Genomic DNA, 230686 nt, shown 5'->3' with positions numbered 1-230686 from the left:
CGAGCCGCAGGCGAAGCTTCGCTCGAAGATCGCGAAGCGATGCAGCGCTCGCCTTGAGCTTGGTTGAGGGTGAGCCGCCAGGCGAATCCTCAGGCCAAGATCAAAAATTAAACAGCCGCGTGCAACCAGCGGACTGGGGCTCCGTCGCCGGCTCGGCGGAAGGGTTCGAGCTCGTTGTCCCAGGGGGTGCCGAGGAGACGGTCGAGTTCGTTCTCCAGGGTGGTCTTGCCGACGGCCGCGTTCGCCATGACGGCGCGGAGGCGGTCTTCGGGGACCATGATGTCGCCGCTGGCGCCGATCACTCCGGTGAAGACGCCCAGGGACGGGGTGAAGCTGTAGCGCACGCCGTCACAGCCGGGCGTCGGATCCTCGGTGACTTCGAATCGCAGCAGTTTCCAATTCCGTAGCGCGGAGGTGATGCCGGCCGCGGTGCCCGCGGCCGCCTCCCAGTGGAGCTCCGCGCGCAGGGTGCCCGGGGCGGCGGGCTGGTCGGCCCATTCAAGCGAACAGGGCACGCCAAGAACACCTGCGGCGGCCCACTCGACATGCGGGCTCAGCGCAGGTGGCGCGGAGTGGACGTAGAAAACGCCACGTGCGGTCACCGGACCTCCTGGATCTGTACTGAGGCTCGTCTTCCCCTACGGCCTCGTACGTCCCAGGACGGCGTCCGCGTCCCTCATTGTGCATCATCCGAACGTGTCACACCACCGCGCAGGCGTTGTTTGCCGATCGATTGCCCGAGTCGGGGGCACAAAAAAAAGTGCGACGACCCCGCTCGCTTCCGCAGAGCCCCCGCAGCGGTTCCAGCGAGCGGTGGTCAGGTGGTCGTCGCAAGGTCGAAACTACGGGCGGCGCGTCCCGCACGACAGGGACACCGGTCCTTGGCTTCCCGGGTGCGGGTCGGGAGTCAGCGGAATCGGCGCCGGGCCGCCGCCAGGACGGCGGCCAGGGTCACGGCGATCGCGAGGTGGGCGACGTAGTCGCCGTAGCGGTCGTAGGGTGTGCGGCTCTCCGGTGGCGGCACGCGGAGCGTGACGACGACCGAGCCGCGGCGGCCGGTGTCCAGCCAGGCGAGGCGGCGGCCGCGCGCGTCGAACGCGGCGGACACGCCGGTCAGCGCGGCCTGCACGGTGGGGCGTCCCGTCTCGGCGGCGCGGACGGCGGCGAGGGCGGCGTGCTGGGGCGGCGCCCAGCTGTCCTGGAACGTCGAGGTCGCCGACTGGTAGACGATCACCTGGGCGCCGCGTTCGGCCACGGCGCGGCCGAGGTCGGGGAACGCGGACTCGAAGCACACGAGGGGCCCGATCGTCACGTCGCCGGTGGACATGACGCGGGCGCCCGTTCCGGGTACGCGGTTCTCGGAGGCCGCGGCGCTGATCCGGCTGAGCCATCCGATGGCGTCGCGGAACGGGATGTACTCGCCGAACGGGACCAGCCGGGTCTTCACATACCGGTCCTGGATGCCGGTGGGGCCGATCAGGACCGAGCTCTTGGAGATCCGGCCCGTGGCGTCGCGGGCGTCCTCGTTCACGAGGAGGTCGCCGCCGGCCGCCGCGCGGGCCGCGAGCCGGGAGGTGAGGTCCGGTCGGCGGGCGAGGTCGTAGCCGACGCTGCTCTCGCCCCACACGATCAGGTCGGCGGGCGGGAGCGCCGCCGTGATCCGTTCGGCGGCGGCGAGCCGTCCGGCGCGGTCGTGCACGATGCCGGGCTGGACCAGCGCGACGGTGAGGGTCCGGTCGGCGGGCGGCTCGTTCGTGAGCGCGTACGCGGCGGGTCCGGCGAGCAGGATGGCCGCGGCGGGGGCGATCAGGCGGGCGCGCAGCGGCGGGGCGACGAGCGCGAGCACGACGGCGGTGTTGAACGCGACGATGGCGAACGAGATCAGCCAGACGCCGCCGAGTGCCGCCAGGCCCAGCATCGGCGGGTACCGCCACTGGCTCGCGCCGAGGAGCGCCCAGGGGCCGCCGAGGCGGGGCCAGGAGCGCAGGAGTTCGATGACCAGCCAGACGCTCGGCACCACGAGCATCGCCAGGAACGGGCGGGCGGGAACGAGCCATCGGATCGCCGCGCCCCAGACCGCCCACGGCAGGCCGAAGACGACCGCCACGAGGAGCAGGCCCGGTCCGATGTTCGGCAACGTCCAGTACAGCGCCGCGAGGAGGAATCCGGCGCCGAACCACCAGCCGCGCACCGCCGCCTCCCGCAGCGTCGGCGCCGACCGGCACAGCGCCATTCCGGGTACGAGGACGAGCCAGGCCAGCCAGCCGAGGCCGGGCCTGGGAAAGGCCAGGAGCGGCGCGGCGCCGGCGAGCAGGCTCGCGCCGCGTTCCAGCGTGAGGCCTCCTGCCAGCGCCGTTGCCCGCGGCCTCGGGCTCGGGCGGGCCGTCCCGCGTCCGATCACCCTTCCAGTAACGCACCGGTGCCCGGTGATCCGCTACCGCCTTGTCCCCCCGAGTCTCGTCACAGCGCGGCATCGCGCGTGCACTATGGGCAATGGAGCGGTCACGAGGAGTGAAGGCGGGTATCGGTGTTCGATCAAGAGGTACGGCTCGAACGACTGCTGGCACGGCATCGCGACGTGACGGTGGTCGAACCGCTCGCCGGCCGCCCGGCCCTGATCCGGCGCGACCAGATCCTCGTCGCGGGCCATGACGTGCCCGCCGCCGAGGACCTCGTGCGGCGCTGGTACGACTCGCGCCAGGAGGAGGACGGCGTCACCCGGCTGCGGCTGCGTTCGCCCGCGAAGGTCGACGTGTGCGAGCTGGCGGCGCAGCTCGGCGGCGAGGGACGGCACCGGCGGCTGACCGTCTCACCCAACCATCTCGTGCACGGGCAGCCGCTCTGGTGGAGCGGCCCTGCCGACCTGCCCCGCCCGGCCGCGCCGCTCCCGGCGCCGCAGGCCGCGGACGGCACAGCGGCCACGGACAGCACAGCGGCCACAGCGGGCACCGCGGGCACGGCGGGCACGGCGGGTATAGCCAGCGCGCAGGGGGAGGCGGCGCCGCCGCGGCGGGAGGTCACGGTGGCCGTGCTGGACACCGGCCTGTCACCGCATCCGTGGTACGAGGAGACCGACTGGTACGCCGAGCAGCGGGACGAGGTGACCGAGATCCTCGACTCCGACCTCGACTTCGAGCTCGACGCGCAGGCCGGGCACGGCACGTTCATCGCGGGTGTCCTGCTCCAGCACGCGCCCGCCGCCCGCGTCCGCGCCCGCCGGGTGCTCGGCGGTGACGGGGTGGGCGACGAGGTCGACGTCATCCGGGCCTTGTCGTGGCTGGCGTCCTGGGGGCGGGCCGACATCGTCAACCTCTCGCTCGGCTGCCACACCTTCGACGACCGTCCGTCGCCCGTCCTGTCGCGCGCCATCGCCGCTCTCGGCCGCCGCACGGTCGTCGTCGCGTGCGCGGGCAACGCGGCGAGCGACCGGCCGTTCTGGCCCGCCGCGCACAAGTCCGTGATAGCGGTCGCGGCCCTCGACGCGGACCGGCGGGATCGGGCCTGGTTCTCCAACTACGGCTGGTGGGTGGACGCCTGCGCGCCGGGCGTCGACATCACGAGCAGCTACGTGCGCTTCGACGGCGCGCGGCCCACGGTGAACGGCATCGACCCCGACGCGTTCGAGGGGTTCGCCCGCTGGAGCGGCACGTCGTTCGCCGCGCCCGCCGTGGCGGGCGCGATCGCGGGGCTCGCCGCCACAGGCCTGTCGGCCGTCGAGGCCGCCGACCGCGTCCTCGATCCGGCCGCCGCGTCTACCCTTCCCGACCTCGGTGTAATCATCAGGTCTTGAGCACGGCCCGGCGGCGAAGCGGTAACCGCGCGTGTCCCGGCGCGGACACGTCCCAGGTGCGCGCCTAAGGTCGTCGATCAGCGGGGGGCCTCGCGAGGAGACTGCGATGGCCCTGGAAGAGGAAACAGCCGACCTCGTCGTGCGGGCGCGCGACGGGGACGGCGCGGCCTGGAGCCGGCTGGTCGACCGGTACAGCGGGCTGCTGTGGTCGATCGCGCGCTCGTTCGGGCTGAGCGAGGCAGACAGTGGCGACGTCGTGCAGATGACCTGGCTGCGCCTGGTCGAACGCATGGACCAGATCGCCGAGCCGGGCGCCGTGGGCGGCTGGCTCGCGACCACCGCCCGCCGCGAGAGCCTGCGCACGGCCCAGCGCGGCGGCAGCCGGCGGCTCCCGTACGACGTGCACGAGGACGCCGCTCCCCCGCCCGAGCAGATCCTCCTCGCCCGTGAGCGCCTCGGTGACGTCGCGGCCGCCCTGCGGTCGCTGCCCCGCCGTTGCCAGGTCCTGCTGCGCATGCTCGCCCTCGCGCCGAGCTACGCCGAGCTCGCCGCCGCGCTCGACATCCCCCTGGGCAGCATCGGCCCGACGCGGGCCCGCTGCCTGGACAACCTGCGTCGGAGGCTGCCGTGATGAACGAGGACGAACTCCTCATGCGCCTGCGCGCCACGTTCCAGACCCTGGACCCGATCCCCGAGAACGTCGTCGCCGCCGGCCGTTCGGCGATCACCTGGCGCCGGCCGGACGCGGCCCTCGCCGAGCTCGCCGACGACCACAACCGGCCCCTGCCGGCCGGTGTTCGCGGCGCTCCGGTCCGCCTGCTGACGTTCGCCGGCGCGGAACGGTCCGTGGAGATCGAGGTCACCGGGACCGGCGGCGCCACCCGGGAGCTCACCGGCCGGCTCGTACCGGCCGCCGACGCCCACGTGCGCGTCCGCCATCTGACCCATGCGCGCGAAGTGCCGTCCGCCCGTACGGACCGGGCCGGTCAGTTCGTGCTTCCCCAGGTCCCCGAGGGCCTGGTCAGCCTTGAGTTCCGTCTCGCCGACGCGAGCTCCGTCGTGACGAGCTGGGTGTGCCTTTGACCGGCCTCATGCACCTCGCGGCGACCGATCCCGCGACGGCGTACGACCGCGCGCTGGCCCTCCTCACGTCCACCGGCGACCGGCCACTGGTGCTGCGCGCCGCGGCGCTGGCCGCACACGAGCTGGGCCTTCTCGACGAGGGGCTGCGGCATCTCGGGCAAGCCCTCACCGAAGCCGAGGCGTCGGGACGCGCCTACGCCGCGGCCCAGGTCCGCATGCATCTGGTCGGCCTGCTCGCCGCTCGTGGCGACATCACCGGCGCGCTCGCGGCGGCGGCCCAGGCCGAAGGCGTCCTCGTCGGTCCGGACGCGGACCGCCTCTCCGCCAACCTCGCCGGCGCCCTGGCGAGAGCGGGACGTCTGGACGAGGCGCACCAGGTCGCCGCCCGCGCGTTGCCCCGGCTGCGGTCGGGCGGCGATCCCGTCACGTTGCTCGGGCTGCTCACCAACCTCGGCCTGGCCCGCGCGCTCCACGCCGACCTGGCCGCCGCGGAATCGCTGCTGAGCGAAGCGGTCGCGGTCGGCTCGGCGGCCCATCTCCGGCACCAGACCGCGATGGCCCGGGCGAACCTGGCGTTCGTCGCGTCCCGGCGCGGCAACGTCTCGCGCGCGCTCAGGCTCTACGCCGAGGCCGAGCCGGACCTGACAGGAGAACGCCTGGCCCAGGCGCGGATCGACAAGTCGGAGACCCTGATCAGGGCGGGGCTGCCCGCCGAGGCCCGTCCCCTTCTCACGACGGCGCTCGCGGACGCGACGGCCCACGGCTACGCCTGCGACGTGGCCGACGGCCTGCTCCTGCTCGCCCACGCCGAGCTCGCCGACGGAGATCCCGAACGTGCGGCGGCGACGGCGGAACGGGCCCGCGCCGCGTTCGCCGCCCAGGAACGGACGGGCTGGATGCTCCTCGCCGAGCATCTCCTGCTCCGGGCCCGCTGGGCCGAGGGCGATCGTTCGACGGTCCTGCTCCACACGGCCACCGCCACCGCCGAACGGCTCGAACGCGGCGGCTGGCGGGAGGCGTCCGCCGAGGCGCGGATCATCGCGGCGCGCGTGGCGCTCCATCTCGGTCGCCCGGCCGGTCACCTCCTCAAGCCGCTGAGCAGGGCGGAAACGACCGGGCCCGCCTCGCTCCGCGTCGCCGCGTACCACGCCGTCGCCCTCGAACACTGGGCACGTCACGACCGGCGGGGCGCTCTCAGCGCCATCTGGTCGGGGCTCAACGTCCTCGAAGAACACGCCGAGGCCCTGGGGGCGGCGGATCTCCGAGCCCGCGCGGCGGGTCTCGGCTCCGAACTCGCCGCACTCGGCCTACAACTGGCCCGTTCCGCCCGCGAGCTCCTCGCCGCCGAGGAACGCCAGCGAGCCCTGGCGCGGCGCCCGCTGACCGCCCGCGCGTCCGATCCCGAACGGGCCGCTCTCCTCACCGAACTACGCGAGGCCGTCACCACCCCGGACCGTCTCGACGAGCTCGAATCGCGCATCCGCACCACGACCCGGCGCCGGGCCGTCACGCATCCGCCGTACAGTCCGGGCGTTCCCGTGCTCATCGACGCACTCGGTGACCGGGTGCTGCTGGAGTATGTCCGGATCGGCCCGGACCTGCACGCGGTCACGGTCTCCGCCGGCCGCCCCCGTCGCCACCGTCTCGGCCCGTTCGCGGAAGTGGCCGCCAGCGTCGACCTGATCCGGGCCGCGAGCCGCCGCCTGGCCGTCACCCCAGGCGACCACCAGGTGCACGCAGGTCTGGCCCAGTCAGCCGCCCAGCTGGAGAAACTCGTCCTGGCGCCCCTCCATGACACCATCGGCGACCGGGAACCCGTCCTCGCCCCGACCGGCGTCCTGCACACGCTGCCCTGGTCCGTCCTGCCGTCGCTCACCGGCCGGCCGTTCACCGTCGTCCCGTCAGGCACCTCCTGGTTGCTGGCCCACCGGCAGCGTCCGGCCGGGAACCACGTGGTCCTGGCCCACGGGCCGGACCTGAGGCACGCCGCCGCGGAAGTCCACGCGCTCCGCCGCCTCCATCCCGGTGCGGCGGCCCCCAGCCGTGCCGAGGAGGTACGGGCCGCCCTCAACAACGCCGCGCTCGCGCACATCGCCGCCCACGGCGAGTTTCGCGATGGCAACGCCCTCTTCTCGCGGCTCCACCTCGCCGACGGGCCGCTTATGGGCTACGACCTGGAGGAACTGGAGGCCCCGCCCCACCTCGTGGTGCTCTCGGCGTGCGACCTGGGCCGCGCCGAGACGGACTCCGTGGCGGGCATGGTCGGCACCCTGCTGGCCCTCGGCACCGCGACCGTGATCGCCAGTGTCACCCCCGTACGGGACGAGGAGACACCCGCGTTCATGCTCGCCTTCCACCGGGGCCTGGCCGCGGGGCTTCCCCCGGCCCGAGCCCTGGCCGCCGCGCCACGCACGCCCGGCATCCTCGGGTTCCAATGCTTCGGCAGCGGCGGCTGACGACGGTCACCGGGCTAGGTGGGGAACGGCAGCGGTGCGGCCGGTGGCCAGGAGGAGCAGATCCGCGACCGAGCCGCGGATCTCCTCCGGGCCTTCACCGGCCTGCCAGTCGGCGTCGGTGGCGATCAGGCGCGTATCGCGGAGACGTTTGCGGGCGCCGTAGAACGCGCTCTTGCGGACGTATTCGAGCGCCGCGACGGCGGCTTCCGCGGGCATCGTCCTGGTGCGGCCCAGCGGGCGGGCGATGTCCTGGCCGTGAACGAGGAAGTCGGCGAGCGGGTCCATCGGCCCGGCCCCCGGGGCACGCTTGTCCGAACCCGCGGTCTCGCGGATCTGGGCGATGAGTTCGGCAGGCGTGTACCGGGCGGCGAGCCGACGGGCCTCGTCGCCGTTCATACGGTCCCAGCTGCCGCGCGCCCGGATGATGCCCTTGATCGTTCCGCCGAGGGTGGCGCGGGTGGAGGTCGTCAGGTGGGCGGCCACGTCGCGCACGGTCCAGCCGTCGCAGAGGGAGGCCGCGCCCCACTCATGATCGTCGAGCCCCTCCAGGAATCCGGCGATGCTGAGACGCTCGTCCTTGAGTGTGGCGAGGATGTCCATGTTGTCTCTCCCGGCTCGGTGCCTTTATGGAGAGGTCGAACGGGGACCGCCGGATTCGACAGCCTGCTCAAAGTTTTTCCGCGTGGGGTCCTGACTCGCCCGTGGCCACGGGATTGGTGGGATCGGCCACCCAGTTGGACCACGAACCCACGTAGAGCGCGGCGGGCACGCCCGCGACCGTCAGCGCGAGGATCTCGTGCGCCGCCGTCACACCCGAGCCGCAGTAGACGCCGACGTCCGCCGCGTCGGTGGCACCGAGTTTGGCGAAACGTTCCCGGAGCAGCTCCGACGGCAGGAACCGCCCGTCCACGCCCACATTGCCGAGCGTAGGAGCGTTGACGGCGCCCGGGATGTGCCCCGCGACCGGATCGACGGGCTCCGTCTCACCCCGGTAACGCTCGGCCGCCCGGGCGTCGAGGAGCACCCCCGACTTGGCCAGCGCGCCGGCGCCCTCAGCGTCCAGCAACGGCAGGCGGCCGCCCTGGGCGATGAAGTCACCCGGCTTCACCGCGGGCTCCTCGGCCGTGACCGGCCGCCCCGCCTCGGTCCACGCGCGGTATCCGCCGTCCAGGACCCGGGCCCGCTCGTGCCCGAAGTACCGCAGCGACCACCAGAGCCGTGCGGCGGCGGTCGAGTCGGCGTCGTCGTAAACGACGACCAGCCGGTCCGCGGAGACCCCGGCACGCCGCATCGCCGTCTCGAAGTCGGCCGGGGCCGGCAGAGGATGCCGGCCCGCCCGTCCGGGCGGTCCGGCCACGTCCCGGTCAAGGTCGACGAAGACCGCGCCGGGCAGGTGGCCACGCCGGTAGGAGTCGATTCCGGGAGGGCCGGACAGGTGCCACCGTACGTCGAGGAGGATCGGCGGCGGCTCGTTACGGAGCAACCGGACGAGTGCGGGCACATCGATGAGAGGGTGCACATCGCCAGTCTGACCGTCGGCGCCCAGATTAGGGAGAGGCACAGCATCGTTCGTCACGTCATCCGAGCGTACGCCCCCACCCACCAACCCCCCGCCGCCCCACACCCTGCCGCCCCACGCCCGGCCGGCTCACTCCCCGCCAGCCCACTCCCGGCCGCCCCCCACCCTGCCGGGTCACGCCCTGCCGGGTCACGCCCTGCCGGGTCACGCGGGCCAGATCACGTCGTACCCGCCCACGCCGTGCCGGGTCACCCCTGCCGACTCACATCCCTACTGGTCCGCCCCTGCCAACCCACGTGCCAGCCCACGCCCTGTCGGCCCACACCCGGCCGACTCGCGCCCAGTCGGCCCACTCCCTGCCAGCCACGTCCTGTCGGCTCACATGCCTGCTGGCACGCTCCTGCCAACCCACGACCTGCCGACCCACGCCGTGCCGACACGCGCCGTGCCGACACGCGCCCTGTCGGTCCAGCCCACTCCCTGCCAGCCCACTCCCTGCCGAAACGCGCCCTGTCGGCCCACTCCTGCCGACTCACATCCCTACTGGCACGCTCCTGCCGAGCCACGCCCTGCAGCGAACGTTCTGCAACCCACACTCTGCAGCCCACACGCTGCAGCTCACTTCCTGCCGTCTGTCGTCTTACTTCCCGCTGGCTTACTCCTTGATGACCCGCAGCAGGGGAACGAGTTGCTCGGCCGGTACGAGCGAGCCGTGCATGCCGGTCATGAGCGAGGCGAAGGGTTCGAGGCGGCTGGCGATGATGGCCATGTCCGCGTACGGTACGGCGATGACGTCGCCGATGCGGGCGAGCATGTCGGGCTCTACCGGGCCGAACCATCCCTGCGCCACCGCGTCCTCGCGCGAGTAGACCCATGCCCGGTCGCCGAGGAGGTCCTGCCAGGTCGCCAGGACGTCGCCCGCCGCGCCCTCGCGGGCGTACACATAGCGGCATCGGGCGTCCCCGCCGAGCAGGGCGACGCCCTCCTGCAGTTCGGCCACCTCGTCGAAGTCCACGCGTTCGGTGGGGTCGACCATGCCGTGGTCGGCCGTGATGTAGAGGCCCGTGCCCGGCGGCAGCACGGAGGCGATCCGTTCGGCGAGCAGATCCACGAACCGCAACTGGAATCGCCAGTCCGCCGAACCCGAACCGTGCCGGTGTCCGGTCGCGTCGAGGTCGGCGTGGTAGACGGTCACGAACGCCCGGTCGCCTTCCCGCAACGCGTGCTGCGTACGCCCCACAAGCTCGCCCATGTCTTCGGCGGGACGGTAGGTGGCGCCCCGCGCGGTGGCGATGCTCAGACCGGTGTTGCGGTAGAAGCCCAGCGCGACGTAGGAGACGTTCACCCCGTCCGCGGCGGCCTTCTGGTAGACGGTCGGGGCCGGCTGGAACGTCTCCGGATCGATGTCCGGGTCCTTCCAGCGCAGGCAGTTGAGGAGCCGTCCGGCACCCGGGATCGCCACCTGGACCCCGAGGAGCCCGTGCCCGCCGGGCGGCAGGCCGGTCGCCAGCGACCCCAGGCTGGCCACGGTGGTGGCGGGGAACCCCGCGGTCAGCGGGCCGCCGGGCAGGGAGGTGAGGAACGGGGCGTCCTCGGGGTGGGCCCTGAGCAACTCCCAGCCCAGCCCATCGATGATCAGTACGCACGCCCGCGGCAGGCGCGGCAGGCGCAGCACGTCGCGTGAACCCGGCACGCCGAGCCCCGCGAGCACCGAAGGCGGCAGGTCGGCGAGCGCGCCCGCCCCGTACCGCGGAACAGGAACGGGCGGCGGCGAGGCGCTCAACTCGCCGTGGCGGAGGACAGCGCCTCGGCGAAGGCCAGCACCTGGGAGACCGCGTCGGCCCCGTCAGCGGCCTCGCTGACACGCAGGGACAGGTCGTCGGCGGTCACGCTGCCGGTGTAGCCGTGGTCGGCCTCGCAGTTCTCGTCCCCACACGTCGCGGGCTCCAGGTCGATGTGGGCGATCGCGCCCCAGCCGATGGTCAGCACCACCTCCGTCGGCGGAACGCCGGGCACGTACGACGCGGGGTCGGGGACCACCCGGGTCACCGCGACCGACTGGACCCTGCCCAGCTTGACGGCCTCGGTGGTGGTGGAGGCGTGCGGTTGCGCCATGCCCTCGCCCGGCGGGTGCTCGTCGGTGTGGCAGACCAGCAGGCGGCTGGCGGACAACACCAGCACGGTCACGTGCCGCCGGACCTCCATCGCGGGGTCGAACGTCGCCTCGTGATGCACCACGTAGGCGAGCACCGGCTCTGAGCCGATGGCCGACTCCACCGCTTCCGCGACCAGGGCCGGGTAGTAACCGCTGCGCTCGATGGCGGTCCGCAACCCGTGGGCCGTCGCTCGGGTTTCCCTCATGAACCCATCCTGCCCTGTTCCGGGTGGGCTGCGCACATGCCGGACCCGAACATGGTCATCCCGGCGCCCTCGGGGTACGAGACATTCCATGGAATGCACGAATCCAATGCCTTCGCCGCCACCGGTCCCGCCCCCTCCGGCCCCGGCGCCACCAGGCCCGCAACCGCCCATCCCAGCGCCGGAACCGCCCGTTCCGCCCCCTGAACCAGCGCCCGGCCGCCCGGCACCGCAGCCGCCACCGGGCCCGGTGCCGCCCGGTCCCGCCCCGGACCCCGTCCCGCCAGGCCCGGGGCCCGACCCGTCCCCGCCAGGCCCGCCGCCGGACCCGTCACCACCAGGTCCCCTTCCAGACCCGGTCCCGCCCACTCCGGAGCCGAGCCCGCCACTCCCGCCAGGCTGACCGCCCCGAGGCCGGGCGTGCCCAAGCCCTAGGACGGTGGACTCATGTCCACACGGGCCGTCGACGAGTACTTCAAGGCAGGGCAACTCCGGCAAACTAGGCGGGTGCCGCACGTTCGGTATCAGAACAGGCGACGCACGCGGGCCAGACCACGCGACGCGCCCGACCAGACCAAGCGGCGGACGGGTCCGGGCAGGCGACGCGTTCGGGCCAGGACAGGCGATGCGCCCGGGCCAGGCCAGGCGACGCGCGAGGGCCAGAGGAGGTGAGCGTTGGGGTCACGGCAGACGGCGCGTGCGGCCAGACCATCCGACGCATTCGGTGTCAGAGCAGGTGACGCACGGGCCAGGGCAGGCGGGTGCGTTCGGGGTCAGAGCAGGCGACACACAAGGGCCAGGGCAGGCGACACGTTCGGGCCAGACAAGGCGGCGCGCTCAGGTCGCGGCAGGCGGCACGTTCGGGCCAGGGTAAGCGGCGCGCTCGGGTCAAGCCAGGCGGCGCGCTCAGGTCGCGGCAGGCGGCACGCCCAGGCCAGAGCAGGCGGGCGTTTGCGGTCACAGACGGCGCGCTCGGGCCAGAGCAGGTGGTGCGCCCGGGCCAGAGCAGGTGGGCGTTTGCGGTCACAGACGGCGCGCGAGTCCGGGCGGGCGACGCGCTCGGGTCAAGCCAGGCGACACGTTCGGGCCAGAGCAGGCGACGCGCCCGGGCCGGGGCAGGCGGCGCGCTCAGGTCGCGGCAGACGGCGCGCCCGGGCCAGGTAGGCAGCGCGCCCGGGCCAGAGGAGGTGAGCGTTGGGGTCACGGCAGACGGCGCGCGAGTCCGAGCAGGCGACACGTTCGGGCCAGGCCAGGCGACGCGCTCAGGTGCGGCAGGCGGCACGTTCGGGCCAGGACAGGCGGCGCGCTCAGGTCGGGGCCGCGGTAGCGCGCCGGGCCCGAGCAGGTGGGCGTTTGGGGGCACGGCGGGTGCGTTCGGGGTCAGAGCAGGTAGCGCGTTCGGGCCGGGGCAGGCGCGCGCGGGTGGGGTCAGGGTAGGCGGCGGGGGCCTAGTTCGGGGCGGGGGCCTAGGGGGCGTTCTAGGCGGAGGGTCACGTCCTGGACGGCGATGCCCGAAGCGGTCGCTTGGACGGGGTCGAGGACGAGGCGGGCCACTTCCGGGAGGTCGTGGGCCAGTTTGGCGACCCGCTGGAGGAGTTCTTCCAGGGCGGCCACGTCCACGGGGTCGGCGCCTCGATGGCCCAGGAGGAGGGGCGCGGTGCGGATGGCGCGGACCATCTCGGCGGCCTCCACGTCGGTGAGGGGCGCCAGGCGGTAGGCGCGGTCGTCCAGGAGGGCCGCGGTCTCGTCGGAGAGGCCGAACGAGATCACCGCGCCGAACGAGGGGTCTTCGAGGGTGACGATCCTGGTGGGGACTCCCTCGGCGGGGTTGGGCGTGAGGGTGATGCCGTAGCAGGCCAGGAGTTCGGCGGTCTGCTCGCGGGTCGGGGGGCCCTTCTCAAGCCACTCTTCGACGAGGGAACGCGCGCGGCGGCGGTCGGTGCCGGCGAATTCGGGGAGGCGGCCGGACGGGCGCTGGCGCCACTGCGCGTAGCGGATGACGTACGCGAGGGCCCGGACGGCGTCTTCCGGGGCCGGATAGGACGGGATGGAGCCCTCGGCGGCGGAGCCGTCGGGGCCGGGGACCCGCAGGTCGGCGGGCATGCCCTTGGAACCGAGGTAGGTGGCCACGATCGGCTTGGGGCTGCCGGCGGCGAGGCGGCGGATCTTCTCGGGAACGCGCAGGTCGTAGCCGCCGATGGTGGGCGGGGTGAAGAGCGCCACGACGGCGTCCACCGTGTCGTCGGCGAGCGCGTCGGCTAGGGCCTCCTCGTACTTCTCGGCGTCCGCGAGGGGGCCGAGGTCGATCCGGCGGCGGCCCTCCAGCCCCAGCGCCGCGGCGGCGTCCTGGGCGAGCAGGCCGAGCGAGTCGGAGTTGTCGATGATCGCGATCCGGTCGCCGGCGGGCAGCGGCTGGTAGGCCAGGAGCTGGGCGACGTCGAAGAGCTCGGACAGGTCCTCGACCCTGATCACGCCGGCCTGGGCGAAGAGGGCGCTGACGGCGTGGTCGGGCAGGCTGAGGGCGCGGGCGGCGTGCCCGATCGGCACGCCCTGCGTGCTGCGGCCGCTCTTGACCGCCACGATCGGCTTGCGGCGCGAGAGGCGCCGGGCGAGCCGGGTGAACTTGCGCGGGTTGCCGAGCGACTCCAGGTAGAGCAGGACCGCCTTGGTGCCCTGATCCTCTTCCCAGTACTGCATGAGGTCATTGCCTGAGACGTCCGCCCGGTTGCCCGCCGAGACGAACGTGGAGAGTCCGAGCCCGCGTTCGGCCGTACGCTGCAAGATCGCGATGCCCAGCGCGCCGGACTGGGAGAAGAAGCCCACCGGGCCCCGGCCCGGCATGGTCGGCGCGAGCGTGGCGTTCAGCCGTACGTCGGGGTCGGTGTTGGCGATGCCCAGGCAGTTGGGGCCGACCACGCGCATCCCGTACGCCCTGGCCAGCCGGACGAGCTCCTCCTGGCTGGCCCGCCCTTCCGGACCCGTCTCGCCGAAGCCCGAAGAGACCACGACCAGGCCGTGCACGCCCTTGCCAGCGCACTGCTCGACCACCTGGTGGACGCTGTCGGCCCGTACGGCCACCACGGCGAGGTCCACATCGTCCGGGATCTCCAGGACCGAGGCGTACGCCCGCACGCCCGCGACGGCCGTCGCGGTCGGGTGCACCGGATAGATCGGGCCGGTGAAGTCGCCGTGCAGCAGGTTGCGCAGCACCGTCTGCCCCACGCTGTGCTCGGCGCGGCTGGCGCCCACCACGGCGACCGACCGGGGGTACAGAAGCCGCTGGATCGAACGCGATTCGGCCCGGTGCTCCCGGGCGGCCATGACCTCCACGGATGTCTCGGTCGGCTCCAGATCCAGGACGAGCTCGATCACGCCGTCCTCGAAGCGCTGCTCAGCCCGGTAACCGGCCTCCCGGAAGACCCTGGTCATGCGCCGGTTGTCCGGCAGCACACTGGCCACGAACCGATGCAGCCCCCGTTCGCGCGCCGCGGCCGCGATGTGCTCCAGCAGAACGGCCCCCAGCCCGCGCCCCTGGTGCGCGTCCTCCACCAGGAAGGCGACCTCGGCCGTTCCGGGACGGTCAGGCAACTGGTCATAACGCACGACGGCGACCATCGAGTCACCGATCGTGGCGATCAGGGCCACCCGCCGGTCGTAGTCCACGGTCGTGAAGTGCTCGATCTCCCGTTCGGTCAGCTGCGGGCGCGGCGAGAAGAAACGGTAGTAGATCGACTCGGGCGACAGCCGGGCGTAGAAGGCGCGCAGGAGCTCGGCGTCGTCGCTCCGGACGGGACGCAGATGCGCCGTCCCGCCGTCGGTGAGGACGACGTCGGCCTCCCACTGATCCGGATAGCCCTCGGTCACGTACCCGAGCGTAAGGCACGGTCTCGCCACGGGCCCCGGCGGCGGGACAGGAACAAAACCAAGCAAGAGGGTGCAAAAACGCCCTGTTCTCTGGTTTCGCTGCGCGTTCGAGACCTATTGGGGGTCCAAGAGCTGTTACGGTCGAGCACACGCCCCTGAATGCCGCTCGCGCGGGCCGTGTTGATCGAGGTGATGACTCCATGACGCGCGTGGTCGTGGTCGGCGATTTGATGACTGACACCGTTGCCCGTGCCGCGTTCCCCCTGGCCAAGGGGAGCGACACTCCTGCCGCCGTGACTTCGCACGGTGGCGGCTCCGGCGCCAACGTCGCCTCCTGGCTGGCCCTGGAAGGCGTCGAGGTCGCGTTCGTGGGCCGGCGCGGCTCCGACATCGCGGGCCGCAACCGCGACATGGAGCTCATGGGGTACGGCGTGGACGCCCGCCTCGTGATGGACCAGGAACGCCCGACCGGCACCTGTGTCGTGTTGATCACACACAAGGGCGACCGGACCATGCTCTCGGACCCGGGCGCCAACGGCGCACTGCTGCCCGAGGACATCGAACGGTGCAAGGACCTGTTCAACCAGGGCACCCATTTGCACCTGTCGGGCTACTCACTGATCAACGAGGGGTCCCGCAAGGCCGCCACGCACGCCCTCGAACTCGCCCGCCAGGCACAGATGTCGATCTCCGTGGACGGCGGCTCGTCCTCCCCGCTCAAGCGGATGGGCGCCGAGCCGTTCCTGGAGTGGACGCAGGGCGCCCGCCTCCTCGTGGTCAACGCCGACGAGGCCGAGGTCCTGACCGGCCGCGAGACCGCCGCCTCGGCCGCCAAGGTGCTCACCGCCTGGTACCCGCAGGTCGTCATCAAGACCGGCGCGGACGGCGCCCTCTGGTACACCAACGGCCGTCCGGAGCCCATCACCGTCGCCGCCGAGCCGATCGAAAAGATCATCGACGGCACCGGCGCCGGCGACGCGTTCGTCGCGGGCCTCCTCCCGGCCTGGCTGGAGGGCAAGCCCCCCGCCGAGGCCCTCTCCGCAGGCAACCGCCTGGCCGTCCAGGCCATGCAGCACCTGGGCGCCCGCCCAAGCCTCGACGTCATGGACAACCCCATCAAAAACTGACCCCCCGCCCCCCTGCACTGCGGTTTGGCGGTGTTTTGGCGGGCGCGACCGGGTGGGTTCCCGGCCCGCCGTCGCTGGTCGCTCGTCAAGGTTGGGCGTTTGGCGTCTTCCGGGCGCGGCGCGATCACTGAGCACCCTCACAGCCCGCGCTGTGGGCGTTTGGCGGTGTTTTGGACGGGTGCTACCGGGTGGATTCCCGGGCCACTGTCGCTCGCTGCTCGTACAGCTTGGGCGTTTGGCAGTGTTTTGGGCGGCGCTACCGGCTGGATTGCGGGGCCACCGTCGCTCGCTGCTCGTACAGCTTGGGCGTTGGGGGCCTTCTCGGTGCGGTCAGGTGGGTTTGGGGCGGGTGGTGTAGCGGTGGGAGTCGTCTCGGACGGCGGCCCAGAGGCGGTTGAGGGGGTGGCCGACCGCGTAGCGCTGCAGGTCAGCGCGGTGGACGAAGGCTCCGGTCATGATCTCGGCTTTGGGTTCCAGGTCGTCGACGAGGCGGAGGGAGCGCAGCGGGACCTCGTCGGGGTCGCCCGGGCCGGCCATGCGGCGGCCGATGGACTCGGTGACGACCATGCAGCCGCGGACGAAGCCCGAACGCAGCAGGGACAGCCCGTAGTGGATGTCGTCGATGTCGGCCACGACGTCGAGGCGGTCACGGAAGCTGGGGCCGTACCAGCAGGCCAGGAAGTCGGCGACCAGGCCCGCGGGCGGGATGACCAGGGGCACGTCGGCCAGGCGGCTGGTCGGGACCGGGTCGTCGGGCAGGTCGTCGGGGGTGAGGTTGGTCAGCAGGATCGGGGCGCCGCGGACGAACTCGATCACGTCGTAGTCGCGGAGGCGCTGGTCGCCGTCCGCGGTGCTGACGATGCTGCCGCAGATCAGGTCGACCTGGCGGGTCTCCAGCCGGGTCCACAGGTCCTTGGTGCGGACGTGGACGACCTTGAACTCGACTTCCTGCTGCCGGAACTCCTCCGACACGCGTTCCCAGGAGCGGGAGATGATCGGGAGCGTGAACTCGGTGGTGCCGACGGTGAGCATCCGGCCGAGGCGGCGGCGGCTCCAGTTGACCGCGTCCGTCCACTGCGCGACGGCGAGGCGGGCGAGTTCGACCGCCTCCTCGCCCGTGGGGGTGAACAGGTAGTCCTTGCCGCGGCCCTGGCGGAGGGTCAGCACTTCGCCGCACATCGCCTGGTAGTTGCGGTTGAGGGTGTCGAGCTGCTTCTGCACGCTGGACTGCTCGCGGCCGAGGACGCGTGCGGCCCGCAGCGCGGACCCGGTCTCGTGCACGACGAGCAGGGTCCGGAGCTGATCGAACGTGGTGTCGAGCAGCCCCGGCGGGCAGTCGAGCAACCGGTCCACGGCGGAGGTCTTGGAAGACACGGACAGGGACGGTACTACTCCGGCGGTGCCTCCCCAAATGGCCTTGAGTGCATTTCAGCAGGACAGAGCGACAGTTTCAGTTGATCACCGCCAGGACCAGCGGCAGTACGGCGGGGACGCCCGCCTCGCGGAGCATGCGGGTGGCCACGGTCATGGTCCAGCCGGTCTCGATGCGGTCGTCGACCAGCAACACCGGACCGGACGCCGCGATCCCGTCCGGCGGGGCGAGGGAGTGCCAGACCGAGCGGAGCCGCTGGGCGCTGTTGTGCCGCCGGGGTATCGGCTCGCCGAGGGGGACGAACTCGCCCAGGTGGGGCAGGCGGCCGATCTCGGCGATGCGGCGGCCGAGGCTCCCGATCAGGCGCGGGCGGGTACGGGAACCGATCGTCACCACGCCGGTCGGGCGTTCGGCCCAGTCCCAGGCGGACAGCACCTTCACCACGGCGGCGAACATCTCGTCGGAGATCTCGGTGTCGGGCGCGCCCTCGGCGAGGACTTCGCGCAGCCGGTTGCCCCAGCCGATATCGGTGAGGCGGCCCAGGGCCCGGCCCGGCTCGGCCACGATGTCGGGGCCGATGCGGCCGGAGACGCCGAGGTCGTCCTTGACCGCGGTCGGCCACATGCGGCGGGGCGCGACGTCGACACCGGGACGGCGGAGGCGGTCGCGGGCCTGGGCGGCGCCCGTTTCGCTGACGCCCGCGGGCCAGTAGTTGCCGGTGCAGTTGTCGCAGCGGCCGCACGGCTTGGCCTCGGGGTCGTCGAGCTGGCGGCGCAGGAACTCCTCGCGGCAGCCGGCGGTGTCGAGGTAGTCGAGCATCGCCCGCTGCTCGCGGGTGCGTTCGGCGGCGACGCGCTCGTAGCGTTCCCGGTCGTAGGCCCAGTCGTGGCCGGTGGCGGTCCAGCCGCCCTTGACCCGGCGGACCGCGCCGTCGACGTCCAGGACCTTGAGCATCATCTCCAGCCGGCTGCGGCTGAGATCGACCCGGGGCTCCAGCGCGCCGGTGGACACCGTGCGGCCGGCGGCTTCCAGGACGTCGAGGGTCGCGCGGACGACGGGCTCCGGCGGGAAGGCCAAGCCGGCGAAGTAGGCCCAGATGTCGCGGTCTTCGAGGCCGGGCAGCAGGATGACCTCGGCCCGTTCGACGCCGCGCCCGGCCCGGCCGATCTGCTGGTAGTAGGCCACCGGTGACTGCGGGGCGCCCACATGGACGATGAAGCCCAGGTCGGGCTTGTCGAACCCCATGCCGAGGGCGCTGGTGGCGACGAGGGCCTTGAGCTTGTTGTCCTGGAGATCCTGCTCGGCCTGGAGGCGTTCGGCGGGGTCGGTCTGGCCGGAGTAGGCGGCCACCTCGTAGCCGCGCTCCCGCAGGTAGCCGGCGATCTCGTGGGCGGCGGCCACGGTGAGCGTGTAGATGATGCCCGAGCCCGGCAGGTCGTCCAGGTGCTCACCGAGCCAGGCGACGCGCATCTCGGCCGCGGGGAGGCGGACGACGGCCAGGCGCAACGACTCGCGTTCGAGCGGGCCGCGCAGCACCAGGGCCTGCCCGTCGCCGCCGAGCTGCTCGGCGACGTCCTTGGTGACGCGGGCGTTGGCGGTGGCCGTCGTGGCCAGGACCGGGACGCCGGGCGGCAGGTCGGCCAGCAGCGTGCGGAGACGGCGGTAGTCGGGGCGGAAGTCGTGGCCCCAGTCGGAGATGCAGTGCGCCTCGTCGACGACGACCAGGCCCGCGCCCGCGGCCAGCTTGGGCAGGACGAGATCGCGGAAGTCGGGGTTGTTGAGCCGCTCCGGGCTGACCAGGAGCACGTCGACCTCGCCCGCCTCGACCTCGGCGAACACGCGTTCCCAATCCTCGGTGTTGGCGGAGTTGATCGTGCGGGCGTGGATGCCGGCCCGGTCGGCCGCCTCGACCTGGTTGCGCATCAGCGCCAGCAGCGGCGACACGATCACCGTCGGCCCCGCGCCGCGCTCGCGCAGCAGCCGGGTCGCCACGAAGTAGACCGCGGACTTGCCCCAACCCGTGCGCTGCACGACCAGCGCGCGCCGCCGTTCGACGACCAGGGCGCGGATCGCCGTCCACTGGTCGTCGCGCAGCCGCGCATGCTCCCCCGCCAGCGCACGAAGGCAGCGCTGCGCCTCGTCGAGCAGGGCGTCGTCACCCTGCCCGTCGCGCAGTGGATCTTCGCGCTGCAGATCTTCGCGGGGTGGACCCTCGCGCGGTGGATCTTCGCGGGGTGGACCTTCGCGGGGCAGGCCTTCCTCGTCAACCATGCCTCCTTGCTACCAGCCGCCACCGACGCCGCGCACCAGAATCACGTTCTGTGGAAAACAGGCGCACATTGCCATCTAGGTTGCGATACTGACTAACTCGCTCTACTGTTTACCTCGCTAGGGCAGCTAACTAGCCATCTGAACGAGGAGACGACCATGGATGAGCAGCAGCACCGCGCCCCCGACCCGGCCACGATGGCCCTTTCGTTCATGGGCATGGGGATCGCGCTCAGCAGCATGTACTTCGGCAGTTCCGCGCTGGGCCTCAGCGTGCTCGGAGTCCTGGCCGTCGTGACGATCGCGCTGGTGTACGTGGTGGTCCGCAAGGCCGTGCAGAGCCGGTTGGTCTCCGACGAGGACAGTCCGCTACGGCGGCTGCGCGTCACGTACCCCATGGCCGTCACGCCGATCGCCGTCGCCGGAGTTGTCACCGCTGTGAGCTACGGGCTCTTCCCGGACAGCGACGGTGCCGGCACCCTGGCCGGAGTGGCCGTCGGAGGCGGGCTCATGCTGAGCGCCGGCGCCCTTGTCGTACGCCTGGCCATGCGCAACGCCTCCCGCTGACCCACGGCGCCTCGCCTCTCATCAACACGCGCGCATGTTCGCCTTGAATTCCGCGCTCAAGTGACTCGTGTCACACGCCCGCCACCATTTACCGTCCGCCTTCAAGAGGCGGAGGAGGCGGATGCGGAATGAGAGTACGAAGATGGCTCGCGACCTGTGCGGTGGGTGTGTGCGCCGCCCTTCCGGCGCCAGCAACGGCGTCGGCAACGGCGTCGGCAACGGCGCTGACGGGGCCGACGCAGGCAGCGGCACGCACACAGGTACAGGCGCACACTCCGCCGCAGCCGGTCTCCGGCGTCCTCGGCCATAGCGGCCGGTGGATCACCGACTCCCAGGGACGACGCGTCATCCTGCACGGCTTCAACATGGTCGCCAAGGCGGCGCCGTTCGATCCGTCCAAGCTCGGGTTCGGCGAGGAGGACGCGAAGTTCCTGGCGGCGCACGGCTTCAACGCGGTACGGATCGGGATCGTGATGACCGGCCTCCAACCCCGGCCGGGCGAGTTCGACGAGACCTACCTGGCCAGCCTCAAGGCCACCATCGACCTGCTGGGACGGTACGGCGTCCGCAGCCTGATCACGTTCCCGCAGGACCTGCTCAACACCAGGTTCCGGGGCACGGGCTACCCGGACTGGATGATCCGCACCGACGGCATCCCGCACGACCTCATCAACTTCGACACGTTCACCAACCTGCTGTTCAATCCGGCGCTCCAGCGGGCGAACGACAACTTCTGGAACAACGCGCCCGTCCATGGCAAGGGCCTGCAGGAGTGGTACACCGACGCCTGGGTGCACGTCGCGAAGAAGTTCCGCGACAACCCGGCGGTCCTCGGCTACGACCTGTGGAACGAGCCGTGGCCGGGAAGCGCCTGGCCTACCTGTGCCCCGCCGTTCGGCTGCAAGGACTTCGACTCCAAGAAGCTCGCGCCGTTCTTCACCAAGATGATCCGCGCCATCCGTACCGTGGACCCGGGACATCTGACGTTCTACGAGCCGAACCTTGTCGCGACGTTCGGCCCGCCCATCCACCTCGGCAAGCCAGGGGACAAACGGAGCGGCGTCTCGTTCCATACGTACTGCCCTGACATCACGGGCAAGCCGATACCGGGCTGGATGTACGCCGTGTGCGACGCGGTCCAGAAGGTGGTCGTCGACCAGGCCATGGCGCAGTCCAAGCGCACCGGCGACGCGCTCATCCTGTCCGAGTTCGGCGCGACGCCGAATCCCCGCGAGCTCTCCTACGTCGTCCGGCTCGCCGACAGTCGCCAGCTTCCGTGGCTGGAGTGGACGTACTGCCGATGCAAGGACCCCACGGACGGTGGGACCGTCGAAGGGCTGATCTACGACCTCACCAAGCCCCGCAGCGGCGCCAACGTCAACACCACCGCGCTGAACGCCCTGGAGGAGCCCTATCCACAAGCGGTCGCCGGTACACCGACGAACTACGGCTTCGACCCTCAGACGAAGAGCTTCACGCTCACGTACACGCCGAAGGGCCGGGCCGAGACGGTCGTGTTCGCTTCGCCGCTTCACTACCCGAACGGCTACCAGGTCACAGTGACGGGGGCGGACGTCACCTCGGCTCCCGGAGCCACGCTGCTCAAGCTGCGGGCCGAACGCGGCGCCTCGACAGTGCACCTGACCCTCGTCCCCAAGGGCTGACGCCCCCGTTCCCGAGGGGCTGGGGCTTGCGGCTATGCGACGAGCGGCTCGTTCGTCCGTCGTGCCAGCACCCGGTAGGTGTTGGCCCCGCCGAAACGGCGGATCAACGGAAGGGCGAGCTGGTCGGCCGCTCCTGCGGCCACGGCGAACGGCAGTCCTGCGAGCGTCACCGCGACCCGTCCGCCGATGCGCAGGCGCCGCCGTCCGGGGTCGTTCCATGGCCGGTCGGGGTGCGGCGGGGCGATCCTGTTGAGCAGCAGCGTCACGACCATCAGCAGGTCGAGCTCCTGGTGTGCGGCGCCGCGGTCCACGGCGACGACCCGGAAGCCGCGCGCCGCGAGGGCGGTGGTCAGGTTGGCCAGCGGGATGAGGTGCAGGTGCTGCGGCTGGAACCAGTTGTGCCACCAGCGCCCGGCCAGTCTCGCGACGGGCGACTCGGGATCGGGCACCTCGATGAGCAGGTGCCCACCGGCCGGAAGCACCCGCGCGGCCGCCTCCAGCTCGGCGGTCGGGTCGGTCGTGTGCTCCAGGTAGTGGTGCATGCTCACGACGTCGTACGTGCCGGAGAGCTTGTCGGCCAGCTCGCGGAACTGCCCGCGATGCGCGAGGTCGACCCAGCCGCGCCGTTCGGCCTCGATCACGCTCGACCCGAAGTCCAGCGCGTCGAAACGTGTGCCGGGCCAGATGTCGCGGGCCGCGTTGCAGAAGTGCCCGTGCCCGCCGCCCACGTCGAGCCAGGCCGCAGGCGTCGCGTGCCCGCGGAGCATGCGCGCACGCGCCCGGTAGTGCGGCGCCCCCAGACGGAAGCCCCGCTCGACCTCGGCCTCCCCGATCCCGTCGTAGTAGTCCCTGTAGTAGAAGCCGAGCCCCTCTTCCGACAGTCGCGGGTTCTGGAAGCTGTGGCCGCAGGCGCCGCACGTGTCGATCCGGAACGTGCCGGGTTTGCGCTGCTGGTAGTCGCCACTGACCAGCCGCTTGCGCACCACCGTCGCGCCGCACCAGGGGCAGTCCGGCCGAGGCCGCTCCACGAACCGCCCTAGCCCGGCACCGACACTCGCCCGATACTCCGAGCGCAGTCGCGCCAGGTCCGCGTTCGGCTCCTCCCGGGTGAACGCGACGCGCAGCATTCGCAGCGGTGCCGACACAGGACGCCGAAACGCGAAACCGAACCGGTCGTACGGGCGCAGAGGCGTCCCTGCCGTCGCCAGCACGGGGTTAGCACAGGCGGCGGCGACCACGGCCGCGCCCCACAGCGGGCGGCGCGCCGCCAACACCCCCAGTACCCCGAACCCGCCGAGGACTCCCGTGAGGTAGGTGGGCAGGTCCAGCTGCCAACGCCGACGCAGGATGGCCCGCCTCTCGGCTGCACTGAAGGCCGTCGGCGGCAGCGGCGCCATACGGGGAACGACGGCGAGGTCCATCGTGACGGGCGCGTACTGCTTGAGCCGGATGGTGACCTCGTCCATCTCGTCTGCGGACAGCCCGTCCAGCTTCGTCAGGCCGGCGCGCTTCAGCACGTCCGCACTCACCAGCAGCGCATGGCCGGCGCCCTCACCACGGGCGAGCCGTGCCGAACGGAACGAGCCGGGGTCCAGCCGCCGGACGAGTTCCAGGGCGCGCACGGCGTCCAGCCCCTGCGGGACGAGGTCCAGCACATCCAGTCCTTCGGCCACGGCATAGGCGCTCGCGGCCCTGCGCGTCGCACCGTCCAGCCGGACGCCTTCGGCGGTCACGAAGTGATGTTCGCCCGAGACCTGCGCGTTCGAGGACGGCGGAAGGACGGGCAGCCGCATGGCCCGCGACCGGCGCCAGATCCCGTCCGCGACGAGACCGGCCGCCACCGAGGCCGTCAACCACTCCGCTGCCGAGCGCCTTGCCGCCCCCTCTGCCCACCATCGGGATCTGGCCATGGCGCTCACACCCGCCCCGCTCGGAGTGTTTTCATCATGAGCGGCCACGCCTTGTCGAGCTCCGGCCGCCAGTAGCTCCAGTTGTGCCAGCCGTTGCCGTAGACGTGGGTGGTGGCCGGGATGCCGAGCTGCTTGAGCCTCGCCACGAAGTCGACGGTGGTGGAGCCGACGATGAGTTCACCGACCGCGCCGAGCACGTTGCGCCGCAGCGGTGGCTCGAACGGCTTGTCGTAGGGACCCGGCAAGCCGGTCGTGCCGCTGGAAATGTAGAGCCCGGTACCGCGGAGGCGCCCGGCGAGTTCGTACGGGTCGTGCGCCTTCCAGTTCTTGTCGTCCCAGCCGGGGATGCCCCAGACGCGGAACGGGTCGAAGCCGAAGGGGATTCCCTGGACCATGAGGATCGTAGGAATGCCCGGCTTGGTCAGGTGCAGGATGCCGCTGAAGCTCACCGCGTAACGGAACATGCCAGGATGCCTGGCCGCGTACGCGATGGCGCCCTGGCCACCGGAAGAGACACCGAGCGCGGCCCGGCGCGTACCCGCCCGGTAGTTGCGCTCAAGCAACTGGAGCACTTCGGTGGTGTGGAAGGTCTCCCATCTGGGAGTCCCGCGCTTGCCGTAGTTCCACCAGTCGGCGGACCCTCCGTTCTTGCCGCCCGACGGCATCACCACCATGACGTCCCACTTGGCGGCGAGCTCGGCTAGCTGGCTGCCCCTCACCCAGGAGAGGTAGTCGTCGTTGCCGCCCTGGTAGGCGTAGACCACAGGCCAGGTACGGCGGGCGTCACGCGACCATCCCTTCGGCACGAGAACGCGGACCATCTCGGTCGTGCCGATCGCCGGGGTGGCCACGGCCAGGTCCACCGTGGAGGCGTCGATCCACTTCTCCTCGGTGATCGCAGCTCCGCTGTCGGCGCGCCGGAGCGCCGGCGAGGCCGCGCCTGACAGGCCCGGCGCGGACGTCGCCGTCCCGCTCCTGCCCACCGACGCCTGCGCCTGCGCCGACACCTGCGCCTGCGCCTGCGCCGACGCCTGCGCTTGCGCCGACACCTGCGGCAGCACGCTCGGCGTTCCGGCGGTCAACACGAGGACGAGCGACCCACCGGCCACCCGCCGCAGCAACACTGACTCGTGACGCATCCGACGCCCCTCCGCGATCGGTAGGTCCCGATCCCGGCCGTGCCGCGTGACAGACCTCTGGGGACCGCCGCGAACGTATGCTGAAAAGGATCTCCAGCGGGAGGCAGCGCACGCGCCAATTCGGCGCACGAATTCGCGCACAGATGACAAGAAGAGCCAGGTCAAATCCTATAGCGCCAGTAAACACTGGCTGGTTCGTCACGCCCTGGCGATCTTCAACTCCGGTGGGTCATGGCCCGGGCCGACCGCCGAATGACCTCGGTAGCCGGTGTTGGAGTGCATCTGGCCGCGGCAAGCCTGCGCCGCCGAGAACTCCACCGTGCAGCCGAGCCGCTCCAGCAGCCGTACGGTCGCCCGTCCCGTACCCGGGAACAGCATGTCGTTGACGCAGGTCACGAATAACGCGACGCGCACGGCCTGCTCACCCCCCGATCCCGTACACCCGGCTGGCCGTGCCCTCGAACACCTCGGCGCGCTCCATCTCGCTCAGCCCGTCGAGCGCGGCGTCGGCCAGCTCCAGCACCTGGCCGTACGAGGCGGCCAGTGTGCAGACGGGCCAGTCGGACCCGTACATCACCCGCCCCGGCCCGAACGCGTCCACCACGTGCCGGGCGTACGGCAGGATGTCTGCGCTCTTCCAGCCGGGCGCCGCCTCGGTGACGAGACCGGACAGCTTGACGGTCACGTTGGGCAGCCCGGCCATCGCCATGATCCACGACGCCCACGGCTCCCACACCCCTCCCGCGATGTCCGGCTTGCCGGCATGGTCGAGGACGAACGGCACCTCGGGCAGTTCCTCCGCGACCGCCAGCGCCGCGTCCGCCTGCGGAGGCTTGACGAGCAACTCGTACACCAGCCCGGCCGACCCGACAGCCCGTAGCCCGCGCCGTACGTCCGGGCGCGCCAGCCAGTGCGGGTCAGACTCGTACTCGACCTGGTGCCTGATCCCTACGAGTGGTCCGGAGAGCGACGCGATCGTGTCGGCGACGTCCGGGGTGGTGAGATCGATCCAGCCGACCACGCCTTCGATGGGCTTGGCGTCCGCCGTGGCCAGCAGTTCGCGGGTCTCGGCCAGGCTGTGCGTGGCCTGGACGACGACCGAGCCGGTCACTCCGAGGGGTTTCGCCGCCTCGGCATAGCGTTCGACGTCGAACCGGCCGCGCAACGGGTCAGCCCAGGGACCGTCCATCCACGCGTAGTCGCGGACTGCGGTGTCCCACAGGTGCTGGTGCGCGTCGATCATCATCGATCTCCTCGGGACGGAACGGGGACGTCGGCGGCCAGCAGACCACCATCGCGCAGGTCAGTCCAGAGCTCCACGGGAATGTCCCGTTCGAACAAGGCCGCGTTGTCCTCCGCCTCGGCGGGCGTACGGCAGCCGGTGAGCACGCTCGCCACCGCCGGATGGCCGAACGGGAAGTGCATCGCGGCCGCCCGCAACGGCACACCGTGCCCGTCGCAGACGAGCCGCAGTTGTTCTACGCGATCGAGCAGTTCCGCGGGCGCGGCGGCGTAGTCGTAGGTCGTCCCGCCCGCCAGCAGGCCCGAGTTGTAGACGCCGCCTACCACGACGGACGTGCCGCGCTCGGCGCACGCGGGCAGCAGTTCACTCAGCGCCGACTGGTCCAGCAGGGTGTAACGCCCTGCGCACAGCACCACGTCCAGGTCCAGCCGCCGGACGAACCGGGCCAGCATCGGGGCCTGGCTCATGCCGGCTCCGATGGCGCCGACGACCCCGTCGTCCCGGAGCTTCGCCAGCGCCGGGTAAGCCTCGGCATAGACGTCGTCCTCGTATTCGTCCGGATCGTGGAGGAGGACGATGTCGACCCGGTCGAGCCCCAGCCGTTCGAGGGAGGACTCCAGCGACCGGCGTACACCGGCGCTACTGAAGTCCCACTCACGCTTCATCGCAGGCTCCCCGGCGAAGCCCTCGTCGTCGGGGTCCTCGCCCGGTAGGCGCGGCCGCAGCAGGCGTCCGACCTTGGTGGAGACGGTGTACGAGTCGCGCGGCACGTCCTTGAGCACCTCGCCGAGCAGTCGTTCGGCGGTGCCCGCCCCGTAGTGAGGGGCCGTGTCGAGATAGCGCATGCCCAGATCGAGCGCGCGCCGCGCCGTCTCCGCGCCTTCCGGCGCCGGCGCGTAGAGCCCCCCGATGGCGGCGCTGCCGAACGACAGCGCGGTCACCGAGACCTTCGACCGCCCCAGCGACCGCCGTTCCCCCACGATCATGAAGGTCCACTCCTGTACTCGGCCCGCGGCCACCCGGGCGATGACCAGTGCGAAAGGATGATCGCACCGTGGACGGCCCGCTTCCAGAACGACGCGACCTGGGCGGCCAGGCGCCGGGCCGTCCGGCCCGGAGGGCGCCGTTCGGGATGTTTCGTCACGCAAGGTAGCCTGCCCAGGGAAGATCAGTGATCAAGGTACGGAGGCTCACGTTCGCGTTATGGGGCGGGCAGCGGACCGGGTACGGCGCACCTTCCAGGTGCTGATGGACGGGGCTCCGGCGGAGCCCCCGGAGGACGAGCCGGGCGAGCAGGTCGACCCACGGGCGATGGACCTCGTGCTGCGGGTCGGTGATCTGCTGCTGGCCAGCGGCGAGTCGACCGAGCGCATCAACGAGGCGATGCTCAGCCTGGCGCTCGCCTTCGAACTGCCGCGCTGCGAGGTCCAGGTGACCTTCACCGCCCTCCAGATCTCCGTGCACCCTGGTCAGGGCGCGATGCCCGTCACCGCGGCCCGGACCGTCCGGCGCCGCACGCCGGCGTACTGGCGCCTCGCCGAGCTGCACTCCCTCGTCCAGGACGCCTCCATCGGCATGCTGGAGCTGGACGAGGCGCACCAGCGGCTCGCCAAGATCAAACACGGCCTCGCGCCGTACCCACCGTGGCTCCTGGTCGTGTGCTTCGGGCTCATCGCCGCGTCGGCGGCCGTCCTGATGGGCGGCGGGCCGCTGGTCGCGGGCACCGCGTTCGTCGCGACCCTGCTCGGCGACCGCACCGCCGCCGCGCTGGCCCGGCGCGGGGTCGCGGAGTTCTTCCAGCTCGCGGTGGCCGCGGCGATCGCGGCGGGCGCCGCCGTACTGGTGATCGCGCTCGGCGGCTCCGACCGGGCCTCGACCATCGTCACCGGCGCGATCCTGGCGCTGCTGCCCGGCCGCCCGCTGGTGGCGAGCATCCAGGACGGCATCACCGGCAACATGGTCAACGCCGGCGCCCGCCTCCTGGAGGTGTTCTTCCTGATCACGGCCATCGTGGCGGGGCTCGGCGTGATGGTCTACGGCGCGGTGCGCTTCGGCGTCGACGTCGACGTCCAGCACCTGCCCGACTTCCCGGCCTTCCTGTCCCCGGTCGCGATCGTGGCGGCGGCGGCCGTCGCGCTGACCTTCGCCGTCTCCCTCGCGGTGCCCCGGTCCGTCCTGGCACCCGCCGCCGTCGGCGGTGGACTCATCTGGATTCTGTATGTGACGCTCCTCGGATGGGGTGTCAAGCCGGTGCTCGCCTCTGCGATCGCCGCGGTGGTCATAGGCACTCTGGGTAGCTTCTACGCCGCGCGCCGCCATGCCCCCGCGCTGCCCTACGTCGTCCCGGCCATCTCACCGCTCCTGCCGGGCACGCTGCTCTACCGGGGCATGGTCGAGCTCAACACCGGCTCGCCCGAGGACGGCATGCTCAGCCTGGTCGGGGCGCTGTCGGTGGGCTTGGCGCTCGGCGCCGGAGTCATCCTGGGCAGCGAACTCGTCCGTGCCTTCCAGCGCGTCGGCCTCAGCGCCTCCGGCCGCTGGGCCCGCCCGGCCGCCCGCCGCACCCGCGGCTTCTGACCTGCCCGCACAGGCTTCTGACCTGCACGTACGGGCGGTCGCCGCAGAATGTCGGTGGCGGCGGTTACCTTCGCGGCATGTACCGACAGGGAGACATCCTCATCCTGCCCGTACCCGAGGAATCCGTTCCGCAGACGGTGCGCGACCTCCCGGCCGCGCCGCGCGACGGCCGCGGCCGCATGGTGCTCGCCCTGGGCGAGGCCACCGGCCACGCGCACGCCCTCGTCGCGCCGGGCACCCTGCGGCGTGATCCCGATCCCCTCAGACCCGACTACCTGCACCTGCCGTCCGGAGGGCGGCTGAGCCACGAGGAGCACGCCGCGATCAGCCTGCCCAAGGGCTGGTACCGGGTGGTCCGCCAGCGCGAGTACGTGCCCGGCGCGGTCCGGGTCGTGGCCGACTGATGGGCACCGACTGGGCCGCGGCGGCGTTCGCCACCGGCCCCGCCGACCGGGCACGGGCCGAGTCCGGCATCCGCGCCGCCTACACGTCCGCCGGCCTCCCGGAGCCGGAGCGCTTCGTCTGGGTCCCCTCCCCGATGGCCGGCGCCGTGACGGCAGCGGTCCTGGCCGGACACGCCGAGCCGCTGGAACGCGCCGGACTGGCCGCCCCAGTCGCCGCCGCCCGCGCAGCACTGGCCCCCGGTGGCGTTGGCCGTGAAGACACTACGTCCGCAAACATCGGGGGCGTCTCCCGTAGCAGCGCGGGGGCGGGCGAGTCCGTGCGCGACGCCGTACGGACTCGCCCGTGGGAGCGGGCTCGCGCGGAGGCCACCGCCGAACTGGGGCCCCAGGGCTGGGCACGCGCCTGGGCCGAGACCGGGGCCCCGCTCTGGTCCCAGGTCAACAACCTCGTGACCCGCGTCCGCCAGGCCGTGCGCGCACCAGTCGAAGCCAGCTCGCGAGCCCAAAGCCCAGCCGAGCCAAGACCAACCGAAGCCCCCTCAGCCGAGGCAGGTTCAGGCGGGGTGGGCTCAGACGCAGCGGGCTCAGCCGTACCGGGCTCAAGCGCGGCACGTTCAGACGCGGCAGGTCCAGCCGTGCCGGGCTCAGGCGGGACGGGCTCAGGCACGGCAGGCTCAGCCGGGACGAGCGCAGACGCGACAGGTTCAGGCACGGCAGGCTCAGCCGGGACGGACGCAGACGCGACGGGCTCAGGCCCGACAGGTTCAGGCGCGGCAGGTTCAGGCCCGACAGGTTCAGGCCCGACAGGTTCAGGCGCGGCAGGTTCAGGCCCGACAGGTTCAGGCCCGACAGGTTCAGGCGCGGCAGGTCCAAGCACCGTGGGCTCAGGCGGGGTGGGCTCAGGCGGGGTGGGGTTGCCTGCTCTGGGGTCGCTTGATCGGGAGACCGTCGATGCCGCTGTGTCGGTGCTGCGCGGGGCCTGTGTGGAGGCCGTGTTGGGCCAGCACGATGCTCCATGGCTGGCGCTCTTCGACTCGCTCGATCGTCTCGACGGGCTCTCCGGTGTCGCGGAGACCGCTCGTTCGGCGGGCTGGTGGTGGCCGTACGAACGGCTCGCCATCGTCTCCGAACGCCCCGTCGAGCTGCACCGCGACGAGCCGGGCCGTCTTCACCGGGGCGACGGCCCGGCCCTCGCGTATCCCGACGGGTTCAGCCTGCACGCCTGGCGCGGCATGCCGATCCCCGGCGATTTCATCGCCTCGCTCGCCGAGCTGACCCCCGCTCGGATCGACGCCGAAGACAACGCCGAGCTCCGGCGGGTGATGCTGGAGATCTTCGGCTACGACCGCTACCTGGCCGAGACCGGGGCCCGGCCCGTCCACAAGGACGAGACCGGTGTCCTGTGGCGTATCGACCTGCCAGGCGACGAGCCCGTGGCCATGGTCGAGGTCGTCAACTCCACCCCCGAGCCGGATGGCACCTACCGCACCTACTACCTGCGTGTGCCGCCCTCCACGCGCACCGCCCGCGAAGGCGTCGCCTGGACGTTCGGCGTCGCCGAGTCCGACTACCGCCCTGAGCAGGAAACCTAGGCCGCGAGTCTCAGACCGGTGCCCCGTCGGTGGCCTCTTCCCCGCCACCGACGGGCACCTCCGCCAATCCCTGTCAGGCGGGGTTCTCGCGGCAGATGTCGTCGCTGGCCCGGTGTTCGTTCTGCTGGCGCGGGATGCCGGTGCTCTTCAGGCCCGGGAAGTTCGCGCCGAGGATCACCTCGATGGTGGCGGCCGGAACGCGAGCGGTCGCCACCGTTCCGGCGCGCGGGATGAGGGCCGCGATGGCGGCGGCCTGAGCGGCGGCGCCCCTTCCGTACCGGATCTGCGTCGTGGCGGTGGGACGGCTCAGGTTGCCGACCTTGCTGACGGTGAACGCTCGGTCGCGCAACGAGTCGGCGACCAGGCGGGCCTGTCCCTCGGCGCCGGAGCCGTTCAGCACGCGGACCTCGACGTTGGTCTTGGCCGTCGCGGCGGGCACGTCGCTGATCTTCTCGTCGTTGCGCACCGCGGTCAGGAACCGGGCCGCGGCGGGCTGGGCGAGCTGGCGGCGGTCGTGATCGAGAGCGTACGGCTCGTCCGGCACGGTCACGAAGCGCACCTTGCCCGCCGTCAGGTCGCGCATGCCCTGGGCGATCTTCAGAATGCGGGAGGGGGTGAGGTCCCGGTCGGTGGTCAGCGACTCGGCCGAGGCCGTGAGCAGGGCGTTCAGGCGGCCCGGGCTGGTGAGGACGCCGCCGGTCAGGGCCTGTTTGGCCAGCGAGCCGAGGAACTGCTGCTGGCGCTGGATGCGCTGGGTGTCCGAGCCGTCCCCGATTTTCTTGCGAGCCCGCACGTAGGCCAGCGCCTGCTTGCCCGCCACCCGGTGCGGGCCCTTGCCGAGACGCAGCCCCGCCTCCGGGTCGTACACCGGCTTGGTCAGGCAGATCGGCACCCCGCCGACCGCAGTGGTGATCTTCTCGAAGCCGACGAAGTCGACCTGCACGAAATGGTCGATCTTGATGTGGGTGAGCTTCTCGATCGTGTCCATCGTGCACGTCGGCCCGGCCCGGCCGATCGCCTCGTTCAACATCGCGAGGGACGAGGCCGGTGTGCGCGAGCCGTCCTTGCGCTTGCACGCGGGGATCGGCACCATCAGGTCGCGCGCGAAGCTGATGCCCAGCGCCTGCCCGCCTCCGGGCGACAGGTGCAGGAGGATCATCGTGTCCGAGGCGGGCGCCTTGTCGCGCAGGCTCCGGCCGTACTGCGCGTTCGCGCCCTCCCGCGTGTCGGAACCGATCAAGAGGATGTTGAGCGCGTCGTTCAGTTTCCTGGGGCGCTCGCCAGTGATCAGCTTGTTCGGGTCCTCGTGCTGGATGCTGTTTTGGATCCGCCAGTAGTAGCCGTACGCGGCGAGCGTGGTGGCAACGATCACTCCGGCGAGGGCGATGGAGATCCAGGCAAGGGCGCGTGGGGGGGTGATCGTGGTCATCGGCAGGCGTCGATGGACATGACGAGACGGTCTCGCTGATGGAGGAGCGAGGCGGGCGGAGTGTGCTCCAGTTCGAGCGCCAGCACGCGCAGCAACGTGAGGAGATCCATGAACGCGGGACCCTTTCGCGGTGGTTTGCCGGTGATGTCTCTCCACTTCCGCCCATCCAGGTTCACACGCGTCTATCGTCGGTGGTCATGGGCGGTCTGGACGACGTACGGCGCACCCTGCTGGCGCTCCCCGACACCGAGGAGGTGCCGGGCCGCAACGGCCACACCTACTTCCGTACGAGCGGCACTATCTTCACCTGGGTGACCGAGGACGAACGGGAGGCGATGGTCAAGGCCATGCGCGCGGAGCAGACCGCGCTCGTCGCCGAAGCACCGGAAATCTACGCGCCCGGCTACAGTTCCGGCCGGTTCGGGTGGGTGATCGTCCAGCTCGCCAAGGTGCCCGCCGACGAACTGGACGAACTCCTGAACGAGGCGTGGCATCTGACTCACCGCCCACCCCGCAGGCGCCCGTCGCCCTAGTCGAACACGCTCCCAGCCGAACCGCACTCCTAGCGAACATGCCCCTGAAGAACGCGCCCGTGGTGGCCACGCCCGTGGTGAACGCGGCCCCGCAGAACACGCCCCTGGAGAACGCCCCCTAGCTGAACTGCGCACTTGGCAGACGTGCTCGCAGGTGAACGTGCCCTTAAGTGAGCTGACCCCTAGGTGGGCTGTGTTCCTTGGTGAGGTGTGGGATGCGTTCCAGGATGCCGCCCGCGAAGACGTCGTACAGGCCCAGCGGCTCCAGGTGGACGTAGCCGATGTGGCAGTCACAGACGTCGAGGGGGCAGGGACGCGGCCCGAGTGCTCGCCGGAACGAGTCGTCGTAGAGATTGCCGAGCACGGTCGGGATGAAGTGGCAGCGGCGGACCGTGCCTTCGCCGTCCACTGAGATCACGCTGTCGCCGGTACGGCAGGCCTGGCCACGGCTGGCGTGGGGGTGGCGGCTGTAAGGGAAGAGCGGATCGAGCTCGGTCCAGATAGCCGCCTCGGCGTCTGTGTAGGCGCGGCCCTCAGCGGCGTTCACCCAGAGGTAGGTGGCGGGTGGCAGGTCGGCGCGGAGCTTCCGGGCCGTCTCCAGGTGCTCGGGCTGCCCTACGATGCCGACGCTGAAGCGGACGTCACGTTCGTTCAGATCCGTGCACTTGCCGATGAAGCGCTCGTACGGCACCTGACCCGGGTGGTAGGTGGCCCAGAGGGCGAGGGTCGAGAGGTCCGCGTCCGCCGTCCAGTCCACGCGGTGGCTCAGGTTGGTCTGGATCGCGACGCGCTCGACGTGCGGCAGATGGCTCAACTCGACTAGGGCACGGCGATACCAGGACCGCACGAGCCCCTCACCCCACGGCGTGAAGAGGACCGAGACCGGATGGGCCTGGGCCGACACCCAGGCGACGAAGCGTTCCAGGGCGGCGCGGTCGGCGCGGAGCTGTTCGGGGGTGTCGCGCCTCTTGGCGAACGGGCAGTACGGACAGTCGTAGTCGCAGCTCGCCAGCGGCCCCCGGTAGAGGATTGTCAGATGGTCGTCGTGGCCGGTCATCGTGCCTCGTAGGAATCCATGAGTGCGCGTACGCGCCCCGAGAAGAGCGCCGGTCCGATCGCATCCGAGTAGGCCAGGCCTTCGGCGGTGAGGCTGAGGGTGGCGGGGTCTTCGCCGAGCCAGCCGTGTTCGGCGAAGGCGGTGAGTTCAGATTTGAAGTCGTCGGCGACATCGGTGCCGAACCGGCCGCGATAGGAAACGCGGTCGAGCCCGCCGGCTTGGAGGAGCGACTGCACGAGATGCCGTCGCCTACGTTCATCGTCGTCGAGCTCAAAGCCGACGCGGGCTGTGCCGAAGTCCTTCTCCCGTACGTAGTGGTTGATGATGCCGCGCACCTGACCCGCCCCGACCGCGTACTCGAACGAGTAGTGGAGCCTGGATGTGTAGGAACGGGCACCGCAGCCGAGGCCGACCATACCGTCGGTCTGGCAGCAGTACTCGGTGCCGGACGTGGTGCCCGGCAACCGGAACATGCGCATCGAAACCTGCTCGTATCCACAGGCGAACAGGTGGTCGCGGCCAATCCGGTAGAGCTCCAGCCGCTGGTCGTCCCAGTCGTGCGCCTGGCGCCCAAGGCCGGTGAGCGGCCGGACATAGAGCGGGTAGAGGTAGAGCTCCTCCGGCTCCCAAGCGAGCGCGGAGTCGAGCGAGTGCAACCAGGTCGCCGGGGTCTGACCGTCGATGCCGTAGATCAGGTCGATGTTGAGGGTCGGGAAACCCACCGCGCGGATACGGTCGAGCGCCGCCTCGACCTCGGCGCGCTTCTGTGGGCGTACAGCGGCCCGCGCCTCCTCGTCGACGAAACTCTGCACTCCGATCGACACCCGAGTTGTCCCACGATCGCGCAGTACCGTCAGCCGGTCGGTGGTCGCGGTGGCCGGTGAGGTCTCCACACCGAGAGGGATCGCCGCGAGGTCGCCGAAGCGCTCGGCGATGTCGCAGAGCCGTTCCAGCTCGGCCGCCGTCAGGTAGGTGGGCGTACCTCCGCCGAACGCCGCCGTAGCGAACGCGGCGTCGTTCCCTAGTGCGTCGCGTAGGGCGGACGCCTGTCGCTCCATGGCGCCGAGGTACGCATCGGTCAGCTCCTCAGGTGCGCCGGTACGCGTGAACAGGTTGCAGAAGCCACAGCGCATCTCACAGAACGGCACGTGCAGGTAGAGGAATAGCGCGTCGCGTACCTCGTCTGCCCAGACGTCGCCGAGCCGAGGCTCCGGCTGCAGCGGACGGTAGGCGGTCTTGTGCGGATAGGCGTAGACGTAGCTCTGGTACGGCTTCTTCACGACAGTACGAACTCTCCATACGGAACGGTCCAGACGACCTCGTGGCCGATGCGGTGCCCGGTGTGGCCGTCCTCGCCGTACGCCGTGCCGTGGTCCGAGCACACGATCACGAAGCACGGCCGCCGCATGAGGTCGAACAGCCGCGCGAGTTTGCGGTCCACATAACGAAGTGCGGCGGCGTGGCTGGCGGGCGAGTCGCCGTCCTCGCGCGTTCCGCCGTCCAGGTAGAACCAGTTGGGCTGGTGCAGCGACGCCACGTTCAGCAGCAGGAACAGCCGCCGCTCGGTAGGCAGCCCGCCGACAACCTCGCCGACGCGGTCGATCTGGTGGCCGAGCGAGTCCGGCTCAGTGACGCCGAACGAGGGCTCCCAGTGGCTCTCAGCGAAGAGACCAGGCAACACCGAGCCCAGTGGCGTCCGCATGTTGAAGAAGCCCACGCCCCCGACGCACACCGTGTGGTAACCCACTGCGGCGAGCCCAGCCGGGAGATCGGCCGCGTCGAACGTCCACGTACCGTCGCCCGTGGTCTCGCTGCCTGGGAAGCGTCCCGCAAACAAACGCGGATGCCGTCCAGGCTCGGCCGGAGTCGGCAGGAACCAGCGAGCATCGCCGCGTGCGCCGCATACGTGAAGCTCCCCGGCGTATGCCGCCGCTCCCATCGCCCACCCGGCAGCAGGCTCGTGAGCGTCGGCGTCTCCCCCGCCGCCGCGAGCTCCGCCGCAACGTCGTAACGCAGCGTGTCGAGCGTCACCAGCAACACATCGTGGGTGCCAACGACCTCGTTCATGTCATACCTGGCCGTCATGGCGTCAACGACGATCGTATCGACCGCAGAGCCACAGCCCCCACAACGGCCGCAAAGCGCACGGCAGCCGCGCCGCGCACGACGCCAGTGGCACGCACAGCAGCCGCGCCGTGAATGGCGGCCGTGGCGCGAATAGCGATCACGGTCGGCGCAGCAGTCATGGTGTTTATGTCGGTTGCGAAGCACACGGCGCTCGCGGCACACACGACAGTCGCTTCGTGCCCGACAGCCGCAACGGGCATGCCGGCCGTGGCAGACACGCCGGCCGCAGCGGGCACACCGGTCGCAGCGGCCATGGCCGCCGTGGCGGGCGAGGCGCGCACGGCAGCCGCGCCGCGCACGACGGGCTTGGCGATCGCGGCGATCGCGGCGATCGCGGCGATCGCGGCGTGAATGGCAATCACGGCGTGCGCGGCGCACACGGCGGTCATGGTGTTCACATCGGTTGCGAAGCAGACGGCAGTCGCAGCACACACGACAGTCGCTTCATACACAACAGCCCCGGCAGGCATGCCAGTCCCAGCGGCCGTGGCGGGCGAGGCGCGCGCGGCAGCCGCGCCATGCACAGCAGCCGCGCCGCGCACGACGGGCTTAGCGGTCGCGGCGATCGCGGCGTGAATGGCGCTCGTGGTGTGCGCGGCGATCGCGACGCACACGGCGGTCATGGTGTTCACATCGGTTGCGAAGCGCACGGCGCTCGCAGCACACACGGCAGTCGCTTCGTGCACGACAGTCGCGATGGGCACGGTGGCCGTGGCAGCCACGCCGGTCGCAGAGGGCACGCCGGTCGTTTCCTGCATGGCGGCCGTGACAGGTACGCCAGCCGCAGCGGGCACGACGGTCGCGGAGCGTACGACGGTCGCGGCGAGCATGGCCATCGCAGCGAGCACGGCGGACACGGCGATTCGTTCCTGCATGGCGGTCGCGGCGGGCAAAACGACCGGGGCGGGCATGGCGGGCACGACGGTCGCAGTGGGCACGACGGTCGCAGTGGGCACGACGGTCGCAGCGGGCACGACGGTCGCAGCGGGCACGACGGTCGCAGCGGGCACGACGGTCGCAGTGGGCACGACGGTCGCAGCGGCCGTGGCGGGCACGGAAGCCGCGGCGGGCGCAGCAATCACGGCCGACGTGGCGCGCACGGTCGGCATGACGCGCACAGACGGCGCGACGCGCACGGCCAACATGGCGCGCACGGCAGTCGTTTCCTGCACGGTGGTCGCGGCGCGCAGGGCAATCGCGATGGGCACGGCCAGCGCGGCGTGCATGGTGGGCGCGGGCGCCGTGGCGTGCATGGCGGTCGCGGTGGGCATGGTGGTCGTTTCTTGCATGGCGGTCATGCCGGGGCGTTCCTCAACAAAGCGGCTCTGGCCTGGGCAGTGTAGGTGTCGAGTCCATCGGCGAACGTGCCGGGTAGTCCGGTCAGTCCGGGCAGGAGGTCGCCGAAGGCGTTCACCTCAGCGACGGCCAGCCGCCGCCAGCCGACCCCGACGAGGAGATCGACTCCGACCATGAGGCTGCCCGGGAAGCACGCCGCCGCCCGCTCGCACGTCTCGAGAGCTCGCCGCCAGCCGTCCTCCCCTAGTGCCTCCCGTACCGCGCCGAGATCTCCTCGCGTGCCGCCCAAGTGCAGGTTGGTCATCGCATGCCCGCTGGTCCGCACCACCGCGTGGGTCGCCTCGCCGGCGATCACGACGACCCGCAGGTCGAGCACCCGTTCGCACAGCGACGCCTTGGGTATCCAGGCTTCGACGTGCAGGCCGTCCGGTGCCAGGGCGTCGATCAGCTCCGCGACCTGGCGTTCGGACTCGTACGTGCGCACCCGCAACGAGTTGTAGGGACCGCGCGGCGTCATCGCCACCGAGGTGACCGCCTTGATCCGGCCCGGCGCCGTCTGGAGCGCGACGACACCGGCCGCCGACGAGCCGTGCGCCGCCTTGACGAACACCCGCGGCAGTCGTTCCTCGGCCATCCGCGCCCGTAGCTCGTCGTAGCCCTCCACCTGCGGCAACGCTGGCGGAACGGGCACAACCGAGGCTTGGAGCAACGCATGGCAACGCCGCTTGTCGAACATCACGGCGATCTCAGCGGGATCGTTAAGGAGTCGCGCCCCGGTCGCTCCAATCCGGTCCAGCGCCTTGGTGAACGTCGCGTACCAGCGGGCCCCGCCACCCACCCGTGCCGGATCACCAGGACCGCGCAACAACGCATCCGCCTCGGCATCCTCACCAGGCGAGTCGATGCGCACAACATCCCCGGCTCCGATCGGCAACCCACCGCCCCAGCCGAGCTGCCGTTCGGCGCTGCGATCCAGCAGTGGCTTGGCGGCGCGATCCAGCAGTGGTTCAGCGTTGCGGTCGAACGGTGGTTCGGCGGTGCGGTCCCGCGGTGACTTGGCGGTGCGGTGCGGCGGTGACTTGGCGGTGCCGTCCAGCAGTGGTTCAGCGTTGCGGTCGAACGGTGGGTTGGCGGTGCGTAGTACGTCTGTCCAGGGGACTACCTGCGGCGTGGTGCCGTAGACGGCCTCGTAGGCGGCTACGAAGGACGTGACCCGGCGGTCCCCCGGCGTTCCGATGACGATGAACGTCATTCCGTTGCCGCAACGTAGAATCCGGCGTCCCATTCGTCGGACCATTCCGCCTCGCGCAGCGCGTCGGCCGCTTTCACGTCGACATCGCTCAGGGCGGATCGCAGTCTGTCCAGCATCGGTTTGGAGAGGAAGGCGTAGTCCACATCGAGGGTCGCCAGGTGTGTCAGTGGTTGGCCGGACAGCAGGGCTTCGACGCCCCGATCGGTTAGCGTCCCCAGGCTCAGGCTGAGCGAGGTGAGCCACGCGACCACCGGGGCTGATGCCACTGCCTCCGCGATCTCGTCCTGAAGTTCGCTGTTCCTCAGGCCGAGGTGCCGCAGTGACGGCAGCCGCTCGCCGCTCAGGATCGGCGCGAGGTCGTCGACTGTGGCATCGCCTCCGTACTGCCGGATGCCCAGCCACAGGTCCAGATGTTCCAGCGCGGGCAGATCACTGGCGCCCACGGCCTGGACGACACTCGCAGGCAGACCGCCCGACTCGAACCGCAGCACTCTCAGCGTCTCGCTACTGAACGGGCTCAGCTCCAGGCTTTGGTCCGGAGCGCCGCCGCCACGCACCTCAACGCGTTCAAGTCCAGGGAACGCCTGGAGCACGGGTGTGATGTCCCCGTGGCCTATCCACGACAGGTGGTACTCCTCGTCCAGGATGTCGCCAAGGAACAACGCCCGCAGGCTCGGGAAGCGGCGCGCGTGCGTGATGAGCGCCTTCGCCGCGGCGGGCTCCTCGTATCCCCAGAAGCCGATGACGAGGCTCGTCACCTTCGTGGTGTCGACGGACGCCACGAACCGTTCGAAGACCTCGGGGAACGCCGGCTCGCCCCAGTCGCCCCGTACGGCCCACGCGACCTCGGCCGCGTCCGGCAGTTCGCCTTCGGTGTCCCAGTCGAAGGTGAAGACCGGCAGGCCGTCGAACTCGGAGAGATGCTCATCGAACGCCACGGGGCCTCACTCCGAGACGGCGACGTAGCGCCAGTCGTCCTCCTCTGGTTCCTCCTGCTCGCTCACGTCGACCTCGACGCCGGGCAGGGCCGCGCGCACCCGCTCCATCATCGCGTCGGAGAGGAAGTGATGGTGCAGGTCGAGGCGCTTCAGATGCGTCAACGGCTGGCCCGACAGCAGGGACTCCGCGCCGTCGTCGGTCAGCATGCCCATGGCCAGGCTCAACGACTCCAGTCGCGCGACGACCGGCGCCGCCGCCACCGCGGCCGCGATCTCGTCCTGGATCTCGGCGTCCTCCAGCCCGAGGCGCCGCAGGGCGGGAAACCGTTCGCCGCTCAGGATCGGCGCGAGATCCGCGACCGTCGCGTCTCCCCCGTACTCGTCGACGCCCAGCCACAGGTCCAGGTGCTCCAGGTTGGGCAGATCACTCGCCGCCACGGCCCGGACGACGCCCGCGGGCAGACCGCCCGCCTCGAACCGCAGCACCTTCAGCGTCTCGCTGCGGAACGGATTCAGCCGCAGGCCTTGGCCGCCGCGCACCTCGAAACGCTCCAGCAGGGGGAACGCGGCGAGCAGCGGCCCGACGTCGGTGTGCTCGATCCATGAGATCTCCGACTCCTCGCCGGTGATGTCCCCCAGGAAGAGCGCCCGCAGCTTGGGAAACCGGTCGGCCGCGCCGCTCAGCAGGGCCACCGGATCGGCGACCTTCGCGTCGTACGAGGCGCCCCAGTAGCCGATGACGAGAGCCGTCACCTCGGTGGTGTCGACGCGTTCCAGGAAGCTGGCGAAGACGTCGTCGAACGCCTCCTCCTCGAACGCCGTACGGATCGCCCAGGCCACCTCCCCCGCGTCGGGAAGGTCGGCGTCCGGCCCGGGGTCCCCGGTGAACGGCTCTACCCGGAGCCCGGCGTATCCCACGAGGTGCTCGTAGATGGCCATGCGATCCTCTCAATGATCGTCGGGGTTCCATGTCCTACCAGGAACGCCCGACAAACCAGGGCCGCTCGACCAAATAGCTACGAGTCAGACGTCATCGGATGGTCGGCCGATCCTCGCCGCCCCCCACCCTGGGGCCGCGCACAACACGATGTCGCTCTTCAGCTCGCTGGGTCACCCGCTGCTTTCGGGATTCGCCACAGTGCGGCAACCAAGCCATGCGCGCTCGTCAACCGACACGACAATGCCATTCATGCGCAACAGATAGCCCACAGCGACCTTTGTCGTCTCTTCACTGAAAGCCTTCAAATTTGCGCTCGGACGAAGCTCACGAAAGAGGCCATCCAGCCACTCAAGTACGTCATACCCGCAGCGATATACCTTGATCTTGGAAAGTTCTGGCCTCATACGGCCACCAACCATCCTGGGGAAACGGTGGTCCAAACATTCGACCGACCATTAAGAAACCCGGAGGTTCCCATGAGCAGGAAATTCGGCACGCTTCTCGCCGTCGGCGCCGCCGCGCTGATGATTTCAGCCGCCACGGGCTGCAAGGTGGAGATCAACCAGCCCGGCGAAAGGACCGGAGGATCCGGCACCGGCGGCTCCAGTGGCTCGGGCGGCTCCACTGGCTCCGGACGCTCCGGCGGCTCATCCTCCAGCGGCTCGGGCTCGTCCTCAAACGGCGGAAAGGTCACTCCCAAGCCCGATGGAAAGCCGCGCCTCGTGGTTTCTGACGACTCTGTCTTCCTGGTCTGCCCCGGCGACGCGTGCACCCAGGCGGTCACACTCCGGAACACGGGCACCGCACCCTTGAAGCTCTACAACTTCGTGATGCTGGACGACGCCAACTTCTACGCCGACAAGACCTGCGCCAACTACGAACTCAAGCCAGGACACAGCTGCACCTTCCGGCTCTCCTATCGGGGTCCGGTCGAGAACCACGTCTACACGGCCCGCCTGGTCATCCACCAGAACCTCCCAGGCGACCCCACCTACATCGCGCTGACCAAGCACCCCATCCCAGCCTGACCGAACGACAATTGACTCCGCCCCACAAATCCACGCGCCCCCACGACCCCCAAGCCACGGTGCCGGAACGGCGGGCCCACGAAGATGCGGGACGCCAAACCGCCGAGCTGCCCAGGACTGCTGGGGAGCCGGCCTGCCAGGTGGACCGAGCCTCTTGAGCTGCGGGAATGCAAGCCATCGGACCTGCGGGGCCGCTGGACGCCGGACTGCGGGCTTGTGGGAGGCCGGACTGCGGGACTACCGGGTGGCCCGGTTCCGCTGGGCTGCGGGATTGCCGGACCGCCAGGCTGCCGGGAGGACCCTCCGCTGCTGCGCTGCCGGACTGCCGGGCCGCGGACCTACGGGTCTGCCGACCTATGGGCGACCGGACTGCCGAAGGCCGGAGTGGGAACGCAGGACCGCCGGGCCGGGCAGCTCGCCGCTGCTGGACCGCCGGCCTGCCCGGGACTGCGGCGCAGCCTTAGCTGCGGGTGTGCCGGGGTTGCGGAGGTGCGGCCTGCGAAGATGCGGGATTCCAGACCGGCGGGCCGCCCAGGACTGCTGGGCTGCCAGACCGCCAGCCTGCCAGGCGACGCTAGAGCCCTTGAGCCACCCCCCGGGGCTGGAGGGTGCCGGACGCCAGGCTGCAGGCCTGCGGGGATGCCCAATCCTGGGGCCTGAGTGCCCGAGGGACTGCCGGACGCCGGACTGCGGGCCTGCGCGAGGCCGGACTGCGGGACTACTGGGTGGCCCGGTTCCGCAGGAAGGCGGGATTGCCGAACCGGCAGGCTCCCGGGAGGACCCTCGGCTGCTGCGCTGCCGGACTGCCGGGCCGCGGACCTACGGGCCTGCCGACCTACGGGCGGCCGGACGCCGGACTGGGAACTGCGGGACCACCGGCCGGGCAGCCCGCCGCTGCTGGACCGTCGGCCTGCCCAGGACTGCGGCGCCGCCGTAGCTGCGGGCGTGCCGGGGCTGCGGCCTGCGAAGATGCAGGACGCAGACCGCAGGGCTGCGGCTGCCCAGGACTGCCGGGTTGTCAGACCGCCAGCCTGCCAGGCGGCGCTAGGGCTCTTGAGTCACCCCCCGGGCTGGAGGGTGCCGGACGCCAGGCTGCAGGCCTGCGGTGAATCCCGAGGGCCCGCGGAGCTGCCGGACGCCGGACTGGGGGTTTGTGCGAGGCCGGACTGCGGGACTACCGGGTGGCCCGGTTCCGCAGAAATGCGGGATTGCCGAACCGCCAGGCTGCCGGTTGGGCCCTGGGCTGCTGCGCTGCGGGCTGCGGACCTACGGGCCTGCCGACCTATGGGCGGCCGGACTGCCGAAGGCCGGACTGGGGAACCGCAGGACCGCCGGGCCGGGCAAGCCCGCCACTGCTGGACCGCCGGCCTGCCCAGGATTGGGCGCCGCCGTAGCTGCGGGCCTGCGGAGGTGCGGGCGTGCGCGGGGGTGCGGAGGTGCGGGCGTGCGGAACCGCTGGGTGCGGAACCGCGGGAAGCGCGGGGGTGCGGGCGTGCGGGCGTGCGGGAAGGTGCTGGGGTTGCTTTGGGGTTCGGCGGGGGTCTCCCCTTTGGTTTTGCGTTCTGTCCGGGTGCGGGCGGGTGGGGCTGGGGGTTGAAAAGCGGCGGCGACAAGAAGGCTGTGGGCGGGGTCGAGGTGTTTGGATGTGTTCGAGTTCCTGGTGGCTGGTGTCCGATCTTTAGCCGCGCGGAGCGCGGGTTTGCGCGGCTGCTTCTACCGTTGTCGTATGGGTGGAGTTTCGCGAGCTCAGCCAACGTGACAGCAACGCTCAGGGAGCCGCACGGACGGGTGGCGGGTCAATTCGGCGCCGCTCAGCCACCCGCTCGGATCAGCCGACTTAGCTCCTGACTCACCCGCCCCGGCCTGCGGCGACCGTTGGATGGGCGTTCAGGCCAGGCTCTTGAAATGGATGGCCACATTCGGACAGGGAAATGTGCAATCGATCAACTACTGTGCGTTATGGGGCTGTAGAATAAGTGCATGCGTTCGATCGTGGCGGGTCTGGAGTCCGCTTCTACCGGTGAATTGGTGGAAGCGGCTGCCGCGATTGTCGGCGAGCTTGCGCGACGTTCCGCGCCTGAGTCGGGTGCGGCTTGTATGGAGCTCGCCGAGAAGCTTGGCGCGGTGGTTGATCAGGCAGAGTTCGCGCTGGCCGGGTTGATCGCGGTGGTCGACCGTACCGGGGAGATGAAGCACTGGGGGCTGCCGTCCGCTCAGGCGTGGCTGCGCTGCCGTCTGGGCATGCGTGACGGGCGTGCCAAGGAGCGTCTTGCCTTGGCCCGGCAATTGCCGCGCTTGGAGCGGGTGAGCACGCGGTTGGCCGCTGCGGATTTGTCGTACGGGTATGCGGCCACGATCGCTGATGCGGTGCAGCGGCTGGGTGATGACGACTGTGCGGTCGCCGAGGACATCTTGTTGACCGCTGCGGATGAAGGGGTGTCGGCGGGGAAGGTCGCTCGGTTGGGCGGCAAGATCCACGACCTGGTCGCCGAACGCACCGGCACCGAGAGGCCGCCCGAGGACGCCGCGCGCGGCTACCAGCGGTCGTGGATCACGGTGAGTCGGTCGATGGACGGTGGCTGCTACCTCAACGGCTGGCTGAACAGCGAGGACACCGCCATCTTGGACGGCACCCTGGCACCGTTGACCAAGCCCGCCGGCACCGACGATCGACGTGACCTGGGCGAGCGCACTGCTGCTGCCCTGTCCAGTGTGCTGGCGGGTGGCCACAAGGCGACCCGTGTCACCGTCATCGCTGATCTGGCCACGTTGACCGGTGACGACAAGCCCGGCTGGCTGCGCGATGGTACGCCGGTCCCGGCCGAGCAGGTGCGGCGGCTGGCGCTCACCGCCGGAGTCTCCCCGCTGCTGTTGGGGACGGGGAACGTGCCGCTGTACCTGGGGCACACGGTCCGGATCGCCAGCCCGGGGCAGCGCCGCGTTCTGGAAACGCTGTATGACACCTGCGCGGTGGAGGGTTGCGAGACTCCTGGGTTCTTGTGCGAGGTCGACCACGTTGATGGGTGGGCGTTGGGCGACAGTCCCACCGACATCGACAAACTGACTTTGTGCTGCGGCTGGCACAACCGGTGGAAACACACTCATCCTCGGCAGGTGCAGATCAGCAGGGTCGATGGGCGCTATCGCTACCGGGCAGGGGTGGCTAGATCCAGAAGACCTCTCGCGGCTTGACCTCCCCCTTGCGGGGGAAGCCGACTGGTCGGGCGGGGGAAGCGCACGCCCTGGGGTGACCGAGATCGTTAACGCATGAGCACGGAGTTGAAAGTCAAGCTGCTGGCGATTGCGGCGCTGACGGCGGTCATCGCGGTGGCGATGCTGGCTACCGGGGGTGCGTGATGGCCACTGTCATGATGGAAGCGCCCATCGAGGTTCGTACGATCAAGGGACCCGTCCCCCGGTGGGCCGAGTGGGCCGCGCAGGCGACGATGTGGTGCGCGGTGCCTTCGGGCATCTGGCGGATTCTGTTCGCGCTCGGCCTTCCCGCAGGTTTCACCGGCTCGCAGGATCCGGCGAACGGGTCCTGGTACCTGCTGCCGTACGTCATAGCGCTGACGGTCCTGTCGGAGGCGCTGGCGTTCCTCAGCATGGGGCTCGTCCGGCCGTGGGGTGAGATCTGGCCGCGCTGGGTGCCCTTCCTGGGCGGCCGTGAGATCCGCCCGCTTGCCGCGATCATTCCGGCTGCTCTCGGTGCTGGAGCGCTGATGCTGCTCTGGACGCCGTTGTTGTTCGTCGGGCTCGACTCCGATCCGGAGCTGCCCCACGGCGACAAGGCCGTGATCCTGTTCGCCTGCTACATCCCTCTTGTGGCCTGGGGACCGCTCCTGGCAGCGGTGACCGTCGCCTATGCCATCCGCCGACGTCGCTACGGATGACGCGACGAGGCGAGCGCCGGGATCGCCGGCGCTCGCCTCGTCGTTCACGCGCGGAACGAGTCGGCGTTCTCGGCGGCCCATTGCGCGAAGGTGCGTGCCTCCCGGCCGGTGATCTCCTTGACGGTCGGGACCACGGTGTAGCCGGCCTCCGGCGTGTTGCCCAGCGCGTTGACGAGGAACTCGATGGTCTCCTCGCCCATGCCGTCGCCGCGCCACTTGGCCCGCGCCTCGTCCACGGTCAGCTCCACGAACCGCACGTCCCTGCCGATCGCCGTGCTCAGGATCGCGACCTTCTCCCTGAGCGTGATCGCCTCGGGGCCGGTGAGGGTGCAGGTCTCGCCGCTGTGACCGCCCTCGACCAGCACGGTCGCGGCCACGGCGGCGATGTCGCGCTCATGCACCAGCGCGCTCAGCCGGTCGCCGAACGGCTCCTTGATGACGCCCTCGGTCTTGATCGTCTGCGCCCACCAGCGCAGGGTGTTGGACATGAACTCGACCGGTTCGAGCAGCGTCCACTCGATGCCGGTGGCGGCCAGGGCCTGCTCCAGTTCGCCCGCCGCACGGCCGCCGAGCACCGTGACGCGCCGGACGCCCGCTTCGGCGACCAGCTTCGCCAGGCCCGCGCCGTCGGGGAGAGGTGTGTAGTCGTCGCCCGCGAAGTTGATGAGGTGCACCGCCTCGACGCCGTCGAAGGCACCGGCGAGCGAGTCGAGACGGGCGAGGTCGCCGCCGACGACCTCGACGCCCTCGGGGAACGCGGCCTTGTCGGGGTTCCTGGTCAGTGCCCGAACGGGACGTCCGGCCGCGCGGAGTTCCTCGACGACGAGACGTCCGACGGTCCCGGTGGCACCGGTGACGAGGAAGGTCATGACGAACCCCAATCTGTGGAACGGAACGTTCTGATCTCATTGTAGCAGAACGGAACGTTTCATTCCATTAAACGGCTAGGGGCAGTCGGACGACAGGCCCGACCAGGCGCGTCCCCGGATCGCAGGCGCCTCGTCGTCGAAGTCGTCGTCCTCGTCGTCCTCGTCGGGCGCGGCTCCGAGGAGGCCCGGGGTCAGGGCCTGTCCGGGGGCCGACATGCCGTCCAGGGCGTCGGCGAAGTGCTCGTCGGTCAGGGACTCGACCTTCTCCTGGGTGCGGAGGGCCACCAGGACGGCGCGGCGGAGAAGCTCCTTGATGAACGAGGCGGTCACGCCTTCGGTGCGTTCGACCACGACATCCAGGTCGGCCTCCAGGCGCAGGTGCCGCGCGTAGAGCCGGAGCAGCCGCAGACGGCCCTCGGCGTCGGGGCGCGGGATCTCCACGGCCAGGTCGACGCGGCCGGGACGCTCGGTGAGTGCCCGTTCGAGGACCTCGATCCGGTTGGTGGTGAGCAGGAAGACCACGTCGGCGTCCTCGGCGATGCCGTCCATCGCGTCGAGGAGGGAGAACAGGATCGGCGAGCTCTCGTACATCTCGCGGTCCTCGGCCACCAGGTCCACGTCCTCAAGGACGAGCACGGCGGGCTGGAGGCGCCGGGCCAGCGCCACGGCGTTGTCCAGGAAGCGCATCGCCGGGCCGGTCAGCTGGATCACGGTGTAGCCGGAGAGCAGGCCGATGAGGTAGCGGACGCTGTGGGTCTTGCCGGTGCCGGGCGGGCCGTACAGGAGGGCGCCGCGCTTGAGGTGCTGGCCAGCGGCGAGAAGCTGTTCGGCCTTCTCGGCGATGCCCACGACGTGCGCTTCGATGCCCTCCAGGCGGCCGTCGGGAAGGATCACGTCGTCGGCGGTGAGGGCGGGACGGGGCAGGAACGTGACGAGCTGGTTCTCCATGTGCTCGCTGACGCCGAAGCTCACGAACTGCCCGCGCAGGACGTCGCGTTCCTCCTTGAGGCGGCGCACCTCGTCGCGGACCTCCGTGGCGACCTGGCGTTCCCGCGCGAAGACGACCAGGCCGACCTGCTGGTTGAAGTCCTCGGTCGTCTGGATGCCGAGGACGACCGGCGTGCCGTCGGCGGTCCGGGACGGCACCATGCCGAGCTGGACGACCTCCATGTTCTGGTCGGGCGCGACGCCGGTGGTGCCGTAGTCGGGACGGCCGAGACGGTACGAGCCGAAGTCGAGCGCGCGGGTCAGCATCGAGTCGAGGCTCTCGAAGTGCCGGTCGCCGCCGGCGATGCCGAACCACTCCGCGCCCGGCGAGTGCGCTTCGAGGTAGGCGTCGACGCCGCGCTGGAGGCTGGCGTGGTCCCAGTCGGGGAAGTTCTCTTCCACGGTCAGCACTTCGTGGAACTCGCAGCCGAGGTGGCCGGTCAGCTTCTGGAGGAGGGGCGACCGCGCGTTGTCGTCGCTGACCCGGTCCGCGGCGGAACGCAGCAGGCGCTGGAGCGAGGCGGCGATGGAACGAGCGATGGCCGGGTCGAGTTCGCCGTCGGTTTCGGACACAGTTTCCCCGTTCGGTCGGAGTGCGCGCACCCAGGCAGACCCGCGCACCCCTACAGACGAGAAGACCCCGGACGGAGTTCCGTCCGGGGTCGCAGCCGGCTCAGGAGGTGGCGATGAGCACCGAGCCCTTGTACTTGTCCTCGACGAACTTCTTGACCTCGGGGCCCTGGAGCAACTGAACGAGCTTCTTCACCCGCGGGTCGTCCTTGTTCTCCGGCAGCGTGACGATGCCGTTGGCGTACGGGTTGCCCTCGGCCTTCTCGGCGACCAGCGCGTCCTTGTTGGGGGCGAGGTCGGCCTCAAGGGCGTAGTTGCCGTTGATCACGGCCGCGTTTACGTCGTCCAGCGACCGGGGCAGCTGGGCGGCCTTGAGCGCCTTGAACTTCAGGCCCTTGGGGTTGGCGGCGATGTCCTTGTCGGTCGCGCTGGTCGACGCGCCCGGCTTGAGCGTGAGCACACCGTTGTCGGCCAGCAGCTTGAGCGAACGGCCGTAGTTGGCCGGGTCGTTCGGGACCGCGACGGTGGCGCCCTGCGGCAGCGCCTTGAGGTCCTTGACCTTCTTGGAGTAGATCCCCAGCGGCTCCAGGTGCACCGGCGCGACGAACGTCAGCTTGGTGCCGGACTTCTTCTCGAACTCCTGCATGAACGGCACGTGCTGGAAGTAGTTGGCCGTGACCTGCTTTTCCTTGAGCGCGTTGTTCGGCTGCACGTAGTCGTCGAAGGTGACGATGTCCAGCTTGAGCCCGGCCTTGGCCGCCAGGCTGTCCTTGACGTACTTGAGGACGTCGCCGTGCGGCACCGGGTTGACGGCCACCTTCAGCGGCGCGTTCTTGTCCTCGGAGGCGTCGGACGAGCCGCACGCGGTCAGTCCGGCGAGCAACCCGACGGAGGCCAGCGCGATCGTTATTCTGCGAAGCACGAAGAGTGCCTTTCTCTTGATGGGGATCTATCTCTGGAGAGGCTTGGTGGCGGGCTACTTGCGGTTCAGGCGGCGGGCGGCGAGGTCACCGGCGGCCTGGATGAGCAGCACGATGGCGACGAGCAGGACCACGGTCGCGATCATGACCTTGGTCTCGAAGCGTTCGTAGCCGTAGGAGATGGCCAGGTAGCCGAGGCCGCCGCCGCCGACGGTGCCGGCCATCGCGGTGTAGCCGATCACCGCGATCACCGTGACCGTGAGCCCTGACACCAGTCCCGGCCGGGCCTCGCGCAGCAGCACCTTGCCGACGATCTCCCGGCGCGTGGCACCCATCGCGTGGGCCGCGTGGACCACCCCCGGGTCGACCTCGCGCAGCGCGATCTCGACCAGGCGCGCGTAAAACGGGATGGCGCCAACGGTGAGCGGCACGATCGCGGCGGTGTTGCCCAGGCTGGTGCCCGTGATCAGCTTGGTGAACGGGATGATCGCGACCATCAGGATCAGGAACGGCAGCGACCGGCCCACGTTGACGACGAAGCCCAGCACCTTGTTGAGCGGCGGTATCGGCAGGAGCCCGCCTCGCTCGGTCAGGACGAGCAGGACGCCGATGAGCGTGCCGAGGACGGCCGTGAACGCCGTCGCCACGGCGGTCATGGTGAGCGTCTCCTTCGTGGCCGGCCAGAGGAGCGGCCACACCTCGCTCCAGGTCATGAGAGCGCCTCCTCTGCCGTCTGTGCGGCCTCGCCATGCACCACGGCCGCGCCGCCCGCCACGGACTCGCCGTCCACCGGGGCCGGGCCGTCCGCCAAAGACTCGCCGTCCACCGGGGCCGGGCCGTCCGCCAAAGACTCGCCGTGCGCCAAAGACTCGCCGTGTGCCACGGACTCGCCGTCTGCCAAGGACTCTTCGTACGCCGGGGCTTGGCCGTGGACTTCGACGGTCAGGCCGGACTCGCGCAGGTGCGCCAGTTGGGCCGCGTTGATCTCGGGGTCGCCGGGGAGTTCGATGCGCAGCCGGCCGATGCGGGTGTCGCCGATCTCCTCGACGGCGCCGCCGAGGATGTTGACGTCGATCGAGTAGGTCCGGGCCAGCGTGGAGACGAACGGCTTGTCGGCGCTGTCGCCCTCGAACGTCACGTCCACCACGGTGGTTCCGGGCCGTACGTTCGCCGCGGGCAACGGGAACAGGCCGCGCGCCAGCTCGGAGCCGGGTCGCAGCAGCAGGTCACGGACCCTGCCCGACTCCACCACCCGGCCGTCGCGCATGATCGCGGCCGAGTCGCAGATGCGCTTGACCACGTCCATCTCGTGGGTGATCAGCAACACGGTGAGGCCGAGGCGGCGGTTGAGGTCGCGCAGCAGTTCCAGGATCGAGGCCGTGGTCTCCGGGTCGAGCGCCGAGGTGGCCTCGTCGGAGAGCAGCACCTTGGGCCGTCCCGCGAGGGCACGGGCGATGCCGACGCGCTGCTTCTGCCCGCCGGAGATCTGGGCCGGATAGGCCTTGGCGTGCTCGCTCAGCCCGACGAGCTCCAGCAGCTCCGCCACCCGCTTGGCGCGTTCGGCCCGGGGAACGCCCATGACCTCCAGCGGGAACGCCACGTTCCCCGCGACCGTACGGCTGCCGAGCAGGCCGAAGTGCTGGTGGATCATGCCGATGCCCTGGCGGGCCCTGCGCAGGTCGCCGCCGGAGAGCGCGAGCAGATCCTGCCCGTCGACCACCACACGTCCCGCGTCGGGCCGCTCCAGGAGGTTGACGCAGCGGAGCAGGGTGCTCTTGCCGGCACCGCTGCGGCCGAGCACGCCGAAGATCTCGCCCTCGCGGACGTCCAGGTCGACGTCGTCGACGGCGGTCACGGCGCGCCCGCGGGCGCGGTAGACCTTTCGGAGTTTTTCGATCTGAATCATGGAAATTCATCCGTGCGGAAGTCCCCGCCGTCAGGCGGAGCGGCGATCAGGACAGGACGCTGCTGACGCGGGCTCTAGGAGCGGCCGGGCGGCCACGGCGCATGGCTCAGCAGGTGCAGTTCGAAGATCATGTGCGGCTCGGGGGTCGGAGTTCGCTCGCTTCGGGGCGCGAGGCTCTGGCAGGGGCCCTCAGCGGTCACACATTCGCCGACAGCACGCACAGCGCATGGCCCGCAGTGGCTGCGGGCCGCGCATGAGGCGGGTGCGTACGTCGATCATGATGTCATCAGTAAACCCGCTCCACATGGCTGACGCAAATTGATCGCACCCGTTATGACCTGCGTCACCGCGTCGCCGGATAGCCGATGCGGACCGATCCCGAACCCGTGGTGGCGCTGATCACCCTGGTCGCGGCGTCGTCCCGCAGCGCGCCGTCGACCTCCCGCTCGCCCGATCCGGTCCCCCCGTCCACCCGGTAGTGGGTGCCGCGCGGGACCGTGACGGTCGCGGCACCGGAGCCCGTCCGCACGCTGACCTTCCGCGGCGGATCGGCGAACGACACCTCGATCGAACCGGAACGTACGTCCGCGTCCACTTCCGGCGAGGCCATGGCGCGGCCCTCGATCGAGCCGGAGTTGGTCTCCGCCACCACCTTGCCGCGCAGATGGGCCAGCTCCACCCTGCCCGAGGTGCCGTAGACGCCAACGTCTCCAGAAAGGTCGCGGATGGCGACCTGCCCCGACGTGGCCTGAACGCGTACCGAGACCTCCGGCGGCACCTGCAGATCGAGGTCGGCCGTGCACCCGAAGCCGCCGAACGGGTCCACCTCGCCGGCACAGACGACCCGGATCTTGAGCGTGCCGGCCTGCACGCTCCGGATGACCTTCGGCTTGGTAACCGACCAGGTGAGCGTGCTGTGGACCCTGACCCCGCCGGTGGTCCCGGCCCCGACGGCCACCGTCGCGGCACCCGCGTCGATCTCCAGCGTCCTGATCGGACCCGGGACGGTCTCGGTCGCGCGCTCGGTCCGTTCGAGCAGGCGGCCGAGCGTCGCCACGCCGGTCGGAAGCACCACGACGATCGCAGTGAGCACCGCCAGCACGATCCAGACGCCCCTGCGCCGCGGACGCCCCGGCAAAACCGCCCCCACGCCGCCCCCGACCCCAGGCGACTGGGGTTTGGGTGGGTTGGGTTTGGGTTCGATGGGATTGGGGGTGGGAGGTTTGGGCGGGTTCATGCCGGGTCGCCTCCTCGGAGGTATCTCAGTACCGCGAGGACTCGGCGGTGGTCGGCTTCGGCGTGCGGCAGGTCGAGCTTGGCGAAGATGTTGTTGATGTGCTTGGCCACCGCGCTGTCGCTGACGACGAGTTTCTCGGCGATGCCCGCGTTGGAACGGCCCTCGGCCATGAGCTCCAGCACCTCGCGCTCACGCGGCGTCAGGCGTTCGAGCGGGTCGTTGTGGCGGCGCAGCAGTAGCTGTGACACCACTTCCGGGTCGAGTGCCGTGCCTCCGGTGGCCACACGCCGCAGCCCGTCGAGGAAGACCGAGACGTCGGCGACGCGGTCCTTGAGGAGGTAACCGACGCCTCGGGTGTTGGCCGCCAGCAGCTCGGCCGCGTACCGCTCCTCCACGTACTGCGACAGGACCAGCACCGCGACCTCGGGCCACTGCCGGCGCATGACCAGCGCGGCGCGGATGCCCTCGTCGGTGAAGCCGGGCGGCATCCGCACGTCCACGATCGCCGCGTCCGGCCGGTGCCGCTCGACCGCCGCGAGCAGCCCGTCCGCCTCGCCGACCGCCGCCACGACCTCGAACCCGGCCGTCTCCACGAGCTTGGTCAGCCCGGCTCGGAGCAGGACCGAGTCCTCGGCGATCACAATGCGCACGGCAACTCCACGGTGATGGTGGTCGGCCCCCCGGCGGGGCTGGTGATCCGGAACGTACCGTCCACGGACTGCACGCGCCGTGCCAGCCCGGCCAGCCCGGTGCCGCCCCCCGGGGCCGCGCCGCCGATGCCGTCGTCGGTGACGGTCACCCTGAGCACGTCGCCGATCCGGTCGACGGCGATCTCCACCTTGGTCGCCCGGGCGTGCTTCACCACGTTCGTGAGCGCCTCGGAGACGACGAAGTAGGCGACCGCCTCGACGGTGGACGACGCCCGCTCCGGCACGTTCACCCGCAGCCGCACCGGCAGCGGCACGCGGGCGGCCACCCCCGAGAGCGCGGCGTCCAGCCCGCGGTCCTCCAGCACGGCCGGATGCAGGCCGCGGATCAGGTCGCGCAGCTCGGCGAGCGCCTCCTTCGCCTCCTCGTGGGCCTCGATGATCACCTGCATCGCCTCGTCCGGGACGCCGGTGAGGGTCTCGCGCGCCAGGCCGAGGTTCATGGCCAGCGAGACGAGCCGTTGCTGGGCGCCGTCGTGCAGGTCGCGTTCGATGCGGCGCCGTTCGAGGTCGGCCGCGTCCACGACGCTGGCGCGCTTCTCCGCGAGGTCCTCGACCTTGCGTTCGAGCTCTTCGGCTCGGCTCGGGCCGAGGAGGGCGACCCCGGCGCGGGTGTCGAGGCGGGTGACGGTCCTCGCCAGCCAGGGTGCCGCCAGCAGGAGCAGAACGCCGGTGGCGCAGGTGAACGCGACGGTGAACGCGTGATCGCCAGACGACAGCCCGCTGGATTCCGGGAGCGCCCAGGCGAACGTGGGGAGCAGGGCCATCGCGGCGCCGGCCGCCCACACCCACAGGGTCAGCAGCCCGCCCACCGCGATGAGCGGACCGACCAGCACGTGGTAGAAGAGCACCCGCCAAGCCGTCCACGAACGCAGCTGTCTCAGTGCGCCCTGCCAGCCGGAACCGTACCGACTCTTGCGCGGCAGCAAGGGAATCTCCACGCCGAGCATCGCCCAGAACCGTTCGCGGTGGGCCCGGGTGAGCGGATGGGCCAGGAGCACCACCACGAGCACCGAGATCCACCAGAAGCGGTACGGGGCCCAGAACGGCAACCATGGCGCGAGTTGGAGGGGCACCCCGGAGACGACGAACGTGGTGTCGCGCCACGCCGCCACCGACCACGGAGCGTGCGTACGCGCACGTCTCAGCGCAGAGATGGATGCCATGAGCCACCACGGTATTGGCCCCGCTGAGGTGCTGCCATGCAGCGGGCGTGAAGACCGAGGGTGAACCTAGTGCCACCCCAGGTCCACCACGTCGTGGACGGCGCGGACGCGTGATCGGATCGGGTGAAATCAGGCGTCTCAGACCCTTAGAGTGGGGCTTTGACATCGGGCCTCTTCCGGCTTCGGAGGGGCCCGTTCCGCTGCCTGGCACGAGCACGATCAAGAGGTTCCGGAGATGACCGACCACGAGCTGCACACCGAGCTCCTCCGGCTGCTGCGCGACGGGATGCCGGAGCCCGCACCGGCCGAGTTCGACGACGAGACGGGCTTCCTGCCGCTCGGCGTCGATGTGGACGGGGACGTCGGGGTCGTCACCTTCCTGAGCCGCGAGCCGCTCGGGCTGTTCGTCTTCGGCACCACGTTCCACCGCCGCAACGGCGAGTGGATGGAGCTCGGCGGCGGTGGCGGGTCCGCGCCCGAGCGGCCCCTCACCCGCCGTACCGTCTCCGAGCTCGGCGGTCACCTGATGACGTACGGCACCGGCAAGAGCGTCCGCAACGCCGACCGGCTGCTGCCGTGGGGCGCCAAGTGGGTCAGCCAGGCCCGGCTGCAGGTCTCGGCCGAGGTGACGCGGTTGCGCGTCGGCAGCCGCTCCATGAACGTGCCCGCGCACGGCCACGCCGTGGTGGTGTGGGGAGCGCGGCGCGCCCCGGTGATCGAGGCGCTCGCGGACGACGGCTCGCTGCTCGCCTCGCTCGATCTCGGCCAGCCACTTGGAGCGCTCCCATCCACGGCCTAGCCCCGTGGCGCGCTCCTGGCACACTGGCCGGGTGGCCGTTCCGCCGGACTACGACGACGATCCCGAGCGTTTTCGCCTCGGCTCGCGCATCACCGAGCGCCACCTGTCGGCGCCGAGCCTGTACGAGCATCTCGCCACCAGGCTGACCGGCCGGAGCACGATCGTCGACATCGGCTGCGGGGAGGGCGCCCTTGCCGCGGCCCTCGCCGCAGCCACCCCGGCGGCACTCCCACTGCTCGCGCGTGTCTCACCCGGTCCTGCTGAAGCCCTCGGGTCGGCTCCGCGGCGGCTCGTCGGTGTGGACGCCTCGGCCACGATGCTCGGCGCGCACCCGCGTCCCGTCGTCCAGGCCGAGGCGGCCCGCCTGCCGTTCGCCGCAGATGTCTTCGACGCCGCTCTCGCCATCAACATGCTCTACCACCTGGACGACCCGATGCCCGCGCTCCGCGAGGCCCGTCGCGTCCTCGCCCCGGGTGGCCTTTTCGTCGCGTCGGCCATCGCCCGCGACGACAGCCCGGAGCTCGCCGCCGTCTGGCGCCGCGAGCCCACCCCGTTCGACGCCGAGGAGGCTCAGGACCTCGTCGCCTCCGTCTTCGGCACGGTCGAGGTGGAACGCTGGGACGCCGCGCTGATCACGCTCCCGGACCGCGACGCCGTCCGCGACTACCTGATCGCGCGCCAGGTCCCCCGCCCGGCCGCCGTCGACGCCGCCGCCCAGATCACGACGCCGCTTCCCGTCACCAAACGCGGCGCCCTGATCTTCGCGTGCCGCTGATCAAGGTCGCCGGGCCGCGACCGTAAACCCGCCGATTGTCAGAGCCAGCCGAGGTCGCGGGCCGCGCGTACCGCGGCATGCCGGTTGTCCACGCCCAGCTTGATGACGGCCGCGGACAGGTAGTTGCGGACCGTTCCCTGGGAGAGGCCGAGCGAACGCGCGATGCGGGAGATCGGGGCGCCGTCGGCGGCGGCGCGCAGCGTGTCCAGCTCGCGCGGCGTGAGCGGGCACTCCTCGGCGGCGAGCGCGTCGGCGGCGAGTTGCGGATCGATGTAGCGCGCGCCGTCGGAGACCTGCCGGATGACCTCGGCGAGGCGTGCGCCAGGGGCGTCCTTGCCGAGGAACCCGCGCACACCGGCGCCCATGGCCCGGCGCAGGTTGCCGGGGCGGCCGTGGGCCGTGACGATGACCAGCTTGCAGGCGGGCAGCTCGCGGGAGAGGCGCTCGGCGGCGGCCAGCCCGTCGAGCCCCGGCATGTCGATGTCGAGCACGGCCACGTCCGGGGTCAGCTTGCGGGCCAGGTCGACGGCCTCGTCGCCACGGCCGACGTCGCCGACGACCTCGATGCCGTCCTCGGTTTCGAGGAGGAGGACGAGGGCCTCGCGGATGAGGGCGTGGTCGTCGGCCAGCAGGACCCGGATCATGACTCTCGCTTCCCCGACGGCAATGACGTCTCCAGCGGCTTCTCCAGCGGCACCGAGGCCCGTACGCGGAACGTGCCGTCGCCGTCCGGCCCGGCCGTGAACTCGCCGGAGGCCGCGGCGACGCGTTCGGCCAGACCGTGCAGGCCGGTGCCCGGAGTGTGCGAACGCCGGTCGGCGCCGTCGTTCACGATCTCCAGGTGAACGCGGGTGTCGGTGCCGAGGGAGATCCGGCACCAGGAGGCGCCGCTGTGCCGCAGGATGTTGGTGGCGGCCTCCCGCGCGACCCAGCCGAGGGGTTCGTGCACGTGGGCGGGCAGGTCGGGTATCTCGGGACGGTCGCAGCGGATGCCGGCGGCCTGCAAGACGGCGGAGATGCCCTCCAGTTCGGTGCGCAGCGACGTCGCCCGGTAGCCGCGGACGATCTCGCGGACGTCCCGGACAGCGTCCCGCGCCATCGTCTGGATCTCGGTCAGCTCCTTGCGCACGCGCGGCGGGTCCCGGTCGACGAAGCGTTCGGCCACCTCGGCGCGCAGCGCCACCGCCTGCAGGCTGTGGCCAAGGACGTCGTGCAGGTCGCGGGCGAAGCGCAGCCGCTCCGCCCCCACCGCCGAACGCGCCAGTTCGGTACGGGCCTCGCGCAGCTCCTGCACGACGTGGAAGAGCCAGACGGTCACGTAGCCGGAGAACGCCGTGATCGGAAAGCCGATCGCCTCGTACAGGATGTTCAGCGCGGGCAGGCCCAGCAGCAGCCCGTACACCGGGGTGAGCACGCCGCCCACGACGGTGACCGCGACGGCCTGGCGGAGCGGCAGGACGACCGCGATCAGCCCGGCCGGCACCATGAGCAGGTTGCCCCAGCCGCCGGCGCCGCCGAGCACGGCCGGAAGCGTCCAGCAGAGCGCGGCGATCGCGGCGAGGCCGAGGCTGTGGACGGGCGCCGTGCGGCGCATCAGGTTGAGCCAGAAGAGCCGCGCGTAGAGGACGAGGATCGCCGCGACGCCCGCGCCCCCGGCCACGAGGCGTCCCGGCTCCCGGCGTTCGACCAGCTCGTACCAGAGCGCGGGCGCCAGCAGACCCGCCAGCGTCACCAGCGTGAGCGCCACGATGGCCGCGGCGACCACCGTGGGCCGGGGGATCCTGGGTTGCACCTGAGTCTCCGGTCGGTCAACGGGGATTCAGCGTATGTGACCCGCCAAGGCCTGACCCGCCAAGGCCTGACCCGCCTAGGCCGCCCGGACGCCGAAGGGATGCCGGCCGACGGGCAGGCGGCCCTCCGCCATGACCCCGACCCGGTCGGCGCGGCAGGCCTCGTCCACGTCACGGGTGGTCAGCAGCACCGTGACCCCGTTCGCCGCCGCCAGGGAACGCAGCACCGACCAGACCCGGCGGGCGTCGTCCCCGCCGAGCCCCGCGGTCGGCTCGTCCAGGAACAGCACGTCGGACCGGCCGACCAGGGCCAGCGCCAGGTCGAGCTGCCGTCGTTGCCCCCCGCCCAGTTTCTCGAACGGGACGTCCGCCACCGCGCCGAGCCCGGTCAGCCGCAGGGCCTCGTCCCGGGTCAGCGGGTCGAGGGTCCAGCGCCGCCAGGTGTCGACGACCTCGGCGACGGTCAGGCCGGGGAACAGCCCGCCGTCCCGCCACACGGCCCCCGCGCGCATGGCGTCCCGGCCGGCGTACGGGTCGGCGCCCCGCACCCGCACGGTCCCCGAGGTCGGCCGCCGGTCCCCGGCGACGGTCTCCAGGAGCGTGGTCTTGCCCGCTCCATGGCCGCCGAGCAGCGCGTAGATCTCCCCCTGCGCGACGGTGAACGAGACGCCGCGCAGGGCCTCGCCGTCCCCCAGCCGGACCCGCAGTTCCCGCACTTCGATCACATTCGCCCGCATGCCTCCATGCTGCCGATCATGGGCTCGAACGTGCAGTCACGCCCGTCAGGAATGCCCCATGACAAATGTCACGGGGCGGGGGCCACGAAGTCCGGGCCGAGCTCGGCCGGGCGGGTCACGCCGGACAGCGTCAGGGTCAGCTCCAGTTCGGCCTGGAGGCAGCGGAGCACGTGCCGTACGCCCGCCTCGCCGCCGAGAGCGAGCCCGTAGGCGTACGGCCGGGCCACCAGGACGGCCTTGGCGCCCAGGGCCAGCGCCTTCGCCACGTCGGAGCCCGTGCGGATTCCGCTGTCGAACAGCACGGTCGCCTGGTCGCCCACTGCCTCGACGACGCCGGGAAGCGCGTCCAGCGAGGCGACGGCCCCGTCGACCTGGCGCCCGCCGTGGTTGGAGACGATGATCCCGTCCATTCCGGCGTCCACGGCCCGCCGCGCGTCGTCAGGATGCTGGATGCCCTTGAGCGCGATCGGGCCGTCCCAGTGCTCCCGCAGGAACACCAGGTCGTCCCAGGTCAGCGACGGGTTTCCGAAGTTGGCGACCCAGTGCATCAGCGCCAGGTCCCGGTTGGCGCCGGTCACCGGCCCGCCGACGGCCCGCTGGAAGACCGGGTCGCTGAAGTAGTTGGCCACGCCGATGCCGCGCAGGAACGGCAGGTACGCCTGGTCAAGGTCGCGTGGCCGCCAGGCCAGGGTGAACGTGTCGAGCGTGACGACGAGGGCGGTGTAACCGGCCGCCTTCGCCCGCTCCAGGAAGCTGACCGCGAGGTCACGGTCCTTGGGCCAGTAGAGCTGGTACCAGCGCGGCCCGTCGCCGTTCGCCTCCGCGACGTCCTCCATGGAGTACGAGGCGGCCGTGCTCAGGACCATCGTCAGACCGGTGGCCGCCGCCGCCCGCGCCACGGCGAGCTCGCCCTCCGGATGGAAGATCGACTGCACGCCGATCGGCGCCAGCAGCACCGGGGCGGGCATCGCCGTCCCGAGCACCTCCACCGACAGGTCCCGCTCGGCCATGTCGCGCAACATTCTGGGCACGATCCGCCACCGGCCGAAGGCCTCCCGATTGGCCCGCGCGGTCGCCTCGCTGCCCGCCGATCCCGCCACGTATCCGAACGCCTGCGCGGACAGCCGCCGCTCGGCCAGCGCTTCCAGCTTGGTCAGGTCGGTGGGGAACCCGGGCAGCGCATCGCCCAGCCCCGACAGGTAGATCTCGTTCTGGAAGTCGGCCAATGAGCTCATTTTCGGAACCTCCGTACGGCGCGCCGGGTCGGCTGAGTGTAAAACTGTCCCCGGGACCGGCAACAATGGCCTCCATGGCACGACGCGGATCCCAAGCCCCTCCCCCGCCGCCGGACTTCGAAGAGAACATCATCGACGTCGATGTCTCCGAGGAGATGCGCGGCAGCTTCCTCGAGTACGCCTACTCGGTCATCTACCAGCGGGCGCTGCCGGACGCGCGCGACGGGCTCAAGCCCGTGCAGCGGCGCATCCTCTACTCGATGAACGACATGGGCCTGCGCCCCGACCGGGGGCACGTCAAGTGCGCTCGCGTCGTCGGCGAGGTCATGGGCAAGCTGCATCCGCACGGCGACGGCGCGATCTACGACGCGATGGTGCGGATGGCCCAGTGGTGGTCCATGCGGATGCCGCTGGTCGACGGGCACGGCAACTTCGGCTCGCTCGGCGGCGACGACCAGCCGGCCGCCATGCGTTACACCGAGGCGCGGCTGTCCCGGGCGGCCATGCTCATGGTGACCTCGATCGACGAGGACACCGTCGACTTCCGGGCCAACTACGACGGCCAGGAGAACGAGCCGGAGGTCCTGCCCGCCGCGTTCCCCAACCTGCTGGTCAACGGCGCGTCCGGCATCGCGGTCGGCATGGCGACCAACATGGCGCCGCACAACCTCGGCGAGGTGATCGCCGCCGCGCGCCATCTGATCGACCACCCCGAGGCGTCGCTCGACGACCTCATGCGCTTCGTGCCCGGCCCCGACCTGCCGACCGGCGGCAAGATCGTCGGCCTGGACGGCATCCGCGACGCCTACGAGAACGGGCGCGGAACGTTCCGCACGCGCGCCACGGCCCACATCGAGAACGTCACGCCGCGCCGCAAGGGCATCGTGGTCAGCGAGCTGCCCTACGGCGTCGGTCCCGAGCGCGTCAAGGCCAAGATCAAGGAGCTGGTCAACGCCAAGAGGCTCAACGGCATCGCCGACCTCAAGGACCTGACCGACCGCAACGTCGGGCTCCGGCTGGTCATCGAGATCAAGAACGGCTTCCACCCCGAGGCCGTGCTGGAGGAGCTCCACCGGCTCACGCCGATGGAGGAGACCTTCGGCATCAACAACGTGGCGCTGGTCGACGGCCAGCCGCGCACGCTGGGGCTGCGCGAGATGCTCCAGGTCTACGTCGACCACCGCATCGACGTGGTGCGCCGCCGGTCGATGTTCCGGCGCACCAAGCGCGAAGACCGCCTGCACCTGGTCGACGGCCTGCTGATCGCCCTCCTCAACATCGACGAGGTCATCCAGGTCATCCGGCAGAGCGACGACGCCGCGCAGGCCAAGCAGCGGCTGATGCAGATCTTCGAGCTCTCGGAGATCCAGGCGCAGTACATCCTCGACACCCCGCTGCGCCGCCTCACCCGCTACGACCGGCTGGAGCTGGAGAAGGAGAAGGAGCAGCTGACGCGCGAGATCGCCGAGCTGACCGCGATCCTGGAGTCGGAGACCAGGCTGCGCGCCGTCGTGTCGGGCGAGCTGGCCGACGTGGCCGCCGAGTACGCCACGCCGCGCCGCACCGTGCTGCTGGAGTCGTCCGGCCAGACCCGGTCCGCGGCCGTGCCGCTGGAGGTCGCCGACGACCCGTGCCTGGTGCTGCTGTCCTCGACCGGGCTGCTGGCCCGCACGGGCTCGGCCGACGCGCTGCCGGTCGAGGGTCCGCGGTCGCCGCACGACGTGCTCGTCTCGGTGGTGCCGGCGACGGCCCGCGGCCAGATCGGCGCGGTGACCTCGGCGGGCCGCATGATCCGGGTGGACGTGCTCGACCTGCCGACGCTGCCGCCGACCTCCAGCCCGCCGTCGCTGGCCGGGGGCGCGCCGCTCAGCGAGTTCGTGGTGCTGGAGCCCGGCGAGACCGTGGTCGGCCTCGGCAGCCTCGACGACGTGGGCGCCGGGCTGGCCCTCGGCACCGAGCAGGGCGTGGTCAAACGGGTGGTGCCCGACTATCCCGCCAACCGGGACGACTTCGAGGTGATCAGCCTCAAGGACGGCGACAAGGTCGTCGGCGCCGTCCATCTGGACACCGAGGAGACCGATCTGGTCTTCATCGCCAGCGACTCCCAGCTCCTGCACTACCAGGCCGCCCTGGTACGGCCGCAGGGCCGCGCCGCGGGCGGCATGGCGGGCATCAAGCTCGCGTCCGGCGCACGGGTGATCTGGTTCGGCGCGGTCGACCCCGAGTGGGACGCCCGAGTGGTGACGATCTCCGGCTCGTCCTCGGCGCTGCCCGGCACCCAGACGGGTGCGATCAAGATCGCCGACTTCGCCGAATATCCGGCCAAGGGCCGCGCCACCGGCGGCGTGCGTGCGCACCGCTTCCTGAAGGGCGAAGACACGCTCTTGCTGGCCTGGGCGGGCGTGACGCCGGTGCGTGCCGCCTCGTCCACCGGCAAGCCCCTGGAGGTGCCGGAGGAGCTGGGCCGCCGCGACGGCTCCGGCGAAAAGCTGAAGAAGGCGATCGCCGCGGTCGGCGGGCCGCTGGGCCCGCTCGTCGAGGCCGAGCCGGTCGAGATCGAGCCCGCGGACGAGTGACGCGACGGGCCCGTCCCGCCGAGGTGGGGCGGGCCTCGCGCTATTCGCCGGTGGCGCCGTCGATGCGTTCCCGGATGAGGTCGGCGTGCCCGTTGTGGCGCGCGTACTCCTCGATCATGTGGGTGAGGATCCAGCGCAGCGAGTAGACCTCGCCCCGGAACCCCGTGGTCGTGCCGAGGGACTCGGTGGCGTCCACGATCTCGCGGGCGAGCGCGCATTCCTCCGCCCAGGCCGCGAACGCCTCGTCCGGGTCGGCGTCGTCGACCTCGAAGGGCGAGTCGTCGCCGCGGTCCCGTTTCCAGCGGAACCCGATGTCCTCGCCGCGCAGCGCCATCCGGAACCACCCCCGTTCGACCTCGGCCAGGTGCCTGACCAGCCCGAGCAGGGACAGGTTCGACGGCGGTACGTTCCGTTCCCGCAGCTGTTCGGCGGTCAGCCCTCCGCACTTCCAGGCGAACGTCTCGCGCTGCCACTGCAGAAACCCGGTCAGCGTCGCGCGCTCATCGCCTGCCAGCGGCGGTTCGGTCCTCGCGGCCTCATCCATACGATCATCATCTCAAGCCGCCCCGCGCACGCCGCCGCGCGGGCTCCCTCGCCGCGCGGGTCATCCGCTCTGGTCCTTCGGCCGGCGCCTGAGGATCAGGCAGCCGAACGCCACGACCGCCGCGACGGTACGGACGGCGTGCGCGAGCTGCCAGCGGTCCCGGTCCTCCGCCCAGCCGGCCGGAGGCGCCTGCACGTTCCAGCCGTTCTGCTCGCTGTTGATCGGCAGGTTGACCGTCAGGGTCAGCACGAAGACCAGCACCAGCGCCCCGAGGGCCGCGAGCATCCGCCACCGGCCACGTTCGCGTGCCCGGAACGCGACGACGGCCAGCAGCGCCGTGGCGACCAGCGCGGGCAGGAGGGTGGCTGCGGCGAGCTTGTCGAGCGAGTCGAGCTCGACCTGTCTGACCTGCGCGTACACGGGGCCGCCGTAGTCGCGCAGCGACAGCTCCAGCACGAGCACGGCGACCAGGAAGCCCGCGAAGACGCCGCCGAAGAGCACGCTCACGAACCGCGCGCCCCGTACCACCAGGCTCATGACCGGACGCCGAAGTCGGACGCGTGGTCGGCGGCCCACCGGGCGTAGGTGAGCGCCGGACGGCCCAGTACCCGCTCCACCGTGTCCGTGGACGGCCCGGGCCGTTCGGCGCAGGTCGCGAGGTAGCCGAGCATGCGGTCGGGCACGTCCTCGGGCACGCCCTGGGCGAGCATGGCCGCGCGGACCTGCTCGGGAGCCACCTCGGTGAACGTCAGTTCGGTGCCGAGGGCCTCGCCGATGAGACGGACCTTGTCGTGCTGGCTGAGAGACTCCGGGCCGGTCAGGGCATAGGCGCGGCGGGCGTGCGCGGGGTCGAGCAAGGCTCGGACGGCGACTTCGGCGACGTCCCGCTCGTGGATGGACGAGGTCGCCGCGTCACCGTACGCGCCGCGGACGGCTCCGGCGGCGCGGATCTGCGGCGCCCACGCCAGGTTGTTGGCCGCGAAGTCGGCGCAGCGCAGGAACGTCCATTCCAGCCCGGACTCCCGAACGGCCTTCTCGGCGTCCTTGAACGCCGCGGCGAAACGTTCGTATCCGCCCCCGTACTCCACGGTGATCGCGGACAGCAGGACCGCGCGCTTGACGCCCTGTGCGACCGCTGCCGCGAGCAACTCCCCGGTGGACTCGCCGACGGCCCGCGGTGCGATGAGGATCGCGTCCACGCCCGCGAGATCCGTCGTCCGCGAGACCGCCTTCGCGCCCTCCGGCAGGCCGGCGGCCTGTGGCGAACGGGTGACGGCCGTCACTTCCTCGCCCGCCTCCAGCAGCAGCTTCACCACGCCGCGCCCGACGATCCCGGTCGCCCCGGTCACGAGAATCATGGAAGATACCTCCGTTGTCGTAAGATACGAAAACCGTAACATATTGATTTGAGAGTCATACGATATGAGTTCCGTATCACATGGTGACCGCAGACGGACGATCGTGGCCATCCGGGAGTCGCTGCGCGAGCTCGGCCTGCAGCTCTCCCTGCTCAACCGGCAGGTGGGCGCGCATCTCGAACTGAAGGACGTCGACCTGGACTGCCTGGATCTGGTGAACGCGCACGGGCCCCTGACCCCGACCGCGCTGGCCCGCCGCGCCGGGCTGCACCCCGCCACGCTGACGGGCGTGCTGGACCGGCTCGAACGAGGCGGCTGGGTGGTGCGCGAACGTGATCCCGCGGACCGCCGCGCCGTCCAGGTGCGGGCCGTACGCGAGCGCAACGCCGAGCTGCTCGGCCTGTTCGCGGGGATGAACGCCTCGCTCGACCGGATCTGCGACGGCTACGACCAGGCCGAGCTGGACCTGCTCGCGGGCTTTCTCCGCCGCACCGGCGACGCCGGCGCCGAGGCCGTCAGCGAACTGGCGGGCGAGGACGCCTCCCGCCGGCCGAGATCACGCTGAGCGCGCACCGAGCAGCGCGCACCGAGCTCGGACCGCCCACGGCGGTCTGTTTCCTGCCGGATCGGGCGGGACCTGACACACTGCGGGACATGTCTTTGGGAACGATCGTGATGACGGGAGCCGCCGGCCGCGTGGGGACCTCCTTGCGGGAGGCGCTCTGGGAGGACGCCGGCCGGCTGCTCCTGGTCGACCGTGCGCCGATGTCCGGTGGGAGGCCGAACGAGGAGGTACGGCAGCTGGAGGTGGACGGCCCGGACGATCTCGTTCCGCTCGTCGCGGACGCCGACGCGATCGTCCACCTGGCGGGGGTGGCGGACGAGGCGCCGCTCGCCGACCTGCTGACGGGCAACGTCCTCGGCACGCACCACGTACTGGAGGCCGCGCGCCGAGCCGGGGTGCCGCGGGTCGTTCTGGCCAGCAGCAACCGGCTGACCGGCTGCTACCCGACCGCCGAGACGGTCTCGCCCGAGATGCCCCCGCGACCGGACGGGCTGTACGGGGTGAGCAAGGTGGCCGTCGAGGCCCTCGGGCGGCTCTACGCGGACAAGTTCGGTCTCACGGTCGTGTGCCTGCGCATCGGCAGTTTCGAGACCGAGCCCAGCGAGGCCCGGCACCTCGCGACCTGGCTCAGCCCGCGCGACTGCGCCGGATTCGTCCGGGCGGCGCTGACCGTCGAGACGGACTTCCTGACGGCGTACGCGGTCTCCGCCAACACGCAGCGGTTCTGGGAGCTGAGCGACGAGCTCGGCTACCTGCCGCAGGACGACGCCGAGACGCGGGCGGCCGAGGTCACCGGCACGTTCACCATCGGCGACCTGCCCCAGGGCGGCGAGTTCGCGGCGCAGGCCTACACGCTGGAGCACGGGCGTCTCCCCGCGAGCTGACCCTCACTGCTCGATGTCGTCAGGCCCCCAGAAGGCCTCCATCCTGGTGACCTTGCCGTCCTCGCCGAACGTCAGGACGTCGATGGCGCGGATACGGATGCCCATGGCCGGGACCTCGACCGTGAAGGCCATGGCGGCGCGGCTTCCGTGCGAGCCGCGGATCGGCGTGTCGAGAGTCAGCTTGGTGCCGGCTCCGACGGCGTTGGCGTAGAACTCGTCGATCGCCGCGCGGCCCTGGACCGGCGGATGGCCCACCGGGTCCTCGATCACCGCGTCGTCCGCGAACAGGCCCGCGACCGCGGCGGGGTCACCGGCGGCGAAGCCGTCGACGTAGGACTGCAGCACGGCCTTCATCTGCTCCTGGGAAACCACGAGCGCACACTAGCAAGCGAACGCTTGGTCAAGCCACCACCCCCGGCGTCCCCCGATCGGGTGAGCACGCCTCCGGCGTCCCGGAGGACAATGGGCGCATGGCCATCTCCTCGTTCATGGTCCCGCTCGGGACGCCCGCTCCCCCGTTCACGCTGCCGTCCGTCGACGGCGGCGACGTCTCGCCGGACGACTTCGCCGGCGCGCCCGCGCTGCTGGTGGTGTTCCTGTCGAACCACTGCCCGTACGTGCGCCGGATCGAGCACGCCATCGGCGCGGTGACGGCCGAGTACGCGGCGCGCGGCCTCGCCACCGTCGCGATCTGCAGCAACGACGTCGTGAACTACCCCGACGACGACGCCGGCCATTTGCGCGAGCAGGCCAAGCGGGCCGGGTTCGGCTTTCCCTACCTCGTCGACGAAACCCAGGAGGCCGCGCACGCCTACCGGGCCGCGTGCACACCGGACTTCTTCCTGTACGACGCGGACCGCCGGCTGGCCTACCGCGGCGAGTTCGACGGCGCCCGGCCGCGCAACGACCTGCCCGCCGACGGCTCCGCGCTCCGGGCGGCGCTCGACCGCGTGCTGGCGGGCGAGCCCGTACCCGAACCGCACACCCCCAGCCTCGGCTGCGGCATCAAGTGGAAGCCCGGCAACGAGCCAGGCTGAGCCTCGACCGACTCCTCGGTCGACTCCTCGACCGACTCCTCAGCGGGGCTTCTCAGCCGGCTCCGACGCGGGGCCGCGGCAGTCCGGGCCGCCGGACCTCCTCGGACCGGAGGCCCCGTTCGGCCGCCGAGGCCAGTGCCTCCAGGAGTTCGGCCGGGCTACCGGTCTGGTCGTCGTAGTGCCAGCGGCGGATGATGCGTTCACCCTCCGCGCCGGGGTTGAACCGGCCGAGGGCGAAGCACCCCGCGATGGCCATGCGGACGATGACCCGCTCGCTGTCGTCCTTGTGCAGGCAGTAGGCGGCGGCGTCGATCAGGCCGATCGCGGCCCGCGCGTTGCGCCCGTCGTCCCGCGCCTCGGCCCGGTTGATGCGCCATTGTGCGTAGGGCCGCAGGTAATCCGCGATCATCCAGGTCTTGGGCACGCCAACGTCCTCTCGGCTCACCGACGGGGGAATCACTACCCATGGTGAGCAGCCCGCTTCCGGCCACGGGCGAACTTGACCCAGCCTTGCCGAGCACCTGCCCTACGTTGGCGAGGCGGCGGTCAGGTCAGCGCAGCTCGTCGAGGTCGGCGAGCATCTGCTCGGCGAGGTCGCGTTCCGCCGCGTAGTAGCGCGCCGCCCAGCGCGCCACCAGCTCCGGGTAGACCCAGCCGGGCACGTCCGCGGCGCTGCGCCGCGAATACTCGGCCTCCTCGTGCAGCCGCTGGGCGTTGTCGCGGTGTTGCGCCACGATCTCGCGCAGCCGTTCGGGGGTGGCCAGGTGCCCCAGCCACACGCGCAGTGCCGCGCCGTGCTTGAGGACGGGCGGTTCGACGGGCGCGTCCTCGACCCAGCGGGAGAGCGCGCCGCGGCCGGCGTCGGTGATGGCGTAGACGCGCTTGGTCCGGGTGTCCTCGCCCGTCACCGTGCGGGAGGCGGCGTAGCCGACCCGCTCCAGCCGCTTGAGCTCGGAGTAGATCTGGCTCATCGCCGGGCTCCAGTAGAAGAACCGGAGGATGTGGTCGGCCCACCGCCGTACCTCGTAGCCGGTGAGCTCCTCGCCGAAGGACAGGATTCCGAGCACCGCCCAGGCCGTGGCCGGAAGCCGCGTGAACACGTTGTCGTCACCGTCGGTCGGTTGTGCGGGGGGCCGATCTGCGGTTGGCGGCATGCCCGCAAGCGTAGACCCGATCATGGCCCGCGACGCAACAGGACCTGACAAGTTCTTGACAGTGATTCCTGACAGGCAAAGGCTTGATTATCCGGCGACGGTATTCCAAATTGGAATATGGCTTCTGGGACAGGCGTGCCGGGACGATGACGCACGGTGAGGTGGTCAGGTGCAGTTCTCGATGATCTTTGAGGCGCAACTCGCGGACCCGACGGCCGAGCACGAACGGCAGGTCCTGCACGACTGCGTCGAACAGGCGGTGCACGCCGAGGAGGTGGGCTTCGACCGCGTCTGGGCCGTCGAGCACCATTCGCTGCGGTGGTACGCGCACATGAGCGCACCGGAGATCTTCCTGACGTACGTGGCGGCCCGTACCGGCCGCATCAGGCTCGGCCACGGCGTCGTCTGCCTGCCGTTCAACTTCAACCATCCGGCGCGGGTCGCCGAACGCGCCGCGATGCTCGATGTGCTCTCGGGCGGCCGCCTCGACGTCGGCGCGGGCCGCGGCGCCACCCGTCAGGAGACGTCGCTGTGCGGCGTGGACCCCGAACGCACCTACGCGGAGATGGACGAGGCGCTGCGCATCCTCGGCGCCGCCTGGCAGGACGACGAACTGGAGTGGCACGGCGAGCTCCTCGACATCCCGCCGCACCCGATCCTTCCCAGACCCGTGCAGACCCCGCATCCGCCGCTCTTCCTCGCGTGTTCCAGGCGCGACACCCTCAAGCTCGCCGCCGACTACGGCGTGGGCGCGCTCGTGCTGGGCTTCGCCGGGCCCGATCAGATCGCCGAGATGCGCGAGGTCTACGACGCGGCCATCGCGGCCCGTACCGGCGAACGGTTCGTCTCGACGGCCGTGAACGACCACTTCGCGGCGCTGTGCCCGACGATCGTGCTCGACGACCGGGCCGAGGCCGTCCGGATCGGCGCGCGCGGGCAGCGCTTCTTCGCGCAGTCGATCGCCCACTGGTACGGCACCGCGCCGCCGCCGGACGAGGCCGTGCTGCCCGGCGAGGACGAGGTACGCGCCATCAGGGACGCGGCCGAGCAGCAGCTGGCCTACCTGCACGAGGCGAAGATCCCGGTCGGGTCCAACACCACGGCGACGTTCCGCGCCGAGCAGGCCTACGGCACCGCCGAGGACGCGATCGCCCACGTCGAACGGCTCGCCGCGGCCGGTGCCGACGAGGTCATGTGCCTGATCCAGATGGGCACCGTCCCGCAGGAGGCGTGCCTGGAGACGATCCGGCAGTGGGGCGCGAAGGTCATCCCGCACTTCCGTGACGCGCGCCCGGCGGGCGGCTGAGGCGATGCCGCTCGGACCGCTCGCCACGGAGATCGTCGCGGCGATGAGGGTACGGTTCCCGGCCGTCGGCACGGAGGTGTTCGACGCCGCCGAGGCGCGCCGCGTCCTCGCCGCCGCCCCCGGTCCCGAGCTGCCCGCTCCCCCGCTCGGGCAAGTCCACGACCGGACGATCCCGGGACCGGCGGGCGACCTCCCGATCCGGATCTACCATCCGGCCGGGGCGCCCGGGCCGCTCCCGGTCGTGGTGTTCTTCCACGGCGGCGGATTCGCGCTCTGCGGCCTGGACTCGCACGACCGGATCTGCCGCCTTCTCACCGCCGGCGCGAACGTCATCGTCGTCTCCGTGGACTACCGGCTGGCGCCCGAGCACCCGTTCCCCGCCGCGGTCGAGGACGCGCGTGCCGCCGTCGCGTGGTCGTACGAGAACGCGGCGTCGTTCGGCAGCGGCGCGTCGTTCGGCAGCAGCACGTCGTTCGGCGGCGGCGCGGCGGTCGGCAGCAGCACGGCGGTCGGCAGCAGCACGGCGGTCGGCAGCAGCACGGCGGTCGGCAGCAGCACGGCGGTCGGCGGCGGCGCGGCGGTCGGCGGTGATCCGGCCCGGCTCGCGGTCGCGGGCGACAGCGCGGGCGGCGCGCTGGCGGCCGCGACCGCGCTGCACGCTCGCGACCACGGCGGTCCGCCGATCGTGTTCCAGCTGCTGATCTATCCGGTGACCGACGCCGCGCAGGACACCGCCTCCTACCGTGACCACGCCGAGGACGGGTTCCTCACCGCGACCGCCATGCGCTGGTTCTGGGAGCAGTACCTGCCGAGTCCCGCCGACGGCGCCGACCCGTACGCCTCGCCGCTTCGCGCCGCCGACCTCGCCGCGCTGCCGCCCGCGTGCGTCATCACGGCGGAATGCGACCCCCTCCGCGACGAAGGCGAGGCGTACGCGGCGCGGCTGGCCGAGGCGGGCGTTCCCGTCGAAGCTCGCCGCTTCGACGGGACGTTCCATGGGTTCTTCGGCCTTGACCACGTCCTGCCGCCGGCCCGCGAGGCCCAGCACGTCGCCTGCGCCGCCCTCGCCCGCGCGCTCGCCCCCGCGTCCGCCGTCCCGTTCAGCCCGCCAGGCCGTGACGGAAGGCGTAGCTGACGGCCTGGGCGCGGTCGCGCAGGCCCGCCTTGGCGAAGAGGTTGTTGATGTGGGTCTTGACGGTGGCCTCGGTGATGAAGAGGTCGCCGGCGATCTCGGTGTTGGACCGGCCCTGCGCGATCAACGCGAGGACCTCCCCCTCGCGGCGGGTGAGGCCGTCGGGCAGATCGCCGTGCCGCCGCGGTCTCTCGCCCGCGGCGACCGCCTCGACGAGCCGGCGCTGCACCGCCGGGTCCAGCAGGGACGAGCCGTTCCGTACGGTCTCGACGGCGGCGGCGATCTGCTCGGCCCCCGCGTCCTTGGTGAGGTAGCCGCGGGCGCCCGCGCGCAGCGCCGCGAAGATGGACTCGTCGTCGGCGTAGGTGGTCAGGACGACGATCTCCACCTCGGGATGGGCCGCCTTGATCCGCCGGGTCGCCTCGACCCCGTCCATCCGCGGCATCCGCAGATCCATGAGCACGACCTCCGGCGCCAGCTCGGCCACCCCGGCGACCGCCTGCTCGCCGTCGGCCGCGGAGCCGACCACCTCGATCCCGGGCAGCAGCTCCAGCAGCAGGAGCAGGCCCTCGCGGACCACCGTCTGGTCGTCGACGACCAGCACGCGCGTCCTCGCGGCGCTCATGCGGGCAGCCTCAGCGACACTCGGAACCCCTCCCCCTCCGGACCGGTGTCCAGGGTCCCACCGATCAGCTCGGCACGCTCACGCATCCCCACCAGGCCGTACCCGCCACCGCTCACGCCCTCCGCGAGCGCGGGCTCGGTGCCGCCCGTGTCGGTGACGTCCAGTTCGACCCGCCCGTCGAGGTAGGCAAGGCGCAGCCGCACCCGGGCACCCGGTGCGTGCTTGCGGACGTTCGTCAGCGCCTCCTGCGCCGTGCGGACCACGGCCAGCCCGGCCTGCGGCGGCAGTTCGCGCGGCGTACCGGACACCTCGGTGTCGCACGCGCGGCCCGTACTGGCCCGGAACTCCTCGGCCAGCTCCGTCAGCGCCTCCTCGGGCGGCGGCGCCTCGCCTCGCAGGGTCGCCAGCGCGCGGCGCGTCTCCTCCAGCCCCGAGCGGGCCAGCCGCTGCGCGCGTTCGACCCGGTCGAGCACCTGGACGCGGTCGCCGTCGCGCGCCAGCAGCAGCCGCGCGCCCTCCAGATGAACGATCTGCGCGGACAACGAGTGGGCCAGGATGTCGTGGATCTCCCGGGCGATGTGCGAGCGCTCGGCGAGGATCAGCGTGTCGGCCTCCGCCCGCTTGGCCGCCTGCTGCGCGAGCGCCCGCTGCCGGGTGGCCAGCGCGCCCAGCGTCACCGCCACGAACGCCACCATGAGCCCGAGCTCCGTGCCGTCGGTCAGGATGTCCCAGCCGATCAGCCCCACCGCCGCCACGGTCACCGCCGCCAGCGCGGCGCCCCATCCGATCGACAGGAGGTTGAGCAGCACCCACAGGGCGATCAGGGCGAAGACGAAGCCCACGTTCTCCCGCGACGACAGGCCGTACAACCACAGTGAGCACCCCACCGAGACCAGCAGCAGGACCACCCCGGCACGCCGTCGCGGCGCCCAGGGCTCCCGGCGTCCGCCGTGGTCGCCGCGTCCGCCGTGGTCGCCGCGTCCGCCGTGGTCGCCGCGTCCGCCGTGTCCGCGGTCTTCCCATCCCTGTCCGCGTTCCACGCGTGAACGGGTCAGCCAGATGCCCGCGCTCAGGCTCGCGAAGGCCACGACGTTCAGCACGACCAGCAGCAGGCCATCGCCGTGCAGCGCGGGCTTGGGGTCGGACTCGAACAGGTCCCGGACGTACGCCACAAGGCCCCAGGTCAACGCCCCGGCTATGACCAGCGGACGCAACCACCCGGGGTCCACGCGCAACCGGACGGGCTTCATGCGATGACGCTAACGGACGCGAGACCAGTGGAGAGGAAGGTCATGTGCTGAACGCTAGGCAACGCCGCCTCTCGCGCGGAACGGCGCCAGGCTGGACGAAGCGTTCTCCACCCGGGGATGGAGTGCGATCCTCCTCAGCCGATGAACTCGGGCAGGTCGTCCTTGGCGGGATAGGTGGCGCCGAGGGGGCCCGCGGCCATGGCCACCAGCAGGTTCTCGGTCACCTTCGTCACGAAGCGCTGGCCCGCCACGGTCACGCCGTGCCCGCACCTGGGGCCGCGCATCGCGCAGACCCAGCGCATGGTGCCGGTGGCGACGACGCCGGAACCGCTCTTGGTCGTGTAGTACGTGGCGTCCGCGGTCATGGAGGTGCCGCCGCAGTCGATCGCCGAGTGGGCGATCACCTCGATGGGCCGCGGCGTCGGACCGGCCGGATTGATCGCGTCGGTCTCCGGGCCGATCAGTCCGGGGAAGGCCGTGCCCTTGCGCACGCCAGTGCCGCGGAAGAGCCAGCTGGCCGGGCGCCGGACGGTGAACGAGCCGGCCGCCGGGAAACAGTTGTACATGATCCCGATGAGGTCGCTCTCGGGACGCGGCACCGGGGGCAACCGCCAGTCCTGCGTCGACTCCTTCGGGTCGGTCTTGGCGAAAGGATCTTCGGAGGAGTCCTTGTAGCAGGTCACCAGGCGGTCGGGGCCGAGCTTGGTCGGGCCGAAACGGATGTGCCGGTTGACCGCGTTGGCACCGAGGAACGCGATGTTGACCCCGCTGTCGCGGGCCTTGGTGACGTTGGTGCGCATGTTGGTGGACCAGTACTCGTCGTGCCCGAGCGTGACCAGCCCGCGCGCTCCCTTGAGCAGGTCCGGGTTCGCGTGCAGATCGTTGTCGGTCGCGTAGGCCAGCTGCTTCCCGGTCTTCTCGGCCAGGACGATCGCCGCATGCTCGTAGCTCATGAACTTGCCGGTGCCGTCCTTGTCGTACGGCCGGTCGAAGCTGACCGCACGCGACCGGTCGCTGTAGCCGGTAGGTCCGTTGTAGAGGTTGTGGCCGCCCCACAGGTTGTATGCCTGCCACGTGGTTGTGGCGTTGAGAATGACCAGGCGGCCGGAAGCATCACGCGAACGCAGCGTCAGCGGCACATACCGCTGTGCGCCGGAGTCGGCGGTAAGCCGCAGCAGGTAGACGCCCTCTGGCCAGTCCGTGGTGGTGACCGTGAGGGACGGCTTCCACGGCGCGGTCACCGTGTAGTTCTGATTGCTCACCTTGGGATAGGCCTGGCGGAGGCCGGGCTGGCGTGGGGACTCCCAGAGCTTGCGCGCCCGAGCCCCGCCGTACCAGCCGACCCGGAACGCCTCGGCCTTGAAGCCCTTGGTCGTCGTCGACACGAACAGGCGGAAGCTCTCGCCGGGGAGCACGCTCACCCGGTCGGCGTAACCTTCGATCTCGTCCGCCTGACCGCGCTTGCGCAGCCGCCAGTCAGGCGTGCCCGGCCGCGCGTTCTCCGCCACGGTGTCGGCGGCCTTGGCCGGGGCCGCCACGGCGGACGTGCCCGGACCACCGCCCGCTCCCCCGCCGCCCGGCCGCCCGTCACCGCCGCCGAACGTGCATCCCGCCAGCACCAGGACGGGCAGCACGGCGAACAGCGTCCAGTCGAAGATCCCCCGAAGTGCGCGCACGAGCCAGCATTCTGCCGAAAACCGGAGGCGGGTGTGTCTCCTGACACGGAAGTCACCAGCGCTACTGGATGCGTGGTCCAGTACAAGCGTCCCACCGCCGCCTCCCGGACCGCCCGAGACCATGGAGCGAACCACGACCACGGAGCGAACCACGCCAACGCCACGACGACGGCCCAGAGATCGTGCCGCTGCAGACCGGCGAGCCCCTCACCGGCCGACATCGCGTACCCGCACAGCCGCCAGCCGGTGAGGACGACCGCGACGGGCGGCAAAGACAGCCACGCCTGGACCGCCGCGCCCACGTCCTCCAGATCCATCGCCACCCCTCCCCGGAACCGTTGATCACTACGGTCCCGCGGAGGCGGGGGTGGCGTCGGTAGCCCGTATGTCCGACTTGGGGTGGTCCTAGGTTCACCCCGGCGGGTGGGGCTACTCGGAGTCGACCCGGCTGATGTCGAGCTCGTCGATCCTGCCGACGAGGAGCCGGTTGACCAGCCACAGCAGCACGCCGATCCCGAGCAGGATCGCGGCCCGCAGGTAGACCACGCCCTCCCGCCCCGTGATGGGCAGCGCCAGGAACAGGCAGCTCACCGCGCCCAGCGCGGGCATCCAGGTGGGCGCGCGGAAATGGTCGTGCTCGACCGTGTCCCGGCGCAGCACCAGCACGCACAGGTTCACCAGCGCGAAGACGGACAGCAGCAGCAACACCGTCGTGTCGGCCAGCCCGCCGATGTCGCCGGTGCTCACCAGGACCACGGCCAGCGCCACGGTGAACACGATGGCGGCCCACGGCGTCGCCCGCGTCGGATGCGTCACGGCGAACACCGGCGGCACGATCCGTTCCCGCGCCATCCCGTACACCAGCCGCGACGCCATGATCATGTTGATCAGCGCGGTGTTGCCGACCGCCAGCAGGGCGATCAGCGCGAACAGCTTCGGCGGGAAGCTCAGCCCCGCGACCTTCACGACCTCCAGCAGCGGGCCCGTCGAGGTCCGCAGCGTCGCGGTGTCCACGAGCATCGTCGTCGTGAACGCGACCGCCAGGTAGATGACCACGGTGACGGCGAGCCCTCCGAACAGCGCCCGTGGGAAGTCCCTGGCCGGATCCTTGGCCTCCTCGGCCAGGTTGACCGAGTCCTCGAAGCCGAGCATCGCGTAGAACGCCAGCGCGGTGCCGCCGAGCACGCCGAGGAACGCCCCGTTCGCCGGGTCGAACTCCAGCGCCCGGCTCGGCTCGCCGTCCCCGCTGATCAGCGCGAACACCCCGATCACCATGATGACGACCAGCCCGAACGCCTCGATCAGCGTCAGCACCACATTGACCTTGATCGATTCGGAGATCCCGGCGAAGTTGACCAGCGTCACGAGCCCGAGGAAGACCAGCGCGCCCACCAGCGTCGGCAGCGAGACGAACTCGGCCAGGTATTTCCCGCCGAACGCCCGCGCCGCCGCGCTCGCCGAGGTGATCCCGCTCATCATCACGGCGAACGCCACGATGAACGTCACGAACGGGACGCCGAACGCCTTGTTGACGTAGAGCGCGGCCCCGGCGGCCTGGGGATACTTGCCGACCAGCTCCGCGTACGCGGTCGCGGTCAGCGCGGCCAGCACGAAGGCCACCAGGAACGGCAGCCACACCGCCCCGCCGACCTTGCCCGCGACCTGACCGGCCAGCGCGTAGATGCCCGCGCCGAGAATGTCCCCGACCACGAACAGCATGAGCACCCTGCGTCCGATGACCCGTTTGAGCCCGCCCTCGGACTCCCGCGCCGCGACCGCCGTCTCCGACATGCGCGCTCCCCTCGCCTCGGCCCTGGATCACCACCTACCCAGCTGTCGATCACTTATCGTCAATGACCGGCAACGCCGAGCGAGCGTCCCGGCGCCCGCGTCACCACTCCGACAGGACGAGGGCCTGAACGGCGAGCGCCGTCACCGCCTGGGCGGCCAGCCATCCCCGGGACGGCGGCGTGTGACGGGCGGCGGCGACCACGATCCAGGCGGCGTACGGCACCCAGATGCGTTCGACCTCGCCCCTGGTCACCCCCGACAGCGCCAGTGCGAGGGTGCCGAGCAACGCCGCCCCGGCGAGCAGTCCGGGAGCAGGCGGCGCCGTCCGGGCCCGCGCCGCGCGCACCACGGACGCCAGGGACGACGGCAGGGCGTGCGCGACGGCCGGGCCGACGAGGATCGCCAGCACGGCGAAGTCGGCGACCAGGAAGTACCAGTACGAGCGCTTCGCCGACCCGCTGCTGACCCGGTACGTGTCGTACGTCGCCGCCACGCCGTCCGGCCACCAGAATCCGAGCAGCGTGAACGCCACCGGCACGGCCGCGCAGCCGCACAGCAGCGCCACCACGACCCGGGCGGACGGGCGGCAGGCGATGAGCACGGCCGCCGGGACCGCGAACAGGGGCAGCAGGCCGTAACTCAGATAGGGCAGCGAGCCGAGCAGCAGCCCCCCGCCGACGGCCGCGACGATGTGATCGCGGCCCGCGGCGACCGCGACGAGGGCCGTCCCCCAGGCGCCCACGCCGAGGAAGAACGCGTCCATCGCGGTCGCGATCCAGAGCACCAGCGGAGCCATCACCAGGAACGGCAGCGTCCGGCGGGCCACCTCCTCCCCGGCCAGCCGGCGCACGGTCAGCGCGACGGCGACGACGGCGGACGTGCCCACCAGCACGATCACGATCGCGGGCCAGGTCGTCCCGCCCGGTCCGACCGCGTCGAGCGCCCAGACGACGAGCGTGGGCAGCGGCGGGTGGCCGCGCACATGGGTCGGATAGTCATGCAACCGGTCGGTGAACGTGCGCAGCCAGCCGAGCGGATCATCCCGGACGGCGCCGACCCCGGCCGGGTACTCGCCCGGGTTGTCGAGCGGCCGCGCGAGGTGGTCGATCCCGTCGCTCCAGGCCAGCGCGAGCGTCCACGCCAGCGTCGCCGCCCACGACGCCAGGAGCAGCGGCCGCCACGCCAGCCGCCGCACGAGCACCGGCAGCACGGCGACACAGGCGACCGCGACGCACACGGCCGGGATCATCCGCCAGGTGTACGGATCGGCCCGCAGCTGCGCGTGCAGCGGTGGAAGCAGGTCCTCGCTGGAGAGCCTGGCGCGGCGCAGGAGGTGGCCGACCGCGAACGCCGCGGCGACGAGCACCGCCCACACCACCACGGCCACCAGACCGGCACGCCCCCGTGACGCCCGCGAGCCCGACTGAGCTTCACGCGCAGCGGCGTCGCTGGCGGTGTCGGTCGCGGTGTCGGTGGGAGATTCTTGCGTGGTCATTTCTGCGTCCGTTTCCGGATGAGCCAGGCGGCCAGGACTGCCAGGACGAGAGCCAGCACCACGGCGAGGTTGCGCCCGTACGACAGCGGCAGGAGCGAGGGGTTGTCGAACCGGCGGCCGGTACTGAGCGACATCGGCAGCGCCACCAGCACGAGAGCACCGCCAACGATCAGCGCGATCCGGACCGCGCGGCGATAGGCGCCGGGCAACCGAGCCGTCAGCGCGCCGATCAGCAGGACGGCCGGAACGAGCACGGCATCGTGGACGAGCACCACGCCCGCGAACCAGATCGCCCAGGAACGGGGCTCCGACTCGGTCAGGACGCCGCGGAGCCCGATCACGATGAACGTCCCGCCGAGGGCGTAGAGGATCACCCGGCTTCTCATGCGACCACCACCGCGCGCAGCCATTTGGTCTGGAGCACGCCCGGCCGGTTGGGCGCGATCAGCCGGCACGGACGGCCGTGGTCGAGGTCGAGGGGCGCGCCGTTCAGGTCCACGGCGAGCAGGGTGAGCGGGTCGCGCCAGTGCGGCGGGTCGACCCACGAAGCCCGGTACTTCCCGCCGCGTTGCAGCGACTCCACGCGTACCCGCGCGTCGTCGGCCACGCCCGCCATCCGCAGCAGGTCGCGCAGGCGCACGCCGGTCCAGGTGGCGCCGGCGCTCCAGCCCTCGACGCACGTGATCGGCAGCCGCTCGGTGTGCTGCGGCAGAGCACGCAGCTCGGCCAGCGAGAACGACAGTTCGCGTTCGACCCGGCCCGTGACGGTCAGCCGCCAGCCGGGGTCACGGGCGGTGGTCGTGACCCCGGCCGCCAGCCCGCTGGTGTTGACCGGCACTCCCGCCGGCCCGACGCCCGGACGGCGCGGGGCCAGGACCGCGAGCCGGGCCAGCGGCGAGAACGTCTCCCCGGCCGTGGTCAGCACGACCGCCCCGGACGCCGCCGCCACGGTGAACAGGAAACCCCGCCGGTCCACGCCGTCCTCGGGCCGCTTCATGACCGTGCGCCGCACCTTGGCCCATTCGTTCACCCCGTGGATGATCAGCGCGCCGATCAGGATGTAGGCCGTCCAGTAGTGCGCGACCGTGAAGAAGAAGGGGAACGCGTACCAGTAGGCGATGTTCAGCAGCCCGGTGAGCAGCTGGAAGAGCGCGGCGGCGACGAGCAGGAAGACGAGCCCCCGTTCGACCGCGTGCCCGGCCGACCTCAGCGGCGGCCACTGGAACAGCTTGGGATAGACCGTCCACAGCTTGGCCAGCAGCAGCGGGATCGTGGCCAGGCCGCCGATGACGTGCAGTCCCTGGGTGACCCGGTAGAGGTTCACCGGCCGCGACGGCCAGCGCAGCCAGTCGGGCGGCTGCTGCATGAAGTGGCTGATCAGCCCGGTGACGAACGCGACGCCGAACGCGACGCCCAGCCAGATGCCGAGCCACGAGGCCGTGCGCTCGTCGTGCAGTCGGCTGCTGAAGCGTCCTAGAACCGCAGGCTGGCGAACCATCGTCCGGCCTCCTCCCAGCGTTCGGACACCGAGGCCCCCGCGCTCGCGGCGAACACGCCGACGTCGTCGGCCGATACCCGGGCCCACGGGAACCACTCCCCGACCGCCTGCGTCGTGCGGAGCCGGACCCGCTCGACACGCGAACGGCTGCCGGGGGCGGTGACCTCGGCGAGGATCCGTCCGCCGGCGCCGAGCAGTTCCCCGGCCCGGCGCAGGAGGGCCACCGGGTCACCGCCGATGCCGATGTTGCCGTCGGCCAGCAGGATCGTCTGCCATAGCCCGGCCCCCGGCACGCGGTCGAACACGTCCCGGCGCAGTGCCGGCCCGCCCGCCGCCACGGTCAGCGCGACCGCGTACGGGGCGATGTCGATGCCGAGCGCGAGCAGGCCGCGTTCGGTCAGCGCGACCGTCAGCCGCCCCGGCCCCGAACCGACGTCCAGCGTCGGCCCGGCGCACCGGTCGAGCAGGGCCGCGTCGCCGGGCCGCGCCTCCAGCCAGTCGCCGACCGGCAGCGGACGCCGCCCGCCCGCCGCGTCCTCGATGTCGACGCGGTGCGCTCCCTCCAGGGCCCGTTCGTACAGCTCCCCGATCATGTCCGTACGGCCCGCCGTTCCCGCAGCGTGGCCGCGAACAGGCCGCCGGGCGCGGCGGCGGCCACTCTCTCGGCGTCGGCGGCCGTGTCGACGTCGGTCAGCACCGGCAGCGACGCCACCGACAGGCCCGCCCCGCGCAGCCGGTCGAGCTGGGCCTGACCGGTGCCGGGACGCGACATCGGAACGCCGCGCAGCAGGGCGGCGTCGGGCCGGGTGAGGCCGAGCAGCCAGAACCCGCCGTCGGCCGCCGGGCCGAACACCGCGTCATGCGTGCGCAGCGCGTCCGCGGCCTGGCGCAGCAGGGCGGCGGTGACCTGCGGGGTGTCCATGCCGATCAGGACGAGGGGACGTCCGGCGAAGGCGTCGTCGAAGGCGGCGGCGAGCCGTTCGTCCAGTCCACCGCCGCGCTGAGGAAGCACGCGGAAGCCGGGCGCGAGCCATGGCCCTGGGGTTCCCGCCAGCGCGAGCACCCGGTCGGCGTCAGGAATGGAGGCGACCGTCGCGAGCGTGTCGGTGAGCGCGGCCTCCGCTAGTCCGGCCGCCTCCTCCGGCGTGTATGGGGGCGTGAGGCGGGTCTTCACCCGGCCCGGCACCGGCTCCTTGGCGATGACGATGTACGTGGCGTTCAGTGCGTGCGTGGCGTTCATGACGCGACCTCAGCGAGCACCCGGCGCATGTCACGGACGGCCCGTACGGTGCCGCCGACCGTACCGGTGACCTTGGACCGGCCCGTGCGCGGCAGGTAGGGCACGTCCAGCTCGACGACCCGCCAGCCCGCCTCCGCCGCCCGCAGGACCATCTCCAGCGGGTAGCCGAAGCGCCGGTCGCGCAGGTCGAGTGCCAGCAGGTCGGCGCGGCGGGCGGCGCGCATGGGCCCGAGATCGTGCAGCCGCGTGCCCGCGCGCCGGTTGAGCGAACGCGCCAGCACCGCGTTGCCGAACCGGGCGTGCGGCGGCCACGCCCCGCGTCCGGCTGGACGCCGCCGCCCCAGCACGAGTCCCGGACGCGGATCGGTGCCCAGCTCGGCCACCAACCCGGGGAGCTCGCCCGGATCGAGTGAGGCGTCGGCGTCCATGACGCACACGACCTCCGCCGAGGCCGCGAGCATTCCGGTGTGGCAGGCCGCGCCGAAACCCCGTGCCGGCGCGGCCACGACCTCTGCTCCATGCTCCCTGGCGACACGGGCCGAGCCGTCGGTGGAGGCGTTGTCGACGACGATCGGCCGGTAACCGGCGGGCATCCTCGACAGCACCCAGGGAAGCGCCTCCGCCTCGTTGAGGCACGGCAGGATGACGTCGATCATGCCGGTACCCCCGCCGCCGCGAACTCGGCCATGCCTTCGGCGAACGAGATCCCGGCCGTGAAACCCAGCTCCCGCCGCGCCCGGTCGGACGATGCCACGATGTGCCGCACGTCCCCGAGCCGGTAGCCACCGGTCACCCGAGGCTCGGGACCTCCGTGGGTGTCGGCCAACGCCTCGGCCAGGTCGGCGATCGTGCGCGGAGTGCCGCTTGCGATGTTGTAGGCGCGGAACCGTTCGGCTGGTTCCGCGCGGACGTGTTCGAGCGCCAGCACGTTGGCATGGGCGACGTCACGTACGTGAACGAAGTCGCGGCGCTGCCGTCCGTCTTCGTACACGAGCGGCGCCTCACCGCGCCGGAGCCGGGACCGGAAGAGCGCGGCGACCCCGGCGTAGGGCGTGTCGAGCGGCATCCGCGGCCCGTACACGTTGTGGTAGCGCAGCGCTGCCACGGTGCCGCCCGTCATCCGGGCCCACGACGCCGCCAGATGTTCCTGAGCGACCTTGGTGTCGGCGTAGACGTTGCGCGGGTCGACGGCGATGTCCTCGCCGACCGTCCCGGAGGTGAGCGGCCGGTCGCACCGCGGACAGCCGGGCTCGAAGCGTCCCGCCCTCAACGTCGCCTCCGCGCGCGGGCCGGGCCGTACGGAGCCGTGGCGCTCGCAGGTGTACGCGCCTTCCCCGTACACCACCATCGACGAGGCGAGCACCAGTGCGCCCACACCTGCCCGCGCCATCTCGGCCAGCAGAACGGCGGTGCCGTGCGCGTTGACGGAGACGTACGCGGGCAGATCGAAGACATCCACGCCGAGGCCGACCATCGCGGCCTGGTGGCAGACCGCGTCGACACCTCGGAGCGCCCGCGCGACCGAACCGGCGTCCCGCACATCGGCGGCGGCCGACCCGTCGCCGGACCCGTCGGCGGGTCGCAGGTCGAGGCCGCGGACGGTGTGCCCGGCGGCGGTCAGCGCGTCGGCGATGTGCGAGCCGATGAACCCGGCGGAGCCGGTGAGCAGCACCTTCATGCCGCCGACGCTAGGCCGCCGCGGGCCGCTTCAGGGAGAATCGCGGCCCGCCGTACGAACCTCGTAAGATTTGCCACCACCCCGCGCCGGTACGCGATCAGGCATGCCGGTGGGTGGTCAGGCATGCCGGTGGGTGGTCAGGCATGCCGGTGGGTGGTCAGGCATGCCGGTGCGCGGTCAGGCATGCCGGTGCGCGGTCAGGCATGCCGGTGCGCGGTCAGGCGCGCCGGTGCGCGGTCAGGCGCGCCGGTGCGTCAGGTGTCGATGCGTTCGATGTCGAGCTCGGCGGCGCCCGCGGTGATGAACTCGCGGCGCGGCGCCACCTCGCTGCCCATCAGCAGATCGAAGATCTTGGCCGCCTCTTCGGCGTCCTCGATGCGGATGCGGCGCAGGATGCGGTGCTGCGGGTCCATCGTGGTCTCGGCCAGCTGGTCGGCGTCCATCTCACCGAGGCCCTTGTAGCGCTGGACCGGCTCCTTCCAACGCTGGCCCTTGCGTTCGAACTCCACGAGCTTCTTGCGGAGCTCGCCGTCGGTGTAGCAGTAGACGTACTTGTCCTGGCCCTTCTTGGGCTTGACCAGCTCGATGCGGTGCAGCGGCGGCACGGCGGCGAAGACCCGGCCCGCCTCCAGCATCGGGTGCATGTAGCGGTAGAGCAGCGTCAGCAGCAGGCACCGGATGTGGCTGCCGTCGACGTCGGCGTCGGCCATGAGGATGATGCGGCCGTAGCGCGCGGCGTCGATGTCGAAGCTGCGGCCCGAGCCCGCGCCGATGACCTGGATGATGGCGGCGCACTCGGCGTTCTTGAGCATGTCGGCGACGGACGCCTTCTGCACGTTGAGGATCTTGCCGCGGATCGGCAGCAGCGCCTGGAACTCGGAGTTGCGGGCCAGCTTGGCGGTGCCGAGGGCCGAGTCGCCCTCGACGATGAACAGCTCGCTGCGGTCGTCGGCGGTGCGGCAGTCGACCAGCTTGGCCGGGAGGGCGGAGTTTTCCAGGGCGTTCTTGCGGCGCTGGTTGTCGCGCTGGGTGCGGGCCGCGATACGGGTCTTGGCGGCGCCGGCGATCTTCTCCAGTACGGCGCGCAGCGGCTGCTTCTGGCCGCGCGGCGGGTTGTCGAAGATCTTCTTGAGCTCGCGGGCCACCACCTGCTGGACGATGCGGGTGGCCGCCGAGGTGCCGAGGATCTCCTTGGTCTGACCCTCGAACTGCGGCTCGGGCAGGCGGACGGTGACGACGGCGGTGAGGCCTTCGAGGATGTCCTCCTTGATGACGTTCTCGTCGCTGGTCTTGAGCAGCTTGGTGGCGCGCAGCTGCTCGTTGAGCACCCTGACCAGCGCCCGGTCGAAGCCCTGCACGTGGGTGCCGCCCTTGGGGGTGGCGATCACGTTGACGAACGACTTGGTGACGGTGTCGTAGCCGGTGCCCCAGCGGAGCGCCACGTCGACCTCGAGGTCACGTTCCACATCCGTGGGGGTCAGGTGACCCTGGTCGTCGAGGACGGGCACGGTCTCGGTGAAGTGGCCGCGGCCCTGCAGCCGGAGAACGCTGATGATCTCGGCGTCCTTGGCCAGGTAGGAGCAGAACTCGCTGATGCCGCCGTCGAAGCGGAAGGTCTCCTCGACGACCTCCTCGCCGCGTTCGTCGCGGACGTCGATGGTCAGCCCGGGGATGAGGAACGCGGTCTGCCGCATCCGGTCCATGACCAGGGACTGCTCGACCGTGGCGTCCTTGATGAAGATCTGCAGGTCCGGCCAGAAGCGCACGCGGGTGCCGGTGGTCTTCTTGGCCACCTTCCTGATCTTGCGCATGCCGGACTTCTTCTTGAACCGGCCCTCCGGCCCGGGGGTGGCGAACTCGCCCGGCAGGCCGCGCTTGAAGCTGATCGCGTGGGTGGCGCCGTCACGGTCCACCTCGACGTCGACGCGTGCCGACAGCGCGTTGACGACGGACGCGCCGACGCCGTGCAGGCCGCCGGACGCGGTGTAGGACACGCCGCCGAACTTGCCGCCCGCGTGCAGCCGGGTCATGACGACCTCGACGCCGGCGAGGCCGGTCTTGGGCTCGATGTCGACGGGGATGCCGCGGCCGTTGTCGACGACCTCGAACGAGCCGTCCGGGTGCATCGTCACGCCGATATGGGTGCAGTAACCGGCCAGCGCCTCGTCGACACAGTTGTCGACGATCTCCCAGAGACAGTGCGCGAGTCCCCGGCTGTCGGTCGACCCGATGTACATGCCGGGTCGCTTGCGGACGGCCTCCAGCCCCTCCAGCACCGAGAGGTGCCGGGCGGAGTAGCCGTGCGGATCGTCGGTGGCCTTTTCAGCGGTCGCGGCGGTCAACTGCGTGTGCTCCTCGGGAAGGGGGTCGGCAGCAGGGTACCCCTGAGCACCGACGATCCTCCGGCAGGCTCGCCGCCGGGTGCGGGCGAGCCGGTGTTCGAACATATCATCGAATGATCCCCGGGGGTTGGCTGTCACGACTCAGGGCCGGGGTGGAGAAGCCGAACTCCACCCGTGGACGGGTGTCCCCTGACCTCGCGCTCCGTAACGTCCCGATCATGGCACACACCATCGGCGTTGACGGTCTCCGCAAACGGTACGGGGACGTGCGGGCAGTGGACGGCGTGTCGTTCGAGGTGCATCAGGGCGAGTTCTTCGGGATCCTGGGTCCGAACGGCGCCGGCAAGACGACCACGCTGGAGATCATCGAAGGTCTCCGGCAGGCGGACGAGGGCACGGTCACGGTCCTCGGGCTCCCGCCGTGGCCGCGCGATTCCGGGCTGCTGCGCCGCATCGGGGTCCAGCTCCAGGCGTCGTCGTTCTTCGAACGGCTGACGGCGCGCGAGCAGCTGCGGACGTTCGGCTCGCTCTACGGCGTGCCGGGCCGGAAGGCCGACGCGATGCTGGAGTCGGTCGGGCTCGGCGAGAAGGCCGACGTCCAGGTCGAGAGGCTGTCGGGCGGGCAGGCCCAGCGGCTGTCCATCGCCTGCGCCCTCGTGCACGACCCCGAGCTCGTGTTCCTGGACGAGCCGACCGCCGCGCTCGATCCGCAGGCGCGCCGCAACCTGTGGGACCTGCTGCGCGAGCTCAACACCGGGGGCCGGACGATCGTGCTCACCACCCATCACCTGGACGAGGCGGAGCTGCTCTGCGACCGTGTCGCGATCATGGATCGGGGCCGGATCCTGCGTTCGGGCCCGCCTGCCGCCCTGGTCCGCGCGCTGGACGCGCCCGCCCGCATCAGCGTCGCCAGCGGGGTCCTGACCTCGGAGGCCGCGCGAGCGCTGCCGGGCGCCGGCAAGGTGACAGACGACGGCGTGTCGCTGACGATCTCGACCCGTGACCCGTCGGCGGTCGTGGCCGCGATGGCCGCCGAGGACGCGCTGGCGGGCGTGCGGATCGATGGCGGCACCCTTGAGGACGTCTTCCTGGAGCTCACCGGCAGGGAGTACCGCGCATGAGCACGTTCGCGAGCTTCAGGAGCCTGGCCCGCGCGATGTTCCTCGGTTTCCGGCGGGACCGGGGCGCGCTGTTCTTCACGATCCTGTTCCCGCTGATGTTCCTGGTGATCTTCGGTGGGATGTTCGGCGACCAGAGCACGTCCAGGGCCAAGGTGATCGAGATAGGCCGGGTGGCCGTGCTGGACCAGGCCCGCGCGCACGGCGGCGCCGAGCTGGGCAGGATCATGTCGATCAAGGCGAGCACCGACCGGGCCGACGCCCTGAAGAAGGTCGAGAAGGGGGACGCCGACGCCGCCGTCGAGCAGCGCGGGGACGGCGTCGTCGTGCACTACTCGGCCGCGGACCCGGTCAAGTCAGGAACCGTCCGGGGCTACCTGGACTCGATCGTGCAGGCGGCCAACCTCGCGGCCACGGGCAAGCCACCGACGTACCGGCTCGCGGCGCAGCAGGTCGAGGACGACTCCACGAAGGCGATCCAGTTCTTCACCCCGAGCCTGCTGGGCTGGGCGCTGGCCTCGGCGGCCGTGTTCGGTGCGTCCCAGACGCTGGTGACCTGGCGTACCAAGGGCATCCTGCGGAGGCTCCGGCTGTCGCCCGCGCCGATCTCGGCCGTCTTCGGCGCGCGGGTGGTGGTCAGCATCGGCATCGCGCTCGTACAGCTGGCGTTGTTCCTGGCGGTGGCCGGCCTGCCGGTCTTCGGGCTGCGGCTGGAGCACTCGTGGTGGATGTCGATCCCGCTGATGGTCTCGGGCGTGCTGGCCTTCCTGTCGATCGGGATGGTGATCGGCGCCTGGGCCAGGACCCAGGAGACGGCACAGAGCGTCACGCAGCTGATCGTGCTGCCGATGGCGTTCCTCGGCGGCTCGTTCTTCCCGCTCGACGCCGCTCCCGGCTGGATGCGGGTGCTGTCGTACGTTTTTCCGCTGCGCTATCTGAACGAGGGGATGTTGAACGTCATGATGCGGGGCCTCGGACCCTCGTCGGCCCTTCCACAGATCGCAATCCTTCTGGGGATCGCGCTGGTAGGCGCCATGGCCGCTACCAGGCTGTTCCGCTGGGACGCCGCGTGACGTTCATATAACCCTTGCGAGAACGTGTGACGTCGGTCACTTATTGCCCCATTCTGCTCTGGGCGTACTTGGAAGCAGGTTGGGAACGTCAGCGTCGGGTTAGATGTTCTCCTAAGTACCGACCCCGAGCATGAGGAAGGTGCCGTGACTGGAGCCCTTGCCCCAACCAAGCCGCTGTCCGTCGCAGACCGTTGCGACCGCTGTGGCGCCCAGGCCTACGTCCGTGCAGTCCTTGTAGGCGGCGGCGACCTTCTGTTCTGTGCCCACCACGGGCGCAAGTACGCAGAGGCTCTCCGCGCGAACGGGGCCGACATTCAGGACGAGAGCGACAGGCTGATCGAAACCCCCGCTTCCGCGTCGACGGAGGAGCGGTAAGCCCCTACATAAAAGAATCTCGCGACGGCGGTCACCGGTATCGGTGGCCGCCGTCGGCATTTCCGGAGAAGTCACCGGCAGTTTCGTACAGTTATCACTTCAATACTCTCCGTATTGAATGGTCACTTCTCGCGAACGCGATAGTGATAACCCCCGGCGATCTCGAAACCCTCCGCCTCGTACAGCGCGCGGGCCGCCGCGTTCTCCTCGACGACCAGCAAATAGGCGCGCTCGCATCCTTGCTCGCGCCCCCAGCTCAGCAACGCGTGGAGCACGCGCCGGCCGAGGCCGCGCCGCCGCGCCTCCGGCGCCACCGCCATCGCATAGACACCGAGCCATTCCCCTTGAGGCACGCCGCGCCCCACCGCCACGCCGTCGAGCATCGCGTACCCCGCCGGAACCCCCGTGAGGATCTTCTCCGCCATCGGCAGCCCCTCCGGATACCGGCCGTCGACCGACCACCACAGGTCCAGCCATTCCCGCGACGGCGCCGTGTCGATCGTCACCCCGTCCGCACCGGCGCCCGGCCCGTCGAGCTCCCTGACCATCACCAGGGTGGGATCGAGGCGGGCATAGCCACGCTCCGCGAGCGTCCCGTCCAGGCCCGCCGGACACGCCCCAGCAGCCATCGAGAAGACCGCGGGAAGGCCGAGCCCGGCGTAGAAACGTTCGACGCCCTCGATCGCCGCGTCCACCGGACCCGGGTCCCCCAACGGCAGCACGGAGTTGGCGCGCTTGGTCACCCCGTCGGCGTGTCGCAGCCGCCAACCCCCCATATCCTGGGAGAACGGAGCGGGCCACGCCGCGGCCACAAGATCGTCCATCGCAGGAACCTTACGGGGTCACCTGATCGTCATGTTGTCCGGGGGGAAGAGTGCTGATCCTGCTGCCGCCGTCGGAGCGGAAGGCGACCGGCGGGGACGGTCCGCCGCTCGATCTGGCCCGGCTCAGCTTCCCCGAACTCAACCCCACCCGCGAGCGCGTGCTCTGCGCGCTGGCCGAGGTGTGCGTGCGCAAGGACGCGTCAGAGGTGCTGGGCCTGCCCGCGGGGCAGGTCGCCGAAGCGCTCGACCGCAACCGAGGCCTGTACGAGGCGCCGACCCTGCCCGTCTCACGGCTCTACACCGGCGTGCTCTACGACAACCTGGCCTTGCCCGACCTGGACGCCGACCGGGCCGCCGACCAGATCATCGTCTTCTCGGGCCTGTGGGGTGCCCTACGGCTCACCGACCGCATCCCCCCGTACCGGCTGGCCATGGGCGTGACGCTGCCCACAGAGGGCCGCCTCGCGGCCATCTGGCGCCCCGCCCTCCAGGAGGCGCTGCGCCCCGGCGGACGGCTGGTGGTGGACATGCGTTCCGGCCCGTACATGGCGGCGTGGAAGGCTCCGCAACCGGCGGTGGCGGTCCGCGTGTTCCGCGAGCGCATCCTCGGCGGCGTGCCGAAGCGCACGGTCGTCAGCCACATGGCCAAGGCGACCCGCGGCAAGGTGGCCCACGACCTGATCAAGGCAGGCGCGAGCCCGCGTACACCCGAAGAACTCCTCAAGGCCGTAGCCGGCCTCGGCTACGCCGTAGAACTGAACGGCACCAACCTGGACATCATCCTCCCAACCTGACCAGTCTCAGCACGCACCAAGCCCGCAACCCCAGCCACGCCGCGCCTTCTGCACAGCGCAGACCCGGCCACGCCACGGGCCCGGCACGCCACAGGTTCCGGCACGGCTCAGTCCCGGCACGCCGCAGGCCCGGCCACGCCACAGATCCGGTGCACCGCAGCTTCCAGCACGGCGCAAATCCGGCACAGCGCAGACCCGGCCACTCCGCGAGTTCCAGCAGGGCGCAGGCCCGGCACAGCGCAGGCCAGCACAGCGCAGGCCAGCACAGCGCAGACCCGGGACGGCGCAGACCCGGGACGGCGCAGGGCCGGCACGGCGCTGGTGTCCGGCGGTTGGGGCTTGGGGATGGGAAACGCCGGTCTTGCCCTTGGGCGAGACCGGCGTTCCGTTGGGCTCGGCTAGTCCAGGTAGTCGCGCAGGACCTGGCTGCGGCTCGGGTGGCGCAGCTTGGACATGGTCTTGGACTCGATCTGGCGGATGCGCTCCCGGGTCACCCCGTACACCTTGCCGATCTCGTCGAGCGTCTTGGGCTGGCCGTCGGTGAGGCCGAACCGCATCGACACCACGCCCGCCTCGCGCTCGCTCAGCGTGTCGAGCACCGAGTGCAGCTGCTCCTGCAGCAGCGTGAAGCTGACCGCGTCGGCCGGGACGATCGCCTCGGAGTCCTCGATGAGGTCACCGAACTCGCTGTCGCCGTCCTCGCCCAGCGGGGTGTGCAGGGAGATCGGCTCGCGGCCGTACTTCTGGACCTCGACGACCTTCTCCGGGGTCATGTCGAGCTCCTTGGCCAGCTCCTCCGGGGTGGGCTCGCGGCCCAGGTCCTGGAGCATCTGGCGCTGGACGCGGGCCAGCTTGTTGATGACCTCGACCATGTGCACCGGGATGCGGATGGTGCGGGCCTGGTCGGCCATCGCGCGGGTGATCGCCTGCCGGATCCACCAGGTGGCGTACGTGGAGAACTTGTAGCCCTTGGTGTAGTCGAACTTCTCGACCGCGCGGATCAGGCCGAGGTTGCCCTCCTGGATCAGGTCCAGGAACAGCATGCCGCGGCCGGTGTAGCGCTTGGCCAGCGAGACCACGAGGCGGAGGTTGGCCTCCAGCAGGTGGTTCTTGGCGCGGCGGCCGTCCTCGGCGATCCACTCGAAGTCCTCGAGGTCCTCCTCGGACATCGACGGGCCGTCGGCGGCCAGCCGCTCCTCGGCGAACAGGCCCGCCTCGATGCGCTTGGCGAGCTCGACCTCCTGCTCGGCGTTGAGCAGCGGGACCTTGCCGATCTGCTTGAGATAGTCCTTGACCGGGTCGGCGGTCGCGCCGGCGGCGGCGATCTGCTGCGCCGGAGCGTCGTCCTCGTCGTCACTGAGCGTGAACGACTCTTCCTCGGACGTGGGCGCGGCGCCCTCGGCCGCCTTGCCGGCGACGGCCACCTTGGCGGCGCCGGGCTTGGCGGCGCCCTCCTCGGCCTCACCCTCGGTCTCGTCGGCCTCGGGCTCGGCGACCACTTCCAGGTCGACCTCGAGGTCGACGAGGTCGGCGTCGAGGTCGGCGACGTCGACGTCCTCGACTTCGAGCTCGGGGTCGTCGCCCGCCTTGCCGGCCTTCTTGACCGGGCCCTTGGCGGCGTCGGCCTCGGCGGCCTTCTTGGCGGCCCCGGCCTTCTTCGGCTTCGCCGGGCCCTTCTTGGGCTCGGCCTTCTTCGCCGCGGGCGCCGGCTTGGGCGCGGCGGCGTTCTCGTCAGCGTCGTCACTCACGACCGCGGTCACCGTGTCGGGCTGCTCCTGTGCTGCAGCGGTTGTCTTGGGCCTGCGCGCCGTCGGCGCCGCGCGCTTGCGCGGACGCTTGGGCGCTGCGGAGTCGGCAGCGCTCACCATGACGGTTACACCCTCCTTGCTGAGGCTCCGCAGAATGCTGGAGGCCTTCGACACGGGGATGTCGGCCTCCTCGAACGTACGTCGTACGTCGTCGGCTTCGAGGTAACCCTGGGACCGTCCACGCTCGATCAGTTGCGCGATGACGTGCTCGTGCAGATCTGACGCTTTCGAGGTCGAGCTAGCAGGCGACACAAATACCTCTCGAACGAACGTGTGGCTTGGTTGACCCAAGTGCCCTGACGGGCCCGGCCTCACACTGGGTGGGACCACACACTGGGCGGGGCTCCCCGGTGCGGGACCGCAGCGTACCCGCTCTTACTAGGGTCAAGCATTCTGGCACGGCTGCGCATTCCGCATCGAAGTCCTGCCCGGTAACACACCACCTTAGGGGGCGCGGAGCGGTCCTTCGTACGTACTACGCCGTCTTCTCGCGGGTCTTCGGTGATGATCAGGCGGACTTCGGCGGGACGTGCAGGGCAAGTACGGTCACATCGTCCACTTGCTCATACCCGGCAAGCATGCGATCGACCAGGAAGTCGACAAGTCTCTCTGGGTCTCCTACCACTTCAGGTGGGGCGTCCATGGCCACGGAGACGAGCTCCTCGAGGCCGGCGTCCACTCCACGCCTACGGTTCTCCACCAGTCCATCGGAATAGAACACCACAGTGTTGCCGGTCTCGATGGAAAAACTTGTCTGTTGCCGCTGACTCGGCCACCCGAGGGGCGTGCCGGGCTCCCTGGTGCTCACCCTCGCGGGCGTGTCAGGCGAGATCAGCAGGGGTGGCGGGTGGCCCGCGTTGCTGAACGCGCCGCGGCCCGTCTCAGGGTCGATCACCGCGTACGCGACGGTGGTGAACTGCTCCTCGTCCTCGGTCGCGCTGAACAGCCGGTCAAGACCGGCCAGCACCGCGGCGGGCCGCGGATCGTTCAGCGCGAGGGCGCGCAGGGCGTTGCGGACACGGCCCATTCCGGCCGCGGCGAGGACGCCCTTGCCCATGACGTCGCCGACGGCCACGGCGAGCCGGTCGTCCGGCAGCCGGAACACGTCGTACCAGTCGCCGCCGACCTGCACATGGCGTGTCGCGGGGTTGTAACGGGCCGCCAGCTGCATGCCGGGCAGCTGCGGCAGATCGCTGGGCAGCAGGCTGCGCTGGAGTTCCTCGGCGGTCTTGTGCTCGCGCTCGAACAGCAGCGCACGCTCGACGGCCAGCGCGCACTGGCCCGCCAGCGCCTCCAGGAAGACCCGTTCCTCCTCGGTGATCTCGCGAGGCCTGGTGAACGAGAACCGCAGGGCGCCGATCGGGGCACCGGCCGCGAGCAGCGGCAGGCCGACCCACGCGCGCTCCTCGGTGTGCTGCAGGAACAGGCCCGCCTCGTCACGGCCCAGCTGCAGCCGGAGGCTGTCGGGGTGCTCGGCCAGGAACGGCCGGCTCTCGCGCACGGCGACCGACATAACGGTTTGGTCACTGACCTTGAAGTCGTCGCGGGACGAGGGCCTGCTCTCGCCGCCGCGGCCGTCCAGCCCGTCGCCCGGCTGGGACGGCGCGACGATGCTCAGCCGCAGCTTGTCGTCGTCCAGCAGCGCCACCGCGGAGTAGTCGGCGCCGATCGCCGACCGGCCCACCTCGGTGATCACCTGGACGACCTGGCTGACGGTGAGGGCCTCGGCCAGCATCGAGGTGGCCTGCTGGAGCCGCGCGGTGCGCAGCGCCGCGGCCGACAGCTGCTCGGTCAGCCGGCCGCGCATCTCCTCGGCCTCGCGCTGGCCGGTCACGTCGGTGTTGGCGCCGACCCACTCGATCACCGTCTCGCCCTGCCGGATCGGCACGGCGCGGACGTCGAAGTGGCGGTAGGTGCCGCTCTTGGTCTTGACGCGGTAGTTGGTCTCGAAGACGCGGTCGTCCTCGACGCACTCGCGCCAGGTCGCCTCGATGCGGGGACGGTCTTCGGGGTGCACGACCGCGAGCCAGCCGCCGCGGGCGTAGTCGTCGGGCGTCTGGCCGGTGATCGCCCGCCACTCGGGCGCGTCGTCGATCACGCCGCCCTCGGGCGCCGCCACCCACACCACCTGGGAGCTGGCCTCCACGAGCGAGCGGTAGCGCTGCTCCTTGCGGCGGATGACCTCCTCGGCGCGGCGCCGGTCGGTCACGTCCAGCGCGGTGAGCACGACGCCGAGCTGCTTGCCGTCCTTGCCGTGCGAGGGCAGCCAGGAACAGCTCAGGATGCGTTCGTCGCCGAGCGGACGCCCGGGCGTGTCGGCGCCGCCCAGGCCACCAAGGCCGGCCGGTCGGTCCTGCTCGCCGCCCTGGGCCTCGGCGCCGCCTGGGCCGCCGTCTCCATCGCTCTCCGGGCGATAGGCGGTGGACGGGCCGTTGGAGCCGTGCGGGCCGTTCGTCTCGTTCGACGGTCCGCCCGGCGGCGGCGCCTGGCTCGACGCGGACGACGCGGACGCGGGCGGCGTGGACGACCCGGAGGCGGGCGGCGCGCCGGGCCGGACGATCAGGTCGACGTCCGTCAGCGGGCGGTCCTCGGCGAGGACCTTGCGCAGTGCGGCCTCGAAGGCGGTCGCGAGCTCCTCGGGGAGCGCCTCGGCGAGGAGGCGGTCCTGCAGGTCGCCGGCGGCCACGCCGAGCATGCGGGCGAGCGCGTCGTTGACCCGGCGGCAGCCGTGTCCCGTGTCGAAGAACGCGAACCCGGCGGGAGCCTCCTTCATCAAGGTCACGTACAGCGCGGAGTCGGACGCATCCATGGGCTTGCCCTCCACCCCAGAGATCCGGGGACGCGGAACGGACGTGTCGGTGCTCATGGACAACACCTCCGTCCCAGGGGGTCCCGTACCGCGAGGCAAGTCTTCATCACAATGAGTGAATGGGAGCAGGCTAACGCTCCCGCCTCCATCACAACACCGGTCGGAGTCAGGTACTCATCATCCCGATGGTTCGGCGTGGACGGAAGCCCTGTCAGGCATCCATGTCACCCGACCCCCCGGGAATTCGGACGCCGCCCGGCCGGTCGGCCCCGAAATCGCCGGGGACTCCCGTTCGGACGGCGAAAGGCAGATCCTACGACGCCAGAGGCCTCGCGCGGGAGTGCGTCCAAGGAAGATCCAAATTATGGGCCCCCCGAATAGGGACCTACCCGGCTCCTTCTCTTTAGCAAAGAGAAGGTAAAGCCTTACGGAGGGTCAGCTTCCCGGGTCAGCGTGGCCCCGCCCTCGCGGTCTTTTGGGACGGTCCGCTTGGACCAGCCAGCGCCGCGCCTGCCGGATCGCGGTTGTGGATCGCGGTTGCGCGGTTGCGCGGTTGCCGGATGCCGGATGCCGGATGCCGGAGCGGCGGTTCCCGGAGCGCGGTTCCCGGAGCGCGGTTCAGGCCTTGGCCTTGGCGGCGGCCTTCATCTCCTTCTTGAAGGCCCGGACCTTGTCCAGCGATTCAGGCCCGGTGATGTCGGCCACCGAACGGTACGAGCCCTCCTCGCCGTACGCGCCCGCGGCATCTCGCCAGCCCTCCGGAGTCACCCCGTACTGCTTGCCGAGCAGCGCCGTGAAAATCTGCGCCTTCTGCTTGCCGTACCCAGGCAGGGAATTGAGTCGCTTGAACAGCTCTCGCCCGTCCGGTACGTCCCGCCAGATCGCCTCGGCGTCGCCGCCGTAGTTGTCGACCAGGTACTGGCAGAGCTGCTGCACCCGCTTGGCCATCGACTTCGGGTAGCGGTGCACCACGGGCGGCTCCGCCATCAGCGCCTCGAACCGTTCGGGGTCGTAGGCGGCGATCTCGTGCGCGTCGAGGTCGTCCCAACCGGCGCGGGTCATGATCGTGTACGGCCCGGCGAAGGCCCGTTCCATCGGGAACTGCTGGTCGAGCAGCATGCCGAGCAGGGCGGCGAGCGGGCTGCGTCCGAGCAGTTCGTCCGCCTCCGGCTGTTGTGCGAGGTGAACCTTGGTGACCATGCCCTCAGCTTAGATCCGGCGGATTCTCGGATCTGACGGATTCCTTACGTGCGGCGGACGTCCATGGCGCCTCCGACGTGGCGGTGCTCGAATGGAAGGGTGAACGAAGACGACGAGGCCGCAGGCGCGCCCGTCGGGCGGCGGGTGATCCTCGGCATGCTCGGCCTCGGGGCCGTGGGGATCGTCGTGGGCGCGAACGCGCAGCAGAAGGTCAACCGCGCGCTGGCGCCGCTCGGCCCGGTCGGCCAGGTGCTGCCCGCCGCGGGCGGCTTCCGCTACTACTCGGTGGTCGGGGGCGTGAAGAGGCGCAAGCCCGAGACGTACCGGCTGACGGTGAACGGTCTGGTGAACAAGCCGCGCACGTTCTCGTTCGCCGAGCTGGGACGGCTCCCGCAGACGCGGATGACCAAGGATTTCCAGTGCGTCACGGGCTGGCGCGTGGAGGACGTCGCCTGGGCGGGTGTCGCGCTTCCCGATCTGCTGGACGCGGTGGGCGTGTCGCCGCGGGCACGGGCGGTGCGCTTCCACTCGTTCGACGGCGTCTACACCGAGTCGCTCACGCTCGACCAGGCGCGGCGCCGGGACGTCTTGGTCGCTACCGGGATGCTGGGCGGGCCGGTAGAGCATGACCACGGCGGGCCCGTACGGCTGTACGTCGCGCCGATGTACGGCTACAAGTCCCTCAAATGGCTGGGCGGGATCGAGCTGACCGCCGACGTCGTCCCGGGTTACTGGGAGGAACGCGGCTACGACGTCGACGCCTGGGTGGGCCAATCGAACGGACGCGACGATGAACCGACCTGACGGCCGCGAACGAGTAGCGCGGTTCGGCGTCGCCGAGCGGGCGGTGCACCATGTCACCGGGCTGCTGATGCTGGTCTGCCTGGTGACGGCGGCGTGCCTGTACGTACCGGATCTCGCCACGCTGGTGGGGCGCCGGAACGTGATCAAGCCGATCCACGTGTGGGCCGGATTCCTGCTGCCGGTGCCCGTACTGCTGGGTCTGCTGTCGCGGGCGTTCCGGCGGGACCTGCGGCGCCTCAACCGGTTCGGGCCGCGCGACGCGGAGTGGCTGCGGCGGCGGGACCGGCGGGCGGTGCTGGACGGGCGCGGCGTGATCGAGGTCGGCAAGTTCAACGCGGGCCAGAAGCTGAACGCCGCGTTCGTGGCCGGGGCGATCCTGGTCATGCTCGGTACCGGCACGATGCTCACCTTCCCCGATCCGTGGCCGGACTCGTGGCGCGGCGGTGCGACGTTCGTGCACGACTGGCTGACGCTGGCGATCGCGGTGATGACGTTCGGCCATCTCTGGTACGCGCTGGGTGATCGCGAGGCGCTGACCGGGATGCTCACCGGCCGGGTGGGCCGGGCTTGGGCGGCCCGTCACCACGTCGGCTGGCTGGCCGCGATGGATCGTTCCAGCACAGCGGAGGCGGACGACGCCGCGGTTCCCCTGACCGACGCCGGCGGGCCTCCAAAACGTGGCCCGGAGAGCCCTTGACACTCCCAGCAAACGCGTTGAAATAGGACATCGAGGAGAGGTTGGCCGGAACCCCGTCCGCAGGGACCTCTCGGGCTCGGAGGGTGTGCGTAGATGCCTGCTCTTGCCGATCACCGGAGCGAGACCCGCGACCAGCTCGCGCGGCGTCTCGCAGCGGAGTTCGCGACGGTCAGCACCGGCACGGTGGAACGCTGTGTGGCCGACGTCCACGCCTGTATGACGCATCTCGGTCTCGACGCCACGCCGGATCTCGTGGAACGGCTGGCGCGCGAGCACCTGGTCGGAATGGTCAAATCGGAACCGCCGTCCGGACGCGGCAGGTTCCACCCTGACCACGCCGACCTCTGAACCGCCGACGCGCGGCGGAGAGGCCAAGTCGCCTCGCCCAACGCGCGCTCGGGTCACACTCGGCAAAGAGGCCGAGTCGCCTCGCTCAGCCAAGGCCAAGTCGCCTTGCGCAGCACGCACTCAGATCGACGCGCTCGGTATGCGGTCGGGTCGGTGGGTGCGGAGGGTGGATTGAGGGCTGCGTTCCGTGCCAATCCGGTCGGCGCATGATGTCCTTGGCGCCGTGCGGCACGGGATCTGAGAAGCTAGGGCTGTGAGTTCCCGCAGCCGCCGCCATCCTCCCGGGGATTCCGCGCGGGACGGGCGGCCGCCCTCGGACGAGGTCTCCGCGATCTTCGACGACATGCTGCGGCACGCCCGGGAGCTGCTGGCGGTGCGCAGCCCGCTGGACGCCGAGTTGATCGTGAGCGAGATCCTCGGCTCCTGGTGGGGGCACCGCATCGGCGAGGGCGAGGTCGAGGAGGTCATCGGCGAGGCGCTGGTCGACCACGCCGGCCGTGCTGGCACCCCGGCCGCGCTGGCGCTGCTGACCGGCATCTCCTACCTCGGCACCACACGGCAGCAGGCCAAGGCCGAACGCGCCGCGCTCGCGCTCATGGACCGCGGGGTGGCCCGGCCGGGCTGGGCCGACCGGGTCGGCGCGGTCGCGCACGAGGAGTGCTACGTCTCCCGCGACGTCTACGGCGACCAGGACTCGATCATCTGCACGTACACCTACGGCGGCGAGGAACGGCACGCGCTGGTGGTCCTGGTGGACCGTAACAAGGCCGCGCCCGCCGGGGACGGCGACGCGCCCGCCTGCGGGATGGTCCGCGACGCGTGGGTGTCGTCCCAGGTCGGCAAGCTCCTCGACCACTGCCGACGGGAGGGCCGCACCAACCCGCTGATGCGGTTCGAGCAGCTCGACCCGCGCGACACGCGGGCCGTGCTGCAACGCGCCCTGGCGTTCACCAACGAGACCGTCGACCCGCCGGTCAACGACAACTTCGGCTCCTACCACGCGTTCCTGCGGGCCCGCGTCCGCGCGCTGCCGCCGGGCGGCCGGACGCCGCTGCCCGAGCCGTACGGCCGGGACCGGCGCGCGAAGATCGCTGTCAGCTTCCTGGCCTCCGACGAGGCCGAGGAGCTCTCGGACCGGTCCGCCGCCCTGCGCTGCGTCGACCGGATCATCGACTACGGGTGCGCGCACGACTTCGGCCGGCCGCTGCGGGTCAGCCCGATCAAGTGCGAGATGTTCCTGCTGGACTGGCTGCCCCGCAAGGTGCTGCTCTCACCGACCGAGCAGGAGGCCGTGCCGCACGTGCTGGCGGCCTGGGTGCGCTGGGCGGGCCGGCAGACCGGGCTGCCCGAGGAGGGCGTGCGCGCCACGCTCGACGCCATCTGGGACGCCACCACCAAGTTCGCCGAGGCGTACCGCGACCCGTCGGCGTTCGGTCTGGAGCGCGAGCTCGTCGACCGGCTGCTGCCCGACGGCGAGCTGGAGGCGCTCCCCCGCCGGGCGTTCGCGCTGCCGTTCCTGTCCGGCAAGCACCGGCTCTCCGGGCGGCACGGGTCGATCGACCTGTCGACCCTTGATCCCGCCGATCCGGACGACCGGCGCGTCATGCTGGAGTTCGAGCACCCGGGCGCCACCGCCGAACACCTCGACGCGCACGAGCGGCTCACCGAACGGCTCTGGAACGGCGACCCGCCGCAACTGTGGGAGACCGCGCAGGCACTCCTGGACGTCGGCTACGAGCGGCACGAGATCCTCCACAAACTGATCGACGTTCTCGACCGGTGCGGCGCCGACAGCGCTGAGCTGGTGAAATCTCTGCGTGTGTTGCGTCACGAAGCTCCACCTGAGTGAACTCCCGGTTTGCCAGAGGCGTCCGGGACGACAATCATCGGGATCTCGGGCAGCGGCGCCGCGGTGGTCTCGCGGAGCCTCGGGGACGCCCCGGGGACGCCCCGGCGGTAGGGAGTGATCTTGTTGGAGTGGTCCGAGTTCGCCCAGCGTCTTGGACGCGAGCTGGCGGGTCTCGAAAGGGACACCATCCTCATCGTGCGTGAGCGCGACGAGAGCCGCCACTACGTCCAGGCGATGCGGGAGCCGGACCGGCTGTACGCCGAGGCCGTCAGCAACAACTTCCTCGACGGCCCGCTGCTGCTCACGCTGGCCGACGAAGAGGTGATGAGCGAGGCCGGATGGCGTCCGCCCGTCGAGCCCGCACCGCGCAACTGGTGGACCGAGCTGCCCGAGTCGGGCACCGGGATCCACACGGTCGCCCCGGGTGACTACGCCCGCCTCGCCGACGTGATGGTGACCGCGCTGCGCGACGTGCAGGGCGTGCGGCGCCCGTCCGACCTGGTGTACGAGTCGTTCCACCGGCACGGCAGCGGCCTGATCGAGCTCCTGGACTTCGGCATCGACACCGCCGACCCGAGCCGGGTCAGCATGCGGCGCCGGTCGGCCGTCGACGACGTGGCCGCCCCCGTCATGGACCCCGAAGAGCTGGAGGCGCTGCTCACCGAGGCCAAGCAGCGCGCCGACCACACCACGTACTTCCAGCTGCTGCTCTCGGCGGACCTCGTCCTGCCCGCCACCGGCGCCGCCGTCGAAGACCCGGACTTCTCCGAGTTCCCGACGACCACCATCGGCTCGGGCACCTACCTCATGGTCTTCACGTCCCCGCAGGCCCTGGCCCGTTCGGTCGGCGACGGGGCCGCGGGCCTCTACCGGCGCTCGTCGTTCGGCCAGCTGGCCGCCGCGTGGCCGGACCCGGCCTGGCAGCTCGCCATCAACGCGGGCCTGCCGAGCGAGGTCCACCTCGACGCCGCCGCCGTCACCCGCCTCGCCGCCCAGCGCCCACCCGGCGCGCCGCGTCCCGAGCGCCCCGCGGTGGCCGCCGCCGAGCCGCCCGCCGCCGCCCCGCCAGTCGCCGCCGCTCCGCCGCCCACTGCCGGCCCGCCGGTCGCCGCCGCCCCGCTGGCCGCGGCCGCCCCGCCGTCAGCCGCCGCTGAGCCGGTCGCCGCCGCCCCGCCAGTCGCCGCCGCTCCGCCGCCCACTGCCGGCCCGCCGGTCGCCGCCGCCCCGCTGGCCGCTCCCGTCGTGCCCGAGTCCCAGCCCGGCCAGGTGTCCCCCGGCGCGGTGCCGCCGGGTCCGGTGATCGCCGTTCGCGTTCCTCAGGGCACGCGGCTCTGGCGCTGGAACGGTGAGGGCGACGAGAGCGAGAACGCAGTCCCCGTGGCCGTCTACGACGCCATCGGCGGAGCGTGGACCCCCGTGCGCACCGATGCCGTCCCCGCCCCCTGGACCGAGTGACGTTCCGGGTACGGTCGACAAGTGGACTGGAACGACTTCGCCAAACGGCTGGCCATCGAGCTGATGAGGCTGCCCGTCCAGTCGTTCCTGATCTTGCAGAAGCCCGGCGGGCTGCCGTACGTACAGGTGATGCGGACGCAGGACGCCCTCGACGCCGAGGCCGTCAGCAGCGCCTTCCTGTCCAAGCCGCTGAACGCGCGCCAGGAACGGCTCCTGACCGACCTTGACTGGCGCCCGCCGAACGACCGCGACCGGCACAACTGGTGGCACCGCGCCTCCGTCGCCGACCGCGCCGGGCGTCCCCTCGACGATCTCTCCGCCACCTGCGAGCACCTGGCGGGCCGGATGGCCGCGGCCTTCCGGGACGTGCACGCCGTGCGCTCGCCGCTCGACCTGGTCTACCAGGCGAGCCGCAGCGGTCCCGACGGAGGGCCGCTCGCGCTTCCCGGTCTCGGCATCCCACTGGCCATCCCCGAGGACGAGGACGTCCCGGACGCCGACCTGGAGACGTCCCTCGCCGAAGCCCGCGATCGCGGTGACCAGCGCGCCTATCTGGACCTGCTCGCCGGGGCGGTCCTGTGTCTTCCGGTCCCCGGCGACCCCTCACGCGCCGAACATCACTATGCGACCGCCCAGTTCGGCGACGGCACGTTCGTCCTGGCCTTCACGTCCCCGGACGCGATGAACCGTTCGCTGCGCGGCCAAGCAGTCCATCACCGGCCCGCCACCCTCACCGACCTCGCCCGAAACTGGCCCCGCCCCGAATGGCAGCTAGCCATCAACCCGGGCCTCCCCAGCGCCGCCTACCTGGACGCCACCCTCCTCCAGTCCGCCTCGCCCCCTCCCATTCAGGAAACCCCACCACCCGTAAACGAGGTGACAACACCTTCCGTTCGCCATAGCGCACCACCACCCGCACACCAGGCCCCGCAGCCACCCGCGCACGAGACCTCGCCGCCGCCTGTGTACGAGAGTGCGCCACCGCCTGTACATCCGGGAGCGCCCGCACCCGCGCACGAGGCCGCGACAGCCGCCGCTCAAGGAAGCCCTCAGCAGCCGGTACGCGAGAACACACGCCCGCCCCTGCACGAGAAGGCTCCGCCTACGCCTCCAGTGCACGAGACCGCGCCACCACCCGTGCACCAGGCCGCACCACCACCCGGGCACGAGACTTCGACACCGCCCGTCCACGAGACCTCGCCGCCGCCTGTGTACGAGAGTGCGCCACCGCTTGTACGTCCGGCAGGGCCTGCACCCACGCACGAGGCCGCGCCACCACCCATGCACGAGACCTCGCCGCCGCCTGTGCACCAGAGCGCGCCGCCGCCTGTGTACGAGAGTGCGCCACCGCTTGTACGTCCGGGTGCGTCGGCACCCGCGCACGAGGCAGCGCCAGCCGCCGCTCAGGGAGACACACGGCAGCCAGGACACGACAGCACGCGCACGCCCCTGCACAAGGAGGCTTCGCCTACGCCTCCCGTGCACGAGACCGCACCACCGCCCGTGCACCAGGCTGCACCGTCGCCTGTGTACGAGAGTGCGCCGTCGCCTGTGCGTTCGGGTGCGTCGGCAGCTGCGCATGAGGGTGCGCCTGCTGCCGGTCAGGGGAGTCCTCAGCAGCCGGTGCGTGAGGGTGCGCGCCCGCCTCTGCGCGACACCACGGCCTCCGTGCGGGAGAGTGTGCCGTCGGCGGCTGTGGATCCGAACGTTGTCGTCATGCAGAAGGTGGTGCGGCCGGAGCATGTGGCGCACTATCTCGACGGCGGTTACGAGTGGGTGGCCGGGTATGTGCATCGGCTGCAGGACGTGGCTGAGCTCAACACTCCGCAGCGGCTCGTGCGGACGCTCGGCCTCGTTTATGAGGGCTCGCCGTTCTCGGCCCGGGACGAGGGCATTCACGTGATCCGGTGGCCCGCGGTGAAGCCCGTGTTGTTCCGGCGGCCGCTGGGCGGGATCGACGAGTGGAGCATGGGGATCATTCCGGGCGGGTGGGTGATCGAGAAGGCGCCGTTCCCCGGATCGGGGTACGCGCCGGGCGACGGGCCCGCGATCCCGGAGTTCAAGGTCGACAGCCAGCGGCTGCCGCATGGCGCGGAGATGTACCGGATCGATCGGTCCGGGACGGAGGCGCTGGTCGCCGAGTACGACGCGGATCGGCGGCGCTGGGTGCGACTGGAGGGAGGCGCGTGAGCTTCCGGCACGGTTACTACGCGGGCTGGCGCGGGACGGAGTACGAGGCGAGCCCGGACGGGCTCCAAATACGGCTGTACTCGGCGGGCCCGGTGGATGGTTTCGCCGAGGCGGCGCCTGGCCGGTTCGTACGGGTGGTGCCAGTCGCGGAGGTGGAGCACCTCTCGTACGTCAACACGTTCTGTACGTGGCAGGGCGAGCCGTTCGTGGTGCTGGGCGAGCACGAGACCTGGCTGCGGCTGGAGTACACCGGGGGCAAGGCGCCGGTGGCCGAACGGCTCGGCCTCGAAACGTTCGACCGTGGGGTCTACCAGGCGTGGGCGCCGCGTACCGAGGTGGCGGATCTGCGTGAGGAGACGGTCTAAACGGGCATGACGCCTGTATGACCCAGCCCCTCGACCAGCCGTCGGTGCTGACTCCGACCCAGGCCCGCGCCCTGTTCCGTACGGGCGCCACGACGCCGACGACGAGCGGCTGGTGCCGCGGGTACGCCCAGGCGAACCTGCTGGCCGTGCCGCGCGACCTGGCGTTCGACGCGCTGCTGTTCGCGCATCGCAATCCGGACCCGTGCCCGTTGCTGGAGGTCACCGACGCCGGCGATCCGCATCCGCGCAACGTCGCGCCGGCCGCGGACCTGCGCACCGACCTGCCCGCCTACCGGATCTATGAGAACGGTGTGCTGCTGGCGGAGGTGGCCGACGCCACCGAGTACTGGCGACCTGATCTGGTCGGTTTCCTGTTCGGGTGCAGCTTCAGTTTCGAGGCGGCGCTGTCGGCGGCGGGCGTGCCGGTGCGGCACATCGGGCAGGGCCGGAACGTGTCGATGTACGTGACGAACCGGCCGTGCGTTCCGGCCGGGCGGCTCGCCGGTCCGCTCGTGGTGTCGATGCGGCCCGTCCCGCCCGCGCTCGTCGAGACGGCGGTCGAGGTGAGCGCGCGGCATCCGGAGATGCACGGCCCGCCGGTGCACGTGGGCGACCCGGCGGAGCTGGGGATCGCCGACCTCGACCGGCCCGACTTCGGCGACGCGGTCGAGTTCGCGCCCGGTGACGTGCCGGTCTTCTGGGCCTGCGGGGTCACGCCGCAGGCGGTCGTGATGGCGAGCAAGCCGGAGTTCGCCATCACCCACTCACCTGGGCGGATGTTCATCACCGATCACTCGGACGCGGCGCCGCTGTGACCGGGTGATAGATCTGGGGCATGCCCGTCTTCGACATCAACGCCGACCTGGGTGAGGGCTTCGGCATCTGGGAGCTCGGCGACGACCTCGCCCTGCTCGACGTGATCACCAGTGCGAACGTGGCGTGCGGCTTCCACGCCGGCGATCCGGTCATCATGCGGCGGGTGTGCGCGGGCGCGGTCGAGCGCGGGGTGACGATCGGCGCGCAGGTGTCGTACCGGGATCTGGCCGGGTTCGGCCGCCGCGAGATGGACGTCGCGGCGCCCGAGCTGACGGCCGAGGTGCTCTACCAGCTCGCGGCGCTCGACGGGATGGCCCGCGCCGAAGGCGGCCGCGTCGCCTACGTCAAGCCGCACGGCGCGCTCTACAACCGCGTCGTCCGTGATCCGGTGCAGGCCGGCGCGGTCGCCGACGCCGTCCGCGCGTACGACGCGTCGCTGCCGATCCTGACCCTGCCGGGTTCGGCGGTGCACGAGGTCGCGGGCGGCCTCACGGCCGTGACCGAATGCTTCGCCGACCGCGCCTACACGCCCGAGGGCACGCTGGTGTCGCGGCGCGAGCCGGGGGCGGTCGTGGACGACCCCGCCACCGTCGTCGAACGGGCCGTCCGGATGGCGGTCGCGGGCACGGTCGTCGCGGTGAACGGGGCCGAGATCCCGCTGCGGGCCCGTTCGATCTGTGTGCACGGCGACACGCCGGGCGCCGTCGAGCTCGCCAGGTCCGTCCGGGCGGCTCTGGCGGAGGCGGGCGTCACGCTGGAGTCCTTCGCGTGAGGGTCCGCAGGGCGGGCGACACCGCGCTCCTGGTCGAGACCGGCGACCTGGAGACCGCGCACCGCCTCCATGCCGCCGTCCGTGAGGCGGAGGTGGCCGGGGTGCTCGACGTCGTTCCCGGGGAACGCACCGTCCTGGTCGTCGTCGATCCCGGCCGCTGCGACCTCGGCAGGCTCGCCTCCCGGCTGCCCGAGCTGCCGCTGCCCGCGTCGGCGGCCGGTGGGGCACCCGCCGTGGAGGTGCCCGTGGTGTACGACGGCGCGGACGTGGACGAGGTCGCCAGGCTCACCGGGCTTTCCCCGGGCGAGGTGGTCGAACGTCACGCGTCTGGCACGTACACCGTGGCCTATCTCGGGTTCTCTCCGGGTTTCGCGTATCTCACGGGCCTCGATCCCGTCCTGCACGTTCCGCGCCGCAAGTCGCCGCGTACGTCGGTGCCCGCCGGATCGGTGGCGATCGCCGGGCCGTACGCCTCCGTCTACCCGTCCGCGTCGCCGGGCGGCTGGCGGCTCCTCGGCCGCACGGACCTGCGGCTGTGGGACGTGACGCGCGATCCGCCCTCGCTCTTCCAGCCCGGCACCCGGGTCCGGTTCGTTCGTTCCCCGGAGGGCGCGCGGTGATCGAGGTCGTCCGTCCCGGGCCGCTGGCGACCGTGCAGGACCTCGGCCGCCCGGGTCACGCGCACCTCGGCGTGCCCTGTTCCGGAGCCGCCGACGGCCGCTCGCTGCGGCTCGCCAACCGCCTGGTCGGCAACCCCGAGAACGCGGCGGGCCTCGAACTCACCCTCGGCGGCGCGGCGTTCCGTTTCCATCGCGCCGCGTGGATCGCCGCCTGCGGCGCCCCCGCCGCGCTGCGCGTCAACGGACGGGCCCACGGCATGGACGCGCCCTGCCCGGTCCCGGCGGACGGGCTCGTCGAACTGGGTCTTCCTCCGCGCGGCCTGCGCACGTACCTGGCCGTCCGCGGCGGACTCGACATCGAGCCCGTGCTCGGCAGCCGGTCCACCGACGTCCTGTCCGGTCTCGGCCCGGCCCCGCTCGCGGCCGGCGACCACCTGCCGGTCGGCCCGTCGTCGGGCCTGTGCGACATCGGCGTGGACGTCGCCCCTGTGGCACAGCCGCCGGACGTTCCCGTGCTGCGGATCGTGCCGGGTCCGCGCGACGACTGGTTCGTCCCTGACGCGATCTCCGTCCTGTGCGGGCAGCCGTACGAGGTGACGCCGGACAGCAACCGCGTCGGCGTACGCCTCGACGGCCCGAAGATCCTCCGCACCCGCGACGGCGAACTGGGCAGCGAGGGCATGGTGACGGGCGCGCTCCAAGTCCCGCCGAGTGGCCTGCCGATCCTCTTCCTGACCGACCACCCCACAACCGGCGGCTACCCCGTGGTGGCGGTCGTCCGCGCGGCCGACGTCCCCCTGGCCGCGCAGCTCCGCCCCGGCCAACGGCTCCACTTCAAGCCAGCACCCTGACCCGCCGCGCGTGGGCGCGGCTTGGGCGGCGGGCGGACGGGCGTCAGCTCAGCGGCGTGAAGCCCGCGTCCAGGTCCGACTCGAAATGGGCGGTGTCGTTGAAGCGCCGCACGGACCAGAGCCCGCCGACCACCACCAGCTGCGAGATCGACCCGTTGTCGGCGCCGAGGAAGGCGAACGGGCGCGATCCGCCGGCCAGGGCGAGCGCCTGCGCGATCACGCCGCCGTGCGTGAACACCGCGACGCGTCCGTCGGGATGCGCCGCCGCGATGCGGTCCACCGCTCCCCGGACCCGGGCCGCGAACGCCTCGGACGGCTCCCCGCCCGGGATGGCGTCCCAGCGTTCCTCGGCCCAGAACCGCCGCGCGATCGGCCCGTTCTCCTGGATCATCTTGCGGAAGAGGCCGCCCTCCCACTCCCCCAGGTGCACCTCGCGCAGGTCCTTCTCGACGCGCGGCTCGATCCCGGTCGACCTCAGCAGCGGCGCGGCGGTCTGCGCGGTCCGCCGCAGCGACGTCACGTAGACGGCGTCCAGCCGGATCTTGCTCAGCCGGTCTCCCAGCCGTTCGGCCTGCTCACGGCCCTCCGGCGCCAGTCCGGGGTCGCCGTGCCCGTCCACCAGGGGGAAGGGCCGGCCGGGTCGGGCGGGTTCGGACGTGCCGTGCCGGACGAGCAGGATCTCGGTCGCTCCGGGCGGCGGCGCGTAGGGGGTCTGGCGGTACTCGGTCCGATCATCGTTCGACGCCACACCGCGACCCTAGCCGCCGCCCGGGACGCCGCTCAGGCGAGCGCGCCGCTCAGGCGAGGGCGCCGCTCAGGCGGCCGCTCAGGCGAGGGCGCCGCCGTCGATGTTCAGCACGGTGCCCGTCACGAACGACGCTCCAGGGCTCGCGAGGAAGACGATCCCGGCGGCGATCTCCTCCGGCCTCCCGTACCGCCCCATGGCGTTGCCCGCCCGCTGCGCGTCGGCCCTGGGCCCGTCCTCGGGGTTCATGTCCGTCGCCACCGAACCCGACTGCAGCACGTTGACCGTCACGCCCCGCGGGGCAAGGTCGCGCGCGGCGCCCTGCGCGTATCCGACGATCGCGGCCTTGGTCGCCGCGTAGTCGGCGACCCCCGGGAAACTTGTCCGGCCCGCGAGGTTGGAGCCCACCGTGATGATCCGGCCGCCGTCCCGGATGACCTTCGCCGCGGCCCGCGTACCCGCGACGACGCCCCGCAGGTTGACCGCGTACATGTGGTCGAACGCCGCCTCGTCGATCTCGTCGCCCACGCCACCGGTCGTGATCACCCCGGCGTTGTTGACCAGCACGTCCAGCGCGCCGAAGTCCGCCACGACCGCCTCCACGAGCCCGGCGACCTGCTCCGGATCGGCCTGGTCGGCCTTGTAGGCGTTCGCCCGTACGCCTCGTCCCTCCAGGTCCCGCACCACGTCGGCCGCCTTGCCGGCCGAGGCGGCGTAGCTGATCGCGACGTCCGCGCCCGCGTCCGCCAGGGCCCGCGCCGTCGCCGCGCCGATGCCGCGCGACCCGCCGGTCACCAGCGCGACCTTGCCGTCCAGTACTCCGCCCATGCCGGTCCTCCATTTATGTACCGATCGGTATGAAAATTCACGGAGTACTATACCGATCGGTACGGATTGCGCAACGGAGGGGACGATGAAGGGACGGCCGCGCGAGTTCGACGTCGACGAACGCCTGGACCGCGCCCTGGAGGTCTTCTGGCGCCAGGGCTACGAGGGCACCGCGCTCTCCGACCTGACCGAGGCGATGGGCATCAACAAGCCGAGCCTGTACGCGGCCTACGGCAACAAGGAGGCCCTCTTCCTCAAGGCCCTGGACCGCTACAGCGCCGGACCGGCGAGCTATGTCAGGAAGGCTCTGGCCGAGCCCACCGCCCGTGCCACCGCCGAGACCCTCATGCGCGGCGCCGTGGAGCTCGTGACCTCGGCGCCCGGTGGCTGCATGATCGTCCAGGGCGCCCTGGCGACGGGCGAGCACGGCACTTCCGTCCGCGAGGTCCTGAACGCCCACCGCCGGTCGGGCCATGCCGCGATCCGCACCCGCTTCGAACGGGCGCAGACCGAAGGCGACCTCCCGGCCGACGCGGACCCGGACGCCCTGGCCCGCCTCGTCTGGACAGCGGCCTCCGGCTTCTCAGTCCAGGCCACCAGCGGCGCCACCGCCGAAGAACTCCACAAAGTCGTAGACCTGATCCTCGCCGCCTGGCCCCCCATCGCCCCCCAGTAACCAATCCCGAGAGCCGACTCTCCGAACTGGACCAAACGCAACGCCCGTTCCGCGCCGCGACGTAGCGAGGCGTGCGCGACGTAGCGAGGCCTGGCGCGGCAGGGCGTCGCGTGGCAATGCCAGGCGTGGCGAGGCAGGGCGTCGCGGGGCAATGCCAGGCGTGGCGTCGCGAGGCAAGGCGTCGCGAGGCAAGGCGTCGCGTCAGGGCGGGGCGGGGCAGGCGTCGCGTGGCGTCGCGGGGCGTCGCGGGGCGTCGCGGGGCGGGGCGTGGCGCGTGAATTAACCGCATTGGCGCACGTTCCGTGATGCGGCGCGCATCGGTGTGTCAGCGGCCACGCGCGCTCGGGAGCCAGTGGTGTTGTGGGTTGGGCACACAAGATCGCGCGTTATTCGCGCCGTATTTACGTATACCGCCGGGCGTGGCGTCCTCAGACTGAGCTTCTGAAAAGGGGTCTTTTCACTCACATCACCCACCCCGAGGAGGGGCCGATGCGTCCACTTCCTGGTAGGCGGCGGCGATCTTTGGTGGCCGCCATCGCCGTGCTCACACTGCTGATGGTCCCGGCAGCGCCCGCCTCGGCCGATCCTGGACGGCCTTCGACCCACGGACCGAGTTCCGCGTTGCCGCCCGTCAACGGGCAGTGGGACAAGCCGGGACCATTCCAGGTCGCGACCAAAGGAGAAGCGGACACCACGCTCTACTACCCCCGCGACATCGCCACCAGTGAGTACAGGCACCCAGTGATCATCTGGGGGAACGGCACCTTCGCGTTCCCCCTGATCTATGACGGCCTCCTGCGGCACTGGGCCAGCCACGGCTTCGTCGTCGCTGCCGCCAACACCCCGTTCTCCAACACAGGCCTGGAGATGCGCGCCGGCATCGATCTGTTGGCGAAAGCGAACGCGCAGAGCGGCAGTCCCTTCCACGGCAGGATCGACCTGGGCCACATCGGAGCGGCCGGTCATTCGCAGGGCGGCGCCGGTGCCATCAACGCCGCCATGGACCCCAGGGTCACCACCACCGTCCCGATCCAGCCAGGCCCCCTCGCGCTGCCCTCCAGCGTCCGCAGCCCCGCTCTCTACCTGGCAGGCCAGAAGGACATGGTCGTCTTTCCCGCACTCGTCCAGCTGCTCTATGACCGCACCACCCAGGTCCCGGCGGTCTACGCCGAACTCGCCGGTGCCGGACACCTGACCGCGATCGGGAACGCCGGAGGTTTCCGCGGCCTCACCACCGCATGGCTCCGCTTTCACCTGCTCGGCGACGAACAGGCACGCGGCGTTTTCTTCGGCTCTGCTTGCGGCATCTGTTCCGGATCCACCTGGCCGAACGTGAAACGCAACGCCAAGGCCCTTCAGATCCCAGGCTCCACCTCACAGCGGGCTACGGGCTGACGTCCTCCGCAGTGATGAAACGCCTCCTGGCAAAGGCCGGGGGGCATTTCACGTTGTTCGGTAGGGCCCGTCACGCAATTCCGTGACGTTCGTGGGCGCCATAGGCTGGCGTGAAGCAGCGAGCTCTTCCAGCGGGGCCGACCCAAGCAGGACAACGCTTTGCTGTATCCGCACTGGAGGGGGTGCAGGGCTTGCCGGAGACAGCGCCGAAAGGCACGTACGCGGGCAGATCGGTGGACGAGCGGCGAGCCGACCGGCGCCGCCGATTCTTGGAGGCGGCCCTAGAGCTCTACGGAACCCAGGGCTACGCGGCTGCGACGACCGACCGCCTGTGCGAGGCGGCGGGATTGTCGACGCGCCAGTTCTACGAGGAGTTCACCAACCGCAATCAGCTCCTACTGGAACTGTACGACCTCATCAACGACGAAGCCTCGGCCGCAGTTGCCGTGGCCATGGCCGCCGCGCTGCAGCGGGAAGCCGACCTGTGGGACCTCGTACACGAGGGCGTGCAGATCTACGTGTCCGCCAACGCCACTGACGTGCGGCGTGCCCAGGTCGCCTACGTCACCATCGTCGGTGTCACCCCCGAGATCGAGGAGCACCGGCTGAGCCGACGACGCCGGTGGGTCCAGGAGATGTGCGTGCTCGCCGACGAACTGGTGCGGCGCGGACAAATTCCCGACCGCGACTACCGCTTGACCTTGAGCGCATTTGTCGGCGCCGTCAACGGCCTTGTCCACGACTGGTGCCGTTCCTCGCCGCGCCCGCCCCTCGCAGAGATCACCGGAACGCTGACGCACCTTCTGTTCAGCTCATTGACCATTGCTCCCCGGCCACCGGCTGAAACAAACGGTTGACGAGCTCGATGGCCACCCCCGTCCCAACCGGCTTGGGCCTTAGGTGTGGGGAGCTTGCGGAGTGACGGCGCGGGAGTGGAGGTAGCGCTGTTCCGGGAGGCTGAGCGTTAGGCGTGCGGCTCGTTCGTAGTGGGCGCGGGCGGCTGCATGGTCGCCGGCTAGGTCGAGCAGGTGGGCTCGTACGGCGTGGACTCGATGGTTTTCGGCCAGGGCAGGGGCCTCCTCTGCGACGGCCAGGCGTTTCAGGCCTGCCCGGGGGCCGTGGACCATGGCGTACGCGACGATGCGGTTGAGGGTGACCATGGGACCCGGGGCGATGGTCTCCAGGAGTTCGTAGAGGCCGAGGATCTGCCGCCAATCGGTGTCTTCGGCGCGCAGAGCCTCGTCGTGGACGGCGGCTATCGCGGCTTGGAGCTGGTAGGGACCGATCGGGGCGGTGGCCAGGGCGTGCGTCACGAGGGCGGTGCCTTCGGCTATGGCCGTGCGGTCCCAGCGGGCGCGGTCTTGTTCGTTCAGCGGGACGAGGGCTCCGTCCGAACGCGTTCGGGCGGGGCGGCGGGCGTCGGTGAGGAGCATGAGCGCCAGGAGGCCGGACACTTCCCCGTCTTCGGGGAGGAGGGTGTGGAGCTGGCGGGTCAGGCGGATCGCCTCACTGGAGAGCTCGACGCGGTGGAGTACGGGCCCGGAACTGGCCGTGTAGCCCTCGTTGAAGACCAGGTAGAGAACGTGCAGCACCGCGGCGACGCGTTCGGGCAGCTGGGCGGGAGGCGGCATCCGGAACTCGGCGCCGTCGGCCCTGATGCGCGCCTTGGCCCGGCTGATCCGCTGCGCGACGGTGGTCTCGGGCACGAGCAGCGCGCGGGCGATCTCGGCCGTGGTCAGGCCGCCGACCGCGCGCAGCGTGAGAGCGATCTGCGAGACCGTCGTCAGGGACGGGTGGCAGCAGAGCAGGAGCAGAGTGAGGGTGTCGTCGGCGGCGAGCGCGGCGAGCGCATCGGGCGCGTCGGACGCGTGGAGCGCATCGGACGCGTCGAGCGCATCGAGCGCATCCGGCGGCGGGGCGGTCGGCGCCATGGCCGCCACGGTCTCTTCGCGGCGGCGGCGGGCCGAGTCTCTGCGCCACAGCTCGATCCGGCGGCGGGACGCCACCGTGATCAACCAGCCCTTGGGATCGTCGGGCACGCCCTCGTCCGGCCACTGGACGGCGGCGGCCAGCAGCGCCTCCTGCACGGCGTCCTCGCAGGCGTCGAAATCGCCGTGATGCCGGACGAGCGCGGTGAGCACCTGCGGCGCGAGCTCGCGCAGGAGGTCCTCGGCGCTCTTCACAGCTCAGGGCCGCGCAGGTCCATCACGGGCCGTACCTCGGTCATGCCGAGGAACGCCTCCGGGATCTGCCCCGCGATCTCGGTCGCCCGTTCGAGGTCTTCGCAGTCGACCAGATAGAAACCGGCCAGCTGCTCCTTGACCTCGGCGAACGGGCCGTCCGTGGAGATCGTCTTGCCGTCGCGGACGCCCACGCGGCGACCGGTCTCGGGGGCGGCCAGCCGTTCGGAGACGATGAGCTCCCCGGACTCGGCGAGCGCCGCGTCGAGGGCCTCGTAGGCGTCCAGGCCGAGGTTCTGGTCTTCCGGGGACATCTCCGCCCATAGCTTCCGGCTCTGCGGGTTGTGGTAGATCATGATCAGGAACTTCACGGACGCCTCCAGGGATTGTTTGGAAATTCTCTCCCACCGGATGTCGAGAACGCCGCGGCGGCTTCTACGTCCCCCGTGAAAGGCGCCCACCGAGGGCGCCCCCGAGCACGGGAGCACCACCATGCGTTCACTCGACACCCTCATCACCGGCGGCGCGTTCTTCGAGGGCCCGCGCTGGCACGACGGCCGGCTGTGGGTCTCCGACTTCTGGCGCCACCACGTTCTGGCGGTCTCTCTCGACGGTACGGCCGAGACGGTGGCCGAGGTCCCCGGGTCGCCTTCGGGCATCGGCTGGCTTCCCGACGGTACGCAGCTGATCGTCTCCATGATGGACAACAAGCTGCTCCGCCTGGACGAGGACGGCAAGCCGACCGTCTATGCCGATCTCTCCCCGCACGCAGGCGCCGGAACGGCCAACGACATGGTCGTGGACGCCTACGGCCGCGCGTACGTCGGCTGCGTCGACATCATGGACTGGGACAACCAGCCGACGACCGTGCTGCTCCGCGTCGACCCCGGCGGGGACGTGGCCGTGGTCTCGGACGGGATGGCGTTCCCCAACGGCCCCGTCATCACCCCGGACGGCGCTACCTTGATCATCGCCGAGTCCTGGGCCGAACGCCTCACCGCGTTCGACCTCGCGCCGGACGGTTCGCTGACCGGCCGGCGAGTCTGGGCGGACACCCCCGGCAGCCCGCCCGACGGCATCACCCTCGACGCCGAAGGGGCCGTCTGGATGGCCGACGCCGGCGGCAACCGGGCCCTCCGCGTGCGCGAGGGCGGCGAGGTCCTGGAAGAGATCAGTGCCGGTGACCTGGGCGTCTTCGCCTGTACGCTCGGCGGCGAGGACGGCCGCACGCTCTTCCTGTGCGCCGCCCCCACCTACGACCCGGAAGAGGCCGCCAAGATCCGCCAAGCCCGCGTCCTCACCTGCCGCGTGGACGTCCCCCACGCCGGCCGCCCCTGATCCCCCGCACCCGCCCGCTCCGCCGACCCTCCACTGCAAGGGGGGTCGGCCGGGCCGCGGGCGTGCACGCATGCGCGGCCCGCCAACCACAGCACCCATGTACGCGCTGCCCCGCGAACGCCGCACGCGCTTACGGGCAGCCTCTCGCACGCGGCACGCGCGTAAAGGGTGCCTTGAACGGCGCACGTACCTACGCAGTGCCTCTTGGGACGCAGGATGCGCCTACGCGGTGCCTCTTGCGCGTGTGATGCGCCTATGCGGTGCCGCTTGAACGTGGGATGCGCCCTATGCCGTGCCGCTGAGCGCGGCGTGCGGGTGGACGCGTTAGGGGGCGTTGGACGGGCGAGATAGGAGCGGAGTGATTCTGGCAACTTCGGTTGCCAGCGGCTTGGCCGGAATGTCCTCGAACGGGGTCACGAGGACGTCGCCGTTCTTGGCCTCCCAGACTCCGGCCACGCGGCCTTCGTGGAGTACGACCGGCGAGATCCAGCCTGCGGCCCGGCTCACCTCGGGGCGACGCTCGGCGGGGATGAGGTACGTGGCGGACGTTCCGGCGCCGAGCACATACTGGTCGAAGCCGCCCAGGAGCCGTACGGAACGCGTCGGATCGGTGTCGAGGAGCTCGTCCAGGTGCTCGGGGAGAACGAACATCTCCACGCCCTCGACGTCCACGGTGGCCAGCTCGCCCGCCGCCGCGAACCACGCCTGAGCGTCCTTCTTCCTGGGGATTCTGCGCATCAGCCAGTTGCCGAACATCTCCGGCGTCGCGGGGCCGTGCGCCCCGAGGAAGGCCCGCACGACCGTACGGGCCGCGTCCTCGACCTCCGGTAGCCCCTTCCAGCCGGGTACGGCCCGTTCGGGTGAGGCGAACGTCACGCGTTGGCCCTGCGAGGGGCCGTAGCAGAGCACGCCCCACCAGGCGAGGGGCTTGAGCAGCATCCCCCAGCCGGAGCTCAGGGCCTCGGCGAGGTGCGCCGAACGTGTCTCCTCCACGATCGCCGCGTTCAGCTCCTCGCGGGTGAGCGCGGCTCCACCGGCCAGCGCGTCGCGGGCGGCCTCGGCGATCGCTTCCATGTCGGCCGGAGTGGCGCCGAAGGCCTTGGCCCACGAGGGCCTCTCCCAGTGCCGGATCGTGGCGCACAACGCGAGGTAGGCCCCGGCCTCGTCGGCGGGCAGCAGGTGAAGCGTTCCGCGCATGGCCCACGTCTTGATGAGCGCGCGTTCCTCCCACAGCGCCTTCGGCACCTCGCCCGGTGCGGGCGTGGCCTGCCGGATCGCGACCGCCAGCTCGGCCGACGACGCGACCTGAGCCTGGACACCGGCCAGCCGCCGCGCGACCTCCAGGGCGGAGACATCGCCGGTCGGTTCGAGGAACTGCCGCCGCATCCGCCAGGCCAGCGCCTGGCCCCACGTCACCGATTCCATGAACCGATTAGATCGCATCTGTCGGACAAGCCACGCAACGGACGGGCGAGCCGGTCAGGTCAGGCGATGCGTCACTTCGGCGAACGCGGCGCGAACGTCATCGGTGGTCAGCACGGTGAGGTCGGCGGCGGTGGCGGCCGGACCCAGCTGGGCGGCCCGTACGGCACGCGAGGCGCACGCCTTCTCGTACAGCGAACGCGCGAAGCGTCCGTTGCCCAGCTCGTCGATACGGCCCGTACCGCAGGCACGCTGGAAGACTAGGGCGAGGTCGTCGAGGGCCTGTTCCTCCCAGCGGTCGCCCTCCTGTTCCGCGATCAGCTGGGCGATCTGGAGGAGCTCGTCCGGGCCGTACGAGGGGAAGTCCACCCGTACGTCGAAGCGCGAGCCGAGGCCGGGGTTGGAGGCCAGGAAGCGTTCCATGTCCCGGTCGTAGCCCGCCAGGACGACGACGAGGCGGTCGCGGTCGTCCTCGGCCCGTTTGAGGAGCGTCTGGACGGCCTCGGCACCGAACGCGTCGCCGCCGCTGTAGCCGGGGTTGCTCAGCGCGTACGCCTCGTCGACGAAGAGCACGCCGCCGAGCGCCGAGTCGATGACCTTGTTGGTCTTCAGGGCGGTGGCGCCGAGGTGGTCGCCGACGAGATCGGCACGCTGCGCCTCGACCACCAACGGCCGCGCCAGGAGGCCGAGCGCCGCGAAGATGCGGCCGAGGACGCGGGCCACGGTGGTCTTGCCGGTGCCGGGCGGGCCGGTGAAGACGAAATGGCGGGTCGGCGGGCGGGTGACCAGGCCCTGCTCCGCGCGCATCTGGGCGACCTGGAGCTGCGCGGCGATCTCACGGACCTGGCGTTTGACGGCGGACAGCCCGATCATCGCGTCGAGCGAGCCGAGGGCCTCGTCGAGGCTCGGGGTCTCGGCGTAGCCGCGGTACCGCTCGGTGAGCTCGGCGAACGCGGTCTCGACGTCCTCGGCCCGCAGCGTGACCAGGTCGTCGGCGGTAGGCCGGTCGGCGGCCTCGACCACGCGGACGTCGCGCGCGCGTGCGGCGGCCTCGGTGAGCGAACGCACGAAGCGCCCGTTGCCGAGTTCGTCGACGATGCCGCGCCGTTCGACCTCCTCGAACCGGGCGCCCAGGCGGCGCCGGGCCTCGTCGTCGAGCCGGTCGTCGCGCAGGCCGGTGTGGTAGTCGGCGATGCGGAGGAGCTCGGCGGTGCGGTACGAGGGGAAGTGCACGCGCGTGGCGAACCGCGAGGCGAGACCGGGATTGGAGTCGAGGAACTCGGCCATCTGCGCCTCGTACCCGGCGAGGATGATGACGAGGTTGTCGCGGTCGTCCTCGGCGCGCTTGAGGAGCGTCTGAACGGCCTCGTTGCCGAACCGGTCGGGCTGTCCCTCGCCCGAGTTGACCAGCGCGTACGCCTCGTCGATGAACAGCACGCCGCCGAGCGCGGAGTCGACGAGCTGGTTGGTCTTGATCGCGGTGGCGCCGAGGAACTCGCCGACGAGGTCGGCCCGGTGCGCCTCCACCAGATTCGGCGTCGGCAGCAGCCCGAACGCGTAGAAGATCTTGGCCAGCACGCGCGCCACCGTGGTCTTGCCCGTGCCCGACGGCCCGACGAAGACGAAGTGCCGCATGGGCTTCTCGGTCGGCACCCCGGCGGCGGCACGCAGATGCGCGGCCTCGATGGACGCGGCGATGGACCGTACCTGGCGCTTCACCGGCTCCAGCCCGATCATCTCGGTCAGTTCGGCGAGCGCCTCGGCGACGGAGATCTCCGGGGGGTCTTCCGGGTCTCCTTCTGGGAGCCCGTCGTCCCGCGTCCCCTCGCCGCCGATGTCCTGGGCCTGCGCCGCGGCCCGCGCCTCGTAAGCCGCCTGCGTGGCCGCAGGGACTCCGACGGCGTCCAGCGTTCCGCCATCGCCGCTCGCACTGGAGCCTTTCCCTCCGGCCGTACTCCCCGAGTCGCCCCCCTTGCCGGAGCCAGTGCCAGAGCCGCCGTTCGAGCGCGGCCCTCCGCCGGACTTCGGTCCGTTGCGCGATCCAGGTCCGCTGCGGCGGTCTGAGCGAGGCTTGCCGTTAGAGGCCGTCGTGGCGTCACCCCTGGGATTGGACTGTTCCTGGACCCACCCCGTCTCGTACGCCTCGGCGGATACTGAACGGCGTGCCTGGTCCCAGCGGTAGGCCAGGAAGCCAAGCGCCGCTAGCCAGCCGGGCAGTACCTGTAGGTCGGGCAGCGGATGGGCCGCCGCGGCCGTAACGACCCCGGCCGCGGCGAGAGAAAGCAACGCTGTACGCCATGGCGCGTACCCACGCAGCCGTAGCGCTACGAACGCGACGGGCAAGGCTAGGAGCGCCAGGTGCAGCGACGGGCTGAGGTAGGGCTTCTGGTCCTCGTGCCCCGGATACAGATGGCCCAGAGGAACCGACACCACCAGCCAGCCCACGATGACCGAGACCACGGCCATGCCCGCCGGCGACCGCAAAGTCAGATGCACCACGATCATCAGAATGACGGCGAACGCGGCGGCGCTGAGCACGGGCCCCTGCAGCACCACGGCCATCGCCACCACCAGTGCGAGCAGCAGCAGCCCGCCCAGGAAGCGCAACCCCGCCTGGACCTGGAAATAACGCCATCGAAGGCGCTCGAAGAGATCCCGTGCCGCGGTACCGACCGGGCGGGAGCGGGATCTGCCGAACAGTGCCATCACACGCGAGTAAAGCGCAGGACAGGCTCGAACGGGACTCCTCGCGCGCGGTTCGTTGACTCCTGCCGAGGCAGAAGCACGAAAGTTTCTGCCAGCTACATCCCGCAATAAGCCCGGCGAACAGGACATTTGCACTGGGCAACAGCAGATCGCCAGCACTTCCGCAACAGGCGATTGCCGCCTCTGCCGACGACGTAGGCGCGGCCACACACAACGGCCGACCGTAGACCCTCGCGTCGTTTACACAGGCAGGCCTCAGTCGCCCTACGATCGAAGAAGCGGGACGCTTTCACGGAGAACGGCTCGCCCACAGGTTCGTCGCGCTAGTGCGGGCGACCCCATGGCCAGTTGGCAAGCGCAACCGGAGCACCCTTGACCGACCCAACCCCCTCGGCGGAGCCCTACGACACTGCCGAGACCAAGTCATCGCCCGATGGGTTGCTGCCAGGGCTTGAAACGGCGGGCAGCGACTCGGCACCGCCTCCCCTGCCTCGGGTGGCGGGGTACGAAATCGAGAACGAGCTGCGAGAAAGCGGTGCCCTGCGGATCGCCGGGGTGGACGAGGTCGGACGCGGCGCCTGGGCCGGGCCTGTGGTCGTGTGCGCGGCGGTCACCGATCTCAGCCCACCACCGGAACTGCCTGGACGGGGGAAGCGCAAGGTCAGGCTCACCGACTCCAAGCTCCTCACAGAGGCGCACCGGGAGGCGTTCGCCGAGGTGCTGCCCGGCTGGCTCGCCTCGTACGCCATCGGCTCGTCCCCTCCCCAGGAGATCGACGAGGTGGGGATGACGGAGGCGTTGCGCCGGGCCGCGGTCCGCGCGCTGAAGGCGCTTCCCGAGCCGCCCGACCTGGTGATCCTGGACGGGAACAACGACTTCCTGAAGCGGCCGTGGCGCGTACGCTGCGAGATCAAGGCCGACCAGCGATCGGTCACGGTCGCCGCGGCCTCCGTCCTGGCCAAGGTCCATCGTGATCGCCTGATGGCCGAGCTCGACCCGGAGTTCCCGGCCTACGGCTTCGGCGCGTGTGCCGGATACCCGTCTCCCGTTCACCAGAAGGCACTGGAACACCACGGACCAACACCGCATCACCGGATGTCATGGTCATATCTGGACGATCTCCCACAATGGCGTCACCTTAAGAAGCATCGGGACCCGCTCGCAGGGGAAGGACAGCTCAGCCTGATCTGACGTCGTCTTTTGTCGCTGGGGCGGAGTTGTTCTCCACAGCCGGGGTAAGCCGCTCATGACGGGAGGACGATGCCATGGACGCTGTCGTACGAAAGCTGCTGCGGGAGGCGGGCACGACCTATGCGGAGGAGGCCGGCGTTCCGCTGAAGGACCAGCCTGCCGCGCTCTTCAAGCTGCTGGTTCTGGCCAACCTGATGAGCACCCGCATCTCGTCGGACATCGCGATGGCGGCGGCCCGGGAACTCTTCGAGGCGGGCGGTGGCACCCCGCGCGGCATGAACAGACTGAGCTGGCAGGACCGCGTCGACGCGCTCGGCCGGGGCCACTACGTGCGGTACGACGAGAGCACCGCGACGCGGCTCGGCGACATGGCGGAGCTGGTCCAGGACAAGTACCAGGGCGACCTGCGGCGCCTCGCCATCGAGTCGGGACGCGACCGAGAACGGGCGAGCAAGCTGCTGCGGGAGTTTCCTGGAATCGGCCCCACGGGCGTCGACATCTTCTGCCGTGAGGCACAGGCCATGTGGCCTTGGCTGCGCCCCTACTTCGACGGACACACCCTCAAGGGCGCCGAACGCCTGGACCTGTCCACCGACCCCAAGCGCCTAGCCGACGAAGTCTCCGACAAAGACCTGGCCCGCTTCGCCGCCGCCCTCGTACGAGTGAGCCGAGACAAGAAGCTCGCCGAAACCATCAAGTCCTAGCGCAGACGACACAACACAGCGGGGCGCACACCCACCGTGCGCCCCGCCACGACACCACGCCTAAGCGCAACGCACACCCACACAGACACACGACCGCGCCTGTGCGGAGGTGCAGCTCGCGCCTGTGCGGACGTGCGGCACACGCTTATGCGGGACGTGCGGCTCATCGCCATGCCGAGGCGTGGCTCGCGCCCATGCAGACGCGCGGCTCGCACCGGGGCAGACCTGCGGCTCGCACCGGGGCAGACGTGCAGCTCGCACCGGGGCAGACGTGCAGCTCGCGCCTGTGCCGACGCGCAGCTCGCGCCTGTGCCGACGCGCAGCTCGCGCCTGTGCCGACGCGCAGCTCGCGCCTGTGCGGACGTGCGGCACACGCTTATGCGGGACGTGCGGCTCATCGCCATGCCGAGGCGTGGCTCGCGCCCAGGCAGACGTGCGGCAGGCGCGTATGGCTGTGTGGATGTGATGGGTTAGAGCCGGATGACGACCTCGTCTATGGGTTTGCGGGTGATGTCTGGGACCATCGCGTCGTCGGCGGGGTAGCCGACGGGGATGACTACGTAGGCGCGTTCCTCTGGCGGGCGTTCGCATACCTCGTTCAGGAAGCGCATGGGGCTCGGAGTGTGGGTGAGCGTGGCCAGGCCTGCCTGGTGAAGTGCCGCGAGGAGGAAACCCACCGCGATCCCAACCGATTCCTTGACGTAGTAAGGCCGCGGCGTATGCGGTCCCTTGTGGACTTCGAAGACCACGATCACAGCTGGGGCGTCCTCAAGGAACGGCTTGCGCCAGTCGGTGCCGATGGGCGCTAGGGCGTCCAGCCATTCCTGCGAAGCACGCCGTTCGTAGAACTCCCGTTCCTCCACCTCGGCTGCTTCCCGCAGGCGCCGCTTACGTTCGGGGTCGGTGATGACCACGAACCGCCACGGCTGCAGGTTGGCTCCGCTAGGCGCCGTCGCCCCGGCCCTGATGGCGTGGTCCACGACCTCCATCGGCACCGGCCGGTCGGAGAAGTCCCGTACCGTCCGGCGCAGGGCCATGGTGTCCGCGAACGCCTGCGTGCGCCGCACTGCCTGCTCGGCCGGAACCTGGAAATGCGGTGCGGGCACGACGGGATATTCCCGAGAACTGCTCATAGATCACTTCATACCGCGCCCGCCCAGGACCGACAAGCGACCGGTCCCGGGCCGGAGACGATCTAGTCTTTGCCGCGGGAGGCGACCCATTCGAGGTTCCAGTTGTACGCCTGGTCGACCGACATCTTCCCCCAGCGTGGACGGCCGGGCGGAGGCAGCACGAACCGGCCCTCGCGGCGGACGACGAGCTCGCCGTTCACGTTCTCGATGAGGGCGAGGACGGCGTCCCGGGAGGCGTCGTGGCAGTCGTCCATGCGCATCTCGATGGGCGGTGAGCCGATCGGGAACAGCGTGGCGATCGCGTCCAGCCCCCGGAAGTCGTCGGCGCCGTCGTAGATCTCCGCGAACACCAGGATGCGCTTGAACTTCGCGGTGTGGTCCAGGTTGATCGTGAGGTTCTCACCGGTCTCGACCGATCCCGTGCGGTCGTCCTTGTCGAGCTGGATGTACGGCGGGCGGTCGAGCGCGCCGAAGTCACCGACGGCGTGGATGATGCCCTTGCGGCCGTCCGTCAGCTCCCAGAGGCAGCACAGGTCGAGGTCGAGGTCGTAGCCGCGGCGCCGCTTGCCGAACCGGCCGGTCGCGACGCCGCCGCGCGCGGTCCAGTTGAGGTTGACCCGCATGTTCCCCGAGGTGGCGCCCTGCTTGGTGAGCGATACCGAGGGAGAGCTCTTGGTGAGCGAGATCTTCCCGTCCTGCATCGGCGGCTGCGGCTGTGACGGGGCGGGAGGAGGCGGTGGCGGTACCGCCTGCTGCGGCGGTACGGGCTGTTGCGGCGGCGGGGGGGCGCTCTGGCTGGGCTCCTCTACGGAGATGCCGAAGTCAGTGGCGAGACCGCCGAGCCCCGAGTCGTACCCCTGTCCGACCGCACGGAACTTCCAAGCACCTTGGCGCCGGTAAAGCTCTCCTAGGACGAACGCGGTCTCGGTCGTGGCGCCAGGGTTGTCGAAGCGCGCGACCTCGGTTCCGGCCGCCGCGTCCAGAATCCGTACGTACAGCCCCTGGAATTGCCCGAACGTGCCACCGTCCGCCGACGCCACGATCACGATCTTCTCGATGCCGGCTTCGACCTGCGTCAGGTTCACCGACAGGACGTCGCGTACGGTCGGCCCCCGCTGCTTACCCTCGTGCCGTACCGCGCCAGATCCGTGCACCGGCTGGTTGTAGAAGACGAAATCGTCGTCCGAACGCACCTTGCCCGTAGCGGCGAGCAACAGCGCGGAAGCATCGGCATCGGGCACGCCAAGGCCGCCCTGCCATCCCAGCTCCACTCGGACGGAGGCCACAGGCACCGCCGTATTGGCGCCCTTCTGCATCGACATTTACGCACTCCTTCTCATCCGACGCTCCCCAACCTATGACCAGGAACGGCGTACGAGCGACAACACCGCCGCATAGATCCGGCCTCTGGCCAGCGACGCTCGCGAATTCGCGCTGCCAGCGGTCATACTCACGAGCGGCCCGCCAGTACGGAAGGAGCGACGTCAATGCGCCCTCCATCGCTGCTCTACGACGTCGTGGCACTGCTCGCACGGATCGGCGTCGGGGTCGTCTTCATCGCCCATGGCTGGCAGAAGCTCGAAGCGGGCATCACCGCGACCGGCCAGGGTTTCGACGACCTGGGCGTTCCCCTTCCCACGGCCGCCGCCGCGTACGCCGCGTTCGTCGAACTGCTGGGCGGCGCCGCCCTGATCGCCGGTGTCGGCCTGTCGATAACGGGCGCGCTTCTCTTCCTGGACATGGCGGGCGCGTTCGTCTTCGTCCATGCCGACCAGGGCCTGATGGTCGTGGAGGGCGACAAGGTCGGGTACGGGTACGAACTCGTGCTGGTCCTGGGCCTGGCAAGCCTTCTCTTCGCCGTCGGCGCCGGAGGCCGCCTGTCCGCCGACTCGCTGGTGTTCAAGCGCGGCGCCTGGCCCGAGGAGCCGTCAGAGCCGGATCCCGAGACCGTGGAGGCCCTCAAGCACTTCGTAGAGGTGGGCGAGTCCGAAGGCACGCCTCCGCGCACGGCCGCCGCCATCATCGAAGGCACCGATGACGACACCGTGGTGGCCGGCCGTCTCAGCCGCCGCCGTCGCCGTTCCTCCGAAACCCAGCCGACCGCAGGACCCGACGAAGAGCCGCCGACCTCGTAGCTTCTGGCCGCCGTCCGGACAATCGCGATCACAAACCGTCCCTCGGAAAATGTCAGAGGCATGGCTTACCGTCGTCGCCGAACGGAGTCATCCGACTCCGGCGAGTATCCAGGGCTGGAGTGATCGTGACCAAGAAGAATCGCAACCCTCGCCACCGCCGGACTCCGTCCACGAGCAGGCAGCCGGGTCCGGAGGTGACCGTCACCCTCCTGTGCAGCGAGAACGACTTCAGATCCATGCACCAGGCGTGCCCGACGCCAGAGTTCGGTGACTACGCCAGATATCGCGAACGCACCCGCTTAGTGCTGCGTGATCTGCGACGTCACGGAGGCCGGGTCTGGGTCCGCCCGTTCGACCCCGACGACTACCGCTCGTTCTGCTCAGCCGAGCAACTCCCGGCCGACCGCGTCCAGAGCCGCGCGCAATACTTCGCGGACGCCCGCCTCCTGCCGCCGCGGCTGTACGCGGGAGAGCCGCTCGACGTGCTCTTCCGCAGGCTCGCCCTTCAACGCGACGACGAACGCACCGCGGCCGCCGCCCTCGAACTCCTTGAGCTCGCCACCGATCCCGGAGACGACCCTAAGGAGACGACGGCGTTCGCGAGCGCGATCCTCGTCACCCTCGTGCGAGGCGTCAGCCTCGGAGTCCACAAGCTCACCTGTGTCATGGACGCGGGGCCGGAGCAGCTCTCGATCCAGGCCGAGTTCGAGAAGACGGCTCACCAGGTCCTGTCGTACGCTCCCCAGCTGCACATCTTCACCACGGTCCTCGCCGCCGCGTACGCGCTCGGCGAGTCGGCCACCGTCACCATCCGCACCCGCGACGACCAGGGCGACACCGTCCGTGGCTGGCGGCTGAACGGAGAACGCATGGAGCCCCTGTCGGCGGTGGAAGTCCGCAGCGCATGCTCCAAGGCCGACCGCTACGAACCCGGCTTCCCCCTACCCGACCGACCGCCGCCTCATTAGCCGCTCCCGATCCGGGTGGGAGGCCGCATCCTCCCACCCGGCGGTCTCGCTAGCCCGTCGTCTGGATTCTCGCGGTCGCCGTCGCCACCGCGACCGTCTTGCCGTCGGGCCCGACGAGCTCACCGGCGAGAAAGCACACGTCCCTACCGCGCTTCACGATCCGGCCGTACCCCAGGAGCCTTCCAGGCCGGGCAGGACGGAGGAACTGGACATGCAGATCAAGAGTCGGTGCGAACTGGTTCTCCGGCAGCGTCGCGACCAGCGCCGGGCCGAGCGTGTCATCGAGCATCGCCGCCAAGAAGCCGCCCTGGATCACTCCGACGGGATTCACGAACTGCTCCCCCGCCTGAAAGGCCACCTGGATGGTGCCCTCCTCCGGATCGACCTCGACCAGCTCCCACCCCAGCGTCACCGCAGCCGGGGGCGGCGGGACCCGGCCTGCCTGGACGTCCCAAAACAACCCGGGCCTTTGCGTATCCATCCCCATGGGGCCCCATTGAACACACCGCCACCGACATCGCTACGGAACGCGGGCGGTCCAGTCGGGGTTGGTGAACTTTTCCATGGCGAGCTTCTCGGCCGCCCGGAGTTCGGCCTCCGTGATCCGATCCTCCGTCAGGCCGTACCGGCCACGGAAGTGAGCGATCATCCGGTCGATGACCTCTTCGCGGGGCAGACCGGTCTGGCTGCGAAGCGGGTCGACCCGCTTCTTGGCACTCGCGATGCCCTTGTCGGAGATCTTCTCCCGCCCGATACGGAGCACCCGGGTCATCTTGTCGGCATCGATGTCGTACGCCATGGTCACGTGGTGCAGCACCGCCCCGGCCGCCAGGCGTTTCTGGGCCGCTCCGGCGATCTTGCCGTTGGCGGACGCGATGTCGTTCAAGGGCTGGTACCAGGCCTCGATCCCCAGATCCCCCAGCGCTCCCAGCACCCAGTCGTCCAGGAAGGCGTAACTCTCCGCGAAGGACATCCCGGCCACCAGCGACTCCGGCGCGTACAGCGAATAGGTGATCGTGTTGCCGGGCTCCACGAACATCGCCCCGCCACCACTGATCCGCCGGACGACCGTCACCCCGTGGCGTTCCGCCTGCTCGGCGTCCACCTCGTTCCGCAACGACTGGAAACTACCGATGATCACCGAAGGCGAGGCCCATTCCCACACCCGCAACGTCGGCGGCCGGCGACCCGCACCGACCTCCTCGGCGAGCACCTGGTCCAGCGCCATGTGCAGTGCGGGAGCCTGCGGTCCGGTCTGAACGAGCCGCCAGTCATGGTCCCGCCAGTCGGACGCGTGCGCGAGGGCACGACGCACCGCGATGCCGACGGCCTCGGCCGAGACGCCGAGCATGACCGTGCCCTCAGGCAGACCCGCCTGCACCCGCCCAGCGAAGTCCCGGGCCTCCAGCCCAGCGGACAACCCCTCCAGAGCGGAGTTGATCATGCCGAGTGCCTCGTCCGGCTCAAGAAAGAAGTCCCCGCTGACCCGCACGTCCCGAAGCCGCCCGTCCGCGACCTCCAGGTCGACGGCCACGAGCTTCCCACCGGGCACCTTGTACTCACCGTGTGTCACATACAAGGTCAACCGCACACCCACCACCAAGATTCCGGCAAACCCAACCCGCCACCAGCCCGACAAACCCTCAGGCGACAGCCACCGACCCAAAACCTCTCCACACAAACCCGCAGGCACAAACCACGCCGCACCAGCCTGCAGAACGCCAGCCACGCCGCATCACCACCCTGCAGCGCGCTACACCAACTTGCGGAACGCAAGGCACTACGGACCAGCCCGCAGACTTCAAATCGCCAGCCTCAACACACCAACCCTCGCCGCCTACAACGCTGCACCAACCCCTAGACACAAACCACGACATCCCACTCCACAGACCCAAACCACGACGCATCGATCTGCGGACCGCCAGCCCCAAAAACGCCAGCCTGCTGGCCGCGAGCGACGGCTGCACAAAAGCCACGCCGCACAACGCAAGCCACGACCCATCGGGCCCGCAGGGTGCGCACCACCCCGCAGAACACACCGACGCTGCACCAACCTGCAGATCACGAGCCCCCGACCAGACCGCTGGCACCGCTACCGCGCTCCTGGCCCTCGGCATCGCCTACCTCGCCGTGGCCGTGGCCGCCTGATCGCCACCCCCGAACGCCGCACCACCCGGACCCAGCTCACGCCTACCGCGACTGAAGCCACCCTGTCGCGCCGCCGACCTCCATACCGACTGCTAGCGTTTCGAAAAACGAAACGTGCGAGGGTTCATGACGACACCAAGGCCTGGACGGCCGGTGCGAGGGTCCAGCACCGGCAGGCCGTTGATGGCGGCACTCGATCTCTTCGGTCGGCGCTGGACGCTGCGCATCGTGTGGGAACTGCACGAGGGCCCGCAGGGCTTCCGACCCCTCCGGCAACGATGCGACAACATGTCGTCCAGCGTGCTGCGGCAACGACTGGTCGAACTCACCGATGCGGGACTGGTCGCCCAGACGGCCGAGGGCCAGTACGCGCTCACCGCGCTCGGCCAAGAGGCGCACGACGCGCTCCGGCCGCTCGCCCGCTGGTCCGAACGCTGGGCGTCCACAGTCAGCTCTTGTGATTCTGTTTCCGAAGCGCCATAGTGATTCGGAAACAGAATCACTGGAGGACGCATGCCGCGCATCGAACCGCTCACTCCCCCGTACGAGCCCGAGATCGGAGAGGCCCTGCGCAAGTGGATGCCGCCAGGCGTGGCCCACGACCCGCTCCAGCTCTTCCGCGTACTGCACCGCAATCCCGAGCTCGCCTCACGGATGCGCGTTGTGGGCGCCGGACTGCTGGCGCACGGCAGACTTCCCGCCCAGGACCGCGAGATCGTCATCGCCCGCGCCTGCGCGCGCAGCGGTTGTGAGTACGAGTGGGGCGTCCACGCCGCCGCGTTCGGCGACGCGGTCGGCCTCACAAAGGAGCAGATCAACGCCACGGTGACCGGAGACCTAACCCCATGGTCACCCGAGCAACGCCTCCTCCTCAAGGCCGTCGACGAGCTGCACGACTCAGCAACCCTGACGCAGGACACGTGGGACGGCCTAGCCAAGCGCTACGACCAGGCGCAAATGCTGGAGTTCATCGTGCTGACGGGCTGGTACCGCACCATCGGCCAGCTCGCCAACTCCCTGCACCTCGACAACGAGCCCTGGGCCCACACGTTTCCCACAAACTGGAAAGCGCCCACAGCACCAGCAAGCCGACCGACAATCACCAGCCGGGCACCGACGGACGAGCAACTGCCCGGTCAACGAGCGGCCGCGTAACGTGCAAGACGACGGTGATGCACGGCTCAGCCACCGAATGCCAGCCACGTGGAGACGCCGGGCATCACCATGCCGCCCGGCGGCGCGCGTCAGGTCGTGACGGCGGACGATCACCGCACAGGCCGACAAGCGACCATCGGACCAGCCAGCGAACCACAGCCAGCCGTCCAGCAGGCGCGTGTCGAATGGTGACAGCGGACGACAGCCGTACCGGCTCGCGGACAACGACCATGGCGGGCGCATGGCACGTCATGGCGGCGGACGATCACCGTCCGGGCCAACGGATGCGTGTCAGTTCGCGGCGGCAGACGATGACCACATGGGGCAGCGGACGACCACCGGACCGGCCAGCGGGTGCGTGACCGATGGCGGCGGGTGATGGCCGTACCGGCATCTGACTGGGCGGCGGCGGTGATGCCGTATCGGCTGGCGGGTGATAGGCGGGGGCCGGTGGGGGTCAGGGGGTGGTGCGTGTTTGGAGGAAGGTCGCGGTTTGGTCGTTGGATGGGAAGAAGGCCTCGACGGCGATCTCTTCGAGAGTGATGTCGAAGGCCGTGCCGAAGACTGTGATTGTGCTGAAGAGAGACAAGCCGACGCCGCGGTGGTGTATTCGGAGCGGCAAGGCGATTTCGGCTGGATCTGGTGGGGGTAGTTCCTCGTCCGGCCCGTACGACATCAGCTCGTCGTGCAGCTCGCTCAGCGCTGGGTCGCCGGTCTGCGCGACCTGGCGCGCGAGGCGCGGCATCAAGAATGCGCGCACCTGCACCAAGTTGCGTAGTCGGGGCGCGAAACCCTTCGGGTGGAGGCCGAGGCGCATCATGTTGATCGGCGGCTTCAGCAACTCGGGGCTGACGTCCTCCAGGAAGACGTCAATGGCCGAGTTGGCCGAGAGGAGGTTCCATCGCCGGTCCAATGCGACGGCGGGGAACGGCTCGTGTCCGCGCAGGACGCGTTCGACGGCTTCCAACGCTTTGGCCATGTCCGGATCGTCCAGGGGACGTTGCCGGTAGACGGGCGCGTGGCCGGCGGCGACGAGCAGGCGGTTGCGTTCACGCAGCGGTATGCCAAGATGCTCGGCCAGGTGCAGCACCATGGGACGGCTGGGAATCGTCCGCCCGGTCTCCACGAAGCTGACATGCCGTGGTGACACGTCCGCTTGAATGGCCAGGTCAAGCTGGCTGAGCTTGCGCCGGTGCCGCCACTCGCGCAGCAGCTCCCCAACGGGCCGGTCCTCCGTCATGCCCTCGGTTCTATACGAGACGTCCGGATCGGCACCACTACATGGGAGGTCATGACGGACGATTACCTGGCTTGTAATCGACAGCGGGTGGGGTGGGTTGCGAGGGTCTGGGCATGGATGAGATCGCGCAAGCTTCACGCAACAAGCAGGTCGTTGAGCGCTCTTACGAGGAGTTCTCAAAGGGGAACATCGAGTACCTTCGGGCCGTTCTCAAGGAGGATTTCGTTGAGCATAGCCCGGGAAATCCTTCGGGGCGTGACGCGTTCGTCGAGTTCATCGCCGGATCGCCGGTCGCCGAAGCTCGGATCGACCTCAAGCGGGTCGTCGCGGATGCGCGGTACGCGGTGGCGCACTATCGGATGACGCCGCCCGGAGACGAACGCGGCGTCGCTGTCGTGGATCTCTGGAGGTTCGAGGACGGGTTGATCGCCGAGCATTGGGACGTCGTCCAGCCTGTCCCTGAGGACGTTCCCAACGGGATGTTCTGATCGAGGGCGATGCCGCCTCGCTCTTGTGCGAGGCGGCATCGACGTCAGGGGGTATGGGCACGAAGGGCGGCGATCAACCACTCGAAGTTCGGAACGGCCGGTGGGTGGGGCGGACGGCCGTTGATGACGGCCAGCAGGTGCCAGTACCGTTCCACCCGCGCGTCGACGAAGACCTCAAGCTGTTCGATGAGCCGGGAGCGGTCTTCAGGGGCCAGGCTGGGCGCGACCAGGTGGTCCAGGATCGTTCCTCCTTGTGGCGATGCCGGGTCGATGTTCTCGGCCAGGGCCCGTCCCGCGTGTTCTGAGACGGCGTGGTAGTCGAGTTCGTGGTCGAGCTGGTCTGATCCCGCCCCGGCTACCGCCATCGCGCGTACACGTTCGCGGAAATCGGCGTTCGCGACCAGCTCACCGAGCTCGATCCATGCGTCGACCTGCTCGGGTGCCGGGTCGTCGGGGAGCTCCGCCATCTGCCGCATGCTTTCCGCCACCCCGGCCGCGGGCGAGTCCGGGTCGATGCCGGTCACGACGTCCGCCACGAAGTCGTCAATGATCTGCTGCCGTTCCCGGGCCGACAGCCGAGCCAGTTTGTGCATCAGGAGTGTCTCCTCGATCGAGCTTCCGCGCTTGACGACTGTGCTGAGCACCGCGCGGCGCAGCCGCAACGTCCGGATCTCCGCGTCGAGTGCGGCGACCTGGGCGGCGGCGACGTCCGTGACGGTGACGGCCCGCGACAGGACCTGCTCCACCACGTCCAGGCCGAGCCCCAGCTCGCGGAGGGTCCGGACGAGCTCAAGCCGAAGCACCGCCTCGGGACCGTAGAGCCGGTAGCCCCCGGCGGATCGGCCCGTAGGAGGCACCAGTCCGGCGTCCGACCAGAACCTGATCGTGCGGACAGACAGATCCGTCCGGCGAGCAAGTTGCCCGATGGTGAACGACTCCGCGTTCGTGCTCATGGGAACACCGTGCACCTTCCAGCTACTGGAAACTCAACTCGATTACGCACAGGCGATGCGACATCGCTACGCGAACGTGTGAGCTACGGCCCGGCGGCTATGCGTTCCCGTGAGCGGAGATAGGTATGCGCGACCGCCTCAGCCAGGAGGCTGGGGACAAAGCGTTCCAGCACGAAGGGGAGGGTTTTCCTCGCGCGCCGGCGCAGAACAGAACGTGGGTTGGTCTCGACGCGGCGGGCTGCGGCAGGCTCAACCGCTGATGTGTGACGGCGTGGACGTGAGCGTGTCCCAGGCGGCCATCGCGCAGGTGATGATCGCTTCCAAGTCGATGCGGGTGGCGCCGTCGCGGGCTTGGATGGAGAGGCCCTGCACCACGGTGGTGTAGTAGCGGGCGATGGCGTCGAGGCCGGCGGGCGGCGCGGTCAGGTCGCCGTCGGTGACGCCTCGGGCGAGCCGGTCTTTGATGGTGGTGAGCATGTCGTGCCGGAGCTCGGCCAGGAACTCCCGGACCGCGTGGTTTTCCACGGCGCCGGTGGGCGCGGCGAGGATCAGCATGCAGTAGTGCGGGGTGCCGGGGCGAGTGATCTCGTCGGCCGTGGCGCGCAGCATGGCGTGGATCGCGGCGCGCGCGGTCGGTTGTTCGCGCAGCGCGCGCCTGGGCGGCTCGCCTGAGGTCGTGCCGTAGAGCGCCATGACCTTGCGGAACAGATCCTCCTTGCTGCCGAAGCAGGCGTAGATGCTCCCCGAGGCGATTCCCATGGCCTCGGCCAGGTCGTTGATCGAGGTGCCCTCGTAGCCCCGTTCCCAGAACACGTCCAGTGCCTGGCGCAGGGCGGTGTCCGGATCGAAGGTGCGCGGCCTGCCGCGAGTAGCCATCGGATGCGTCTCCGTAGTTGTTTGTCGTTCGATCAAGTTTACCTTGACCCGCGTGGGAAGCCCGTGCCACGCTTTGTTGGTCGTTCGATAAACAAAGAGAGAACCGGGGCATCATGAGCATTCCCGCGACCATGCGCGCCTTGCAGCAGACGTCACTGAACGGACCGCAGGGTCTGCGTCTGATCACTGACGCACCGGTACTCCGCCCCGGTCCGGGTGAGGTTCTGATCCGTGTCATCGCCGCCGGTGTCAACTTCGTCGACATCTCGCAGGCCCGCGGCACGTACCCAGACGGCCCGCAACCGCCGTATCTGGCGGGCATTGAGGGCGCCGGCGAAGTCGTCGCCGTCGGTGAAGGGGTGACCGACCTGGAACCCGGCGCCCACGTCATCGGCGTCGACATCAAGGGCGGCGCCTTCGCCGAGTACATGGTGCTGTCCGCGGCCGCCGCGCTGCCGGTGCCGGCGGGCTGGACGGACGAGCAGGCGCTCGGCCTGGTCGTGAACTGGCCGACCGCGCTCGCAGCCCTCAAACCACTGGGCGGCGTCGCCGCAGGGCAGACCGTGGTGATCCACGCTGCGGCCGGCGGGACCGGCCAGGCCGCGGTGAGGATGGCCAAGCACTACGGCGCGACGGTGATCGCCACGGCCTCGCCCGGCAAACACGAGGTGGTACGGGCGCTGGGCGCCGACCAGGCCATCGACGCCGACCTCGCCGCCGAGGTCCTGCGGCTGACCGGTGGCACGGGCGCCGACCTGGTGCTGGAATCGGTCGGCGGCGCCACCCTGGAGGCCAGCCTCACCGCGACCAAGCGGGTCACCGGCCGGGTCGTCGTCTACGGCCTGGCCGGCGGCGAAGCCGCGATCACCAACTGGGATTTGGTCTACAAGCACCAGGTCCACGTCATCGGCCTGAACATCGGCGTCCTGATCCAGGCAGCACCGCAGATCTTCGGCGAGGTCATGGGCGAGCTGTTCGAGCTCCTCGCGGCCGGGGTGCTCGGCCCTGACCAACCCACCACCTATGCGCTGACCGAGGGGCCGAAGGCACTCGCGGAGCTGGAAGCGCGGGCCACCGTGGGCAAGCTGGCACTGCTGCCCTAACTAGAACGTGACGCCAAGCAGCAGGCTCCCCGTCCTTGCTCCAAAGCTCCGCTCCCGGGCGGCCGGGGCGCCGCTTGCCAGCACCGCTCCGTGGGCCGAACGGCGCTGCCCTGCCAGCAGCGCGGACCAACCGGCTGCCCTGCCTGCCAGCACAGTCGAACAACGGCGCTGCACTGCCTGCCTGCACAGCTCCGCCGGTGAGGCGGGGCGCTGCCTGCCAGCACGGCGGGACAACGGGGGCTGCGCTGCCTGCCAGCACAGCTCCGCCGGCCGAACTGCGCTGCCTGCCAGGACAGCGGAACAACCGGGCTGCGCTGCCTGCCGGTACAGCTCCGCCGGTGAGGGCGGCGCTGCCTGTTCGCACGGCGGAACAACGGGGGCTGCGCTGCCTGCCGGCACAGCTCCGCCGGTGAGGGCGGCGCTGCCTGTTCGCACGGCGGAACAACGGGGGCTGCGCTGCCTGCCGGCACAGCTCCGCCGGTGAGGGCGGCGCTGCCTGCCAGCAGCGCGGAACAACGGGCTGCCCTGCCTGCCGGCACGGCGGAACAACGGGGCTGTGCTGCCTGTCGGCACAGCTCCGCCGGTGGGGCGGCGGTACCTGTTCGCACGGTGGGCTGTCTAGCGTTCCGGGCAGGCACCCTGGCACAGGTCACGATCTCGGGCTGCCCACCACCTAGATCGACCTGCCGGGCTTGGCACAGTGAGTCATCGGCTTCGAAGCGTGACAGGTGTTCGTCGTGAGGTTTGGAGCCGGAGTTGGTCGTGGCTCTTCGGGCGGCTGGCGTCGGGTCAGGGTGGGGTGGTTGGCGTGCGCGGGAGCGACGTATGGCCTCCTCTGACCGGTTCATGATTCACGTGTGCATAGGATCGGTGGCATGGCGACACGTCTTGTTCAAATTGCGATGAATGCTCGGGATGATTCCGTGGTCGGCCGGTTCTGGGCGGAGGCGCTCGGGTGGGGCATTGACAGCGAGGAACCCGGCGTCACCAATCTCGAACCCGTGGGTTTCGCCTATCCCGACCCTGCGGCCATCTGCATTGACGTCCTTACCGTCCCGGAACCCAAGACGGTCAAGAACCGTGTGCACGTCGACCTCGCCACCACCTCTGCGGCCCATCAGGCGGAGCTGGTCGCGCGCCTTAAGGATCTCGGCGCGACGCCCGCCGACGTGGGTCAGGGAGACGTTCCGTGGACGGTCCTTGCCGACCCGGAGGGCAACGAGTTCTGCGTGGCCGAGCCTCGCTCGATCTACCATGACACCGGGCCGATCGGCGCCGTGGTGGTCGACAGCGTGGATCCGCGGGCCATGGCCCGGTTCTGGGACGAGGCCATGGACTGGACCCTGCACGAGGTGAACGACGATCATGCGGTGCTGCGTTCCGCCAAGGGCGTCGGCCCGTATCTGGAGTTCCGCCGTACGTCCGACGTGAAGACCGTGAAGAACCGCGTCCACCTCGACCTGCGGCCCTACGCCGGTGACGATCAAGCGGCCGAGGCGGCCCGGCTGCGGGCTCTGGGCGCCACCGACGTGGATCTCGGCCAGGGCGACGTGCCATGGACGGTCCTCGCCGACCCGGAGGGCAACGAGTTCTGCGTCCTCACCCCGCTCTGACCAGTAGCGTGGCCGCGGAGCGTCCCTTGGAAGAGCTCGCTCTGGCGTCCCTGCCGCTGGCTGCTTGCGCCAAGTGCACGTGGCACGCCTCCTCCGTTTGGCTCAATAGCAAAGGGGCTCGGCCTAGAAGACCGAGCCCCTTGCTAATACGGCATCACCGAAGTGCTGGATTCCGGCTTCGGGGAATCAGCTGCAGCCGCTGGTGGAGCCGCAGCCTTCGCAGACGTAGCAACTGCCCGCCGGGCGCATCTTGGTGCCGCAGGTGAGGCAGAGCGGCGCGTCGGCGGTACGGCCCTGGCGGCTCTCGATGACCTCCATCGACGAGTGCGCCTCGGGGGCCGGAGCCGCCGCGGGCTTGGCCGGGGCGGCGACGGCCGGCTTGGTGATCTCGGCGGACTGGGCCAGGGTCTCGTGTTCGAGCTCGGCGTCGGCGTGGAGCGACGCCGGGTCCTCGCCGTTCGCCTGCATGGCGCGTTCGTCGGCGGTGAAGATGCCGAGCTCGGCGCGCTCGTCGTAGGGCAGGTGGTCGAGGGCGAGGCGGCGGAAGATGTAGTCCATCACCGAGGTCGCCATGCGGATGTCCGGGTCGTCGGTCATGCCCGCGGGCTCGAAGCGCATGTTGGTGAACTTCTCCACCCACGTCTCCAGCGGCACCCCGTACTGGAGGCTGATGGAGATCGCCATGGAGAACGCATCCATCACACCGGCCAGGGTGGAGCCCTGCTTGCCGAGCTTGAGGAACACCTCGCCAAGACCGTCGTCCGGGTAGGACGAGGCGGTCATGTAACCCTCGGCGCCTGCGACCGAGAAGCGGGTCACGGTCGCGGGACGCTGCTTGGGCAGGCGCTTGCGAACGGGGCGCGCCGGGGCCGCGGCCTCGACGACCTCTTCCTTGGCCTCGGTCTTGGTGCCCGCGGCCGACAGGGGCTGGCCGACCTTGCAGTTGTCCCGGTAGATCGCCAGGGCCTTGAGACCGAGCTTCCAGCCCTCGTAGTAGACCTTCTCGATGTCCTCGATGGTGGCCTGCTCGGGCATGTTGACGGTCTTGGAGATCGCGCCGGACAGGAACGGCTGGACGGCCGCCATCATGCGCACGTGGCCCATCGGGCTGATCGCGCGCTCGCCCATGGCGCAGTCGAAGACCTCGTAGTGCTCGGGGCGCAGCCCGGGCGCGTCGATGACGTGGCCGTTCTCGGAGATGTACTCGACGATGGCCTCGATCTGCTCCTGCTGGTAGCCGAGCATTTCGAGCGCCCGCGGCACCGTGTGGTTGACGATCTGCATGGAGCCGCCGCCGACGAGCTTCTTGAACTTCATCAGCGCGAGGTCGGGCTCGATGCCGGTGGTGTCGCAGTCCATCATCAGGCCGATGGTGCCGGTGGGCGCGAGCAGCGACGCCTGGGCGTTGCGGTAGCCGTGCTTCTCACCGACCTTGAGGCACTCCTGCCACTGCTTGGTCGCGGCGGTGTGGATGGACTTGTCCATCTCGTCGAGCGTGCGGAGGTCGTCGTTGGCGGCGGCGTGCTTGCGCATGACGCGCTTGTGCGCCTCGGCGTTGCGCGCGTACCCCTCGTACGGGCCGACCACGCCGGCGAGCTCGGCCGAACGGCGGTAGGCGACGCCCGTCATCAGCGAGGTGATCGCGGCGGCGAGCGAGCGGCCGCCGTCGGAGTCGTAGGCGTGGCCGGTCGCCATCAGCAGCGCGCCGAGGTTGGCGTAGCCGATGCCGAGCTGGCGGTAGTCGCGCGTCGTCTCGCCGATCTTCTCGGTGGGGAAGTCGGCGAACGTGATGGACGCGTCCATCGCGGTGATGATCAGCTCGGTGAGCTTGACGAACCTCTCGACGTCGAACGTGCCGTCCGGGCCGAGGAACTTCAGCAGGTTGATGCTGGCGAGGTTGCAGGAGGAGTTGTCGAGCGACATGTACTCCGAGCACGGGTTGGACGCGGTGATGCGGCCCGACTCGGGGTTGGTGTGCCAGTCGTTGATCGTGTCGTCGTACTGGATGCCCGGGTCGGCGCACTCCCACGACGCCTTGGCCATCAGCCGGAACAGCTCCTTGGCGCGGACCGTCTCGACGACGTCGCCGGTCAGCCGCGCACGCAGCGCGAAGTCGCCGTCCGACTCCACCGCGCGCATGAACTCGTCCGACACCCGGACCGAGTTGTTGGCGTTCTGGTACTGGACACTCACTATGTCCTTGCCGCCGAGGTCCATGTCGAACCCGGCGTCCCGCAGCGCGCGGATCTTGTCCTCTTCACGCGCCTTGGTCTCGATGAACTCCGCCACGTCCGGGTGGTCGACGTCCAGCACGACCATCTTGGCGGCACGCCGCGTGGCGCCGCCCGACTTGATCGTTCCGGCCGACGCGTCCGCGCCGCGCATGAACGAGACGGGGCCGCTGGCCGTCCCGCCGGACGACAGCAGCTCCTTGCTGGAACGGATGCGGGAGAGGTTGACCCCGGAGCCCGACCCGCCCTTGAAGATCGTTCCCTCTTCCTTGTACCACTCCAGGATCGACTCCATGGAGTCGTCGACGGAGAGGATGAAACACGCGGAGACCTGCTGGGGGGACTTGGTGCCGACGTTGAACCACACCGGGGAGTTGAAGCTGAACAGCTGGTGGACCAGCGCGTACTTCAGCTCGTGGTCGAAGATCTCCGCGTCCAGGTCGGAGGCGAAGTAGCCGTTGCGCAGACCGGTGTCGACGTACATCTTCACGACCCGGTCGACCAGCTGCTTGAGGCTCCACTCCCGCTGCGGCGTGCCCACCGCGCCCCGGAAGTACTTGGACGTCACGATGTTCGCGGCGTTCAACGACCAGAAGTCCGGGAACTCCACCCCGCGCTGCTCGAAATTGACCGAGCCGTCGCGCCAGTTGGTCATGACGACGTCACGACGTTCCCAGCGGATCTCGTCGTACGGATGCACGCCGGGCTTGGTGAAAATACGGTCTACCTTCAACCCCTTGCGGCCCCCCTTGCCGCGCCGGGTCGAGCCGCTCACCGTTTCCGTCATGACACTCCCCCTCTCGGGCCTCCGCCGGGCCCTATCCAGGAATAACGTCGCCCGGCCAGCCGCTCATCCCGGCTGCGGGCGCTTTCAAATGTCTGCTGGACCGGCCTCTAGTGAGGCCGCTCAGGCTCCCCCGAGGAACCCGTTCCGCGCAGTGAATCGATCTCTTTGGCGAAGTCGTCGAGCGACTCGAAGCCCCGGTAGACCGAGGCGAATCGCAGGTAGGCGACCTCGTCCAACTCCTGTAGGGGCCCCAGGATCGCCAGGCCGATCTCGTGCGAGGGGATTTCCGCCACCCCGGTCGCCCTGATCGCCTCTTCGACCCGCTGCCCCAGTTTGGCGAGCGCATCCTCGTCCACCGGGCGTCCCTGACAGGCCCTGCGCACCCCGGCGATGATCTTGTCTCGGGAGAACGGCTCGGTGACCCCGCTTCGCTTGGCCACCATCTGCAGCACGTTCTCCTGCGTGGTGAATCGTTTGCCGCATTCCGGGCACGACCGGCGCCGCCGGATGGCGGCCCCGTCGTCCGTCGAACGACTGTCGATCACTCGGCTGTCAGGGTTACGGCAGAACGGGCAGTGCACGCGTTCCCTCCTCCCCTGACAGTTCAAAAACAACCGCCACAAGAACACAACTTGTGGTTAATGACATCCATGTAACTACTAGATGTTGTGGTCAACCGTAGGGCGCCGACAGTGCCTTCGCAACCTCAACGAGGGCCCCTCCCGTAGACCCTGATCACATCGAGCCTCCCGCGCCCCGCCCCGGCGTGTCGTGCGGCTGACCTGCAGCATCGAACACCTGTAGCAACCCGTCCGGCCCCCACACCCCCATCCACAAGATCACTACCCCAACCCCCCGGAGCCCCCAAAAACCGGGGCCTCCCACCCTCAGGTCACGATCAGATCACGATCACCTCCACCGCCCCCCGCACACGCCCCCCTCCAGACCCCGGACCAGCTCAAACCGCGCCCGAAACGCCCCGCCGTACAAGCCATCACCTCCCGCAATGCCCCACACAACGACAGCGCGGGTGGTGGTGGGTGCCATCGGGGCAGCGCGGGTGGTGGTGGGTGCCATCGGGGCGGCGCGGGTGGTGGTGCAGGGGCGGCGCGGGTGGTGGTGCAGGACGGTGTGGTGGTGGGGGATGGTGATCATGTGGGGCGGTGTCATGTTCGGGGAATTTTGCGGGGGGCTTATCTTTGTCCCATGTTCGTGGAGGAGGGGGACAATGCGCAGGTCGCGGTGGTTCAGCCTGCCTCCGGTGGGTTTCCACGGCACAGTCACGACGAGTATGTGATCAGCGTCAATCTCTGCGGCCGTGAGCGGGTCGTCCTGGATCGTTCCTCGTTCGAGGTCGGCACCGATGAGGTGACGGTGTACAACCCCGGGCAGGTGCAGTCGTGCACCACGCAGGTGCCCGCCGGGACCGCTTGGGGCTGCGTGAGCTGGTACGTGCCGCCTGCCGCCGTCGCCGCGTTGACCGGGGGCGAACTGGTGGATTTCGACCGGCCGGTCGTCCGCGCGGCACGCCTGCGGACGGAGTTGCTCGACGTGGCCCAAGCCGTTCGCGCTGGGAGCCCGGACCGGGAACTGATCAAGGAACGGTTGTCGCTGCTGCTCATGCGCCTGTTCGACCTGGGCGGCCGGACGCGTCCGGAGCCGCCTCGTCCCGCTGACGCCCGGATCAGGGCTGTGGTGGACCGGCTCCGCGAGGATCTGTCGAACGCGCCGCGCCTGGCCGATCTGGCGCAGGACGCCGGGATGTCACGCGAGCACCTCATCAGGTCCTTCACCAGGGCCACCGGATGCCCTCCTTACACGTGGCACTTGCAGGCGCGCCTCGCCGAGGGCCGCCGCAGGTTGCGGCAGGGGCAGGCGGTAGCGGATGTCGCACACGGCCTCGGTTTCGCCGATCAGGCCCACTTTCACCGGCACTTCACCGCCGCCTACGCCATCACCCCTGGTCGTTACCGCCGTGGGGTGGTCAATATCTGACAAGCCCGCAGGTGGGCAGGGCTGCCACAGTGCTCGGCATGGTCGAGATCTTCGCGCTCGCCCTCTGGGTGGGGCTGGTGTTCAACGCGGCGCCGGGCGCGGTCTTCAGCGAGTCGCTGCGGCGCGGCATGGTCGGCGGGTTCCGGCCCGCCTTCGCCGTCCAGGTCGGCTCGCTGGCCGGTGACGCCGTCTGGGCTCTGCTGGGTTTGGTGGGAGTCGGAGCGTTGTTCTCGGTTCCCACGCTGCGCATACCGCTGGCGATCGGGGGCTGCCTGTTGCTGGGCTGGCTGGGGGTGACAGGGCTTCGCGACGCCGTGAAACCGCACGTACGAGCGCAGCCGCGATCGGGAGACGGCCAGCGTGCCGCGCTCGCGGTGGGCGCGGGAATGTCGCTGGGCAACCCGTGGAACATCGTCTACTGGTCGGGCGTCTCAGGCGCGATCACTGCCGCGCTGGACACCGAAGCGGGCCTGCCGGGTCTGGCCACCTTCTTCACCGGCTTCATGATCGCCTCACTGGTGTGGTGCTTCGTCTGCGCGGGGCTCATCACCCTGGTGCGCAAAGCCCTGCCGCCGTGGGCCGTACGGGTCATCGAAGGCGGATGCGGCATCTCACTGCTGGTGTTCGCAGCCCTCCTCGCGGCCCGGGTCGTCACCGGCGGGGCCTAGGCGGCGCCGGCCACCTGGGCGAAAACGATGCGGTGAGGATCTTGGCTGTCCGTAGGCTCGTTCTCCGACTGTTCATGGAGGGGGTTCGGACGTGGACATGGACATGGACCTGGGCTCAGGGCCGACCGTTCACCAGCTGCGGCTCTTTCTGATCCTTGCCAAGGAGCGGCACTTCGGTCGCGCCGCGGCGCGGTCGTTCATCAGCCAGCCCGCTCTGAGCCGTCAGATCCAGGTGCTGGAGCAGCGCCTGGGTGTCGCGGTGGTCGAGCGCGACCGCACCGTCCGGTTGACCCCGGCGGGACTGGCGCTCCTCGCCAAGGCGCGGGCCGTGGTGGAGGCCATGGACGATCTCCGGCAGACAGCCCAGGAGCAAGGACGCGCGGCGCGCGGGCAGCTGGTGGTCGGCACCATCGGCGCAGAGGCGGCGATGCCCCACCTGCGCGCCGTCCTGGAGCAGGCCAGGCAACACAACCCCGCCTTGGAGATCCGGACGCGGCTGCTCGACTTCGTCCATCACTTCGCGGCGCTGGAGAACGGGGAGGTCGACGTGGTCTTCTGCCGCCCTCCGATGCCTCCGCACATCAGGACACGGCATCTGGCCGACGAGGCGCGCGTCGCGTGCCTGCCCGCCGCCGACCCCCTTGCCGGACGCGCCAGCGTGAAGCTGGCCGACCTGGGCGGGTACCCGATCTTGTCCTTGCCGCCGGAATGCCCGCAGGCATGGCGCGACTTCTGGGCCGCCGACCCCAGGCCCGACGGCAACCCGGTGCCCTACGGCCCGGTCGTCGGTGACATCGAGGCTCTGATGCTCGCCGTCAGTGACGGACACGGAATGGCTTTCCTGCCGGCCGCCGCACGCACCCTGTTCCCCCGACCCGGCGTCGCCTACGTCGACGTGATCGACCTGCCGCCCTGCACCGCGGCCTTGGCCTGGGCAGAACGCAACAACGACAATCCCAATCTCAGAGCCATCCGGCGCGCGGCTGAGACGATCAGCCTTCCGGGGCGACGTTCGGACCGCGGTCTGAGTACGTCACCGTGACGCGTCTCCTGGGCCTTTGCGGTCTTGGTGGTCGTGGTCTCAGCGGCTGTTAGGTCCGTGTTATGGGAAGCGGATGACCATGGCCGCATGAATCCATCGAGATCGTTCATCACGGTGGCCTCCTTGGCCATCGCCGCGTCCACGGCGGTGCCCGTCGCGGCGCCGGCCGGTACGGCCGTGGCCGGTACGGCCGTGGCCGCGACGGCGGCGGCCGGTACGGCGCCGAAGATCGAATGGAAGGCGTGTCGCGCGTTCTCCGAGGCCGCCCTGAAGCAGATGTTTGCGGCCGGGCAGATCGCCGAGTTCAAGGCGCTGTGGGCACGTACGGAATGCGGAACGGTCAGCGTGCCGCTGGACTACGGCGCGCCGTCCGGCCGGAAGATATCCATCGCGGTGACGAGACTGAAGGCGACCGATCAGGCCCGCCGGCTCGGAAGTCTGGCCCTCAACCCCGGAGGGCCGGGCGGCAGCGGTTATCTGATGCCGGTCACGTACGTCATGCTGCACCGCAACGGCAACGGCGAAAAGCTGAACCAGCGGTACGACCTCATCGGGTTCGACCCGCGCGGCGTCGGCTACAGCACAAAGGTCGACTGCCCGGACCCGGGCCAGGCTCCCGATCCGGGGCCGTCCCCGATCACCAAGGTCGAGGCCAAGCAGGTGTACGACCGGACGGTGAAGGCCAATCAGGCCTGCGGGAATCACGATCCGGCGTTCCTGCGTCAGCTCACGACGGCCAACGTGGCGCGTGATCTCGATCAGATCAGGCAGGGCCTGCGCCAGCGGACACTGAGCTTTCTCGGCATCTCATGGGGCACCTGGCTGGGAGCGATCTATCGCAGCCTGTTCCCCGCCAGTGTGCAGCGGATGTGGCTGGACAGCACGGCGATTCCCGAGTTCAGGCTGGACACCTTCGAGGCCGGCCGGGCAAAGGCGACGGATCGGAACTTCTCCCGCCTGGCCGCCTGGATGGCCGAACGGAACGCCACGTACGGATTCGGATCGACCGCTGCGCAGGTCGAACGCTCACTCGCCCGGATGCGCGTCGCTTTCAACGCACATCCCAAAACGTTCACCGACCTCCCCGACTGGGTCTTCGACGGAGTGTTCATCGCGCTTGCCAGTAGTACGACGAGCAGGGACTGGCCGCTGGCCGCCGCCGTACTCAGAGAGCTGCGGCAGGCTCAGAGCGGCGCCAATGCGCCGCCCCTGATCAAGAAGGCCTTCTCGCCGCCTCCCGGCGACGGCGGCACTCCGCCGTCCGATCTTCCGGAGGAGTTCAATCCGACGATGCACCAGGCGGTGTTCTGCAACGAGGACACCGGGCCACGCGACTTCGATTCCGCTTGGGCCGCGTACCAGAAACGGTTGCGGCGCTATCCGGTGACCGGTGAGGCGAGCGGCTTCATCAACAACTGTGCGGGCTGGCCGCACCCCGCGCAGGCGGTGAAGCTTCGCCGCAACAACGCCTCGCTGGTGATGTCGGGTCATCGTTATGAGGTGCCTTCCCCGTACGAATGGACTCGGCAGATGCAGGCGTCCATCGGCGGCTCCGTCCTGACCGTCGGCGACGACATCCACGGCTCGACCGCCGGTGAGGACACCGACTGTGCGCCGAGGATCGCCGCGTACTTCTTCACTGGCCGTCCCGACAACGGCCGTTGCCAGGGCGTACCGCTTCCCACCTCCACAGAAGTGCCGCCGTTGACGGTGACTGACTTGGCGCGCTCGCTGGCGCAACACACGTCCAAGCAGAACCCTTACGCCTCGAACGCTCCGACCCGAGGCGTGCACAGCTAGGGTCCGGCTTCGCACACAATGGCTTGCCGACCCGCCGATGCAGGGCCCTCGGGGCACGGCCCCGGGGGCTCTGGCCTTGGATCGTTCACGACCTGACGTCGTCCGGCCGTGGCCTCGTCGGCGCGCGCGCTGGACGACTGCGTCAGCGGCTTGGAAGGCGTAGTTGCTGGCCTGGTTGGACGACCGGACTGGAGAGGCCGTTGAGGTCGATGATCCGGTCAACGGTACGGCGGGGGTCGGACTCGGGGTTGTGGCGGCTGGCGATGTCCCACAGGGTCTCGCCGGGCTCGACGACGACGGTCTGTAGACGGGACGGCGCGGGGCCGCCGTCGCCGTCACCGGCGCGGGCACCGGGGCCCGCGGTGAGCCAGAACGCCAGCAGCAGCATGCCCGCGGCGAACATGGTCACCACGACGCGGCCTCTGCGCGTCAGCCTGATCTGCGAACCACCCGACCTCGCCTGCGCCACCATCCCGGCCCCCAGCCGTCGCACCTGATCTTCGAACGCATTTTCGATCGAACGCGTGTACGATGTTGTACCGCATGGCACCGACAAAACGCGAGTACTTTCTTCGAACAATTGTTTGATCATCGCGCTCTGACGCGATAACGTTCCATGACAAGGAGTGACGGATCGAAGCGCCGGGAGGCGACCAGCGATGAGCAAGGTCCGGGAGTTGCCCGATGGGCCGATGGACGAGAGCGGCCTCACCCAGCGGCAACGCATGGTGCTCGAGGTGATCCGCGACTCGGTCCAGCGCCGCGGTTACCCTCCGTCGATGCGTGAGATCGGCGAAGCGGTGGGGCTCACGAGCACCTCCAGCGTGTCGCACCAGCTACGCGCCCTGCAGCGCAAGGGCTTCCTCCGGCGCGACCCCAACCGCCCGCGCGCGGTCGAGGTCCGGGTGCCCGGCGCCACGCCGGTGCTGACCGAGGCCGACTCCTACGAGTCGGCGGCCGGGCCGGAGACCTCGTCCCGTCCCGCGCCCGCGTACGTACCGCTGGTCGGACGGATCGCCGCCGGTGGCCCGATCCTGGCCGAGGAGGCCGTGGAGGACGTGTTCACCCTGCCCAAGCAGTTGGTCGGCGAGGGCACGCACTTCCTGCTGAAGGTCTCCGGTGACTCGATGATCGAGGCCGCGATCGCCGACGGTGACTGGGTGGTCGTACGACAGCAGCCCGTCGCCGAGCAGGGTGACATCGTCGCCGCCATGATCGAGGGCGAGGCCACGGTGAAGACGTTCAAGCGCAAGGACGGCCACATCTGGCTGATGCCGGCCAACAGCGCGTACGAGCCGATCCCCGGTGACGAGGCGTCGGTACTCGGCCGGGTGGTGGCGGTCCTGCGCAAGATGTGAGCCGGCCAACGGCATCGGCTCCGCCGGTGGTGCGCGGTCCACCGGACCGCCACCACCGCCCGTCCAACAACCCGCCATAACGGTCGCCGCCCTCACCACCCGCGCGCCCTCGCGCCCGTTCCCTCGCGCGCCCTATGCCGGTACGGCCGTGCGCCCTTCTGCCCGTGCGGCGTACGCCCGTTCGCCCGCGCGGCCGTTCGCCCACGCTCCCGTTCGCCCGCGCCGGTACGACTTCGCCCCGTGCGGCCATGTGCCCGTGTGGCCATGTGCCCGTGCGGCCATGTGCCCGTGCGGCCATGTGCCCGTGCGGCCATGTGCCCGTGCAGCCTTGCGCCGATGCGCGGCCGTGCGGCCCTAAGGCCGTGCACCCTTGCGGCCGTGCGCCTGTGCGCCTGTGCGCCCGTGCGGCCTTGCGGACGTGTGCCCTTGGGCTGGTACACCCGTTCGCCCGCGCGCCGGTACGCCCTCGCCCCGCGAGCCCGTGCGTCCGTGTGCCCGTGCGGCCTTACGGCCGATGCGCGGCCGTGCGGCCCTAAGGCCGTGCACCCTTGCGGCCGTGCGCCTGTGCGCCTGTGCGCCCGTGCGCCCGTGCGGCCTTGCGGACGTGTGCCCTTGGGCTGGTACACCCGTTCGCCCGCGCGCCGGTACGCCCTCGCCCCGCGAGCCCGTACGTCCGTGTGCCCGTGCGGCCTTACGGCCGATGCGCGGCCGTGCGGCCCTAAGGCCGTGCACCCTTGCGGCCGTGCGCCCGTGCGCCCTTGCGGCCTTGCGGACGTGTGCCCTTGGGCTGGTACACCCGTTCGCCCGCGCGCCGGTACGCCCTCGCCCCGCGAGCCCGTACGTCCGTGTGCCCGTGCGGCCTTACGGCCGATGCGCGGCCGTGCGGCCCTAAGGCCGTGCACCCTTGCGGCCGTGCGCCCGTGCGCCCTTGCGGCCTTGCGGACGTGTGCCCTTGGGCTGGTACACCCGTTCGCCCGCGCGCCGGTACGCCCTCGGCCCGCGAGCCCGTACGTCCGTGTGCCCGTGCGGCCTTACGGCCGATGCGCGGCCGTGCGGCCCTAAGGCCGTGCACCCTTGCGGCCGTGCGGCTGTGCGGCTGTGCGGCTGTGCGGCTGTGCGGCTGTGCACGCTGGTGCGGGTACGCCCGTTCGCCCGCGCGCCGGTCGCCCCCCGTCCCCGTCCCCGTGCGGCCGTGCCGGTGCGTCCCTGCGGTCAGCGGCCGTGCGCCCTTGCGCCTGTGCGTCCTTGCGGCCTTGTGCTGGTACGCCCGTTTGCCGGTACGGCCTTGCGTGGGTGTGGCCGTGCCGCTGTCATCTAGGGAGGGCACATGCCGCGGCCTTCCAGTGTCGTGCGGCTGTCAGTGATCCCTATGGACTCCGGCAAGCTCAGCCATGCAGTGGTGGTGGTCGTTGCTTCGAAATTGCTGCGACGGCGGGACGTGAGGCTCGGTGGGTTCGGGCGAGCCTCACGTTCCTGGTCAGGCTCCGGGGACGATGTTCACGATCTTGGGGGCGCGGACGATGACGCGGCGGGGAGGGGTGCCGCCCAGGGCCTCCTGGATCTTCGGGGATGCCAGGGCCAGTGCCTCCAGGTCGGCGTCGGAGATGTCCGGCGAGATCTCCAGGCGGTCCTTGACCTTGCCCGCTACCTGGACCACGCAGGTGACCGTTTCCTGTACCAGGAGGGCAGGGTCGGCGGCGGGCCAGCCGGCCTTGGTGACCGTGGCGGAACGGCCCAGCAGCGCCCAGGACTCCTCCGCGGTGTACGGGGCGAACAGCGACAGCAGGATCGCGATCGTCTCGGCGGCTTCGCGTACGGCCGGGTCGGCGGCGCCGGGGCCGGAGTCGATGGCCTTGCGGGTCGCGTTGACCAGTTCCATGATCCGGGAGATCGCCACGTTGAAGCGGTGCGACTCGACCAGGGTCGTGGCCTCGGAGATCGTGTGGTGGGTGACGCGGCGCAGGGCCAAGTTTCCGGTCGTGGCGTCGGTTGAGGGGTCGCAGGCGACCTCGGAGGCGATGCGGTGGACGCGTGACAGGAACTTCGACATGGCCCGCGGCGACACGTCCGCCCAGTCGATGTCGTCCTCCGGCGGGCCGGCGAACAGCATCGCCAGACGCACGACGTCCACGCCGTACTCGGCGATCTGGTCGCCGAGGTCGACCAGGTTGCCGGTGGACTTGGACATCGCCTTGGCGTTCAGGATCACCTGGCCCTGGTTCAGCAGGCGCGTGAACGGCTCGGTGAAGTCCACCATGCCCATGTCGTACAGGACCTTGGTGAAGAAGCGGCTGTACAGCAGGTGCAGGATGGCGTGCTCGACACCGCCCGTGTACTGGTCGATCGGCATCCACCTGCGGACCTGCTCGACGTCGAACGGGCCTTCGGTGTAGTCCGGCGAGCAGTAGCGGAAGTAGTACCAGGACGAGTCGACGAACGTGTCCATGGTGTCGGTGTCGCGTTTGGCCCGGCCGCCGCACTTGGGGCAGTCCACGTTCACCCAGTCGCCGGCGGCGGCCAGCGGTGAGGTGCCCTTGGGCGCCAGGTCGGCGCCGCGCAGGTTGTCGGGCAGGCGGACGGGCAGCTGCTCGTCGGGGACGGGGACCTCGCCGCAGGCCTCGCAGTGGATGATCGGGATCGGGCAGCCCCAGAAGCGCTGCCGCGAGACCAGCCAGTCGCGCAGGCGGAAGTTGACCGAGGCCTTGCCCGTGCCTCGCTCGGCCAGGACTTCGGTGATCTTGGCGATGCCCTCGGTCTTGCTCAGGCCTTCGATGGCCGGGGAGTTGACGATGCGGCCGTCGCCGGTGGTCGCCACGCCGGTCTCGGTGGGGTGGGGCTCGCCGGTGTCGACGACGACGCGCACGTCCAGCCCGAACTTCAGCGCGAAGTCCAGGTCACGCTGGTCGTGCGCGGGCACGGCCATGATCGCGCCGTGGCCGTACTCGGCCAGCACGTAGTCGGAGGCCCAGACCGGGATGCGCTCGCCGTTGACCGGGTTGATGGCGTACCGGCCCAGGAAGACGCCGGTCTTGTCGCGTTCGGTGGACAGCCGCTCGATCTCGCTCTCGCGGGAGACCTCGTCGCGGTAGGCCTCGAACGCGGTGCGCTGCTCGGGGGTGACGATCTCCTCCGCCAGGTCGGCGTCGGCGGCCACGACCATGAACGTCGCGCCGTACAGCGTGTCGGGCCGCGTGGTGTAGACGGTGACCGGCTCGTCGCGGCCCTCGATCACGAAGTCCACGTCGGCGCCGGTGGACCGGCCGATCCAGTTGCGCTGCATCAGCAGGACGCGCTCGGGCCACTTGCCCTCCAGCTGCTTCATGTCCTCCAGCAGCCGGTCGGCGTAGTCGGTGATCTTGAAGTACCACTGGGTCAGGACGCGCTTTTCGACCAGCGCGCCGCACCGCTCGCAGTGGCCGCCCACGACCTGCTCGTTCGCCAGAACGGTCTGGTCGTTCGGACACCAGTTGACCTGGCCGCCCTTACGGTAGGCCAGGCCACGCTCGTAGAACCGCAGGAACAGCCACTGCGTCCACTGGTAGTACTCGGGGTCGGACGTGTGCAGTCTCCGCGACCAGTCGAACGAGGGCGCGTAGCGTTTGAACGACGCCGCCTGAGTGTCGATGTTGGCGTACGTCCACTCCGCCGGGTGCGAGTCGCGCTTGATCGCCGCGTTCTCGGCGGGGAGGCCGAACGAGTCCCAGCCGATCGGGTGCAGGACGTTGTAGCCGCGCTGGAACCAGTAGCGGGCGGGCACGTCACCGATGGCGAACGCCTCGGCGTGACCCATGTGCAGGTCACCGGACGGGTAGGGGAACATGTCCAGCGCGTACCGCCGTTCCCGCCCGTCGTCGTCCTCGGCGGCCTTGAACGGGTCGAGCTCCGCCCACCGGGCCTGCCACTTGTCCTGAACCGCCCGGGGGTCGTACTGCTCGTCGCTGCTCACGGTCGCTACTCCGGTCCTTCTGTACGGGATTCGTCCGGCTGTCCTGCCCATATGCCGACCGGCGCGTCTACGTGCCGACAGGCCCTGCACATGAAGAGACCCCTCGCACAGGAGGGGTCGCCGCGTCAACGCCTGTGCGTCAACGCGACGGGCCAAGGAGCAGCCTGGGTCGCATACCCCAAGACTAGCGCAGCGGCAAGGCCCGGGGCCGCCGCATTGATCCCCTCGCCCGCCGGAAGGCCGGGCTTTTTGGGTCTTGACGGGGGCAACGGCCCGGCTAAAGTCCGAATTTACAGGAAGGTTTCCTATATGTAAGGAGGGGAAACAGAGCCAGCGAACGACGCGCACCGGAACTCCGTAGAAGGTTCGACCCCCCGCAAGCCCCCCGCAAGGAGAACCGCGCATGCCCAAGAAGAGCACGTTCGCCCTCGCCGCAGCCGTGGCCACCGGACTCCCACTGGTGACCGCCACGCCGGCACTCTCGCACGGCTACACCACGACTCCCGTAAGCCGTGCCCTTCACTGCAAGCAGGGCACCGTCACCAACTGCGGCCCCATCCAGTGGGAGCCCCAGAGCGTCGAGGGCCCCAAGGGCTTCCCGGCCCGCGGCCCCGCGGACGGCAAGATCTGCGCCGCCGGCGACAGCAGATGGGCGCCCCTGGACAACCCGCGCAACGGACAATGGCCCGCCACAAGTCTCACGAGCGGCCAGTCGTACTCGTTCAGGTGGACCCTTACCGCCCCGCACGCCACGACATCGTTCCGCTACTTCATCACCCGGGACGGTTGGAACCCGACCCAGCCTCTCACCCGGGCGGCCCTGGACTCGCAGCCGTTCCTGCAACAGAACTACGGCGGCCAGCGCCCGTCGTCGTCCGTCTCCCACTCGGGCACGCTGCCCGCCAAGAGCGGACGGCACCTCATCCTGGCCGTCTGGGACATCGCCGACACCGGCAACGCCTTCTACCAGTGCTCCGACGTGACGTTCGGCTGACAACAACACCCACCGAAGTGACGGAACGCCCGTACGAGACGGAACGCCCCGCACGGGAATGTTCCATCGCCTGCCAGACGTGGCGATGCCCGCCGGTGAGAGTCACCGGCGGGCATCGTCATAGGATGAACGTCAGTCCGTGTACCACTTGCTGCCGTACTTGAGCTTGGCGTTCTTGACCACGGCGCTCTGGGCGTAGCCGTAGGTCTTGAGACGGATCGGGCCCGCGTAGTACTTGTAGTTGCGCTTGCGGCCGTCCTCGACATAGCCGGTGATGGTACCGACGTTGTTCATACGGAACATCTCCACCTGGATGTGGGAGACCTTGTAGCTGCCGCGGCGCTTGGCGATGGCACAGGTCCAGTGCCAGTGCTTGGTCTTGTACTTGCCCTTGGCGTACTTGTAGCCGTAGACGTACAGGTCGCCGACGGCCCTCTTGCCGTTCTTCAGCGGCTTCTTGCTGAGCAGCTTGTAGCCCGGCCCGCAGGAGGCCGCGGCGTCGGCGGGACCCGCGACGGCGACCGCGCCGCCGAGGGCGACGGCCGCGCCCAGCGTGGTGGTGGCCAGCGCTCTGGTGATGCGCTTCATATGTGGTGAACCTCCGGTCTGCATGATCGGAACGACCGCCGCGCCCGTGCCACCAGGCTCACCCGTGACACAAAGATCACTTCGGCCGATTCGGACCGTACCACCCCAGAGCGGACGTCGTTGATCTAGTCGGACGGAGCAGCCGGCTTGTGGCCGTGCACAAGCTCGCCGCCCCCGAATCAGGCTTGATCACAAAGATGCACGTCAAGCGCGGTGGCAGGGCTGGCGCTCCACCGGACCGGTGGGCGAATATGTGGCGAACCGCTCGTAGACTCGCCGGTAATAACCGGCTGGCGACAATGCCCCGTGCGCGAGGAGTGCCATGCTCAACCTCTCCGTCCTGCTCGAAGACGCAGCCCGGGAGACGCCCGATCGCGAAGCCCTGGTCTTCGGGGATCTACGGCTCTCCTACACGTTCGTGAACCAGGTCGCGAACCAGGTCGCGAACCTCCTCGTGTCGCGCGGCATCAAGCCGGGCGACAAGATCGCGCTGGCCAGCCCGAACCTGCCCTACTTCCCGATGATCTACTTCGGGGCGCTGAAGGCGGGCGCGGTGGTCGTGCCGCTGAACGTGCTGCTCAAGCCGCGGGAGATCGCCTACCACCTCGCCGACTCGGACGCGAAGGCGTTCTTCTGCTTCGAGGGCACCCCGGAACTGCCGCTGGGCGAGGCCGGGCACGCCGGTTTCGGCCAGGCCGAGGAGTGCGAGCACTTCTTCCTGCTGCCCGCCAGCCTCGCCACCGCCGAGTCGCCGATCGAGGGCGCCGAGCTCTTCTGGGCCGCCCTCGCCGACCAGCCCAACGCGTTCGAGTCGGTGCAGACCGCGCCCACCGACACCGCCGTGATCATCTACACCAGCGGGACCACCGGCCAGCCCAAGGGCGCCGAGCTGTCGCACAGCAACCTGCTGGCCAACGCGATGATCGACGACACGCTCTTCAAGAAGACGCTGCACGACACGTCGCTGGTGACGCTGCCGCTGTTCCACATCTTCGGCCAGACGTGCGTGATGAACGTGGGCTTCTACCGGCGGGCGACCCTCGTCCTCCTCCCCCGCTTCGACGCCAAGCAGGCCGTCGAGCTGATGGTGAAGGAGAAGGTCAACATCTTCGCCGGGGTGCCGACCATGTACTGGGGGCTCCTCACCGACGACACCTCCGCCGAGGACGTGGCCGCCATCCGCGACAACCTCCGCGTGGCCGTCTCCGGCGGCGCCGCGCTGCCGCTCGAGGTGCTCAAGGGCATCAAGGAGAAGTTCGGCGTGGACGTCCTGGAGGGTTACGGCCTGTCCGAGACCTCCCCGGTCGCCTCGTTCAACCGCCCCGACCGGCCCACCAAGCCCGGCTCGGTCGGCCTCCCCATCTGGGGCGTCGAGATGAAGCTCATCGACGACGACTGGAAGGAGATCGAGGGCGAGGGCCCCGGCGAGATCGCCGTCCGCGGCCACAACATCATGAAGGGCTACTACAAGCGGCCCGACGCGACCGCCGAGGCCATCAGGGACGGCTGGTTCCGCACCGGCGACGTGGCCCGCCGCGACGAGGACGGCTACTACTTCATCATCGACCGCTCCAAGGACATGATCATCCGTGGCGGCTTCAACGTCTACCCGCGGGAGCTCGAAGAGGTCCTGATGACCCACCCGCAGGTCTCCCTCGCCGCCGTCGTCGGCGTCCCCCACGACTCGCACGGCGAGGAGGTCAAGGCGTACATCATCCGTACCCCGGACGCCACGATCACCGAGGACGAGCTGATCGCCTGGGGCAAGGAGAACTTCGCCAACTACAAGTACCCGCGCATCGTCGAGTTCCGCGACGAACTCCCGATGACCGCCACCGGCAAGATCCTCAAGCGCGAACTCCGCTGACACACCCCGAAGCCGCGGCGCGCCCAGGCCCGCCGCGGCTTCGCGTTCTCCAGGACTCGATTGCCCCGATGCTCTGGCGAAGGTGCAAGCAGGTTCGGGTGTCTATCTGTGGTGACGGCGAGTCAGGTTCGGGGAGGCGGAGGGCAGGAGGCCGACAACCTTGGTCGCGCGTGTGCCAAGCGCGTTGACTCGGGCGGGTGCCGGCAAGAGCATCGGGAAGTGTACGACGTACGACTGATCAACATGCCGTTCGCGAGCCTGCAGATGCCGTCGCTGGCGTTGACGCAACTGGCGTCCATGGCGCGGCGTGAATTCGGTGACGTGTCGGTTCGCGTGCACTATCTCAATCATGACTTCGCCAAGGTCTTCGGAGTCGGGAACTATCAGCAGCTGTGCTACGGGAAGGACCATCAGGCGTCGGGGATCGGGGAGTGGATCTTCCGCCTGGCCGCGTTTGATACCGGTGATAATCGGGAGCGGTATTTTCGGCGGTACTATCCGACGCCGACGCCGGAGTGGGACGAGTTCCGGGCCTACATCCAGGGGGTTCGCGACCGGATTCCGGAGTGCCTGGACGAGCTGATCGACCGGTACGGCCTGCTGGAGGCCGACCTTGTCGGGTTCACCTCGATGTTCCAGCAGAACGTGCCGTCGTTCGCCATGGCCCGCCGGATCAAGGAACGCGATCCGTCCGTCGTCACCGTCATCGGCGGCGCCAACTGCGAGGCTCCGATGGGGCAGGAGATCGCCCGCAACATCCCGCAGATCGACTACGTGTTCTCCGGGTGCGCGCTGCGCAGCTTCCCGGACCTGCTGGCGGCTCTCCGCGACGGGGATGTGGCCCGCGCAGGCCGGATCGGCGGGGTGTTCACCGAGCACAACCTCGAGGTGGTGGTGCCGCGCGGACCCGAACTCGACGTCAATGCCGACATCGAGCTCGACTTCGACGGCTTCCTGGCGGACCTGGAGGCGAACTTCCCGGGCGGCGCGGTCGCACCGGTGCTGCCGTTCGAGACCTCGCGCGGCTGCTGGTGGGGCGAACACGCGCACTGCACCTTCTGCGGCCTGAACGGCGATCTCATGAGATTCCGCTCCATGCGTCCGGACAAGGCGATCGAGCTGTTCAGGTCACTGTTCGAACGCTACGGGGCGGCGACGCGCATGTTCATGTGCGCCGACAACATCATGCCTCGCGAGTACCCGGCCGAGGTCTTCCCTCACGTCAGGGCGCCGGACGACGTGTCGGTCTTCTACGAGGTGAAGGCGGATCTCACCCGCGCGGAGCTGGCGGCGATGGCCGCCGCCGGTGTGCGGATCGTCCAGCCCGGCATCGAAAGCCTGGCGACCTCGACCCTCCGGCACATGCGGAAGGGCGTCAGCGCGTTCCGGAATCTTCAGTTCCTGCGGAGCTGCGTGCTGACCAACGTCAAACCGATCTGGAACCTCCTCATCGGCTTCCCCGGAGAACCCGGCTCCGTTTACGAGAAGTACCTGGCCGACATGCCCAGCCTGTGGCATCTTCGCCCGCCGGCAGGGCTCTACGTCGTGCGCTTCGATCGTTACAGCCCCTATTTCAAGAGCCCCGACGAGTACGGGCTCGACCTGGCTCCGATGGAGTACTACCGGCAGATCTATCCGCTGGGCGACGACGTGTTGCGCGACCTGGCGTACTACTTCTACGACCGTAACGATGTGCAGCCGTACCCGCGGAACGTCGCGAGCTGGGTCGACAAGCTGAGCTCCGCCGTCCTCGACTGGCGCCAGGCATGGGAGGGGCGCGAGCGGCCGCCGGTGCTGTTCCTCGACCGTTGTGGCGATGGCGGCGCGGTGATCGACACACGCGGCGGCGAGGAGACCCGGCAGACCGTCGACGAGGCGGAGTGCGCGCTGTTGAGCAGGCTGGCCGAGCCGAAGCGACTGGACCGGCCGGCGCAGCGGGGCCCGGATGTCGTCCGCCTCCTGACGCGGTTCCGTGAACGAGGGTGGCTTTTCGAGGAGGGACAGCGCGTGCTGAGCCTGGTCTTCCTTGAGGCGCCACCCGGATGGGAGACGGGAAGGTCACGATGGGACCGTTCAGGTTCGGGATGATCGGGACCAAGCTGGAGTCGGGCCGGGCGTGGGCCGAGAAGGCTCGCTGGGCGGAGGAGACCGGCTTCGCGACGTTCGTGGTGGGCGACCATTTCCAGCTCCCCGCGGCCCCCGTCCCGGCCATGCTCGCGGCGGCTCACGCCACGACCACCCTGCGGGTCGGCTGCCAGGTGCTCGCCAACGACTTCCGGCACCCGGCGGTGCTCGCCAAGGAGATCGCCACCCTCGACGTTCTCACCGGCGGCCGGGTGGAACTCGGGCTGGGCGCCGGCTGGATGCGCGCGGAGTACGAGATGGCCGGCATCGGCTTCGACGACGGGGGCACCCGGGTCGACCGGCTCGCCGAGGCGGTGACGATCCTTCGGGCGCTGCTGACGACGGCGGAACCCGTGTCGTTCACCGGAAGGTGGTACCGCGTGAACGGGCTGGTGGGCCTGCCGCGGCCAGTGCAGCGGCCGATTCCGCTGCAGATCGGCGGCGGCGGCCGGTCGATCCTGCGTCTGGCCGCCGAGCACGCCTCCATCGCCGGTCTCGTCCCGCGTACCCGGCGGGGAGAGCTCGATCCGCAGAACATGAGCGAACGCGCGACCGAACAGCGGGTCGGGTGGCTGCGCGAAGCGGCAGGCGAACGGATGCCCACGCTGGAGCTCCACGCCGTGGTCCTCGCCGCGCGGGTGACCGGCCACCGGCGCCGCGCGGCGGAGGAGATGGCCGCCCTCCAGCGAGTCGAGCCCGAGGTGATCCTGGACAACGTCCACATCATGGTGGGGCCCCTCACGTACGTGCGGGAGCGCTTGGAACACCTGCGCGAGGCGTTCGGCATCTCGTACTTCTCGTTCTTCGACTACGACGCGCCCTCGGTCGCGCCGGTCGTCGCCGAGCTGGCCGGACGCTGAGGCGATCGTTGCCCGGCCGGGCGCCGGGCGTGCGGTCAGACCGCGGAGATCTGCTCGGTTCGGCGGAAGAAGCGCACGCCCACCGCCAGCAGCGGGATCGCGACCAGCCAGGTGACCGCGCCGATCAGGGCGACGACCTGCGGGGTCAGCTCGAAGGCGCCCGCGAGCTGGGAGTAGACCAGCCCGACGACCGGGAGGACGACGATCGGGGCCAGTTGGTTCGCGGCCTGGACCGAGGATGTGCGCGCGGAGACCAGGACGGCCATCCCGAGACCCAGCGTCGTGCTCGCCGGGACCGTCCACAGCACAAGGACCCACCATTCGGCCGTCGGCATGATCCAGGACCCCACCAGCCATTCGCCCAGCCCATTCGCGACCACGATGTACGCGCCGAACGCCCCGCCGGCGACCAGCAGGGCGGGCAGCGCGGCCGCGACCACCTTGCCGAGGATCAGCTCGGCGTTCGTGATCGGGGAGTGCAGGAGGGTCTCCAGGGTCTTGCGCTCCTTCTCGCCGGCGAAGCTGTCCGCCGCCGTCGACGTCGCGAGCATGAGCGGGAGCAGCAGGAAGAGCGGGGCGAAGTACCTGGTGAGGAAGGCCACGGCGAGCAGGGCCTCCGAATCCGCTTGCGGGTGACGTTCGACCAGCTCTCCGCCGACCCGATCGAGCACCGCCGCCATGTTGAGGAACCGGTCACCGAACCGGCGGAGCGCCCAGGCCACCACGATCGGCAACGCCACGGTGACCAGTAGCGGCATGATCACCATGGAGACCAGCACGGCCTTCTGTCGGAAGATCGTGGCGATGTCACGCCTGGCGAGCGCCATCACGCGGTCGAGATTCGGCATCGGCTTCTCCACGCAGTCCGTGCGTGCGTAGGTAGACGGTCTCCAGATCGACCCGTTCGACGCGCAGCCCGAAGACCGGCACCTCGTGGTCGAGCAACCGGCGCAGGACGGCGGTCATGGCCGCCCGTTCCGAGACGCGGCACCCCAGAACGCCCGGCTCGATGATCCGGATGCCGGTGACCTCGGGGACGCCCTCCAGCGTCCGGGCCGCCGCCGCGTCGGCCTCCGGGTCGACCTCGAGCCGTACCTCCAGTTCGCGGGAGTACTGATCGGCCAGGGCCCGCGGCGTGTCCAGCGCGACGAGCCCGCCCTCGCGCAGGATCGCGACCCGGTCGCAGAGCTGTTCCACCTCGGAGAGGTCGTGGCTGGCCAGCACGATGGTGTGGCCGTCGCGGCGGAGACCGCCGATCAGCTCGCGCAGCTGTCTGGTGGAGACAGGATCCAGTCCGCTGGTGGGCTCGTCGAGGTACAGCAGGGCCGGGTCGTGCAGCAGCGCCCGGCACAGAGCCAGTCTGCGGCGCATGCCGTGGCTGTATCCGCCGACGCGGTCGTCGGCGCGGTCGTCAAGGTCGAAGAGCTGCAGCAGGTCGTCGATCCGCCGATCCCCCGAGGCCAAACCGTAGAGCCGGGCGAAGAACCTCAGGTGCGCTCGGGCCGTCTGCCGGTCATCCACTCCCGCGTCTTGCAGGACCACCGCGGTACGGCCTCGTACCTTCGAGCCGTCGGCCACCGGGTCGGAGCCGAAGACCCTGGCCCTGCCCGCCATCGGCGCCAGCACCCCGTTGAGGACCCTGATCATCGTCGTCTTTCCCGCACCGTTGTGGCCGAGCAGGCCGAGCACTTCGCCGCGGAAGATCTCCAGGCTCACGTCCCGCAGCGCGATGTGGCCGCCGTACCCAGCCGTGACCCCCTTCAGCGCGGCCACCACCGGCGGGTCGTCCATCGTCCCTCCTCGCCTCGGGCGTTCGCGTCGGTGGTTCCTCGGCTGCTTGCCGGATCAGCGCTCCTCGGCTTCTCGGATCAGAGCTCGCGGATTTCGAGGCGGTGGCCGGCCAGCAACAGCAGTGCCGGTGTGGCGACCACGGTCACCCCGGCCGCTCGGAGAAGCTCGGCCGGTGACGAGCCGTTCAGGAGAGGAACGACCGCGGTGAGCAACTCGCTGGGCGACCACGGCTGGACCACGTCGATCTGCGCGATCAGCGCGATCAGGATGAGGGCGCCCAGCGAGGCGAAGATGGTGCCGACGGGCCCGCGGGTGAACCCGGCGGCCGCGGCCACCACGGCCACCGCGAACCCGCAGTAGAGGGCGCCGTACAGCGTGCCCGCCAGGACCGGCCGGACGGCGACCTGCCCCATCAGCCCGAGGGTCAGCAGCCAGGCGATCACCATTCCGGCGGCCAGGGCGACGACGGTGGCCGCGGTGACCACGACGTAGCGGGGGATCAGAAGCACCCGGACGCGTTCGACCCGGGAGCGCAGGAAGGCCGCCGCCTCGGGGCGGGCGTCCATGGTCAGCGCGGCGGACGCGACGATCACGATCGCGAGCACACCGAGCTGCGATACGCCGTCGATGTACTCCCCGACTCCGTCCGCCGGTCGCTGCTCGGGCACGTGAACCACGATCCCGCCACCGGTCGCCTTCAGGAACTCGGAGAGATAGCGCGCGAGCAGCGGCCCGCCGACCGAGAAGAACCCGAAGACGCCGGCCAGGATCATCCAGTGGTGGGTGCGGATCAGCCGGGCGAGCTCCAGGCGCCAGAGGTTCACGAGACCAGCTCCAGGAACGCGGTCTCCAGGTCCGTGGCGGGCTGGAACAGCATCAGGGAGTTCCCGTGCTCGGCGACCAGCGCGGGTATCTCGCGTTCGGCCCGTTCGGCGTCGGACACGACGAGCCGCAGCCGGCCCGGCCCGTGCTCGGCGACCTCGGTGAGCCAGGACGCCCGGCGCAGCGATTCCACGAGAGCGGTGCACGGCGGACGAACATGCAGGAGACAGGCCGAACGGGTGTGCGCGAGCAGGTCAGCGAGCGGGCCCTGATAACGCAGCCGACCCTTGTCGATCACACCTACGGTGTCACAGACCTCCTGCACGTCCGCGAGGATGTGCGTGGACAGCAGCACCGTCTTCGTCTGCGCGAGCCGCCCGATCAGATCCAGCACCGCACGTCGGCCCACCGGGTCGAGGGCCGCCGCGGGCTCGTCGAGGATCAGTACCTCGGGATCGCCGACCAGGCACGTCGCCAGGCCCAGGCGCTGCAGCATGCCGCGTGAGAACGAGCCCGCCCGGCGGTCGGCCTCCGCCGCAAGGCCGACCTGGTCCAACGCCGATGCGACGGCGCCCTCGGGTATGTCCGGACCGGTGAGGTGCCGCGCCAGATCCACCACTTCGCCCGCCGTCAGCCACGGCTCGAACCGCGGCGTGTCCACGAGGAACCCGATCCGGTGCCGCGGCACCGCCAGCCGGACCGAGCCCAGGGTCGGCTTGCGCAGCCCGGTCAGCACGTACAGCAGCGTGGTCTTCCCCGCGCCATTGGGACCGATCAGGCCGTACGAGGAGCCCTTCGTGACCACGAGATCGACGCCATCGAGCGCGACCGTGTCACCGAACGTCTTGCCGAGCCCTTCGGTCACGAGCACCGTGCGTCCGTCGTCCGGCGCGGCCGGGGCGGCCGGGGCGGTCAACGGCAGCGGCGCCCCCAGAACCGATATCGGCTCGCGTCCGGCCGCCCGTTCCGCCATGTCGCGTTCGGCCTGGTCCGCCGTCGGGACGGGCGCTCCGGGCAGGCGGCCGAGCACGAAATAGAGGATCAGCCCCGTGGGGTAGGAGACCAGGACGATGATCGCGGCCCAGACCGGCTTCGGGAGGTACCGGACGTCGTGCCGGGCGAGATCGACCAGAGCGGCGACCACGGTCGCGGCGATAACCGCGCCCACCGCGCCGAACACCCACCAGAGCGCAGGATCCACGCAGAACCCCTTGTCGTCGGTCCGTCTGTCGGATGGGGATGTGCGGCTGATGACACGGCTGTAGCAAGGTATGCCCGGCCTCAGTGTTCGACTCCCCTCCCGGGCTGTCAACGGTCGGCAGGGGCCGCGCGGCGCCCTGGCTCACGGCTGCCGACGACCGCCGTGAAGCTGGCATCGATGCGCCGCCCCATGGCACTGCGTCGCTCTTGTCGGTCATCGCCGTAGGTCGAAGCATGGACCTCGCGGACGCCCCGCGCGGAGCAGCGAAAGGGGACCAGGACCATGCGCGACACGATCAGCGAGAAGCGCGCCCGGGTCGACGACCGCCGTGCGGCAGGGCTGCTGCCGGAACGGTTCAAGTCCCCCGTCTACATGATGTGGGAGATCACCTACTCATGCCCGCTGCGGTGCGTCCACTGCTACAACTCCTCCGGATACTCGCCACCGCGCCATCTCGGTCACGACGACGCGATGAAGGTCGCCGAGCAGATCGCCGACGCGGAGGTGATGAGCATCTGCCTCACCGGCGGTGAGCCCAACCTGCACCCCGCCTACTACGACGCCTCGCGCGTGCTGAAGGAGGCAGGCGTCAGCATCGGAACGCCGACGAGCGGATGGAACATGACGCCGGAGACGGCCGACGTTTACGTCGAACTGTTCGACACCGTCCAGGTGAGCGTGGACGCGGGACGGGCGGAAACGCACGACGCCATCCGGGGGCGGAACCGTTCGTTCCAACGCGCCATGGCGGCGCTCCGGATGCTGAACGACGCGGTGGAGCGGTCGAAGAGCCACAAGACGCCCAACCTCTGCCTGGCGTACGTCGCCAACAGGCGAAACATCGATGAGTTCGTCGAGCTGACCGACCAGGTCGCCGACATCTCCCGCCTGACCGAGATCAGGCTCCAGGCCCAGGTCCCCTCGGGCCGGGCCCGGGAGCTGGGGCTGGGGCTGACCGATGCCGACCTCGAACGGCTCCAGCAGCTGGCCATCCGGCAGACCCTCAAGCACGGGATCCTCGTCAACGCCGGCGACCCGACCGGGCACCTGAAGAAGGCGGTTCTCGGCTGGCCCTGGGAGTACGCCGTGATCGACCCCTACGGCGACGTCCGGTTCAGCCCGTGGCTTCCGGGGCGCATGGGCAATGTGCTCGAAAGCAGCCTGCAGGAGGTCTGGGACGCCGGCCTCGGAGATCTACACCGCGACCCGGACATGGTCGAGCTCCTTTCGAGGATCAGGACGGTCAACGACATCGGCGACGTCACCGAGGAGCTGGAGAGCAGGTACGGATCGTTCGGAGGAGGTGACGCCCGTGCACGCCGCGACGGTGCCCCAGTGGTCGGTTCCGCTGCGCATTAGACGCGACAACGGCGGTGTGGTCATGGTGCTGAACTACGAGACCCAGACCGTCTTCTTCCTCAACGCGCTCGCGGCCGACGTGCTGGAGAGCATCGACGGGATCAAGACGATGGAGGATCTGACCCGGCTGTTCCAGCAGCGCCACCCGTCCGTCGACCTCACGGTCGTCGAGCGGGACGTCGAGTCCATCGTCAGCAAGTTCGTCGCCGAGGGAACGGTGGTGCTGGGCACCTGCTGACCACCCAGCCGCCTTTGGAGAAGGGCCCTGACGAGAAGAAGGCACTGAAGACACTGAAGAAGAGTCGATAGGGAGCCGAGCGAAGGAAGGCCAGACATGACAACGGACGAAACGCGACCGGAGAACCCTGAGGAGGAGCGGGGCGAGGCCTACCAGGCACCGGCCATGCTGCGGATCTCAGGTGCCGACGACGCCGAGATCGGCATCGCTGTCGCGATCGTGGTCGCCGCCGCGTGGGGCATCGGCATCGGCATCGGCTGGGGCTGGGGATGGAGCAACTGAACGGCGGCGTAGGCGCCGGCGCGCAGACCTTCCGTCTTGCCAAGGGCGTGCGCTTCCGGCGGGAGAACTTCGGTGGGCTGATGTTCCAGCGCCCCGTCGCGGTCATCTACGGCCTGACGTCCAGCGCGTGCCGGACGCTGGAGCTCTGCGACGGCACGCGGGACGTCGAATCGGTCGTCACCCAGATGTCCGACGAATACCGCGTGTCCAAGGAGTTGGTGGCCGAGCACGTGAACGCGTTCCTCGGTGAGCTCAGGGCACGCGGATTCGTCGAGCTCACGGCCCAGTGAGGAGGCTGGCAGCGGATGAGACTCGAAGGCATCTCCGATCTCCTCGGCGAGGAGGGCACGTTCAGCATGGGCAAGCACGCGCTGCGCGCGCCGCTGTCGGTGCTCATCGAACTCACCTACGCATGCAACCTGCGGTGCAAGCACTGCATGTCGGACGACCATGGCGCGGCCTACACCCCGAACGAGAAGAGCCTCCTCAAGATCATTGAGCGGGAGCTGCCGACCACGGAGATGAAGGGCGTCCTGGACCAGCTCGCCGAGGCCGGAGTCTTCACGCTCTTCCTCTCGGGCGGCGAGCCGATGGTGCACCCCGACTTCTTCGAGATCACCGAGTACGCGTACGACCGTGGCTTCTACATCTGCCTGCTCACCGCGGGAACTCTCATCGACGAGGACAACATCGAACGGCTGAAGGCGTGCGTCAACAAGGTCGAGGCCAACCTGGACGCGGCCAAGGCCGAGGTCTACGACTACTTCAGGGGCGTCAAGGGCGCCTACGACTGGACCATCCGTGGCATCAAGACCCTGGTCGCGCACCAGGTGCCGATGCGGCTGAACGTCACGCTGACCCGGGTGACCTATCCGGAGCTGCCGGCGATTCTCGAGCAGGCATACGCGCTGGGCGTCCGGGAGGTCGTCGCGGTGCCGCTGCGGCCGGCGGGGCGCGCCCTGCTCTTCAAGGAGAAGCTCGACTACGGTCCCGAGGAGTACTTCGAGTGGGTCCAGGGGCTGCGCAAGCTCAAGCAGGCCCTTCCGCAGGACATGCTCTTCGCGTTCGAATACGACTACAGCATCCAGGCCATGGCGGACCCGTACAAGGTCATGCCGTCGAGCGGCGCGGGCCGGATCCACTGCACGATCACGCCGACCGGGAAGGTGAAGCTGCAGCCCGAGACGCCGAACACGCCGGAGTGGATCGCCGGTGACCTGCGCAGAGATCGGTTCACTGATATCTGGCAGAACGCTCCGATCTTCCGTTCGGTCCGCGACCCGGAAGCGCCGACCTTCAAGAAGTGCCCGCTACGGATGTGCATGGGCGGGTGCCTGGTGCGCGCCGCCGCGGAGCACGGGGAGCTGTTGGGCGGGAAAGACCCGTACTGCCCGTACTGCAGCGAGCACGTCGGCGAGGAGTGGTTCGAGGCGGCGAAGAAGTACGCCAGTCGGTAGTACGCCAGTCGGCAGGAGGACACCGGCGTCATGGTGAACGACGTGCGGCCGGGTGCGTTCCCGGATTTCATGGCGACCGACCTGGTGATCCCGAGCGTGCGCGCCTGCGAACTGCCGAACGTGGCGGAGCTGGAGGCCAGGGGCGTCCTGCCGCCGTACTTCGCCGCCCCACTCTTCGTGGTGTGGGAGGTCACCGGCCGGTGCCCCCTCGACTGCCCGTTCTGCTACAACGACTCGCCGCGCCGGACGCACGAGCTGACCACGGTCGAACTCCTCCAGGTGGCCGACCAGCTCGCGGCCATGCGGGTCTTCGGCGTCTACCTCACCGGAGGCGAGCCGTTCATCCGCCGTGACCTGGAGAAGGTGATCGAACGGCTCGCGGCCAGGGGCGTGCTCGTCGGCGTCGTGACGAGCGGCTGGTCGATGAGCCCCGCGCTCGCCGGCTTCCTGGCGGAACGGGTGGCGTCGGTGAGCGTCAGCATCGACGCGGGATCGGCCGGGCCGCACGACGCGATCCGGCGGCGCGCGGGCTCCTTCGATCGGGCGCTGCGGACCATCGGGCTCCTGCGCGGCGCCGGGCTGAAGGACACCTATGTCGCCGCGACGATCGGCGCGACCAACGTGGGCGAGATCGACGCCCTGGTCGAGCTGTGCCTGCGCCTGGGCGTGCGGGCGCTCCGCCTGACGCCCGTCATTCTCACGGACAAGGGCACGCTCGGGTCATGGCGGCCCGCCGAGCGCGCGGATTACGAACGAGTGGGACGCGAACTCGGTGCGTACGCCTCGGCTCTGGCGCCCGAACTCGCCATTCAGTGGGTGGACCCCAGCGGTCACATCCGCTCCGGACGACTGCTGGGGCGAGTCCAGGTGCTGCGGATCACGGCCGAAGGGCACCTGGCGATCTCGCCGTACCTGCCGTACGTCCTCGGCAACCTGCGGGAGACCGGCATCCAGGAGTGCTGGGACCAGGGTCTGCGCGTGGCATGGCGGCATCCTCGGATCCGGGCCGCCATCGCCGACATCGACTCGATCCACGACCTCAACGAGGTCGGCTGCGCCGATCCGACCTTCACCCGACTGGATCCCAGGGAGGCCGACGCGGCGTGTTCTCCGACGATGTTGTGATCGACAAGTGCCCCGGTGTGGCGTACCGGCCCGACGGGCCGGAGGGCCGCCACGCCGCCGTGATCTCCTACCGGGGCGGGACCGTCCGCCTCCTCAACCCGCAGGCGGCCGAGATCTTCCTCGCCTGCGACGGTCACCGGTCACTTGCCGAGATCCGCGAGCTGCTCGCGGCCAAGTACACGGTTCCCCTCGACGTCCTGCACGGGGACCTGCTGTCGACGGTCTCGATGTTGATCGAGGCCGAGTTCTGCTTCGTTCGTGGAGGTGAGAGTGAGTACGCCGCGGTTGACGGTCCGGATGGGCGTCAGGGACGACGTCAATGAGGTCTTCAAGCTCATTGACGACACCGAGTTCGGGTCCGAGGAGGGCTACGTCCGCAACGTCTACCGGACGCTCCCGGACATGAACAAGAGGGTGCTCGGCGGGCTGGAGACGCTGTTCGTGGCGTTCGACGAGGCGGGCGAGCTGGTCTCGGCGGTCTCGGTCACCCGGCGGCCCGAGCCCGGGAACGCCTCGATACCGATGGTGGTGACGGCCGTGGACAAGCGGAAGCAGGGATACTGCACCGCCCTCCTGGACTTCACCATCAAGACCCTGGCCGAACTGGGATTCCGGAAGGTCTTCGTGACCTGCCCGTTGGACAACGTCGCGCTGCAGGGTGCCCTCGTGCGTTCGGGGTTCTCCGTTGAAGGCCAGATCAACGACGTATACGGCTCCGGTGGCCACGCGGTGATGTGCGGCCGCCAGATCTGAGGTCCATCTTGTACGGCGGGTATTTCAGCACGGAGTTCCAGTCCTTGGTGCTCCAGAACACCAGCCTGTGCAATCTGGACTGCGCGTACTGCTATCTCCCCGACCGCCACACGCGCAGGGATATGCCGCCCGCAGTGGCGCGCGCCGTGGCCCAGAGCATCGGCGCCCAAGCCGGGGCTTGGCCGGTCGAGGTGGCATGGCACGCCGGCGAACCGCTGACCATGCAGCCTTCCGGTTTCCGCGAGTTGCTGGATGAATTCGAGCATCTGCGCCAGTCGGGAATGGTCGCGCATCGAGTGCAGACCAACGCGACGACCATCGACCCGTACTGGTGCGACCTGCTGAACGCGTACGACGTCACGGTCGGCGTCAGCGTGGACGGGCCGGCCTGGGCGAACGAGAATCGGCGCGACCGTTCCGGACGGCCGACACATGAGCGCACCATGCACGGGATCGCGACACTTCGTGAGGCCGGGGTGCGCGTCTCGGCGATCTGCGTGGTGTGCCCCGAGAACGCGGGCAGCCCCGGCGAGCTGGTGGACTTCTTCGACGGCCTGGGCCTGCGGTGGGTGAACTTCAATCTCGAAGAGCGCGAGGCGGCGAACCTGAATCGCACCGGGCTGTCGATGGCAGCAGCGATCGATTTCTGGCGAGGCGTCATCAGGAAGAAGCTCGCGGGTTCGGGTCTGCGCGTCCGACAGCTCGAGTCGCTTCTCGGCTACCTCGCCGCGGCCAGGTTCGGCCGGAAACGGCCGTGGGCCGCGGCGCAGCGAGAGCCGGTGCCGAGCGTGTCATGGAAGGGAGACGTGGTGCTGCTCTCGCCCGAGCTGGTCGATGTCGCGGCGCCACAGTATGAGAATTTCATCGTGGGCAACGTCCTTCGGCAATCACTCCCGCAGATCCTCGCCGCCGCCGGCCGAGTCCGATACGTGGCGGAGTTCGTCGAGGGCCTGAACGCGTGCCGCGAGCAATGCTCCTTCTTCGCCTTCTGCCGCGGGGCTCAGGCCGGGAACAGGTACTTCGAGCACGGCACATTCGCGGCGACCGAGACCGATCACTGTAGGAACACCCGCCAGGCGCTGGTGGTCGCCCTGGCATCGGAGGTCGGCTGTAGTGATTGGCCGGACCCGTTGGGCCACCTGGAGCGTTCACGGTCCGAAGCGCTGGAAGAACTCATGATGAGCGCCCTGAATGACCTACAGCGTACCTGAGTTATCCAGCGACTCAAAGATCTTGCTGTGCAGGTCTTGACAATTGCTATATGTGGGATTGGATGCAGTGAAAGGAGGCGTTCTGCCGTCCCCCGCCCAGACTCGACGATAATTGCATCAATAGCTACCTTGTGTACCGACTCCGCTACATGCGCAAATGGGGGCCCAGCGGCGGGAGGGCGTCGGGGGTCTTGGCTGCCCGAATCTCGGCCGGGAGGAGCTTCCATTGATGCCGGTTGCGATTGTTGATCCGCTCCCCGCATTCCGGGTCGGACTGGCCACGGAGCTGACGAAGGTCGGGTTCACCGTGGAAGACCCAGAGGACCTGGAGGCCTGGCTGCGCGACAAGGGCCGGCGTTCCCTGATCTTCACTGCCGGTGAGGGCGACGGCCACCTCAGGTTGCTGCGCCGGGAGAACCCCGACCTCGTTATCGTCGCACTCGTCACCAGGCTCGACCCCACGGCGTTCGGAACGTACATCAAACTCGGCTGCCACGGAGTCGTGGATCGCGCCGCCGTTCCGCGAGCCATTCTGGCAGCCTTGGAACTGGCCGTGTTCAGCCACTGCGCAGTCCCTCACGAAATCGCCCAGAAGATTGTCGCCCACATCCCCGACAGCCGGGTGTCAGGCCTCCCCATCGAGCACATCGAATGGCTGCGCATTCTCGCCGCCGGAAGTACCGTGGCGGAACTGGCCAGACGCGTCGGTTACTCCACCCGTGAAATGCACCGGCTCCTGGCGAAAATGTACTGTGAGCTCGGCGTGAAGGGTCGTACGGAGGCGCTGATCCTTGCCAGCCGACACGGCCTCCTCTTGGAAACTTAGCTGCCACCCTCCGCCACCAACGGAGCTCTTGAGTCGAGGGGTCGGGCGTGCTTGGCCTTGTCGCCTTGGGGCCGTAGATGTGGAGGATCTCTGCGGGGTGGTCACCGCTTGGGCCGAACCAGTGTGGTTCGGTCGTGTCGAACTCGGCGACGTCACCGGGACGAAGTGTCAGTTCGCGTTCGCCTAGGACGAGCAGCAGTTCTCCGGCGAGAGTCGCGCGTGGAGCGGCCTCGCCGGCTCGATGGGGCCGGGCAGTTGCTGTTGACGGTCGTGGTCGGCGGCTCGGTGGCCGTGCTGATCGAGGGGCCGCATCTCGGGTGGGCCTCGGTGGGGTGATCTTCGGTTACGTCGTCGTCGCTGTTGGCGTCGTCCCTTTCGGGTGGCTTGAGGTGCGGCGTACCGAGTCGCTGGTCGACCCCCGGCTCTTCCGGCGGCCGCCCTTCGCCGCTGTGGTCGGCGCGATCGTGGTCTTCGTCGCCTTCAGTGCGACGCTGGTGCTCAACACGCTCTACCTGCAGCACGCCCGAGGCATGACCCCGCTGGACGTCGGGCTCGTTATCGCCATGTTCGCCCCGGCCGCTGGTCGGCAACGGCAGCCGCCTGCCGGAGAACGGAAGAGGTGCGGGTGGGCAGGGGTTAGGACAGCCAATCTAGGATGCGGCGGTTGACGTCCTGGGGGCGTTCCAGTTGGAGGAAGTGGCCCGCGTCGGGGACGATCTCGGCGCGGGAGCCGGGCGGGAGATGGGTCAGGACGGTGTCCGGATCGGCCACCCCGGGACCCAGGCAGCCGTCCTGGACGCCGTGCAGGTAGAGGACGGGGCGTTCGCCCGTGGTCGAGGCCGAGGTCTGTTCGGCGGCGTACCTCTCGATCAGGCGGGACGGGTCGAGCATCGCGCGGTAGTAGCCGATGGCCGCGGCGATGTTGTCGGGGGTCGAGAGGCAGTCCATGACGTGGCCGATGTCTTCGGACGCGTTGTAGCCGGGTGACCAGTCGCGCCAGAGGCCTTCGATGAACGAGCGGTCCAGTGCCATCTCGGCGAGCGGTGTCTGGAAGAGGAAGATGTAGAAGGAGCGCTTCAGCTGTTCGTAGCTGAAGAACGCGCCCATCATCGCGTTCACGGGTGGGACGGCGAGGGTGACGGCTCTGCGCCACCGGTCGGGGGCGTAGGCGGCGGCGCCGTAGGTGGCGAACGCGCCCCAGTCGTGGCCGATGATGACGGCGTCGGAGCCGCCGTTCAGGGCCTCGTGGAGGGCGATGGCGTCTGCGGCGAGGGCGCCGCTCTGGTACGCGCCGTCGGCCGGGACGCCGGTGGGCGCGTAGCCGCGCATGAACGGGGCGACGGCGCGATAGCCGGCCGCTGCCAGCTCGGGCAGCAGGTGGCGCCAGGTGTGCGCCGAGTCCGGGAAGCCGTGCAGGCACAGGGCCAGGGGTCCGTCTTCGGGGCCGGCCGAGAGGTACGCGAAGTCCAGCCCGTTCGCCTTGATCACTTCCATGCCGTGACCTTACTCCCCGGTGGGGGTGCCGAAGGCGACGAAGATCGCGCTTGAGCTTCGAATATCGGGGCTTAGCTACATGATTGCAGCTGATTCCGTTGTCATCTAGCATCGTTACAACTGGATCACTCGCCACAGGGAAGTGTGCAATGGACCCGACGCAGAGAGCGGCCCGCGACCACCTCTGGATGCACTTCGCCCGCCACTCGGTGTACGAGGACGGCGGCGAGGTGCCGATGATCGTCCGCGGTGAGGGCGCCTACATCTACGACGCCCAGGGCCGCCGCTACCTCGACGGGCTCTCCGGGCTCTTCGTGGTCCAGGCCGGGCACGGCCGCGAGGAGCTCGCGCAGGCCGCCGCCAAGCAGGCCGCCGAGCTGGCGTTCTTCCCGCTCTGGTCGTACGCCCACCCCAAGGCCGCCGAGCTCGCCGAACGGCTGGCGGGGCTGGCGCCGGAGGGGCTTGACCGCACGTTCTTCACCACGGGCGGCGGGGAAGCCGTCGAGAGTGCCTGGAAGCTCGCCAAGCACTACTTCAAGCTCACCGGCAAGCCGGCCAAGCACAAGGTGGTCAGCCGGTCGGTGGCCTATCACGGCACCCCGCACGGCGCGCTGTCGCTGACGGGGCTGCCGGGCATCAAGGCGCCGTACGAGCCGCTCGTGCCGAGCGCGTTCCGCGTGCCCAACACCAACATCTACCGGGCGAACGAGCACCGCGACGATCCCGAGGCGTTCGGACGGTGGGCCGCCGACCGGATCGAGGAGGCGATCCTCTTCGAGGGCCCCGAGACGGTCGCCGCGGTCTTCCTGGAGCCGGTGCAGAACGCGGGAGGCTGTTTCCCGCCGCCTCCCGGCTACTTCCAGCGGGTACGGGAGATCTGCGACCGGCATGACGTGCTGCTGGTCTCTGATGAAGTGATCTGCGCGTACGGGCGGCTGGGCTCGATGTTCGGCTCGGAGAAGTTCGGCTACCGGCCCGACATCATCACCTTCGCCAAGGGCATCACCTCGGGCTACTCGCCGCTGGGCGGGATGCTCGTGAGCGACCGGCTGTTCGAGCCGTTCAAGCGCGACCAGGAGATGTTCGCGCACGGCTACACGTTCGGCGGCCATCCGGTGTCGGCCGCCGTCGCGCTCGCCAACCTCGACCTGTTCGAGCGGGAAGATCTGCTCGGGCACGTGCGACGGAACGAGGGCGCGTTCCGCTCGACGCTGGAGAAGCTCCACGATCTGCCGATCGTCGGCGACGTCCGCGGCGACGGGTACTTCTACGGGATCGAGCTCGTCAAGGACAAGGCCACGCGCGAGACGTTCGACGACGACGAGAGCGAGCGGCTGCTGCGCGGCTTCCTCGACAAGGCGCTGTACGAGGCGGGCCTCTACTGCCGCGCCGACGACCGCGGCGACCCCGTCGTCCAGCTCGCGCCGCCGCTGATCTGCGACCAGTCGCACTTCGACGAGATCGAGCAGATCCTGCGGTCCGTCCTCACCGAGGCCTGGGCTCGCCTTTAGACGGCGCGGAGACACCCCGCTGGTACATTCCGCCACTCCCCGAGACAGGGCCAAGGCCCAGGCAAGGAGTGGCGGAATGGTTACCCGGCGGCAGGTGCTCGGCGCGGCGGCGGTCGGCGCGGCGTCCTCGGCGATCGGCGGCATCGCCTTTCCGGCGGCGGCGAACGCCGCGTACACGACCAGGATCAATCCGCGGAACAGATTCAACCACTGGGACGGCTGGGGCGCGTCCCTGTCCTGGTGGGCGACCGTCTTCGGCACCGACGACGCGCTCGCGGACCTCTTCTACACACGTCAGGCGGTCAAGCACCCGAGCCTGCCGAAGACCCTGGACGGGCTCGGGTTCAACATCGTTCGCTACAACGTCGGCGCCTGTACGTGGGAGCCGGTCGGGCAGCAGCGGCAGCGCATGGTCGAGTCGCGCAACATCAGGCGCCGCAAGCAGATCGAGGGCTACTGGCTCAACTGGGACAGCGCCGATCCCGCCTCGCCCAGCTGGCGCTGGACCGCCGACGCCAAGCAGCGGGCGATGATGCAGAAGGCGCGTGCCCGCGGCGCCGACCTCTTCGAGTTCTTCTCGGTGTCGCCGCTCTGGTGGATGTGCGCCAACTGGAATCCGTCGGGCGCCGCGGACGGCGGCGACAACCTGCAGAGCTGGAACCACCGGCAGCACGCCGTGTATCTCGCGACGGTGGCGAAGTACGCCGAGGACAACTGGGGCATCAACGTCACCTCGCTCGCACCGTTCAACGAGCCCATCTCCAACTGGTGGAAGGCGGACGGGCCGCAGGAGGGCTGCCACGTCGGCCGGGCCGTCCAGCAGTCGGTCATCGGCCATCTGCGCACCGAGCTGGACAACCGTGGTCTCACCGCCCTGACGATCGCCGCCTCCGACGAGAACCGCTACAGCGAGGCGACGGCGACCTGGAACTCCTTTCCGGCGGCGACGAAGGCCAAGGTCGGGCGGGTCAGCACGCACGGCTACGACTACGGCGACGGAGGTAGGGCACGCAGCGCGCTGCGGGGCGCCGTGGGCAACGGCCAGATCTGGCAGAGCGAGTACGGCGAGGGGCACGACCACGGCCTGAACCTGGCGTACAGCGTCAGCCTCGACATGCACTACCTGCGTCCCAAGGCGTGGTGCTACTGGCAGCCGGTCGACAGCCAGACCTGGGGCTTGGTCAAGTCGTCCTACGACGACACGGTCACGCCCGAGAACCCGTACGGCACCCGGAACGGCACGATCCTCGGCGTCAACAACAAGTACTACGTGCTGGCCCAGTACACCCGCCACATCCGGCCCGGCATGACGATCATCGATGGCGGCGACCAGGCGACCGTCGCCGCCTACGACGCCCCTCGCAAACGCCTTGTGCTGGTGACGGTGCGCGGCGACACGTTCCAGCGCGTCACCTACGACCTCAGCCTGTTCGCGACCGTGGGCGGCGCCGCGGGCGGAACGGTGCGCCGCTGGACGACCGACGCCGACTCCGGCGGCGTGATCGGACGCCAGTACGCGCGGGAGGGCGACGTCAAGCTGACCGACAAGTCGCTGACCGTGGACCATCAGGCGGAGACCATCACGACCCTTGAGATCGACAACGTCGTGGCCTGACCAGGCCCTGACCGGGGAAGGCCCTGGCCGGGGAGGCGCACGGCCGCCTGGCTCTATGCCGGGCCGGCATGGAAGCCATCAGCAACCGGCTCGGCCGCCTTCCTTGCCCGCCCTCGCCGGGCGGGGTCTACTCCAGGTCAGCCCTGCGGCCATGGGACGGATGCAGTGGCGAGGCTCTCCCCGACCACCTCGCCGATCCGTATGGCGGAGCCCGGACGCCAGGCGATCACCGCTCCACGTCCGGAGCCGGGTCCGGTCCTTCGGCGGGCCCGGTTCCACGGGAGAGAGCCCTACAGGAAGAAGGGTCATCGTGCCGATACGGTCCGTTCCATCTCCGAACCCCGGCCGCCCGGGCCACCCCGGCCACCCTGGCGGCCACCCCGGCCATCCCGCCGCGCTCCGCGGGCCGCGCGGGTTCGCGGCGGCCTGCGCCGCGACGCTGCTCCTCGCCGCCACGTTCGTCGGGCTCGGCTCCGGCGACGCCCGTTCCGTCGCCACGAACGCCACGGCCAATGCGAGCGCGAGCGCGAACGCCGCGCCGCCCGCCTACGACCACGTCGTCATCGTGATGGAGGAGAACCGCGACGACGCCGAGATCACCGCGGCCGCCGCCCCGTACATCGACCAGCTCCGCCGCGGCGGAGCCTCGCTCACCGAGATGTACGGGATCGTGCACCCGAGCCAGGGCAACTACTTCGCGCAGTTCCACGGCAAGGTCGAGGGCCAGCTCGACCAGTGCCCGGTGCCCGGCTCGCCGTTCAACCGTCCCAACCTGGCGTCCAAGCTGATCGCGGCGGGCCGGACGTTCGGCGCGTACATGCAGGGCTACCCGGGCAACCGCAACACCTGCTCCAGCGGCAACTACGTGCAGCGGCACGCCCCGTGGCTCACCTTCAGCAACGTCCCGGAGAGCACGTTCCACACCGACGCCGAGTTCCCGACGAACTTCGCCACGCTGCCTACGGTCTCCTACGTCATCCCGGACAATGCCAACAACATGCACAGCGCCTCGGTCACCCAAGGCGACACCTACCTCAAGAACAAGCTGAGCGCGTACGCCGAGTGGGCCAAGAGCAACAACAGCCTGCTCATCGTGACGTGGGACGAGTCGCAGATCTTCAACTCGGTGAACGACATCGAGACGGTCTTCTACGGCGCGCACGTCAAGCCCGGCGAGTACGGCCCGTCCAACCCGAGCGTCGGCAAGGACAACCACTACAACATGCTGCGCACGCTGGAGGACATGTACGGGCTCGCGCACCACGAGGGCTCGGTCAACGCCACGCCGATCACCGCCCCGTTCGGCACCGTGACGCCCGGCGAGCTCGCCCTCGCCCAGCCGCCCGACCAGACCACGCCCGCCGGTCAGCAGGGCAGCCTCCAGCTCCAGGCCTCCGGCGGCACCCCGCCGTACGCCTACAGCGCCACGGGCCTGCCGGCCGGGTACAGCATCAACGCCTCGACCGGCCTGATCTCCGGTACGAGCTCGGCCGCGGGTGCCTCCACCGTGACGGTCAAGGTCAGGGACTCGGCGAGCCCGGCCAAGGAGGTCAGCAGGACGTTCACCTGGACGATCGGCGGCGGCCCGGGCGGCGGCTGCAAGATCGGCAACCCCGGCGACCAGAGCTACAAGGTCGGTGCCAAGGTGGACCTGAAGTTCACGGCGACCGGCTGCACCGGCACGCCCGCCTACACCGTCACCGGCAGACTGCCGTACGTGTTGTGGGCCTCCGGTGACACGATCTCCGGAACCGTCTACCAGACCGGTACCTTCCCGGTGAGCGTGACCGTCCGGGACGGCGCCGGCACCACGAGCACGGCCGACTTTAAGATCACCGTCAACTGGTTCTAGCCGGTCGACGGCCCGGGAGGGGCGACCGGTCGACGGTCCGAAGGGGGGTGAGGGGTAGCCGTGTACCTGTCGACGGCGCGCGCCACCGACACCGCGAAGGGCGTCGAACGCGACCGGATGCGCGACTCCGCCGCCGTCCGGGCCGTTCCGGCGAACGTCGTCGTCCTCGGCACGGTCAGCCTGCTCACCGACGTGTCGGCGGAGATGGTCACCGCGGTCCTGCCGATGTACGTGGTGGTCCAGCTCGGGCTGAGCCCGCTCGCCTTCGGGCTCCTGGACGGGCTGTACGGCGGCGTCACCGCGCTGATCCGGCTCGTCGGCGGGCACGCCGCCGACCGGGGGCGCCGCCACAAGCTCGTCGCGGGGCTCGGGTACGGCCTGTCGGCCGCCGCCAAGCCGGTGCTGCTCCTGGTGTCGACCGTGCCGGGGATCGCGGCCGTGCTCGCGGTCGACCGTGCGGGCAAGGGCCTGCGGACCGCGCCGCGCGACGCGCTGATCTCGCTGTCCGCCGCGCCCGGCGACCAGGGCCGCGCGTTCGGCGTGCACCGCGCCATGGACACCGCCGGGGCGCTGCTCGGCCCGCTCGTCGCGTTCGGGCTCCTGTGGGCCGCCGCGGACGCCTACGACGCGGTCTTCGTGGTCAGCGGTTGCATCGCCGTGGCGGGTCTGCTGGTGCTGGTGCTCTTCGTTCACCGGCCGCCCGGTGAGGGGCCCGTCGCGGAGGCACGGCCGTCGATGCGGGCGGCGCTCGGGCTGCTGCGGATCGGCGCCATGCGGCGGATCTGCGGGTGCGCGGCGTTGCTCGGGCTCGTGACCATCAGCGACGCGTTCGTCTTCCTGATCGTCCAGAAGAAGCTCGACCTGGCGCCGCAGTGGTTCCCGCTGCTGCCGCTCGGCACGGCCGCGGGCTTCCTCCTGCTGGCCCTGCCGCTCGGCCTCCTCTCGGATCGGATCGGGCGGTGGCCGGTGTTCGTCGGCGGGCACGCCGCGCTCCTCGGGGCGTACGCGCTGCTGCTCTCCCCCGCCGGGGGCACCGGCATGATCGTCGGTGTGCTGGTGCTGCACGGGGCCTTCTACGCGGCGACCGACGGGGTCCTGATGGCGGCGGCCGGGCCGCACCTGCCCGCGGGCCTGCGCGCCAGCGGCCTCGCACTCGTCCAGACGGGACAGGCCGCCACCCGCTTCGTCGCGTCGGTGGCGTTCGGGGCCGCGTGGACGATGTGGGGCGTGACTCCGGCGATCACCGTCGCGGCCGTCGCCCTGACCGTCTCCGCCGCCGTCGCCCTCGTCCTGCGTCCTGGTGCCGCCGAGGAGGCGCCCGCATGAGCACTGCCGCCCGTGTGCGCATCCTGGTCGCCGCGATCGCCGCCCTCACAGCCGTCGCGGTGGCCTACACCTTGCACGCGGCAGGGCGTACGGACGCTCGCGACAAGGCTCGCCCCGGCGGACCGGCCGTGGTCAAGGGCACGTTCGACCTGACCGGACGCCAGCGGATCCTCTTCCGCAACATGGCGTGGGGGCCGCAACGCGACCACCTCGCCTCCGTGCCGCTGGACGGCACGGGCGGCGCGCGCACGACCATGCCGCTCACCTGCTACAAGTTCCATGCCGCGGGTGGCACGGGGGTGTGCGTGCAGGCCAGGCGCGGCCCCGTCAACACGTTCTCGGTGCTGATCCTCGACTCGCGGCTGCGGGAGCTGCGGCGGTACGCGGCGGGCGGCGGGCCGAGCCGGACGAGGGTCTCCCCCAGCGGCCGCATGGTGGCGTGGACGGTGTTCGTGAGCGGCGACTCCTACGCCGGTGTGAACTTCTCCACCCGCACGGCCATCGTCGACACCCGCACGTGGACGCTGCACCGCAACATGGAGGAGTTCCGGGTCATCAAGGACGGCAGGCCCTACCGTTCGGTGGACGTCAACTTCTGGGGGGTCACGTTCGCCGACGACGATCTCTTCTACGCGACGATGGCCACCAAGGGAAAGACCTACCTCGTTCGTGGAAACGTCTCCACCCGGACGGTGCGGACGCTCAAGGAGAACGCCGAATGCCCGTCGGTGTCGCCCGACGGCACGCGCGTCGCGTTCAAGCACCGCGTCAAGGGCGACCGGTCGGCCCTGCCCTGGCGGCTGCACGTGCTGGACCTGCGCACGATGAAGGAGACCGCGACCGCCGAGACCCGGCCGCTGGACGACCAGGTCGGCTGGCTGGACGACCGGACGCTGATGTACGCGATCCCGGCCGAGTACGAATCGGACCAGTACCGCGTGCCCGCCGACGGCACGGGTTCACCGGCCCTCCTCATGAAGGCCGCCCAGGTCCCCGCCGTCCTTCGCTGAGATCGTCACCCTTTTCGGTCTGGCATAACTTCCGTTCTGCCATAAGTTTGGCTTTATCGGCGGAGGAGGCCACATGACCAGCGGGCAAGACCCCCAGATCGACACCACCCGACCGCACTCGGCGCGGATGTGGAACTACTGGGTCGGCGGCAAGGACAACTATCCGGTCGACCGTGAGGTCGGCGACAAGGTGATGGAGATCTTCCCCAACATCATCGAGGTCGCCCGGCACTCCCGGGCCTTCCTCGGCCGCGCCACGCGGTACCTGACCGAGCAGGCGGGGATCCGCCAGTTCCTCGACATCGGAACGGGCCTGCCCACGCACGACAACACCCACGAGGTGGCCCAGCGGGTCGCGCCCGAGAGCCGCATCGTGTACGTGGACAACGACCCGCTGGTGCTGGTGCACGCCCGCGCCCTGCTCACCAGTTCCCCGGCGGGCGCGACCGACTACATCGACGCCGACGTGAAGGACCCGCAGAAGATCCTCGACGGCGCGGCCAAGACCCTGGACTTCGACCGCCCGATCGCGCTGATGATGCTGGGGATCATGGGGAACGTGATCGACGACGACGAGGCGTCCGGCATCGTCCGGCACTTCCTCGACGCCCTGCCCTCGGGCAGCTACATGGCGCTCAACGACGGCACGAGCGTGGTCCACGGCTCGCAGCGCGACGAGGCCATCAAGGCCGCCAAGGAGCGCGGGATGCCCCCGTACGTCTCACGTACCCCCGAGCAGATCACCCGGTTCTTCGACGGGCTGGAACTGGTGGAGCCCGGCGTGGTGACGGTGTCGCGGTGGCGGCCCGAGGCGATGCCGTTCGGGGAGCCGCCCGAGGTCGACGCGTTCTGCGGCCTCGGGCGCAAACCCTGATCCCGCCGCTCCTCAGGGCTCGATGAACTCCATGTCGAGAGAGATCTTGACGACGTCGCCGAGCATGCCGGGGGCGAACTTCAGGCCGAAATCGCTCCGGCGGATCTCGCCGGTGGCCTCGAACCCGGCATGCCGGCTCCCGTCCATGGCGTTCTCGACGACCCCGCCGAACTCGACCGCGAGCGTCACCGGCCGGGTGACCTCGCCGATGGTCAGGTCGCCGGTCATGATCCAGTCCTCGCCCTGACCGCTGATCTCGGTGGACCGGAACGTCATCGACGGCCGGCGCTCGACGTCGAGCAGGTCGGCGGAGCGGACGTGCGCGTCCCGGTCGGCGTTGCCGGTGTCGATCGAGGCGAGCGAGATCGTGGCGGTCACGGCGGAGTCGGCCAGGTCCGCGCCGACGACGAGGCCGGCCTCGAACTCCTTGAAGGTGCCCCGGACCTTGGAGATGCCGAGGTGCCGGATGGAGAACCCGACCGCCGAGTGGAACGGGTCGAGCCGCCAGTCTCCGGCCTTCAGCGGAAGCTCGGTCGTGGTGGTGTTGTTCGCGTTGGAAGTCATGGCTCCACGGTGTCGCGGCCCGTGGACGCCAGGGAGGCCGTGTCGAGACTGGCCCCGTCAGGGCCAGTCTCAGCTCCAGCCGGCGGACGAGGTGACCGGGCGGGTGTCCGGCTCGGCCGGCTCGACGGCGCGGCCCTCGTACGGGGTGGAGAGGACGACGTGGGAGTTCATCTCGCCGTGGTCGCCGAGCCGTTCCAGCAGGCCTTCGAGGTGCCGCATCGAGGCCACCCGGACCTTCAGCATCGAGCACCAGTTGCCGCTGAGCTTGTGGATCTCGGTGACCTCGGGAAGGTCGCCCGAGGCTGTGGTCCTGAGCAGGCAGCGGCCGTGGGCGCAGCGCATCTGGACGAACGCGGTGAGCGGCAGCCCGACCCGGGCGGGGTCGATCCGCGCCTGGTAACCCGCGATCACGCCCGCCTCCTCCAGCCGCCGGACCCGCTCGGCGACGGCGGGGGCGGAGAGGTTGATCCGCTGGGCGAGCCGGTTGAACGAGAGCCGGCCGTCCCGCTGGAGTTCGGCGATGATCCGCCAGTCGGTCTGGTCGAGGGGCCTGTCCATCTGGAAAGCCTTCCGCGTCTTTTTCCTTCCAAACTAGAGCCCGTCGTCCCGGAAGACCAGTCATCGCCCATTCCAGGACGACTTTCGGGTTTCTAGCGTTAAGGCATGACCAAGGTGGATGCGGACCTCAGGTCCGGTGCCCGGGCAGCGGCCCGGCCGATCACGCGTGCCCGGGCGATGACGGCGCTCTGCTCGGGCTCGGCCATGATGAACGCGGCGATGGCGGCCTCCAGCGCGACGAGCACTCTCGTGGCCGGTGAACGGCTGGGCGCCGGCTGGGGCGGCGTTCCCAACACGGCGGGCATCGTGGGCACCGGCGTCGGCGCGCTCGCTTTGACCTGGCTGATGAACCGGCGGACCGCGCTGATCGTCGGCTACGCGGTGGCGGCGCTCGGTGCCTGCCTCGGGGTCGTCGCGGTCGCCGGTGACGATGTGCTCGGGCTGAGCCTCGGGATGGTGCTGCTCGGCCTCGGCAACGCGGGCGCGCAACTCTCCCGCTATGGCGCGGCCGAGTTGTATCCGCCGGAGCGCCGCGGCACCGCCATCGGCATCGTGGTCTGGTCCGCGGCCGTCGGCGCGGTCGGCGGCCCGCTCCTGATGGACCCCTCGGGGAACGTGGCGGACGGCCTGGGGCTGGTGCCGTTCGCCGGGCCGTTCCTCCTCGCCGCCGTCGCCTGCGTGATCGCCGCCGTCGCCTCGTTCCGGACGCCGGTGGGCGAGATCGTGACGTCGGCCGTGCCGCCGCGCGCGCTGATGGGCACGCCGGCGGCCCGTTCGGCACTGACGGTCATGGCGACGGCGCAGGTCGTGATGGTCGCCGTCATGACCGCGGCCCCGCTCCACCTGCACCTGCACGGCCACGGCCTGGCCGCGGTGGGCCTGGCGCTCTCGGCGCACACGCTCGGCATGTTCGCGCTGTCGCCGATCACCGGGCGGCTGCTCGACCGCTTCGGCCCGCCGCCGGTGACCCTGGCGGGCCTCCTCACGCTCGCCGGCTCGTGCGGGCTGGCCGCGCTCGGACCGGACGGCGTCCAGCTGCCCGCGCTGTTCCTGCTGGGGTACGCGTGGAATCTGTGCTTCGTGGGCGGCAGCGCCCGCCTGGCCCGCGACGTTCCCCCGGCCGACCGGCCGCACGTGGAGGGCGCGGTGGACGCGGCCGTGTGGACGCTCGCCGCGGTCGCGAGCCTGCTGTCGACGATCGTCCTGTCGGCGGGCGGCTACCGCGCCCTCGCCGGAGGCGCGTGCGCCCTCGCGGCTCTCGTCGCCGTTTCCACGTCCTTGATTTGTCGAGGGCGGAGGGGGCCGACACACTAATCAGCCTGAGCGCGCGGAAAGGCTGGGTGCGCGGAAAGGCTGGGTGTGGGCGCGAACCATTCGCACGACATGACGGTGCCGGAGTCGCCGAGATCGGTGAGGGTCGCCGTGCTGGCCGTCATCGTGCCGGTGGCGGTCGCGACGCTGGCCGCGGTGCTGTTCCTGTGGCCGGACCAGCCGAAGGTCCCCGGCACGGAGCCGCTGAAGGAGCTCACCGGCACGGTCGTCGGGGTCGAGCTCAAGCCGTGCCCGAAGCCCGAACCCGGGACGGACGAGGACGGCGCCGGCGCGCGGCGGGCGGCGCCGACCGATCCGCGCCGCTGCGGCGACGCCAAGGTCAAGCTCACCTCCGGAGACGAGGCGGGCCGGGTGGTGGTCGCGCCGCTGCCCAGCGATCCCGGCTCGCAGCGTTACTCGGCCGGTGACGACGTCGAGCTCGTGCACCTGGCCGACTCGCCCGACGGCATCGCCTACCAGCTGTCGGACCATCAGCGGTCGGGCGCGCTCTGGCTGATCGGGGCGGCGTTCGCGCTCGCGGTGATCGCGTTCGGCCGCTGGCGCGGGGTGACCGCCCTGATCGGCCTGGCGATCACGTTCGTCCTGCTGCTCCGGTTCCTGATACCGGCGATCATGGAGGGCCGGCCGCCGCTGCTGGTGGCCATCGTCTGCGCTGCCGCGATCATGCTGGCGGTGCTGTACCTGACGCACGGGTTCACCATGCCCACCTCGATCGCCGTGATCGGCACCATCGCCAGCCTCAGCCTGACCGGCCTGCTCGCCACCGCCGCGATCAACCTGACGCATCTGGGCGGGCTCAGCGACGAGGACGCCCTCAACCTGGACCTGGCGTACCAGATCAACGGCCAGGGCCTGCTGCTCGCCAGCATCATCATCGGCTCGCTCGGCGTGCTGGACGACGTCACCGTCACCCAGTCCGTCACCGTGAACGAACTGGCCCACGCCAACCCGGCCTACCGTTTCGGCCAGCTCTACCGTGCCGCCGCCCGGATCGGCCGGGCCCACATCGCCTCGGTCATCAACACGATCATCCTGGCCTACGCGGGCGCCTCCCTGCCGCTGCTCCTGCTGCTCAGCGTCGCCCAGCAGCCCCTCGGCGACGTGCTGACGGCGCCCGCCATCGCCCAGGAGATCGTGCGCAGCGTCGCCGGGACCCTCGGCCTGATCGCCGCGGTCCCCATCACCACCGCCCTGGCCGCCCTGGCCCGCACGCGCGCCCACACCGACACCGACACCGACACCGACACCGACGATGACCACGCTTACGACGTGGACACCGTCGCGTCGGACGCGATCTAGGGCCTGGCTCACGGCCTTAGCCACGCACGCGAGCGCGCTACCTGACCTGCGGGCCCGAAGCCGGAGGCGAGGGCCCGCAGGTCAGATCGCGAAGCGATGTCGCGGTCGCCGCTTTGCGGTTCGGCTCGCGAGCCGCCAGGCGAGTGGGCCGAGGCCGCGAAGCCTGGAAACACTGTTTAGTCGCAGCCTTCGAACTGCGGCACCTCGATGATCGAGGGGTCCAGTCCCGTTCCGCTGAACCACCTGCGCACCAGCCGCTCGGCGGTGCCGTCCTGGTACATCTCGGTGATGGCCTTGTTGACGGCCTCGCAGCCGTCCGGGTCGCCCTTGCGCAGCCCGATGCCGGTGCGCTGCTCGGCGTACTGGGCGCTGACGAGCCGGACTCCCTTGCCCTCGCGCCTGACGAGCCCGGCGAGGATCACGTCGTTGGTGGTGAGGGCGTCCACCTGGCGGCCGCGGAGCAGCGCCATGCATCCGTCGTAGTCGTCGGCGTGCGTGATGCGCACGCTCACCCCGCGCATCGCGGCCACCTTCTGCGCGGCGTCCGTGCCGCGCACCGCGCAGATCCGCCGGCCGCTGAGGTCGCGGACGTTCTTGATCGCGGTGTCGTCCGAGCGCACCAGGAGGTCCTGGTACGACACGTAGTAGGGCCCGGCGAACGCCACCTCGTTCTTGCGGTCCGCCGTGATGGAGAACGTGGCCACCATCAGGTCGACCTCGCCCGAGAGCAGCTTGGGGATGCGGTCGGCCGCCAGCGCCTGGACGAACGTGACCTTGCGCCCCAGCCTCCCGGCGACGTACCGGGCCACGTCCACGTCGAACCCCTCGAACGTGCCGTCGGCCCGTTTCAGGCCGAGGCCCGGGAGGTCAGGCCGGACTCCGACCGTCCACGTCCGTTCGCGGAGAATCGATCCTTCCTCTGACGCGCCGCACCCGGCGCCCATCAGTCCGCCCAGCAGAAGGACGGTCGCCAGCAGCCGCATGTCTCCCCCAGCACCCCGTACGTGATCCTCACGATCATCCGGTTTCCGCGGCGGGAGTCAACCCCTAGGGAAGGCCCCCGGCGGTCAGCTAGGACGGCCGGTCTGGTCGCACGGCAGGCGGGCGCCCGGATAGGACGCGGCGTACTGCTCGCCGAGCTGCCGGCTCGCGGTCTCGATCGCCGTCGGCTCGACCGTGATCATTCCGGTGAACGGCAGCTCCATGTCGTAGATCAGCAACAGCATCAGCGCGAAGACACCGGTCACGGCCGACAGCGCGGCGAGATGAACGGCGCGCCCGCCCCCGGGGAGCAGGACCCCGTAACCGATCAGCGTGACCGCGAGCGCCACCAGGACCGCGATGTACACCCCCAGGGGTGTCTTGACGACCGATTCGCCGACCCGCCCGCGGCGTTCGTTGGCGCGCGCCTGGTCCGCCGAGACCAGCGGACGGAACGCGGCATGCCCGGACTCCGCCAGGGTCGCGAACTGCGTCTGTGCCCGGCCCGCCCAGTGGGACGGCTCCGACGACTGCGAACCGTCATCGATGATCCATTCGTGGCCCTGGACGGCCCGGCCGTAGCAGACCATCGCCGCCTGGATCGCCTGGCGCTGTGGCGGCGGAGCGTAGCCGGCCGTCTGGTAGAGGTTCTGGACGGCGTCGGCCTCGGCGGCGGCGTCGTCACGCGCGGCGTCGAACGACGCGGAGGCCTGGACGAGCATGAAGGCCAGCACGAGCGTGGTCAGCGTGAGCCCGGGCGTCACGAGGTCCTTGACCCCGATCCTCTCGTCGCCCGCGGCGAGCCTGCGCCGGCGCCAGCGGCCGGCGGCCAGTCCAGTCAGCACCGACGCCACCAGCACCACAACGATCATCACGGTGAACATGCCGCCCCCGAGCCGCGCCGCGATCAACGATCACTCACGGTACCGCGCCGATCACGCGGCGGATCATTCGCCCCGGCGTGCCACCTCGAACCGGAGCCGGAACGGCCCCAGGGTGCGCGGCAGGGGCCGGTCCGGCGACAGGCGTCGCCCGCCGGTCTGCCGGAAGGTGCGCCCGGCCAGCAGGTGGGCGAGGAACTGCGATGTCGTCAGCAGAACGAGGTTGCGCCCGGGGCACTCGCCCGGACCGCCGCTGAACGGGATCGCCGCCCAGCTCCTCCGCGCCGTCCCGTCCAGCCAGACGTCGGGCGCGAAGGCGTCCGCGTAGGGCAGCGTCTCCTCGTCCCGGTCGACGAAGGCCGTCGGGATCAGGAGCGCCGTGCCCGCTTCCAGCGTCCGGCCGTCCCAGTCGGTCTCGGTGGTGGAGTCCCGCAGGATGGCGAGCGTCGTCGGCCACAGCCGCACGGACTCCTGGACGCAGGCGCGCAGGAACGGCAGGTCCTGGGGCTCGGACAGATCCCGTCCCTCGATCTCCTCATGCGCCCGCCGGGCCTGTCCGGGGTGGGCGGCCAGCAGTGCGAGGGCGAGGTAGGCGGCCATGCCCGCGGGTTCGAAGGCGAACAACCACTGCGGCAGCTGGTCCTGTGGCCGGGTGCGTTCGGTGGCGGGCGTCGTGGCGACGAGCTCGGCGAGGCTGCCGGGTTCCGCCTCGCGCACGTACGCGTCGACGCGCCGCCGGAACTCCCGGTAGATCATCGGGCGGCGCGGCACGTACGCCCAGTTGGCCTCCATGCGCAGCCGGGTCAGCAGGTCGCTCACGCGGTCGTCGTCCCGGGCCGCGTCGCCCAGCACTACCCTGTGGATCACGCGCCACCACGCGACCCGGAAGTCGTCCCAGGTCAGCGTGTCGGCGTCGGCCATCAGCGTGGTCGCCTCCTCGGAGACCTTGGCCGCGATGGCGTCCCCGTGCCGGTGGACGGGCTTCGGGGTGTCCAGGACGGCCTCGTTGAACCGCCGCCGGTCGGCGCGTTCGGCACCCGACGAGGTCAGCAGGCCGTGCGGCTGGAAGTGCCAGAGCGCCGCCCGCTTCTCCAGGTTGGCCACGGCGAACGGCTCCGGCGATTCCTCCAGGACGCGCCGTACGTCGTTCTCGGCCAGGACGAGCGCCACCGACCGCAGCGGCAGCTTGAGACGCAGCGGTCCCGTACCGTACTTGGCCCGCATACGCCGGAGCAGACGGCCGGCCCTCCGGTCGGCGTCCACGGCCTCGGCAAGCGCCACCACCCTGGGCCGCCGCGCCAGAATCCCCCGCAGGACGGTGGGCACCAGCACCTGCGACGTTATCCGGAGACTGTCCACGGCCGAGGCCTGCGCCACCTCCCCTCGCGCCTGTCGTGTACGTTCCGCCGTCCGCGTCATCACGCCCCCCAAGGTTCACTTCGCTCTCGGAGGGCTTTCCCGGCCCTGAGATCACAAACGTGCCGCGACGATCAGGCTCGCGTTCGGGCAGATGATCACGCCAGGGCGGCGTAGACGGCTTCCACCAGGTGATACGCGCGCCGGTCGCCCGCGAAATGGTGCCCCATGAGGTTGGGGACGTAAGCGAGGGCGAGCTCGGCCTCCAGGTCGCCGAGGCCGATGGAGCCCCCGGCGCCGGAGTGGCCGAACGCGGAGGCGGCGGCGGGAAGGGGGCGCCCGAACGTGGACTCGGCCGGTTGGAAGCCCAGCCCGTACGCGGAGTCGACGACGATGACCCGGTCGGGTCCCCGCACCAGGCGGGTGGTCGCCTCGCGGAGCGTCGCCGGGCGCAGGATCAGGCCCGCGACGAGGTCGCGGTAGAAGGCGGCCAAGGCGGGGGCCGTGGTCACCATGCTCATCGCGGGCCAGCCGCCGGCGAGCATGACCGGGTCGTTGAAACCCTCGGCCTCGCGCGGGCTGACGTTGTAGAGGGCACGGTTGAGGGTGCTGCCGGGGTCGGCGAGGCTCACCGCGAGCCCGGCGAGGACGGCGGGATCGTAGGCCGCGGACCGGCCGGCGGCGGACCGGCCGGCGGCGTCGCCGGGCGTCATGCCCGCCTCGTCTTCGGTGGTCATGCGTGCCGCGCGGGCCAGCACGTCCGGCGGGGCGCCGATCCACAGGTCGAGGTCGCGGGCGAACTCCCGGCGGATGAACGTTCCGACCGAGCTACCGGCGTGGCGCCGGACGATCTCTCCGGCGAGCCAGCCGAACGTGACGACGTGGTAGCCGTGGGCCGTGCCCGGCTCCCATTCGGGGACCTGGCGTGCCAGCTCGGCGGCCATGGCGCCGTGGTCGGCCGCCTCGTCCACCGGCACGCGGCGGCCGAGCGCCGGGAGCCCGGCCTGGTGGGAGAGGAGCTGTGCCGGGGTCGTCGCCTCCTTGCCGTGCGCGCCGTACTCCGGCCACCAGGTCACCACGGACTCGTCGAGCTCGTACGCGCCGCGGTCGAGGAGCAGGAGCGCGGCGGTGGCGGTGACCGCCTTGGCGCAGGAGACCACGGGGCAGGGGGTGTCGTGGCGCCAGGGCCGCCCGGTGCGGTGGTCCGCCAGGCCGCCCCAGAGGTCCACGACGGGGCGGCCTGCGGCGTGGACGGCGACGGCGGCGCCGACCTCGCGGCCACGGGCGAGGTTGTCCTCGAAGACCTCGCGCACGGCCTTGAACGCCGGGTCGCAGTGGCCCTGCACCTCGCTCATCGGGGTTCCTCCGAACGTTTCAGGCTTGCCGCCGGGCCGCGCCCGCGACGGTGAGGTTGAGGAAGCGGGGTGGCCGCGGACCCCGTTCGCCGAACGCGGCGGAGACCGAGGCGCGCACCGCCGGCCGCGCGGCGGCGGGCATGATCGCGACGACGGCCGGGCCGTGCGGCCATGCGGCGAGGGCGCCCGCGCCGCACGCGGCGTCGATGGCGGTGGTCGCCTCGGCGGACCCGGTGCGGGCGTGGCCCGCCAGTGACCGGGCCGCCGCCGCGAGGTCACCCCCGCGCAGAAGGCGGATCAGGCGGCCGGTGTCGGGCGGCGGAGCACCGGCCGACGTGGACGCGGGCGCGGGACTGGCGGCCCTCGTGACGATCAGCAGCAGGCTCAGCCCGGCGGAACGCGGGTCGAAGGGCAGCCGGACCGTTCCCTCCCCCACGGCATGGCCGGCGCGCCCCGCCAGGACGGCAGCGGCGATGACCGGGTCGGACGCGATCAGATGGGCGAGCTCGTCGCGCGCGAGCCCGGCGCCATGGACCTCCGTCGCGGCGAGGACGGTCGCGCAGGCGAGGGGGACGTCGGCGCAGAGCCCGGTGACCGCGGGGAGGTCGGCGTGGACGAGGATGTCGGCGCCCAAAGGAGGTCCCGCGCGGCGCAGCGCGTCGTAGGGACCGGCCGCCCAGGCGGGTACGTCCTCGGCGGTCTCCCGCACATCCGTCTCCAGCCATTCGGCGGGACGGTTGAGGGAGGCGAGGCGGAGCGTGGTGTCGGAACGGGGCGCGGCGGCGACGATGACCTGCCATTGGACGGCGAACGCGACGGCATGCCCGGCCAGCCGTACCGCGTACGGCGCCGTCCAGACCCCCTCGGGCGGGCGCCCGTAGGCCCGCTGGAAGGTGTAGGGAACGAGGCGGAGCTCGGGCTTGGCGTCGAGCCGGGACACCAGATCATGCATCGCGCGGCACCTCGATCATCACTTCGCGCCGTTCTCCGGGCCGGAGCTCGACGGCCGCGAATCCCGCGACATCGCCGGTCGCGGTGTGGCAGCGCACGACCTCACGACCTGGCCGGGCGCCGGTGTTGGTCACCCAGAACCGCCTGACCGTCCCGCCGCCGCCCGGTGTCTCCGTACAGGCCCAGGTCGTGTAGCCGAGACCATGGCCGAGCCGGAACGGCGGAATCGGGCAGGGCAGCCGCCCGCCGGGCTCGGCCGCTCCCAGCAGGACGTCGGCGAGGGCCGGGCCGTACTCCTGGCCGCCGAACCACGTCCACAACACCGCGGCGACGTCACCCGCCCACGGCATCGGGATCGGCGCGCCCGCGTTCACCACGACGACCGTCCGCGGGTTGGCGGCGGCGACCGCCGCCACGAGCTCGTCCTGGCGGCCGGGCAGCCCGGGGAAGGTCCGGTCGCGGCCCTCGGTCTCCTGCTCGGCGCAGGTGCCGACCATGACGATCGCGATGTCGGTGGAGTGAGCGGCGCGGACGGCCGCGGCGATGCCCGCGCCCGGGTCGCCCTCGGCGGGCGGCGGGCAATGGCCGAGGCCGAACGCGGCGGGCCCGCCGGGGCTCACCACGTGCCTGATCTCGACCCGCGCGCCGTTCCCCCGGATGGGCACCGTGAAGTACGGCGGGCGCCGGAAACCTGCCAGCAAGGCCGCCAGATCGGCGGTGAGCTCGGTGTCGGCGACGGTCGTTCCGTCGACGGCGACGCTGAAGAGTCCCAGTCCGGCGACGGCGAGATCGCGCGGCCCGTCCATGGTGAACGTGACGACCGCTTCGGCGGCGTTCGCGGGCACCACCGGCCAGGCGAACTCCGTCCCGGCGGGCGCGTGGCCCTCCGAGCCCTCCAGCGGCGCCCCGTCCGCGTCCCGCAGGCCGACCCGGAAGCCGCCGGGCGTCCACGCCTCGGGAAGGGGCCGCGGCTCTGTCCGGATCGGGACGCCGCCGAGCACGCGCAGGTCCACGCCGTGCGGCAGTCCCGCCGCCAGGGCCGTGGCCGGGCTGACGGCGGGCGGGCCGGCGACCTCCGAGCTGCCGCCTCCCTGGAGGCACGGCGTGGTCGCGGGTTCCCCGATCAGGGCGATCGAACGTATCCGGCCGGCGTCCAGGGGCAGGATCTCGTTCCGGTTGGTCAGCAGGACGAACGAACGTGTGGCGATCAGGCGCCCGAGCCCCGGGTCCTCGCCGGGCACCGGCGTCGAGGGATCGGTGACGCGCCGTCCGAGCCGCAGCAGCCGCACGACCTTGTCGTCGATCTCCGATTCGGGGACGAACCCCTCCCGCACGGCGTCGACCAGGGCGTCTCCCCACGGCCCCCACGGTCCGGGCATCACGAGGTCGAGCCCGGCCAGGGCCGAGTCGACGGTCGAGACCGTGGCGCCCCAGTCCGAGACGACCACGCCGTCAAAGCCCCACTCGTCCTTGAGGACGTCGCGCAACAGGCCCGTGTGCTCGGTCATCCGCGTTCCGTTGACCGAGTTGTAGGCGGCCATCACCGCCCAGGCGCCGCCCTCCCTGACCGCCGCCTCGAAGGGCCGCAGCCATCGCCCGCGAAGGAGCTCGTCACCGGCCGGCACGTCGCGCGTGTAACGGCCGTCCTCGGCCTCGTTGCCCACGAAGTGCTTCACGCAGGCCGCCACGCCGCTCGACTGGATGCCCCGGACCAGCGCCACACCGAGCCGCGCGACGAGCAGCGGGTCGGCGCCGAGGCATTCGAAGTGGCGCCCGGCCAGCGGATCGGCCTGGAGGTCGAGGCCGGGCGCGAGCACCATGTGCACGCCGGCCCGCCGTGCCTGCGCGCCCAGCCTGCGTCCGGCCCGCCAGGCCAGCTCGGGGTCCCAGGTCGCGCCGAGGGCGGCCGGGCAGGGCAGCGGCGCGACCGGCGTGCCAGCCGGGCCGACCACCTCGCGGCCGGCCAGGTCCGGCACGCCGACCGGGCCGTTGGCGCACATCAGCGCCGGTAGCCCCAGCCGGGGCTCGCCTCGGAGTGTCCACATCCCCGTGCCGGTGAGCAACGCGACCTTGTCCTCCAGCGGAAGCACGTCCAGCGAGGGTTCGTCCGGCGGGCTCATCGTGACCACTCTTCGAGCAGGTCGCAGGCCCGGCCGACGCCGTCCTCGGCGGCCATCCGCGCGCCGATGACCCGTGCCCGGTCCCGGTAGCGCGGCTCGTCCACCACCGACCGGATCGCCTCGCCCAGCCGCCCGGCACCGGCCCGGCCGAACGGCGGCAGCGCGACCCCGGCGCCCAGCGCGGCCACCCGGTCGGCCCAGAACGGCTGGTCGGCGCCGACCGGCAGCACGACCGCGGGCGCACCGGCGCGGAGCGCGCTCGCGGTCGTACCCGCGCCGCCGTGGTGAACGACGGCCGCCACACGCCGGAACAACCAGTCGTGCGGCACGTCGGCGACCGGCAAGATCCCCTCGCCCCTGGGCAGCCGTCCGGGGTCACCGGACAGCACCGCCCGAACGCCCGCCACCCGGAGCACGTCGAGAACGGTCAGCACCGCACGTTCCGGGTCGGTCCGCTGGGTCACCCGGTCGAGTGCCACGTAGACCGGTGGCGGCCCCTCCGCGAGGAAGGCGGCGAGCGCCGCGTCCGGCTGCCACCCGTCCGGCTGACCAGGCTGTGCCCACACGCCCGTGACCTCCTGGCGGGGCCGTCGGCGGCGCGGCGGCGGCACCGTGGCGGGGCTGTAGGCGAAGAGCGTGGGCTCGGCGTCGAACCGCCGTTCTGGAAGGAACCCGAGCGGGCCGAGGCCGAGGACCTCCCGGCGCCACCGGTTCATCGGCCCGCGTACGAGCAGCCACAACGTCCGGAGGAACGACTCGTACCGCAGCCGGTGACGCGGTGCGCCCGGGACGGCGGGCACCCTCGGATGCATCAGGACCTGGCAGCCGAGGAGCCCGTCGCGTTCGGCGATGCTGAACCCCGCGAGCCCCATGTGGGAGTAGACGATCGTGTCGGACCCCGCGCACGCCTCCGTCGCCTCGACCAGCCCCTCGAAGAGGCCGTCGAAAAGACCGGCCCGGCCGAAGCGGATCCAGTCGGCGGCCCGGTCTCCGGGCGCCACGTCGGGCCTCTGTTCGTCCTCGGGGCCGTCCTGCCCGGGCGCGAGCGGATCGGCCACCATCGGGTCGAACGACAGCGGCGCGAACTCCAGCCCGGCGCCGCGCACCAGATCTCCGTAGATCCGGGAGGCCGCCACGCGCACGGCATGGCCCCGTTCGGCGAGCCTTCGCCCCAGCGGCAGGTAGGGCTGGACGTCCCCGCGGCTGCCGACGGCCAGCACGGTCACCCTCACGTCGCCGGCTCCTCGCGGCGCGCCAGCATCCGGTAGGCGTTTCCCGTGCCCGTCGACCGGAAGAGTTTCGCGCCGGCCTTCTCCATGACGAGCGCTATCAGGAAGAACGGCAGTGAGCCGACGCGCGCCGCCCTGTGCAGGGCCCGTCGCGGCACGGTCGGCCGTCCCGCGTCCCACGGCCGTCGCGGGTCGGGCGCGAGACGCATGCGGGCGAACGCGACGAGGGCGAGGAATTCGCCACCGGAGTGAACGCTGCCGATCTCCTCCGCGACCACGCTGAACCCGTGCTCGGCCAGAGCCTCCCGCAGGTTGCCCGCCGGAACGAAGTGCTGGTGCTGCGGCTGGAACCAGCAGACCCACCACGACCTGAAGAGCAACCGCTGCGGGGCCTGCGGATCGGGCACCTCGATCAGAAGATGCCCGCCCGGCGGCAGGACGCGCGCCGCGGCGGCGAGCTCGGCTCTGGGGTCGCGCGTGTGTTCCAGATAGTGGAACATGCTGACGACGTCGTACCGTCCCGCCAATTCGTCCGCCAGCTCGGGGAACTGCCCGAGATGCCCGGTGTCGATCCGGCCCAGCAGTTCTCCTTCGCGTACCGACTCGCTCATGTCGAGCACGTCGAAGCGTGTGCCCGGCCAGAGCTCGCGAGCGATCCCGCAGAACTGACCGGCTCCGCCGCCCACGTCGAGCCACGCCTTAGGGGTCTCGTACGGCCGGATCGCCTCGGCGCGTTCGACGAACGCGCGGTAGGCCGAGCCCATCACCCGGCTGGCGCCGCCCGCGTCCACACCGTCATAGAAGTCGCGGTAGTAGTAGTCGAGCCCCTCCGGTGAGAGCCGCGGGTTCTGGAAGACGTGGCCGCAGCCCCGGCAACGTTCCAGCGTGAACGTGCCGGGCTTGCCCTGCAGCAGGTCACCGACCCGGGCCTGAACGCGCAGCTCCGGTGAGCCGCACCACGGGCAGTCCTTCCTGCGCGGTTCGAAGAACCCCTCGACCCCGTTCCCGACCGCCGCCGCGTACTGCGTGCGCAACGCCTCCAGGTCCGGCCTTTCGGGCTCGTACACGGACCGGTGCCGGTATCCGGCGACCGCGCGAACCCATCCCCGGGCATATCGCACAGGCCGCAGCACCATCCCGGGCACGCCGTCGGACGGCCGCAGCGCCGAGCGACGGAGCACGAGCACGGGACGAAGCCACAGCACGATCGACGCGGCGAACACCCATACCGGAGCCGTCACGGCCGTCGCGGTCACGAGCACGGCGAGCAGGGGTGGCCAGGCGAACGCGAGCGCGACCGGCACGCCGAGGGTCCTCAGCCGCGCCGCCGACCACGCCGGATCGGTACGGACGGCGTCCAGGCCGCCCGGTACGACGGCGAAGTCCAGCCCGGTCGGCGCGCACTCCTTGACCCGCAGCACGATCCGCAGGAACGCGATCGGGTCGGCCGCCTCGGTGACCGCGGCCGTCACCCCGGCCCGGCGGGCGAGCTCGGCGCGGATCACCAGCGCGTGCCCCGCCGTACGGCCGAGCGCACCACGGTTCTCCCGGTAGCGGGCTGGGTCGACGTCGTTCAGCAGGTCGAGCGCGGCCTGCGCGTCCAGCCCGCCGGGCACCAGGTCGAGCGCGGCCGCCCCCGTTCGTTCCGCGTGGCCGGTCGCCGCCCGCAGGACCTCGTCGGTCACCCGCACCCCCGGCGCGGTGACCAGCCGCCACTCCCCCGTCCCGGGCGGTCCGGCCTCGACCTCGGCCAGCGCCCGCGCCCGGCGGCGCAGCCGCACGGTACGGACGATCATCCCGGTGAGCATCAGCAGGACGGGCCAGGAAATGTTGATCATGCTGAGCGGTCGCGGCATCTCGCACCTCGCTGGAAGGGAGGGGACGTCAGCCCCTCAAGCCGGTCGGCGGCGGCGGCAGCGCCGCCGGCCGCCGCGAACGACGCCTGGACGCGCCTTGCCCCCGCCCGGTAGCGCGGCTCGTCGAGCACGGCTCCGATCGCCTCGCGCAGCTCGGGCACGCGCGCACGCCCGAAGCGCACCCGCACCCCCGCGCCCGCCGCCACGACCTGGTCGGCGATGATCGGCTGGTCGTCCCTGATCGGCGCCACGACGAGCGGCAGCCCGTGCGCGAGCGACTCGCAGACGGTGTTGTGACCGCCGTGCGACACCACCGCGTTCAGGTGCGGCAGCAACAGCAGCTGCGGCACGTGCTCCTGGACGAGCACGTGCCGCGGCACGGTGCCGGTGAGCTCGGCGGGCGCGGCCAGCACGACCTGGACGTCGAGGTCCTCGGTCGCCTCCATCACCGCCGGGTAGAAGCGCGCGCCCGCCTGGCCGTTGAGAGTGCCGAGCGACACCAGGATCCGGCGGCGGCCCGGCGCGAGCCGTTCCCAGGGGAAGTCCGGCGCCGCGACGACGGAGGCGCGCGAGCCGAGCGCCGGGCCGACGAACAGGTAGTGCGCCGGGAAGCCGCCCTCGCCCACCAGCACCGGCGTCGAAAAGATGATCACGAGGTCGTCGGCGAACCGCGGGTCCCAGCCGGTGCCCGCGCCGAACTCGCCGAGCAGTCCGTCGAGCCGCTCCCGCACCCACTGGCCGATCTTCGGGAAACCCCGGAAGGGCCGGGTGAACTCGGCCGAGGTCGTGGCGGACGTCGCCCAGGGCAGGCCGCGTTCGCGCGCGACGATCCCCCCGGCGAACGCCTGCTGGTCGGCGATCACCACGTCCGGCCGGAAGGCCTCGACCGCCGCCGCCACTCCGGGCACCATGTCGCGGGCGAGCGGCACGAGCGCCTCCTCCCACAGGAACTTCAGCGCCGCGACCCCCCGCAGATGCCCCCAGCGCAGATGCAGCGCGCCGAGATCTCCGTCCTTGCCCGCCGGATGGATGCGGGCGTTGGGCGGAAGCAGCCAGGCCAGTACCTCGCCCGGCCCGCACCACGCGACCTCGTGGCCGCGCACGCCCAGCTCGTTGGCGACGGCGATCGTGGGGTTGACGTGCCCGGCCAGCGGCGGCACCACGAAGAGGAACCTCACGGTGCCACCCGTTCCGGCCACGCGACCCGCGCCAGCCAGCCGAGCAGGTGGCCGGTGACCAGGTCGGTCGCCTCGCGCAGCACGGTGTGCGCGAGTCCCGGAAGGATGTGGACCGTGCAGTCGCGGATGTGCCGGTCGAGGTCGCGTCCGGCGTCCGCCAGCTCCGACCGTTCGCCATAGACGGCCAGCACGGGGCAGCGCACGGCGCCGAGCTCGGCCGGGCCGAACGCCGGAGTCGCCGCGACGTCCTCGATGAGGCTCGTCCGGTTGAGCAGGGCGTCGGCGGTGGCGGCCATCCGGGCCTCCTTGCGCGCCCCGAGCCCGCGCAGCTGCTCGGCTACCCGGTCGTGTTCGAGGCCGAGAGCGGAGACCGTGAGCGTGTCGGTCATCCGATCGATCCAGTCGCCGGTGCAGTGCGCCTCGATGAGCGCCAGCCCCGCCACCAGGTCGGGACGGTCCAGCGCGGCGCGCAGCGCGATCACGCCGCCGTAGCTGTTGCCGACGAGATGGACGGGCCGGTCGACGCCGGCCGCCGCCAGGACGGCGGCCAGATCGGTGACCGCGGTGGCGGTGCCGTAACCGGTGGACGGGCGTTCGGACCGGCCGTGGCCGCGCAGGTCGTACATGACGACCTCCGCGCCGGCCCGCGACACCGGCCCCGCGAGCGTGTAGTAGAAGCTCGACAGGTTGTCCAGGACGAGGCCGTGCAGGAACACCACGACCGGATGCCCCGGGCTGCCGGGCAGCCGCTGGATATGGAAACGCACGCCACCGGCGGACACCTCAGGCACGGCTGCGCTCCGGCTCCAAGGCGCGCTCCGGCTCCAGGGCGCGCTCGATGTAGGCGGCCAGGTGCCCGATCGTCATGGCCATGATCTCGTCGATGTCCATCCCGGCGAGGAAGGCGACGATGTCGACCCGGGCGCCGTAGGCCGACCGCAGCCGTTCGGCCAGCGCGACGAACTCGATGCTCTCCAGCGCCAGGTCGTCGTTGAACGAGGTGTCCGGCGTGAGCTCCCCGAGGAGCAGGAGCTCCTCGCCGGCCACGTCGACGAGCATCTCGGCGATCTCCGAGACGATGCGGTCAGCTGCCATCCGGGGCCTCCAGGCCTGTCCAGGTCACGGCGTACGTGGCGGACTCGTGGGTGATGAGCGCGGTGGACGCCTCGGGCTCGGCCCGGCCGCCCTCCGGGACGCGGTGGATCGCGATCCGGCCCCCGCCGCAGATCGCGACCGCCAGGTCATCGGTCTGTGCCAGCGCCACGGCCGGACGGGCGCCCCCGGGGCCGGTCACGGCGCCGCCGGTGACCGCGACCTCCGCCGGGAAGATCGGTCCGGCGCCACGCGCCCAGAGGGCGTGCCGGACGGCGTCCTTGACGGCCATGCGGCCGAGCAGCCAGTCCTGCCGCTCCCGGCCAGGCAGGCCCGCGTACTCGGCCCGTTCGGCGGCGGTCAGGTAGCGGCGCATGACCAGCTCACGGGACGCGGCGTCGGTCCAGCGGCGGCGGACCAGGCACCAGCCGCCCGGCCACGGCTCGCCGATCGCGTGCGTCTCCGGCGTGAACTTCATCGGCCACACCCGCTCGTCGGCGGCGAACCGGCGGTACGTCCAGCCCTCCAGCCGCGCCCACACCCGGTCGCCATCGGCCTCCTGAAGCTCGACGTCACCGCGCACGAGACCGGCCTCGACCGAGCCGGCGCGGGCCCGCGCCGCCAGCCGGCGCCCGGGTCTCGGATGCGGCCCGTACAGGCGCACCCGGTCGATCGACACCGGGAACACCAGCCGGTCTGTCGGCAGCCGTACCTGCATCCAGTGGCCGAACAGCTGACCGGCCGCGTCCAGCAGCGCACCCGGCGCCGGGAGGGCCTCAAGCTCGCCCCGGATCCCGTCGTCGGCCACGGCGTGCACCTCCCGGACCCCGGCGAAGCCCGGTCCGTGGAACATCCACCGGTCCTCGTACAGTGCCTCGGCGGAGACCGGCGGGCTCTGCTCGTTCACAAACGCGGAACGGTCGGGCGCCGGCGGGTCCGGGTAGGAGGCGGCGAGCAGCACATCCGCACTGGCGAAGCCGTCGATCGTGACCCGCACGACGTCCGGTCCGCGCGGGACGGCCACGATCTCCGCCGTGGTGGGCGGGGCGACGGGCAACCAGCGCATGGCCCGGACGCCCGCGAACCCGGTCACCACCCGGCCCGGACCGGACGCGAGCGCCGCCTCGGCCATGATCTCCAGCAGGGTCGTCATCGGCACGACGGGGAACCGGTCGGAGTCGTCGGGCCAGTCGCCCGGCTGGAGATAGACGCAGTGGTCGATCACGTAAGGCATCGTCGCCAGCGAGAACTCCCGCCGGGTGGAGGTCTGCCGCGCCGGTGGAAGCCGAGCCGGGCCCTTGCGTTCCCAGGCACCGACGACCGTGCGCACCGCCGCGCTCATGTCGCTCAGCGCCGCGTCCAGCGAGGCGAGCACGGGATGGTCGTCGGCTCGAACGTGTGGTGCGGGCCGGGCGTCGTCGCCCAGGCGGATCAGCGGTGAGCCCAGCGCCAGCCGTACTTCGTGGCCGGTCTTCGGGGACGCGGCGGCGGGCGCCAGGAGCCCCCAGTCCGGCGACAGCCCTTCGGCCCACAGCGCGGCGGCGACCCGGCAGAGTTGCGTGAGCCCGTCGGCGCGGGCGTCCCCGGCGGCGACCGTGAGGTGGTCGTGCCCGCGGAGCGTGTCCTCCACGAAGCCCGGAAGGCTGCCCGGGCCGACTTGGACGAACGCCCGGACGCCGGACTCACGCAGCCGCTTCGTGAGCGTCCGGAAGCGCACCGGTTCCAGCAGGTGCCGGATCACCAGCGCGCGCACGGCCTCGTCCTCAGCCGGATACGGCTCTCCGGTGGTCGCGGACCAGACGGGGACGGTGGGCTGCCGCAGCGGGAGCCGGTCGAACGAGGCGCGCACCTGATCCAGGTAGGGCTCCCACATCGGGGTGTGGAAGCCGGAGCGGAACGGCAGCTCCCGCCCGAGCACACCGGAGGCCGCCAGGCGCCGAAGCGACTCGGCCACCGTGGCGCTCGGCCCGCAGATGACCGACTGGTGGGGGCAGTTGTCGTGCGACACGACGGCCTCGTCGAGCTGTCCGGCGACCTGGTCCGCGCCGCAGCCGACCGCCGCGTACACGAGGTCGGGCACGGCGAGCGCGCCGGGCCGCAGCGATCCGAGGAACGCGTCAATGGCCTCGCGTGGATACATGCCGGCGACGACCATCGCGGTCCACTCCCCCAGGCTGTGCCCGGCGAAGAGGTCGGCGCGGATGCCGATCCGGTCCAGCGCCGCCGCCAGGAACCGGCCGACGGCGATCACGTCCACGGCGCGTCCGACCAGCTCGCCGCTTCCGGTGAGCGCGGGCGGCGTCAGGCCGAAACGGGCGGCGACGTCGTCCACGCGGGGCTCGAACTCCGGCTCCAGGCCAGGGAACAAGAACGCGACGCGGCCTCCGCCGCGTTCGCCTAGAAGCGGATCGGACGTGAACCACACGTCGCCGCGCCCTCGCCAGGGCCGGCCTCGCGCCACGACCTTGGCCGCGAGCTCCAGCTTCCGTGGCGTGGGGTCCACGATCGCCAACCGGCACGGCCCGTCGCCGCCGCTCTTCGCCGACGCGAGCCGCGCGGCCACGTCTGCGGGGGAACGCCCGGCGACCCGCAGGACCGTCCGGCCGTCCCGGCTGCGCCAGGGGATGGTGGCGGCCGTGGAAGCCGGTGGCTCCTCCAGGATCGCGTGGGAGTTGATGCCGCCGAAGCCGAAGGCGTTGACGCCTGCGCGCCGCGGGATCGTGCCGATGCGTTCCCAGGGTTCGGCCGTGGTCAGGGGCCGCATGCGGGTGCCGGCGAACGCGGGATGCGGATCGTCGATGTGCAGGGTCGGTGGGAGCATGCGGTGGTGGACGGCGAGCGCCGCCTTGATGAGCCCGGCGATGCCGCTGGCCTGCATGGCGTGGCCGATGTTCGACTTGACCGTGCCGAGCCCGATGTCCGCCGAGGACGTGCCGAAGACCTGGGCGAGGGTCGTCAGCTCGGCCTCGTCCCCGACCGGGGTCCCGGTGCCGTGGGCCTCCACGAGCCCGAGCGAGCCCGGTGCCTCCGGGTCGAGCCCCGCGGCGCGCCAGGCGCGCTCCAGCGCCCGTACCTGGCCGTCCACCAAGGGGCTCATCAGGCTGCCGGCGCGGCCGTCACTGGCGACCCCGACGCCCCGGACGACCGCGTAGATCCGGTCGCCGTCGCGTTGCGCGTCCGCGAGGCGCTTGAGCACCACCACGCCGGTGCCCTCGGAGATCAGCGTGCCGTCCGCGCGCCGGTCGAACGGCCTGATGCGCTCGCTGGGGCTCAGCGCCCGCAGCTGCGTGAAGACCGACCACAGCGTGGCGATGTGGCAGTGGTGCACCGACCCCGCGACGACCAGGTCACAGCGGCCGGTCGCCAGCTCGGTGACGGCCTGCTCGACCACGAGGAGGGAGGTCGCGCAGGCGGCGTCCACGGTGTACGCGGGACCGCCGAGGTCCAGGCGGTTGGCGATCCGGGCCGCGGTGAAGCTCGGCACCAGGCCGATCGAGGCCTCGGGCCGGTCGGGTCCGAGGCCCGCCAGGAATGCCTCCCGCACGGCCTCGACCCGTTCGTCTCCGAGCTCGGGCGCCAGCTCGCGCAGCGTGGTGGCGAGCTGGTGGGCGGTACGGACCCGCTGGTCGAGCCGGGCGGTCGCCACGCCCATGTACCCGCCGCGCCCGAAGATGACGCCGACCCGGGAACGGTCGGGCAGCCCGTCCTCGCCGCCCGCGTCCGCGATCGCCTCCGCCGTGACGCGCAGCGCCAGCAGCTGGTCGGGCTCGGTCGCCGCGACGACGTTCGGCATCACCCCGAACCGGATCGGATCGAACGTGGCCAGGTCGTCGACGAAGCCGCCGCGACGGCAGTAGAACCGGTCGGCCCCCGCCGGGCCGCCCGGCGCGTAGTAGACGTCCGGGTCCCAGCGTTCGGCGGGCACGTCGGTCATCGAGTCGATGCCTTCGACGATGTTGCGCCAGAATTCCGCCGGCCCCGCGGCTCCGGGGAAGACGGCGCCCATCCCGACGATCGCCGCGTCCGTGGCACCGGCGCGACTCACCGCTCACCGCCCTCGGCGCTCTCGGCGCTCTCGGCGCTCTCGGCGAGCAGGAGGATCTGGGCGTCGCCGGTGCCGTGCGCCAGCTCGGCCAGGAACGCGGCGACGGCGGCGTCCGGGTCGAGCAGCGCGATGCCGCGCCGGGCGTAGGCGCGTTCCAGTTCCGGGGTGACCATGCCGCCGCCCGCGCTCGCCCACGGCCCCCAGTCGATCGCGACCACCCGTCCGGCGAACCGGCCCGACCAGGCGTGGGCGAACGTGTCGAGGGCGTCGTTGGCGGCGGCATAGTCGGCCTGACCCCGGTTCCCGTAGACGCCGGCGACGCTGCCGAAGAGCGCGAGGAAGCCGACGCCGGGGTCCGGGTCCCGGTGGGACAGCGCGTCCACGAGCGCGCGGGCGCCGTCCACCTTGGTGCCGAAGACGCGGTCGAACGAGGCGGCGTCCTTGTCCGTGAGCGAGCGGTCCTCCAGGATTCCGGCGCCGTGCACGATCCCGTCGAGGCGTCCGTGCCGCGCGTACACGTCCTCGATCACGGCGCGGACTGCCGCCGCGTCCCGGACATCGGCGGCGTGGTAGCGGGCCGAACCGAGCTCCGCGAGCGTCGCGCGCACCTCCCGGCCCGCCAGGACGCGCCCGATCGCCGACTCGATCTCTGCGGGCGCACGCAGGCCCGCACTGATGAGGGCGGCGCGCAGCGCGGCCGGATCCGAAGGGATGGAGGCGGTCGCCGCGTCCTCCTCTCCGGGCACGGCCGTCCGGCCGATCAACTCGATGCGGCAGCCGGTCGCGCGGGCCAGCCCGGCCGCGATCCGGGCGGTGATGCCACGGGCGCCGCCGGTGAGCAGGACGACCGACTCCGAGGTCAGCGACAGTCCGGCGCCGTGACCGGACGGCGTCAGGGGTGCGGGGAAGATCTGGAGCGTGGCACGCCCGTGGTCGGCGTGGTGCCCGACGATGACGGGCGCGTCGGTAGCGCACAGCTCGGTCAGGAGCTGCTCGGCGAGCCGATGCGGTTCGTCCTTGGGGTCGAGGTCGACGGCGCGTACGACGGTGCCGGGGAACTCCAGCGCGGCCGTCCGGGCGAAGCCGCGCAGACCGGCGCCGGGCGCGGGGTCGCCCGGCCGGCCGTGGCCGAACGCGCCGCCCGAACCGGTGGCCAGCAGCAGCCTGCCGGCCCCGGCGACGAGCGCCCGCCGCAGCCCGTCGAAGATCGCCGGGAGGACCGGTGCCTGGGCCGGTCCGAGACCGCTCAGCTCGATCACCCCGTCGGCCGCGTCGAGATCGGGGGCCTCGGCGAGCCGCCCGGCGCCCAGCGAGTGGACACGCGCGCCGTGCCGTTCGAGGAGGGCGGCCAGATCGAGCGCGACGCCATGGCCGTCTTCGACCAGGACGAAGCGCCGTCCTCGAAGCCCCTCGGCGGCGGGGACGGGGGCCGGGGCGAGCGGGACCGGCTGCACGCGGTACCGCACGGGTGGACCGGTCAACGGAGACGCGCCGCCGGACACCGGTGGCGAGGCCGGGCCGGCGGCGGTCTCCTCTCGGACCCGCGGAGCGGAGTCCGGAGCGGGCGCGTCGTCTCTCCCCGTCACCCAGTCGACGATGCCGCCGATGGTCTTGATGCGGGCGAGCTGCTCGACGAGCGACTCGTCGACGAACCCGGCGGCGCCGGGCAGGCCCAGCCGGTCGGCCAGCTCCCCGATGATCTCCACGCGCTTGATGGAGTCGATCGACAGGTCGGCTTCCAGGTCGAGATCGGTGCCGAGCATGTCGCGGGGGTAACCGGTCCGGCCGCCGATGACGTCGAGGACCGCGGCCAGCACTCCATCCGGCCCGAGCACGGGTCGCGGGACCTCGGCGACCTGCGGCTGCGGGGTCACGACGGGCTCGGGTCCGGATTCAGGCAGAGCGGCCGGGGGGCTGCTCGCGCCGAGATAGCCGAGCAGGACGTCGCGTTGGGCGGCGGCCAGTTCGCGGGCGGCGCGCAGGTATTCGAGCACCGCGGCGTCGCGGTCTCCGGCGGAGGCCGCTTGCGTGGGCGCGGCCACCTGGCGGGCCGGTCGCAGTCCGCCGGGGAGGCAGTCGCCGTCCGCCGTCCGTACGAGATGGCCGTCGACCAGCCAGCCGGGACGCCGCTCGGGTGATCCGGCGGGCGGGGCCGCACGGCCGTGGAACAGCGGTGCCGGGTCCACCGGGACACCGGCGAGCGCCAGCTCCGCCAGCGCGTGCAGGAACCGGACGAGCCCAGGCTCGCCGGGTACGTCGCACGCCACGGCCGTGTGCGGGCGATCCCCGAGTATCTTGCCGACGAGGCCGGTCAGCACCCGTCCCGGCCCGGCCTCCACGAAGACCCGGGCGCCCGCCTCGTACATCTTCTCGATCTGCGCCGCGAAGCGGACCGGCTCGGCCACCTGACGGGCGAGCAGCTCCCGTACGGCGTCCGCGTCGGCCGGGTAGGCGGCGGCGGTCGCGTTGGACCAGACCGGGAACGCCGGAGTCCGGACCTCGGCCGTCGCCAGCCAGTCGCGCAGCGCGCCGGAGGCACCGGCCACGACACCGCTGTGGAACGCGCACGCGACGGCAATCGGCTCGGCCCTCAGCCCGGCGGCGCGAAGTCGTTCGACCGCCTCCGTGACCGCGCCGGACGGTCCTGAGATGACGCACTGGCGCGGGGCGTTGTGGTTGGCGACGACGACGGCCGGGTCGCCCAGGAGCGGGACGACGTCCTCGGCGGGTGCGGTAACAGCGGCCATCGCGCCGGAGTCACCACCCGCCGCCGCCGCTGCGGCGAGGATGGCTTCGGCGCGGTCGGCGCTGAGGCTCAAGAGCGTCGCCGTGTCGAACGCCCCCGCCGACCACAGCGCGACCAGTTCGCCATAGCTGTGCCCGGCCGCGAGCTCGGGGCGGATCCCGAGCGTCACCAGGAGGCGGTGCATCGCGACGCCCGCCACACCGAGGGCCGGCTGGGCGACGCGGGTGTCGGTGACGGCGTCGCGCTGCGCGGCCCGTTCGGCGGCGGTGAACGCGGCGGGCGGGAACATGGCGCCTGCGAGGCGTTCACCTCCCGCGTCCAGCGACCGCCGCCGCAGCCAGGGGAACGCCACGAAGAGGTCGGCGAGCATGCCCGGCCGCTGGCTGCCTTGACCGGGGAAGAGGAACGCCACCTTGCCCGGATCGCGGTCGTCCCGATGTCCGCGTTCGTCGAGCTTGGCCGCCAGGTCGTCCAGATCGGTGGCCACGAACGCGGCACGCACCGGCCCCTGTTCGGGGCCGCCACAGGCGGCGGCCAGATCACGCAACGGCCAGGGCCGCCCGGCCTCGTCGTTGCGGGCGATGAGGTCGGCAAGGCGATCTCGGTCGCCGTCGCGCAGCAGGAACAGCTCGGCGGGCCACTCCTCCAGGCCGTGCGCGGGATCGGGGGCACCCTCGTACCCGGCCAGCACGGCGTGGAAGTTGGCGCCGCCGAAGCCGAACGCGCTCACCCCCGCCACGCGCCGCGCCGCCGGGACCGCCCACGGGCGCGCCTCCGCGTCGAAGTAGAACGGGCTCCCGGATCGTTCCCAGTAGGCGTTCGGCTCGCGCAGGTGCAGGGTCGGTGGCCGGACACCGGCGTGGACCGCCCGCGCCGCCTTGATCAGCCCGGCCAGGCCGGCGGCGCACTTGGTGTGCCCGATCTGCGACTTGACCGAGCCGAGCGCGACACCGCCCGGTGCGGCCCCCGATTCGGTGAACAGCTCGGTCAGGGTGGCGAGCTCGGTGCGGTCGCCGACGACGGTTCCGGTGCCGTGGGCCTCGACCAGCCCGACCTCGGCGGGTGAGATCCCGGCGCGCGCGTAGGCGCGTTCCAAGGCGAGCCGCTGGCCCTCGGGGCGAGGCGCGGTCAGTCCCAGGGAACGGCCGTCGCTGGATCCGGCCACCGACTTGACGACCGCGTAGATCCGGTCGCCGTCGCGTTCGGCGTCGGCGAGACGTTTCAGCACGACGCACGCGACGCCCTCGCCGAGCGCGATGCCGTCCGCGGCGGAGTCGAACGTGGCGCACCGGCCGGCGGGCGACAGCGCCCGCACGGAGGCGAACATCAGGAAGTCGTTGATGCCGTTGTGCACGTCCGCGCCGCCGCACAGCACCAGGTCGCTGCCGCCCGTGACCAGCTCCTTGCAAGCCAGATCGAGGGCGGCGAGCGAGGCCGCGCACGCGGCGTCGACGGTGTAGTTGACCCCGCCCAGGTCGAGGCGGTTGGCGATCCTGCCCGCGATCACGTTGGCCAGCACGCCGGGGAAGGAGTCCTCGGTCAGCTCGGGAAGCTGCCGGTCCAGCTCCGCCGGGAGCTCTCCGTGGTAGGCCGGATAGAGCGAGCGGAAACCGTAGGCGCCAGCGAGGTCGGTGCCCGCTTCCGCGCCGAAGATGACAGAGCAGCGGGCACGGTCGAACGGCCGGTCGCGGTATCCGGCGTCGTCGAGGGCCCTTGCCGCGACGTCCAGCGCCAGCAGCTGGACGGGCTCGATACCGGTGAGGGACGCCGGTGGGATGCCGTAGGCGAGGGCGTCGAACGGCACCGCAGGCAGGAAGCCGCCCCATTTGGACGGTGTGCGGCGGCCGGCAAGCGCCGGATCGGGATCGTAGAAGGTGTCGGCGTTCCAGCGTTCTGCCGGCACCTCGCGTATGGCGTCGGCGCCCGCGACGACGTTGCCCCAGTAGCGGGCGAGGTCAGCCGCGTCCGGATAGACGCACGCCATGCCGACGATGGCCACGTCGAGCGGGGCCGGTGCTTCGGCCTCGCGGGCGGGCCGGTCTTCGAAGGCGAGTTCGGCGGCACGGGTGGCCAGGTGCTCGGCGGCGCCGGTCGTGACCCGCTCGTGCAGTTCGGCGATCGTCGTCGTGCGGGAGCGGGTGGTGGCGACGTCTCCCAGCATGAACAGCCCCTGCTCGTGCTGCTCCGCCGCGTCCACCCGTTCCAGGCGGCCGTCCTCGCGGCGCAGGCCCTTGCTGGCCAGCCGCAGGCGGCCGAGGTTGAGCCGTTCGAGCTCCGCCCACATCTCGCGCGGCGGCAGCCCTTCCGCGGCGAGCCGTTCACGGGCGCGCGTGAAAGCGGCGACGTAGGGCGTGTCAGCACACCGGGTGGCGTGCCCGGGCGAGGTCTCCAGCAGCGCCGTACGCCCGCATTCGACGGCCGCCCGCTGGTAGCCGCGCCCGATCGCCCCGGCGTCGACGGCCTCCTCGGTGAAGAGGTAGGCGGTGCCCATCAGCACTCCGATCGACGCGCCGCGCGCGGCCAGCGGCAGGGCCGCCGCGCTGACCATGGCCGCCGAACGCGCGTCATGGACGCCGCCCGCGAAGAGCAGGTCGAGCCCGGCGGGGTCCAGCTCGCCCGCCTCGACACGGTCGCCGAGGACACCGAGCTGGGCCTCCCAGAGGGGCAGGCTGGCGCGCGGGCCGACGTGCCCGCCGCATTCCATCCCCTCGAAGACGAACCGGCGGGCGCCCTCGGCCACGAACCGCGCCAGCAGCCCCGGCGACGGGACGTGCAGGTAGGTGCGGACGCCCGCCTCCTCCAGCGGCGCGGCCTGCGCGGGACGGCCGCCCGCGATCAGCGCGACCGGCGGCCGGATCGCGGTGATCGCGGACAGCTGTGCCGCCCTCAGCTCAGCGGGGACGAAGCCGAGGACGCCGACGCCCCAGGGCCTGTCGCCAAGCCGCGCGGCCGTCTCCGCGAGGAGCCGCCGGGTTTCGTCGCCGTCCATGAGCGCCAGCGCCAGGAACGGCAGGCCGCCCTCCGCCGCCACGTCCGCCGCGAAGGACGGCTGGTCGCTCACCCGGGTCATCGGCCCCTGGACGACGCGCAGCGCGGGCGGCCGGGCGGCGGCGCCGGTGACGCCGTCGCGGATGGCGGCGCGGACGGCCTCGACCACACCACCGGTGGTCGTGTACCGGTCGGCGAGCGAGGCCGCGAACGCGCCCTCCAGGCCGATGGGAAGCAGGTGGGTACGCAGGTCACGAGCACCGAGAGCGTCCGGCAGACGGGCCGCCAGCTCTGTGATGGGCAGGTCCGGGCGGGTGAGGACGCGGTAGGCGGCGTGGCCTCCGGGATCGTCGACGACGGTGGTCTCGCCGCCGTCCATCGCGCGTATCGCGGCGGCGACGGGACCGGGGAGGCGCGCCTCCACGGTGAGAGCCAGCTGGGAGTCCAGCACGACGCCCGCGGCTCCCCCGGCGACCACGGCGGCGGCCGTGCGCGGTCCGAGGCCGCCCGCCGCCCAGACCGGCACGTCCGGCGTGGTCCCGGCCGCGAGCACGCGCTGGAGCAGCATGAACGTCGTCAGTTCGCCGACCGTGCCGCCGCCCTCGCGCCCGCGCACGATCAGGCCCGCGGCACCGGCCCGGACGGCCGCGGCGGCCTGCTCGGGAGCGGTGATCTCGGCGAGCACGCGGCGGCCGGTGGCCGCCCACCGCCCCACGTCCGCCGCCCCGGCGACCACGGTGCGGGCGTCGGCGGGGAGCTCGGAGGGCGAGACCGGGCAGCCCGCCGGAACGCGCACCCCGTACGGGCGGCGCAGCCACTCCTCCAGATCTGCCAGCGCGGACCGCGCCGCCTGGACGTCGCGCCCGAGGTCGAGCACGCCCAGCGCTCCGGCACGCGCCGCCGCGGCGGCGATCCGGGGGTCGGGCTGCTCGAAGGGGGTGATCACGATGACCAGATCACGTCCGGCGGGGGAGCTCACGGGGCGCCGCCTCCTGCGTCACATCGCATGCGCCGCTCCCGTGCCGCCGGCCGGAGAGCCGTCCGGCGGTCGCGGGGCGATACGCACGATTCGGTCACGTCGCGACGAATCGTGCGGGCGTCATGAACGGGCTGTCAACAACCGGCCGGACCGGGAGGCAGGGCAGCCGCGATAGCGATGACCAGGGATTATTCGCCGTCTCATGCTCATCGGGCATGCTCTGCGTGCCGAGCGGGTCTCAAAGCGGACGCCCCCTCGCCAGACCAATATTGACAAATCGTCCAACGGTACTGACAAGCGCTTGCTTGGGAGTTACCGTCCCATCCATGACCCTCCAGCAACTGCGGTATCTCATCGCGGTCGCGGACCATGGCAGCATCACCGCGGCGGCCGCGGCGGTGTTCGTCGCGCAGCCCGCGCTGTCGCGCGCCATCCGGGCCCTGGAGCGCGAGTTGAACGTGGAGCTCCTGGCCCGCGACGGCCGCGGCGTGGCCTTCACCTCCGAGGGCGCCCGCGTGGTCCGCCTCGCCCGCACGATCATCACGACCGTCGGAGCCATCGAGGACATCGGCCGTCCCGGCGACCCCCGGCACTGCGCTGAACTGCGCGTCGTCACCACCCCCACCCTCGCCATCGATCTCGAAGCCGTGCTCGTCCCGTCGTTCACCGAGGCGCATCCGAACGTGAGCGTCGAGGTGCTGCGCTGTGACGGCCGCGAGCTCCTCGTGCGCAAGCTCTACAAGGGCCACGCCGACCTGGGGCTGGTCGATCTCCCGGTGGACGAGCACCTCAAGGCCCACCGCGTACAGGAACGCGAGGTGGTCCTGGTCTCGCCGCCTGGCACCGGCCTGCCCGCCACCGTGCCGATGCCGCGGCTCGACGGCCTTCCGATGATCCTGGCGACCCGCGGCACCGGGCGCCGTACCGAGCAGGAGGCGATGTTCGCGCTGCTCGGCATCCGGCCCGTCGCCGCGCTGGAGTCCGACCAGCGCATCGCCTGGGTCTCGGCCGTCCTGGAAGGCGTCGGCTCCCTGATCTGGTACCGCGACATGGCCGAACGCACCTTCGCCCACCGCGCCGAGATCCGTTCGTTCGACCCGCCCGTGCACCGCAGCGTCGGCCTGGTGCACCTGCGCGGCAACCTCAGCCGCGCCGCCCGCTCGTTCGTGCTCTTCGCCCGGCCGGGCGCCGCTCCCCGCATGCCACCGCCGTCATCACCCCATGCCGGATGGGCATCAGGCGCCCGGTAGGCACGCCCGTTCCGGACCGCCACATTGTCAGCATGTTGCGAATCCCCCACCGCCCGATCCCGCGGCTCCCGGGACGGACGCGAGCACCGGCCCTGGCCACCGCCGTCGCGACCGCCGCCGTGCTCCTCCCGGCCGCCCCAGCGGCCCCGGCCGCCCACGCGGCGCCGCCGCCTCCCGAGCGCGCGTTCACCCTCCCGGCCGGTCTCGCGGAGATCAGCGGGCTGGCGATGAGCGTGAAGCATCCCGGCGTCGCCTACGCGCACAACGACAGCGGCAACACGACCGAGGTGTTCGCGATCGACACCGCCACCGGCGCGCTCAGGGCGAAGCTGAACGTGACGAACGCGCCCAACACCGACTGGGAGGGCATGGCGGTCACCCGGAGCGGCATCCACATCGGCGACATCGGCAACAACTTCGGCGGCCGCGATCCGATCGTCTACCGGCTGCCCGAGCCGGACACGCTGGCGAACGCCTCGCTGACGGCGACCAGGTACCAGCTCAGGTTCGCGGACGGCGCGAAGGACGCCGAGTCGCTCCTGGTCGACCCGCTCGACGACCAGCTGTACGTGGCCGGCAAGAACATCGGAAGCGCCGGGAAGCTCTACCGCGCGCCCAACCCCCTCAGCACCGCGCAGACGAACACGCTCGCCGACACCGGCCGTGCTGCCCCGGCGTTCGCCACCGACGGCGCGTTCTCGCCCGACGGCAAGGCGTACGCCCTGCGCAGCGGCGGCCCCATCGGCGAGAACGCGGCCTGGATCTACAACGCGGCCGGCACGGAGCTGGCCACGGTCACCCTCCCCAGCCAGGGACAGGGCGAAGCCATCACCTATTTCGACCGCGGCTCGGTGCTCGTCGCCTCCGAGAACGACACGCAGGTGTGGCGCGTCCACCTGCCGCCCGAGGCGATCCCCGACCCGGGCACGCCGGGCGACCCCCCGAGCGTCACCGCCCCCGGCGACCAGACCGGCAAGGTCGGCACCCCGGTCAGCCTGCAGGTGCGGGCAAGCGACCCTGGTGGGCTGGCGCTGACGTTCACCGCGACGGGTCTGCCGGCAGGCCTGGCCATCAGCGAGTCGGGTCTCGTCACGGGCGTCCCGGCCACCGAGGGCACGTTCACGGTCACCGTCACCGCGACCAACACCGCGGGCAAGGCCGGCTCCGCCACGTTCGCCTGGAGGATCGCCCCGGCGAACGGCGGCGAGGGCCCGGCCGTGGCGAATCCCGGCGACCAGACCGGTGTCTTCAACAAGGCGGTCAACCTGCAGATCCGGGCGTCCGGCGGCACGGGCGCGATCACCTACAAGGCCGAGGGTCTCCCGTTCGGCCTGTCGGTCGGGTCCTCCTCGGGCACCGTCACCGGCAAGCCCTGGCACGTGGGGACCTTCAGCGTCAAGGTCACCGCCACCGACACGGCGGCGCGGTCGGCCGTCACCACGTTCAGGTGGACGGTCACCTGGTTCTGATGCCCGGTCCGTGAAGGCGGACGAGGCCGCTTCCCAAAGGAAACGGCCTCGTCGCGGTGGAGCGGACAGGGGTGTCAGACGCCCCAGTCAGGGCGCAGCGGCATGTGCGCGTTGTTGTTCTCGTCCAGCTTCACGCCCAGCGTCTGGTGCAGCTGGATCCAGTTCTGCTCGAAGCCGAGGATGCAGCCGGCCATGTAGACCTTCCACACGCGGGCGATGCCGTCGCCGACCTCTTCGACGGCTTCGTCCCAGTGGTCGTCGAGGTTGTCGCACCAGCCCTTGAGCGTGCGGGCGTAGTGCTCGCGCAGGTTCTCCTGGTGCCGGATCTCGAAGCCCGCGTCGTTCATCTGCGACTGGATGTAGCCGGGGCCTTCGAGCTCGCCGTCGGGGAAGACATAGCGGTTGATGAACCCCGCCTGCTTCATCGGAGGCGCCAGGTTGTCGGGCCGGGTGATGGTGTGGTTGAGCATCCGGCCGCCCGGCTTGAGCTTCCCGTAGAGGAACGAGAAGTAGCCTGGCAGGTTGGCCTTGCCGATGTGCTCGGTCAGGCCGATCGAGCTGACGGCGTCGAAGCCCTCCTCGGCGACGTCGCGGTAGTCCATGTGCCGGACCTCGGCGAGGTCGGAGAGCCCCCGGTCGGCGATGGCCTTCTGCGCCCACTCGGCCTGCTGCTTGGAGAGGGTCACGCCCAGCGCCTTGACCCCGTACTCCTTGGCGGCGTGCATGACCATGCCGCCCCAGCCGCAGCCGACGTCGAGCAGCCGCATGCCCGGCCTGAGGCCGATCTTCTTGGCCACCAGGTCGTGCTTGTGGAACTGCGCCTCCTCAAGGGTGGAGTTCTCCTCGGGGTAACAGGCGCAGGTGTAGGCCATCGACGGGCCCAGCACCCATTCGTAGAAGGTGTTGGAGACGTCGTAGTGGTGCGAGATCGCCTTGGCGTCGCGCCGCTTGGAGTGCCGGAGCCAGGAGGGCACCCGGCTGAACGGGGCCTCCTGCGGCGGCGGGTCGAGGCGCCGGGTCACGGCGGCCCGCAGCAGCGGGTCGCCCAGGACGGCGGCGACCACCTTGAGCTTGTCGCGCGGCGTGACGTCACCGAGCACCCGCTGCATCGTGGACAGCGCCGTGTACATGTCGCCGCTGACGTCGATCATGCCGCTGACGTACGCGCGGGCGAGTCCCAGCGCGCCCGGCGAATGCACCAGGTAGGACACGGCGTGCGGGGAACGTACGTGGAAACGGATGTCGGCGCCCGGCACCCCCGCCCGTGACCCGTCGTACGCGGTGAACTCCACTGGCGCCTCAGCCCCGGCGAGCCGCTCGAAGACCCTGGCCAGCGTCATCATGTGCCTCCCTCTCTCTTCGCCCCGGCAAGGGCGATGGGATCGCCATCGGCCCCGTTCCGGGGCCTTCCCCCCGATATGGCGGGCACCCGTCAGCGCCCGCCCACGCACTTGTCGTAGAGGTCCAGCAGCCGCTCGGCGGGGTCGTACGACTCCTTGAGCCGCCGATAAGTCTCCCCGTCGTAGTGGCGCCAGAACTCCTCCCGGCTGTAAAAAGCAGTCGAATAGAGGGACTTGTGCCCGTCAAGGGCCGCGACCTTACGTTCGATCAAACGGTTGTGGTATTCGGGGATCTGGCCCGGCGGAAGCCGTACCGTGCCCCAGAAACCGACATTGACGTAGGGCTTGCCCGGCTCCAGCGGATACAGCGGCCAGCGTTCCCTGGCCGAAAGCGGGCACAGCCAGATCGGGCTCATCCCCACCTTGTCGTGGAAGAACTCCAGGAATTCCGCCAGCCGTTCGACCGGCACCTCGATGTCCTGGATGACGTCCTCGCGCGGCCGCAGCCCGCGCCAGCGCTCGACGCGCGCGACGACGTGGAAACGCCGGTCGTAGGCGACGAGCTTGCGGTAGACGTCCGAGCGCTTGGCCTTGTCCGGCCAAATTCGGCGGATGGTGGGGTTCTGCACGCCGAACGCGCCGGAGCACCAGAACCAGTCGGTGTCCCAGCGCCAGATGTAGTCGCGCACGGTGAGGAAATCCACCGAGCGCTCCTGGATCGAGCGGTAGTAGATCCCCTGGCCGGTGTAGTCGGAGGTGTAAGGCGCCTCGTCGGTGAACACACCCAGCGTGATGTACTGCTCGCGGGCGCTGAAGACGGTGCCGTCCACGAAGTCGACCGGCTCACCCTCGTAGGTCTTGGACTCGGTGATCTCACCGAGCACCCGCGCGCACTCGGCCGCGTCCTCGAACCGCAGGTGCCGCACCCGCACATACGGCTTGACCGGAACGAGCTCGATCTTCAGTCGCAGCGAGTAGCCGAGCGTGCCGTAGGAGTTGGGGAAGCCGTAGAAGAGGTCGCTGTGCTCGTTGTCGCGCGTCGCGGTGACGATCTGGCCGTCTCCGGTCAGCACGTCCATCTCCAGGACGGCCTCGTGCGGCAGCCCGAGCCGGAACGAGGACGACTCGATGCCGAGCCCGGTGACCGCGCCGCCGAGCGTGATCGTCTTGAGCTGCGGCACGACGGTCGGCATCAGGCCGTGCGGCAGCGTCGCGTCGACGAGGTCCTCGTAGGTGGTCATGCCCTGGACCTCGGCCGTGCGCGACTCCGGGTCGACGCTCAGGACCCGGTCGAAACCGGACACGTCCAGGCCGGGCGCGTCGGACGGGTCACGCCACCGGAAGAGATTGGAGGTCTTCTTGGCCAGCCGCACGGGCGTCCCGGGCGGGATCGCCTCGTACGACCTGCGCAGCGCCTCGACCGCCCGCCGGTGATCGTCCTTGATCAAGAGCTCCGTCATGTACCCCTCCCGCACTCAGTAAACCGATCATCCCATGTGTTCTCCACATGAGGGGGACGAGAGGGTCGTCACAGGCAGGGAGGGGAATAGGCGCGCAGTCAGAACCCCATTCGGGACATCGGGCCACCGGCCCGCGGCGGCGTCACTTCACCAGGCGCAGGATCCACGGATAGCGGAACGACTTGCCGGTGAGCGCGATCACGGCGGCGATCCCGGCGACGATCCAGGTCAGCGCGTAGAGCATGCCGCCGATCCCGAACGTCACGATCGTGATCAGCAGGACGGTGAGCTGGAAGTTGAGGGCCTCCACCGCGTGCCGGCGGACGTAGGCGGACCGCTTGCCGCTCAGCAGCATCATGATCAGCGGCCCGACGAACAGGGTGGGGTAGCCGATCGCGTGCGAGACCGCCGCGAGCATCCGGTCCTCACCGGTGGGCGGCGCCCCGTCCCACGGGCCGTCCCCCGGCAGCGCCGGGCGCCTGCCGGGGGAACCCGGCGGCGGTACGGGCGCCGGCGCGAGGTCGTACAGGACCCCCGCCATCTCACCCCTGGTCTTGGCCGTCATCGCGAGGTGCATTCGCATGTCGAACTCGGCGTGTTCGAGCCTGCCCTCGGCGTAGGCCTCCTGGAGCCGTTCGATGACGGGCTCGCGTTCGATGTCCGAGACCCGCAGGTCGGTGGCGTGGCTGCTGTCCATGACCTCATCCTCGGTCATGGAGGCGCCGCCTTCCATCGGGGAAGTCCCTGAGCGGCCCCTGGCTTTCAGCTCCGACGCTTGGCGTACTTCTTCCCCGGGGTCAGCGGCTTGCCGAAGAGCTCGGAGACCGTCACGAAGACGTACCCCTTCGCGGCCAGCCGCTTGATGATGTTGGGGACGGCGGCGACGGTGGTCGGGTGGATGTCGTGCATGAGCACGATGTATCCCGGCCGGGTGGCCGCCACGACCCTGCGCTCGACCGTCCTGCGGTTGCGGTCGCGCCAGTCGTTCGGGTCGACGGCCCAGAGGATCTGCGCCAGCCTCATCTTCCTGGTGACCGAGGCGACGGTCCTGTCCGTGGAGCCGTACGGCGGCCGCATCAGCCTGGGCGTGACGCCGGTGGCCCGTTTGATGGCCGACTGGGTCCTGCCGAGCTCGGATCTCACTCTCGCCGCCGACGCGCGCGCCAGATCGGTGTGGGTGTAGCTGTGGTTGGCGAGCTCGTGCCCGCCGGCCAGCTCCGAGCGCACGACCTGCGGGCGCTTGGCCACGTTCCGTCCGACGAGGAAGAACGTCGCGCGCACCTTGCGCTGCGCGAGGATTGTGAGCAGCTTGCTCGTGGGGGCCGTCGGCCCGTCGTCGAACGTCAGCGCGACGCATTTGACCCGCCGGCAGTCGATCTTCCGGGGCGGGGCGGCGACCACCGGCCGGCCCGCCGGCACGGCGACCAGCCCGGCCGGGTCGGCCGTGGGGGCGGCGAGCGGCATGACCACCGGATCGAGCGTGCTCAACCACGCCGACACCGCGAGCGCGGCCGCGACCGCGGTCCATCGCCTCGTCATGAACGTCCCGCGCATGCAGGGTCCTCTCGGCCGCCTACCCAAAGATGATCCTAACGGTGCGTCAGTGTATGGGCGGGTCCGGTCACAGGACGTGCGGAACGTGGCGGTGTCGACGAGATCGTGACACGCATGGAACCTTGTCCGCACGGGCGATCGTTATTGTCGTACTCGCCCAGTGCCCCGGAGCGGCTCCGGGGCGGCACCAGAGGACGGACACAGGCGATGAGGTTCCGCGACCGGTTCGGGATTCGCAAGCACCGAGGGCCGAGCGTCACCAGGCTCGACCGCGAGGCCACCGACTCCGACATCGAGGCGCTGATCGCGTTCGCCCGCGGCAAGCAGGGGGTCGAGTTCTTCGTCGAGCCGGAGACCTTCGCCACCGACACCACCGCCGTGGCCGTGGCGCACGACGGTGAGTGGACGCGCCGCCGCGTCGGCGCCCCCAAGGTGATCCACAAGGTCGCCCAAGACCTGGGCCTGCCCGTCTACGACGTGCAGATCGTCGGCTACCCGCCGCGCATGCGCGCCTGGAACGAGCGCAACCGCGACCGGCGCATCGACCCGGGCTCGCCAGGGGAAGCCGTCTCCTCCTCCTAGCCGCCGCGGCGCCACGCCGCCCGCATCGCGCGGGCCGCCTCCTCCACCGAGAGCTCGTCGGTGTCGATGCGCAGGCCGCCACCGTGCGGTCCCTCGGCCTCGCGGATCGCCTGCCGTGCGACCTCCCGCAGAACGGCGTGAGGCTGCCCCCGCAGGCCGTCGCCGGGAATCGCCGGTCCCTCTCCCCTGCCCCGCGCCATGATGCGCTCGGTCAGCCGGTCCGGCCCGGCATGCAACCGGCACACGGTCACGACGCCGGGGAGGAACGAGACGTCCGGCTCGTCGGCGCCACCGGAGACGATCAGGCAGCGGGCACCGGCCTCGCCGAACACCGGGACCATCGCGGCGAGGTTGGCCTTCCAGACCTCACCGGCGCCGCTCATGAAGCCGAGCTGCTTCACGTCGGCGTACGCCGCCCGGACGCCCTCACGCACGATCTGCAGGAAGACCTCGAAGCCGATGGTCGACTTGCCCACGCCGACGGGGCCGCAGATCCACAGGACGGGCAGCCCGCCCGGGTCATTCGCCGATGCCCGCAAGACCGGCCCCCTCCCAGACGAGCTGGACCACCGCGGGCACCGGCAGGCCGCTGGTGTCGACGTGGAAGTCGGCGAAGCCGGTGCGGTCCAGCGCCTCCGCGGCGGCGAGCGCCTCGTCCACGAAGTCCGGGCGCCATCCGCGCCCGACGAACCGTTCCCTGAGCTCCGACGCATCTGCCCGCAACCGGCACAACGTCACCTCGGCGTCCGGCACCGCCTCGGTGTAGACCCGCGCCTCCTCCGCCGTGTCGACGACCCCCGAGAAGATCAGGCACTCCGCTCCGGCCGCGCGGAAGTTGCTCCAGACGGCACGCAGATTCCGCGCCCGAACCCGGTGCAGAAGGTCGGGCGGCGCCGGATGGCACAGGCCGATCTGGTCGGCGTCCACGTACGCCGCGTTCACCCCGGCGCGCACGAGCCGTTCGTAGAGCTCGAACCCGACCGTCGACTTGCCGACACCCGGGGGCCCGCACAACCAGAGGAGAGGAGCTTCGCCGACCATCGCCGCGACCCTAACGAGCCCCCGCCCGCGAGGCGACCCCATTTCGTTCAGTCCCCGGCAGCGGCCTTCGCGACCGGGATGAACTCGACCAGGCGGTCGGCGATCTCACGCGCGGGCGCGTCATACCGCTCGCGCAGCTCGTGCAGCACCTTCTGGGCGCGTACGGCGGGCCAGTCGTCCGGCAGATGCTGGACGGGCAGCCGCGGATCGACCCCGACCAGCTGCAGCCACTCGGTCATCATCCACAGATAGCGCGCCAGGTCGTGGGGCGCCTTGGGAATCGGGTCGGGCCGGTCCCAGCGGTCGAGGAACTCCTGGTAGCCGGCGGCCAGCCCGTCGAGGTCGAACGCGTCGCGGATCATCTGGGTCACGTCCGTGGGCGCCCCGGCGCTCCCGTGGAAGACCCGCACGTGCCTGCCCGGGTCGAGGCCTTCGACGGAGGCGAGGACCGGCCCGAGGTCGACCTTCGAGGGCGCGATCCACGTTCCGTTGCCGAGCGGTCCGAACCCGGCCCACATCAACCGTGAGCGCAGGTCGTGCCGCTGGCGCTGCCACGACTCGGGCATGGAGAACGAGAGCACGGTCCATTGCCCGTCCCAGTCTTCGTTGACCGCGCCGCGGCGCCAGACCCTCGCCTCGCCGTCGAGCAGAATGCGCTCGGAACGCCCGGTCAGGCCGAAATGCATGCGCCGTCCCTGCCGGTGCCGGGCGAGGAGGCCGCGTCCGGTCATGCGGGTGAGCGTGGACCGGAGAGCGTGCTCGCCCACACCGAGTCCGGCGAAGAGCTCGACGAAGCTGCCCGAGAACACCGCGATGTCGCGCCGCAGCACGTAGTTGCCCAGAAAGGTCAGCATGAGCGACTGCGGCCGCAGCCCTGGGGACGGGTCCTCGTTCATGGCGCCAGCGTAGGGCCGATTCCTGATGTTGTGCACTTTCTTGACGACTGTGACACACACGCCTATCTTCGCAGTACCCCTTTGGACGCAGGAGGCTTCTTCATGTCCATCGATCTCGACGAGATCGTCGCCATCGACGTCCACACGCACGCCGAGGTCTCCTCCCGAGGAGGCGCCTCCCTCACCGATGAGCTCCACAAGGCGTCCAGCGCCTACTTCAAGGTGGACGGCACGAAACGCAAGCCGACGCTGGAGGAGCTGGCGGCGTACTACCGCGAACGGAGGATGGCCGCGGTGGTGTTCACCGTGGACGCCGAGCACGCCACCGGTGTGCCGCCCGTTCCGAACGAGGAGGTCGCCGAGGCCGCCGCCGCGAATCCGGACGTGCTGATCCCCTTCGCCTCCATCGACCCGTTCCGCGGGAAGGCGGGGATCCGGCGGGCGCGGCGGCTGGTCGAGGAGTACGGGGTCAAGGGCTTCAAGTTCCACCCCAGCATCCAGGCCTTCTTCCCGAACGACCGGCTCGCCTACGGGCTGTACGAGGCGATCGAGGAGCTCGGCTGCATCGCGCTCTTCCACACCGGCCAGACCGGGATCGGCGCGGGCGTGCCGGGCGGCGGCGGCATCCGGCTCAAGTACTCCAACCCGATGCATGTGGACGACGTCGCCGCCGACTTCCCCCAGATGAAGATCATCCTGGCGCATCCCTCGTTCCCCTGGCAGGACGAGGCGCTCAGCGTCGCCACCCACAAGCCGGCCGTCCACATCGACCTGTCCGGCTGGTCGCCCAAGTACTTCCCGCCTCAGCTCGTGCGGTACGCCAACACGCTGCTCAAGGACAAGGTGCTCTTCGGCTCGGACTACCCGGTCATCAGCCCGGACCGGTGGCTGGCCGACTTCGCCGCGCTGCCCTTGAAGGACGAGGTCCGGCCGAAGATTCTCAAAGACAACGCCGCCCGCCTGCTGGGCCTGTGCGAGGACTCCTGATCCGCCCCCGGAACGAGGGAGCGCACCATGCGCAACGAGGGAATCGGGTCATGGCCGGCGCGCCGGGCCCGCAAGACCCCGGACCGTCCGGCCCTCATCCATGAGGAACGGTCGTTCACCTACGCGGTGCTCCATGACCGCGTCACGCGTCTCGCGCACGCCCTGCGCGACCTCGGCGTACGGCGCGGCGACCGGGTCGCCTATCTGGGACCCAACCATCCGACGTTCCTGGAGACGTTGTTCGCCACCGGCCGCCTGGGCGCGATCTTCGTCCCCCTCAACATCCGGCTGTCCGGTCCGGAGATCGCCTTCCAGCTCGCCGACTCGGGCGCCGCGGTGCTCGTCCACGGCGAGAGCCACACCGCGTTGGTCGACGAGATCAAACCGGACGTGCGCGCGTCCGTGGTGCTGACCGGGCCGGCCTCCGGTGCGCACGACTACGAGGCGCTCGTCGGCACCGCACGTGCCGAGCCGATCGACGAGCCCGTCGGCCTCGGCGACCCGTGCATGATCATGTACACGTCGGGGACGACCGGGCGGCCCAAGGGCGCCGTCCTCACCCATGGCAACCTCACCTGGAACGCGGTCAACGTCCTGGTCGACACCGACCTCGTCGCGGACGAGGTGGCGCTGGTGGCGGCTCCGCTGTTCCACACGGCGGGGCTGAACATGCTGACCCTGCCCGTACTGCTCAAGGGCGGGAGTTGCGTCATCGTCGGCGGCTTCGATCCGGACGCCACGCTCGACCTGGTCGAACGCCATCGGGTGACGTTCATGTTCGGCGTGCCCGCGATGTTCCAGCAGGTCGCCCGTTCACCACGGTGGGCCGCCGCCGACCTGTCGTCCCTGCGCGTCCTCACCTGCGGGGGCTCGCCTGTGCCACCGACGCTGATCGCCGCGTACCAGGAGCGGGGGCTGACGTTCCTGCAGGGCTACGGCATGACCGAGGCGTCGCCCGGCACGCTCTTCCTGGACGCGGCGCACGCCGTCTCCAAGGCCGGGTCGGCGGGCGTCCCCCACTTCTTCAGCGACGTACGGGTCGCCGGCGGCGATCTCACCGAGGTCGAACCCGGCGCGACCGGCGAAGTGATCGTGCGGGGTCCGCACGTCATGCCGGGTTACTGGGGACTGCCGGAGGAGACGGCACGGGCCTTCACCGACGGCTGGTTCCGCAGCGGCGACGCCGCCCGGCTCGACGCCGACGGCTACGCCTACATCGTCGACCGCATCAAGGACATGATCATCTCCGGCGGCGAGAACGTCTACCCCGCCGAGGTGGAGAACGCCCTGCTGGCCGTTCCCGGGGTCCGGGAGTGCGCCGTCATCGGCGTGCCGGACGAGACGTGGGGCGAGGTCGGCCGCGCCGTCGTCGTGGCCGACCCGTCCGCCTCCCTCACCGAGGACGACGTGCTGACCGCGCTCGCCGGCCGCCTCGCCAAATACAAGATTCCCAAGTCGGTGGTGTTCACCGGCGCGCTGCCGCGCAACGCCGCGGGGAAGCTGCTCAAGGCCCGCGTCCGCGAGGCCTTCGGAACCTGAGAGAGGACCACCTGCTCATGAACGTGCACATCGACGAACTGCCCGGACTCGTCGGCAGGAAGTTCGGCCCGGGCGACTGGCTGGAGGTCACCCAGGAACAGATCAACACCTTCGCGGACGCCACCGACGACCACCAGTGGATCCACGTGGACGTCGAACGGGCGAAGGAAGGCCCGTTCAAGGCGCCCATCGCCCACGGCATGCTGACGCTGTCTCTCTTCATCCCGCTGCACACGGCGCTGCTGAACGTGGACGGGGTGACGACCAAGGTCAACTACGGCTTCAACAAGGTGCGCTTCCCCGCCCCGGTGCCCGCCGGCTCCCGCGTCCGCCTGACCACGCGGCTGGTCTCCGTCGAGGAGGTCGCCGGGAACGGCGTCCAGATCACGGTCGACGGCACCATCGAGATCGAGGGCGGCGCCAAGCCCGCGTGCGCGCTGCAGAGCGTGTCCCGCTTCTACCGCTGACCGGAGAACCTGGCCGAGGCGTCAGGTTTTCAGGGGAACGTATCGCGGCGTGCGGTCCTCGGCCTCCGATGAGCTGGACGCTGACGGGCAGGTTCTCGACGAGGGCCGTGGGCCGGATCAGCAGCAGCCAGATGCGCGCGGCCTCCGCGAGCAGGCGAACTGCCCCGACCAGTACGAAGACGACCTCCAGGTAGCCACGGCGGCCATCTACTACCGCTCCCGCCCACCGCTGGCTGGCCGAAACCGTCTTCGTAGGCCTGGCGCGCGGCGAGGAGGACCAGGTCGCCATCCGTATCTAGGCGGCGGCCACCCGGCGCGCTTCCGCGGCCCGGGTCGGGCGGGTGTGCACCTTGGCCACGCACGCGGGCATCGCGGCCAGCGCGCTGTGCTCCCGGCCGCGGTACGCGCTCGGCGTCTCCCCGACGATCTCGGTGAACCGCGAGCTGAACGAGCCGAGCGACGTACACCCGACCGCCATGCACGCGTCGGTCACGCTCATGCCGCCCCGCAGCAACGCCATCGCGCGCTCGATGCGACGGGTCATCAAATAGCTGTAGGGCGTCTCGCCATAGGCCGCCCGGAACCGCCGCGAGAAATGCGCGGGCGACATGAGCGCGCGACGAGCCATCGTCGGCACATCGAGCGGGCGCGCGTACTCACGGTCGATCAGATCCCGCGCACGGCGCAGATGCGCAAGGTTGGCGAGCTCTTCCCGGGTCATGAAACCGACGCTACCACCCCCCTCCGACATGCCACCCACCTGCACAAACCAACCAAGACAAGCCCGCAAGTCACACCACCAGCCTCCCCAACGAACAAGCCGCTGCGCCGGCGAACCGGGTGCAGCCCGGGGCCGCTGACGGCTGCCCCGGATGGCTGACGGCTTCCCGACAGACAAAAGGCTGCGCGGGTGGCAGACGACCGCCGCAGGCGGGTCGCGGCTGCCACGAGCGGCTGACGGCTGCTCCTGCGAGATGGCGGCTGTCCCCACGGACAAGAGCTGCCGGGCCGGTTGGTGGGCTGCCCTGCCGGGTGGGGCCGCATGGGGTGGCTGACGGTGCCCCGACAGACAAGAGGCTGCGCGGGTGGCAGACGACCGCCGCAGGCGGGTCGCGGCTGCCGCGGGTGGCTGACAGCTGCTCCTGCGAGATGGCGGCTGTCCCCACGGACAAGAGCTGCCCGGCCGGCTGGTCGGCTGCCCCTGCGGGGCGGGGCTGCCGGGGTGGCTGACGGCTCGCCTACGGACAAGAGGCTGCACGGGGTGGCAGACGGCCGCCGCAGGCGGGTAGCGGCTGCCACGGTGGTGGCTGAAACTGCACCTGCGAGATGGCGCGGCTGCCCTCACAGACGGGAAGCTGCCCGGCCGGGCCGGTTGGTGGGCTGCCCCTGCGGGGTGGGGGGCTGCCAGGGGTGGCTGACGGATGGCCCTACGGACAAGAGGCTGCGCGGGGTGGCAGGGGGCTGCCTGGGGTGGCTGAGGGCTGCGGTGGTGGATGGCGGTTGTGCGGGGTGGTTGTTTCGGGGGGTGCCCCGGGGTTGTTGGTGGGTGCCCCGGGGCTGTGGCTGGGGCGGGCGTGGGCGGCAAAGGGGGTCGTTGGTTAACGCCCGACGCTCGTCCGGCCTTGGTTTGTCTCCTTTCGTGGCTGTGAGGGGGCCTCCTTTCAGGGGGGTGGGTTGGCTTCGTAGGCGGCGGCGAGGGTTTGGGGGGTCATGGTCGTTTGGAGGCGGGAGGGTGGGATCCCGGCTTCCACGACCGCGCGGAGCAGGTGTGCCAGGGAGTAGGCGGGGTCGGCGTCTTGGGCACGGTCGAGGGCCAGGTTGGCCAGGCCGCCGTCGCCGGCGGCGTAGGCGGCTATGGCCAGGAGGCAGGCGGGGGCGGCGGCGTAGGGCTCTTCGATGCGGCGCAGGATGGCCCGCCAGAAGTCGATGTCGCGCTGGGGTGCGTCGGTGTCTATGCGGATCCAGGCTTCGTCTCGTACGCGCAGGTTGGTGAGGGTGACGCCCAGCCAGGCGACGTCTTCGTCGGTCGGGTCGGGAGTGAGGTCGGCCAGTATGGCGAGGCCACTGGCGGTCAGGCGGGACTGTAGTTGCGCCGGTGTGGTCTCGGCGGCCCAGGACAGGAAGCGCTCCTCAGCGCGGTCGGTGGCCGCACGCATCGCCGTGCGGGCCTCGCCTTCCAGCGGGGCGAGCGTGCGGGCCAGCTCGGCTCTGTCTTGCAGGGCCACGTGCCCGGAGAGGGTGGCCTCGGCCGCGACGACCGTGGTGGAGATGTCGTAGGGATGGCCCTCAGGCGGGCAGCAGTCGTCGTCCACACAGGTGAGGGACCACCATCGGTCGGTGCCTATGCGCAGGGCCTCGGTGATGTGGAGGTCTTGGGCGGTCAGCACTTCCCAGGCCGCGGCCACGACGGGCGTCACGTCGCTGGAGGTGCCGTAGCCGAGGAGGAGGGCTCGGCGGAACGCGTTGTGGGTGAGCAGGGCGGCTATGCGTTCAGCTGCCGCCCTGGGATCGGGTTGCGGTAAGTCGAGCCGCATCGCGCAGGTGTCGTGCGGGCCGTCGTAGGCGATCACCACGAGGCTGTCGGCGGGATGGAAGCCCAGCAGGTACGGCACGGCGGCGATGGCGTCCTGCGGCGAACGGATCACCAGCGGAGTTCTCATACCGACGACAGTGCCAGTTCGTCGCTGTGAGTGGCGAGGTCACCACGACCTGTGGATAACTCACTCGCTGGCGGCCGCCGGGACACGGACGTCACGCACGCGCGCCCCCAGTTTGGCGTGCAGGATCATCTCCAGCTCCAGGCTGCGGCGGGGGTCGAAGAGCTCGTCGCCGAAGAGCTGCTCCAGGCGGCGGAGCCGGTAGCGGACCGTCTGCGGGTGGACGTGCATCTGGTTGCCCGCCTCGGTAGCGTTGAACCGGTTCTCCAGCAGGGACAGGAGCGTCTCGGAGAGGCGTTCGGCCTGGACGGGCGAGATCGCGCGGAGCGGCGCGAGACGGGACGCGGCCGCGTGCTCGATCAGCTCCTCGGCACGGAAGATCGCCAGAGTGGGCACGTGGTCCATGCACCGGACCACGGCGTCGTCGGCGATGACACCGCGCCGGACGAGCGCCTGGGCCTCGCGCGCCCACCGGAACGACTTCGCCGTCTCGCCGATCTGCACGGTCGGGCCGACTACAACGGTCCAATCGCGCAGGAGCGGCTCCAGGAGGCGGAGGCGGCCTGGCCCTTCGGGGTCTGGAAGGACGAGCACCAGCGGCGAGGAGGCCGGGTCGATGAGCACGTCGGGCGGCAGGGACGGCGCGTGGAAGTCGGCCACGCCGCGCGGGTACAGCGCCACGGCGGCGACCGCGCGGGGCACCCGCCACTCGGCGGTCCGGGCCGCCTCCTTGATCACTTCCTCGGGGACCGGCGGCTCGGCGAGCAGGAGGTCGAGCAGCCGGGTACGGCGGCGGTGCAGGGCCTCGGAGCTGCCGGCCACCTCGCTCTCGTACCCCTGGGTGATGAGCGCGGCGACGGCGTCCATGTAGCTGAACTGCGCGTCGGCGATCAGTCCGAGCGTCGCCCGGTCGATGTCGAGCGTGTCGGCCAGCGTGGTGATGGACCGCCAGGCCGAACGGGCGGTCTGGCACATCAGGCGGTGCATCTCGTCAAGGTCCTGGCCGTCGTGCGCCATCTCGCGGCCGAGCTCGATGTAGGTGGGCGCTATGCGCGCCCAGGCCGAGCGAGGATTTTCGACCAGGGCACAGAAGTGCTCAAGCCCCAGCAGAATGCGCTCCCGGAGCTTGCCGGCACGCGGGTGTTCGGCGACCCGCGGGTCCCCGGCGGCCCGCGCCCCGGCCGGCAGCACGGTGAGCGGCTCCCGGAGGGCGGGCTCCACCGTACGGGCGGCATGGAGGCGCATGCGCCGCGCGAGATCGCGGGGAATGGCTTCGAAGGGACTGACGTCCAGCTGAGCTTGCGTCATCGTCGCGGCTCCCTGCAACTACGGACCACTGTGACACCCCGAGTCCCACAAGGATGGCGCACGAGCCGCTTCGATGATTGTCAGGTTCGTGCGAGCTTTCGGGCGTGGATTGTGACCCAGGTTGACAATCGGCGGAGTTTCACAAGATCAAAGCCGTGTTCCTAGTTGAACGCGGCACATCCGGGCCCCACGGGGAGGGCGGGCCGCACAGCCGCCCTCCCCCTCGTTCCGTCCACGCCGGGGCCTTGCGGGATCGCCGGTCCCACATATCAGGACTTGGCCACCCCTGACTGGCGTGGATGGGCCGCGAAGAAGGACCACAGCATCGCGCTGCCGTCCACCCCGGCGGTCCTGGTCGGCACCGGCCATTCGTGCCCGCCGCCGGTCACCGTGCACAGGGCGACCTCGGTGCGCGACCTGCCCGTCGTCGCGCAGCGCGTCGCCGCCTTCTCGAAGTAGGTACGGGTCAGCGCGGGCAGCCCGGCCAGCCGCCGCCAGATGTCGACGACGGTCCGCACGGGCAGGAACGGCAGCTTGACGTCGAAGTCGAGGTTGCCGCCACCGTTGTACGGAACGGAGAAGTCGGCCGTGCCATGGAACGCCAGCAGCGACACCTTGGGCCGCGACGGGCACAGCGTGGCGAGCGCGCCGGAGACCACGCCGATGGCCGCCACACGCCCGGGACGTTCGCACACGTACTTGTACGCCATCCCGCCGCCGTTGGAGAAGCCGGTCAGATAGACCCGCCGCGGGTCGGCCAGCTTCTCGTTGACCAGCGTGGTGATGAGCCGGTCGATGAACGCGACGTCGTCCACCCCGGTCAGCCGGGCGAACGAGCAGCAGGCGCCTGCGTTCCACGTGCGCAGGAAGCCGTCGGGATACGCCACGACGAAGCCGTGACGGTCCGACAGGGCGTCCAGGCCGCTCTGCTTCTGGATGTACTTGCCGTCGTCGAGACCGCCGTGCAAGGCGATCACGAGCGGAGGTGGTGAGGCGGACTTGCGGCGCTTGGGCACGTGCAGCAGGTACGGCCTGTCCCACTTCTCTTTCACGAGCCAGTTGAACGACGGCATGGTGATCGTGCGCGCATGTGTGCCGGGCGCGGGCGGCGTCGGGGACACCCTCGACGCCGTGGGCGCGGCGGCCACTGCGGGCAGGGGGTGGGCGCTGGTGACCAGGCACAGGGCCATCGTCATCAGCGCCGCCCGCATGATGATTTTCATGGGCCGATCCTGCGCCGGGCGCCGCCGCCCTTGCTACACGCCGGACGAGCGGAAAGCGGCCGCCGATTGTGGGTTCGGCTTAAGGATTCGGCGACGTTCCACCGGTGAACGTGTCGATGTTGGAGATCCGCCACTTGCCCGACTGCCGTACCGCGTCCACGGCCAGCATGGCACCGGCGTACGAGCTCTTGCCATCGGTACCGCGCGTGCTGCGCTGGTCGGCGAACACCAGCACCCGGGCCCGGTCATCCTGCAGCATCTTCACGGCGCTGTCGGTCACGGTCGTGGTGAGCACGAGCTTCTGCTCCGGCGCCGACTTGCGCACGAGCCCGAACATCGCGTCGTACTGCTGCACGGCCTTGCCCACGATCAGGTCCTTGGCCGCGCGCTCGGTCTTGGCGATGTCGGTGTGGTTGTAGGAGAAGACCGTGTTGACGATGTCGTTCACCGAACCCTTGACCTCGCTGGTCCCGGCGTTGTCGGTGAGCGCCACGTTCCGGGTCGCCGGGGTGTCGCGCAGATCGCCGGCCTGCTGGTGGGACCAGACGGCGAGGCCGCCCAGCAGGACCGTCACCGTCCCGAGAACGGCTGGCAACCGGATGAGCATGATGGGCGGGCCCTTCTAGGAGTTTCCGACGGGCGCCGGACCGAGCGCGCTGACCTTCCAGCCCGCGGAGGTCCTGGTCAGCTCCGCGATGTGGCGGTCCTTCTTGGTGGCCGGGGCACCGGTCGGCGGCGTCACGACGATCTCGATGGCCACGATGATCCGGGCCTTGCCCGCGTGCGCGTCCAGCTCGGTGAGCGCGCCTTCGAGGATCCGCGCCTTCGTGACGGTCTTGGCCTTCTGCGTCTGCTGCTCGAACGTGGCGCGGCCCTGCACGATGTCCTGGTACATCTTGCCGGTCGTGGAGTCCTGCCAGGTCCGCAGGCTGGCGTCCAGCGTCCGGTAGTCGAGCGTGTTGAGGTTCTGGACGGCCTGCTCCCCGCTGCGCAGCACCTGGTCCCTCAGCTTGGAGTACGCCAGCGAGTCGTCGTTCTCGGCCGAGTACCAGCCCCACCCCGTCCAGGCGGCCGCGATGACCGCGATCGCCACCGACACGATCGCCGCCACCCGCACCGGATCCCACTTCGGCACCCGCGCGGAGCCCGTCGAGCCGCCCGCCTTACTTGCCTTGCCCGCCGGAGCCTTGGCTTTGGAACGCTCCCCCGCCTTGGCCTTCTCACCGTCAGCGTCCGCGTCGTCCGCCTCAGACACGTCCGTGGAAGCCCCGTCTGCGTCGGTGGCGTCCACTTCAGCGCCGTCCGCCTCAGCGCCCTCCGCCTCAGCGCCCTCCGCCTCAGCGCCGTCCGCGTCGGTGGTGTCCGCTTCAGTGGCGTCCGCGGAGGCGGCGTCGTCTTTCGCGGCGGCAGCCTTGTCAGCGGCCTTGCCAGGCGTGTCGGCGGCCTTGTCGGCGGCCTTGGCAGGCTTGTCGGTCTGGTCGGCGGGCTTGTCGGCTTTGTCAGCGGAGTCCGGGGTTTCTTCCATGACGCCCACCGCGGCTTCGTCGGCCATCGGTGTCACCTCCTTCGCGGGTCAGCGGGACTTGAGGTCGGTGATGCGCCACAGGCCGTCCTTGAGTTCGGCCGTGACCGAGAGCTGGGCCGCGGCGGTGGTGCCGGCGGGCTTGCCGCTGCGCGTCGTCACCTGGTCCAGGAACACGAGCAGCTGGGCCTTGTCGCCGGTGAGGCTGACCAGGCCCGCCCGTACGACCCGGGTCTTCAGGGCGAGGCCGTCGGCGGGGGCCTGCCGTTTCACCTCGGCGAAGAGACGCCGGTATTCGGTGGCGGCGCGGCCGGAGAGGGACTCGGCGGCGGCTCGTTCGGCGGTGGCGGTGTCCTGGGCGCTGTAGGTGAAGACGCGCGTGAGCGTGTTGCTCACGTCGCCGACGGCCTTGGTGGTCGCGTCGGCGTCGGTGAGGGCGCGGTTGGGCGACTCCTCTCCGCCGGAGCCGCGCAGGAAGAGCAGGACGACGGCGACGACCGCCACGACCGCCGCCACGGCGAAGCGGACCCAGGGGAAGGCGGGCCGCGCGGGAGCGAGTTCCTCGGCCAAGGGGTCCTCGATGATGGTGGGCATGGTCCTCCTCAGCTCGCGCTCACCGGGATGGCGGTGAGCGACTTGAGCTTCCAGCCGGCGGGCGTGCGGGTCAGCCCCGCCTCGTACCGTTTGCGCTGGACGGTGGGCTGACCGGCCTGGGGGGTGAGCCGGATCTGCACGGTCGCGATGAGCTGGGCGGTGCCGGACCGCTGGTCCAGGGAGAGCACCGCGGCGTCGTCGACCGTGGCGACCGCGGTCGTCCGCGCGGCGACGATCTTCTGCTTGCTCGCCGCCGACTCGCGCTGGAGCTGGTCGTGCAGAGGCCCGGTCGAGGAGGCCAGCCACTGGCGCAGGCCGGCGTCGCTCTGGCTCCAGTCCATGCTGTTGAGCGCCGCGACCTGCCGTTTTCCGGTGGTGAGGACGAGGTCGCGGTCCTCGCCCAGGTCGTTCTCGCCGCCACGGGAGTCGTAGAGCGACCAGCCCGACCAGGCGAGCAGGACCAGGGCCGCCACGATCAGGAGGTTGCCGGTCCACTTCATTCGCGGTCTCCGTTCAGGCCGAGGAGTCCGCTGAGGTCCGTGGTGGTGGAGGTCAGCGCGGGGAGGCCGAGCGCTCCGGGCAGTCCGGAGCCGGTCGCGCCCATGACGGAGTCCGGCCGGGCCGCGTCCGGGACGCCGCCCCGGGGCGCGTTGGCGGCGCCGCGGACGTTGACTCCGCTGGAGGCGGGCATCGTGCAGCGGGCGGCGGTGTTGAGGGGCGGTCCGGCGGAGAGGTCGAGGCCGTTGCGGTACTTCGTCCCGCCGTAGCCCCGGGTGCACGGCAGGGGCTGGAAGAACGTGGTGACCATGCCGAAGTTGAGCTTGCCGTTCTGGATCATCGAGTTGCCGGCGGCGACCGCCTTGGGCACCTTGACCAGCAGCTCCTCCATCCCGTTCACCCTCGTGAGGAGGAGGTCGGAGGTGGTGAGCAGGTTGGCGATGACGACGCTGAGGTTCGGGTCGAGGTCGCGGACGAGCCCGGCGAACTGCTCGGACGCGCCCGGCGCGGCGGCGACGAGCCGGCGGAAGTCGCCGTCGGAGTCGCGCAGCTGCTTGGCGAGCAGCCGGGCGTTGTGACCGAACGCCTTGAGCGAGGCGGCCTCCTGGTTCTGGGTCCGCATGACCACCTCGCCGTCCACGATCAGGCGGGTGGTCGGCTCGACGTGCGCGTTCGCCTCGCGGGTGAACGCGCTGCCGTTGTCGAGCAGCGTCTGCAGGTTCTGGCTCTGCCCGTTGAACGCGGCGCCCAGCTCGCTGATCAGCGTCCGGTAGTCGTCGAGCGGGACGGACCCGGCCAGGTCGCTGACGCTCCTCAGCAGGTCGGTGACCGGAGCGGGGGTACGGGTGGCGGTGCGTTCGATCCGCGCGCCCGCGGCCAGGTAGGGACCGGTCGCGATCTCCGGTCGCAGGTCGATGTACTGCTCACCGACGGCGGACCGGTTGGCGACCAGCGCCGCGCTCTTCTGCGGGATCTTGGGCGCCGACTTCTTGATGCGCAGCTCGGCCACGACACCGTCGCCGGTGAGCCGGATCGGCCCGACCCGGCCGACCGAGACGCCGCGGTAGGTGACGTCGGCGTACTGCAGGAGCCCGCCGGCCTCGGCGAGCTCCACGTTCACCACGTAGTAGTCGCGGTAACCGACGTAGCTGCCGAGGTTGGCGTAGCGGATGCCGACGAACGAGAGCGTGAGGACGGCCAGCAGCATGAAGGCCCACACCTTGACCCTCGTGACGAGCGTGATCATCAGCCCTCCCCTCCCACGGTCGGCGGCGCGACGGTCTCGGCCCCGGTGGACGGCAGCGGCAGCGGCGGCGCGTCCTTCCTGGCCGGGGTACCGCCGGACTTGGCCGGGGTGCCGCCGGTCGGTTTCGGCTCGATCGGCGGAATGATCTGCGGCGTGCCCGGCACGGCCGCCACCGTGAGGTAGACGTTCAGGTAGTCGCCCTTGATGGCGGGCATCACGGCGTCGGTGAACGGATAGGTCAGCAGCGCCTGGAGCGAACGCGGCAGATCGGCGCCGGAGTCGGCCAGCTTGCGCAGGGTGGGTTCCAGTGCCTTGAGGTCGGCGACCATGTCGTCCTTGCTCTTGTCGATGGTCGTGACCGCGACGCCGGACAGCCGGTCGAGCGCCTCCAGCATGCCGACCAGCGCGCCGCGCTGCCGTTCCAGCACCTTCAGGCCGGGGGTGAGGTCGTCCAGCACCGTGTTGATCTGCGTGCGGCGGCCGTTGAGCGTGGCGGACAGGCGGTTGAGGCCGTCGAGGGCGTCGGTGATGCCCTTCTTGTTGCCGTCCAAGGTGGACGTCAACCTGGTGACCTGCTGCAACATCGACTTGATCTGCGGCTCGTTGCCGTTCATCGCGTTGTTGAGCTCGGTCGTGATCGTCTTGATCTGGTTGAGCCCGCCGCCGTTCAGCAGCAGCGAGAGCGCGCCGAAGACCTCTTCGATCTCGGGATTGCGGTTGGTCCGCGCCACGGGGATCGTGGTGCCGTCGGTGAGCCGTCCGGTGGCGCCGGTCGAGGGCGGCGTCAGCGCGACGTACTTCTCGCCGAGCAGGCTCGACTGGCGGAGCTGCGCGTAGGCGTTGGCGGGCAGCTTGACGTCGCCGTCGATGAGCAGCGTGACCTCGGCCGTCCAGCCGCCGTTCGGCAGGGAGACCTTGCTGACCCGGCCGACCGCGACGTCGTTCACCTTGACCGCCGACTGCGGAACGAGGTTCAGCACGTTCGTGAACTGGGCCTTGATCTTGTACGGATGGTCACCGACGTCGGCGCCGCCGGGGAGCGGGAGATCCTCGACCCCGGTCACCCCGCCGCCGCATCCCGTCAGTGTCGCGAGGGCGAGCGCGATCACCGCGGCGTTCCTGAACGGCCTGCGCATCAGCCGCCACCTCCGTTCACAGCCGGGAACGGCAACGGCGGCGCGTTGCCGTTGCCCATGCTCAGCTCGTTGAGGTTGCCGCGGCCCATCAGGGTCCGGCGGGCCGGGTCGTAGGCGTTGAGGACGTTCGCCACGTTGAGCGGCTGCACGTCCAGTGCCTCGGCCAGCGACCTGCGCTGGTCCACGAGCACCTGCGTGATCGAGGCCAGCTTGTCCACATTCGACTTGATCAATGCGCGGTTGTCCTGGATGAACGTCTTCACCTTGCCGAGCGCGTCGGCCAGCTGCCGCAGCGCGGCGGCGAGGTTCTCGCGGTCGGCGGCCAGGAAGCCGGTCACGTCGGCGAGCTGCTGCTCGGCCAGGCGGACCTGGCTGTCGTTCACCCTCAGCATGGAGGTGAACTTCTGCAGGTTGCCGATCGTGGCGAACAGGTCCTTGTCCGACCCGTTCAGCGTCTTGGCGGCCTTGCCCAGCTGTTCGATCGTCTTGCCCGTCGCCTCGCCGTTGCCCTCGAAGTTGCGGGCGCCGGTGCGCAGGGCGTTGGAGAGCGCGCCGTTCTTGTTGAGCCCGTTGGGCCCGAGGTCGGCGGCGAGCTTCTTGACGGTGCCGTACAGCGTGTCGATCTCCACGGGCGTGCCGGTGCGTTCGCCCGGGATGACCGCGCCGTCGGCGAGCCGCGGGCCACCGGTGTACGCGGGGGTGAGCTGGATGTAGCGGTCCGCGACGACACTCGGCGCGATCACGAGGGCGCCCGCGTTCGCCGGGATCTCGACCGACTCGTCCACCTTGAGGGTGACCTTGACCCGCGACGGCTCCGGCTTGACCGACTCGATCGTGCCGACCTTCACGCCGAGCACGCGCACGTCCGAGCCGACGTACACGCCGACGGCCTGGTTGAAGTACGCGGTGACCATGGTGCTGGGACGGCCCGTGAGCACGGCCAGCGCGACCGCTCCCAGCACCACCGCCATGGTGGCGGCGATGAGTGCCAGCAGGACGAGCCGTATGCGCCGGTACCGCGTGCGGCGCCGGTCGTTCAGGATGATGGTCTGCTGCATCAGCGACCTCGCTTGGGGGGCTGGCACCCGGTCTTCGGTGGCGTGTTGGGCGGCAGGTAGTTCTTGGGAACGACGCCGCACAGGTAGCCGTCCATCCACCGGCCGTTGCCGAGCGAGTTGCCCAGCAGGCGGGTGTACGGCCCGGCGATGGACAGCGCCCGGTTGAGGTCGGACCTGTTGCGTTCGAGCAGCGTCGCGACCTCTTCGAGGGAACGCAGCGCGGGCGCGAGCTGCTTCTGGTTGTCGTCGACCAGGCCGGACAGCTCGGCGGACAGCTTCTGCGTGCCGACCAGCAGCCCGTGGATGGCGTCACGGCGGCGGCGCAGCTCGGCGAGCAGGAGGTTGCCGTCGCGCAGCAGCGCCTGGACCTGCGCGGTCTGGCTCGCCATGGTGCCGGAGAACTTGTTGGCCCCGGCGAGCAGCCGCTTGAGCTCGGTGTCACGGGAGGCGATCACCTTGGAGAGCGCGGTGACGCCGTCCAGGGCCTTGCGCATGGCGGGCGGCGTGTTGGCGAACGTCGCCGACAACGTCTGGAGGCTCTGCCCGAGCTTGGCCGAGTCGAGGTTGACCAGCGAGGTGCTGAGGTCGTCGAACGCGGCCGTCACGTCGTACGGCGACATCGTCCGGTTGATCGGGATGCGCTGGCGGGGGTCCTGGGGACCGGTGCCGAGCGGGTCCACGGCCAGGAACTTGTCGCCGAGCACGGTCTTGATCGAGATCGCGGCCGTGCTGGCGTTGCCGACCCAGGTGTCCTTGACCCGGAACGTGACCTTGACCTTCCCGCGTTCCAGCCGGACCTGGGTGATCTTGCCGACCTTCACGCCGGCGACCCGCACCTCGTTGCCCGGCCGCAGCCCGGCGGCCTCGGTGAAGTCGGCGGAGTAGTCCGTGCCGCCGCCGATGACCGGCAGGTCGGCGGCGCGGAAGGCTCCCATGCCCATGGTGATGAACATGACCATGCCGACGATGAAGACGGTGATCGGATTCCACTCGCGCACCGGCTTGAACAGCGGCCGCCGGGCGCGCTTGGCACCCTTGCCCTTGCTCATGACGTGCACCTCGGGGCGCTCTCGGGGGTGATGGGGATGCCGGTGGGGTTCGGGCGCTGCGGTTCGGGCGGGAAGTGCTGGTAGGAGACGCCCGTCACCCGCGCCTCGCAGAGGTAGAGGTTCATCCACGAGCCGTACGAGCCGAGGCGGCCGATGGCGTTCATCTTCACCGGGAGCGTGTTGAGGAACTTCTCCACGGTGGCCGACTCGTCCGCCAGGTTCTGGGAGAGGCGGCCCAGCTCGGCGACGTCCTTCTTCAGCGGTGCGCGCCCGGCCTCCAGCAGGCCCGCCGTGCTCCTGGCGAGGTCGTCCAGGGCGCCGACGGCCTCACCGATCGGCTTGCGGTCGGCGGCCAGGCCGGAGACCAGCTTCTGCAGGGTGCCGACCAGGTCGACGACCCGGTCGCTACGGCCGTTCAGGGTGTCGAGCACGCCGTTGAGGTTGGCGACGACCTGGTCGATGACCTGGTCCTTGGCGGCGATCGTGCTGGTGAGCGAGCCGACGGTGGTGAGCAGGGTCTCCATGGTCCCGCCCTCGCCCTGGAACACCTGGATGATCGACTCGGCCAGCTTGTTGACGTCGTTCGGCGACAGCGCCTGCATCAGCGGCCGGAAGCCGTTGAAGAGCTGGGTCAGGTCGAGCGCCGGCTTGGTGCGTTCGACCGGGATGGTCGCGCCCGGCCGGAGCGTGCCGGTCGCGCCGGTGCCCCGGTCGATCTCGACGTACCGCTGGCCGACCAGGTTGACGTACTTGATCGTGGCGGTCGCCGAGGCGGGGATCTCGCGGTCGCGTTCGACCGAGAACTTCACCTTGGCGACGCGCCGGTCCGTCACGCTGACGTTGTCGACCCGGCCGATCTGCACGCCGGCGACGCGCACGCTGTCGCCCTTGCGCAGCCCGGACGCGTCGGTGAAGCGCGCCGTGTAGGAGTTGGTCGCGCCGACGTTGGTCTGGGCGATGCTCACCGCGAGGACGGCCGTGGCCAGACCGGTGAACGCCACGAAGAGCAGCGACTTGATGAGGGGCCGTGCCAGGCCTCGGCTCTTCATCGCAGGGTCACCTCCTTACCGCGATAGATCGGGCCGACCAGCACGCTGCTCCAGTCGGGCAGGGCACCGGGCACCTCGTTCAGCCCGGGGGCGAGCAGTTCGTTGATGAGGCGGTTCTCCTCCGGGGAGTTGGGGAGGCCGAGCCCGCCGCGGCTGATCTTGGTGGTGGCGGCGTTGCCGGAGTACGGGACGGGGTAGCAGTCGGGGCCGCTCTTGTCCCGGTAGACCGGCCTGTCCTTGCCGGGCCGGTACGCGCCCTTCGACTTCATCGTCGTCACGTTCACGTGGAGGCCGGGCTGTTTCGTGCCCTTGCCGAGAACCCTGTCCATCATCGGGATGAAGTCGTTCACCATGCGCAGCGTGCAGGGCAGCTCGGGCGAGTACTTCGCCAGCAGCCGCAGGCTCGGCTTGCTGTGCGCGGAGAGCCGGATGATGTTCCGGGAGTTCTCGCGCAGGAAGTCGGTCAGGTCCTGCGACGCCGCGGTGACCGACGAGTAGACCGTGCTGAGGCCCGCCTGCTGGTCGACCAGCGTGCGGCTGGTGTACGTGGCGTCGTTGAGGGCCTGGATGATCTCCGGCGCGGCCTCGCTGTAGTTGTGGCTCAGCCTGACCAGCTCGGTGATGCCCCGGTTGAGCGCCGGGAGCTTGGGGTTCATCTTCCGCAGGTAGGCGTCGAGCTCGACCATGGTCTGCCCGAGTTGCGTGCCGCGTCCGTCCAGCGCCTGCGCGATCGCGCTGAGCGTGGTCGACAGCTTGGCGGGCTCCACCGCGGTCAGCAGCGGCATCATGTTGTCGAGGACCTGCTGCAGCTCGATCGAGTTGGACGAGCGGTCCTGGCTGATGACGCTGCCCGCGACGAGGCGCTGCGGGCTGGGCTGCGCGGGCGGGATCAGCGCCACGTACCGCTGCCCGAACAGCGTGGTCGGCAGCATCTGCGCCGACACGTTCGCGGGCAGCAGCTTCACCTTGTCGGGGTGGATCGCCAACTTGAGCGTCGCCCCGGAACCGCTGGCCTTGATCTCCCGGACCTCGCCGACCGTGACCCCGCGCAGCTTGACGTCCGCGTACTGGTGCAGCGAGTTGCCGGTGGCCGCGGCGTGCAGCGTCACCATCGAGACCTTGGTGAATCTCTTGTCGTACACCGCCATCGACAACGCGATCAGGAGCACCGGGACCAGGAGGAAGACCACGCCGGCGAGCCGCCGCCGGACCGTCTCGCCCGTCTCGGTACGCCGTCTGAGCCCTCTTCGGGCGCCTTTCGCCGCGTTCGTCGGGTTCCGCTCGCTCATCCGGCCACCTTCACCGTCGTCGTGGTCCCCCAGATCGCCAGGCTCATGAAGAAGTCGGTGATGCCGATCAGCAGGATGGACGTGCGCACGGCCTTGCCGACCGCCTGGCCCACCCCCGCCGGGCCGCCCGCCGCCCGGAAGCCGTAGTAACAGTGCGAGACGATCACCATCACGCTGAAGATGAAGACCTTCAGGAACGACAGCAACACGTCCACAGGAGAGAGGAACAACCCGAAGTAGTGGTCGTACGTGCCGGCCGACTGCCCGTTGAACCACACCGTGATGAACCGGGCCGAGATGTAGGAGGCCACCAGCCCGATCCCGTACAGCGGAATGATCGCCACCGTTCCGGCGACGATCCGGGTGGTCACCAGGTAGGGCAGGCTCGGGATGCCCATGACCTCCAGCGCGTCGATCTCCTCGTTGATGCGCATCGCGCCGAGCTGGGCGGTGAAGCCGGCCCCGACCGTGGCGCTCAGGGCCAGCCCGGAGACGATCGGCGCGATCTCCCGCGTGTTGGCGTACGCGGACGCGAAGCCGGTGAACGCCGCGGAGCCGATCTGCTGCAGCGCCGAGTAGCCCTGCATTCCGACGACGACGCCGGTGGCCAGCGTCATGGCGATCATCACGCCCAGGGTGCCGCCGATGACGCCGAGACCGCCGCTGCCGAACGCGACCTCCGACAGCAGCCGCTGGACCTCCTTGAGGTAGCGGCGGATCGCGCGCGGCGTCCACAGCAGGGTCTTCGTATAGAAGAGGAGCTGGTCACCGGGCTGATCCAGAAACCTGAACACACGACCCGGCTGCCGCAACGTGGCGCGACCGGGAATCGGGAGACCCATCGGTCATCCTCCCTTCGGTGGGACGACCTGCAGGTAGATCGCAGTGAGGACCATGTTCACGAGGAAGAGCACGAGGAACGCGTAGACCACGGACTGGTTGACCGCGTCTCCCACGCCCTTGGGGCCCTTGCCGGGGTGCAGGCCCAGATAGGAGGCCACCACCCCGGCGATGAAGCCGAAGATCAGAGCCTTGACGAGGCCGATGTAGAGGTCGGGCAGCTGAGCCAGTGCCGAGAAGCTCGCGAGATAGGCGCCGGGCGTCCCGTCCTGCATGAAGACGTTGAAGAAGTAGCCCGCGCTCACGCCGACGACCGAGACCAGCCCGTTCAGCAGGAACGCGACCGCCATGCAGGCCAGCACCCGCGGCACGACGAGCCGCTCGATCGGTGAGACGCCGAGCACCATCATCGCGTCGATCTCTTCACGGATGGTCCGCGAGCCCATGTCCGCGCACATCGCCGATCCGGCCACGCCCGACACCAGCAGCGCCACCACCATCGGGCTGGCCTGCTGGATGATGACCAGCACGCTGGCCGCGCCGGTGAAGCTCTCCGCGCCGAGCTGCTGGATCAGCGACCCCACCTGCAACGAGGTCACCGCCCCGAACGGGATCGACACGATCGACGCGGGCAGGATCGTCACGCTCGCGATGAACCAGAACTGCTCGACGAACTCCCGGAACTGGAATTTGCTCCGGAACAGCAACCCGATCACGGTCGCGCCGAGCTGGAACACCTCGCCGATGGTCCGCATCGCCTTGACCGGAAACGCGAGAGCCTTGTCCACCTGACTCGTCACGGCCGACCGCCGTCATCGCGAGGCGACTGGATCTGGATGCTCTTCACGGGCTCCTCATAACGTCCTGAATTCATCGCGGGGGCCACGCAAGGGAGACCGACTCTGGTCATTACCGGCTTGCGATCAAATCCTTCACTTACGCTAGTGGCACCCGTCCTCGTGACACTACTTTGAGCACCACATAAAACCGGCGGCCACAGGTCCCAGCATTGTCAGTGAGCTGACAAACGAGCCCGCTGTGTCAGGCTCCGATGTTCTGGCATTGGCTGACCTCACCGAAGACCTTGTTGACTTCCTTATTGGCCCGCAGGTCATTTGCTGGACCCTGGTACGAACTGAACAGGCTCATCTTCTGCCCGTAGGCACCGAGGGCCTTCGTCAGCGCCTTGTTGTCGGTCACCTTCGCCTTGAGCAGATCAGCGGAGACCTTGCCCAACTCCATCCGGACGTTCGTGAGATTGTCGTACGTGGTCTTGTAGGTCGCCTCTCCCCCGCTGACGGGGGGCGCGCCGGCGGCCTTGAGATTGCTGGCCTGTGCTGCCAGCTGGTTGCCGATGTCACCCAGGAAGGACAGAATCGCATCCCGCGACTTTTTCGCGCTCTTCGGGTCGATCTGTGGAAATTGAAGCTTCTGGGTGCTCTGCTTGAATCCAGCGCAGTAGCGACCCGCCCATGCCGCCTTCGCATCGGATTTGTCGCTCCCGCCGCCACACCCGGCCAGCGGGGCGGCCATCACGCAGGCCAGCGCGATTCCGCTGATCACGCGACGCACCATGTTCGTTCTCCTTTAGAGACTTCCCGGTGTTCCGGGAATGTTACAGAGCAGGACGATCCACCGACACCCGCGCACCAGGAATGTTGACGCAGCCAAACCTGCGCGGGAAGAACTTGTCATTCGGCGATAAATATGTCGCTCGCCAGGCGCCCCGCACCGGCGTGATCTGGCAGCTCCTGCGCCGAGCTCTGCAGGATCACGTCAGGGCGGGCCATCGACTCCGGGAGGCGCCCCCGCCGCCGCGGTTCCGCGGCGGCGGGGGCCCTGTCACGACCTGTCAGTCACTGCCGGAAATCACTTGGCGGTGGCCTTCAGGTCGACGGTGTTACCCGATCCAGCGACGAACGCGCTGATGATCGGCGTGAGCGGACCGCAGCCCTTGAGCGCGGGCAGGGTGTAGTTGCCCTTGAGCGTGCCGCCCGAGCCGAGCTTGAAGTCGGTCGACTTCAGCGGGATGGTGGCCGCGGTGCTGGTCTGGCAGGTGGCACCGCCGCCGATCTGGATGCCGAACACCTTGACCGACGGGACCTTGACGATCGTCTTGGTCTCAGTGGTCAGGGTGCTCCCGGACAGCGTGCCCGTCGTCTTGCCCTCAGGGGCGAAGGCGATGCTGGCGGTGGCCGGCAGGAACCCGAAGATCGAGAAGTTGCCGGTGGTCGGGTTCAGCGTCAGATCGGCGCTGACCTTCCCGCCCTCGACCGTCGTGGTGACCGCACCGTTCAGCGCGACCTTTCCGTTGGCACCCTTGATGGTCGACGTGCCGGCCAGACCGTAGGTGGAACCGCCGACGGGCGGCGGAACCGTGGCCGTGGTCTTGACCTTCTTGGATTCGTTGTTCGCCTTGTCGACCGCGGACACCTCGAAGTCGTAGGTACCGGCCGCGAGACCGGACACCGCCTTCTTCGTTTCGGTGACCAGACCGCCCAGCCGCTGACCGTTCTGGTACACGTAGTACCCGGCCAGGCCGGAGCCACCGTCCTCGTCCTTCGACGGGGACCAGGTGAGGTTGACGGTGCTACCGGCCACCGTGTTGGTGACATCCGTCGGGTCCGACGGAGGCGTGATGTCCCCCGGCTTCGCCTTGGTGTTGAACGTCTCGGTCACGGCGGCGGACTTCTTGGCGCCCTTCACCGCGACAACCGAGATCGGGTACGGCTTGCCGGCCTCAAGACCCGACACCTTGTGCGAGGTCCCGGTAACCGACTCGGTCTTACCGTTCGCCGTCACCTCATAAGAGTCAGCACCAGACGCCGGAGCAGTCCACTTCACCGGAATCTCAGTCTCAGTCGCCTCACCATCAGCAACCAGACCCGTCACCGGATCCACATCCGGATCCGCCTTCGGCTTGGTGTTGAAAGTCTCAGTCACCGCCGCGGACTTCTTGGCGCCCTTCACCGCGACAACCGAGATCGGGTACGGCTTGCCGGCCTCAAGACCCGACACCTTGTGCGAGGTCCCGGTAACCGACTCGGTCTTACCGTTCGCCGTCACCTCATAAGA

General features: G+C 70.7%; 202 protein-coding genes and 4 pseudogenes. 84 read left to right on the top strand and 122 right to left on the bottom strand.

From position 1 onward, the window contains the following. Positions 1–107 precede the first annotated feature (107 nt). A complete protein-coding gene (locus tag ABD333_RS08365; RefSeq protein WP_344539342.1) occupies positions 108–602 on the bottom strand; it encodes a DUF3145 domain-containing protein in 495 nt (164 codons plus the stop codon). A gap of 305 nt (positions 603–907) precedes the next feature. Then, positions 908–2401: an apolipoprotein N-acyltransferase gene (gene lnt / locus ABD333_RS08360; protein ID WP_344539341.1), complete on the bottom strand. Its 1494-nt coding sequence runs from the start codon at positions 2399–2401 to the stop codon at positions 908–910. A 126-nt stretch (positions 2402–2527) separates the two neighbouring features. On the opposite strand from lnt, the gene ABD333_RS08355 reads away from it, so the two are divergent. The 4 genes from ABD333_RS08355 (at position 2528) to ABD333_RS08340 (ending at position 7329) form a co-directional block, all read left to right on the top strand. Further along, positions 2528–3790, top strand: a complete 1263-nt coding sequence (locus ABD333_RS08355; protein ID WP_344539339.1) for a S8 family peptidase — start codon at positions 2528–2530, stop codon at positions 3788–3790. A 106-nt stretch (positions 3791–3896) separates the two neighbouring features. Further along, complete coding sequence (locus ABD333_RS08350; RefSeq protein WP_344539338.1) at positions 3897–4421, top strand: RNA polymerase sigma factor; 525 nt, start codon at positions 3897–3899, stop codon at positions 4419–4421. Beyond that, positions 4421–4873: a hypothetical protein gene (locus ABD333_RS08345; protein ID WP_344539337.1), complete on the top strand. Its 453-nt coding sequence runs from the start codon at positions 4421–4423 to the stop codon at positions 4871–4873. The genes ABD333_RS08350 and ABD333_RS08345 overlap by 1 nt, the downstream gene beginning before the upstream one ends. Then, entirely contained in the window at positions 4864–7329 is a 2466-nt protein-coding gene (locus tag ABD333_RS08340; RefSeq protein WP_344539335.1) for a CHAT domain-containing protein, read from the top strand. Before ABD333_RS08345 ends, ABD333_RS08340 begins: the two co-directional genes overlap by 10 nt. Before the next feature lie 6 nt (positions 7330–7335). Here ABD333_RS08340 and ABD333_RS08335 read toward each other — a convergent pair whose 3' ends face one another. The 5 genes from ABD333_RS08335 to ABD333_RS08315 all read right to left on the bottom strand — a co-directional run bounded on the left by ABD333_RS08335 (position 7336) and on the right by ABD333_RS08315 (position 15070). Continuing rightward, complete coding sequence (locus ABD333_RS08335; RefSeq protein ID WP_344539334.1) at positions 7336–7929, bottom strand: maleylpyruvate isomerase family mycothiol-dependent enzyme; 594 nt, start codon at positions 7927–7929, stop codon at positions 7336–7338. A 67-nt stretch (positions 7930–7996) separates the two neighbouring features. Then, a complete protein-coding gene (locus ABD333_RS08330) occupies positions 7997–8848 on the bottom strand; it encodes a sulfurtransferase (protein ID WP_344539333.1) in 852 nt (283 codons plus the stop codon). A gap of 655 nt (positions 8849–9503) precedes the next feature. Continuing rightward, positions 9504–10631, bottom strand: a complete 1128-nt coding sequence (locus ABD333_RS08325) for an alkaline phosphatase family protein (RefSeq protein ID WP_344539332.1) — start codon at positions 10629–10631, stop codon at positions 9504–9506. Beyond that, entirely contained in the window at positions 10628–11209 is a 582-nt protein-coding gene (locus ABD333_RS08320; protein WP_344539330.1) for a DUF5998 family protein, read from the bottom strand. The genes ABD333_RS08325 and ABD333_RS08320 overlap by 4 nt, the downstream gene beginning before the upstream one ends. 1425 nt (positions 11210–12634) lie before the next feature. Continuing rightward, on the bottom strand, positions 12635–15070 hold the full coding sequence (locus tag ABD333_RS08315) for a bifunctional acetate--CoA ligase family protein/GNAT family N-acetyltransferase (RefSeq protein WP_344539328.1): 2436 nt from the start codon (positions 15068–15070) through the stop codon (positions 12635–12637). Between the two features lie 200 nt (positions 15071–15270). On the opposite strand from ABD333_RS08315, the gene ABD333_RS08310 reads away from it, so the two are divergent. Beyond that, a complete protein-coding gene (locus ABD333_RS08310; RefSeq protein WP_344539326.1) occupies positions 15271–16197 on the top strand; it encodes a carbohydrate kinase family protein in 927 nt (308 codons plus the stop codon). Positions 16198–16527: 330 nt separating this feature from the next. On the opposite strand, the gene ABD333_RS08305 is transcribed toward ABD333_RS08310, so the two are convergent. Continuing rightward, complete coding sequence (locus tag ABD333_RS08305; RefSeq protein WP_344539325.1) at positions 16528–17571, bottom strand: LysR family transcriptional regulator; 1044 nt, start codon at positions 17569–17571, stop codon at positions 16528–16530. 76 nt (positions 17572–17647) lie between these two features. Then, positions 17648–19840 (bottom strand): RecQ family ATP-dependent DNA helicase, encoded by a 2193-nt coding sequence (locus ABD333_RS08300; RefSeq protein WP_344539323.1) that lies wholly within the window; start codon positions 19838–19840, stop codon positions 17648–17650. On the opposite strand from ABD333_RS08300, the gene ABD333_RS47465 reads away from it, so the two are divergent. The 3 genes from ABD333_RS47465 (at position 19774) to ABD333_RS08290 (ending at position 22068) form a co-directional block, all read left to right on the top strand. After that, positions 19774–19932 (top strand): hypothetical protein, encoded by a 159-nt coding sequence (locus ABD333_RS47465; protein WP_410555846.1) that lies wholly within the window; start codon positions 19774–19776, stop codon positions 19930–19932. The two genes, ABD333_RS08300 and ABD333_RS47465, sit on opposite strands and share 67 nt — an antisense overlap. 64 nt (positions 19933–19996) lie before the next feature. Further along, on the top strand, positions 19997–20404 hold the full coding sequence (locus tag ABD333_RS08295; RefSeq protein ID WP_344539321.1) for a hypothetical protein: 408 nt from the start codon (positions 19997–19999) through the stop codon (positions 20402–20404). Positions 20405–20532: 128 nt separating this feature from the next. Then, entirely contained in the window at positions 20533–22068 is a 1536-nt protein-coding gene (locus ABD333_RS08290) for a cellulase family glycosylhydrolase (protein ID WP_344539319.1), read from the top strand. Positions 22069–22100: 32 nt separating this feature from the next. Here ABD333_RS08290 and ABD333_RS08285 read toward each other — a convergent pair whose 3' ends face one another. The 5 genes and pseudogenes from ABD333_RS08285 to ABD333_RS08265 form a co-directional block, all read right to left on the bottom strand. Next, on the bottom strand, positions 22101–23921 hold the full coding sequence (locus tag ABD333_RS08285; RefSeq protein WP_344539317.1) for a class I SAM-dependent methyltransferase: 1821 nt from the start codon (positions 23919–23921) through the stop codon (positions 22101–22103). A gap of 62 nt (positions 23922–23983) precedes the next feature. Then, positions 23984–25117 (bottom strand): alpha/beta hydrolase, encoded by a 1134-nt coding sequence (locus ABD333_RS08280; protein WP_344539316.1) that lies wholly within the window; start codon positions 25115–25117, stop codon positions 23984–23986. Between the two features lie 246 nt (positions 25118–25363). Next, positions 25364–25531 (bottom strand): annotated as a pseudogene (locus tag ABD333_RS08275) (heterodisulfide reductase-related iron-sulfur binding cluster); the annotation flags it as partial. A 7-nt stretch (positions 25532–25538) separates the two neighbouring features. Continuing rightward, complete coding sequence (locus ABD333_RS08270) at positions 25539–26363, bottom strand: amidohydrolase family protein (RefSeq protein WP_344539314.1); 825 nt, start codon at positions 26361–26363, stop codon at positions 25539–25541. Beyond that, positions 26360–27346, bottom strand: a complete 987-nt coding sequence (locus ABD333_RS08265) for an aldo/keto reductase (RefSeq protein WP_344539313.1) — start codon at positions 27344–27346, stop codon at positions 26360–26362. Before ABD333_RS08265 ends, ABD333_RS08270 begins: the two co-directional genes overlap by 4 nt. 217 nt (positions 27347–27563) lie before the next feature. Here ABD333_RS08265 and ABD333_RS08260 point away from each other — a divergent pair, with 217 nt between their 5' ends. Both ABD333_RS08260 and ABD333_RS08255 read left to right on the top strand, forming a co-directional pair. Further along, the gene (locus tag ABD333_RS08260; protein WP_344539311.1) at positions 27564–28937 is read left to right on the top strand and encodes a threonine/serine exporter family protein; all 1374 of its coding nucleotides are present in this window, start codon (positions 27564–27566) and stop codon (positions 28935–28937) included. Between the two features lie 77 nt (positions 28938–29014). Beyond that, positions 29015–29341, top strand: coding sequence for a hypothetical protein (locus ABD333_RS08255; protein WP_344539309.1), 327 nt, complete (start codon positions 29015–29017; stop codon positions 29339–29341). 438 nt (positions 29342–29779) lie between these two features. Here the strand turns inward: ABD333_RS08255 and ABD333_RS08250 are convergent, their stop codons facing one another. Continuing rightward, on the bottom strand, positions 29780–30214 hold the full coding sequence (locus tag ABD333_RS08250; protein WP_344539307.1) for a pentapeptide repeat-containing protein: 435 nt from the start codon (positions 30212–30214) through the stop codon (positions 29780–29782). 5 nt (positions 30215–30219) lie between these two features. On the opposite strand from ABD333_RS08250, the gene ABD333_RS08245 reads away from it, so the two are divergent. Continuing rightward, positions 30220–30933, top strand: a complete 714-nt coding sequence (locus ABD333_RS08245) for a DUF6745 domain-containing protein (RefSeq protein ID WP_344539305.1) — start codon at positions 30220–30222, stop codon at positions 30931–30933. A 73-nt stretch (positions 30934–31006) separates the two neighbouring features. Here ABD333_RS08245 and ABD333_RS08240 read toward each other — a convergent pair whose 3' ends face one another. Next, a complete protein-coding gene (locus tag ABD333_RS08240; protein ID WP_344539304.1) occupies positions 31007–32362 on the bottom strand; it encodes an LCP family protein in 1356 nt (451 codons plus the stop codon). Positions 32363–32559: 197 nt separating this feature from the next. Between ABD333_RS08240 and ABD333_RS08235 the strand changes: the two genes are divergently transcribed. Further along, the gene (locus ABD333_RS08235) at positions 32560–32895 is read left to right on the top strand and encodes an MmcQ/YjbR family DNA-binding protein (RefSeq protein WP_344539302.1); all 336 of its coding nucleotides are present in this window, start codon (positions 32560–32562) and stop codon (positions 32893–32895) included. A gap of 166 nt (positions 32896–33061) precedes the next feature. Here the strand turns inward: ABD333_RS08235 and ABD333_RS08230 are convergent, their stop codons facing one another. From ABD333_RS08230 to ABD333_RS08195, 8 genes and pseudogenes are all read right to left on the bottom strand, one after another. Further along, positions 33062–33952 carry an STM4011 family radical SAM protein gene (locus ABD333_RS08230; protein ID WP_344539300.1) on the bottom strand — a complete coding sequence of 297 codons (891 nt, stop codon included), beginning with the start codon at positions 33950–33952 and terminating at the stop codon, positions 33062–33064. Then, positions 33949–35232, bottom strand: coding sequence for an STM4012 family radical SAM protein (locus ABD333_RS08225; RefSeq protein ID WP_344539298.1), 1284 nt, complete (start codon positions 35230–35232; stop codon positions 33949–33951). Before ABD333_RS08225 ends, ABD333_RS08230 begins: the two co-directional genes overlap by 4 nt. Beyond that, positions 35229–36037, bottom strand: a pseudogene (locus ABD333_RS08220) (STM4013/SEN3800 family hydrolase). The gene ABD333_RS08225 and the pseudogene ABD333_RS08220 overlap by 4 nt, the downstream one beginning before the upstream one ends. Next, the gene (locus ABD333_RS08215; protein ID WP_344539296.1) at positions 36034–37377 is read right to left on the bottom strand and encodes a hypothetical protein; all 1344 of its coding nucleotides are present in this window, start codon (positions 37375–37377) and stop codon (positions 36034–36036) included. The pseudogene ABD333_RS08220 and the gene ABD333_RS08215 overlap by 4 nt, the downstream one beginning before the upstream one ends. Further along, on the bottom strand, positions 37374–38627 hold the full coding sequence (locus ABD333_RS08210) for an STM4014 family protein (RefSeq protein ID WP_344539294.1): 1254 nt from the start codon (positions 38625–38627) through the stop codon (positions 37374–37376). The genes ABD333_RS08215 and ABD333_RS08210 overlap by 4 nt, the downstream gene beginning before the upstream one ends. Beyond that, positions 38624–39565 carry an STM4015 family protein gene (locus ABD333_RS08205; protein WP_344539292.1) on the bottom strand — a complete coding sequence of 314 codons (942 nt, stop codon included), beginning with the start codon at positions 39563–39565 and terminating at the stop codon, positions 38624–38626. Before ABD333_RS08205 ends, ABD333_RS08210 begins: the two co-directional genes overlap by 4 nt. Before the next feature lie 6 nt (positions 39566–39571). Then, positions 39572–40504: an STM4015 family protein gene (locus ABD333_RS08200; protein ID WP_344539290.1), complete on the bottom strand. Its 933-nt coding sequence runs from the start codon at positions 40502–40504 to the stop codon at positions 39572–39574. A gap of 171 nt (positions 40505–40675) precedes the next feature. After that, positions 40676–40909 (bottom strand): hypothetical protein, encoded by a 234-nt coding sequence (locus tag ABD333_RS08195; protein ID WP_344539288.1) that lies wholly within the window; start codon positions 40907–40909, stop codon positions 40676–40678. Positions 40910–40981: 72 nt separating this feature from the next. Here ABD333_RS08195 and ABD333_RS08190 point away from each other — a divergent pair, with 72 nt between their 5' ends. From ABD333_RS08190 to ABD333_RS08180, 3 genes are all read left to right on the top strand, one after another. Then, a complete protein-coding gene (locus tag ABD333_RS08190; protein WP_344539287.1) occupies positions 40982–41533 on the top strand; it encodes a hypothetical protein in 552 nt (183 codons plus the stop codon). Positions 41534–43513: 1980 nt separating this feature from the next. Further along, on the top strand, positions 43514–44725 hold the full coding sequence (locus ABD333_RS08185) for an HNH endonuclease signature motif containing protein (protein WP_344539286.1): 1212 nt from the start codon (positions 43514–43516) through the stop codon (positions 44723–44725). A gap of 164 nt (positions 44726–44889) precedes the next feature. After that, complete coding sequence (locus ABD333_RS08180; RefSeq protein WP_344539284.1) at positions 44890–45426, top strand: hypothetical protein; 537 nt, start codon at positions 44890–44892, stop codon at positions 45424–45426. A 44-nt stretch (positions 45427–45470) separates the two neighbouring features. Here the strand turns inward: ABD333_RS08180 and ABD333_RS08175 are convergent, their stop codons facing one another. The 8 genes and pseudogenes from ABD333_RS08175 to ABD333_RS08140 form a co-directional block, all read right to left on the bottom strand. Further along, positions 45471–46295, bottom strand: a complete 825-nt coding sequence (locus tag ABD333_RS08175; protein ID WP_344539282.1) for an NAD(P)H-binding protein — start codon at positions 46293–46295, stop codon at positions 45471–45473. A 75-nt stretch (positions 46296–46370) separates the two neighbouring features. Next, on the bottom strand, positions 46371–47855 hold the full coding sequence (locus ABD333_RS08170; RefSeq protein WP_344539281.1) for an AAA family ATPase: 1485 nt from the start codon (positions 47853–47855) through the stop codon (positions 46371–46373). 100 nt (positions 47856–47955) lie between these two features. Next, positions 47956–48774: a MetQ/NlpA family ABC transporter substrate-binding protein gene (locus tag ABD333_RS08165; protein WP_344539279.1), complete on the bottom strand. Its 819-nt coding sequence runs from the start codon at positions 48772–48774 to the stop codon at positions 47956–47958. Positions 48775–48828: 54 nt separating this feature from the next. Beyond that, entirely contained in the window at positions 48829–49485 is a 657-nt protein-coding gene (locus tag ABD333_RS08160) for a methionine ABC transporter permease (protein ID WP_344539277.1), read from the bottom strand. A 221-nt stretch (positions 49486–49706) separates the two neighbouring features. Continuing rightward, positions 49707–50678 (bottom strand): annotated as a pseudogene (locus ABD333_RS08155) (methionine ABC transporter ATP-binding protein); the annotation flags it as partial. A 343-nt stretch (positions 50679–51021) separates the two neighbouring features. Then, the gene (locus tag ABD333_RS08150) at positions 51022–51771 is read right to left on the bottom strand and encodes a DUF4097 family beta strand repeat-containing protein (protein WP_344539275.1); all 750 of its coding nucleotides are present in this window, start codon (positions 51769–51771) and stop codon (positions 51022–51024) included. Positions 51772–51911: 140 nt separating this feature from the next. Beyond that, entirely contained in the window at positions 51912–52565 is a 654-nt protein-coding gene (locus ABD333_RS08145; RefSeq protein ID WP_344539273.1) for a response regulator, read from the bottom strand. Further along, positions 52553–53788, bottom strand: coding sequence for a sensor histidine kinase (locus ABD333_RS08140; protein ID WP_344539272.1), 1236 nt, complete (start codon positions 53786–53788; stop codon positions 52553–52555). Before ABD333_RS08140 ends, ABD333_RS08145 begins: the two co-directional genes overlap by 13 nt. 235 nt (positions 53789–54023) lie before the next feature. Here ABD333_RS08140 and ABD333_RS08135 point away from each other — a divergent pair, with 235 nt between their 5' ends. Continuing rightward, entirely contained in the window at positions 54024–54587 is a 564-nt protein-coding gene (locus tag ABD333_RS08135) for a hypothetical protein (RefSeq protein ID WP_344539270.1), read from the top strand. A 31-nt stretch (positions 54588–54618) separates the two neighbouring features. After that, positions 54619–55362, top strand: a complete 744-nt coding sequence (locus ABD333_RS08130) for a class I SAM-dependent methyltransferase (protein WP_344539268.1) — start codon at positions 54619–54621, stop codon at positions 55360–55362. Between the two features lie 38 nt (positions 55363–55400). Here the strand turns inward: ABD333_RS08130 and ABD333_RS08125 are convergent, their stop codons facing one another. From ABD333_RS08125 to ABD333_RS08110, 4 genes are all read right to left on the bottom strand, one after another. Further along, the gene (locus ABD333_RS08125) at positions 55401–56006 is read right to left on the bottom strand and encodes a response regulator (RefSeq protein ID WP_344539266.1); all 606 of its coding nucleotides are present in this window, start codon (positions 56004–56006) and stop codon (positions 55401–55403) included. Continuing rightward, a complete protein-coding gene (locus ABD333_RS08120) occupies positions 56003–57154 on the bottom strand; it encodes a sensor histidine kinase (RefSeq protein ID WP_344539265.1) in 1152 nt (383 codons plus the stop codon). The genes ABD333_RS08125 and ABD333_RS08120 overlap by 4 nt, the downstream gene beginning before the upstream one ends. 75 nt (positions 57155–57229) lie before the next feature. Next, positions 57230–57889, bottom strand: a complete 660-nt coding sequence (locus tag ABD333_RS08115) for an ABC transporter ATP-binding protein (RefSeq protein WP_344539264.1) — start codon at positions 57887–57889, stop codon at positions 57230–57232. 68 nt (positions 57890–57957) lie between these two features. Beyond that, positions 57958–59124 carry a lactate 2-monooxygenase gene (locus ABD333_RS08110; RefSeq protein WP_344539263.1) on the bottom strand — a complete coding sequence of 389 codons (1167 nt, stop codon included), beginning with the start codon at positions 59122–59124 and terminating at the stop codon, positions 57958–57960. Positions 59125–59198: 74 nt separating this feature from the next. Here ABD333_RS08110 and ABD333_RS08105 point away from each other — a divergent pair, with 74 nt between their 5' ends. Continuing rightward, entirely contained in the window at positions 59199–61700 is a 2502-nt protein-coding gene (locus ABD333_RS08105; RefSeq protein WP_344539261.1) for a DNA gyrase/topoisomerase IV subunit A, read from the top strand. A gap of 40 nt (positions 61701–61740) precedes the next feature. Here ABD333_RS08105 and ABD333_RS08100 read toward each other — a convergent pair whose 3' ends face one another. The 3 genes from ABD333_RS08100 to ABD333_RS08090 are packed head-to-tail and all read right to left on the bottom strand — an operon-like array spanning position 61741 to position 63602. Then, entirely contained in the window at positions 61741–62244 is a 504-nt protein-coding gene (locus tag ABD333_RS08100) for a DinB family protein (RefSeq protein WP_344539259.1), read from the bottom strand. 60 nt (positions 62245–62304) lie between these two features. Then, positions 62305–62781 (bottom strand): anthrone oxygenase family protein, encoded by a 477-nt coding sequence (locus ABD333_RS08095; RefSeq protein WP_344539257.1) that lies wholly within the window; start codon positions 62779–62781, stop codon positions 62305–62307. Beyond that, positions 62778–63602 carry an NAD(P)H-binding protein gene (locus tag ABD333_RS08090; RefSeq protein ID WP_344539256.1) on the bottom strand — a complete coding sequence of 275 codons (825 nt, stop codon included), beginning with the start codon at positions 63600–63602 and terminating at the stop codon, positions 62778–62780. Before ABD333_RS08090 ends, ABD333_RS08095 begins: the two co-directional genes overlap by 4 nt. Positions 63603–63666: 64 nt before the next feature. Here ABD333_RS08090 and ABD333_RS08085 point away from each other — a divergent pair, with 64 nt between their 5' ends. Continuing rightward, entirely contained in the window at positions 63667–64167 is a 501-nt protein-coding gene (locus ABD333_RS08085; protein ID WP_344539254.1) for a MarR family winged helix-turn-helix transcriptional regulator, read from the top strand. 89 nt (positions 64168–64256) lie between these two features. Beyond that, positions 64257–65051: an NAD-dependent epimerase/dehydratase family protein gene (locus ABD333_RS08080; protein ID WP_344539252.1), complete on the top strand. Its 795-nt coding sequence runs from the start codon at positions 64257–64259 to the stop codon at positions 65049–65051. A 3-nt stretch (positions 65052–65054) separates the two neighbouring features. Here ABD333_RS08080 and ABD333_RS08075 read toward each other — a convergent pair whose 3' ends face one another. After that, positions 65055–65423, bottom strand: coding sequence for a nuclear transport factor 2 family protein (locus ABD333_RS08075; protein WP_344539250.1), 369 nt, complete (start codon positions 65421–65423; stop codon positions 65055–65057). Between the two features lie 98 nt (positions 65424–65521). On the opposite strand from ABD333_RS08075, the gene ABD333_RS08070 reads away from it, so the two are divergent. After that, a complete protein-coding gene (locus ABD333_RS08070; RefSeq protein WP_344539248.1) occupies positions 65522–66088 on the top strand; it encodes a thioredoxin family protein in 567 nt (188 codons plus the stop codon). Between the two features lie 52 nt (positions 66089–66140). On the opposite strand, the gene ABD333_RS08065 is transcribed toward ABD333_RS08070, so the two are convergent. Next, positions 66141–66512: a hypothetical protein gene (locus ABD333_RS08065; protein WP_344539246.1), complete on the bottom strand. Its 372-nt coding sequence runs from the start codon at positions 66510–66512 to the stop codon at positions 66141–66143. Positions 66513–66639: 127 nt separating this feature from the next. After that, positions 66640–67242, bottom strand: a complete 603-nt coding sequence (locus tag ABD333_RS08060) for a PadR family transcriptional regulator (protein WP_344539244.1) — start codon at positions 67240–67242, stop codon at positions 66640–66642. Positions 67243–67411: 169 nt separating this feature from the next. Between ABD333_RS08060 and ABD333_RS08055 the strand changes: the two genes are divergently transcribed. Then, positions 67412–68548: an LLM class flavin-dependent oxidoreductase gene (locus ABD333_RS08055; RefSeq protein ID WP_344539242.1), complete on the top strand. Its 1137-nt coding sequence runs from the start codon at positions 67412–67414 to the stop codon at positions 68546–68548. A gap of 43 nt (positions 68549–68591) precedes the next feature. Beyond that, on the top strand, positions 68592–69683 hold the full coding sequence (locus ABD333_RS08050) for an alpha/beta hydrolase (protein WP_344539240.1): 1092 nt from the start codon (positions 68592–68594) through the stop codon (positions 69681–69683). On the opposite strand, the gene ABD333_RS08045 is transcribed toward ABD333_RS08050, so the two are convergent. The 12 genes from ABD333_RS08045 to ABD333_RS07990 all read right to left on the bottom strand — a co-directional run bounded on the left by ABD333_RS08045 (position 69649) and on the right by ABD333_RS07990 (position 83275). Next, positions 69649–70305, bottom strand: coding sequence for a response regulator (locus ABD333_RS08045; RefSeq protein WP_344539238.1), 657 nt, complete (start codon positions 70303–70305; stop codon positions 69649–69651). The two genes, ABD333_RS08050 and ABD333_RS08045, sit on opposite strands and share 35 nt — an antisense overlap. After that, positions 70302–71555: a sensor histidine kinase gene (locus tag ABD333_RS08040; RefSeq protein WP_344539237.1), complete on the bottom strand. Its 1254-nt coding sequence runs from the start codon at positions 71553–71555 to the stop codon at positions 70302–70304. Before ABD333_RS08040 ends, ABD333_RS08045 begins: the two co-directional genes overlap by 4 nt. Positions 71556–71689: 134 nt before the next feature. After that, a complete protein-coding gene (locus ABD333_RS08035) occupies positions 71690–73231 on the bottom strand; it encodes a N,N-dimethylformamidase beta subunit family domain-containing protein (protein ID WP_344539235.1) in 1542 nt (513 codons plus the stop codon). A 429-nt stretch (positions 73232–73660) separates the two neighbouring features. Further along, entirely contained in the window at positions 73661–75022 is a 1362-nt protein-coding gene (locus tag ABD333_RS08030; RefSeq protein WP_344539234.1) for an APC family permease, read from the bottom strand. A gap of 100 nt (positions 75023–75122) precedes the next feature. After that, on the bottom strand, positions 75123–76517 hold the full coding sequence (locus ABD333_RS08025) for a hypothetical protein (RefSeq protein WP_344539232.1): 1395 nt from the start codon (positions 76515–76517) through the stop codon (positions 75123–75125). Then, positions 76514–76903, bottom strand: coding sequence for a hypothetical protein (locus ABD333_RS08020; protein WP_344539230.1), 390 nt, complete (start codon positions 76901–76903; stop codon positions 76514–76516). Before ABD333_RS08020 ends, ABD333_RS08025 begins: the two co-directional genes overlap by 4 nt. Then, positions 76900–78015: a molybdopterin-dependent oxidoreductase gene (locus tag ABD333_RS08015; RefSeq protein ID WP_344539228.1), complete on the bottom strand. Its 1116-nt coding sequence runs from the start codon at positions 78013–78015 to the stop codon at positions 76900–76902. The genes ABD333_RS08020 and ABD333_RS08015 overlap by 4 nt, the downstream gene beginning before the upstream one ends. Beyond that, positions 77991–78608, bottom strand: a complete 618-nt coding sequence (locus ABD333_RS08010) for a class I SAM-dependent methyltransferase (RefSeq protein WP_344539226.1) — start codon at positions 78606–78608, stop codon at positions 77991–77993. Before ABD333_RS08010 ends, ABD333_RS08015 begins: the two co-directional genes overlap by 25 nt. Next, positions 78605–79255, bottom strand: coding sequence for a TIGR04282 family arsenosugar biosynthesis glycosyltransferase (locus ABD333_RS08005; RefSeq protein ID WP_344539224.1), 651 nt, complete (start codon positions 79253–79255; stop codon positions 78605–78607). Before ABD333_RS08005 ends, ABD333_RS08010 begins: the two co-directional genes overlap by 4 nt. Further along, positions 79252–79911 (bottom strand): glycosyltransferase family 2 protein, encoded by a 660-nt coding sequence (locus ABD333_RS08000; RefSeq protein ID WP_344539222.1) that lies wholly within the window; start codon positions 79909–79911, stop codon positions 79252–79254. The genes ABD333_RS08005 and ABD333_RS08000 overlap by 4 nt, the downstream gene beginning before the upstream one ends. After that, the gene (locus tag ABD333_RS07995) at positions 79908–80933 is read right to left on the bottom strand and encodes an NAD-dependent epimerase/dehydratase family protein (protein ID WP_344539220.1); all 1026 of its coding nucleotides are present in this window, start codon (positions 80931–80933) and stop codon (positions 79908–79910) included. The genes ABD333_RS08000 and ABD333_RS07995 overlap by 4 nt, the downstream gene beginning before the upstream one ends. Before the next feature lie 254 nt (positions 80934–81187). Next, positions 81188–83275, bottom strand: a complete 2088-nt coding sequence (locus ABD333_RS07990; protein WP_344540446.1) for a DNA gyrase/topoisomerase IV subunit B — start codon at positions 83273–83275, stop codon at positions 81188–81190. A gap of 218 nt (positions 83276–83493) precedes the next feature. Between ABD333_RS07990 and ABD333_RS07985 the strand changes: the two genes are divergently transcribed. The 3 genes from ABD333_RS07985 (at position 83494) to ABD333_RS07975 (ending at position 85841) form a co-directional block, all read left to right on the top strand. Further along, on the top strand, positions 83494–84396 hold the full coding sequence (locus ABD333_RS07985) for an ABC transporter ATP-binding protein (RefSeq protein ID WP_344539218.1): 903 nt from the start codon (positions 83494–83496) through the stop codon (positions 84394–84396). Next, complete coding sequence (locus ABD333_RS07980; protein WP_344539217.1) at positions 84393–85466, top strand: ABC transporter permease; 1074 nt, start codon at positions 84393–84395, stop codon at positions 85464–85466. The genes ABD333_RS07985 and ABD333_RS07980 overlap by 4 nt, the downstream gene beginning before the upstream one ends. Positions 85467–85610: 144 nt before the next feature. Continuing rightward, positions 85611–85841 (top strand): DUF7455 domain-containing protein, encoded by a 231-nt coding sequence (locus tag ABD333_RS07975; protein WP_344539215.1) that lies wholly within the window; start codon positions 85611–85613, stop codon positions 85839–85841. A gap of 122 nt (positions 85842–85963) precedes the next feature. Here ABD333_RS07975 and ABD333_RS07970 read toward each other — a convergent pair whose 3' ends face one another. Next, entirely contained in the window at positions 85964–86665 is a 702-nt protein-coding gene (locus tag ABD333_RS07970) for a GNAT family N-acetyltransferase (RefSeq protein ID WP_344539213.1), read from the bottom strand. Between the two features lie 50 nt (positions 86666–86715). Here ABD333_RS07970 and ABD333_RS07965 point away from each other — a divergent pair, with 50 nt between their 5' ends. Beyond that, positions 86716–87459, top strand: a complete 744-nt coding sequence (locus ABD333_RS07965; protein WP_344539211.1) for a YaaA family protein — start codon at positions 86716–86718, stop codon at positions 87457–87459. A 398-nt stretch (positions 87460–87857) separates the two neighbouring features. Here the strand turns inward: ABD333_RS07965 and ABD333_RS07960 are convergent, their stop codons facing one another. The 3 genes from ABD333_RS07960 to ABD333_RS07950 form a co-directional block, all read right to left on the bottom strand. After that, positions 87858–89519 (bottom strand): RNA polymerase sigma factor, encoded by a 1662-nt coding sequence (locus tag ABD333_RS07960; protein ID WP_344539209.1) that lies wholly within the window; start codon positions 89517–89519, stop codon positions 87858–87860. A gap of 256 nt (positions 89520–89775) precedes the next feature. Beyond that, positions 89776–92133, bottom strand: coding sequence for a SpoIIE family protein phosphatase (locus ABD333_RS07955; RefSeq protein WP_344539207.1), 2358 nt, complete (start codon positions 92131–92133; stop codon positions 89776–89778). A gap of 561 nt (positions 92134–92694) precedes the next feature. Beyond that, complete coding sequence (locus ABD333_RS07950) at positions 92695–93276, bottom strand: HhH-GPD-type base excision DNA repair protein (protein WP_344539205.1); 582 nt, start codon at positions 93274–93276, stop codon at positions 92695–92697. 99 nt (positions 93277–93375) lie between these two features. On the opposite strand from ABD333_RS07950, the gene ABD333_RS07945 reads away from it, so the two are divergent. From ABD333_RS07945 to ABD333_RS07895, 11 genes are all read left to right on the top strand, one after another. Further along, complete coding sequence (locus ABD333_RS07945; protein WP_344539204.1) at positions 93376–94080, top strand: molybdopterin-dependent oxidoreductase; 705 nt, start codon at positions 93376–93378, stop codon at positions 94078–94080. Further along, positions 94067–94777, top strand: a complete 711-nt coding sequence (locus ABD333_RS07940) for a cytochrome b/b6 domain-containing protein (RefSeq protein WP_344539202.1) — start codon at positions 94067–94069, stop codon at positions 94775–94777. The genes ABD333_RS07945 and ABD333_RS07940 overlap by 14 nt, the downstream gene beginning before the upstream one ends. Positions 94778–94870: 93 nt before the next feature. Continuing rightward, on the top strand, positions 94871–95125 hold the full coding sequence (locus ABD333_RS07935) for a hypothetical protein (protein ID WP_344539201.1): 255 nt from the start codon (positions 94871–94873) through the stop codon (positions 95123–95125). A gap of 253 nt (positions 95126–95378) precedes the next feature. Continuing rightward, positions 95379–96974 (top strand): hypothetical protein, encoded by a 1596-nt coding sequence (locus ABD333_RS07930; RefSeq protein WP_410555874.1) that lies wholly within the window; start codon positions 95379–95381, stop codon positions 96972–96974. Between the two features lie 120 nt (positions 96975–97094). Then, positions 97095–98429, top strand: a complete 1335-nt coding sequence (locus ABD333_RS07925) for an SseB family protein (RefSeq protein WP_344539199.1) — start codon at positions 97095–97097, stop codon at positions 98427–98429. Between the two features lie 21 nt (positions 98430–98450). Continuing rightward, the gene (locus ABD333_RS07920; protein ID WP_344539197.1) at positions 98451–100619 is read left to right on the top strand and encodes a TY-Chap domain-containing protein; all 2169 of its coding nucleotides are present in this window, start codon (positions 98451–98453) and stop codon (positions 100617–100619) included. Next, entirely contained in the window at positions 100616–100984 is a 369-nt protein-coding gene (locus tag ABD333_RS07915; RefSeq protein ID WP_344539195.1) for a hypothetical protein, read from the top strand. The genes ABD333_RS07920 and ABD333_RS07915 overlap by 4 nt, the downstream gene beginning before the upstream one ends. Positions 100985–101001: 17 nt before the next feature. Continuing rightward, the gene (locus ABD333_RS07910) at positions 101002–101799 is read left to right on the top strand and encodes a putative hydro-lyase (protein ID WP_344539194.1); all 798 of its coding nucleotides are present in this window, start codon (positions 101002–101004) and stop codon (positions 101797–101799) included. Between the two features lie 20 nt (positions 101800–101819). Continuing rightward, positions 101820–102572 carry a LamB/YcsF family protein gene (locus tag ABD333_RS07905; protein ID WP_344539193.1) on the top strand — a complete coding sequence of 251 codons (753 nt, stop codon included), beginning with the start codon at positions 101820–101822 and terminating at the stop codon, positions 102570–102572. After that, the gene (gene pxpB / locus ABD333_RS07900; RefSeq protein WP_344539191.1) at positions 102569–103192 is read left to right on the top strand and encodes a 5-oxoprolinase subunit PxpB; all 624 of its coding nucleotides are present in this window, start codon (positions 102569–102571) and stop codon (positions 103190–103192) included. Before ABD333_RS07905 ends, pxpB begins: the two co-directional genes overlap by 4 nt. Next, positions 103189–104043 (top strand): 5-oxoprolinase subunit C family protein, encoded by an 855-nt coding sequence (locus ABD333_RS07895; protein WP_344539189.1) that lies wholly within the window; start codon positions 103189–103191, stop codon positions 104041–104043. Before pxpB ends, ABD333_RS07895 begins: the two co-directional genes overlap by 4 nt. Positions 104044–104086: 43 nt before the next feature. On the opposite strand, the gene ABD333_RS07890 is transcribed toward ABD333_RS07895, so the two are convergent. Together ABD333_RS07890 and ABD333_RS07885 are read right to left on the bottom strand one after the other, a co-directional pair. Further along, on the bottom strand, positions 104087–104791 hold the full coding sequence (locus tag ABD333_RS07890; RefSeq protein WP_344539187.1) for a histidine phosphatase family protein: 705 nt from the start codon (positions 104789–104791) through the stop codon (positions 104087–104089). A 78-nt stretch (positions 104792–104869) separates the two neighbouring features. Continuing rightward, positions 104870–105616, bottom strand: coding sequence for an SDR family NAD(P)-dependent oxidoreductase (locus ABD333_RS07885; RefSeq protein WP_344539185.1), 747 nt, complete (start codon positions 105614–105616; stop codon positions 104870–104872). Positions 105617–105701: 85 nt separating this feature from the next. On the opposite strand from ABD333_RS07885, the gene ABD333_RS07880 reads away from it, so the two are divergent. The 3 genes from ABD333_RS07880 to ABD333_RS07870 all read left to right on the top strand — a co-directional run bounded on the left by ABD333_RS07880 (position 105702) and on the right by ABD333_RS07870 (position 108544). Beyond that, a complete protein-coding gene (locus ABD333_RS07880; RefSeq protein ID WP_344539183.1) occupies positions 105702–106292 on the top strand; it encodes a TetR/AcrR family transcriptional regulator in 591 nt (196 codons plus the stop codon). 489 nt (positions 106293–106781) lie between these two features. Beyond that, positions 106782–107687, top strand: a complete 906-nt coding sequence (locus ABD333_RS07875; protein ID WP_344539181.1) for an alpha/beta hydrolase family protein — start codon at positions 106782–106784, stop codon at positions 107685–107687. A 191-nt stretch (positions 107688–107878) separates the two neighbouring features. Continuing rightward, complete coding sequence (locus tag ABD333_RS07870; protein WP_344539180.1) at positions 107879–108544, top strand: TetR/AcrR family transcriptional regulator; 666 nt, start codon at positions 107879–107881, stop codon at positions 108542–108544. A gap of 39 nt (positions 108545–108583) precedes the next feature. Here the strand turns inward: ABD333_RS07870 and ABD333_RS07865 are convergent, their stop codons facing one another. Beyond that, positions 108584–109870 (bottom strand): RNA polymerase sigma factor, encoded by a 1287-nt coding sequence (locus ABD333_RS07865; RefSeq protein WP_344539179.1) that lies wholly within the window; start codon positions 109868–109870, stop codon positions 108584–108586. Then, positions 109867–110238, bottom strand: a complete 372-nt coding sequence (locus tag ABD333_RS07860; protein WP_344539178.1) for a YciI family protein — start codon at positions 110236–110238, stop codon at positions 109867–109869. Before ABD333_RS07860 ends, ABD333_RS07865 begins: the two co-directional genes overlap by 4 nt. A gap of 121 nt (positions 110239–110359) precedes the next feature. Here ABD333_RS07860 and ABD333_RS07855 point away from each other — a divergent pair, with 121 nt between their 5' ends. Continuing rightward, complete coding sequence (locus ABD333_RS07855; RefSeq protein ID WP_344539177.1) at positions 110360–111205, top strand: SMP-30/gluconolactonase/LRE family protein; 846 nt, start codon at positions 110360–110362, stop codon at positions 111203–111205. Between the two features lie 324 nt (positions 111206–111529). Here the strand turns inward: ABD333_RS07855 and ABD333_RS07850 are convergent, their stop codons facing one another. Next, a complete protein-coding gene (locus ABD333_RS07850; protein ID WP_344539175.1) occupies positions 111530–112630 on the bottom strand; it encodes a winged helix DNA-binding domain-containing protein in 1101 nt (366 codons plus the stop codon). 54 nt (positions 112631–112684) lie between these two features. Continuing rightward, positions 112685–115333 (bottom strand): AAA family ATPase, encoded by a 2649-nt coding sequence (locus ABD333_RS07845; RefSeq protein ID WP_344539173.1) that lies wholly within the window; start codon positions 115331–115333, stop codon positions 112685–112687. A 441-nt stretch (positions 115334–115774) separates the two neighbouring features. Between ABD333_RS07845 and ABD333_RS07840 the strand changes: the two genes are divergently transcribed. Both ABD333_RS07840 and ABD333_RS07835 read left to right on the top strand, forming a co-directional pair. Then, positions 115775–116524, top strand: a complete 750-nt coding sequence (locus ABD333_RS07840) for a ribonuclease HII (RefSeq protein WP_410557370.1) — start codon at positions 115775–115777, stop codon at positions 116522–116524. Positions 116525–116598: 74 nt separating this feature from the next. After that, the gene (locus ABD333_RS07835) at positions 116599–117228 is read left to right on the top strand and encodes an HhH-GDP family DNA glycosylase (protein ID WP_344539171.1); all 630 of its coding nucleotides are present in this window, start codon (positions 116599–116601) and stop codon (positions 117226–117228) included. Positions 117229–117698: 470 nt separating this feature from the next. On the opposite strand, the gene ABD333_RS07830 is transcribed toward ABD333_RS07835, so the two are convergent. Together ABD333_RS07830 and ABD333_RS07825 are read right to left on the bottom strand one after the other, a co-directional pair. Further along, a complete protein-coding gene (locus ABD333_RS07830; protein ID WP_344539169.1) occupies positions 117699–118361 on the bottom strand; it encodes a nitroreductase family protein in 663 nt (220 codons plus the stop codon). A 62-nt stretch (positions 118362–118423) separates the two neighbouring features. Beyond that, positions 118424–119683 (bottom strand): TerD family protein, encoded by a 1260-nt coding sequence (locus ABD333_RS07825; RefSeq protein WP_344539167.1) that lies wholly within the window; start codon positions 119681–119683, stop codon positions 118424–118426. Between the two features lie 165 nt (positions 119684–119848). On the opposite strand from ABD333_RS07825, the gene ABD333_RS07820 reads away from it, so the two are divergent. Together ABD333_RS07820 and ABD333_RS07815 are read left to right on the top strand one after the other, a co-directional pair. Continuing rightward, the gene (locus ABD333_RS07820) at positions 119849–120496 is read left to right on the top strand and encodes a DoxX family protein (protein ID WP_344539165.1); all 648 of its coding nucleotides are present in this window, start codon (positions 119849–119851) and stop codon (positions 120494–120496) included. A 125-nt stretch (positions 120497–120621) separates the two neighbouring features. Beyond that, positions 120622–121464: a hypothetical protein gene (locus ABD333_RS07815; RefSeq protein ID WP_344539163.1), complete on the top strand. Its 843-nt coding sequence runs from the start codon at positions 120622–120624 to the stop codon at positions 121462–121464. A 49-nt stretch (positions 121465–121513) separates the two neighbouring features. On the opposite strand, the gene ABD333_RS07810 is transcribed toward ABD333_RS07815, so the two are convergent. After that, a complete protein-coding gene (locus ABD333_RS07810) occupies positions 121514–121945 on the bottom strand; it encodes a PaaI family thioesterase (protein ID WP_344539161.1) in 432 nt (143 codons plus the stop codon). A gap of 39 nt (positions 121946–121984) precedes the next feature. Next, positions 121985–123037: a lipoate-protein ligase LplAB gene (lplAB, locus tag ABD333_RS07805; protein WP_344539159.1), complete on the bottom strand. Its 1053-nt coding sequence runs from the start codon at positions 123035–123037 to the stop codon at positions 121985–121987. Between the two features lie 728 nt (positions 123038–123765). Between lplAB and ABD333_RS07800 the strand changes: the two genes are divergently transcribed. Then, complete coding sequence (locus ABD333_RS07800; RefSeq protein ID WP_344539157.1) at positions 123766–124095, top strand: winged helix-turn-helix transcriptional regulator; 330 nt, start codon at positions 123766–123768, stop codon at positions 124093–124095. Between the two features lie 30 nt (positions 124096–124125). Further along, on the top strand, positions 124126–124767 hold the full coding sequence (locus ABD333_RS07795; protein ID WP_344539155.1) for a carboxymuconolactone decarboxylase family protein: 642 nt from the start codon (positions 124126–124128) through the stop codon (positions 124765–124767). Positions 124768–125224: 457 nt separating this feature from the next. On the opposite strand, the gene ABD333_RS07790 is transcribed toward ABD333_RS07795, so the two are convergent. Then, on the bottom strand, positions 125225–126007 hold the full coding sequence (locus tag ABD333_RS07790; protein WP_344539153.1) for a helix-turn-helix domain-containing protein: 783 nt from the start codon (positions 126005–126007) through the stop codon (positions 125225–125227). A gap of 113 nt (positions 126008–126120) precedes the next feature. On the opposite strand from ABD333_RS07790, the gene ABD333_RS07785 reads away from it, so the two are divergent. Beyond that, positions 126121–126495, top strand: coding sequence for a nuclear transport factor 2 family protein (locus ABD333_RS07785; RefSeq protein WP_344539151.1), 375 nt, complete (start codon positions 126121–126123; stop codon positions 126493–126495). 44 nt (positions 126496–126539) lie between these two features. Here the strand turns inward: ABD333_RS07785 and ABD333_RS07780 are convergent, their stop codons facing one another. After that, on the bottom strand, positions 126540–127448 hold the full coding sequence (locus tag ABD333_RS07780; protein ID WP_344539149.1) for a helix-turn-helix domain-containing protein: 909 nt from the start codon (positions 127446–127448) through the stop codon (positions 126540–126542). Between the two features lie 249 nt (positions 127449–127697). Continuing rightward, positions 127698–128324, bottom strand: a complete 627-nt coding sequence (locus ABD333_RS07775; RefSeq protein WP_344539147.1) for a TetR/AcrR family transcriptional regulator — start codon at positions 128322–128324, stop codon at positions 127698–127700. 113 nt (positions 128325–128437) lie between these two features. Between ABD333_RS07775 and ABD333_RS07770 the strand changes: the two genes are divergently transcribed. Then, positions 128438–129427 carry an NADPH:quinone oxidoreductase family protein gene (locus tag ABD333_RS07770; protein ID WP_344539145.1) on the top strand — a complete coding sequence of 330 codons (990 nt, stop codon included), beginning with the start codon at positions 128438–128440 and terminating at the stop codon, positions 129425–129427. Positions 129428–130302: 875 nt separating this feature from the next. Beyond that, positions 130303–131040, top strand: a complete 738-nt coding sequence (locus tag ABD333_RS07765) for a VOC family protein (protein ID WP_344539143.1) — start codon at positions 130303–130305, stop codon at positions 131038–131040. 186 nt (positions 131041–131226) lie between these two features. Here the strand turns inward: ABD333_RS07765 and ABD333_RS07760 are convergent, their stop codons facing one another. After that, positions 131227–134058, bottom strand: coding sequence for a vitamin B12-dependent ribonucleotide reductase (locus ABD333_RS07760; RefSeq protein ID WP_344539141.1), 2832 nt, complete (start codon positions 134056–134058; stop codon positions 131227–131229). A 107-nt stretch (positions 134059–134165) separates the two neighbouring features. After that, positions 134166–134639 carry a transcriptional regulator NrdR gene (gene nrdR / locus ABD333_RS07755; protein WP_344539139.1) on the bottom strand — a complete coding sequence of 158 codons (474 nt, stop codon included), beginning with the start codon at positions 134637–134639 and terminating at the stop codon, positions 134166–134168. Between the two features lie 532 nt (positions 134640–135171). On the opposite strand from nrdR, the gene ABD333_RS07750 reads away from it, so the two are divergent. From ABD333_RS07750 to ABD333_RS07735, 4 genes are all read left to right on the top strand, one after another. After that, complete coding sequence (locus ABD333_RS07750; RefSeq protein WP_344539137.1) at positions 135172–136053, top strand: AraC family transcriptional regulator; 882 nt, start codon at positions 135172–135174, stop codon at positions 136051–136053. Positions 136054–136091: 38 nt separating this feature from the next. Further along, entirely contained in the window at positions 136092–136721 is a 630-nt protein-coding gene (locus tag ABD333_RS07745) for a LysE family transporter (protein WP_344539135.1), read from the top strand. Between the two features lie 97 nt (positions 136722–136818). Continuing rightward, positions 136819–137763, top strand: a complete 945-nt coding sequence (locus ABD333_RS07740) for a LysR family transcriptional regulator (RefSeq protein WP_344540441.1) — start codon at positions 136819–136821, stop codon at positions 137761–137763. A 27-nt stretch (positions 137764–137790) separates the two neighbouring features. Next, positions 137791–139563 (top strand): alpha/beta fold hydrolase, encoded by a 1773-nt coding sequence (locus ABD333_RS07735; RefSeq protein WP_344540439.1) that lies wholly within the window; start codon positions 137791–137793, stop codon positions 139561–139563. A gap of 142 nt (positions 139564–139705) precedes the next feature. Here the strand turns inward: ABD333_RS07735 and ABD333_RS07730 are convergent, their stop codons facing one another. Continuing rightward, the gene (locus ABD333_RS07730; RefSeq protein ID WP_344539133.1) at positions 139706–140056 is read right to left on the bottom strand and encodes a LysM peptidoglycan-binding domain-containing protein; all 351 of its coding nucleotides are present in this window, start codon (positions 140054–140056) and stop codon (positions 139706–139708) included. A gap of 166 nt (positions 140057–140222) precedes the next feature. Between ABD333_RS07730 and lexA the strand changes: the two genes are divergently transcribed. Beyond that, complete coding sequence (lexA, locus tag ABD333_RS07725) at positions 140223–140921, top strand: transcriptional repressor LexA (RefSeq protein ID WP_344539131.1); 699 nt, start codon at positions 140223–140225, stop codon at positions 140919–140921. A gap of 1477 nt (positions 140922–142398) precedes the next feature. On the opposite strand, the gene leuS is transcribed toward lexA, so the two are convergent. Beyond that, entirely contained in the window at positions 142399–144918 is a 2520-nt protein-coding gene (gene leuS / locus ABD333_RS07720) for a leucine--tRNA ligase (protein WP_344539129.1), read from the bottom strand. 352 nt (positions 144919–145270) lie between these two features. On the opposite strand from leuS, the gene ABD333_RS07715 reads away from it, so the two are divergent. Beyond that, positions 145271–145861 carry a lytic polysaccharide monooxygenase auxiliary activity family 9 protein gene (locus tag ABD333_RS07715; protein ID WP_344539127.1) on the top strand — a complete coding sequence of 197 codons (591 nt, stop codon included), beginning with the start codon at positions 145271–145273 and terminating at the stop codon, positions 145859–145861. 132 nt (positions 145862–145993) lie between these two features. On the opposite strand, the gene ABD333_RS07710 is transcribed toward ABD333_RS07715, so the two are convergent. Next, positions 145994–146449, bottom strand: coding sequence for a hypothetical protein (locus ABD333_RS07710; protein WP_344539125.1), 456 nt, complete (start codon positions 146447–146449; stop codon positions 145994–145996). Positions 146450–146771: 322 nt separating this feature from the next. Between ABD333_RS07710 and ABD333_RS07705 the strand changes: the two genes are divergently transcribed. The 3 genes from ABD333_RS07705 (at position 146772) to ABD333_RS07695 (ending at position 151300) form a co-directional block, all read left to right on the top strand. Next, a complete protein-coding gene (locus tag ABD333_RS07705) occupies positions 146772–148316 on the top strand; it encodes a long-chain-fatty-acid--CoA ligase (protein ID WP_344539123.1) in 1545 nt (514 codons plus the stop codon). Positions 148317–148535: 219 nt separating this feature from the next. After that, positions 148536–150404, top strand: a complete 1869-nt coding sequence (locus ABD333_RS07700; protein ID WP_344539121.1) for a RiPP maturation radical SAM C-methyltransferase — start codon at positions 148536–148538, stop codon at positions 150402–150404. Continuing rightward, a complete protein-coding gene (locus ABD333_RS07695) occupies positions 150380–151300 on the top strand; it encodes a TIGR03621 family F420-dependent LLM class oxidoreductase (protein WP_344539119.1) in 921 nt (306 codons plus the stop codon). The genes ABD333_RS07700 and ABD333_RS07695 overlap by 25 nt, the downstream gene beginning before the upstream one ends. Before the next feature lie 35 nt (positions 151301–151335). Here ABD333_RS07695 and ABD333_RS07690 read toward each other — a convergent pair whose 3' ends face one another. The 4 genes from ABD333_RS07690 to ABD333_RS07675 all read right to left on the bottom strand — a co-directional run bounded on the left by ABD333_RS07690 (position 151336) and on the right by ABD333_RS07675 (position 155114). After that, positions 151336–152148, bottom strand: coding sequence for an ABC transporter permease subunit (locus ABD333_RS07690; RefSeq protein ID WP_344539117.1), 813 nt, complete (start codon positions 152146–152148; stop codon positions 151336–151338). After that, positions 152108–153091 carry an ABC transporter ATP-binding protein gene (locus ABD333_RS07685; RefSeq protein WP_344539115.1) on the bottom strand — a complete coding sequence of 328 codons (984 nt, stop codon included), beginning with the start codon at positions 153089–153091 and terminating at the stop codon, positions 152108–152110. Before ABD333_RS07685 ends, ABD333_RS07690 begins: the two co-directional genes overlap by 41 nt. A gap of 77 nt (positions 153092–153168) precedes the next feature. Beyond that, positions 153169–153915 (bottom strand): hypothetical protein, encoded by a 747-nt coding sequence (locus tag ABD333_RS07680; RefSeq protein WP_344539113.1) that lies wholly within the window; start codon positions 153913–153915, stop codon positions 153169–153171. Then, positions 153912–155114 (bottom strand): ABC transporter ATP-binding protein, encoded by a 1203-nt coding sequence (locus ABD333_RS07675; RefSeq protein WP_344539111.1) that lies wholly within the window; start codon positions 155112–155114, stop codon positions 153912–153914. The genes ABD333_RS07680 and ABD333_RS07675 overlap by 4 nt, the downstream gene beginning before the upstream one ends. A 282-nt stretch (positions 155115–155396) precedes the next feature. Between ABD333_RS07675 and ABD333_RS07670 the strand changes: the two genes are divergently transcribed. The 10 genes from ABD333_RS07670 to ABD333_RS07625 all read left to right on the top strand — a co-directional run bounded on the left by ABD333_RS07670 (position 155397) and on the right by ABD333_RS07625 (position 162365). Continuing rightward, on the top strand, positions 155397–156473 hold the full coding sequence (locus ABD333_RS07670) for a radical SAM/SPASM domain-containing protein (RefSeq protein WP_344539109.1): 1077 nt from the start codon (positions 155397–155399) through the stop codon (positions 156471–156473). Further along, positions 156427–156711 carry a PqqD family protein gene (locus ABD333_RS07665; protein ID WP_344539107.1) on the top strand — a complete coding sequence of 95 codons (285 nt, stop codon included), beginning with the start codon at positions 156427–156429 and terminating at the stop codon, positions 156709–156711. The genes ABD333_RS07670 and ABD333_RS07665 overlap by 47 nt, the downstream gene beginning before the upstream one ends. Positions 156712–156807: 96 nt before the next feature. Then, positions 156808–156993: a hypothetical protein gene (locus ABD333_RS07660; protein ID WP_344539105.1), complete on the top strand. Its 186-nt coding sequence runs from the start codon at positions 156808–156810 to the stop codon at positions 156991–156993. Beyond that, complete coding sequence (locus ABD333_RS07655) at positions 156981–157283, top strand: PqqD family protein (protein WP_344539103.1); 303 nt, start codon at positions 156981–156983, stop codon at positions 157281–157283. The genes ABD333_RS07660 and ABD333_RS07655 overlap by 13 nt, the downstream gene beginning before the upstream one ends. Positions 157284–157298: 15 nt before the next feature. Then, positions 157299–158450, top strand: a complete 1152-nt coding sequence (locus tag ABD333_RS07650) for a radical SAM protein (protein ID WP_344539101.1) — start codon at positions 157299–157301, stop codon at positions 158448–158450. Between the two features lie 30 nt (positions 158451–158480). Then, positions 158481–159575 carry a radical SAM protein gene (locus ABD333_RS07645; RefSeq protein WP_344539099.1) on the top strand — a complete coding sequence of 365 codons (1095 nt, stop codon included), beginning with the start codon at positions 158481–158483 and terminating at the stop codon, positions 159573–159575. Further along, a complete protein-coding gene (locus ABD333_RS07640) occupies positions 159554–159898 on the top strand; it encodes a PqqD family protein (protein WP_344539097.1) in 345 nt (114 codons plus the stop codon). Before ABD333_RS07645 ends, ABD333_RS07640 begins: the two co-directional genes overlap by 22 nt. Further along, complete coding sequence (locus ABD333_RS07635; RefSeq protein ID WP_344539095.1) at positions 159846–160328, top strand: GNAT family N-acetyltransferase; 483 nt, start codon at positions 159846–159848, stop codon at positions 160326–160328. Before ABD333_RS07640 ends, ABD333_RS07635 begins: the two co-directional genes overlap by 53 nt. Beyond that, positions 160310–161539, top strand: coding sequence for a cyclophane-forming radical SAM peptide maturase AmcB (amcB, locus tag ABD333_RS07630; RefSeq protein WP_344539093.1), 1230 nt, complete (start codon positions 160310–160312; stop codon positions 161537–161539). Before ABD333_RS07635 ends, amcB begins: the two co-directional genes overlap by 19 nt. A 229-nt stretch (positions 161540–161768) precedes the next feature. Further along, a complete protein-coding gene (locus ABD333_RS07625; RefSeq protein WP_344539091.1) occupies positions 161769–162365 on the top strand; it encodes a helix-turn-helix domain-containing protein in 597 nt (198 codons plus the stop codon). A 133-nt stretch (positions 162366–162498) separates the two neighbouring features. Here the strand turns inward: ABD333_RS07625 and ABD333_RS07620 are convergent. Next, positions 162499–162561, bottom strand: a pseudogene (locus ABD333_RS07620) (XRE family transcriptional regulator); the annotation flags it as partial. A 440-nt stretch (positions 162562–163001) separates the two neighbouring features. Next, positions 163002–163859 carry an alpha/beta fold hydrolase gene (locus ABD333_RS07615; RefSeq protein ID WP_344539089.1) on the bottom strand — a complete coding sequence of 286 codons (858 nt, stop codon included), beginning with the start codon at positions 163857–163859 and terminating at the stop codon, positions 163002–163004. Between the two features lie 149 nt (positions 163860–164008). Between ABD333_RS07615 and ABD333_RS07610 the strand changes: the two genes are divergently transcribed. The 6 genes from ABD333_RS07610 (at position 164009) to ABD333_RS07585 (ending at position 172047) form a co-directional block, all read left to right on the top strand. Further along, a complete protein-coding gene (locus ABD333_RS07610) occupies positions 164009–165370 on the top strand; it encodes an aspartate aminotransferase family protein (protein WP_344539087.1) in 1362 nt (453 codons plus the stop codon). 76 nt (positions 165371–165446) lie between these two features. Further along, complete coding sequence (locus ABD333_RS07605) at positions 165447–166985, top strand: glycoside hydrolase (RefSeq protein ID WP_344539085.1); 1539 nt, start codon at positions 165447–165449, stop codon at positions 166983–166985. Positions 166986–167295: 310 nt separating this feature from the next. Next, complete coding sequence (locus tag ABD333_RS07600; RefSeq protein ID WP_344539083.1) at positions 167296–168837, top strand: alkaline phosphatase family protein; 1542 nt, start codon at positions 167296–167298, stop codon at positions 168835–168837. Positions 168838–168897: 60 nt separating this feature from the next. Next, complete coding sequence (locus ABD333_RS07595; protein WP_344539081.1) at positions 168898–170163, top strand: MFS transporter; 1266 nt, start codon at positions 168898–168900, stop codon at positions 170161–170163. Next, a complete protein-coding gene (locus tag ABD333_RS07590; RefSeq protein WP_344539079.1) occupies positions 170160–171173 on the top strand; it encodes a hypothetical protein in 1014 nt (337 codons plus the stop codon). The genes ABD333_RS07595 and ABD333_RS07590 overlap by 4 nt, the downstream gene beginning before the upstream one ends. Before the next feature lie 73 nt (positions 171174–171246). Continuing rightward, complete coding sequence (locus ABD333_RS07585; protein WP_344539077.1) at positions 171247–172047, top strand: SAM-dependent methyltransferase; 801 nt, start codon at positions 171247–171249, stop codon at positions 172045–172047. 12 nt (positions 172048–172059) lie between these two features. Here the strand turns inward: ABD333_RS07585 and ABD333_RS07580 are convergent, their stop codons facing one another. Beyond that, the gene (locus ABD333_RS07580; RefSeq protein ID WP_344539075.1) at positions 172060–172611 is read right to left on the bottom strand and encodes a YceI family protein; all 552 of its coding nucleotides are present in this window, start codon (positions 172609–172611) and stop codon (positions 172060–172062) included. 69 nt (positions 172612–172680) lie between these two features. Beyond that, positions 172681–173169 (bottom strand): Lrp/AsnC family transcriptional regulator, encoded by a 489-nt coding sequence (locus tag ABD333_RS07575; RefSeq protein ID WP_344539073.1) that lies wholly within the window; start codon positions 173167–173169, stop codon positions 172681–172683. 105 nt (positions 173170–173274) lie between these two features. Here ABD333_RS07575 and ABD333_RS07570 point away from each other — a divergent pair, with 105 nt between their 5' ends. Together ABD333_RS07570 and ABD333_RS07565 are read left to right on the top strand one after the other, a co-directional pair. After that, positions 173275–174483, top strand: coding sequence for an MFS transporter (locus tag ABD333_RS07570; RefSeq protein WP_344539071.1), 1209 nt, complete (start codon positions 173275–173277; stop codon positions 174481–174483). Between the two features lie 69 nt (positions 174484–174552). Then, positions 174553–175800 carry a YibE/F family protein gene (locus ABD333_RS07565; RefSeq protein ID WP_344539069.1) on the top strand — a complete coding sequence of 416 codons (1248 nt, stop codon included), beginning with the start codon at positions 174553–174555 and terminating at the stop codon, positions 175798–175800. A 176-nt stretch (positions 175801–175976) separates the two neighbouring features. On the opposite strand, the gene ABD333_RS07560 is transcribed toward ABD333_RS07565, so the two are convergent. From ABD333_RS07560 to ABD333_RS07500, 13 genes are all read right to left on the bottom strand, one after another. After that, a complete protein-coding gene (locus tag ABD333_RS07560; RefSeq protein WP_344539067.1) occupies positions 175977–176783 on the bottom strand; it encodes a glutamate ABC transporter substrate-binding protein in 807 nt (268 codons plus the stop codon). A gap of 84 nt (positions 176784–176867) precedes the next feature. Further along, the gene (locus tag ABD333_RS07555) at positions 176868–177653 is read right to left on the bottom strand and encodes a bestrophin-like domain (RefSeq protein ID WP_344539065.1); all 786 of its coding nucleotides are present in this window, start codon (positions 177651–177653) and stop codon (positions 176868–176870) included. A gap of 75 nt (positions 177654–177728) precedes the next feature. Further along, positions 177729–178994, bottom strand: coding sequence for a cytochrome P450 (locus tag ABD333_RS07550; protein WP_344539064.1), 1266 nt, complete (start codon positions 178992–178994; stop codon positions 177729–177731). A gap of 182 nt (positions 178995–179176) precedes the next feature. Continuing rightward, positions 179177–180373, bottom strand: coding sequence for a serine hydrolase domain-containing protein (locus ABD333_RS07545; RefSeq protein WP_344539062.1), 1197 nt, complete (start codon positions 180371–180373; stop codon positions 179177–179179). 19 nt (positions 180374–180392) lie between these two features. Beyond that, positions 180393–181325, bottom strand: a complete 933-nt coding sequence (locus ABD333_RS07540; RefSeq protein WP_344539060.1) for a hypothetical protein — start codon at positions 181323–181325, stop codon at positions 180393–180395. Continuing rightward, positions 181318–183444, bottom strand: coding sequence for a glycoside hydrolase family 3 protein (locus ABD333_RS07535; RefSeq protein ID WP_344539058.1), 2127 nt, complete (start codon positions 183442–183444; stop codon positions 181318–181320). The genes ABD333_RS07540 and ABD333_RS07535 overlap by 8 nt, the downstream gene beginning before the upstream one ends. Then, positions 183441–184676: a glycosyltransferase gene (locus ABD333_RS07530; RefSeq protein WP_344539056.1), complete on the bottom strand. Its 1236-nt coding sequence runs from the start codon at positions 184674–184676 to the stop codon at positions 183441–183443. Before ABD333_RS07530 ends, ABD333_RS07535 begins: the two co-directional genes overlap by 4 nt. After that, positions 184673–186529 carry a class I SAM-dependent methyltransferase gene (locus ABD333_RS07525; RefSeq protein WP_344539054.1) on the bottom strand — a complete coding sequence of 619 codons (1857 nt, stop codon included), beginning with the start codon at positions 186527–186529 and terminating at the stop codon, positions 184673–184675. The genes ABD333_RS07530 and ABD333_RS07525 overlap by 4 nt, the downstream gene beginning before the upstream one ends. Beyond that, positions 186508–187707, bottom strand: coding sequence for a glycosyltransferase (locus ABD333_RS07520; RefSeq protein WP_344539052.1), 1200 nt, complete (start codon positions 187705–187707; stop codon positions 186508–186510). The genes ABD333_RS07525 and ABD333_RS07520 overlap by 22 nt, the downstream gene beginning before the upstream one ends. Then, positions 187704–188498: an alpha/beta fold hydrolase gene (locus tag ABD333_RS07515; protein ID WP_344539050.1), complete on the bottom strand. Its 795-nt coding sequence runs from the start codon at positions 188496–188498 to the stop codon at positions 187704–187706. The genes ABD333_RS07520 and ABD333_RS07515 overlap by 4 nt, the downstream gene beginning before the upstream one ends. Next, positions 188491–188802 carry a phosphopantetheine-binding protein gene (locus ABD333_RS07510; protein ID WP_344539048.1) on the bottom strand — a complete coding sequence of 104 codons (312 nt, stop codon included), beginning with the start codon at positions 188800–188802 and terminating at the stop codon, positions 188491–188493. Before ABD333_RS07510 ends, ABD333_RS07515 begins: the two co-directional genes overlap by 8 nt. Next, positions 188792–192844 carry a beta-ketoacyl synthase N-terminal-like domain-containing protein gene (locus ABD333_RS07505; RefSeq protein ID WP_344539046.1) on the bottom strand — a complete coding sequence of 1351 codons (4053 nt, stop codon included), beginning with the start codon at positions 192842–192844 and terminating at the stop codon, positions 188792–188794. The genes ABD333_RS07510 and ABD333_RS07505 overlap by 11 nt, the downstream gene beginning before the upstream one ends. Further along, positions 192841–199557 carry an SDR family NAD(P)-dependent oxidoreductase gene (locus ABD333_RS07500; protein ID WP_344539044.1) on the bottom strand — a complete coding sequence of 2239 codons (6717 nt, stop codon included), beginning with the start codon at positions 199555–199557 and terminating at the stop codon, positions 192841–192843. The genes ABD333_RS07505 and ABD333_RS07500 overlap by 4 nt, the downstream gene beginning before the upstream one ends. A gap of 326 nt (positions 199558–199883) precedes the next feature. Here ABD333_RS07500 and ABD333_RS07495 point away from each other — a divergent pair, with 326 nt between their 5' ends. Both ABD333_RS07495 and ABD333_RS07490 read left to right on the top strand, forming a co-directional pair. Continuing rightward, on the top strand, positions 199884–200807 hold the full coding sequence (locus ABD333_RS07495) for a LysR family transcriptional regulator (protein WP_344539042.1): 924 nt from the start codon (positions 199884–199886) through the stop codon (positions 200805–200807). 32 nt (positions 200808–200839) lie between these two features. Next, positions 200840–202276, top strand: a complete 1437-nt coding sequence (locus tag ABD333_RS07490; RefSeq protein WP_344539040.1) for an Ig domain-containing protein — start codon at positions 200840–200842, stop codon at positions 202274–202276. 74 nt (positions 202277–202350) lie between these two features. Here ABD333_RS07490 and ABD333_RS07485 read toward each other — a convergent pair whose 3' ends face one another. The 4 genes from ABD333_RS07485 to ABD333_RS07470 all read right to left on the bottom strand — a co-directional run bounded on the left by ABD333_RS07485 (position 202351) and on the right by ABD333_RS07470 (position 206630). Further along, positions 202351–203616, bottom strand: a complete 1266-nt coding sequence (locus ABD333_RS07485; protein ID WP_344540437.1) for a class I SAM-dependent methyltransferase — start codon at positions 203614–203616, stop codon at positions 202351–202353. Between the two features lie 92 nt (positions 203617–203708). Next, positions 203709–205076, bottom strand: coding sequence for an FAD-binding oxidoreductase (locus ABD333_RS07480; protein ID WP_344539038.1), 1368 nt, complete (start codon positions 205074–205076; stop codon positions 203709–203711). Between the two features lie 142 nt (positions 205077–205218). Beyond that, positions 205219–205791, bottom strand: coding sequence for a DUF1707 and DUF4870 domain-containing protein (locus tag ABD333_RS07475; RefSeq protein WP_344539036.1), 573 nt, complete (start codon positions 205789–205791; stop codon positions 205219–205221). 47 nt (positions 205792–205838) lie between these two features. Next, positions 205839–206630, bottom strand: a complete 792-nt coding sequence (locus ABD333_RS07470) for a polysaccharide deacetylase family protein (RefSeq protein ID WP_344539034.1) — start codon at positions 206628–206630, stop codon at positions 205839–205841. Positions 206631–206837: 207 nt separating this feature from the next. On the opposite strand from ABD333_RS07470, the gene ABD333_RS07465 reads away from it, so the two are divergent. After that, positions 206838–207212, top strand: a complete 375-nt coding sequence (locus ABD333_RS07465) for a hypothetical protein (RefSeq protein WP_344539032.1) — start codon at positions 206838–206840, stop codon at positions 207210–207212. Here ABD333_RS07465 and ABD333_RS07460 read toward each other — a convergent pair. From ABD333_RS07460 to ABD333_RS07450, 3 genes are read right to left on the bottom strand one after another with little or no spacing between them, the layout of a single operon-like run. Then, on the bottom strand, positions 207209–207751 hold the full coding sequence (locus ABD333_RS07460; protein ID WP_344539031.1) for a hypothetical protein: 543 nt from the start codon (positions 207749–207751) through the stop codon (positions 207209–207211). The two genes, ABD333_RS07465 and ABD333_RS07460, sit on opposite strands and share 4 nt — an antisense overlap. Beyond that, entirely contained in the window at positions 207732–208253 is a 522-nt protein-coding gene (locus ABD333_RS07455) for an AAA family ATPase (RefSeq protein ID WP_344539029.1), read from the bottom strand. The genes ABD333_RS07460 and ABD333_RS07455 overlap by 20 nt, the downstream gene beginning before the upstream one ends. Positions 208254–208300: 47 nt before the next feature. Next, complete coding sequence (locus ABD333_RS07450; RefSeq protein ID WP_344539027.1) at positions 208301–209149, bottom strand: PaaX family transcriptional regulator; 849 nt, start codon at positions 209147–209149, stop codon at positions 208301–208303. A 102-nt stretch (positions 209150–209251) separates the two neighbouring features. On the opposite strand from ABD333_RS07450, the gene ABD333_RS07445 reads away from it, so the two are divergent. From ABD333_RS07445 to ABD333_RS07435, 3 genes are read left to right on the top strand one after another with little or no spacing between them, the layout of a single operon-like run. Further along, positions 209252–210136 carry an amidohydrolase family protein gene (locus ABD333_RS07445; RefSeq protein ID WP_344539025.1) on the top strand — a complete coding sequence of 295 codons (885 nt, stop codon included), beginning with the start codon at positions 209252–209254 and terminating at the stop codon, positions 210134–210136. 27 nt (positions 210137–210163) lie between these two features. Further along, complete coding sequence (locus tag ABD333_RS07440) at positions 210164–211675, top strand: acyl-CoA synthetase (protein WP_344539023.1); 1512 nt, start codon at positions 210164–210166, stop codon at positions 211673–211675. Positions 211676–211692: 17 nt separating this feature from the next. Next, positions 211693–212142 (top strand): MaoC family dehydratase, encoded by a 450-nt coding sequence (locus ABD333_RS07435; protein ID WP_344539021.1) that lies wholly within the window; start codon positions 211693–211695, stop codon positions 212140–212142. Between the two features lie 295 nt (positions 212143–212437). Here the strand turns inward: ABD333_RS07435 and ABD333_RS07430 are convergent, their stop codons facing one another. The 18 genes from ABD333_RS07430 to ABD333_RS07345 form a co-directional block, all read right to left on the bottom strand. Beyond that, on the bottom strand, positions 212438–212863 hold the full coding sequence (locus ABD333_RS07430) for a helix-turn-helix transcriptional regulator (RefSeq protein WP_344539019.1): 426 nt from the start codon (positions 212861–212863) through the stop codon (positions 212438–212440). Positions 212864–213803: 940 nt separating this feature from the next. Further along, positions 213804–214802 (bottom strand): DUF4192 domain-containing protein, encoded by a 999-nt coding sequence (locus ABD333_RS07425; protein ID WP_344539017.1) that lies wholly within the window; start codon positions 214800–214802, stop codon positions 213804–213806. A 60-nt stretch (positions 214803–214862) separates the two neighbouring features. Next, on the bottom strand, positions 214863–216107 hold the full coding sequence (locus ABD333_RS07420; RefSeq protein ID WP_344539015.1) for a helix-turn-helix domain-containing protein: 1245 nt from the start codon (positions 216105–216107) through the stop codon (positions 214863–214865). Between the two features lie 269 nt (positions 216108–216376). After that, positions 216377–217330 carry an extracellular catalytic domain type 1 short-chain-length polyhydroxyalkanoate depolymerase gene (locus tag ABD333_RS07415; protein WP_344539013.1) on the bottom strand — a complete coding sequence of 318 codons (954 nt, stop codon included), beginning with the start codon at positions 217328–217330 and terminating at the stop codon, positions 216377–216379. Between the two features lie 79 nt (positions 217331–217409). Further along, positions 217410–217925 (bottom strand): hypothetical protein, encoded by a 516-nt coding sequence (locus ABD333_RS07410; protein ID WP_344539011.1) that lies wholly within the window; start codon positions 217923–217925, stop codon positions 217410–217412. Between the two features lie 27 nt (positions 217926–217952). Then, entirely contained in the window at positions 217953–218882 is a 930-nt protein-coding gene (locus tag ABD333_RS07405; RefSeq protein ID WP_344539009.1) for a hypothetical protein, read from the bottom strand. 21 nt (positions 218883–218903) lie between these two features. Then, on the bottom strand, positions 218904–219446 hold the full coding sequence (locus ABD333_RS07400; protein ID WP_344539006.1) for a hypothetical protein: 543 nt from the start codon (positions 219444–219446) through the stop codon (positions 218904–218906). A gap of 8 nt (positions 219447–219454) precedes the next feature. Continuing rightward, the gene (locus ABD333_RS07395) at positions 219455–219946 is read right to left on the bottom strand and encodes a hypothetical protein (protein ID WP_344539005.1); all 492 of its coding nucleotides are present in this window, start codon (positions 219944–219946) and stop codon (positions 219455–219457) included. Then, positions 219943–221190, bottom strand: coding sequence for an MlaD family protein (locus ABD333_RS07390; protein WP_344539003.1), 1248 nt, complete (start codon positions 221188–221190; stop codon positions 219943–219945). Before ABD333_RS07390 ends, ABD333_RS07395 begins: the two co-directional genes overlap by 4 nt. Then, positions 221190–222326, bottom strand: a complete 1137-nt coding sequence (locus tag ABD333_RS07385) for an MCE family protein (RefSeq protein ID WP_344539001.1) — start codon at positions 222324–222326, stop codon at positions 221190–221192. The genes ABD333_RS07390 and ABD333_RS07385 overlap by 1 nt, the downstream gene beginning before the upstream one ends. After that, a complete protein-coding gene (locus ABD333_RS07380) occupies positions 222326–223384 on the bottom strand; it encodes an MCE family protein (protein ID WP_344538999.1) in 1059 nt (352 codons plus the stop codon). Before ABD333_RS07380 ends, ABD333_RS07385 begins: the two co-directional genes overlap by 1 nt. Beyond that, complete coding sequence (locus ABD333_RS07375) at positions 223384–224433, bottom strand: MCE family protein (RefSeq protein WP_344538998.1); 1050 nt, start codon at positions 224431–224433, stop codon at positions 223384–223386. The genes ABD333_RS07380 and ABD333_RS07375 overlap by 1 nt, the downstream gene beginning before the upstream one ends. Beyond that, entirely contained in the window at positions 224430–225482 is a 1053-nt protein-coding gene (locus ABD333_RS07370; protein ID WP_344538996.1) for an MCE family protein, read from the bottom strand. Before ABD333_RS07370 ends, ABD333_RS07375 begins: the two co-directional genes overlap by 4 nt. Further along, entirely contained in the window at positions 225479–226771 is a 1293-nt protein-coding gene (locus tag ABD333_RS07365; RefSeq protein WP_344538994.1) for an MCE family protein, read from the bottom strand. The genes ABD333_RS07370 and ABD333_RS07365 overlap by 4 nt, the downstream gene beginning before the upstream one ends. Then, complete coding sequence (locus ABD333_RS07360; RefSeq protein ID WP_344538992.1) at positions 226768–227613, bottom strand: MlaE family ABC transporter permease; 846 nt, start codon at positions 227611–227613, stop codon at positions 226768–226770. The genes ABD333_RS07365 and ABD333_RS07360 overlap by 4 nt, the downstream gene beginning before the upstream one ends. Before the next feature lie 3 nt (positions 227614–227616). After that, positions 227617–228411, bottom strand: a complete 795-nt coding sequence (locus ABD333_RS07355; protein ID WP_425546900.1) for an MlaE family ABC transporter permease — start codon at positions 228409–228411, stop codon at positions 227617–227619. 241 nt (positions 228412–228652) lie between these two features. Then, positions 228653–229186, bottom strand: a complete 534-nt coding sequence (locus ABD333_RS07350) for a hypothetical protein (RefSeq protein ID WP_344538990.1) — start codon at positions 229184–229186, stop codon at positions 228653–228655. A gap of 294 nt (positions 229187–229480) precedes the next feature. Beyond that, complete coding sequence (locus ABD333_RS07345) at positions 229481–230581, bottom strand: fibronectin type III domain-containing protein (RefSeq protein ID WP_344538988.1); 1101 nt, start codon at positions 230579–230581, stop codon at positions 229481–229483. Positions 230582–230686 lie beyond the last annotated feature (105 nt).

The sequence above is a fragment of the Actinomadura fulvescens genome, assembly GCF_039533225.1.
GTDB classification, from domain to species: Bacteria; Actinomycetota; Actinomycetes; order Streptosporangiales; family Streptosporangiaceae; genus Spirillospora; species Spirillospora fulvescens.
Note: the sequence above shows the minus strand (reverse complement) of the source record. Positions and strands in the feature narration are given on the sequence as shown.

What these genes read in the sequence shown, in the direction of transcription:
- ABD333_RS07400 (WP_344539006.1), bottom strand. Translation starts at nt 219,446, where the DNA reads ATGCCCACCATCATCGAGGACCCCTTGGCCGAGGAACTCGCTCCCGCG.
- ABD333_RS07415 (WP_344539013.1), bottom strand. Translation starts at nt 217,330, where the DNA reads ATGAAAATCATCATGCGGGCGGCGCTGATGACGATGGCCCTGTGCCTG.
- ABD333_RS08135 (WP_344539270.1), top strand. Translation starts at nt 54,024, where the DNA reads ATGACCGACCACGAGCTGCACACCGAGCTCCTCCGGCTGCTGCGCGAC.
- ABD333_RS08015 (WP_344539228.1), bottom strand. Translation starts at nt 78,015, where the DNA reads ATGGTTCGCCAGCCTGCGGTTCTAGGACGCTTCAGCAGCCGACTGCAC.
- ABD333_RS07390 (WP_344539003.1), bottom strand. Translation starts at nt 221,190, where the DNA reads ATGATCACGCTCGTCACGAGGGTCAAGGTGTGGGCCTTCATGCTGCTG.
- ABD333_RS08215 (WP_344539296.1), bottom strand. Translation starts at nt 37,377, where the DNA reads ATGACCGCCATGCAAGAAACGACCACCATGCCCACCGCGACCGCCATG.
- ABD333_RS07555 (WP_344539065.1), bottom strand. Translation starts at nt 177,653, where the DNA reads ATGATCGTTGTGGTGCTGGTGGCGTCGGTGCTGACTGGACTGGCCGCC.
- ABD333_RS07785 (WP_344539151.1), top strand. Translation starts at nt 126,121, where the DNA reads ATGGATGAGATCGCGCAAGCTTCACGCAACAAGCAGGTCGTTGAGCGC.
- ABD333_RS08230 (WP_344539300.1), bottom strand. Translation starts at nt 33,952, where the DNA reads ATGACCGGCCACGACGACCATCTGACAATCCTCTACCGGGGGCCGCTG.
- ABD333_RS07580 (WP_344539075.1), bottom strand. Translation starts at nt 172,611, where the DNA reads ATGACTTCCAACGCGAACAACACCACCACGACCGAGCTTCCGCTGAAG.
- ABD333_RS07980 (WP_344539217.1), top strand. Translation starts at nt 84,393, where the DNA reads ATGAGCACGTTCGCGAGCTTCAGGAGCCTGGCCCGCGCGATGTTCCTC.
- ABD333_RS07575 (WP_344539073.1), bottom strand. Translation starts at nt 173,169, where the DNA reads ATGGACAGGCCCCTCGACCAGACCGACTGGCGGATCATCGCCGAACTC.
- ABD333_RS08020 (WP_344539230.1), bottom strand. Translation starts at nt 76,903, where the DNA reads ATGAGAAGCCGGGTGATCCTCTACGCCCTCGGCGGGACGTTCATCGTG.
- ABD333_RS08270 (WP_344539314.1), bottom strand. Translation starts at nt 26,363, where the DNA reads ATGATGATCGACGCGCACCAGCACCTGTGGGACACCGCAGTCCGCGAC.
- ABD333_RS08185 (WP_344539286.1), top strand. Translation starts at nt 43,514, where the DNA reads ATGCGTTCGATCGTGGCGGGTCTGGAGTCCGCTTCTACCGGTGAATTG.
- ABD333_RS07830 (WP_344539169.1), bottom strand. Translation starts at nt 118,361, where the DNA reads ATGAGCAGTTCTCGGGAATATCCCGTCGTGCCCGCACCGCATTTCCAG.
- ABD333_RS08100 (WP_344539259.1), bottom strand. Translation starts at nt 62,244, where the DNA reads ATGGATGAGGCCGCGAGGACCGAACCGCCGCTGGCAGGCGATGAGCGC.
- ABD333_RS07940 (WP_344539202.1), top strand. Translation starts at nt 94,067, where the DNA reads ATGAACCGACCTGACGGCCGCGAACGAGTAGCGCGGTTCGGCGTCGCC.
- ABD333_RS08255 (WP_344539309.1), top strand. Translation starts at nt 29,015, where the DNA reads ATGTACCGACAGGGAGACATCCTCATCCTGCCCGTACCCGAGGAATCC.
- ABD333_RS07780 (WP_344539149.1), bottom strand. Translation starts at nt 127,448, where the DNA reads ATGAGCACGAACGCGGAGTCGTTCACCATCGGGCAACTTGCTCGCCGG.
- ABD333_RS08235 (WP_344539302.1), top strand. Translation starts at nt 32,560, where the DNA reads ATGGGCGGTCTGGACGACGTACGGCGCACCCTGCTGGCGCTCCCCGAC.
- ABD333_RS07445 (WP_344539025.1), top strand. Translation starts at nt 209,252, where the DNA reads ATGTCCATCGATCTCGACGAGATCGTCGCCATCGACGTCCACACGCAC.
- ABD333_RS07685 (WP_344539115.1), bottom strand. Translation starts at nt 153,091, where the DNA reads ATGGACGACCCGCCGGTGGTGGCCGCGCTGAAGGGGGTCACGGCTGGG.
- ABD333_RS07490 (WP_344539040.1), top strand. Translation starts at nt 200,840, where the DNA reads ATGTTGCGAATCCCCCACCGCCCGATCCCGCGGCTCCCGGGACGGACG.
- ABD333_RS08110 (WP_344539263.1), bottom strand. Translation starts at nt 59,124, where the DNA reads ATGAGCTCATTGGCCGACTTCCAGAACGAGATCTACCTGTCGGGGCTG.
- ABD333_RS07440 (WP_344539023.1), top strand. Translation starts at nt 210,164, where the DNA reads ATGCGCAACGAGGGAATCGGGTCATGGCCGGCGCGCCGGGCCCGCAAG.
- ABD333_RS08240 (WP_344539304.1), bottom strand. Translation starts at nt 32,362, where the DNA reads ATGACCACGATCACCCCCCCACGCGCCCTTGCCTGGATCTCCATCGCC.
- ABD333_RS07365 (WP_344538994.1), bottom strand. Translation starts at nt 226,771, where the DNA reads ATGAGCGAGCGGAACCCGACGAACGCGGCGAAAGGCGCCCGAAGAGGG.
- ABD333_RS07985 (WP_344539218.1), top strand. Translation starts at nt 83,494, where the DNA reads ATGGCACACACCATCGGCGTTGACGGTCTCCGCAAACGGTACGGGGAC.
- ABD333_RS07605 (WP_344539085.1), top strand. Translation starts at nt 165,447, where the DNA reads ATGGTTACCCGGCGGCAGGTGCTCGGCGCGGCGGCGGTCGGCGCGGCG.
- ABD333_RS07825 (WP_344539167.1), bottom strand. Translation starts at nt 119,683, where the DNA reads ATGTCGATGCAGAAGGGCGCCAATACGGCGGTGCCTGTGGCCTCCGTC.
- ABD333_RS08090 (WP_344539256.1), bottom strand. Translation starts at nt 63,602, where the DNA reads ATGATTCTCGTGACCGGGGCGACCGGGATCGTCGGGCGCGGCGTGGTG.
- ABD333_RS07495 (WP_344539042.1), top strand. Translation starts at nt 199,884, where the DNA reads ATGACCCTCCAGCAACTGCGGTATCTCATCGCGGTCGCGGACCATGGC.
- ABD333_RS07655 (WP_344539103.1), top strand. Translation starts at nt 156,981, where the DNA reads ATGGAGCAACTGAACGGCGGCGTAGGCGCCGGCGCGCAGACCTTCCGT.
- ABD333_RS08300 (WP_344539323.1), bottom strand. Translation starts at nt 19,840, where the DNA reads ATGGTTGACGAGGAAGGCCTGCCCCGCGAAGGTCCACCCCGCGAAGAT.
- ABD333_RS07545 (WP_344539062.1), bottom strand. Translation starts at nt 180,373, where the DNA reads ATGAGCGAGGTGCAGGGCCACTGCGACCCGGCGTTCAAGGCCGTGCGC.
- ABD333_RS07775 (WP_344539147.1), bottom strand. Translation starts at nt 128,324, where the DNA reads ATGGCTACTCGCGGCAGGCCGCGCACCTTCGATCCGGACACCGCCCTG.
- ABD333_RS08290 (WP_344539319.1), top strand. Translation starts at nt 20,533, where the DNA reads ATGAGAGTACGAAGATGGCTCGCGACCTGTGCGGTGGGTGTGTGCGCC.
- ABD333_RS08030 (WP_344539234.1), bottom strand. Translation starts at nt 75,022, where the DNA reads ATGTCGGAGACGGCGGTCGCGGCGCGGGAGTCCGAGGGCGGGCTCAAA.
- ABD333_RS07695 (WP_344539119.1), top strand. Translation starts at nt 150,380, where the DNA reads ATGGGACCGTTCAGGTTCGGGATGATCGGGACCAAGCTGGAGTCGGGC.
- ABD333_RS08265 (WP_344539313.1), bottom strand. Translation starts at nt 27,346, where the DNA reads ATGATCGTGGGGGAACGGCGGTCGCTGGGGCGGTCGAAGGTCTCGGTG.
- ABD333_RS07585 (WP_344539077.1), top strand. Translation starts at nt 171,247, where the DNA reads ATGACCAGCGGGCAAGACCCCCAGATCGACACCACCCGACCGCACTCG.
- ABD333_RS07645 (WP_344539099.1), top strand. Translation starts at nt 158,481, where the DNA reads ATGGTGAACGACGTGCGGCCGGGTGCGTTCCCGGATTTCATGGCGACC.
- ABD333_RS08105 (WP_344539261.1), top strand. Translation starts at nt 59,199, where the DNA reads ATGGCACGACGCGGATCCCAAGCCCCTCCCCCGCCGCCGGACTTCGAA.
- ABD333_RS07850 (WP_344539175.1), bottom strand. Translation starts at nt 112,630, where the DNA reads ATGGAATCGGTGACGTGGGGCCAGGCGCTGGCCTGGCGGATGCGGCGG.
- ABD333_RS07710 (WP_344539125.1), bottom strand. Translation starts at nt 146,449, where the DNA reads ATGAAGCGCATCACCAGAGCGCTGGCCACCACCACGCTGGGCGCGGCC.
- ABD333_RS08260 (WP_344539311.1), top strand. Translation starts at nt 27,564, where the DNA reads ATGGGGCGGGCAGCGGACCGGGTACGGCGCACCTTCCAGGTGCTGATG.
- ABD333_RS07565 (WP_344539069.1), top strand. Translation starts at nt 174,553, where the DNA reads ATGACGGTGCCGGAGTCGCCGAGATCGGTGAGGGTCGCCGTGCTGGCC.
- ABD333_RS07705 (WP_344539123.1), top strand. Translation starts at nt 146,772, where the DNA reads ATGCTCAACCTCTCCGTCCTGCTCGAAGACGCAGCCCGGGAGACGCCC.
- ABD333_RS07625 (WP_344539091.1), top strand. Translation starts at nt 161,769, where the DNA reads ATGCCGGTTGCGATTGTTGATCCGCTCCCCGCATTCCGGGTCGGACTG.
- ABD333_RS07480 (WP_344539038.1), bottom strand. Translation starts at nt 205,076, where the DNA reads ATGACGGAGCTCTTGATCAAGGACGATCACCGGCGGGCGGTCGAGGCG.
- ABD333_RS07875 (WP_344539181.1), top strand. Translation starts at nt 106,782, where the DNA reads ATGCGTCCACTTCCTGGTAGGCGGCGGCGATCTTTGGTGGCCGCCATC.
- ABD333_RS07660 (WP_344539105.1), top strand. Translation starts at nt 156,808, where the DNA reads ATGACAACGGACGAAACGCGACCGGAGAACCCTGAGGAGGAGCGGGGC.
- ABD333_RS07795 (WP_344539155.1), top strand. Translation starts at nt 124,126, where the DNA reads ATGCCGCGCATCGAACCGCTCACTCCCCCGTACGAGCCCGAGATCGGA.
- ABD333_RS08295 (WP_344539321.1), top strand. Translation starts at nt 19,997, where the DNA reads ATGGATGAGCAGCAGCACCGCGCCCCCGACCCGGCCACGATGGCCCTT.
- ABD333_RS08025 (WP_344539232.1), bottom strand. Translation starts at nt 76,517, where the DNA reads ATGACCACGCAAGAATCTCCCACCGACACCGCGACCGACACCGCCAGC.
- ABD333_RS07770 (WP_344539145.1), top strand. Translation starts at nt 128,438, where the DNA reads ATGAGCATTCCCGCGACCATGCGCGCCTTGCAGCAGACGTCACTGAAC.
- ABD333_RS07910 (WP_344539194.1), top strand. Translation starts at nt 101,002, where the DNA reads ATGACCCAGCCCCTCGACCAGCCGTCGGTGCTGACTCCGACCCAGGCC.
- ABD333_RS08070 (WP_344539248.1), top strand. Translation starts at nt 65,522, where the DNA reads ATGGCCATCTCCTCGTTCATGGTCCCGCTCGGGACGCCCGCTCCCCCG.
- ABD333_RS07935 (WP_344539201.1), top strand. Translation starts at nt 94,871, where the DNA reads ATGCCTGCTCTTGCCGATCACCGGAGCGAGACCCGCGACCAGCTCGCG.
- ABD333_RS07570 (WP_344539071.1), top strand. Translation starts at nt 173,275, where the DNA reads ATGACCAAGGTGGATGCGGACCTCAGGTCCGGTGCCCGGGCAGCGGCC.
- ABD333_RS08335 (WP_344539334.1), bottom strand. Translation starts at nt 7,929, where the DNA reads ATGGACATCCTCGCCACACTCAAGGACGAGCGTCTCAGCATCGCCGGA.
- ABD333_RS07465 (WP_344539032.1), top strand. Translation starts at nt 206,838, where the DNA reads ATGAGGTTCCGCGACCGGTTCGGGATTCGCAAGCACCGAGGGCCGAGC.
- ABD333_RS07970 (WP_344539213.1), bottom strand. Translation starts at nt 86,665, where the DNA reads ATGGACGATCTTGTGGCCGCGGCGTGGCCCGCTCCGTTCTCCCAGGAT.
- ABD333_RS07615 (WP_344539089.1), bottom strand. Translation starts at nt 163,859, where the DNA reads ATGGAAGTGATCAAGGCGAACGGGCTGGACTTCGCGTACCTCTCGGCC.
- ABD333_RS08095 (WP_344539257.1), bottom strand. Translation starts at nt 62,781, where the DNA reads ATGAGCCTGGTGGTACGGGGCGCGCGGTTCGTGAGCGTGCTCTTCGGC.
- ABD333_RS07820 (WP_344539165.1), top strand. Translation starts at nt 119,849, where the DNA reads ATGCGCCCTCCATCGCTGCTCTACGACGTCGTGGCACTGCTCGCACGG.
- ABD333_RS07880 (WP_344539183.1), top strand. Translation starts at nt 105,702, where the DNA reads ATGAAGGGACGGCCGCGCGAGTTCGACGTCGACGAACGCCTGGACCGC.
- ABD333_RS08045 (WP_344539238.1), bottom strand. Translation starts at nt 70,305, where the DNA reads ATGAGCGCCGCGAGGACGCGCGTGCTGGTCGTCGACGACCAGACGGTG.
- ABD333_RS08350 (WP_344539338.1), top strand. Translation starts at nt 3,897, where the DNA reads ATGGCCCTGGAAGAGGAAACAGCCGACCTCGTCGTGCGGGCGCGCGAC.
- ABD333_RS07525 (WP_344539054.1), bottom strand. Translation starts at nt 186,529, where the DNA reads ATGCCGCGACCGCTCAGCATGATCAACATTTCCTGGCCCGTCCTGCTG.
- ABD333_RS08175 (WP_344539282.1), bottom strand. Translation starts at nt 46,295, where the DNA reads ATGACCTTCCTCGTCACCGGTGCCACCGGGACCGTCGGACGTCTCGTC.
- ABD333_RS07475 (WP_344539036.1), bottom strand. Translation starts at nt 205,791, where the DNA reads ATGACCGAGGATGAGGTCATGGACAGCAGCCACGCCACCGACCTGCGG.
- ABD333_RS08060 (WP_344539244.1), bottom strand. Translation starts at nt 67,242, where the DNA reads ATGCCGCCAACCGCAGATCGGCCCCCCGCACAACCGACCGACGGTGAC.
- ABD333_RS07740 (WP_344540441.1), top strand. Translation starts at nt 136,819, where the DNA reads ATGGACATGGACCTGGGCTCAGGGCCGACCGTTCACCAGCTGCGGCTC.
- ABD333_RS07450 (WP_344539027.1), bottom strand. Translation starts at nt 209,149, where the DNA reads ATGAACGAGGACCCGTCCCCAGGGCTGCGGCCGCAGTCGCTCATGCTG.
- ABD333_RS07885 (WP_344539185.1), bottom strand. Translation starts at nt 105,616, where the DNA reads ATGGGCGGAGTACTGGACGGCAAGGTCGCGCTGGTGACCGGCGGGTCG.
- ABD333_RS08125 (WP_344539266.1), bottom strand. Translation starts at nt 56,006, where the DNA reads ATGATCCGGGTCCTGCTGGCCGACGACCACGCCCTCATCCGCGAGGCC.
- ABD333_RS07995 (WP_344539220.1), bottom strand. Translation starts at nt 80,933, where the DNA reads ATGAAGGTGCTGCTCACCGGCTCCGCCGGGTTCATCGGCTCGCACATC.
- ABD333_RS07370 (WP_344538996.1), bottom strand. Translation starts at nt 225,482, where the DNA reads ATGAAGAGCCGAGGCCTGGCACGGCCCCTCATCAAGTCGCTGCTCTTC.
- ABD333_RS07690 (WP_344539117.1), bottom strand. Translation starts at nt 152,148, where the DNA reads ATGCCGAATCTCGACCGCGTGATGGCGCTCGCCAGGCGTGACATCGCC.
- lexA (WP_344539131.1), top strand. Translation starts at nt 140,223, where the DNA reads ATGAGCAAGGTCCGGGAGTTGCCCGATGGGCCGATGGACGAGAGCGGC.
- ABD333_RS08160 (WP_344539277.1), bottom strand. Translation starts at nt 49,485, where the DNA reads ATGACCTGGAGCGAGGTGTGGCCGCTCCTCTGGCCGGCCACGAAGGAG.
- ABD333_RS07535 (WP_344539058.1), bottom strand. Translation starts at nt 183,444, where the DNA reads ATGAGCCCGCCGGACGAACCCTCGCTGGACGTGCTTCCGCTGGAGGAC.
- ABD333_RS07650 (WP_344539101.1), top strand. Translation starts at nt 157,299, where the DNA reads ATGAGACTCGAAGGCATCTCCGATCTCCTCGGCGAGGAGGGCACGTTC.
- ABD333_RS08115 (WP_344539264.1), bottom strand. Translation starts at nt 57,889, where the DNA reads ATGCGGGCGAATGTGATCGAAGTGCGGGAACTGCGGGTCCGGCTGGGG.
- ABD333_RS07810 (WP_344539161.1), bottom strand. Translation starts at nt 121,945, where the DNA reads ATGGATACGCAAAGGCCCGGGTTGTTTTGGGACGTCCAGGCAGGCCGG.
- leuS (WP_344539129.1), bottom strand. Translation starts at nt 144,918, where the DNA reads ATGGGCAGGACAGCCGGACGAATCCCGTACAGAAGGACCGGAGTAGCG.
- ABD333_RS07430 (WP_344539019.1), bottom strand. Translation starts at nt 212,863, where the DNA reads ATGACCCGGGAAGAGCTCGCCAACCTTGCGCATCTGCGCCGTGCGCGG.
- ABD333_RS08195 (WP_344539288.1), bottom strand. Translation starts at nt 40,909, where the DNA reads ATGAGGCCAGAACTTTCCAAGATCAAGGTATATCGCTGCGGGTATGAC.
- ABD333_RS07385 (WP_344539001.1), bottom strand. Translation starts at nt 222,326, where the DNA reads ATGCGCAGGCCGTTCAGGAACGCCGCGGTGATCGCGCTCGCCCTCGCG.
- ABD333_RS07765 (WP_344539143.1), top strand. Translation starts at nt 130,303, where the DNA reads ATGGCGACACGTCTTGTTCAAATTGCGATGAATGCTCGGGATGATTCC.
- ABD333_RS08310 (WP_344539326.1), top strand. Translation starts at nt 15,271, where the DNA reads ATGACGCGCGTGGTCGTGGTCGGCGATTTGATGACTGACACCGTTGCC.
- ABD333_RS08210 (WP_344539294.1), bottom strand. Translation starts at nt 38,627, where the DNA reads ATGACGTTCATCGTCATCGGAACGCCGGGGGACCGCCGGGTCACGTCC.
- ABD333_RS08140 (WP_344539272.1), bottom strand. Translation starts at nt 53,788, where the DNA reads ATGGCATCCATCTCTGCGCTGAGACGTGCGCGTACGCACGCTCCGTGG.
- ABD333_RS08180 (WP_344539284.1), top strand. Translation starts at nt 44,890, where the DNA reads ATGGCCACTGTCATGATGGAAGCGCCCATCGAGGTTCGTACGATCAAG.
- ABD333_RS08200 (WP_344539290.1), bottom strand. Translation starts at nt 40,504, where the DNA reads ATGGCCATCTACGAGCACCTCGTGGGATACGCCGGGCTCCGGGTAGAG.
- ABD333_RS07560 (WP_344539067.1), bottom strand. Translation starts at nt 176,783, where the DNA reads ATGCGGCTGCTGGCGACCGTCCTTCTGCTGGGCGGACTGATGGGCGCC.
- ABD333_RS07715 (WP_344539127.1), top strand. Translation starts at nt 145,271, where the DNA reads ATGCCCAAGAAGAGCACGTTCGCCCTCGCCGCAGCCGTGGCCACCGGA.
- ABD333_RS07395 (WP_344539005.1), bottom strand. Translation starts at nt 219,946, where the DNA reads ATGAAGTGGACCGGCAACCTCCTGATCGTGGCGGCCCTGGTCCTGCTC.
- ABD333_RS08345 (WP_344539337.1), top strand. Translation starts at nt 4,421, where the DNA reads ATGAACGAGGACGAACTCCTCATGCGCCTGCGCGCCACGTTCCAGACC.
- ABD333_RS08005 (WP_344539224.1), bottom strand. Translation starts at nt 79,255, where the DNA reads ATGAACGCCACGCACGCACTGAACGCCACGTACATCGTCATCGCCAAG.
- ABD333_RS08000 (WP_344539222.1), bottom strand. Translation starts at nt 79,911, where the DNA reads ATGATCGACGTCATCCTGCCGTGCCTCAACGAGGCGGAGGCGCTTCCC.
- ABD333_RS07955 (WP_344539207.1), bottom strand. Translation starts at nt 92,133, where the DNA reads ATGAGCACCGACACGTCCGTTCCGCGTCCCCGGATCTCTGGGGTGGAG.
- ABD333_RS07950 (WP_344539205.1), bottom strand. Translation starts at nt 93,276, where the DNA reads ATGGTCACCAAGGTTCACCTCGCACAACAGCCGGAGGCGGACGAACTG.
- ABD333_RS07590 (WP_344539079.1), top strand. Translation starts at nt 170,160, where the DNA reads ATGAGCACTGCCGCCCGTGTGCGCATCCTGGTCGCCGCGATCGCCGCC.
- ABD333_RS07405 (WP_344539009.1), bottom strand. Translation starts at nt 218,882, where the DNA reads ATGGCCGACGAAGCCGCGGTGGGCGTCATGGAAGAAACCCCGGACTCC.
- ABD333_RS07360 (WP_344538992.1), bottom strand. Translation starts at nt 227,613, where the DNA reads ATGGGTCTCCCGATTCCCGGTCGCGCCACGTTGCGGCAGCCGGGTCGT.
- ABD333_RS07435 (WP_344539021.1), top strand. Translation starts at nt 211,693, where the DNA reads ATGAACGTGCACATCGACGAACTGCCCGGACTCGTCGGCAGGAAGTTC.
- ABD333_RS07855 (WP_344539177.1), top strand. Translation starts at nt 110,360, where the DNA reads ATGCGTTCACTCGACACCCTCATCACCGGCGGCGCGTTCTTCGAGGGC.
- ABD333_RS07510 (WP_344539048.1), bottom strand. Translation starts at nt 188,802, where the DNA reads ATGGCAGCTGACCGCATCGTCTCGGAGATCGCCGAGATGCTCGTCGAC.
- ABD333_RS08190 (WP_344539287.1), top strand. Translation starts at nt 40,982, where the DNA reads ATGAGCAGGAAATTCGGCACGCTTCTCGCCGTCGGCGCCGCCGCGCTG.
- ABD333_RS08050 (WP_344539240.1), top strand. Translation starts at nt 68,592, where the DNA reads ATGAGGGTACGGTTCCCGGCCGTCGGCACGGAGGTGTTCGACGCCGCC.
- ABD333_RS07905 (WP_344539193.1), top strand. Translation starts at nt 101,820, where the DNA reads ATGCCCGTCTTCGACATCAACGCCGACCTGGGTGAGGGCTTCGGCATC.
- ABD333_RS07380 (WP_344538999.1), bottom strand. Translation starts at nt 223,384, where the DNA reads ATGCAGCAGACCATCATCCTGAACGACCGGCGCCGCACGCGGTACCGG.
- ABD333_RS07835 (WP_344539171.1), top strand. Translation starts at nt 116,599, where the DNA reads ATGGACGCTGTCGTACGAAAGCTGCTGCGGGAGGCGGGCACGACCTAT.
- ABD333_RS08010 (WP_344539226.1), bottom strand. Translation starts at nt 78,608, where the DNA reads ATGATCGGGGAGCTGTACGAACGGGCCCTGGAGGGAGCGCACCGCGTC.
- ABD333_RS07455 (WP_344539029.1), bottom strand. Translation starts at nt 208,253, where the DNA reads ATGGTCGGCGAAGCTCCTCTCCTCTGGTTGTGCGGGCCCCCGGGTGTC.
- ABD333_RS07790 (WP_344539153.1), bottom strand. Translation starts at nt 126,007, where the DNA reads ATGACGGAGGACCGGCCCGTTGGGGAGCTGCTGCGCGAGTGGCGGCAC.
- ABD333_RS08040 (WP_344539237.1), bottom strand. Translation starts at nt 71,555, where the DNA reads ATGAAGCCCGTCCGGTTGCGCGTGGACCCCGGGTGGTTGCGTCCGCTG.
- ABD333_RS07760 (WP_344539141.1), bottom strand. Translation starts at nt 134,058, where the DNA reads ATGACGGAAACGGTGAGCGGCTCGACCCGGCGCGGCAAGGGGGGCCGC.
- ABD333_RS08280 (WP_344539316.1), bottom strand. Translation starts at nt 25,117, where the DNA reads ATGCGTCACGAGTCAGTGTTGCTGCGGCGGGTGGCCGGTGGGTCGCTC.
- ABD333_RS08320 (WP_344539330.1), bottom strand. Translation starts at nt 11,209, where the DNA reads ATGAGGGAAACCCGAGCGACGGCCCACGGGTTGCGGACCGCCATCGAG.
- ABD333_RS07845 (WP_344539173.1), bottom strand. Translation starts at nt 115,333, where the DNA reads ATGGCACTGTTCGGCAGATCCCGCTCCCGCCCGGTCGGTACCGCGGCA.
- ABD333_RS07745 (WP_344539135.1), top strand. Translation starts at nt 136,092, where the DNA reads ATGGTCGAGATCTTCGCGCTCGCCCTCTGGGTGGGGCTGGTGTTCAAC.
- ABD333_RS07470 (WP_344539034.1), bottom strand. Translation starts at nt 206,630, where the DNA reads ATGCGCGGGACGTTCATGACGAGGCGATGGACCGCGGTCGCGGCCGCG.
- ABD333_RS07670 (WP_344539109.1), top strand. Translation starts at nt 155,397, where the DNA reads ATGCGCGACACGATCAGCGAGAAGCGCGCCCGGGTCGACGACCGCCGT.
- ABD333_RS07350 (WP_344538990.1), bottom strand. Translation starts at nt 229,186, where the DNA reads ATGGTGCGTCGCGTGATCAGCGGAATCGCGCTGGCCTGCGTGATGGCC.
- ABD333_RS08085 (WP_344539254.1), top strand. Translation starts at nt 63,667, where the DNA reads ATGAGTTCCGTATCACATGGTGACCGCAGACGGACGATCGTGGCCATC.
- ABD333_RS07610 (WP_344539087.1), top strand. Translation starts at nt 164,009, where the DNA reads ATGGACCCGACGCAGAGAGCGGCCCGCGACCACCTCTGGATGCACTTC.
- ABD333_RS08080 (WP_344539252.1), top strand. Translation starts at nt 64,257, where the DNA reads ATGTCTTTGGGAACGATCGTGATGACGGGAGCCGCCGGCCGCGTGGGG.
- ABD333_RS07540 (WP_344539060.1), bottom strand. Translation starts at nt 181,325, where the DNA reads ATGCATGATCTGGTGTCCCGGCTCGACGCCAAGCCCGAGCTCCGCCTC.
- ABD333_RS07375 (WP_344538998.1), bottom strand. Translation starts at nt 224,433, where the DNA reads ATGAGCAAGGGCAAGGGTGCCAAGCGCGCCCGGCGGCCGCTGTTCAAG.
- ABD333_RS07420 (WP_344539015.1), bottom strand. Translation starts at nt 216,107, where the DNA reads ATGACGCAAGCTCAGCTGGACGTCAGTCCCTTCGAAGCCATTCCCCGC.
- ABD333_RS07485 (WP_344540437.1), bottom strand. Translation starts at nt 203,616, where the DNA reads ATGACGCTGGCCAGGGTCTTCGAGCGGCTCGCCGGGGCTGAGGCGCCA.
- ABD333_RS07425 (WP_344539017.1), bottom strand. Translation starts at nt 214,802, where the DNA reads ATGAGAACTCCGCTGGTGATCCGTTCGCCGCAGGACGCCATCGCCGCC.